Below are 170,465 nucleotides of genomic sequence, written 5' to 3' on the forward strand. Positions count from 1 at the left end.
CAGGCGCTCGGCCTCCAGCCGCAGCAGCTCGAGCACGGTCGCGGCGATCTGGCCCAGGTCGTGGGCGTCGCGGCGCGGCTCGCGCGCGCGCACGAACTCGCGCACCCGCGCGATCACCGCGCTGGCGTGCTCGGCCTGGGTGCGCGCGGCCTGCAGGGCGCGTTCGACCTGGACCGGGCCGCCGGCCTGCTCGACCAGGCGCAGGCTGCCGTTCAAGTAATTCATGATCGCCGCGAGCGGCTGGTTCAGCTCGTGCGCCAGGGTCGCGGCCATCTCGCCGACCGACATCATGCGCGAGGTGAACAGCAGCTTCTCCTGGCGGGTCTTGTGCGAGTCCAAGGCCTCGATGCGTTCGCTGATGTCGATGGCGGTCAGCACCTGCGCCGGCGCGTCCTGGTGTTCGGCGCGGCCCCAATGCAGGGCGTACCAGCGGCCGCTGTGCGGCGCGCGCACCTCGCGCGGCGCCTCGTCCTCGCCGCCGCCGTGCAGGCGCGCGAGCAGGGCCTCGCGCTGGCCGTGCTCGGCCAATTCGCCGAACTCCTCGCGGTAGCGCGCGTTGCCGGCCAGCAGGCCGCCGTCGGCGCCGAACAGGGCGCAGGCGAACGGCACCGCTTCGAGCAGGCCGGCCTGGGCCGGTGCGGCCGGCGCGGCGCGCGGACCGGTGGACTGGGAAGAAGTCGTGACCATGCTCACATCATTGTCCCGGGCCGGCGCTGCGCGGCGTGAAGCGCGACGAAGGTGGCGGCGGCGCTGCGGGCTGCTACGGTATGGCGCCGCGGCGACGTCGGCCGCGCATTCCCTGTTCCGGTTCCGTCCCGACTCGTCATGCCCATCCCTTTCCTGTCGCGCCCGCTGCTACGCCTTTGCATCGCCCTGGCCGTCTGGCCGTTGCCGGCCGCGGCGGCGCCTGCCGCCAAACCCGCGAGCCCTGCCGAACCGCCGTCGTTCTTCTTCGAACTGCTATCGATCATGCTGCCAGTGGCGGTGGTCCTGGTCGGCCTGGTCGCGGTCCTGTACTACCTGCGCAAGCGCCATGGCCTGACCGCGCGCGATGCGCCGTTAACGATCCTGCAGGTGCTGCCGGTCGGCCCGCGCGAACGCATCGTGGTGCTGCGCACGCGCAGCGGCCGCGCCCTGGCGATCGGCGTCGGCGGGCAATCGCCGAACCTGATCGCCGAACTCGACCCCGCCGACATCGCTCCGGCGGCGGCCGATGCCGGACCAGCCCCGGATCGCAACGCGGAACAGGCCTCGTCCGCGGCCGAACCCGAATCGTGACCAACCGGACCCTACGTTAGTCGAACGCGGTGACGCAATTGCGCACGCGCTCACAAAAATAGCCATGAATGCGCGCGAATGTAGCCGTCCGTGAACAAGTTGGCGTGATTGTGCGCAAGTCGTACAAATTGCATCTCGTTCATACAAATGATGACAAACAGCACTTAGTATCGGCCGTCCGAACCGGGATCGTGTTGAGGACAGGCGCCATGCATGGGTGCTCAGGGATACGTGACAAAGCAGTGACTGCTTTCACCGTTCGAGACAGGGCCGACTTCCTTCCGATCGTCAGCCGCGGCCAGACCCCGCGGGCTGGCGCGTCCCCGTCTGCGCGCCCGCACGGCCCCGCCACGATCGTCGCCGTCTCCATCGCCAGGGTCCGGGGCTGACCGAATGCGCGCATTGCTGAGCTCGTTGATCGCCGCACCGCCCGGCACCCAGCCGCGTCGCCGCGCGGGCTACAGCGACGTGGTCCTGGCCGCGGCCGCGGTGACCATCATCGGGGTGATGATCCTGCCGCTGCCGCTGGCGATCATCGACACCCTGGTCGCGGTCAACATCGCGATCGGCTTCGGCCTGTTGCTGATCGCGCTGTACATTCCGACCCCGGTCGCGTTCTCCAGTTTCCCCAGCGTGCTGCTGCTGACCACGCTGTTCCGCCTGTCGCTGTCGATCGCGATCACCCGCTCGATCCTGCTCGAAGCCAACGGCGGCCACATCGTCGAGACCTTCGGCAGCCTGGTCGCCGGCGGCAACCTGGTGGTCGGCTTCGTGGTGTTCCTGATCATCACCGTGGTCCAGTTCATCGTCATCGCCAAGGGCGCCGAGCGCGTGGCCGAGGTCGCCGCGCGCTTCACCCTCGACGCCATGCCCGGCAAGCAGCTGTCGATCGACTCGGACCTGCGCGCCGGCCTGATCGACAAGGACGAGGCCAAGCGCAAGCGCCGCCTGCTGGAAGTGGAAAGCCAACTGCACGGCAGCCTCGACGGCGCGATGAAGTTCGTCAAGGGCGACGCCATCGCCGGCATCGTCATCATCATCATCAACCTGCTCGGCGGCCTGGCGATCGGCGTGCTGCAGAAGGGCATGCCGCTCAGCGACGCGACCCACACCTACAGCATCCTGACCATCGGCGACGGCCTGGTCTCGCAGATCCCGGCCATCCTGGCCACGATCGCCGCCGGCCTGGTGGTGACCCGCACCGCCGGCGACGAGGACGACCGCCACCTCGGCGAGTCGATCACCCGCCAGGTCTCCGGCCAGCCGCGCGTGCTGCTGATCACCGGCTGCCTGTCGTTCGGCATGGTGTTCGTGCCGGGCTTCCCCAAGCCGGTATTCCTGTTGCTGTCGCTGGTGCTGCTCGGCGTCGCCGCCTGGCGCTACCGGCACCACCATGCGGTGCTGCGGCGCGCGTTCAAGGTGCCCGAGGGCGAGCTGGCGGTCGACGAGAAGCCGGTCAACCAGGACGAAGTCGCGCCGCCGGCGCCGTTGCAGCTGGAGCTGTCGCCGTCGCTGGCGGCCGCGTTCGGCGAGACCGCCGCGCGCACCCGTCTGGTCGAGGTCGCGCGCCGGCTGCGCGAGGAGTACGGCGTGCCGCTGCCGGTGCCGAGCCTGCGCATCGCCGCCGAGCTGGACAACGGCGACGGCCTCGGCGGCTACCGCCTGACCGCGTTCGGCGCGCGCATCGCCTTCGGCCGGCTGTCGCCGAACGCGCAATTCCGCCCGGCCCGCGCCGGCGATGCCAACGCGCCCAAGCTGGCCGGGTTCTTCCCGCCGCTGGCCGGCGAATGGACCGGCCAGACCGGCGGCGACATCCGCGACGGCCTGAGCACGGTGGTCGAGCACTGCCGTGCGGCGCTGGAACGGCGCATGGGCAGCTTCATCGGCATCCAGGAAACCTCCAACCTGTTCGGGCGCATGCAGCGCGACTACCCCGACCTGGTCAAGGAAATGCTGCGCGTGGTCGCGCCGCAGCGGGTCGCCGACGTGCTGCGCCGGCTGGTCGAGGAGGGCGTGCCGATCCGCAACCTGCGCGACGCGTTCGAGGCGATCACCGACGTCGGCGGGCGCGAGAAGGACGTGGTCCTGCTGACCGAATACGTGCGGGTCGCGCTGAAACGCGAAATCGCCGACCGCTACGCCGACGGCGAACGCACCATGCAGGTGCTGCTGATCCATCCCGAACTGGAGGATCGCCTGCGCCAGTCGGTGCGCGTCACCGGCGGGGCGACCCAGCTGGCGATCTCGCCCGAGTTGGCCGGCCGGCTCGGCGCCGAGGTGCGTTCGCATCTGGGCCGCCAGGCCGACGGAGTCAAGCCGGTGCTGCTGTGTTCACTGGACGTTCGCCGCCATCTGCGCAAGCTGCTGGAGATCGATTTCTTCGAACTGCCGGTGTTGTCCTACCAGGAACTCGCGCCCGATCTGCGGATCGTGCAGGCGGGCCAGGTCAACGCCTGACGGAGCCCCGACGATGCCCAGCCGTCCCCTCCATCGCCGCGCAGCCCTTCCTGTCCATCTTCGGCCGGCAGTCCCGCGCGCATCGCGCGTCCCGGCCCGTTGCGCCGCCTGCCATGGCGGCGCCGAGTAGGAGTCCGCCATGTCTTCCCCCGACCCGAACACCGAACCCACCATCGACGCCGGCCGCGAGCCGCGCCCCGCCGCCGCGCCCGCGGTGAGCGTGCTGCGCATCGTCTCCGGCCTGCACGCCGGCGCCAGCCGGCCGTTGTCGGCGCAGGAAACCCTGTTGATCGGCAGCGGCAGCGACTGCGACATCGTCCTGTCCGACCCCGGCGTCGCTCCGCACCACGCTTTCATCATGCGCATGGGCGGCACGATCTCGCTGCGCGCGGTCGACGCGCCGCTGCAGATCGACGGCCAGTCGCTGACCCCGGGCGACCCGGCCGAACTCAGCGCGATGCAGCGCGTCGACCTGGGCAGCGCCTCGCTCGCGGTCGGCGCCGCCGAGGATCCGGCCTGGGCCGCGATCCTGCCGCAGCACCTCAGCGACACCGCCCGCCCGCCGCGCTCGTCGATGCGCCATCTGCCGCTGATCGCCGGCCTGGCCGCGCTGTCGCTGGTGTCGGTGGCGATCGCCGCGGCGGTGATGCCGGGCTTCGAGAAGGAGCCCACCGCGACCGAACTGGCCACGCCGCTGATCAAGGAGTTCTCGATCCTCGGCGGCCGGGTGGTCGAGCACGAGGACGGCAGCGTGGTGGTGACCGGCACGGTCAAGGACGCCGCCACCCGCGAGATGATCCGCAAGCGCCTGGCCACCGACAACGTCGCCGCGCGCCTGGACCTGCGCACCGGCGACGACATCGCCGCCGACGTGCGCGAGGTGCTGCGCAGCCAGGGCCTGAGCACCGAAACCAAATACCTGGGCAACGGCGACGTCGAAGTCGCCGGCCGCTTCGAAGACGAAGAGGCGTTCCGGCGCGCGGTCGCCTCGCGCGCGATGCGCGACGTCAACGGCGTGCGCCGGGTGATCCCGCGCAATCTGTCCGACCAGCCCGCGGCCGGGCCGAGCCTGCCCGAGCCGGCCAAGAAGCCGGCCAGCAGCGAGCCGACCCGGATCGTGCAGATCGTGCGCGGCGAGTCGCCGCACGTGGTCGACGTCGACGGCAACAAGTACGAGGCCGGCGATACGCTGCCCGACGGCCGCAACCTGATGGTGATCGGGGCCAAGGTCTGGGCGATGAACAAGCTGACCAACCTGGCCGAAGAGATCAAGGCCAAGCCGCTGACCGCGGCCGAGCTGGCCGCCGCCGCCGCGCCCGCGAGCGAGCCTGCGGCCGCGCCGGCGCCGAGCGGCACCGCTGCGGCCGCGCCAGCCGCTACGCCTACGCCCGCGACGGCGCCGCAGGCCACCGCCGCCGGCCCGGTTCAGGCGCCGCCGGCCAAGCCCGCCGCGGCTCCGGCCGCGGTCGCCGAAGCGCCGGCCAAGCCGGCCGCGACCCGGCGCTAGGGGGACCCAGGGTTTTCACTAGGTGGTTTCGCGACTCACGAACCGGTTTCATTAGGCTCGGCAACATCCATCCGTAGTTCCACGCCATTCAGCGGCCTCGCCGCACTCCGCAGGAGAGACGTCAATGAGCAACAACACGGTTAACCCCGCCAACGGCGCCGGCCTGGTGAACACGTTCATCGCCAACGCCAACAACTCCAACAACGTCAGCGTGTCGCGCGGCGGCGGCGGCGGTGCCGTCGGCGGCGGTGGCGGCGGCAGCTGGTACGAAGCCATGTCCAAGGCCTGGGGCGCCACCCTGGACTCGCAGGCCGCGCGCATCACCGACCTGTCCGGCCAGATCGGCGGCGGCAACGACCAGCCTTCGAGCATGGTCGCGCTGACCGCGGAGAGCCTGCGCATGCAGTTCATCTCCAACAACGCCGCCACCTCGCAGAACAGCGTCGGCGATTCGCTGAAGACGCTGGCCTCGCGCAGCGGCTGATATCGGCGCCTCGCGGCCCGACGTCGCCGCAGCCTGCCGGAACGGCACCCGGGTCCTCGGACCCGGGCGTCGGCGGTGGTGCGGGGCGGGCGACGGCCGCAGCGTCGAGCGTCGTTTCGTTTCTTTGTTCGTTCGGACCCCACGTTTCAGGAGAACAGGGCCATGATCGAAGCCATTCAAGTCGCGGCTCCCGCCGCTCAGCCGGCCGCGGCCTCGCCGGCCCAGTCGCCGCAGGCCTCGGCCTACGACGTACGCGAGTTCGCCGCAGCGTTCGACCGCGGCGCCTCGCCGGCGGCGCAGGGCGGCAGCGCCCAGACCGCCGCGACCGGCGCCACCGAGCCCTCGCAGGGCACGCGCGCCGTGCTCGCCGCGCTCGACAACCTCAACGGCGGCGCCGACAAGATCGACGCCATGTCCAAGACCATGTCGGCCAACGCCGCGGACCTGACGCCGGGCGAGATGATCCAGATGACCATGCGCTGCCACCAGTTCATGTTCACCTCGCAGCTCACCTCGAACGTCGCCAATCGCACGTCGGACGGCATCCAGCAGCTGTTCCGTCAGCAGTCGTAATTCGTCATCCAACGGGGGATGCATGGGTAGGGCCTCAGGCTTCAACGCGGTACGAGTCGTGGCGGCCCTGCTGGCCTGCCTGCTGATGATCGGCTGCACGCGCACCACGCTGTACAGCCAGTTGGACGAGCAGCAGGCGAACGAACTGATGGCGGCGTTGCTGGACGCCGGCATCCCCGCCGAAAAGGACCCCTCGCCGAGCAAGACCGGCTGGGAGGTCATGGTCAATCGCGGCGACATTCCGTACGCGATGCAGGTGCTGAACTCGCGCGGCCTGCCGCGCGCCCAGTACCGCTCGCTCGGCGAGGTGTTCAAGAAGGAGGGCTTCGCCTCCTCCGCGCTGGAAGAAAAGGCGCGCTACCTCTACGGCCTGTCGCAGGAACTCTCGCGCACGCTTTCGCGCATCGACGGGGTGGTCGAGGCGCGCGTGCACATCGCCCTGCCGGACCGCGATCCGCTCGGCGGCAACGTCCAGGACTCTTCGGCTTCGGTGCTGGTGTTCGAGCGCCCGGGCCAGAGCCTGCGCGACCGCGAGACCGACATCAAAGTGTTCGTCAAGGACAGCGTCGAGGGCCTGGACGACGTCAACAAGGTGACGGTGAAGTTCTTCACCGTGACCGCACCGCCCAAGGTGCATCAGAGCGGCGGGCCGTTCGCGGCCGTGCTCGGCTCGATCGACCTCAGCGCGGTCATCATCGGCGGCGCGGTGCTGGTGCTGCTGGCCATCGCCGCGTTCTTCCTGACCCGCATGCGTTCGCGCTTCGGCGCCGCCGCCGAGCCGGTCAGCAACGCCCGCAGCGGGGTATGGAACGGATGAGCGCGACGGCGCTGAAGACGATCCTGGCCGAAGTCGATCCGAGCTGGATCGGCGTCGGCGAGGACGCGCTCGCGCCGGAACTGCTCGACCACGCGCGCGGCAGCGCGCTCGGCCGCCGCCTGGTCGCGCGCTGGCTCGCCGCCGACGCGCCGGCGCTGTTGGCGCCGCAGCCTGGCGACGGTTTCGGCGCCGCCGCGCGGCGTTGGCCGCGCCAGCGCATGAACCGGCTGGTGCGCGACCTCGGTGCGCTCGCCTACGCGCCGGCGATACGCTCCGAAGTCCGGCGCGAGCCGGTGCGCCGGCTCAAGCAGGCGCTGGACAACAGCTACCTGCTGGCGCTCGACAGCCTGGTCTGGGACGGCAAGGTCCAGGCCCAGCTCGGCGCCCAGCTGAGCGCCGAACTCGACGCGGCGCTGCGCGCCAGCGACGACGATCACCTGCTGTTCGACCTGCTCGACCGGCGCGGCCGCACCGAGTTGCGGCTGTGGGCCGAACGCCGCGACCCCGGCCTGGCCGACTGGTCGCGGCTGCTGCTGCCGCGCACCACCCATGAGGCCGCTTCCAATCTGCGCGGGCACCTGCCGCCGGAAGCGGTCGAACGTCTCTACGCCCACCACGGCGCGCGTCCGCTGGCCGCCTGAGCCGCCGCGCGCCCCGTTCCGGAACCGCCATGCACGCCGACCCGCTCGCCTCCGTCGCCACGCCGTCCGCCGCTTCCGCCGCGGCGAGCGCCGCCGACGGCAGCGCCCGCCGGCTCCAGCCCGGCCGCGGCGGCGCGACCGTGGCGGTGTTCGAGCGGCGCCAGTTCGAACGCGCCGTCGCCGGCACCGTGGTGCCGGCCAGGCAGTGGAACGCGATCGCCGAACTCGACCAGATGCTGGCGCGGGTCAACGCGCTGTACGCCGAGGCCGGCGAAGAGATCAAGCAAGCCCGCGAGGCCGGCTATGCGGCCGGCTTCGCCGAAGGCCTGGCGCGCGCCCAGCAACAGATGGCGCAGCAGCTGGCCGACCTCAACGAACGCCGCGCGCGCGTGCTCGCCGACGCCGGCAGCCGGGTCACCGAGCTGGCCTGCGCGATCGTCTCGCGGATCTCGCCCGATTTCGACGCGCGCAGCGTGGTGCCGCCGCTGGTGATGCACGCGGTCGAGGCCGCCCAGGCCGAACAGTTCCTGCTGATCCGGGTCCACCCCAGCGTGCGCGAGGAAGTCGCCAAGGGCTTGGGCCTGGTGCGCCAGGCGCACCCGGTGGTCGGGGTGATCGAGCTGGTCGACGACGAAAGCCTGGACAAGCTCAGCTGCGTGGTGGTCTCGGAAGTCGGCGAAGTGCGCGCCGGCGTGGCCCAGCAGATCGAGGCGATCCGCCTGGCCCTGTCGGGCGCCGAGTACGGCGCCGAACACGCGGAGCCGGCGCCGTGAACGCCGCCCGCCGCCACGCGCGGAGCGGGCGATGAGCAGCCTGCCGCGCCTGGTGCTGCAGCCGGCGCCCACGCCGGTGTCGCAGCAGGACCCGCTGATCGCCGCGCTGGCGCGGGTGCCCAAGGTGGTGCGCGTGGGCAAGGTCGCCGAGGCCTACGGCACCATGATCCGCGCCACCGGGCTGAAGGCGATGATCGGCGAGCTGTGCGAGCTGCGCAGTCCGCGCGACCGCCAGTTCCGCCTCGCCGCCGAAGTGGTCGGCGTGTCGCGCCAGTACACCCTGCTGACTCCGCTCGGCCCGCTCGACGGCGTCGCCCACGACACCGAAGTCGTCGCCACCGGCCGCCAGGCCTCGGTGCGCTGCGGCGACGGCCTGCTCGGGCGCATCCTCGACGCCAACGGCGAGCCGCTCGACGGCCGCGGCGGCCTCGGCCCGACCGTGCAAGTGCCGATCTACGCCGCCTCGCCCAATCCGCTGGCGCGGCAGCTGATCGAGCGCCCGTTCGCCACCGGCGTGCGCGCGCTCGACACCCTGATCACCGCCGGCGTCGGCCAGCGCCTGGGCATCTTCGCCGTCGCCGGCGGCGGCAAGAGCACCCTGCTGGGCATGCTCGCGCGCGGCGGCGACGCCGACGTCAACGTGATCGCCCTGGTCGGCGAGCGCGGCCGCGAGGTCAACGAATTCATTCACGACAACCTCGGCGAAGCCGGGTTGCAGAAGTCGATCATCGTCGTCGCCACCTCCGATCGGCCGGCGCTGGAGCGCAGCCGCGCGGCCTGGGTCGCGACCGCCATCGCCGAATACTTCCGCGACCGCGGCAAGCGGGTGATGCTGCTGGTCGACTCGGTGACCCGCTTCGCCCGCGCCCTGCGCGACGTCGGCCTGGCGATCGGCGAACCGCCGGCGCGGCGCGGCTTCCCGCCGTCGGTGTTCAGCCAGATGCCGCGCCTGTTCGAGCGCGCCGGCAACAACGACAAGGGCAGCATCACCGCGTTCTACACCGTGCTGATGGAAGGCGAGGACGGCGACGACCCGGTCGCCGAGGAAGTGCGCTCGATCCTCGACGGCCACATCGTGCTGTCGCGCAAGCTCGCCGCGGCCTACCACTACCCGGCCATCGACGTGCTGGTCAGCCTCAGCCGCACCATGCCGCGGGTGGCCGACGAGGCCCACCAGCGCGCCGCCGGCCAGTTGCGCAAGTACCTGGCCAAACACCAGGACATCGAACTGCTGCTGCAGCTGGGCGAGTACAAGCGCGGCAGCGACCCGGAGGCCGACATCGCGATCGAGAAGATCGGCCCGATCCGCAAGCTGCTGCAGCAGCCCTCCGGCGACCTGGCCGACTACAAGCAGTCCATCGACGCCTTGCGCAGGTTGTTCGCATGAAGCGCTATCCCCTGCACACGCTGCTGCAACTGCGCGCGCACCGGGTCGAGACGGCGCGGATGCTGGTGCTCGAGCGCCAGCGCCAGGTGCAGGAGAAGCAGGACGCCTGCACCCGCATCCAGGGCGAGATCGACGCGATCCGCGACGAGCGCGCGGCGCAGCGCCTGCGGCTGCTGGATCCGCCGCCGCCGGGCGTGCCCTGGCCGATGGCGATGTCGCAGCGCGAAGCGCATATCGACCACCTCGGCGAGCTCGGCGTCGCCGCCCAGCAGCGCCTGCAGGAAGCGCAGGGCAAGCTGCGCGAGGCCGAAGCGGCGCTGGACGAGTCGCGCAAGGCGTTCTTCCGCGCCAAGGCGCGGCTGGACGCGCTGGAAAAACGCAAGGACTTGTGGCGCAAGGAGCAGAACCTGCAGCACCAGCGCCGCGAGGAAGCCCTCACCGCCGATCTGATGATGGCCCAGCGCCAGCATACGAACGGCCCCTTCTGAACCGAGGTCGCCATGAGCATGATCCGCAACAGCTCCTCGTCGTCCGAATCCGATTCGGCCAAGCGCAATGAGGCCGCCGAGCAGGCCAAACAGCCGCGCGAACAGCCGCGCCAGCCGGCCGCGCCGGAGAGCGTCGACCAGTTCCGCCACCTGATGCAGCAGCGCCAGGGCGCGTTCGCCCAGTCCGGCGCGCAGAGCCAGGACGCGGCCCAGGACAGCGGCTTCGGCCTGCTGGAAGGCGAGGGCGAGGCCGCCGAGCAGACCAGCCAGCGCCTGATCGGCGACTCGGTGCGCGAGCGCGCCGCGACCAACACCGCCCGCCATCACGCGGTCGGCGAACGCGGCCATGAGGAATCGCGCCAGGCCGGCGGCGAACGCGCCGATGCCTCGCTGCCGCCGGCCGAGGCGTCGGCGATGTGGCAGGCGCAGTTGGCGATGCGCGACGCCGCCACCCAGACCCAGCCGACCCAGCCGACCTCGAACGCGGCCGCGTTCGCCGACCTGGTCGAGCGCCACGTGCGCCAGCTCGCGGTCAGCGACGGCGGCGCCAGCGGCGAAGACAACCAGGTCCTGTTGCGTCTGGCCGACGACACCCTGCCGGGCACCGACTTGCTGCTGACCAAGACCGCCGAGGGCTGGCAGTTGCGCGCCGACGTGCGTTCGCGCTCCAGCTTTGATGCGATCCGCGAGGCCGGACCGGAACTGGCGCGCCGCTTCGCGGCGCGCAACCTCGGCCAGCTCAGCATCGATCCGCATTTCCACGGCTGACCGCGAGCCGCTCGCGCCGCGCGCCCTCGTCGGCGCGCGGCAGGAGACCGCCATGGCCCCGTCCACGACTATTGCCGTTCATGCAGCCGTTCACGCCGCCGCGCTGCGCGCCGCCCTGGCCGCGTCGCTGTGCGCGGCCGGCATGAGCGCCGCCGCGGCGCAGGACAACGCGCCGCTGATCGACGGCGTCGGCGCCTATACCCATTCGCAGATCATGCGCCACCGCGGCGAGGCCGAACCCGAGCGCGGCGACCGGCGCGCGCCGCTGCGCACCACGCCCAAGCCGGCCCCGGCGCGCAGCGCCGCCGCGCAACTGGACAGCCTCGCCTTCGCCCCGCAGCCGGCGGTGTCGGCGGCGCTCAACGCCGCTTTCGCCGACAGCCTGACCGGGCGCCGGCCGAGCCTGGACAGCGAGGTGCTGCGCGACATCGACGGCGCCTTCGAGCGCCATCCGCAGTTCCGCGCCCTGCTGGCGCGGCAGATCGGCGGCGACGACCGCGAGCAAGTGCTGCAGGCCCTGCAGTCCGGCCGGTTGCAGGCCCAGTTCGGCCAGCGCCTGCGCGCGCACGGCTACTCCACCCGCAACTTCGGCGACGTGCTCAACGCCTTCATGGTCTACGGCTGGACCCTGGCCAACGACGGCGCGCGCAGCGATCACCAGGCGGCGTTCGCCGGCTTGCGCGCGCGCCTGGCCGACAGCCTGGCGCGCGGACAGAAGCTGACCTCGATGCGGCCGCAGCAATTGCAGGAAGCGGCCGAGCTGTACGGCCTGATCGCGACCTTGGCCAACGCCGCCTGGCAGAACGCGCGCGGCCCGGCCGAGCGCGCCAGCCTGCGCGACGGCATGACCGCGATCGGACGCACGGTCGGCATCGATTTCCGCGCGGTGGCATTGCGCGACGGAGGCTTCGCGCCCAAGCGCTGAGCGGCGCGCCGACCTGGGGGCGGCCCGAGGATTCGCCGCCGCGCGCGACTGGCGATACTGCGCGGTCGCGACGGAAATCCGCACCGCGTCGAAGATCGGCGCGGGTGCGCTTCCGATGCGGCGCGGGCGCGTTGTCTACTGTTCCGTTCGAATACGTTTCGTTTTCACCATCAGTTGCGACAGGAGAGTCCGATGTCCCAGCCCTTCACCCCGACCCAGGAGCAGCGCGATCAGATGGTCGCCGACTTCGAGGCCCTGCTGCGCGAGCAGTCCGGCATCGACGCGGCCGATCGCGACGCGCTGATGCACCACTTCACCCGCGCCCTCGACGAAGCCAAGCCGGACGATGTCGCCGACCCGCAGGCGCTGATGGCCAACCTCAGCCAGACCCTGGACGTGCTGCAGGAGAACCGGGTCATCCAGGCCGGCGACCGCGACGGGCTCAGCAAGGCCTTCGCCGAGCCGCTGAACAACCCGACCGTGAAGCGCGCGCTCGAGTTCGCCCAGCGCCGCCAGCGCGACGGCGAGGAGCAGGCGCTGGAGTGGCTGCAGTCGCAGGCCGACGGCGAAAACGCGGGCAGCAAAGGCAGCAGTGCGACCCCGGCGCCGCCGGCGGGCCTGCCGTCCTCGCTGGGCGCCAAGCGCCCGGTCAAGACCTACCGCTGAACCCGGCTCGGCGCGGAGCGTGAGAGCCCTCACATTCCGCGCCCCTCGGCCCGGTTTCCCCTAGGGAACGCCCCAGCTGTACAGGCTTCGGCCCGGGCCGATAATTCACCCACCAAGTCATTCAATCCCGCTTCCGCACCGAAACGCGACAAGCGGCTGATATCGCCAAATCACCAGGGAGAGTGTCATGTCGGACATCAATGCCTCGTACGCTCAGTTTTCGCAGCAGCAGATGGTCGATAGCGCCGGCGTCGACGAGACCGGCGGTTCCAAGCGCGGCGGCCGTGCAGGCGCGGCGGGCGGCTGGCTGGTGGCGTTCGCCACCGCGATGGGCAAGCTGATCGAAAAGGCCGGCGAAGCGCTCATGAACAAGGCCGAGGCCATCGGCGACAAGCCGACCGCGGCCGACTCGACCGAGCTGACCGTGCAGAGCCAGATGTACTCGATGTTCATCAACGCCGTCAGCACCGCGCTGAAGACCATGGGCGAAGCCCAGGGCGCGATGGCCAAGCGCAACTAAGCGCTCAAGCCGCACCGACTCCGAGTCGCGCGAACGCCGGGCCTTCGGGCCCGGCGTTTTCGTTTGTGCGGGGGGCGGGATTGGTGATTCGGTATTGGGGATTCGTCCGGGCATTTGCACGGCAGCTGACAAGTCGCGCGAACAAAGGGGTAGGAGCGGCGCGAGCCGCGACCCAGAACGTGCAGGCACCGCCCGGCCGTCGTCGTCCATCGACGCCGGGCGCCATCGCCTGTAGGAGCGGCGTCCCACAGGCATTTCCTTCGGTCATAAGCCGCGACGGGGACGCGCAGACGCGCAACCGCTTCGCTGCCGACCGAGACGACGCCACCAGGGATAGGAGCGGCGCAAGCCGCGACCCAGGACGCGCAGGCATCGCCCGGCCGTCGTCGCCCATCGACGCCGAGCACCATCGCCTGTAGGAGCGGCGTCCCACAGGGATTTCCTTCGGTCATAAGCCGCGACGGGAGCGCGCAGACGCTCCATGAAACGGTGTCACCGATCGAAGCGCCGCGCCGCCCATCGAAGGGCCTCGTCCGCCCCATCGGCCGCAGACAGCGCCGCGGCCGGTCCAACCTGGGGACGATTCAGACGCGACTCACCCGCGCCGGTTCAACCGCCGCCCCAGCAGCCAGGCGCCCGCGGCGACCACCACGCCGATCATCAGCGCGCCGCCGCCGCCGGCGGTGGCGGCCCGGTCGCTGACCAGCTCGCCGGTCGGCAGCAGCATGATCAGCGCCGTCGCCAGGCAGGCATAGGCGACCACGGTCAGCAGCCAGAACAGCCATTGCAGCGCGCGCAGCACTTCGCGGTTGGGCTGGTTCTCGTGGGTCGGGCGATGCACGCCGCCGCGCCCCAGCGTCCACAGCCAATAGGTCAGCGAGGCCGCGTCGACGCGCGCGCCGCGGCCCAGCGGCCGCCGCAGCGGCCCTTCGCCGAGGTAGGCGCCGCCGTTGAGCGCGCTGTCGCCGCGCAGCAACTGCACGCGGTCGTTGAGCGCGGTCGGCAGGCCGCGCGGGTCGTTGGCCGAGGTGTTGACGGTCAGCGGAATCACGTTCGGCGCGGTCGCGTTCTCGGCGTGCGCCGCCGCGGCATTGGCCGCGACCGCCGCCGGCGGCTGGCCGAGCTTCTGCATCATCGCCAACTGGTTGAGCAGGCTCTGCTGCGCGGCCAGCGATTCGCCGTGCGCCATCGCCGCCATCGGCGCGGCGGGCACCGCATTGGCATGCGCCGGCGGCATCGCCAGCGCCGGCGCGGCGGCCTGGGCCTGGCTCGCGGCCTGGGCGCTGGCGACCGGGGTCGGCAATGCGGCGGTCTGGTTAGGCGCGGCCTGCAGCACGTTGACGTTGGCCGGCACCGCGTCGGCGCGGTTCATCGCCGCCGGCGAGGCGGCGAAGCTGCTCAGGGCGCGCTCGGACAGGGTCGGCGCCGGGTACTGGGTGGCCTGGTTGAAGGCCTGCGCCGAATTCGCGCCGTGCGCCGACTGGCCGGGCAGCAGCCGGCTCGGATACGCGGCGATCTGGTCGTCGATCGGCGAGCCCGAGCTGACCACGTTCGGGGTGTTGTGGTTGGAGGTATTGGCGGTGTCGGGCGTGGTCGGGTTGGTGCCCGACGGCGAGGGCCCGTTGCCGGCGTTGTTGTGGTCGCCGCCGTGGTGATTGCCCGAGTCGACGTTGCCGCCCGGATTCGGGCCGCCGTCGTGCGGCTTGGCCAGGCCGGGCGGCAGGCCGCCGTCCAGGCCCGGCGGGCCGTTGCCGCCGGGACCGTGGCCATTGCCGTGGTCGCCGCCCAGGCCCAGGGGATCGGGCAGCCCGTTGGGCCCGCCCAGGCCGGGCAGGGACGGCCGGTTGCCGCCCCCGAACAAGTTTGGCAGCCCTCCCAGCATGGACCTTCTCCCAGCAGAAACCCCGCACCGGCACGGTGCGCCTGTGCAGACGCTAATCCTCCGCCGCGGCGGGGGCATCCTCGGGGCGACCCTAGGTCCCCGTAGTCATTGCGCCGCACGCCCATCGCGCCGCAGCGCCGAAAGCGCCCCCGCCTCCCCACGCCGACTCGGTTCCCTACAAAGAACGTTCCCCCCTTTGAAAAAGGGGGGCAGGGGGGGATTTGCTTTTGCCGTTCGCTGTTTCGGCAACGATGGGCAAGCCAAATCCAAATCCAAATCCAAATCCAAATCCAAAGCCAAAGCCAAAGCCAAAGCCAAAGCAAATCCCCCCTGCCCCCCCTTTTTCAAAGGGGGGAACGGCGATGGCCGCTTCGATGCGAGGCGCCGCTTCATGCTGTTGGCGGATCACCGATCACCGATCTCCAACTCCCAACTCCCAACTCCCAACTCCCGATTCCCGATTCCCAACCAAACGTGGCAACCCAAACCGTTTGCGCTTGCAAAACCTCTTGTTGCCGTCCTGCGCCGAGCGCAGACTGTGTGTGCGGTCTCTACGTCGCGATGCAATGTCGCGATGCGATCGCAGCCACACCGTCTGCCTTACTCCCAACTTCAGGACCATTAGATGAGCCGACTGCCCGGCCTCGATCTGCTGCGCGCGATCGCGATCGTTTGGGTGATGTTCTTCCACGCCGCCGGAGCCGGACTCGGCTCGCCGTATATGCCGATGTCGCAGTTCGGCTGGATGGGCGTGGATCTGTTTTTCGTACTCAGCGGCTATCTGATCGGCTGGCAGGTGCTGCGGCCGTTGAGCCGCGGCGAGCCGCTGGCGTTCGGCGATTTCTATCTGCGCCGCGCGCTGCGCGTGCTGCCCGCGTTCTGGGTGGTGTTGGCGCTGTACCTGTGGCTGCCGGCGTTCCGCGAGCGGCCGGGCATGCAGCCGGCGTGGCAGTTCCTCAGCTTCAGCGTCAACCTGCTGATCGACTACGAACACAACAAAGCGTTCTCGCACGCCTGGTCGCTGTGCGTGGAAGAGCATTTCTATCTGCTGTTTCCGGCCCTGGCGCTGCTGCTGACCCGACGGCCGGCGATGTGGAAGACCGTGCTGCTGGCGGCGTTGCTGGTCGGCGGCGGCATGGCGCTGCGCGCCGCGGTCTGGCAGGCGAGCGTGGACGATGGCGCCAACGCCTGGGTCGAGCGGATCTATTACCCGACCTGGATGCGCCTGGACGGCCTGCTCGCCGGCGTGTTGTTGGCCGCGTTGCGCGCTTATCGTCCGGCGGCATGGCAGGCCCTGCAGCGTCGTGCCGGCAGTCTGGTCCTGCTCGGCCTGGCCCTGGTCGGCGTGGCGATCTGGCTCTCGCGCGAACGCCTCGGGCTGCAGGCCTCGGTGTTCGGTTTTCCGGTGCTGTCCCTCGGCCTGGCCCTGCTGGTCGCGGCGGGCAGCGCCGAGCACCGCTGGAGCGGACGCCTGCGCGTGCCAGGCGCGGCCTGGCTGGCGGCGGCGTCGTTCAGCCTCTACCTGACCCACAAGGCGGTATTCGGCATGGTCGCGCGCGCTTACGGCGATGCGCTGGAGCCGCACGGCCTGCTTGCGTTCGCGGTCTACGCCGGCAGCGCCTTGCTAGCCGGGGCCGCGCTGCATTACCTGGTCGAGCGACCGGGGCTGCGCCTGCGCGAACGCCTGCGGGCGAACGCGCAGGCCACGCCGACGGCCGCCGATCCGGCCTGAGGCCAGGGTCGGATCCGCCGCTGTCGCCCCTCCCGCCTACCGCTCATCAGCTCCAAGCTTTGCTATTGTGAGCGTCATCACTTTATCGGCAGGCCGGTCCTGACCTAAGGTGGGGAAAACACCGCGCTCCCACGTTCGAACTCAGGAGCGCCGCGGAAGTGGACGTCGGACCATGGAGGGGACGGCGGTCGGTTGGCGGTAAAGCGTCCATGCGCCCCCAGCATGGACTGGTGTTGCCAAGGCCGTCCTTGGGCGGTCGACAGCGTGGCGGGTTCCGGCCCGCCGTTGCGGAGGGGAAGTGAGATGCATCGAACCCGAGCCGAACTCGACGGCGATCTGTGCCAGCTGCGCGCGGCGTTGCCGTTGTGGCGCCGGCATTGGCGCGACGACGAAGTGTTCTGGAGCCGCGTCGACAGTCTGGTCGAACGCCTGCTGACGGTGACCCCGCGCCCGGAGCGCGGCCACGTCGTCTCGCACATCAACCACATCCTGGCCTCGCAGGGCCTGGAGCACGCGCCTTACGAATGAGGCGCGCGCCGCTCGGCGGCGCGGATCAGCTCGAGTCGGGAGGCATGCGCCGGCGCCGTACAGACGCGGCGCGTTTCGGCGCCGCCCGCGGCTGCACCGGTGCGATCAGCAGGCGCGCACTGCGTCGAGCGGGACAGGCGGCATCGGATCGGCCGTCCTTGGGTTAGCGAAGCAGCGACGGCCGGCCTCGGCTCCGGGCCGTATTGCGAGCATGGCCGCGGTCTGTGGACGCCGCGCGCGCCGGCGAGGCCCGGCCGGCGGCATGAAGTCCTGAAGGGCGGGGCGCAGCGGCCCGGCGGGGGCCTGCACGCCAAGCTCATGACGACGGTGGCTTGACACCCTTTTGGTGCAGGCTTATCAACGACTCGGCTATTTAACCTCTCGGTTCAGCGACATGTCCGTCGATTCGCTCAGCAGTACCTTTGCGGCCCTGGCCGACCCGACCCGGCGCGCGATCCTGGCGCGCCTGGCGCAAGGCGAGGCCGGCGTGACCGAGCTGGCCGAACCCTTCGCCATGAGCCTGCCGGCGATCTCCAAGCACATCAAGGTGCTCGAGCGGGCCGGGCTGATCGCGCGCGGCCGCGAGGCGCAGTGGCGGCCGTGCCGGCTGGAACCGGCGCGGTTGCAGGAGATCTCCGGTTGGCTCGATCGCTATCGGGAGTTCTGGGATCAGCGGCTGGACCGGCTCGACGACTACCTGCAGCAGTGGCAGGCGGCGAACGGGGCGCACGATGGCCGCGACGCCGGTTGAGCGCGGCTCGGGCCGCGTCCATGGCTGACGCCGGCAGCGGCGGCCGCAAACGCGCGCCGGCGGCGACCGCGCCGCCACCATGCTGCGGTCTGCCCAGTCCGTTGGCCAACGCGATCCGCCGCACCGTCGCCCGGCCGGCGGTATCCGCGCCCGCCAAGCCCAAATCGCCGCGCGCCTGAAGCGCGGCTCATCCTTCTGGCCGAAGCCCGAAACCGTCGCAGGGGCAATCGCCATCTCGCCCCTTCGCCGCGTGTTTGTCCTGCGCCCCCTGTAGGAGCGGCGTGAGCCGCGACCAATGGACGCGCAGAGAATCCAACGGCGATGTCATCGATCGAAGCCCGAAACCATCGCGAAGGGTAGGAGCGGCGTGAGCCGCGACCGCGCTGCTGCGGTCTCGCGGCGTGTGCCGTTCGAAGGTTTCTAAGGCCTCAAAGCTTCAAAGCAAAGCTTCCGTCCGCAAGCGGCCGGGTCACTTTCTTTGTCCAAGGCGACAAAGAAAGTGACCAAAGAAAACGCCATGGCTGTTTCGAATCAAAAGCCACTATGGGACGAGGCCTGCGCGGGGCTGCTCCGCACAGGCCATCCATGGCCTGGCTGCGCACGGCCCGCATCCCTGCGGGCCGCCCTCCGGGGCTGCTTTTGTCCTCGCGAGTTCGGTTCTGCGCCAGGCTCTTCACGGCAACGGCAACGGCAACGGCAACGGCAACGGACTTGGTTGGCGGACGTCCGGTGCGGCGCCCAGCAACCCGGCAACTTCGGCAAACGCGTTCGCCGCGTTACCGGACACCGGTCCGGTTCGCCGCGAGCGCCAGCGATTAAGGTCGAACCGAACCATCGATGCGACAGGCGCACGGCCACGGCCGGACGACGCCTGCGCTGGCGCGGACCTCCACGCGCCGGTCTCCCCAAGCCCGGCGCGCTTGTTCGCGGTCCGTCCACCCGCGGTGCGACGGACCGCGATTTTTTTGCCGCGCCGGCGTGTCGGGCGGCCTGTCGATTCTGCCGCTGCCGATTCGTCGTCCCTGTGAGCGCCCGGTTCCGGGTCCTCCCTGCCAGGAGACGACGATGAAATTCATGCTGATAGTGAAGGCCGACCCGGACAGCGAGTCGGGCCGGCCGCCCGACCCGGCGCTGTTGCAGGCGATGGGCGCCTACAACCAGGCTCTGGTCCGCGCCGGCGTATTGCTCGCCGCCGAGGGTCTGCGCCCCAGCGCGCAAGGTGCGCGGGTGCATTTCGACGGCGCCGCCCGCCGGGTGATCGCCGGCCCGTTCCCGGAGACCGAGCAACTGGTGGCCGGGTTCTGGCTGATCCAGGCGCGTTCGCTGGAAGAGGCGGTGGAATGGGTCAAGCGCGTGCCCAACCCCGACGGCCTGCGTTCGCAGATCGAGATCCGGCGCGTGTTCGACACGGTCGATTTCGATCCGGCCGCCGAGGCCGAGCCGCAACGCACCGAGCCGCGTCCGGCCGACAGCGCCGTCGCCCGCCCCCACTGAAGCGCCGTCGGCGCATGCGTCCGCTGCTGTCGATCCGGCTGCGTCCGTGCGCGCCCGCCGCCTTCGCCCACCCACCCACTCCGCTACGGAAACCCGCCACCATGCAACTGAGCACCTACCTCTCGTTCGACGGCGACTGCCGCCAAGCCTTCGAGTTCTACGCCCGCACCCTCGGCGGCGACGTCGTCGCGCTGATGACCTTCGCCGACAACCCCGGCTGCGACGAGATCGGCGCGGAGGAACGCGACAAGATCATGCACGGCTGCTATCGGCTCGGCGGCTTCGAGCTGATGGGCACCGACGCCACCGCCCTGTATCCGTATCGCGGCGTGAACGGCGCCCATGTGGTCCTGGGCCTGAGCGAGGTCGCCGAGGCCGAGCGCATCTTCGCCGCGCTGGCCGACGGCGGCACGGTGCAGATGCCGCTGCAGCAGACCTTCTGGGCGCAGCGTTACGGCATCGTCGCCGACCGTTTCGGCGTGCCGTGGATGATCAACTGCGCCGAAGCGGCCTGCGTGCCCTGAGATCGTGCTTGGTCCAGCGCAGGCAACGGCCGAACGGCGCTTGCGCCGGCGCACGCGAGGTGGTCTGATCGGTCGCCGTGACGGCCACCTCTTCCAATCTGGGCGCGACCCATCGCGCCATCGACGCGGTCTGGCGCATCGAGTCGGCGAAAGTCATCGCCGGCCTGACCCGGATGGTGCGCGACGTTGGCCTGGCCGAGGAACTGGCCCAGGACGCTCTGGTCTCGGCGCTGGAGCGCTGGCCGGAAACCGGCGTGCCGGACAACCCCGGCGCCTGGCTGATGCAGACCGCCAAGCACCGCGCGATCGACCGGCTGCGGCGCAAGAAGCTGCTCGACCGCAAGCACGAGGAGATCGGGCGCGAGATCGAAGCCGGCCAGGACGAGATCGAAGAGGCCTTCTTCGATCGCCTCGACGACGACATCGGCGACGATCTGCTGCGGCTGGTGTTCATCTCCTGCCATCCGGTGCTGTCGACCGAGGCCCGCGTCGCCCTGACCCTGCGCCTGCTCGGCGGTTTGACCACCGACGAGATCGCCCGCGCCTTCCTCGCCGCCGAACCGACCATCGCCCAGCGCATCGTCCGCGCCAAGCGCACCCTGGCCGACGCCCAGGTGCCGTTCGAGGTGCCGCGCGGCGAGGAACTGGAGCAGCGCCTGGCCTCGGTGCTGGAAGTGATCTACCTGGTCTTCAACGAAGGCTATTCGGCCACCGCCGGCGACGACTGGATGCGCCCGGGCCTGTGCGAGGACGCCCTGCGCCTGGGCCGCATCCTGGCCGGGCTGATGCCCAAGGCGGCCGAGGTGCACGGCCTGGTCGCGCTGATGGAAATCCAGGCCTCGCGGGCCAAGGCGCGCACCGGTCCGGACGGTCAGCCGATCCTGCTGTTGGACCAGGACCGCACGCGTTGGGACCGGATCCAGATCCAGCGCGGCCTGGATGCGCTGGAACGCGCCGCGCGTCTGTCCGACGGCAACGGCCCGTACACCCTGCAGGCGGCGATCGCCGCCTGCCACGCGCGCGCGGCGACCGCGCAGGACACGCCCTGGCCGCGCATCGCCGCGCTGTACCAGCGCCTGGCCTTGCTGACCCCGTCGCCGGTGATCGAGCTCAACCGCGCGGTGGCGCTGTCGATGGCGTTCGGTCCGGCGGTCGGCCTGCAACTGGCCGACAGCCTGCTGGACGAGCCGTCGATGAAGCAGTACCACCTGCTGCCGAGCGTGCGCGGCGATCTGTTGCTCAAGCTGGGCCGGCGCGAGGAGGCGCGCGCCGAGTTCGAGCGCGCCGCGGCGTTGACCCGCAACGTGCGCGAACGCGAGCTGCTGCTCGCCCGCGCGGCCGAGATCGATTCGGCTTAGCCATCGCCATCCTCTGTAGGAGCGGCGTCCCACAGGGATTTCCTTCGGTCACAAGCCGCGACCGCCATCGCTCAACATAGCCGCGTCTTTGTCCTATGCCCCTGTAGGAGCGGCGTAAGCCGCGACCGCGCTGCCGCGGCTCGCGGCGTCTGTGTTCGAAGGTTTATAAAGCTTCAAAGCAAAGCTTCCGTCCGCAAGCGGCCGGGTCACTTTCTTTGTCCAAGGCGACAAAGAAAGTAACCAAAGAAAACGCCATAACTGTTTCGAATCAAAAGCCACTATGGGACGGTGTCTGCGCGGGGCTGCTCCGCACAGGCCATCCCTGGCCTGGCTGCGCACGGGCCGCATCCCTGCGGCCCGCCCTCCGGGGCTTCAGGGCGTTCTCGCAAGTTCGCTGCGGCGCCAAGCTCGTCACAACAACGACAACGACAACGACAACGACAACGACAACGGCAACGGCCGGCGTGTCGCTGGCGCCGCTCCTGCACGGGATAGCGGCGACCGCCGTCGCGGCGTAGGCGGCCCGTCTCAGGCTTCCGTCCGCATCGCGCCCAGGATCACCGCGGTCAAGGTCGCGGCCGCATCGGCCTCGGCGATGCGGCCGTGGGTCATCTCGCGCGATAGGGCATCGGCGGCGCCGACGATGGCGACGCCGCGGCGCTGCAACTCGTCGGCGTCGAACTTGGCGTACGGCGCCAACAAGCCGCGGTAGAACGCGACATAGGCTTCGAGCAGTTCCTGCTGCACCCGCTCCATCTGCTCGTCGCCCTTGAGCGCGGCGAAGATCGCGTGGTACTCCGGACCGGCGGTGCGGAAGCAGCTCATGTAGGTCTCGCCGATCAGCCGCGCGACTTCGCCCAGGCGCTTGGGCGCGCGTTCGAAGGCCTGGGCCTGGATCGCGCACTGGCGGTCGTCGATCTTCCGGTACAGCGCGATCAGCAGGCCCGAGCGGGTGCCGAAGTGCTCGTACGCGATCGGCTTGCTGACTCCGGCGCGCTCGGCCAGGTAGCCCAGGGTGAGGGCGTCGGTGCCTTGCTCGCGGACGATGTTCATCGCCGTGTCCAGCAACTGCTCGCGGCGATCGGCCTTGGACAGGCGCCGGGCCGGGGCGGGGGTGTCGCTCATGGAACGCAGTCTCTCGTCTGGCTGGGGCTTGACAGTGCAGGGGCTCAGCGTATCTTACTAATCGTAAGTTACCAATCGTAGCTTGCGTTTCGGCCATCACGGCCGGATGCGCTGCCCCGCACCCACAGGACCCCATCATGACCGCTTCCTCGCTCGCTCCCGTCCTCATCGTCGGCGGTTCCGGCATCGTCGGCCGCCACGTCGCCCGCGCCCTGCGCCGTCTGCACCCCGAACTGCCGCTGGCGATCGGCGGCCGCGATCCGGCCAAGGCCGCGGCCGCCGCGGCCGAACTCGGCGCCGCGGTGCCGGTGCGGATCGACCTGGACCGCGCCGATCTCGGCCTCGACCCGGCGGCGCGCTACTCCGCGGTGGTGACCATGCTCAAGGACGAAGGCCTGAACACGCTCAAGTACGCGCTGCATCACCGCCTGCCCTACCTGAGCACGTCCAACGGCTCGTTCGAGATGGCGCCGGAAGTGGCGCTGCACCTGCGTCATCCGGGCCGCTCGCCGATCCTGCTCGCCAGCCACTGGCTGGCCGGCGCGGCGACCCTGCCCGCGCTGCATTACGCGCGCGAGTTCGAGCAGGTCGAGCGGATCGAGATCACCGCCGTGCTCGACGAGCTCGACATGGGCGGCCCGGCCGCGGCGGCCGACTACGAGCGCCTGACCAGCGCGGCGGCGGCGCAGATCCTCGAACGCGGCCGCTGGCGCTGGGTGCGCGGCGCCGAGGCCGAGCGTCGCGTGGTCAGCGTCGACGGCACCCCGCTGCCGGCCAGCGCCTACTCGCCGATGGACGTGGTCAGCCTGGCGGCGGCGACCGACGCCGACTCGGTGCGCCTGGACCTGGCCCTGGCCGAAACCGCCAGCCGGCGCCGCAGCGAAGCCTATTCGACCGAAATCGCGCTCGACCTGTACGGCCGCGACCGCCACGGCGCGCCGGCGCATCGCCGCTACGAGCTGGTCCACCCGCAAGGCCAGGCGCCGCTGACCGGATTGGGCATCGCCTTGGGCGTGGAACGCCTGCTCGGCCTGTCCGGCGGCGCCGCGCCGGCGCCGGGCCTGTACACCCCGGACCTGCTGCTGGATCCGGCGCAGTGGCTGCAACGCTATCGCGAGTTCGGCGGCCAGGAGCGCGAGGTCGCGACGCAGGCGATTGCGGCCTGACCGCCGCATCGCAAAGCCCATGCCTTGGCGTGGGCTTTCTGCGCGTCCCGCGCTCGCGAAGCGGGCGAGCGCAGTGTGCTTACCGACCGCGCGGCCAAGTCAGTCTTGATCGGCGTCACAGATGTGCCGCGCGCTTGCGACAATTGCAACATCGGCCGTGGAAGATGGCGGGTCGCTCCAGCGCACTTCGGGGACCGCGCACGATGACCGATCCGCAACGCCGCCGTTTCCTGACCGGTCTGGCCATCGGCGGCGCGGCGACCCTCGCCGGCCCGATCGCGATCTGGCGCTGGACCGGCGGGCACGGTCATCGCTTCGCCAGCGGTCCGGGGCCGGACCTGCAGTTGCTGCCGCCCGACGCGCGCTTCGTCCAGCCGCTGCGCCTGCCCGGCGGCGAAGGCCTGCTGGCCGAGGTCGACCTGCGCACGCCGCTGCGGCTGATCGCGCAGGCCACGGCGCAGGCGTTGTTTCCCGGTGCGCCGACCAGCTTGTGGACCTACGCCGGCAGTGCTGCGGGCCGGGCGATGTTCAATCCGATCCTGCATGCGCGCCGCGGCGACACGGTCGAGGTCGAACTCGACAACCGCCTCGCTGAAGCGACCACCATCCACTGGCACGGCCTCGCCGTCGACGAGGCCAACGACGGCAGCGGCCTGCATCCTGTCGCGCCCGGCGCGCGCCGCCGCTATCGCTACCGCATCGACAACCGCGCCGGCCTGTACTGGTACCACGCCCATCCGCACGGCCGCACCGGCGTGCAACTGCAGCGCGGCCTGGCCGGCCTGCTGTTGATCGAGGACGACGAAGAACGCGCGCTGCGCCAGCGCCTGGGCATGCGCTGGGGCGAGCGCGATCTGCCGCTGATGATCGCCGACAAGCAGGTCGGCGCCGACAACGCCATCGTCTACAAGGACGGCGCCGACGACTGGATCGGCAACCGCGTGCTGGTGAACTGGACGCCCGAGCCCTACCTCGAGGTGATCCCGGCCTGGTACCGGTTCCGCCTGATCAACGTCGCCAACGCGCGCATGCTGCGGCCGTGCTTCCTGCACGGCGACAGAGTGCTGCCGATGCAGCTGATCGGCACCGACGGCGGCCTGCTCGAACGCGCCTGGCCGCTCGACGACCTGTTCCTGGCGCCGGCCCAGCGCGCCGACGTGCTGGTCGACTTCGGCGCGCTCGCGCCCGGCGAGCGGGTGCGGCTGCGCAGCCTGGAATACGTGGCGATGGAGAACGAAGACGAGTCCGGCGCGTTCGCGCCCGATCCGATGGGCGACCACCCCGGCGCCGCAGCGATGGGCGATCCCTTGGACTTGATGGAGCTGCGGGTGATCGAGTGCGCGACCGAGCGCCGGCCGCCGGCGCGACTGCCGGCGCTGGAGGCGATCGCGCGCATCCCGCCGCTGCCGGACACGCGCGACTGGCCGGTGCGCGCGCTGCGTCTGCGCATGGACGAGGAAGGGCGCTGGTTCATCAACGACTGGAACTTCCACCTCGCCGGCCACGAGCCGGCGTTCTCGGTGCGGCGCGGCAGCCGCGAGGTGTGGGAGATCCGCAACAGCATGACCAGCATGCCGCACCCGATGCACCTGCACGGGTTCCAGTTCCGCGTGCTCTCGCGCAGCATCAGCCCGCCCGACATCCGCGGCCGCCAGGTCGCCGCCGGCGGACTCGGCCCGCAGGACCTGGGCTGGAACGACACCGTGGTGGTCTGGCCCGGCGAGATCGTGCGCTTGGCCATCGATTTCGCCCAGAGCTTCGCCGGCACCCAGCGCTACATGCTCCATTGCCACAATCTCGAGCACGAGGACATGGGCATGATGCTGAGCTTCGCCGTGACCGACTGACGCCGCCGAGCGCGCGCATGGTCCGATCGCCGCTTCTCCTTTACCGCTACCCGCTTCCGGGCCGCCAGTTCCCGGTTCCCTTCTTGTCCGCCCCGCGTTACGGAGTCCGCATGCCGCGTCAGTCCGCCTTTGGTTCCGCCCCATCCATGCCCGTTCGCCGCGTCGGACTCGCGCTTGCGATGGCGCTGGCCGGCTGCACGCCCGCATCGAAAGCGCCGCCGGCAGCGGCGACCGCGGCGATGCCGGCCGCCGCGCTGACCGCGACCGAACTGAGCGACGACAAGGCGCGCATCAGCTACGTGGTCGGCCGCGATTTCGCCCGCAGCATCGAGCCGATCCGCGGCGAACTGGATCCGCAGGTCGTGCTGCGCGCGATCCGCGACGCCCAGGTCGGCGCCAAGCCGCTGTTCGACGAAGCGCAAAGCCGCTCGATCCGCGAGGGTTTCAGCGCCGCGTTGCGCGACAAACAGGACCGGGCGCAACGCGCGCTGGCGGCGCGCAACCTGGAAAGCGGCGAGGTCTTCTTGAGGCGCAATGCCGGCGTCGCCGGCGTGCGCGGCACCGCCTCGGGCCTGCAGTACCAGGTATTGAAGGAGGGCAAGGGCGCGCGTCCCAAGCCCAGCGACACGGTGCGGGTGAACTACATCGGCCGTCTGCCCGACGGCAGCAAGTTCGAGAGCACCTACGACACCGATCATCCGGCCGAGTTCGTCCTCGACCGGGTCATGCCCGGTTGGACCGAAGGCGTGCAGCTGATGACGCCCGGCAGCCAATACCGATTCTGGGTGCCGTCCAAGCTTGCTTACGGCGAACGCGGCGTGCCCGGGCAGATCGAACCCAACACCGTGCTCGACTTCGAGATCGAGCTGCTCGAAATCGCCGGCGCCGGCGCCGGCGGCACTGGCGCCGCCGAATAGCCGCGTCGCCCCTGTAGGAGCGGCGTCCCACAGGGATTTCCTTAGGTCACAAGCCGCGACCGCCATCTCGCCCGTTCGCCGCGTCTTTGTCCTGTGCCCCTGTAGGAGCGGCGTAAGCCGCGACCAAGGGACGCGCAGAGGAATCAACGCCTCCGCCATCGATCGAAGCCCGAAACCGCCGCGGGGTAGGAGCGGCGCAAGCCGCGACCGCGCTGCTACGGTCTCGCGCCGTTTGTCGTTCGAAGGCTTCAAAAGCTCCAAAGCTTCAAAGCTCAAAAGCTCAAAAGCAAAGCTTCCGTCCGCAAGCGGCCGGGTCACTTTCTTTGTCCAAGGCGACAAAGAAAGTAACCAAAGAAAACGCCATAACTGTTTCGAATCAAAAGCCGCTATGGGACGGTGTTTGCGCAGGGCTGCTCCGCACAGGCCATCCATGGCCTGGCTGCGCACGGGCCGCATCCATGCGGCCCGCCCTTCGGGGCTGCGATTTGTTCTCGCGAGGTCGACTCTGCGCCAAGCTCTTCACGGCAACGGCAACGGCAACGGCAACGGCAACGGCAATGACAGGTGTTGCGTGCGACTTCGGCATGCGCGGGCGGTCGTCTATCCCGTTTCAATGTGCCATCACCGCATACGTTGCCGACCGTCCGTCGGACGACGCGAAACCTGTGACGGCAGCCTCACGGGCATCCGCAATCGACGCGATTTCCGTCGCAATCGTGTAGCGGTTTTCCGGCCAAACTCCGCAACCATCGCGACCCGAACGGATCGCGGACGCCCGCCATCACCGTCTTCCGGAGACAGCCAGTGAACCTCATCCTCCAGCGCGCGCCGATCGGCGTCGCGATCGCCGCCGCCTTGATCGGCGCCCTCGCCGGCGCGCCGGCGCAGGCCGCCCAGCGCACCCTGCAGCTGTCCGAGGACAGCACCCACAGCAAGCCGGTGCAGGCGGCCAAGGGCACGCCGCTGGCGGCCGCGGCGACGCCCGGCCAGGTCTGCGAAACCGGCGCCAAGTGGCTGCGCCTGGGCTTCAAGGAACTCAAGCTGTCCGGTTACGACTCGCTGGTGCTGACCAGCAGCGGCGGCGACAAGCTGGTGTTCGAAGGCCGGCACTGGAACGAGCGCAGCTTCACCACCCGCGCCCTGCGCGGCGAATGCGTCGACATCAAGCCCTACTTCAGCCAGCCCGACAGCCGCGTTCAGCTCGACCGCTACGACTACAGCGCGGTGCCGCTGAACTTGGCCAGCGTGGTCGTGGCCGGCGCCGGCGACATCTGCGACACTAGCGGCAGCGCCTGCCAGGGCACCTCGGACCTGATCGTGTCGATCAACCCGACCGCGGTCTTCACCGCCGGCGACAACGCCTACAACAGCGGCACCCTGAGCGAGTTCAATAACCGCTACGCGCCGACCTGGGGCCGCTTCAAAGCCCTGACCAGCCCGTCGCCGGGCAATCACGAGTACTACACCAGCGGCGCCAGCGGCTATTTCGATTACTTCAACGGCGTCGGCAACCAGACCGGACCGGCCGGCGACCGCAGCAAGGGCTATTACAGCTGGGACGTCGGCGACTGGCACTTCATCGCCCTCAACACCATGACCGGCGGCACCGTGTCCTCGACCCAGATCAACTGGCTCAAGGCCGACCTGGCCGCCAACACCAAGCCCTGCACCGCGGCCTACTTCCATCATCCCTTGCTCAGCCGCGGAAGCTACAGCGGCTACAGCCAGGTCAAGCCGTTCTGGGACGCGCTGTATGCGGCCAAGGCCGACCTGGTGCTGGTCGGCCACGACCACAACTACCAGCGCTACGCCAAGATGAATCCCAGCCAGCAAGCGGCCGCCGACGGCATCCGCCAGGTGCTGGTCGGCACCGGCGGGCGCGCGTTCTACGACATCAGCGGCAGCCATTCCTTGCTGGAGGCGAGCAACGACAGCACCCACGGCGTACTCAAGCTGACCCTGACCGCGACCGGTTACACCGGCAACTTCGTGCCGCGCGCCGGCAGCAGCTACACCGATCAGTTCAGCGGCACCTGCAACAAGAACAGCACCCCGCCGTCGTCGTTGACGCTCAACGCGGTGCGCGACGTCACGGTCAAGTCCGGCGGCAGCCGGGTCAACACCTCGGTGCTGTACGCCGACGGCAGCGACGGCGGCCAGCAGTTGCGCGGCCTGATGGGCTGGAACGTCTCTTCCGCCGCCGGGCTGAACCTGCAGTCGGCGCAGCTCAAGCTGCAGGTCGTCGACCGCTCCACCGGCACTTACGACCTCTACCAGGTCGCCACGGCCTGGACCGAGAGCAACGCCACCTACAGCGGCGCCAGCCTCGGCAGCAAGCTCGGCTCCTTCGTGCCCAGCGCGACCGGCACGCAGTACCTCAACCTCAACGCCACCGGCCTGCAGTTGGTGAAGAACTGGGCCAATGGCAGCGTCGCCAACAACGGCGTGATCCTGGTGCCGGCGTCCGGCGTCAGCGACGGCGTCGACTGGTCTTCGCGCGAAGGCGCCAACGCGCCGCAACTGCTGCTGACCTACACGCCCTGATCCGGCACGGCCGACCGCAGCGGACGACTACGCGTCGTCCGCTGCGGCAGGGCGATGGGATTGCGCGAAGCGTTTTTCGCTCGGTCAACCGTAGGCCGGCAAAGCCGGCCGCGCACTGGTGCCGGCTCCGGCGCCGATCATCAGCTTGACCGACTCCTTGATCCGCTCGGCGCCGCCGAGTTTGACCGCGGTGATCAGCCGTTCGCCGATGGTCTTGCTTTCCTCGGCGGTGTTGGCGTGGGTGCCGAGCACCGCCAGGCCTTTCTCGGTCAGCCGATAACGCAAGGCGACGTGGACGAAGGCGACGCCGTTCAAGGACTCTTTGACGCAGGCGCCGCTGCGCAGATAGCCCTCGTCCAACAGCCATTCGAACGTCGCCCCGCAGGCCAGCACCGCGGCGGCCATCGCCTCGCGATTGTTCGGGTCCAGACCGGGAAGATGACGGGCCGATTCTTCGGCATTGAAACGCGCTACGACGGGATGCTGCTCCAGCGCCGCGGCGCAGATCCGCGCCGTGGCGATACTGAAAACCTCGATGTTTTTCATTGATGACGCCCCCTGACGTCCTCGCTATTTATGTGGGGGGTATGTCAACGCCGCGTGATGAAAAAATTCCTAAGAAGTTGAATTAAAAGGGTAATTCCTAGATGCCTATCGCGCACAATACGTGACGTCCATAGCATCGACGATGGCCGGTTGACCGCCTGCGGCAGATGCAGGCCGCGCCGCGACACCCCGGTCGAGGGGATGGAATCAGGTAGATGAACGCCGTTGGCGCGCTGTCTGACGAACGGCGCTCAGGCGTCGGCCTGGGCGCGCAGTTCGATCACGCTGTCGTCGGCATCGGGCAGGCGTGGCGGCAGGGCGATCAGCACATCCTCGCCGTCGCGGCGCACCTCCAGCGCGGCGCCGCCGTCGAGCAGGCGCGCGCGCCGCGTGCCGGGCAGGCGCAGGCGCAGTTCGCCGTTGGCGGGACGCTCGAACACGTGCAGGAACAGACGGCCGTCGCCGCTCGCGGTGATGCGTCCCCATTCCACCGGCTGCAGCGGATTGGCCCGGCTGGCGTAGATCGAATCGCCGTTGCGGCGCAGCCAGTCGCCGATCGCCTGCATCCGCTGCACGCTTTCGGCCGGCACGCTGCCGTCGGCGAGCGGGCCGATGTTGAGCAGCAGGTTGCCGCCCTTGCTGGCGGTGTCGACCAGGGTGCGGATCAGCTCGCGGCTGGATTTCCAATCGTGGTCGAGCGCGCTATAGCCCCAGGTGCCGTTCATGGTCAGGCAGGCTTCCCAGTCCACCCCGGCCACGCCTTGCGCCGGCACCGCCTGTTCGGGCGTGGTGAAGTCGCCGTGCGCGCGGTCGAACCAGCGCAGGCTGCCCTGCGGATCGTCGTAGCCCAGCGAGCGGTACAGGCGATTGTTCATGACGATGCCGGGCTGGGCGGCGCGCACCATCGCCATCAGCTCGCTCGCGCGCCAGGTTTCGCCTTCGGCGCCGGGATTGGAGTAGTCCCACCACAGCACGTCGATCGGACCGTAGTGTTCGATCAGTTCGCGCACCTGCGCCTGCAGAAAATCCTGGTAGGTCTTCAGGTTAGCGCGCCGGTCGTAATCCGGATCGTCGGCCGGCGCGGTCTTCTCCAGCGGATGCGGCAGCGGCTGCTCCAGGCGGGCGAAGTCGCGATAGGGATAGGCCGGGTGGTGCCAGTCGATCACCGAGTGATACAGGCCGACCTTGAGGCCCTCGGCGCGTGCGGCCTGCACCACTTCGCGCACCAGGTCGCGGCCGACCGTGTCCTGGGCGTCGAACTCGCTGACCGCGCTGTCGTGCAGCGCATAGCCTTCGTGATGCTTGCTGGTGAACACCAGGTAGCGCGCGCCGGCGCGCTTGGCCAACCGCGCCCATTCGCGGGCGAAGCCGGGCTTGGGCTTGAACAGCGGCAGCATCTGCCGCGCATACTCGTCGCTGGGCACGTGCGCATTGCGCTGGATCCATTCGGCCGATCCCTTGACCGGCGCGCCGTTCCAACGGCCGGCGGCGCCGGAGTACAGGCCCCAATGCACGAACATGCCGAAGCGCGCCTCGCGCCACCAGCGCATGCGCGCATCGAACGCGGCCTGGGATTCGGTGGGCGGCGCCGCGTCCGGGCGCGGCACGGTCGAAGCCGGTGCGGCGGCGGATGCGGGCGACGCGCATGCCAGCGCGATCAGGACGGGAATCAGCGCGGCGCGCAAGGACGGCATCGACGACATCGGGAGTCTCCACTACGGACCGCGGCAGTCCAGCAGAGTGAATACGGCGCGGTCAACCGGCAGATCGATTCGAAAGGCGGGCGACGCTTCGACTTGCGTTTGCCGGAACCAAAAAGCAAATCCCCCGCGCCGACGGTCGTATCGGACTTCGTGCCGCGCAAGGCGCCAGCCCCCTTTTTCAAAGGGGGCTACGAACGACGCGACGGCATATGGCTTGCGGAAGACGGTGTTGCCGCGTCGAAGCGAGCCGTTCCCCCCTTTGAAAAAGGGGGGCTAGGGGGGATTTGCTCTTAGCTCGAAAAGCCGCAACAAATCCAAACGCGTCCAAACAAATCCAAGCGCGACAAAACTTGCGCGAGCCGTGCCCGGCACTAGACTCGAACGCTCGACAGCTTGCTCCTCTTCGCCATGGACCGTCGCCGCTTCCTGCTCGCCACTTCCGCCTCCGCGCTCGCCGCGACCGCACCGCCCCTGGCGACGGCGAGCGAAGCGGCCACGGCCGTCGCGCGCCCTCGTCCCACCCCGCAGCAACTGGCCTGGCAGCGCGAAGAGCTGTCGATGTTCGTGCACTTCACCGTCAATACCTTCACCGACCGCGAATGGGGCGAGGGCGACGAAGACCCGCGAGTGTTCGCGCCCAGCGACCTGGACGCCGGGCAATGGGCGCGCGCGGCCAAGGCCGGCGGCTTCCGCAGCCTGATCCTCACCGCCAAGCACCACGACGGCTTCTGCCTGTGGCCGACCGCGACCACCGAACACTGCGTGCGCAACAGCCCCTGGCGCGGCGGCCGCGGCGACGTGGTGCGCGAGTTCGTCGACGCCTGCCGCGGCGAAGGCCTGGCGGTCGGCTTCTACCTCTCGCCCTGGGACCGCAACGAGCCGCGCTACGGCCGCGGTCGCGCCTACGACGATTTCTACATCGCCCAGCTCACCGAACTGCTGACCGGCTATGGGCCGGTGCACGAGGTCTGGTTCGACGGCGCCAACGGCGAAGGCCCGAACGGCAAGCGCCAGGCCTACGACTGGCCGCGCATCCACCGCACGGTGCGCGAACTGCAGCCGCAGGCGATCGTGTTCTCCGACGCCGGGCCCGACGTGCGTTGGATCGGCAACGAGCGCGGCATCGCCGGCCACACCTGCTGGTCGACGGTCGACCCCGGGCGCGTACCGCACGCTGGTTTCGACCGGCCCTGGGTCGGCGACGCGCTGCAGCAGGGCGATCCTTACGGCACCGCCTGGCGACCGGGCGAGTCGGACGTATCGATCCGGCCGGGTTGGTTCTGGCATGCGGCCGAGGATGCCAAGGTGCGTACGCCGGAACAGTTGCTGGCGCTGTACTTCGCTTCGGTCGGACGCAACAGCAAGCTGTTGCTCAACGTGCCGCCGACCCGCAGCGGCCGTTTTCACGACGCCGACGTGGCCGCGTTGGCCGGCTTCGCCCGGCTGCGCGAGGCGGTATTCGGCGCCGGCAACTGGCTGGCCGGCGCGCGCGTCCGCGCCAGCGGCCAGGCCCGCGGGCACGCTCCCGAGCGCGTGCTGGAAGCCGACCCGGACACCTACTGGAGCGCGCCGCGCGGCGCGCGCACGGGCTGGATCGAATTCGAATCCGCGCAGGACATGGAGTTCGACACCTTGTGCCTGCAGGAAGCCATCGCCCATGGCCAGCACATCGCCAACTACCGCATCGAGCGCTGGCACGAAGGCCGTTGGCAGCCCTTCGCCTGGGGCACGACCATCGGCCACAAGCGCCTGGAGCGCTTCGATCCGCTGCGCGCGCGCCGCGTCCGCCTGACCATCGAGCACGCCTACGACACCCCGCGCCTGAGCGCGTTCGGGCTGTACCGCAGCGCGACTTGAATCGCCGGATGGCCTTGTAGGAGCGGCGTGAGCCGCGACCAAGGGACGCGCAGAGGAATCAACGCCTCCGCCATCGATCGAAGCCCGAAGCCGCCGCGGGTAGGAGCGGCGCGAGCTGCGACCGCCATCTCGCCCGTGCGCCGCGTCTTTGTCCTGTGCCCCTGTAGGAGCGGCGTAAGCCGCGACCGCGTTCTTGTGGTCTCGCGCTGTCTGTCGTTCGAAGGCTTCCAAAGCCTCAAAAGCCTCAAAAGCCTCAAAAGCCTCAAAAGCAAAGCTTCCGTCCGCAAGCGGCCGGGTCACTTTCTTTGTCCAAGGCGACAAAGTCCCACGGGATTTCCTTCGGTCAAAAGTAACCAAAGAAAACGCCATAACTGTTTCGAATCAAAAGCCACTATGGGACGGAGCGTGCGCGGGGCTGCTCCGCACAGGCCATCCCTGGCCTGGCTGCGCACGGGCCGCATCCATGCGGCCCGCCCTTCGGGGCTTCAGGGTCTTCTCGCGAGTTCGCTGCGGCGCCAAGCTCTTCACGGCAACGGCAACGGCAACGGCAACGGCAACGGCGGTTTGCGCCATGGTGGCGACCGGGGCCGCTTCCCGATTTCAAGCCGACCCTCGCGCTTGGCTGCAAACCTGAACGGCAATTCATCCCCATGCGTGCTATCGTGCCCGCCAGAAGGGGAGTAGCTTCCGCTGTCGTATCGTCATTACGGGTCCACGACCCCGGTGCGACAGGCGTCCCGGCCCATGGCGGCCAGGATGCGAGCAAGACCTTCGCCGCCAGCGGCGAAGGTGCGTCCCCGATTTTCCGGACGACGTTTCGCGGCTGCGGCCGTGCCGTCACTACTTTCCGGGAGAACCACATGCAAACCATCGGCAGCCCGATGCTCTGGGGCGTCTTTCTCGCCTTCGTCGTCGCCGCGCTGCTCGTCGATCTGGTGCTGATGCGCCATGGCGGGCCGCACAAAGTCACGTTCAAGGAAGCCGCCTGGTGGAGCGCGGGCTGGATCGGCCTGGCCTTGGTGTTCAATGCCGGGTTGTGGTGGTACGTCAGCCGGGAGTCCGGCGCTGAAGTAGGCAAGCAGATCGGGCTTGAGTTTCTCACCGGCTACTTGGTCGAGAAATCGCTCGCGGTCGACAACATCTTCGTGTTCCTGATGCTGTTCTCCTACTTCGCCGTGCCCGAGGAGCAGCGCCAGCGCGTGCTGGTGATCGGCATCCTCGCCGCGATCGCGTTGCGCACCGTGCTGATCTTCGCCGGCGCCCTGCTGCTGGCCAAGTTCCATTGGGTGCTGTACGTGTTCGGCGCGTTCCTGGTGATCACCGGCATCAAGATGCTGATGGCCGCGGGCAAGGCGCCCGACCTGGAACGCAACCCGGTGCTGCGCTGGATGCGCGGCCACCTGCGCCTGACCGACGACTACCACGGCGACAAGCTGTCGATCCTGCGCGACGGCAAGCGCTGGTTCACCCCGCTGTTCGCGGTGATCATGCTGATCGGCGTCACCGACGTGATTTTCGCGGTCGACTCGATTCCGGCGATCTTCGCCATCACCTCCGATCCCTTCATCGTCCTGACCTCGAACGTGTTCGCGGTGCTCGGCCTGCGCGCGATGTTCTTCCTGCTGCAGGGCATGGCCGACCGCTTCCACCTGCTGCCCTACGGCCTGGCGATCGTGCTGGTCTTCATCGGCGCGAAGATGCTGCTGATCGACGTGTACAAGATCCCGATCCTGGTTTCGCTGCTGGGCGTGGCGCTGATCATCGGCAGCTCGGTGGTGGCCAGCCTGGTGCGGCCGCCGAAGCAGTTGCCGGGCCCGCGCTGAGGCGCGGGCCATGGCAGGTCGCGGCGCCGGCCGGTACATTGGCGCCGCGGCCTCTGGGTTACGGTCGCGCAACCCGGACGCCATGGCCAAGACCGCGACCAAGCCAACTCCCGCGCGCAGCGTCCTCCAGCCGGCAGGCGGCGAGCGAACCGCGCGCAAGGCCGCGCAGGCCGCGTTCGCCGCGCAGCCCTTGCCGCAACGGCTGGCGCTGGCGCTCGACGTGTTGCGCGCGGCCGGCAGCGCCCACAACCGCGCCGGCATGGCGCGGTTCGGGATTCCCAGCGAGCGCGCCTTCGGCGTACCGATGGGGCAGATCCAGGCCCTGGCCAAACGCCTGGGCCGCGATCGAGCGCTCGCCGCGGCGCTGTGGGACAGCGGCTGGCACGAGGCGCGACTGCTGGCGGCCTATCTCGACGATCCCGCCGCGCTGACCTCGGCGCAGATGGACCGCCTCGCGCGCGAATTCGACAACTGGGCGCTGTGCGACACCGTCTGCTCCAAGCTGTTCCAGCCCAGTCCGTTGGCCTGGGGCAAGATCGCGCAATGGGCGCCGCGCCGGGACGAGTTCGTGCGCCGCGCCGCATTCGCCCTGCTCGCGGCCAAGGCCGTGCACGACCAGACCGCAGGCGACGAGGCCTTCCTGCACGGACTCGCCCTGGTCGAGGCGCAGGCCGGCGACGCCCGCAACCTGGTCAAGAAGGCGGTCAACTGGGCGTTGCGCCAGACCGGCAAGCGCAACCCCAGGCTGCGCGACGCGGCGATCGCGGTCGCGACGCGGCTGGCGCAATCGGCCGACCCCGCGCCGCGCTGGATCGGCAAGGACGCATTGCGCGAACTGCGCAGCGAAGCGGTCGCGCGCCGGGTCGCGGCCAAGGGCTGAGGTGTGGCGCGGCGCGCGGTGCGTCCCTGGCGCAACGGCGTCGGGTTCGGTCAGGTTCGGTGTTCCGCGTCGATTGCGCCGGCTGGCGCGTCCGCTTATCGGCGCCGCAGGTGGCGCACCCTGGTGTCGGATCCTAGCTGCGGCAGGTCAGGATCGGGCCGTCGGATCAAGGCGCTCGCAGTAACGCTTGAGCCCTTGCAAGCGATGCCGCACGACCCGGTCGAAGTAGCGCGCGGCCAATGGCTCGACGATCCAGCCCAGCCAGCGCGGCCGCGTACGCAGGCTATAGCGGAAACGAACTTCAGTGCGGCGCACGTCGATTTCCCGAAAGATCCACGAACCTGCGAATTTTTCCAGAAACCAGGGGCCGTCCAGCATCGCTACGGCGGCGAGAGTCGGCGGCCTGAGTTGGACGAAGCGAACGCGCATGCGCAGGCCGAACTTGTTGTTCACCAGGGCCTCGCTGCCGATATGCAGTTCAGACGGGTTGTCGTCGACGAACTCGATCCGCTCGGGAAAGGGGTCCCATTCGTATCGGATGGCATAGTCCTGCGACACTGCGTAGACGCGGTCCAGTGGAGCGAGGATCTCAGCGCGGCGTTCGATCAGGGCCATGAGGAAACGAGCGAAAACGGAGCGGCTTGGGCGGTGGGCGAGGTCGGCAGGCGCGCAGGTGCGGCGTCCATCCGATTCGTACCTTCATGCCTGCCTTGTCCTTCTTTGACAATCTGACACAAAGTCGCAGCGGCCGGAGCTGGTGCCGCGTACTGCCCGCGGCTACGCTCGGCGTTCCCTTCCGCCGCGCCCGCCATGCACGCCAGCCTCGTCGTCGCCCATCCCAGCCCGGCCAGCTTCAGCCATGCCCTCGCCGAGGCGGCCCGCAGCGTGCTGGAAGCCCGCGGCTATGCCGTCGACTGGCACGACCTGTATGCGCAAGGATTCGATCCTGTGCAGCGCACCGGCGAGAGCGGCAACACCGCTTCCGACGACGCTCTGGTCGAGCGGCACTGCGTCGAACTCGCCCGCGCCGATCTGGTCCTGATCTTCCATCCGAACTGGTGGGGCCAGCCGCCGGCGATCCTGAAGGGCTGGATCGATCGCGTGTTCCGGCTCGACACGGCGTACGGCTATCCGCCCGGCACGTCCTGGGACGGCGTGCCGGTCGGACTGCTGCGCGCGCGCCATGCCTTGATCTTCAATACCTCCAACACGCCGGCCGAGCGCGAGGCCGCGGTGTTCGGCGATCCGCTGCAGGCGATCTGGGCGCGCTGCGTGTTCGGCCTGTGCGGCGTCGACAGCGTGATCCGGCGCATGTACGGCCCGGTCGCGGCCAGCGACGCGGCGCAACGCGAGGCGTGGCGGGCCGAAGTCGAGGCCCTGGTCGCGCAAGCGGCGGCCGGGCCGGCCTGAGTCGGAGAATCGGCGCCGCCGCGGCGGCGCGGCATCGGCAGCGAAGCCGCGCCCGCGCTCAATCGGCCGCGGGCTCGGCGAGCTTGTCGTCCTTGAACAGCGCCACCTGCGGCTCGCCCTTGGCGTCGATCCAGCCGCGGTACATGCCCTCGGTGTTGAACGGCAGGGCGAAGCGGCCGTCGGCGCCGAGCACGATCGCGCCGCCGTTGCCGCCGGCGGCGGGAATGTCGCGGTTGATCACCGCCTCGGCCGCCTCGCGTAGGTCTTGCTTGGCGTAGGCGATGCGGGCGCAGATGTCGTGCGCCGCTACGGCGCGGATGTAGTACTCGCCCCAGCCGGTGCCCGATACTGCGCAGCGCGCGTCGGCGTAGGTGCCGGAACCGATGATCGGCGAGTCGCCGACCCGGCCGTAGCGCTTGTTGGTCATGCCGCCGGTCGAGGTGCCGGCGGCGAGCCGGCCCTGGGCGTCGAGCGCGACCGCGCCGACGGTACCGAAGTGCTTGGCGGTTTCCACATCGGCATGGGCCTGGCCGGCGTCTTCTTCCTTGAGCGCTTTCTGCAGCTGCTGCCAGCGCTTTTCGGTGCGGAAGTACGACGGGTCGACCAGGGTCAGGCCCTGTTCGCGGGCGAAGGCCTCGGCGCCGTCGCCGACCATCATCACGTGCTTGGACTTGTCCATCACCGCGCGCGCCAACGCGATCGGGTTCTTGACCCGATGCACGCCGGCGATCGCGCCGGCGCGGCGGCCGCTGCCGTCCATGATCGCCGCGTCGAGTTCGTTCTTGCCGTCGTGGGTGAACACCGCGCCGCGGCCGGCGTTGAACATCGGCGCGTCCTCGAGCACGGTGATCGCCGCGACCACCGCGTCCAGCGCCGGCTTGCCGGCGGCGAGCTCGGCCTGGCCGGCGCGCAGCGCCTGGGCCAGGGCGGCGCGCGCGGCGTCTTCGTCGGCGCGGTCCATGCCGGCGCGGATCACTCCGGCGCCGCCGTGGATCACCAGCACCGGTCGCACCGGCGCGGGCTCGGCGGCATGGGCCAGGCCCAGCCAGGCGGCCGGAGCCAGCATCAGGGCGAGACAACGGCGGCGGACAGCGGGCTTCATCGGCGGCTCCGGACGGCGCGGGCAGGGACGGCCATCATAGGCCGCCGCGCGCGCTCAGTCCGCGCCGGTGCGCGCGACCGCGAACACGCGCCGGAACTCGAACCAGGTGCTGCCGTCGGCGCGCACGGGATAGGCCGCGCGCAGGCGCGGCGCCAGTTCGCCGCGGAAGCGCTGCCAATCGGCTTCCTCCAGCGCATTGCGGATCGGTCGCAGCGCAGTGCCGCTGATCCATTCCAGCACCGCGTCGGCGCCGCGCAGACGCTGCACGTAGGTGGTTTCCCAGGCGTCGACCTCGCAACCGGCGTCGGCCAGCAGCTCGGCGTAATCGCGCGGCGCATCGACCGTGCCGTCGCCGCGCAGGGCCAGGCCGTCCAACCGCGCGGCCCAGGCCGGGCCGGCGGCGACCTCGCGCACCAGCCGGTGCGAGGGCGCGTCGAAGTTGCCCGGCATCTGCACCGCCAGCCAGGCGCCGCGCGGCAGTTCTTTCGCCCAGCGGCGCAGCAGTTCGCGGTGTTCCGGCACCCATTGCAGCACCGCATTGGACACGACCACGTCGGTATCGGCCTGCGGCCGCCAGTCGCGCACGTCGAGCCGCTGCGCGGCGACCCCGGCCGCGCGCGCCGCCGCCACCATCTCCGGCGAACTGTCGCTGGCTTCCAGCGCCGCCTGCGGCCAGCGCGCCGCCAAGGCCAGGGTCAGATTGCCCGGCCCGCAGCCCAGGTCGACCACCCGCCGCGGCCGCTCGGCGCGGATCCGCCCAGTCAGGTCGAAGAACGGCCGCCCGCGCAGGTCGGCGAAATCGAGGTACTTGTCCGGATCCCACATGCGACGGCTCCATCGGCGACTGCTTGGCACTATAGCCAGCCGCCGCCGCGGCGCTGTGCCGATGCGGCCGCCTGGTACGGCGGCCGTTGTCGCGCGCGCTTCGCGTTCCTGCTTACGGACCAGGCAGGAGTACGCCCGATGGAACGGGTCGCAGCGCAATCGCAAGCAAGCACCGATGCGGTAGACCGAGCATGGAGCCCGGTCGCGGACACGCTGCGGACGGATCCGGCGCCGCCCGCGATCGCGCACTGGCTGCAACGCTGGAACGCCGGCGACCGCGATGCGCTGGAGGCCCTGTTGCCGCATATCTACGCCGACCTGCGCGCCATGGCCCGCCGCGAACTGAGCGGCCATCGCGGCCACGACACCTTGCAGGCGACCGCGTTGGTCCACGACCTGCTGCTGCGCCTGCTCGACGCCGAACAGACGCCGCAGTTCAGCGACCGTCGGCATCTGTTCAATGCCGCGGCGCGGATCATGCGCCAGCTGTTGGTCGATCGCGCGCGGCGTGCGGCCTGCGACAAGCACGGCGGCGGCTGGCGGCGCGACGAGTTCGTCTGCGCGTTGGATCTGCCGATGCCGCAGGACACCGGCCTGCCGGACCTGGACGAAGCCTTGCAAGCGCTGGAGCGGCTGGAACCGCGGCTGGCGCAAGTGGTGGAACTGCGGTGTTTCGCCGGGCTGACCGTGGCCGAGGTTGCGCGCCTGCTCGAGCTGGAAGAGCGCACGGTGTACCGCGATTGGGCGGCGGCCCGGGCCTGGCTGCGCGATCGCCTGGCCGACTGAGCGGCCCGGGCTTGGCCGGTCGCGACGCGGCAGCGCGTTGCCTGCGGCACGTCCCCGATTCGCGCACTGCGTCCGCTCTCATGTCCGCCGCTTCCGACGATTTCGAACGCCAGGCCCTGCGGGGGCTGCGCGTCTTGCTCGACACCGACCCGGCCCGGCGCGCCGCGGGGATCGAGGCCATCGCCGATCCGGTCTTGCGCGCCCGGGTCGCGGCGTTGTTGGCGCAGGCCGAGACGCGCGCGGCCGCTGCGCGCGGCGGTCCGGTCGAGGCGGAGCTGGATCCGCTCGGGCCTGGGCACCGGCTCGGCCCGTATCGGTTGCTGGAGCGGATCGGCCGCGGCGGCATGGGCGAGGTGTTCCGGGCCAAGCGTTGCGACGGGGCGTTCGAGCGCGAAGTCGCGTTGAAGTGCATCTGGGGCGGCCTGGCGCCCTTGGCCGAACGCTTCCAGCGCGAGCGCGAGCTGTTGGCGCAACTGCAGCATCCGGGCATCGCGCAGTTGTACGACGGCGGGATCGCCGCCGACGGACGACCGTGGTTCGCGATGGAGTTGGTGCGCGGCGAGCCGATCACCGATTGGTGCGATGCGCGCGAGACCGCGCTGGAGCAACGGATCGAATTGCTGATCCAGGTCTGCGCCGCAGTCGATGCCGCGCACCGCGCATTGATCGTGCACCGCGACCTGAAGCCGGCCAACGTGCTGGTCGACGAGGCCGGTCGGGTCAAGTTGCTCGACTTCGGCATCGCCAAGCAGCTGCTGCCGGGCGAGGCGGAGCAGGCGCCGACCTTGGCGATGACCCCGGCCTGGGCCGCGCCCGAGCAGCGCGACGGGCGCCCGATCACCACCGCCACCGACGTCTACCAACTGGGCCGCTTGCTGCGCGCGTTGCTGATCGGCGTGCCGGCGGCGACTGCGGCCGATGCGCCGCGGCTGGCCGCGGCGTTCCGCGCGCTGCGCCAGCGCGACCCGCAGGCGGCGGCGACCCTGGCCGCAGCGCGGGCGACCACGCCGGCGCGCTTGCAGGCGCGCCTGCGCGGCGACCTGGACTGCATCGTCGCCCGCGCCTGCCTGGAGGAGCCGGCGCAACGCTATCGCAGCGCCGCCGCGTTGGCCGACGACCTGCGGCGTTGGCTCGCGCATCGGCCGGTGACGGCGCGCGGCGAGGATCGCGTTTACCGCCTGCGTCGGCTGTTGCGACGGCACTGGCCGGCGTTCGCGGCCAGCGCGGCCGGCGTGGCCCTGGCCGTGGCCGGCGGCGTCTATCACCTGCAGCGGCTGGATCGCGAACTGGCCCAGACCCGCGCTGCCCGCGACGCCGCGGCGACGGCGCAGCGGCGCGCCGAGGATCAGCGCGAGCGCGCCGAGGCTACCGCCGAGTACTTCGTCGACCTGTTCAAGCAGGCGCGGCCGCGCCAGACCGACGGCGGCGAGGTCTCGGCGCGCGAGTTGTTGTCGGGCAGCCTGGACCAGTTGCTCGGCGATCGCGAGCGCGACCCGCGCGTGCGCGCTTCGTTGCTGGCCGCCAATGGGCGCGCCTGGTCGTATCTCGGACGCATGGAAGAGGCCGACCGCGCCGCGGCCGCGGCGATCGGCCTGATGCAGTCCGATCCGGGCGCGGACGCGGAGACGCTGGTCAAGACCCGCATGCGCCGGATCGGCTACCTGCACCATCTGCACCGCTCCGACCAGGCCCGCCAGGAACTGGACGCGGCCCTGGCGCTGGCCGGCGCGCGGCCCTTGCGCGATCCGGACCTGCGCACCCAGTTGCAACTGTGGCGCGCCAACCTGGCCAGCGAGCGCGACGACGCGCCGATCGCGCGCGATGCCTACGGGCAGGTGCTGAAATTGACCGAAGCGGCGCTGCAGCGCCCGGCCGCGTGCCGCCTGCATTACGGCGCGCTCGGCAACCTGGCCATGCTCGATATCGACCAGCACCGTCCCGCCGACGCCGAACGGCGCCTGCGCCGGGCGCTGGAGATGATCGGCCCCTGCGGCATCCGCGACCGCGCCGATGGCCTGATTCTGCGCCGGGTGCTGAGCGTGGCCCTGATCGATCAGGCGCGCCTGGCCGAGGCGCGCACGCTCGCCGATGAGGTGGCGAGGCAGTCGCGCGCGCACTTCGGCGCGGACGACAGCTTTCTGCGCCATGCGCTGTACGTGCAAGCCTTGGTCGAACTGGCCGACGGCCGGCCGCAGGCGGCGCTGGCGGGCTTGCCCGAGGTGATCCGCGGCGACGCCGCGCACTTGCCGGCGCAGGCGCCGGCGCGTCGCGATGCGCAGGGCTTGCGGGCGCTGGCCTGGATCGCGCGGGCGGATGCCGGCGAGCACGATGTCGGCGAGCGCGATGTCGGCGCCGCCGCGATACCCGGCGCCATGTCCGGCCCGGCTGCCGCCGCGGACCTGGCCGCTGCGGTGCGCGCCTTGTCGGCCGTCGCCACCGACGCGCCGGGCGCGAAGTCCGATCCGGCCACGCGCTTCCATGCCCTGGCGCTGGCGTATGCGCAGTGCCGTCGCGAACCGAATGCGAGCCATCGTGCCGCCTTCGCCGCCGCCCGTACCGCGGTCGGCGAGTTGCGCCCCTGGCGGGCGCGTCTGAGTCGCGATTGGTCCCGTCGTTGCGGTACCGCGGGGGTAGGAGCGGCGCCAGCCGCGACCGCGTTACGGCCGATCGCGCGGTAACACCGATGGCTGATGACCTCGTCGGCTCCATGCAATGGCGCCGCGGCGGATGCATCGCGGTCGCGGCTGGTGACCGAAGGAAATCCCCGTGGGACGCCACTCCTACCCTTTGAGGCGCAGAGAGCGGCTTTGCGACCGTCATGTCAGGTTCTGCCGCCTGCGCTCGTACCCCTCGATACCGCGGCCGGATGCCGCGGTCATCCATACGAGGAGTCACGATCATGAATCTCAAGCCTACCCCCGCCCCCGCCCCCGCCCCCGCCATCGCTGCGCCGCGGCGCTGGCGCCGCCAGCTGCCGCTGGCCGCCGCCGCGCTGGCCCTTGCCTGCGCCGCAGTGTGCGCCCCGGCCGCCGCGCAGGAGCGTTCCACCTTGTCGTCGTTCGCGCCGGCGGTCTATGCCGACGGCCTGCTGCGCCAATACCTGGTCAAGAACGGCCGCATCTACCTGCGCACCGAGCCGAACTGGAACGACTGGCAGAACATCTCCGCCGCCTTCAACGGCAGCCGCCTGGTCGGTTCGGGCGAGATCACCGCGTTCGACGCCGAGCGCTACAGCGACGGCCTGCTGCGCCAGTTCCTGACCCGCGGCGGCCATGTCTACCGGCGCATCCAGGCCGGCGTCGACAACTGGCATGCCTGGGAGAACATCGACAGCGCCTTCCCGGGCACCGGCGACGCGCGCATCACCTCGTTCTCGGTCGCGGTCTACCCCGACGGACTGCAGCGCCAGTTCCTGGTCCGCGGCGGCAGCCTGTATCGCCGCACCCAGACCGCGGCCGGCGGTTGGCCGGCCTGGGAGGACATCAGCGCGGTGGTGCACGCCGCCTGCGGCTCGGAAAGCCCGATCACTTCGTTCCACTCGGCCCCGTACCAGGACGGCAAACTGCGCCAGTTCGTGGTCTGCGGCAACCAGGTGCTGCGCCGCACCGAGCCGAACTGGAATACCTGGGAAAACGTCAGCGGCTTGTTCGCCGGCGTCGGCCGCTCGGCCGATCCGCGCGTCGACGAGCCGATCCACAAGCGGGTGATGGTGATCGAGTACAACCCGACCATCGAGTACCGCCTGAGCGGCGAGCGCATCGACCTGCCGCTGAACCGTGCGATGGGCTGGCGCGATCCGCGCGTGCTGGAGCAGCAGTACATCGAGTTCCTGGAGCAGGCCAGCGAGCAGGTGGTGCAGTACACCGTCGCCGAGCACCTGCGCCTGGACGCGTTCCCGCCACGCACCCGCAACCCGGTCTATGACGACGAAAGCTATCAGCGCTGCATGGCCGACCGGCCGCACAGTTGTCCGCGCGAGGAGGACTTCGACTACGTCGCCGCGCTGCGCGAGCACGGCGTGTGCGAACGCGCCAACCGCTACGAGATCGACGAACTGTGGCTGTGGGGCGGGCCGTACTTCGGCTTCTGGGAGGCCAACATGACCGGCCCGGGCGCATTCGACACCAACGGCGCGCCGATCCCGCACACCCTGACCGGCTGCAACGTCAAGCTCAACATCATGGGCTTCAACTACGAGCGCGAGCCCGAGCGCATGCTCGAGGACATGGGCCATCGGGTCGAGGGCACGATGGAGCACCGCTTCGGCCAGTGGCGCAACACCTACGGTCCGCCGCCGCAGCAGGCGATCCCCGGGCCGAACCCGCTGGAGCGTTTCACCATGCGCGGCTTCGACGTCGGCACCGCCGCCTGCGGCAACATCCACGGCAGTCTCAACACGCCGGTGTTCGATCCCAACAACTGGTGGGGCTACGACTTCACCAATCCGCATCGCGAGCCGAACACCTGCGACGACTGGGAGCGCTATCCGGACCTGACCGGCGCGGTCACGGTCGACAACTGCAGCAAGTGGGGCGGCCCGCGCTGCAGCTTCCCCGACGGCTACGCCGCCGCCGACCGCGGCTGGCACCTGTACTGGCTCGGCAAGATCCCCAACTTCGTCGGCAGTTACGGCGGCGCGCACAACGATTGGTGGTGGTACGTGCTGGACTGGGACGCGGCGGCGGCGACGCCGCCGGGGCGCTGAGGGAAAGCGACGAAGACGAACCGGCGGCGACTGAGCGCCGGTTCGTCATGTCTGCGAGCGGCCTCAGCCGCGCTCCACCAGCGCCGCCAGCTTCTTCGGCGCCAGCACGCAATAGCTTTCGGCGAGCAGGTCGGCGACCTCGTCCCAATCGGTGCCGGCGTCCAGGGCCAGGCCGACGATGTTGGCGAACCACACCGGCCGGAAGAACGGCGCGCGCCTGAAGCGCGGCGCGTCGGCGCGCGCCTGCGGCAGGCGGAAGGTCAGCACGGTCAGCGGCCCGGGATGGCCGGCCGCCTGCGCATAGGCCGGCGGCCAGCCGTCGGCGATGGCGACGACATGGGCGAAATTCTTCTTGCCGACCATCCAGCGCGTACCGGTCCAGGCGGGTTCTTCCCAGGCTTCCGGCAGGCCCAGGCAGATCGCCGACAGGCGGGCGACGGTGGCGGCGGCGACTTGCGAACGCTCGGCCATGGCGGAGGGACCAGGGACGGAGGGGGTTAAGCGAGCTTAACCCCCTCCGTCCCTGTAGGTGCCTGCAGGTGGCGCTACAACTCCTCGGCGGTCGCCTCGCGCGCGCAGCAGTAGCTGTAGAAGCCGGTGCTCATGGCCTTGGTGTACACCAGGTGGCCGTACTTGAGGTGGCTGTCGCCCGCGCAGGTGTAGGTGAACCTGGCCAGCAACTGCTCGTCGCTGCCGCGCAGCGTTTGGGTCGACGCGAGTTCCTGCAGCCGGCAGCCCGGATAGAGGCGGCCGATGTCCATGTCGACGGCCTTGGAGTCGACCCGGGCGCAGCCGGCGAGCAGGCAGGCGCAGGCGAGCGGTACGAGCATTCGGTCCATGAGTCTCTTCGCTGAAGTCGGGCAGGGCCGTCGCTTCCGTAACGGCCGCTGGCGAGGGTAGCAGACGGCGTTGCGCACGCAGGCGGCCATGGCGACCGACCGGGTCGCCGCCGGGCCGCGTGGACCGGCGCCCCGGCCGATGCAGACCGATCCAGGCCGATACGATTGCGACCGCCGCCTCGCCGGGCGCGCGACGCTGCGCGCACAACGCCGCAGGCGGCGCCGGCGCCGATTGTGGTTGCCGCAGGTGCGTGTTCCAGTCGCCGCACGCTCTCCATCCCGGAGGGCTTTCAAGGAGGAAACACGATGAATCGTACGATTCCGACCGCGCTGGCCGCGGCGATGCTGGTAGCGGTTTGCGGCGCGGCCCAGGCCGGCCTGAAGTCCAATGTCCCGGTCACGGTCGAGAACAACGCCCAGGGCAACGCATTCCGCGCCTACGGCATGCTCGGCACCGCGCGCAACAGCGCCGACGGCAACCAGGTGATCGGTTGCGGCATCAGCGTCGTCGGTACCGGCAGCGCGGGCGCGGTGTGCGAGGCGCAGAACTCGGGCGGGCGCTACGTGCGCTGCATCACCTACAACGCCGCCATGATCTCGGCGGTGCAGAGCGTCGAGGCGGATTCCTATATCGAATTCACCTTCGATGCCCAGGAAAACTGCACCAGCCTCTATGTCGCCAACAGCTCGTCCAACGCGGTCAAGCAGCCCTGATCCGTGCCGGCGCCGCCGTCCGGCGGCGCCGGCCTTGGCTGCGCTGCCGGCCGCGGCGGTCGCCGAATCCGGCCCGCACGGATGCCGGGCGGAGCCCGTGTCGCCCGCATCAGCACGGGTCGTAAGTCCTCACCTCGATGTTGTGGCCGTCGAGGTCGTGGAAGTACAGCGCCTCGCCCCAACCGCGCGCGCCGTACTGCGCCGCGGCCCGGCCGTCGCGCACGAACGGGCCGCCGCCGTGGCCGATGCGCAGCGTGCGCAATCGCGTGCGCACCGCTTCGAAGCCGGCGCGATCGGTATGCAGGGCGAGGTGGGCGGGGTCCCTGGGCGCCTGCGGCAGCAGATCGATCACGCAGTCCGGCGCCAGGCGCAGGGCGAGGAACGGCGATTCGCCGCGCTCCGCGGCCAGCCCCAGCGTGCGCCGGTAGAACTGCGCCGACGCCTCGGGATCGGCGACGCGCAGGATCAGATGGTCGAGCCGCAACCGGCCGGCCCCATGGTTTTTGTCGATAGAAGCGGACATCGGTCGCATCGGCGGCTTGGTCGGGAGCCGCGGTCGTGACAGTCTAGGAAGCGGCCGTCGCGATCGCAGTCGACGATTCGGCATGCCGGGCCTACGCAAACGCATGAGCGGGTTGGACGATGTCGATCGATTGGGACGACCTCAAGACCGTATTGGCGATCGCGCGCCACGGCACGCTGAGCGCGGCCGCGCGTGCGCTCGGCACCAGCCAGCCCACGGTCGGACGGCGGCTGGAAGCGCTGGAACAGCGCCTGGGGGCGAAACTGTTCGATCGCGAAGCGATCGGGCTGCGCGCCACCGCGCTCGGCCACTCGCTGCTGGAGGGCCTGGAGCAGATGGACTCCGGCGCATCGGCGGTGCAGCGCCAGGTCGCCGCGCGCGATACCGGCCTGTCGGGCGAGATCCGGGTGACCAGCCTGGACTGGCTCGGCGACGAGGTAGTCGCGCCGATGCTGGCGCGCTTCGGCGCGATGCATCCCGGGCTGGAGATCGAGCTGAGCAACGACACCCGGGTCTATAACCTGGCCCGGCGCGAAGCCGATCTGGCGTTGCGCTTCGGCGCCTTCACCCAGGAAAACCTGATCGAGCGCCGGGTCGCCGATGTCGCCTATGCCTTGTACGCCAGCGACGACTATCTGCAGCGGCACGGCCGGCCCGAACCCGGTGACGGTTTCGCCGGCCATGCGCTGGCCTATCTGGACCGCGCCGCCGGCGAGGTGCCGCACGAGCAGTGGTTGCCGCCGCTCGCGCATTCGGCGCGCACGGTGCTGCGCTGCAACGGCCTGCGCGCGCATCTGGCCGCGGTGCGCACCGGCGCGGCGATGGCGGTGCTGCCCTGCCTGCTCGGCGAGCGCGAACCGTCGCTGCAGCGCGTGGCCCTGGCGCAGGCGATGCCGTTGCGCCCGGTGCGGCTGGGCTTTCACTCCGACTTGCGCGACACCCCGCGGATCCGCGCCCTGGTCGACTTCATGGTGGCGCAGTTCGCCGAACTGGCCGGCGAACTGAACCCCCTGCGTCCCTGTCGATAGCTAGGGATAACGCGATGACCCCGATCGATTTCGGCCCCGACGATCTGGCGCTGCTGCGCGCGCTCAACCGCTTGCGCGGCCGAGGCGTCTCCGCCGAGCGCGAGGCGCTGGAGCAGCGGCTCGAACGCCGCTTCGGCGCCGACACGCGCCTGGCGGTGTACGGCACGCTGGCGCCCGGCGAACCGAACGAACATCAGCTCAGCGCCCTGGCCGGGCACTGGTTCGGCGGCGGCGCGGTGCGCGGGCGCTTCGCCGCGCAGGGCTGGGGCGCCGCGCTCGGCTATCCGGCCCTGGATTGGTCCGAGGACGGGCCGCCGGTGCCGGTGCAGGTGTTCGTCTCGTCCGACTTGCCGCAGCACTGGCCGCGCCTGGACGCGTTCGAGGGCGAGGAGTACCGGCGCATCCTGGTGCCGGTGCACGGCGCCGGCGGGGTGCTGGCGGTGGCCAATCTGTATGCCGCCGTGCAGGACGGCGGCCCGGGGCCTTGAGCCCTGGCGCCGATCGCCGGTACGGCGGGCGACGCGGGCGGATGCTACCGGACGGTTTCGATCGGCGGGTTCGATCGGTGGTTCGATTGGCGGGTTCAGTCGACCAGAAACCCGCTGGTCAGGTTGAGTATCGCGCCGGTCATCGCCGCCGCGCGCGGCGAGGCGGCGTAGACCGCGCTGCCGGCGATCTCGTCCAGGCCCGGCAAACGCTTGAGCACGGTGCCCTCGGCCGCTCCTTGCAGCATCGCTTCGATGCTCAGGCCGGCGGCGTCGGCCTGCGGCTGGAACACCTCGCGCGCATGCGAGCCGCGCGCCAGCGTTTCGGGGATGGCATGCGAACGCAGGCATACGGTGCGGACGCCGCGCGGGCCGAGTTCGCCGGCCAGGTGTCGCCACAGCGCCTCCACGCCGGCGCAGGCGACGCAATGGCCGAGGTAGCCCGGACCGGTCATGCGCGCCACCGGCGTGACGATCGTCATCAGCGCTCCGCCCGGGCGCAGGTGCCGCGCCGCGGCCTGGGCGATCAGGTAATGGCTGCGCAGATAGCGCTGCACCGGCAGTTCGAACTGCTCCAGGCTCAGTTCCGCCAACGCCACGCCTTGCACGTGCACGAAGCCGGCCGCGTTGAACACCGCGTCGATGCCGCCGGCGCGCGCGGCGACGGCGTCGGCGTGGCGATGGACGGCCTCAGGGTCGAGCACATCGACGCAGTCGGCTTCGGCCTGGCCGCCGTCGGCGGCGATCGCGGCGACCGCCGCGTCGAGCCGCTCGCGCCCGCGCGCAGCCAGGAACACCCGCGCGCCGGCGCTTGCGAACGCCCGCGCCACCGCGCCGCCGATCGCGCCGCTGCCGCCATAGACCAACGCCACCTTGCCTGCGAGTTCGCCTTGCATGCTTGCCTCCGCCGTGTCGGACAGGGTCGGTCGAGCGCCAGGGCCGAGCCGCGGCCCGCGCCGGTTCCCAGACCCTGCTTATAAGCCATCGGGCCGGGCCCGAAAGGAGCCGGCGGTAGCCGATTGAGGGCGACCGCTTTGCACTACTATGGTGCAATGCCCTCCGACCCCCAGCCCGCCCCCGACCTGAGCCTGGACGGCCTGACCACGCCGATGGCCTGGACCGATCCGGCCGGGGCGATCGCCGGCTGCAATCTGGCGTTCTCGCGCTGGTTCGGGATCGGCGCGCGGCGCTTGATCGGCTGGCCGCTGTCGGGCCTGGACGCCGACGACGACGGCCGCCTGGCGCGGGCCCTGGCGCGCGCCGGCGGCGACGAAGCGCCGCTGCGGATGCGCCGCCTGCGCCTGCGTTACGCCGGCGGGGAGGACCGTTTCGCCGATCTGTGGCTGAGCCGGCGCGACAGTGGCGGTTGGTTGCTGGAGGCGCACCCGGTCGACGAGTTCCCCGGCGACGACCCGGCCCTGCTGCTGCCTTCTGCGCTGTCGGCCTCGCTGAAGGGCCTGGCGCACGAACTGCGCAACCCGCTGGCCGGGTTGAAGGGCGCGGCCCAGTTGCTGGGGCGGCGCATCGACGACAGCGAGGGGCGCGAACTGGTCGAACTGATCGATAGCGAAGTCGAGCGCCTGGCCGCCCTGGTCGACCGGCTGCTGATCGCGACCCCGCCGCGGCCGCACGCGCCGCTCAACATCCACGCGGTGCTCGAACGGGTGCTGCGCCTGGCCGAGGCCGACGCCGGCTGGGCGGTGCGGCTGGTGCGCGACTACGACCCCAGCCTGCCGGAGTTCTTCGGCGACGCCGACCGCTTGATGCAGGCGGTGTGGAACCTGGTGCGCAACGCGATCGAGGCCGGCGCCAGCCACGTCCATCTGCGCACCCGGATCGAGCACGGCGTGCGCATCGCCGACGCCGTGCATCCGATCGCCCTGCGCCTGGAGATCGTCGACGACGGCCGCGGCGTGCCGGAAGAACTGGCCGAACAATTGTTCCTGCCGCTGGTGTCCGGGCGCGCCGAAGGCAGCGGCCTGGGCCTGGCGCTGGCGCAGCTGGTCTCGCGCGAGCACCGCGGCTCGCTGGCCTATCGCTCGCGCCCGGGCCACACCGTTTTCACCCTGTTGCTGCCGATGCAGATCGACACCGAGGAGACGCGCCCGTGAGCGCCGCACGCATCTGGGTCGTCGACGACGACCGTTCGGTCCGATTCGTTCTCGCCACCGCCCTGCGCGCCGCCGGCTACCGCGTCGACGAGTTCGAGAACGCCGCCGACGCGCTGGACGCGCTGGAGCAACGCGGCGCGCCGCAACTGCTGTTCACCGACGTGCGCATGCCCGGCGACGGCGGCCTGGTGTTGCTGGAGAAGCTCAAGGCGCGCGCGCCCGCGTTGCCGGTGGTGGTGATGAGCGCCTACACCGACGTCGCCAGCACCGCCGGCGCGTTCCGCGGCGGCGCGCAGGAGTTCCTGTCCAAGCCCTTCGATCTCGACGAGGCGGTAGCGCTGGCCGCGCGCACCCTGGCCGCGAACGGCGCGCCGGAGCCGGCGCCGGCGGCGGCCGAGGAGGCGCCGGCCGACACGCTGATCGGCGACACCCCGGCGATGCTCAACCTGTTCCGCGCGATCGGCCGCCTGGCGCAGGCGCCGCTGTCGGTGCTGATCACCGGCGAAACCGGCACCGGCAAGGAACTGGTCGCGCGCGCGCTGCATCGCGAATCGCCGCGCTCGGCGCGGCCGTTCGTGGCCCTGAACACCGCGGCGATTCCGTCGGAGCTGCTGGAAAGCGAGTTGTTCGGCCACGAAGCCGGCGCCTTTACCGGCGCCCAGCGCCGCCACATCGGCCGCTTCGAGCAGGCCGACGGCGGCAGCCTGTTCCTGGACGAGATCGGCGACATGCCGTTGCCGTTGCAGACCCGCTTGCTGCGCGTGCTGGCCGAAGGCGAGTTCTTCCGCGTCGGCGGGCGCGAACTGATCCGGGTCGACGTGCGGGTGATCGCCGCCACCCACCAGGACCTGGAGACGCTGGTCGCGCAGGGCCGCTTCCGCGCCGACCTGCTGCACCGGCTCGACGTGGTGCGGCTGCGCCTGCCGCCGCTGCGCGAGCGCCGCGCCGACGTGCCGCAGCTGGCCGAGCGCTTCCTGGCCGCGGCCGCGGCCCGCTTCGCCGCGCCGATCAAGCGTCTGTCCAAGCCGGCGCTGGAACGCCTGCTGGCCCACGACTGGCCGGGCAACGTACGCGAACTGGAGAACGTGTGCTGGCGCCTGGCCGCATTGGCGCCGGGCGAAACCATCACCCGCGCCGACCTAGACGAGGTGCTGGACGTGGCCGAAGCGCCCGCGCCGGGCGCGGCCGAATGGGAGCACCAACTGTCGGCCTGGGCGCGCGCGCAACTGGCCGAAGGCCGCGCCAACCTGCATGCCGACGCGCGCGAGCGTTTCGACCGCGCCTTGCTCGAGGCGGCGCTGGCGCATACCGGCGGGCGCCGCACCGAGGCGGCGGCGCGCTTGGGCCTGGGCCGCAATACCCTGACCCGCAAGCTCGGTCCGGGGCGGCGCGGCGCCTGAGCCTGCGCGTACCGGTCCGAGCGCGGATCGCGTGCGCCGGTTTACCGCGCTTGGCGGATTGCGAACCGGGTCCGGCCCGGCGCGGCGCGCGCCGACATAATCCGGCCAACCGTTCCGCCGCGGTCGTTGCCGTCGCCGTCACCGCCGGTGCCGCTTCGGCGCCATGTTTCACCGGCACTGAACCCGGCCGGGGCTAGCGTCGGAATTCCTCTCGCACGCGCGCCGTCCGCGACGGCGCCGACAGGAGTCATTGCATGTTGTCCATCCTGCGTACCGCTACGATCGCCGCCGCCGTCCTCGCGCTCGCCGCCTGCGGCGGCCAGACCGCCAAGCCCACGCCGCCGCCGCCGGGCCCCAAGCCGGTGTCGACCGCGCAGTCGGCGGTCGCGGTGATGGCTTCGGCCTCCGGCAGCCTGGTCAGCGGCAAGCTGAGCCTGCGCCCGATGGGCGACGGCGTGCACCTGACCGGCGAGATCGGCGGGCTCGGCGCCAACAGCACCCACGCCATCCATATCCACGAGAAGGGCGATTGCAGCGCGGCCGATGCCAGCAGCGCGGGCGGCCACTTCAATCCCTCCGGCCAGCCGCACGGCCGGGTCGGCCACGGCGCGCACCACGCCGGCGACATGAACAACCTGGTCGCCGACGGCGAAGGCGTGGCCAAGGTCGACGTGCACGCCAGCGGCGTGACCCTCGGCGGCGGCGCGGCCAACGACGTCGTCGGCCGTGCGGTGATCGTGCACGCAGCCGCCGACGACTACGCCAGCCAGCCGGCCGGCAACGCCGGCGCGCGCCTGGCCTGCGGCATCATCAAGGTCGCGCGCTGAGCGGACTGCGCGCGGTATCCGTGCCGCGCGCCCGTCGGGCTGTCGAGCCGCCCGCTGCCGCGAGTCGCGCCGTCGTTCGCCATGCCGTCTTGAACATGCCGTCCTGAGCCGGCCGTCCTGAGCCGGCCGTCTTGAGCGCACTGTCTTGAGCAGGTCAGTCTTGAGCCCGTCGTCTTGAGCCCGCTATGTTGAGCACACCGTTCTGAGCCTGCCGCCATGAGCCGATTGCGCATTCGCGACGCCGTCGCCGCCGACCGCGACCTGATCGCCGACTGGATGGTCGCGATGGCCTGGGAAACCGAGCACAAGCGGCTCGACCCGCCGACCGTGCAGGCCGGCGTCGGCGCCGGCTTGGCCGATTCGGCCAAGGCGCGCTACTTCGTCGCCATGCGCGAGGCCGAAGTCGCCGGCCGCGAGACCATCGCGGTACCGGCCGGCACCCTGATGCTGACCCGCGAGTGGAGCGACTGGCGCAACGGCGACTGGTGGTGGATCCAGAGCGTGTACGTGGCCGCCGAGCACCGTCGTCAGGGCGTCTATCAGGCCCTGCACAGCCACGTCGCGGCCCTGGCCCAGGCGACGCCCGGCGTGGTCGGCCTGCGCCTGTACGTCGAACGCGGCAACGCCGCGGCGCAGCGCACCTACCGGGCGATGGGCATGGACGACGCGGGCTACGACATTTACGAGCAGGGCACCTGAGCCGGTAGCGTTGCTTCCTGTAGGAGCGGCGTCAGCCGCGACCACCGAAGCGACGCAATACCACGCATCCTGCCGAAGACCGCCGCTTCATCGCGCAGCGCATCGGCGAAGGCGCCTTGTTCCGAGCTTCGGCTACGGCGCTTGCGTACGTCGCTGCGGCTGTCGCGGCTGACGCCGCTCCTACAGGAGGGCGCGCTTCAGGAGGGTGTGTTTACAGCGCCTCGCGCTCGGCCGGGCCGTCGCAGTGGACGAAGGTGACCGGGACGGCGTGGGCGCCGAGCACCGCGGAGATCTGGCGCAGGCGCGCTTCGAAGTGCTGGTACCGGCGGTTGAGGGTCTGCCGGCATTCCTCGGTGTTGCACGGCGCCTCGGGCGCGTAGCGGGCGTGCCAGGCGGCCGGGGAGAACAGGGCGATGCGCGCCTCGCCTTCGCTGTAATGCACCAGCGGCTCCGGCGGCGCGTCCAGCCACTCCTCGCCTTCCGGCGCCAGCAGGGCGGTTTCCAGCAACGGCCACAGCGGGCCCAGGCCGGCGTGTTCGTACTGCATCGCCATCATCGCGGCGAGGTCGTGCACGGTCAGGTAGCGGGCGTGCTCGACCTGCAGGCCGAACGCGGCCTGCGCGGCCAGGGCGGTGTCGGCGCCGGCCATGCCGCGCTCGAGCAGATGGCTTTCCAGCAGGTCGCCGACCCGGGCCACGCGGTCGGCGTCGCCGCCGAGCAGGAACGGCACCAGCCGCAGCGGGCCGCCGGCGTAATCGGGCGAGGGCGCCAGCGCGCCCGGCAACTGGGCGTCGTGGGCGCCGAAGGCGATCACCCGGCCGGCCTGCGCGTCGGCGTGGCGCTCGCGCGGCGCGTTCGCGGCCAATTGGTCGAGTTCGCGGTGCAGCGGCCAGCCCGGACGCAGCAGTTCGACCGGATCGTAATGGGCGCCGACCGTGATCAGGTCCAGCCCGGCGGCCTCGGCGGCGAAGCCGGCCAGGTCGCGCGCGACCTTCTCCGCCAGGGCGCCGGCGTCCTGGCGCGGCAGGGCCGCGCGGTCGACCGTGGCGTCGCCGCGGAGCTCCAGGGCGAGGGCGCCGAGGACGTGCAGGGGCGCGGATCGACCGCTGGCGGAGGGGCTGGCAGGGCTCATGGTCACCGAGGATACGCTGGCGTTTGGTAGAGCGCGTGTGCGGCGCTACACTGAGCCCCATTATGCCCGCTCCGCCACGGCGGGCTGTCCCGAATCCCCCGCGAGGTGTGCCGATGCGTCCAAACCGTCCCGTCGCCGTGCTCGGTGGCGTGCGTATTCCGTTTTGCCGCCAGAACACGGCCTATGCGGACGTGGGCAACCTGGGCATGTCGGTCCGCACCCTCGGCGCGCTGGTCGAGAAATTCGGCCTGCACGGGCAGCAGCTGGGCGAAGTCGCGATGGGCGCGGTGATCAAGCACAGCAACGACTGGAACCTCGGCCGCGAGGCCGCGCTGTCCTCCGGCCTGTCGCCGCTGACCCCGGGCATCACCCTGCAGCGCGCCTGCGGCACCTCGCTGGATTCGATCATCACCATCGCCAACAAGATCGCGGTGGGCCAGATCGAGGCCGGCATCGGCGGCGGTTCGGACACCACCTCCGACGTGCCGATCGTGTACGGCAAGCAGCTGCGCCGGCGCCTGCTCGAAGCGGCGCGGGCCAAGACCACCAAGGACAAGCTGGCGGCGTTCAAGGGCTTCCACCTGCGCGAGCTCAAGCCCGAGTTCCCCGGCGTGGCCGAGCCGCGCACCGGCAAGAGCATGGGCGACCACTGCGAGGACATGGCCAAGCAGTGGAACATCTCACGCGATTCGCAGGACGAGTGGGCGCTGTCTTCGCACCAGAAGCTGGCCGCGGCCTACGAGCGCGGCTTCTTCGACGACCTGGTGGTGAGCTTCCGCGGCGTCTCGCGCGACAACATCCTGCGTCCGGACAGTTCGCTGGAGAAGCTGGCGACGCTGAAGCCGGCGTTCGACAAGACCTCCGGCCGCGGCACCCTGACCGCGGCCAACTCGACCCCGCTGACCGACGGCGCCGCGGCCTGCCTGCTGGCCTCGGAAGAGTGGGCCCAGGCCCACGGCCACGAGGTGCTGTGCTATCTGCGCGACGCGCAGGTCTCGGCGGTCGATTTCGTCCACGGCGAAGGCCTGCTGATGGCGCCGACCGTGGCCGTGCCGGAGATGCTCAAGCGCCAGGGGCTGAGCCTGCAGGACTTCGACTTCTACGAAATCCACGAGGCCTTCGCCGCGCAGGTGCTGTGCACGCTGCGCGCCTGGGAGAGCGAGGACTACTGCAAGAACCGGCTCGGCCTGGACGCGCCGCTGGGCCGGATCGACCCGGCCAAGATCAACCCGAACGGTTCCTCGCTGGCGGCGGGCCATCCCTTCGCCGCGACCGGCGCGCGCATCGTCGCCACCGCGGCCAAGGAACTGAAGCAGCGCGGCGGCGGCCGCTGCCTGATCTCGATCTGCACCGCCGGCGGCATGGGCGTGGTGGCGATCCTGGAGCGTTGAGCCCCGGACCACCGGTTTCGCGCCGGATCGATCGCGCAACGCCCCGCATCGCGGGGCGTTTTCGTATCCATCGCGATGGCGCACGCTCCCTGCAGGAGCGGCGTCAGCCGCGACCGCCGAAGCGGTGCAATACCACGCACGGGCCGAAGCCGTTGACCCGCATGCGAACGGCGAGGCGCCGCAGATCTGCGCTTCGGCGGCTGGCGCTTACGTACGTCGCTGCGGTTGTCGCGGCTGACGCCGCTCCTACAGGCGATGGCATCCGAGGTGCCGACGCTACGCCGGCCCGCCGCGGCTGCGCCCGGGCACGTAGCTCGGCGGCCAGTTCGCCGGCAGCGTGCCCTTGGCCTGCATCTGCACAACCAGGGCCTGTTCCAGCAGCGACTGCTGCGCGCGGTACGCCGGATCGCCGGCCAGGTTGCGGTCCTGCTGCGGGTCGCTGCGGTGGTCGTACAGCTCCCAGTCGCCGCCCTGGTCCGGCTGGTTTTCCGGCGGCAGGTAGACCGCATAGGTCCATTGCTCGCTGCGGATCGCGCGGATCGTGCTCGGGCCGTCGCCGCCGATGTCGTCGTAGGTGAAATGCACCTCGTCCTGCACCGAAGCCTCGGGGTCGGCCAGCACCGGGCTCAGGTCGCGCCCGACCAGGTCGGGGAACTGCTCGGCGACGCCGAGCAGGGCGGCCAGGGTCGGCAGCAGGTCGACCGAGCTGGCCAGGGCCTGGCTGCGCTGCGGCCGCGGCCAGGCGACCGGGTTGGAGAACAGCAGCGGCACGTGCAAGGCCTCGTCGTAGGCGTTGACGAACTTCTCCACCAGCCCGTGCGAGAGGCCGAGCTCGCCGTGGTCGGCGAAGCGCACGATCAGGGTGTTGTCGAGCTGCTCGCGGCTCATCGCGTCGAGCAACTGCAGGATCTGCGAATCCACGTATTCCAGCAGGTAGGCGTAGAAGTCGACGAAGTCCTGCGGTCGCGCGCCGGCCGCCGCCATCGCGCTCCAGGCGTAGCTGGCCTGCGCGCGCGGTTTGCCGGACAGGTTTTCGTTGGCGTTGTTCGGCAGCGGCGCGCCGCTGGCGCCGTAGACGCAGGCGTCGTAGTAAGTCGCGGCCAGGTCGAGAAAGCCCAGGTGCGAGTCGTGCGGATTGACCAGCGACACCACCAGGCAATACGGCGAGGGCGGCGGCGCGGCGAGGAACTTCAGCGCGTCGGCCAGATAGCGCTGATCGTTCTGGTTCGGCGCGCCCGGCGAGGGCGGGGCGCTGGCCAAGGTGCCGCCGCCCAGGTAGGTCGGGCCCAGGCTGAGCCCGGCGTCGTTCGGATCCCAATCGGAAAACCCCCAGCGGCTCAGGTCGCTCGGGCTCTGGCCGGGCTCGTTGCCGCCGAGCAGGTGCCACTTGCCGATCCAGTAGCAGCCGTAGCCGGCGGCCTGGGCGACCGTGGCCAGGTTCGGCAGCACGTCGGGCAGGGGCAGCGAATCGGCGCCGGTGGTGGTGGTGCAGCCGGTGACCGCGGGGTACTGGCTGGTGAGGAAGGTGGCCCGGCTCGGCGTGCACATGCAGGCGCCGGTGTAGGCGCGTTCGAAGCTCAGGCCGTTGCCGCCCAGGCGCCGCATCGCCTTGAGCCGGGCGCCCAGCTCGGCGCGGTACGGCGCCGGCCACTGCGCCAGGCTGCGCTCCTGGTCGGTGATGATGAGCAACAGGTTCGGCTGCGCGCCGTAGCGGAACAGATCGCTCAGGGCCATGGGGGCATCGCCTCGGGGGATGTGGGATCAAACGCAGCGGCCTGCGCCGACGGGTCGCCGGCGGGCTGGCGCGGGCCTGGTTTGCGGCAATATGTGCGTGCCGTCACGGCCGGGGGAGGCACCGTGGGGCTTGCCGCGACGCCGGTCGTCGCCCGACCCCGGTCGGCCCGCTCGCGCGTTCTCCGATACGTTCCCTCGCACGACAAGGAGTCGTCATGTCCCGTCCGTTCGCCCTGTTGTTGCTGGTCCTGGCCGCCGCGCCGGCGCAGGCCCTGACCTTCGCCGACCAGGCCCTGGTCTGCCCGATCGACGGCAAGAGTTTCACCAGCCGGGTGATGAGTTCCGGCACCTCGTTCGGGCGCTACTTCGACACCCGTCCGTTCGGCCCGATCGCCGCGCCGGCGCCGCTGCCGGCCTGCCCGGGCAACGGCTTCATCGTGATCGAGCAACGCGACTACGGCGCCGAGGAGCTGGCCAAGCTGCGCGCCTTCGTCGCCTCGGCCGAGTACCGCGGCTGGATCGCCGAAGAAACCCCGTATTACCGCCTCGCCCGGCAGATGGCCTTCGCCGGCGCCAGCGCCGATGCGACCGCCAACGTCTGGCTGCAGGCGACCTGGGAAGCCGGCCCGGAGCGCTATCCGCGCTACGCCGAGCAGGCCTTGCAGGCCTGGCAGCAGCGCGCGCAGCGCCAGGCCGGCAGCGAAGACGGCGTGCATGCGCGGCTGGTGGTCGGCGAACTGCAGCGGCGCCTGGGCCGTTTCGACGACGCGCGCGCGACGTTCCTGGCCGTGCGCGCCGACCCGGCGCTGGCCAAGCTCGAAGACGTCGAAACCCGCGACTACCTGGGCAAGATCGTCGACGCGCAACTGCAACTGGTCCAGGCGCGCGATCCGAGCAATGCGCGCCTGGACGACGACGGCAAGATCGTCCACTTCTGAGCGAGGCCGCGGGCGCCAAACCGCGCGCCCCGAAGCGCGAGGCCGCGGTCGGCTCCGCTGCGCAGGCCAACGCTGCCTGCGCAGCGTGCCGCTTCGGCCTGCGCGCAGCGCCCGGCGCCCTCGGCCCGTCCTGCATGGGCGGGGCCGGCGCCGTCTTCGGCGGATCGGAAAGCACACCCTCGACGCCAGGCCGGATACCGGTTCCGTGACCCGCATCGCGCAGGTTCACGAAAGTCGGTTTCGCAGCCGTTGTAGCGCTTCCATGCGCGATGGTACGGTCGTCCGGCAACACACCATACGCAAACGTATCCATTCGTGCTGGACGGTCCTTGGGAGGGGACGATCTCATGCGCGCAATCCGGTCGTGGCTGTTGTGTCTGTTCCTGTGCGTCGCGGTTTCGCCGGCCTGGGCCGGCGGTTTCACCGGTTCCTACCAGCGCATCGCCGGTTGGGACGGCGCCGAACTCGGCGCCTTCGTGATGGTGCCCAAGGACCAGGGCCCGGGGCCGTTCCCGCTGCTGGTGATGCCGGCCAGCTGGGCGGTGCCGAACCTCGAATACGTCGGCCGCGGCGGCCTGCTCGCCAGCCGCGGCTACGTGGTGGTCAGCTACACCTCGCGCGGGTTCTGGGATTCGCAGGGACTGATCGACATCGCCGGGCTGGGCACGGTCGAGGACGTCAGCGCGGTGATCGACTGGGCGCTGGCGCATACCCCGTCGAACCCGCAGCGGATCGGCGCCAGCGGCATTTCCTACGGCGCCGGCATCAGCCTGCTCGCCGCCGAGCGCGACCCGCGGATCAAGGCGGTGGCCGCGCTCAGCGGCTGGGCCGACCTGGAAGCCTCGCTGTACGCCAACCGCACCGTCAGCAAGCAGGGCACCAGCCTGCTGGTGCTGGCCGGCGCGCTGACCGGCCGGCCCGGCCCGGAGCTGGCCGGCGCCACCGCCAAGATCGCGCTCGGCGATCACGACGGCGCGGTCGCCGACCTGCTGCCGGTGGTGCCGCAACGCAGCCCGGCCACCGACGTCGCCGCGCTCAACCGCAACGGCACCGCGGTGCTGCTCGCCAACGCGTACAACGACAGCCTGTTTCCGCCGGGCCAGTACATCGATTTCTACGGCCGCCTGACCGGGCCCAAGCAGCTGTTGTTCAGTCACGGCGATCACGCCACGGTCGAGGCGCCCGGCGCGCTGGGCCTGCCCAACGACATCTACGACGCGGTCGGGCGTTGGTTCGACCGCCACCTCAAGGGCCTGGACAACGGCGTCGAGCGCGAACCGCGGGTGCGGCTGAAATCGCAGGACGGCGATTGGCGCGGCTACGCCGACTGGAACGCGGTGCAAAGCGGCGCGACCGTGTTCGCGCTGACCCGGCCCAGCGGCCTGATCGCGCCGACCGGCGACCTCAGCGCCGCGCCCAGCACCGGCTGGCGCCACTCGATCCTCACCGGCCTGCCCACCGTCGCCGACTCCGGCATCGCCATGGTCAGCGGTTTCCTGCAATCGCTGCAGGTCGCGCCGCAGGCCTCGATCCCGTTGGTCGCGCGCGCCGGCGCGGCGGTCTGGGAGAGCCCGATGCATTGGCTGCCGCGCCAGCTCAGCGGCATGCCGCAGCTGCGCATCACCGTGACCCCGAGCCAGTCGGAGGTCAGCCTGTTCGCCTACCTCTACAGCGTCGACCTGCTCGGCAACGGCTCGCTGCTGAGCCATAAGCCGTACTCGTTGCGCGGCGCGACGCCGGGCGTGGCCCAGACCCTGGACCTGCGCCTGGAAGCGACCAGCTGGGACATCCCGGCCGGGCGCCGGCTGGTGCTGGTGATCGACACCGAGGACCCGCGCTACGCCTCGGCCAGCCGTCTCGGCGGCACGGTCAGCTTCAGCTCGCCGGCGGCGAATCCGTCGACCTTGAGCCTGCCGCTGCGCTGAGCGCAGTCGGCACCACTAGCGGCGGCGCCTGCCAGCGCCGCCGTTTTTGTGACACACATTGCGAAAATCCGCCCAATCGCTACGATGTCCGCCGATACGGCCGGTGTCTAGCGGGCGCTACGGCGGTCCGCAGGCGCCGACCGTATTCGCGCAGTCGACGCCGCTGTGCCGGGCAGGGGGCCTGGGGCCGGTGCGCAGCGCAGGGAGCGCATGCGATGCCCACGTTCAACCCTTACGAGGCGCCGCAAAGCGCATTCGCCGCCCAGGCCGAGGACGACCGTAATGGTCCATGGCGCGATGGCGCCGACTTGGTCGTACGCCACGACGCCCGGTTGCCGCAACGCTGCATCAAATGCAACGCGCCATCGGGCGCGCTCAAGCGCCGACGCTATTACTGGCACAACGGCGGCTACTACCTGCTGATTCTGATCAATCTGCTGGTTTACGCGCTTGTGGCCGTGCTGGTGCGCAAGAAAACCCACCTCAGTGCAGGTCTGTGCGAGCAGCACGGCCGCCGGCGCACGCTGGGCCTGAGTCTTGCGACCGGGCTGTTCCTGATCGCGACCGGCATTTTCGTGGCCGCCCTGGTCAGGGGCGGCGGGCCGGAATTGTTCGCGCTGGCCGTGGTCGCGTTGCTGGCCTCGATCGTGGCCGGCATGAGCCTCGCGCGGCTGGTTCATCCCAAACGCATCAGCGAGCGCTACGCGCGTTTCGGCGGTTGCGGTCGCGCGTTTCTCGATACCTTGCCGCGCTTTCGCGGCCTCGATGGCTGACCGCCGCAGGCGAGCCATGCCGACATTCGATCCGGAAACCGAAATCGATTCTCTACTAGGCGAAGATCCGCAGCGTCGCCTGGGACCATGGCATGCGGAGGGGCTGTTGGTGGTCGGTAATCATTCGCGATTGCCGGCGCGCTGTGTGAAGTGCAACGCTCCGGCGGCGATACCGATGCAGCGGCGTAGTTTCGTTTGGCACCCATGGGTGCTGTATCTGCTGGCGCCGATCAACCTGCTGATCTATGCGATCGCGGTCGCGTTGGTGCGCAAGAAGGTCGAGGTGACCTTGGGCTTGTGCGCTCGCCACGAGCGCTGGCGTGCCGGACTCAACGCGACACGCTGGCTCGGCATCGGCGCCGGAGCGGTCATGTTTTTCGTTGCCCCGTCGGCGATCTGGATGCTGTACGCACTGGTCGTCTTGCTGCTGGCGCTAGCGTTCGGGCACTGGTTCGCCCGGCCGTTGGTGCCGGTGGCCGTGGGCGAACACTACGCGCGGTTTCGCGGTTGCACCCCCGCATTTCTTGACGGCTTGCCACGATACGAGCCGTGAGTCGGCGCGGCCGCAGGGCCGCGCCGGAGTTCAAGCGAAGCGCCGAGGCGACGCCGCGCTCAGCCGCGCAAGCGCGGCATGCCGAACTCGTCGCGTTCCTCGACCACCGCTTCGTCGAACAGCTTCTGGCGCAGGTCGCGGCCCGGCAGCTCGGTCGCGGTTTCGCCGCGCGCGGCGCGCAGGGCGTTGACGTAGCTGAGCCGGGCGCGGTTCTCGTCGCCGGCCTGGGCGAAGCCGTGGCCGAGTTCTTCCCAGGCCTCGGCGTTCGCGCCCTGGGCCAGGGCGCGGTGCAGATAAGCCTCGGCCTGCGGCCATTGGCCCTGGGCGCGGGCGAGGCGAGCCAGGGTCACCAGCAACGCCGGGCTGCCCGGGTGCGCGGCCAGCCAGCGGTCGGCGTGGGCGCGGCGTTCTTCCAGGCGGCCGATCGGCAGGCGTCCGTACAACGCCGCCAGCGATTCGTCCCAGCGCGCGTCCAGCGCCTGCTCCACGCTCTTGGCCGCGGCCTCCTCCCAACGCAGCGCGGCGGCGCGTTCGGCGTAAGCGGCGACCGCGGCCGGCTCGGTCTTGAGCGGCTTGGGCAGGGCTTCCCAGTGGTCGGCCAGGACGTTGGCGTCGGCGGCTTCGCGCAGCGCCGCTTCGGCCCAGGCCGCTTCCAGCCGGTTCAGTTGCTCCGGCGAGTGCACCGCGTGCTGGCGCAGCGCGCCGAGCAGGCCGTAGGCCTCGCCGGCGCGGCCGAGCGCGGCCAGCGCCTGCGCGCGCAGGGCCAGGCCGCGCGGCGGCAGCGGCTGCGCGGCCGGCGCGTCGAGCGCGGCGAGGGCGTCGGCGGGGCGTTGTTCGGCGAGCGCGAACTCGGCCACGGTCAAGGCGCGCGCGATCGGGTGATCGACGGCGAGCGCATCCAGGTGCTGCATCTTGGCCGCGGCATCGCCGCGCGCGGCGGCGGCGCGCGCGGCGCCGACTTCGGCCAGCGCGCGCACTTCGGGATTGCGCGCGGCCAGCGCCAGCGATTTCTCGGCACGGGTCCAGTGGCCCTGATGCAGCGCGTCCAGGCCGTCGAGCAGGCGCGCCCGGGCCTGCTTCTTGCGGTGCCGGCGCATCGCCACGAACGGCAGGCTCAAGGCCTTCCACACCAGCCACAGCGCGAGCAGGCCGCCGATCAGCATCAGCAGCGCCTTGGGCAGGTTGGTCAGGTAGCGGTAGTCGCCGTAGGTGACGACGATCTCGCCCGGGTCCTGCACCAGCAGTTGCGCGACCAGCGCACCGACCAGCGCGAGCACGATCCAGAACAGCAGATTGCGGAACAGGTTCATTGCGGCACCTCCTTATCGCGCCGGCGGTCGGGGCGGCCGTTCAGCGGGCCGTGCGCAACTGGCGCAACTGTTGCAGTGTGGTGCCCAGGGTCGGAACCGAGAGTGAAAGCGGCAGCGCGGCCGATTCGCGCAACTGCGCGAGCTGGCGCTGCTGCGCCGGCGACGGCGCCGACAGGCGCAGCACCCAGGCTTCGGCGCGCTTGAGCGCGGCGCGATAGCCCTCGACGTCGCGGCGTTCGGCGGCGGCGCGGGCCAGGGTGATTTCCAGTTGCAGCCCGGCCAGCGCGGCGGCGCGGTCGTCGGGGTGGGTGGCGATGCTGCGATCGCGCGGCTGCACGTCGATCAGCACGCCGAAGGCGCGCTTCCACCACGGCGCGGTGGACGCCACGGCCTGCGCCGGCGTCGCCGCCGGCAAGCTCAGGCTCTGCGCCAGCGCGTCGAGCTTGGCCATCGCCTGCACCCGCGGCTCGATGCCCAGTTCCTTGAGCGCGGCCGATTCCTGCAGCAGGGTCTGGCGCAGGCTCAGATAGGCCGGATCGTCGATGCCGTCGAGCACGCCGCCGGCCAGGGCATAGGCGCGGCGCGCGCCTTCCAGGTCGCCGGCGATCAGCAGGCGCTGCTGGCCCAGGGTCAGCAGCAGTTCGGTCTCGTCCAGGCGCATCGCCTGGGCGCCGTGGCGGTCGGGATCGGCGAGCTTGGACACGCTGTCCTCGATCAGCGCGGCGCGCTGGCCGATGCCGTGCAGCTCGTCGCGCAACACCCGGTTGGTGTTGTCGGCCTGGACCAGGCGGCGGTTGTGCGCGTCCTGGTTGGTGCGCAAGGCGTCCAGGCGCTGGCTCAGCGCGTCCAGGCGCTGGCCGGCGTCGGCTTCGGCGGCGCGCACTTCGGCCTGGCGGTGCTGCCATTCGCGCCAGCCGAACCAGCCGCCGGCGGCGGCGAGCAGCAGCACGACGAGCAGCCAGAACCAGGCGGCGGAGCCGCGGCGCGGCGGGGGAGTCGCGGAAGGGGTGGACACGGTGTCGAGGGGGGAGTTCATGGCTCGGCCATGCTACCGGAAGCGGGCATCAAGACAGCCTTGACGAGGCCTGCCGCGCAAACCGGTCACGGTGCCGGGCGCAGGCCCGGCGCGAGCAATTGTTCCGGCTGCGGGCCGGCGGCGACGGCGACCTCGGCGAAACCCAGTTCGCGCGCCAACTGCGCCAGGCGCGCGCTGGCCGCACTGACCCGGGCCCGGCGCAGGGCCGCGCCGGCGGCCTCGGGCAACTGCGCGAGCACGCGTTGCAGGGCTTCGCCGCTGGACAGCGCCAGCAGCGTCGGCGCGTCCAGCGCGCACAGCCGCTGCGCCTGCGCGCGCGACGGCGCCAGCGCGAGGCGTTCGTAGACATCGGCGCGGATCACCCGTGCGCCGCGCGCGCGCAGCGCCGGTTCGATCAGGCCGCGGCCGCCGGGCGCGGTCAGCAGGGCGAAGTCTTCGCCGTCCAGGTCCTGCAGGTCCGGCAGTTGCAACAGGCCTTCACTGTCCATCCGCTGCGGCCAACGCACCGGGTCGATGCCGGCCGCGGCCAGCGCCGCGGCGGTGCCGGCACCGACCGCGTACCAGCGCTGCGTCGCCGGCGCGCGCCAGTCCGGGCGCAGTTGGTGCAGCGCGCGCGCTGCGGCCGGGCTGGTCGCCAGCGCCCGCGTCGCGCCGAGCGCGCGGTCGAGCAGCGCGCGCGTGTCGGCGTCGTCGCGGGTGCGCAAGCGCCACGGCGACAAGGCGATCAATCCGCCGCCGTATTGCGCGGCGAGGCGACGCAAAGGCGCGTGCTCGCCGCTCGGACGCAGCGAGATCACGTACCATCGCGGCGGTCGACGCGGTGCGCGGCTCATGCGGCCAGCTTGGCACAGCGCAACCGCCCAGGGCAGTGCGACGCTGCCGCGCACGTCCCCCAATCCCCCACCTCCGCTTCGGTACCGATGACTCACGACGCCGCTTTGCAACGTCTCCACGCGCACTATCAATCGATGCCGCCGGTCGCGGCGATGCGGGTTTCCATCGCCGGCTACGACGGCCGCCGCCTGCGCCTGCATGCGCCGCTGGCCGATCACGTCAACGACAAGGGCTGCGCCTTCGGCGGCAGCCTGGCGTCGATGATGACCCTGGCCTCGTGGGGCGTGGTCTCGCTCGGCATCGAACAGGCCGGCCTGCGCGCCGAGGTGTTCGTCGCCGACAGCCAGATCCGTTACCTCGCGCCGTTGTTCGCCGACCTGGACGTGCACGCCGAACTGGCCGCCGACGCCGACTGGAACAGTTTCCTGGCCACCCTGCGCGAGCGCGGCCGCGCCCGCACCTCGCTGGTCGCGCGCGCGCTGCTGCCGGAGGGCGGGATCGCGACCGAGTTCACGGCGCGCTACGTCGCCATCGCTAAGCCCTGACGCGCCCGGTAGGATGCGCGTCGAACCTCATTCTTGCCGGAGCGCACAGATGCGACCGTTGCTGAAGACCTCGTGGGCGGCCTTGGCCCTGCTCGTCTTGCTGAGCCTGGCCGGCTGCCAGACCACCGGCACCCAGAACAACAAGCTGACCGAAGCCCAGTACGCCTATTCGGCGGCGATCCGCTGGGGCGACTTCGAGGGCGCGGCCAACATGATCGAGCCCAAGCTGCGCAAGAAGCTGGCGCCGACCCCGCTGCAGCTGGAGCGCTACAAGCAGATCCAGATCTCCGCCTACCACGACGCCGGCAGCGAAGTGGACAAGGAAAAGGGCTCGGCCGCGCGGGTGGTCAACATCGGCGTGATCAACCGGCATACCCTGGGCGAGCGCAGCGTGCGCTACGTCGAGGCCTGGACCTGGGATCCGGAAGCCAAGACCTGGTGGCTGATCAGCGGCTTGCCGGATCTGTGGGAAGGGCAGTAACCGCGAGGAAATAGCGCAGCGGAGCGAGCCAGGCCGTTGGCGCTTGTTCTTGCGCGCCAGCGGGGCCGTCCGGTCGCCGCGTCCGGCTTGCCGCCATCTCCTGCCTGCTCCCGCTATTTCCGGGCCTTTTGCGCCCGGGCCCGCCCTGGGCGACAATCGCCGCCCCGTTCGGGCCCGCAGGGGCCCGTTGAGCGCCGATCCGGAAAGAGTCTGCCGTGAGCTTCGATGAACTGCTGGCGTTCGCCGGCCGCCACATGTACCTGTCGTTGGGCTTCGTCGGCCTGACCCTGGCCATCCTGTACACCGAGATCGCGCGCCTGTTCCGCGGCTACAAGGCCCTGCGCCCGGCCGAGCTGACCGCGCTGATCAACCGCGACAACGCCCTGGTGGTCGACCTGTCGGCCAGCAACGACTTCGAAAAGGGCCACATCGCCGGCAGCCGTTCGGTCCAGCCGAGCCAGTTCGATCCGGAAAGCAAGCTGCTCAACGGCGCCAAGGCGCTGCCGGTGGTCGCCGTGTGCCGCACCGGCCAGGCCTCGGCCGATGCCGCCAAGCGGCTCAAGAAGGCCGGTTTCGAGCAGGTCTACTGGCTCGACGGCGGCATCCAGGCCTGGATGCAGGCCGAGCTGCCCCTGGTCAAGGGCCGCGCCTGAGCTGTCGCAGCCGCGCCATCGGCGCCGGCTAGGCTGGCGCCGGCCCGGTCGTTGTGATCGCGGTCGTGCTGGCCCTTGATTGGCCCGGATCCGCCTCAATCCACAATCCCGGGCCGCCGAGCGGCGGTTTGGCCCGCTCCGGCCGAGCGGGCATAATCGGCTTCTTTTCCGAAACCTTCTTTTCCAACACCTTCTTTTCCAACACTTATTCCGCTGGGGGAATCACCCGATGTCCGAAGAAAACGTCAACGGCGCCGTCGCGCCGGCCGAAGAAGCCGCAACCGGCCCCGCGTTCACCGTCGAGAAGATCTACGTCAAGGACGTCTCCTTCGAAGTCCCCGGCGCTCCGGCCGTGTTCGCCGAAGCCGCCCAGCCGCAGCTGCAGCTGAACCTGTCGCAGAACGTGCAGCGCGTCGGCGAGAACGCGTTCGAGGTGGTGCTCGGCATCACCCTGACCTGCGCCGCCAACGACAAGCCGATGTACCTGGCCGAAGTGAAGCAGGCCGGCGTGTTCGGCCTGATCGGCTTCGACGGCCCGACCCTGGACGCGATGCTCGGCACCCACTGCCCGAACGTGCTGTACCCGTACGCGCGCCAGCTGATCAGCGACCTGATCCAGGCCGGCGGCTTCCCGCCGTTCTTCCTCCAGCCGATCAACTTCGACGCCCTGTACGCCGAAGGCCTGCGCCAGCGCTCGTCCCAGGCCGAAGGCGGCCTGGCCGACGCGGAAACCGCCGGCAACGCCTGATCCCGACCTACGGACCCGTTCGCGCATGACGCACGACCCGTCCGACACGGCGCGCAAGCCGAGCATCGCGGTGCTCGGCGCCGGCTCCTGGGGCACCGCCCTGGCCGCCCTGATCGCCCGGCACGGTCATCCGACCGTGCTGTGGGGCCGCGACGCCGATGTCGCCGCGGCCATCGACGGCCGCCACGAGAACCCGCGCTACCTGCCCGGCATCGCCTTGCCGGCGAGCCTGCGTGCGACCACCGACCTGGCCCAGTCGCTGCAAGACGCCGACCTGGTGCTGGTGGTGACGCCCTCGCACGCCTTCGCCGAAACCCTGCGCTCGCTCGCTCCGCACCGTCCGGCCCGCGCCGGCGTGGCCTGGGCGACCAAGGGCTTCGAGCCCGGCAGCGGCCGTTTCCTGCATGAAGTCGCCGAAGAAGTGCTCGGCGCCGGCGTGCCGCTGGCGGTGGTCACCGGCCCCTCGTTCGCCAAGGAAGTCGCGCAAGGCCTGCCGACCGCGCTGACCGTGCATTCCGACGACGCCGATTTCGCCCAGGCAGTGGCCGACGCCTTGCACGGCCCGGCGTTCCGCGCCTACACCGGCGACGACATGCTCGGCGCCGAGCTCGGCGGGGCGATGAAGAACGTGCTCGCGGTGGCCACCGGCGTCGCCGACGGCATGCAGCTCGGCCTCAACGCGCGCGCCGGCCTGATCACCCGCGGCCTCAACGAAATGCTGCGGCTCAACCAGGCCATTGGCGGCCAGCCCGAGACCCTGATGGGCCTGGCCGGCCTCGGCGACCTGGTGCTGACCTGCACCGGCGACCTGTCGCGCAACCGCCGCCTCGGCCTGGCCCTGGGCCGCGGCCAGTCGATCGAAGACGCGGTGCGCGAGATCGGCCAGGTGGTCGAGTCGGTGCAGACCGCCGACGAGGTCATGCGCCAGGCCGAACGCCACGGCATCGAATTGCCGATCTCCAGCGCGGTGCGCGAAGTGCTGCACGGCCGCATCACCCCCGCCGACGGCCTGCGCAAGCTGCTCTCGCGCGAGCAGAAGCCCGAATACCCGACCGACCTGTTCGGTTGATCCCCGGCCCGCTGCCGCACCGGTCCGCCCGCGACGCATCGCCGCGGCCCGGTGCCGCCGCTGCGCGCCCCCGTCCCAAGGAAGGAAGACCATGCGATTTCTTCGTGCAGTCCCGCTGTTGCTCTCGACCCTGCTGGCGGCGCCGGCGTTCGCCGCGGACGCGCCTTGCGGCACCTACGACAGCGGCGAGGAATACGACGGCACCCTCAGCTTCGACGGCGAACGCGCGCTCGCCCACGATCGCGAAGGCTTCGTTTCGGCCCAGGGCCCGTACCGCTACCGCATCGACGGCGACCGGGTCCGCGTGCGCAACGCCGACAGCACCCTCAGCACCGAATACAAGCTGCTGCCGGACGGCGACCTGGAGCGCCAGCCCAGCCTGTTCGAGCCGCAGCCCAAGCGCCTGAAGCGGGTCAAGACCGCGACCTGCGCCGCGCACCGCAACGACGGCGTCGCCTACGCCGCCGGCCAGGACAACGACAGCGCCGCCGATTGCGCCGCCGGCGACGTCCAGTCCTGCGTCGACGTGCTCAGCTACGACCCGGAAGGCAAGCAGCCCGATCGATTGGGCAAGCTCGAGCGTCATTGCCGCGAGGACCGCAGCCACTACGCCTGCGAGGTTTGGGCCAAGGCGCTGACTCCGCGCGAGGCGGACGCGCCGCTGGTGATGTTCCGTACCGATGCGCTGAGTCCGGCCTCGATCGCCGCCCTGCGCGTCGCCTGCGACGAGGTCGGCAGCGGCGGCGCCTGCGAATCGCTGGCCGAGCAGGAATGGATCGCCGGACGCTACGCGTCGACGCGCGCGATCTCGCAGTCCACCTGCGACCGCCGGCTGAGCAAGAACGCCTGCGACCGCGTCGCCCGCTGGACCGGCACCGCGCTGCGCGACGCGCCGGCGCGGCAAGCGCCGCGCCAGCCCTGCGGTTGGTACGTGTCGGACGACGAATCGCTGTTCGGCGGTTTCCGTTTCGACGACGGCAACGCGGCGGTCTCCGAAGACGGCGCGGCCACCATGCCCTACCGCCTGCGCGAGGACGAGGTGCTGGTGCGCCACGACAAGGGCGACGATTTCGTGCTGCGCTGGATCGACGCCGACACCCTGGTCGGCCAGGACGATTGGACCCGCTACCACGTCTACCAACGGGTGCGCGCCGGCCAGTGCGCGCCGATCGCGCTGCCGCAAGCCGGCGCCAAGCTGCGCGAGGCGGCCTACAAGGTCGACCAGTGCGCGCTGACCGAACCCGGCGGCGCCGAAGCTTGCTGCGCGCGCGGCTCGATGTCGGCCTGCATGGGCATCGGCCATGTCGCCGCGCTCGGCGGCGACTGGAAGGGCGCGGCGGCGTCCTACGACAAGGTCTGCGCGATGCACGTGCGCGAAGGCTGCGGCAATGTCGTGTCCGCCTATCTCAATACCGGCGACGAAGCGCTGTTGGCCGGAATCCGCAAGGTCTGCGCCGAGCACTCCGATTCGGTGGCCTGCGAGGAACTGCGCCTGGCCACGCCCGAGCGCGCCGCGGAAAAGCAGCTCGAACGCGAACTGGGCGAGCAGTTGCAGCAGGCGCTGCAGGGCGTCGGCGAAGAGCCGAAGGCCGAGCAGGACTGAGCGCCGCCGGTTTCCCGTAGCGGCGGCCCTGCGCCGGGATTTCCTCCGATCCTGAGCCGCGACCGCTTCAGCCGCGCGTCGCCATGCGCAAAAAAAGAGCCCGGCCTTGCGGCCGGGCTCATCGCGACGTTTCGGGGGAGAGAGAGAAAGAATCGCGATTGTTGCCGGGTGCTTCCCGGTAGCGCTTTCTTTAGAAGCTGTAGCGCGGGCCGATGAAGAACTCTTTCTGGCCGCCGTCGATGAACTTGGCGTCGGCGGTGATGCCCCAGTTCTGGTTGAACTTCACCTGGGTGCCGATGCGGCCGTAGAACTCGCCGTCGTAGTGCTTGTCGTAATCCTGGTAACCGGCGAAGGCATAGCCTTCCCAGTTCGGGGTCAGGGTGCCGCGCACGCCGGCTTCGACGCTGCCGCCCTTGAGCTTGTAATCGCCGAACCAGCTGCCGTAGTCGGTCTTGTTCTGCTGATAAGCGACGCGGGTCACCAGGTCGACGCGCTTGGTCAGTTCGTGGTTGTAGCCGACGCCGACGTTCCACTGGTCGACATCGACGCTGGGAATGCGGAAGGTGCCGAAGTTTTCGGAATCGGTTTCCTGCTTGGAGTAACCGCCGAACACGTGGAAGTTCGGCAGGAAGGCGTAGGAGCCGTTGATCGCCCAGCCGTCGGAGTCGGCGAAGCTGTTCTTGGCGTCGGTCTTGGCGTAGCCGGCTTCGACGTAGTTGTAGGACACGCCCTCGGCCGCATTGGCGGCGGCGAACGGCAGGGCGGCGGCGAGGGTGAGGGCAAGCAATGCACGCTTCATAAGGTCTGAGCCTCTTATTGGTCTTATTCCGTATCGCGCGCTTCGGAGTGAAGCGTCCTTGCGATTCGGTGTGCGCAGTATCGTCGCCGCACTTCAATCGGACCTGAATTTTCCGGGGTTTTTATTAGGAACTTAACGTTCTGCGCATGGTCCTTGGCGCGCCGACGTAGGTCATAAGTCCCGATGGCCTAGGTCATAAGTCCTAGGTTGGAGTGCGCCCGTCACCGTCTCTTCGCGCCAGTCTGGCTGGCGGCTGAACCCGTCCGCCGCGGGCAAGCGTTGACGGCAAATTCGGCAAGATCGCCGTTCGATCGAAGCGGGCGAAACGATTCAGCCCGCAGCAGGATTCGGATAGCGCGCGCGGCGCGAAAACGGATCATGGCCTGACGAAAGTCATGCAGGGAGCGCGCGGATGCGCCGAATTTCATCGCTGCCCTTGTTCGCCGCGCAGGACGAGACCGATCTTCGCTGCACCGCGGACGGCGATGCGTCGATCGCCGCGCGCGTCGCCGCGCAGGACTGGGCCCGGATCGGCGCCGAACTCGACCGGCGCGGCAACGCAGTGCTGCCCGGACTGCTGACGGCGCGCGAATGCACGGCCCTGGCCGAGGCCTACGACGACGAGGTGCGCTATCGCAGTCGGGTGGTGATGGCCCGGCACGGTTTCGGCCGCGGCGAGTATCGCTATTACCGCTATCCCTTGCCGGCGCCGGTGCAGGCGCTGCGCACCGCCTTGTACCCGCCGCTGGCCGCGACCGCCGCGCGCTGGAGCCAGACGCTGGGCGAAGCGGCGGACTATCCGCCGAGCTTGGACGAGTATCTGCAGCGCTGCCATCGCGCCGGTCAGCAGCGGCCGACGCCCTTGCTGCTGCGCTACGGCGAGGACGACTACAACTGCCTGCACCAGGACGTGTACGGCGAGCACCTGTTTCCCTTGCAGGTGGCGATCCTGCTGTCCGAACCGGGCCGGGATTTCGACGGCGGCGAGTTCGTCCTGACCGAACAGCGGCCGCGCATGCAGTCGCGGGTCGAGGTGGTGCCGCTGCGCCAGGGCGACGCGGTCGCGTTCGCGGTGCGGCATCGTCCGCAGCCCGGCGCGCGCGGGCATTATCGGGTCGCGCTCAAGCACGGCGTCAGCCGGGTGCGCGCGGGCCGTCGCCATACCCTGGGCCTGATCTTCCACGACGCGTCGTGAGCCGCGCCGCGTCCGGCCGCCGCACGGCGTTGCAAAAACGAACGCCGCCGCGATGACCGCGCCGGCGCTCGCGCCGCGTTGGCTGGAATGTCGCGGCAGGGCGCCGCGGCGCGCGAGCGCAGCGTCCGGGGCAACCGCGGGCGGCGGGACGTGCGCGCGCAAGGATGCCGCCGCCAGGGAGCGTGTTTCATGGCCTTGCAGGATCAGACGTACGTGCGGCGCGAACTGGAGTTTCCGGGCGCCTTGAGCCAGGGCGCGAACGGCGCGCCGACCAAACGGGTTCAGGAATGGCTGGGCTATCACGGCAACGGCACTCCGGTGGACGGCAAGTTCGGTCCGGCCACCGGCCGCGCGCTGGCCGAATTCGCCCGGCGCAAGCAACTGGGCTTCTCCGGCACGCTCGACGAAGCCTTGTGGCAGGCGCTGAGCGAACCGCTGGCGCGGATCGTCGCCCTGCCTGCGCAGGCGCCGGCCAAGCCTTACGCGCAGGCGGTGCGCTGGTTCGCCGAGCAGCACCTGGCCGCGCATCCGATCGAACTGGGCGGCGCCAACCGCGGGCCCTGGGTGCGGCTGTACATGAAGGGCAGCCAGGGCGACGCCATGCTGTGGTGCGCCGGCTTCGTCAGCTTCGTCCTGCGCCAGGCCGCCGAAGCGGTCGGCGCGGCGCCGCCGATCGCCGGCAGCTTCGGCTGCGACGAACTGGCCGCGCAGGCCAAATCGGCCGGCCGCTTCGTCGCCGGGCGCACGGTCGCCGGCGGGCGCGACATCGCCGCGCCGGGCGGCTGCGGGATCTTCCTGGTGCGCAAGACCGCCAGCGACTGGATCCATACCGGCTTCGCCTTCGACGGCGACCGCGACAGCTTCCTCAGCATCGAAGGCAACACCGACCGCAAGGGCTCCTCGAACGGCTTCGAGGTCGCGCGCCGCTCGCGCCGTACCTCGGCCAACGACTTCATCCGCCTGCACTGAGGCTCCCGCCGTCGCGCCGGCCCTGCGCCGGCGCGGCCGGCCCGCTACCGACGTCGCAATTCCGGACCGAATCGGCCGGGAGCGTATTGACGCGCTCCCGCCTCGCCCCGTACTGTCGCCGCTTGAATGAAATGTTATATCGTTTCATTCAACAGATCACAGTTCAGCAAGGCGGGGAGTCACGGTGGGCAGACGCAATCGGGGGCGCCGCACGGCGCAGATCGGCCAGGGGCTGTTGGCAGCCGGCCTGGCGCTGGCGGGGACGGCGACGGCGCAGGAGGCGGCCGGCGGCGCCGCGCCGACCCTGCTCGACAAGGTCACCGTGCAGGGCGCGGCCGGGCTGACCCCGGCCCGCGACACGCCCAGCTCCACCGCCTCGCGGCTGGGGCTGAGCCCGCGCGAAACCCCGGCCGCGATCGAGGTGCTGGACCAGGAACTGCTGCAGGCGCGCGGCCTGCGCGGCAGCGTCGAAGCGCTCAACGCCGCGCCCGGGGTGCTGGCCGGGGCGCTGCCGTCGGCGCCGGGCACGACCTCGATGCGCGGTTTCAGCGGCGGCGCGATCGCCCTGCTGTTCGACGGCGCGCGCCAGACCGCGGCGCCACTGGTGACCCGCGATTTCGACAGCTGGAGCTTCGAACGGATCGAAGTGCTCAAGGGCCCGGCTTCGGTGCTGTACGGCGAGGGCGCATTGGCCGGCGCGATCAACCTGGTGCCCAAGCGCGCGCAGTTGGGCGAGCGCGAGCTGCAGGGGCAACTGGCCTGGGGCAGCTTCGGCAGCCGTCGCGTCGGCGTCGACGCCAACCTGCCGCTGGGCGAGCGCGCCGCGCTGCGCGCTGTCGCCAGCCACCGCCGTAGCGACGGCTACGTCGACGACAACGCCAGCGAGTCGACCTCGGCCAGCCTGTCCTGGCGCTGGCGTCCGCACCAGGACTTCGAATTCGAAGCGGCGCTCGACCATTACCAGGACGAGTACGACGACGCCTACTGGGGCACGCCGCTGCTGCCGCGCGCGCTGGCGCGCGAGCCCAGCGGCCTGGTCCGCAGCGCCGACGGCCGGGTGCTCGACCGCGCCCTGCGCCGGCGCAACTACAACGTCGACAACGCGCTGCAGGACGCGCGCAGCGACTGGCTGCGTACCCGCGCCGACTGGCGGCTCGGCGAAGGCTTGCATCTGGTCAACGAGTTCAGCCTGTACCAGGCGCGGCGGCGCTGGTGGAATTCGGAAACCTACCGCTACGACGCGCTGCGCCAGCGCCTGGACCGCAGCACCACCCGCATCGAGCACGACCACGACTACTGGGTCGAACGCCTGGCCCTGCGCGGCGACGGCTTGTGGGGCGAACGGCGCAACCGCGCCACGCTCGGATTGGAGTTCAGCGACGGCGATTTCGACGTGATGCGCCGCTTCGGCACGACCACGCCGGTCGATCCGCATGCGCCCGCGCGCGGCAGCGCCGGCTTCGCCGACCTGGCCGCCAACTTCCCCGGCGCCGGCAACCGGGTCGACTTCGACTCGACCACGCGTGTGGCTTCGCTGTTCGCCGAAGACGCGCTCAATCTCAGCCCGCGCTGGCTGCTGCTCGGCGGCCTGCGCTACGACCGGATCGAGCTGAGCCGGCGCATCCTCGATCTCAACACCGGCGTGCGCACCCGCTTCCAGCGCAGCTATTCGCCATTGTCCTGGCGCCTGGGCACGGTGTTCGACCTGGCCGCGCAGACCCAGCTCTACGCCCAGTACAGCGCCGCGGTGGCGCCGGTCGGCAGCCTGCCGCTGCTGTCGGCGGCCAACGCGCGCTTCGACCTGACCCACGGCCGCGCGCTGGATGCCGGGATCAAGAGCCGGTTGTGGCAGGACCGCTTCGAATGGGGGCTGGCCGGCTATTGGATCGAACAGGACGACATCGTCACCCGCGACCCGCTCAACGCCAATCTGTCGGTGCAGGGCGGGCGTCAGTCCTCGCGCGGGGTGGAACTGAGCGCCGCGCTGATGCCGCTGCGCGGCCTGCGCCTGGACGCCAGCCTGGCCGCGTTGCGCGCGCGCTTCGACGTGCTGCGCGAAGCCGGCGGCGCCGACCGCGCCGGCAACGTCCCGCCGAACGTGCCCGAACGCATCGCCGACCTGCGCGCCAGCTACCGCTTCGCCGAGCGCCCGCTGACCCTGGCCGCGGGCGCGCGCTACGTCGGCCGCTACTACACCGACAACGCCAACCGGATCCGGATCGGCGCGCGCACCGTCTGGGACGCCTCGATCGCCTACCGGCTGCCGTTCGGCGAGATCGCCCTGTACGGGCGCAACCTCGGCGACGCGCTGTACGCCGACTGGTCCGGCGGCGCCGCCGACCAACCGCTGTTGGCCGCGCCGCGCAGCGTCGAACTGAGCCTGCGGGTGAACCTATGACGCTGTTGCAGAACCATCGCATCGACGCGTCGGTGCAGGCCCTGCGCCTGCACGGCGTGCGCAAGGACTTCGGCGACCGCCATGCGCTGCAGGCGCTGTCGATCGCGTTGCCGCCCGGCGAGGTCTACGCCTTGCTCGGCCCGAACGGCGCCGGCAAGACCACGACCTTGAACCTGATCCTGGGTTTCCTGAGCCCCGACGCCGGCCACGTCGAAGTCGCCGGCCTGCGCGTGGACCGCGACCCGCTGGCGGCGCGGGCGCGGATCGCCTACCTGCCGGAAACGGTGATGCTGCATCCGCGCCTGAGCGCGATCGAGAACCTGAGCTATTTCGCCCTGCTCGGCGGGCGCCGGCTCGATCCGGCGCAGGCGCGTGCATTGCTGAGCGAGGCCGGTCTGCAGGCCGAAGCGCACGAGCGCCACGCGGCCGGCTTCTCCAAGGGCATGCGGCAGAAGGTCGGCCTGGCGATCGCGCTGGCCAAGAACGCGCAACTGCTGTTGCTCGACGAACCCACTTCGGGCCTGGACGCCAGCGCCGCCAACGACCTCTCGCAAGGCGTGCGCGCCGCGGCCGGGCGCGGCCTGGCGGTGCTGATGGCGACCCACGACCTGTACCGGGTCAAGGACGTCGCCGACCGGCTCGGCATCCTGCGCGGCGGCCGCCTGCTGACCGAACGCGCCACCGCCGGCCTGTCGCCGGCGCAGATCGAAGCGCTGTACCTGCAGGCGCTGGCCGCCGCCGAGCCGGAGCCGGTCGCATGATCGTCGCGCTGACCGCTTACGAAGGCCTGCTGCTGCGCCGCGACCGGCGCGCCTGGCTGGCCTTGTGGTGCCTGGCCGCGCTGGTGCTGGTCGCGTTCGCGGTCAACCTCGGCCAAGTGATCGACGGCAACGCGGCCAAGCGCGAAGTCGCCGCGGCCGAGCGCGCGCGCTGGCTCGGCCAGGGCGAGAAGGATCCGCATTCGGCCGCGCACTACAGCATCTTCGCGTTCAAGCCGACGCCGTTGCTGGCCGCGCTGGACCCCGGCGTGGAGCCCTTCGTCGGCCAGACCGTGTGGCTGGAAGCGCACGTGCAGAACGACCTGCTGTATCGGCCGCAGGGCGAAGCCTCGGCCTTGCAGCGCGCCGGCCTGACCAGCCCGGCCGGCCTGTTGATCGGGCTGGCGCCGCTGGTCGCGTTCCTGCTCGCCTTCACCGCGGTGGCGATGGACCGCGAGCGCGGCACCTTGCGGCTGGCGCTCGGCGCGGCGCTGCGGCCGCGCACGATCGTGATCGCCAAGACCCTGGCGATCTGGTCGATCCTCGCCGCGGCGCTGGTGGCGCCGGTCAGCGTGGCGGCGTTGCTGGCGAACTGGCTCGCCGCCGGTTGGGACGGCGACGCACTGTTGCGCCTGGCCTTGTGGGTCGCGGCGATGACTGCCTACCTGGGCGTGCTCAGCGCGATCGGGGTGGCGGTGTCGCTGCTCGCCGGCAGCGTGCGCGGCGCGCTGGCGCTGTTGTTCGGCTTGTGGATCCTGCTCGCCCTGGCGTTGCCGCGCTGGGCCGGCAGCGCGGTCGAGCAGGCGCGGCCGCTGCCGGCGACGCAGTCGGTGAAGCAACAGCTGCAGGACGAAGCGCCGGCGTACTGGACCGCCGAACAGGCCAGGCAGCGCCGCGCCGAGTTGCTGGCCCGCTACGGGGCCAAGCGCGACCAGGACTTGCCGGTCGACCTGCGCGGCGCCGAGCTGGACCTGAGCGAACGCCATTCGCATGCGGCCTTCGATCGCGTGCTCGGCAATTTCTACGATCGGGTCGAGGCGCAGGACCAGGCTTTCGCCGCGGTCGGCCTGCTGTCGCCGAGCGCGGCGATGCAGACCTTGTCGCCGCTGCTGGCCGGCAGCGATTTCCATCACCACCGCCGCTTCGTCGACGGCGCCGAACACTATCGCCGCGAGCTGGTCAATCGGATGAACCGGGAGGTGATGCGGCGTCCCGCCGACGGCGCGGCCAAGTCCACCGGCGATGCGCGCCTGTGGCAGCAGATCCCCGAATTCGTCCATCGTCCGCCGCGGCTGGTCCAGGCCGCGGCCGGCGCCGGCTGGGCCTTGTGGGCCTTGGCGGTATGGACGGCGCTGGCGCTGTGGGCGCTGGCGCGCGCGGCGCGCAGGTTGCGGCCATGAGCGCGACCCTGGTTTCGACCCCGGCGGCCGCGGTCGGTTTCGCCGATCTGCTGCGCTGGGAACTGCGCCAGCTCGGCCGCAACCGCTTGCTGTGGACCCTGCTGGCCCTGCTCGGCGCGGCGATGCTGTGGGGCGCGCATAACGGCGCCGCGCTGCACCGCGCCCAGGACGCGGCGATCGAGCGCAGCCGCGCCAGCGACGCGGCCTGGGTGGCGCAGATCCGCGAACGCGCGCAGCGCTACGCCGAGCCTGCGGCCGAGCGCGTGCCGTACTGGCAGGACCCGACCGACATCGCCGGCTTCAGCCGCTATTTCCTTCGCGTCCACGCCGACAAGCCGCATCTGCCGCTGTCGCCGCTGGCGGTCGGCGCCAGCGACCTGCTGCCGAGCCGTCTGCCGGTCAAGCTGGAAACGTCGTTCGGGGTCGAGCCGGCCTACGACTTCGAAAATCCGCGCGGGCTGGCCCTGGGGCGGTTCGATCTCGGTTTTGTGCTGGTGCAGTTGCTGCCGATCGTGGCGATCCTGCTGGTCGGCCTACTCGCCACCTTCGAGCGCGATCACGGCATGCTGCGCCTGATCGCGGCGCAGCGGGTCGGCGCGCGCGCCTGGCTCGGCGCGCGCATCGCCGCGATCTATCTGTGGCTGGCGCCGGCGACCCTGGCGCTGTCCGCGCTCGCCTTGGCCGTGGCCGGCGTCGATCTGCGCGCGGCAACGCCCGAACTGGGCGCGGCGGCGGTGTCGCTGCTGGCGTACGTGGCGTTCTGGGTCGCGCTGGGCGGGGTGGTCGTCGCCGCCTGGCCCAGCGCAGCCGGGGCGATCGCCACCCTGGCCGCGCTGTGGGCCTTGCTCGCGGTCGGCGTGCCGATGCTCGGCAGCGCGGTCGCCGAGCGCGCGCGGCCGGCGCCGTCGACGGTGGCCTATGTCGACGCGCAGCGGCGCCACAACGACGCCATTACCGCGCAGCGCGACGGGATCGTCATTGCGCAACTGCGCCGGCAGGGCCGCGCCGACGCCGCCGAGCGCGCCGGCAGCATCGACTATGCGACCCGACTGAGCTTCCTGGCGCCGGAACTGGAGCGCCGGCTGGCGCCGTTGCAACGGCAACGCGAGCAGGCCCGCGACTGGCGCGAACGGGTGTCGGCCGTGGCCGGCTATCTGTCGCCGACCCTGGGCCTGCAGGAGGCGCTGGCGACCCTGGCCGGCACCGATGCGCAGCGCCATCGCGCCTTCGAAGGCCAGGTGCGCGCCTACCAGCAACGGCTGCGCGACTGGTTCTATCCGCGCATCCAGCACGGGATCGGCGCGGCGCCGGCCGAAGGCACTTACGGCCGGTTGAACTTCAACGAGTACGACGCGATTCCCGCCTGGCGCGGCAGCGAGCCCACTGCCGCGCAGCGCGCCGCGGCGGTGTGGCCGTTCGCGTTGTGGCTGTGGGCCCTGGCCGGCGTCGGCATCGCCCTGGCCTGGCGGCGTTTGCGCGATTGGCCGACGGAGCTGTGAGCATGACGCTGCGACTGTGGAGCTGGACCCTGGGCTGCGGCTTGCTCGCCTGCAGCGTCGAAGCCGGCGCGCAACGCGCCGGCGACAACGCGGTGACCGCGGCCGAGGACGCGTTCGGCGCCACCCTCGGCAACGAGAGCATCGGCCTGTACAGCAGCAAGCAGGTGCGCGGCTTCTCGCCGGTCGACGCCGGCAACGTGCGCATGGACGGGGTGTACTTCGACCGCCAGGGCACGGTGCCGCCGGCGCTGGTCGAAGGCTCGACCATCCGGGTCGGCCTGTCGGCGCTGAGCTATCCGTTTCCGGCCCCGACCGGAATCGTCGACTACCGGCTCAAGAAAGCCGGCGACGAACGGGTGATCAGCGCGCTCGGCGCACTCAACGCCTACGGCGCGCCGGCGCTGGAGCTGGACGCGCGCTTGCCGATCGTGCCCGGGCGCCTGGGGCTGGCCGCCGGGATCGCGGTCGCCCGCGAGGAGTACTACGACGGCGCCGACGCGCGCTATCTGCGCGCCGGCCTGGTGCCGCGCTGGCGGCCGAGCGACGACGTCGAGATCCTGCCGTTCTGGAGCATCTCGCGCGGCCGCGACGAAGAGGTCGCGCCGACCATCCTGACCTCCGGCAATCATCTGCCGCCGCGGATCGAGCGCCGCCGCCACTTCGGCCAGAGCTGGTCCGACAACGAATACGACAGCCGCAACTACGGCGTGCTCGGCAAGGCCCGCTTCGGCCGCGACTGGGCCTTGTCCGGCGGCGTATTCCGCTCGATCAACCACCAGCCCAGCGGCTTCGCCGAACTGTTCGTCGGCACCACGCCAGACGGCCGAACTCGCGAGAAGGTGATCGCCGATCCGCGCCAGCGCTACGCCAGCAGCAGCGGCGAACTGCGCCTGAGCCGCAGCTTCGCCGACGGTCCGCGTCTGCACGTGCTGCATGCGGCGGTACGCGCGCGCCGGTTGCACAACGAATACGGCGGCTCGGCCCCGGCGCTGGACCTGGGCGAGCGCAGGCTCGGCGAAGCGCAGCCGGTGCCGCGGCCGTCAGCGTTCGCGTTCGGCCCGCGCAGCCACGACCGGGTCCGGCAGTGGACCGCGGGCCTGGCCTACGAGGGCCGCTGGCGCGAGGTCGGCGAACTCAACCTGGGCCTGCAGCGCAGCCACTACGAGAAAACCATCGACCAGCCCGGACTGCCGCGCACCGCCAGCCGCGACGATCCCTGGCTGCCGAGCGCGAGCGCGGCGGTGTACCTGAGTCCGCGCCTGGCCGTATACGCCGGCCACACCCGCGGCCTGGAGGAAAGCGGCATCGCCCCGGACGACGCGGCCAACCGCAACCAGGCGCTGGAGGCGATCCGCACCCGCCAGAGCGATGCCGGGCTGCGCTGGAAATTCGGCGACGGCCTGAGCCTGGTCGCCGGCGCTTTCGACGTGCGCAAGCCTTACTTCACCACCGACGAGCGCAACGTGTTCGGCGCGGTCGGCGAAGTCCGCCATCGCGGGGTCGAGCTGAGCCTGAGCGGGCGGCCTTCGGATCGCTGGAGCGTGGTCGCCGGCGCGGTGCTGATGCGGCCGCGGGTGAGCGGCGAAGCGATGCGCTTGGGGCGGGTCGGCGAGCGTCCGATCGGCCAGGCCGAACGCATGCTGCGCACCGACCTGGAGTACCGCCCGGCGTGGCGGCCGGGGCTGTCGTTCGATCTGGCGATGAGCCACTACGGCGAGCGCGTGGTCTCGCGCGACGGCGTCAATCGTGTGCCGGCGTACACCTTGGTCGATCTCGGCGCGCGCTACCGGTTCCGCCTCGGCGACGCGCCGGCCAGCCTGCGCCTGCTGGTCGCCAACGTGGCCGACACCTACACCTGGAACATCTACGGCCACAACAGTTTCGGCTTGACCGACGGTCGCCGCTTCAGCGCGCAACTGACGGTCGATTTCGGCGGTTGAACCTTCTGACGGGAGACGCGGCGATGCTGCGGCAGGAGCGAACGGCGACACGGAGTGCGGGCGGCCGCGATGCGGCCGAGGCGGCGGCGAGGGGGCCGGGCGGTTCGTCGCCCCGCCGGACCATCCACAGCGGAGTCTGCCACGGCACGCTCGGCGAACTGCTGCAGGGGCCGTGCGAGCACGAGGGGGATCTGCAGATCGGCATCATTTCGCTGCCGGTGCGGCGCTACAGCTGGATTCATTTCGACCCCGGCGGCGAGGGCGACATCGACGCCGACCTGGCCGGCAAGGACAAATGCCGGCGCGCGATCGAGCTGTACCTGCACCAGCACGGGCGGCGCCTGCCGCCGGGGCGCTGGAGCCACGATTCGGAACTGCCGCTGGGCAAGGGCATGGCCAGTTCGACCGCCGACATCGTCGCCACCATCCGCTGCCTGGACCGGATCTTCGGCCTGGACACGCCGGCGCCGGCGATCTCGGCCCTGCTGCGCGGCATCGAGCGCTCCGACAGCGTGTTCCTGGAAACCCATGCGCTGTATCTCAGCGGCCGCCAGCAGGTGCTGCACACCTTCGACGCGCCGCTGCGCCTGCATGCCTGCTACATCGACGAGGGCGGCACGGTGGAGACCGAGAAACTGGCCGAGCCGCTGCTGAGCCACTATCGGCGGCAGTTGCCAGCCTATCGCGACAACCTGCGCCGGGCGCTGGATGCGTTCGCCGCCCACGATGTCGCCGCGATCTGCGCCTGCGCCACGCGCAGCGCCGAGCTGGCCCAGGGCGTCACCCCCAAGCGCCATCTGCACGATCTGCTGCAGCACCGGCTCGAGTTCGGCGCCGACGGCGTACTGGTCGCGCACACCGGCAGCCTGATCGGCTATCTGTACGCGCAACGCCCCGACGCGCTGCGGATGGGCGCGCTGTCCTCGTTCTTCCGCGGTCTGGGCCATGCCTGCCGCTTCATCGAGACGGGTGTGCGATGAGCGTGCACGCCCACATCGCCGATGCGATCAAGGCGCCGGACCTGATCCGGCTGGAGCGCAATCTCTACGTCGCCCGCTTCGAGACCATGAAGGTCTATTCGACCCTGGCCGCGGTGCAGGGGCTGCTCGACAGCGGCCGGATCGGTGCGGATGCGACCCTGATCGACAGCTCCAGCGGCATCTACGCCTACGCCCTGGCGCTGGCCTGCCACAAGTTCGGCCTGAAGTGCCACATCGTCGGCTCCAAGACCGTCGACCGCACCCTGATGCTGCAGCTGCGCATCCTCGGCGCGACGGTCGAACAGGTCGAGCCGCAGCCGACCCTGAAGCTGGACCAGAGCCTGCGCGTGGCGCGGATCCGCGAGCTGCTCGCCGCCGATCCCAGCCTGCACTGGATGCAGCAGTATCACGACGATATCCATTATGACGGCTACGCGCCGGTCGCGGCGCAGATCGTCGCCGGCCTCGGGCCGGCGACGCTGAGCGTGGTCGGCGGGGTCGGCTCGGGCTGTTCCACCGGCGGCCTGGCGCGCGCGCTGCGCGCCGCCGAGCCGCAGACGCAGCTGATCGGCGTGCAGCCGTTCGGCAGCATGACCTTCGGCTGCCAGCACATCGAGGACCCCGGCATCATCATCGCCGGCATCGGCAGCTCGATCCCGTTCCGCAACGTCCGCCATGCCTTGTACGACCAGGTGCACTGGGTCTCGTTCGATTACGGCCTGTCGGGCGCGGTCGCCCTGCTGCGCGAACACGCCGTATTCGCCGGCCTGTCCAGCGGCTGCTGCTACCTGGTCGCGCGCCACCTGGCGCGGCGCGAGCCGCAGCGCAACGTGCTGTTCCTCGCCGCCGACACCGGCCACCGCTACGTCGAGGGCGTGTTCGCCGAGCACGAACGCGCGCTCGAACCCGACGCGCTGGCGCCGACCGCGATCGAGTCGCTGGAGCAACTGCGCCTGCCCTGGTCGGCGATGGCCTGGAACCGCGCCGAGTACGAGCCCGTTGCGTCGAGCCCGGCGCCGGCCGAGCCGGCGCTGGCCGTCTGACGCGCACCCCCAACCCTTACCTCCAGGAGACCTGCGATGGCGCACCTGTTGATGATCGAAAGCTGGGTCGGCGGCACCGGGCGGATCTTTCCGCCGGCGATCGCCCGGCTCGGCCACCGCTACACCTTCGTCACCCGCAACCGCGACCACTATCGCGACACCCGCTCGCGCGAGATCCATCCGGTGATCGAGCACGCCGAGCACGTGCTCAGCGCCGAGACCAACGATGTGCAGGCGCTGATCGAATTCCTGCGCGCCCAACACGCGATCCTGAAGTTCGACGGCGTGGTCACCATCTGCGACTACTACATCGACACCGTGGCCCAGGTGGCGCAGGCGCTGGGCCTGCCGCAGGCGTTCTCGGCCAACGTGGTCGAGGAGCGGCGCAAGGACCGGGTGCGCGAGGCGATCGAGCGCGCCGGGCTGCCGAATCCGAAGTTCGCCGTCACCGCGTCCTGGGACGAGTGTCGGCGCGAGGCGCAGCGGATCGGCTACCCGCTGATCGTCAAGCCCACCGACCTGGCCTCCAGCGCCTTCGTCCGCCTGGTCCGCGACGAAGAGGAGCTGTGCGCGGCGTTCGACGCGCTGGAACAGTTCCCGCGCAACTTCCGCGACCAGGCGCGGGTGCCGCTGCTGCTGCTGGAGGAGTACCTGCACGGCGAGGAAGTCAGCGTCGAGGCCTGCACCTACCGCGGTACCACCACGGTGATCGGAATCACCGACAAGAGCCTGACCGGCTTTCCCTATTTCGTCGAAGACGGGCATATGTTCCCGGCCCGGCTCGATCCGACCCAGGCGCGCGCCGTCGAGGACCTGGTGCGCGGCGCGCTGGCCGCGGTCGGCCACGACCACGGCCTCAGCCATACCGAGGTCAAGCTGACCGCGCAGGGGCCGCGCATCGTCGAGATCAATCCGCGCCCGGGCGGCAACTACATCGCCGAACTGATCCAGCGGGTGACCGGCATCGACCTGCTCGATGCGCAGATCGAGCTGGCCCTGGGCCGCGAGCCCGATCTGCATCGGCGCGACACCGGCGTGGCCAGCGCAGCGATCAAGTTCCTGGTGCCGCCGCGCGCCGGCAAGGTCGCGGCCCTGGACGGCAGCGCCGGGCTCGACGCCGACCCGAACATCGAGCGTTGGAGCCTGGTCGCGGTGGCCGGCACCGAAGTCGCCGCGCCGGTCGACAACGCCTGCTACCTCGGCCACGTGATCGCCAGCGACCGCGACGGCCTGCAGGCGCGCGCCTACGCCGAGCGCGCGCTGTCGCGCCTGGCCCTGACCTATGCCGATTCGGCTTCCAGTTCCGCCGCCTGAGGATCCGCCATGTCCATCGCTTCGACTATCGCACCGGCCGACGTCGCCGAACTCACCCAGGCCGTGCTGCGCGGCGACTACGGCCCCGATCCGGCCGGCCTGCACGCGGTCGGCGCGTTCTGGGTGCGGCAGAGCACCCAGTTCCCCGGCACCGACACCAAGTACCGCAACCACTATCTGGTGCTGCGGGTCGAATCGGCGTTCGGCGGCTGCTGCGTCGAACGCGACCAACTCGATCCGGCGGTGGCCGAGGAACTGTCCGGCCGCGCGGTCGCCGAACTGCTGCGCGATCCGCGCACGCCGGTGCGGATCGCCGCGCTCGACGCCTACCTGGCCCTGGTCCGGCCGCATCGCGAACAGGCCGGGGCCGAGCCGCGCCTGCTGCCGCACGGCACCCCGCTGCAGCGCGCGCAGGCGCGCGACGCGGCGATCGCCAGCCTGCTGCGGATCGCGCCGGGCATGCGGGTCGGCCTGATCGGCGTGGTCAATCCCCTGGTCGAGGCGATCCGCGCCCACGGCGGCGTGTGCCTGCCTTGCGACTTCAATCTGGAACGCACCGCCGACGGCACCGAAGTCGCGCGCGACATGCACCCGGTGCTGGCCGCGGCCGATCTGGTCATCGCCACCGGCATGACCCTGAGCAACGGCTCCTTCGACCAGATCCTGACCACCTTGCGCGCGCGCGGCGTGCCGCTGGTGGTCTACGCCCAGACCGGCAGCGCGATCGTGCCCTGCTTCCTCGGCCGCGGCGTGGCCGCGGTGTCGGCCGAGCCGTTCCCGTTCTCGCAGTTCAGCGCCGACCCGACCCCGATCCATCTGTACCGCGCGGCCGACATCGAGCGCGGCGATGCGCGCGCGGCCTGAGGCGCGGCGATGAGCGCGCTCGACGCCGCCGCGGCGCCGCTGCCGGCCAGCGAGGCCGAGCGCCGGCGCGGCCTCAACGGGCTGCTGGTCTACACCTTCTTCATGGTGACCGGCTTCGCCATGCTGATGCCGCTGGTCGCGGTGCATTTCGTCGACCGGCTCGGCCTGGCCGCGGCCGCGGTCGGCGCGGCGCTGGCGCTGCGCCAGGTCGCGCAGCAGGGCTTGGCCCTGATCGGCGGCGTGCTCGCCGACCGCTACGGCGCGCGGCGGATGATCTGCCTGGGCGTGCTGCTGCGCGCGCTGGGCTTCGCCAGCCTGGCCTATGCCACGCAATTGCGCTGGCTGATGCTGGCGATGCTGCTGGCCGCGCTCGGCGGCGCCTTGTTCGAGGCGCCGTACCAGGCCTCGATCGCCGCGCTCACCGACGAGCGCAGCCGGCCGCGCTATTACGCGCTCAGCAACTGGATCGGCGGCGCCGCGACCACGCTCGGCCCGCTGCTCGGCGTGGCCCTGCTGCGCTACGACTTCGCCCTGGTCTGTCTCAGCGCCGCGGCCTGCTTCGCCGCCAATTTCGTCATCGCCGCGCGCCTGCTGCCGCGGGTGCCGGCGCCGGCGCGGCCGCCGCCGCTGCGCGACGGCCTGCAACGGGTGTGGCGCAACCGGCCGTTCCTGATTCTGGTCGGGCTGCTGATGCTGTACTGGTTCGTCGCGGTGCAGATCAACCTGAGCCTGCCGTTGCTGGCGCAGCGCCTGACCGGCAGCGCCGACAGCGTCGGGGTGATGTTCGCGCTCAGCGCCGGGCTGACCCTGGCTCTGCAGTACGTCCTGGTGCGCTGGCTGCAGCGCTGGCTCAGCAGCGCGCAGATGCTGGTGCTGGGCACGACGCTGATGGCGCTGGCGATCGGCGCCTTCGCCCTGGTCGGCAGCTTCGCCGCGTTCCTGGCCTGCGTGGCCGCGTTCGCGATCGGCGCGGTGCTGACCCGGCCCAGCCAGCAGACCTTGATCGCCGACCTGGCCGACCCGCAGGCGCTGGGCAGCTTTCTCGGCGTCAGCTCGTTGAGCCTGGCGGTCGGCGGCGGGCTCGGCAGCCTGGCCGGCGGCGGCCTGCTCGACCTGGCCGCGGCGCTGCGCCTGCCGTGGCTGCCGTGGGCGACGTTCTGCGCGGTCGGTCTGCTCGGCGCGCTCGGCCTGGCCTGGGCTACGCGCGGTGCGGCGCGCGCCCCGGCGACCTCTCCCTGAGTGGACTTGCTCCCCCGGCGCGATCCGACGCCCGGGGGAGTCTTTTTCGTCCGTCCGCCCGGCGCGCTCAGGCGCCGCCGTCGAAACCGTGCTGGCGCCAGGCTTCGAACACCACCACCGCGACCGAGTTGGACAGGTTCAGGCTGCGGTTGTCCGGCCGCATCGGCAGGCGCAGGCGATGTTCGGCCGGGATGCGCTCGAGCACGTCTTCGGGCAGGCCGCGGGTTTCCGGGCCGAACAAAAACGCATCGCCGGGCGCATAGGCGACGCGGTCGTAGCGCACCTGGCTGCGCGTGCTCAACGCGAACAGCCGCGGCGGCGCGATCGCCTGCAGCGCCGCGTGCAGGCTTTCGTGCACCTGCAGGCGGGCGTATTCGTGATAGTCCAGCCCGGCGCGGCGCAGCTGCTTGTCTTCCAGGCTGAAGCCCAGCGGCGCGACCAGGTGCAGGCGCGCGCCGGTGTTCGCGCAGAGGCGAATCACATTGCCGGTGTTGGGCGGAATCTCGGGCTGGTACAGGATGACCTCGAACATGCCGCCATTATGCGGCGCGCAACGCAGCGGCGCGGCATCCCCCCCTGTGACCGCCGGCCCATGCCGCTGCGGCCGCTTCGGCCTAGGATGCGGCTTTCGTCCGCGCACGGACGCCCGCCCGGAGCCCGCCCATGTCCTCGTCCCCGACCCGATCCCTGCCGCGCGCCGCCGCGCTCGCCCTGGCCCTGGGCGCCGCGCTCGCCGGCGCGGTGTGCGCCCCGGCCCTGGCCGCGCCGCGCGCCGAAGTCTCGATTCCCTACCAGGAATTCACCCTGCCCAACGGTCTGCGGGTGATCGTGCACACCGACCGCAAGGCGCCGATCGTCGCGGTCAACGTCTGGTACCACGTCGGCAGCAAGAACGAGCAGCCCGGCCGCACCGGCTTCGCCCACCTGTTCGAACACCTGATGTTCCAGGGCTCGGAGAACCACAAGGGCGAGTTCTTCGCTCCGTTCGAACTGGTCGGGGTGACCGACCAGAACGGCACCACCAACGTCGACCGCACCAACTATTTCCAGAACGTGCCGACCACCGCGCTGGACATGGCGCTGTGGATGGAGTCCGACCGCATGGGCCACCTGCTCGGCGCGATCGACCAGAAGACCCTGGACGAGCAGCGCGGCGTGGTCCAGAACGAAAAGCGCCAGGGCGAAAACCAGCCCTACGGCCGCCGCATCAGCGCCAAGCTCTACGAGGCGCTGTACCCGGCCGATCATCCCTACAGCTGGCAGACCATCGGCTCGATGGCCGACCTCGACGCCGCCTCGCTGGACGACGTAAAGACCTGGTTCCGCAGCTGGTACGGCCCCAACAACGCGGTGCTGGTGCTGGCCGGCGACATCGACCTGGCCACCGCCAAGGAAAAGGCGCTGCGTTATTTCGGCGACATCCCCGCCAGCGCCACGGTGCCGAAGATGGCCGCGCGCGTGCCCAAGCGCAGCCGCGACACCGAGGAGGTGGTGCCCGACCGGGTGCCGCAGGCGCGCGTCTACCGCGCCTGGCCGGTGGCCCAGTTCGGCGCCCGCGACGGCGCCGACCTGGAACTGTTCGCGCAGATCCTCGGCGGCAGCGCGGCTTCGCGCCTGGACGCGCGCCTGGTCCATCGCGACCGCATCGCCGACAGCGCCAGCGTGTCGATCAACGACGCCGAGATCAGCGGCACCCTGGTGGTGGTCGCCAACGTTAAGCAGGGCGTGGACCCGGGCAAGGTGCGCGCGGCGATCGACGAAGAGATCCGCCGCCTGATCGAGCAGGGCCCGACCGCGCAGGAACTGGAACAGGCGCAGACCTCGCTGCGCGCCGACTTCGTCCGCGGCATCGAGCGCATCGGCGGCTTCGGCGGCAAGTCCGACGTACTGGCGCGTTGCGCGGTGTTCGCCGGCAAGCCCGACTGCTTCGGCGAGGACCTGGCGCGGATCGCCGCGGCGACCCCGGCCAGCGTTCAGGCCGCCGGCCGCACCTGGCTCGGGGTCGGCTCGCACACCCTGCTGGTGCAACCCGGCGACAAGCCGGCCTCGTCGCTGCCGGAAACCGCGCGCGCCGCGCCGGCGACCCGGCCCGCCGCGATTCCGGCCGCCGACCCGCGCTACAAGACCGTCGCTTCCGACGTCGAGCGCAGCGCCGGCGTGCCCAAGACCGAGCGCTTCCCCGAGCTGCGCTTTCCCGCGCCGCAGCGCGCCCAGTTGAGCAACGGCACCGAGGTGGTGTTGATCGAACGCCGCCAGACTCCGGTGGTGCAGTTGTGGATGGAGTTCCCGGGCGGCTTCAGCGCCGACCTCGGCCACCCGGTCGGCACCGCCAGCTTCGCCATGGCCATGCTCGACGAGGGCGCCGGCGAGTACGGCGCGCTGGCGCTGTCGGCACGCAAGGAAGCGCTGGGCGTGGAACTGTCCTCCAGCGCCAGCCTGGACAGCGCCAACGTCGCCATGTCGGCGCTGACCGACAAGCTGGACGACTCGCTGGACCTGTTCGCCGACGTGATCCGCCGCCCGCGCTTCGAGGACGGCGAGATCGAGCGCGTGCGCGCGCAGTGGCTGGCCGGGATCAAGCAGGAGAAGGCGCGGCCGCAAACCGCGGCGCTGCGGGTGCTGCCGCCGCTGCTGTACGGCGCCGGCCACGCCTACGCGATTCCGTTCACCGGCACCGGCACCGAGGCCTCGATCGCCGGGCTCAAGCGCGAAGAACTGATCGCCTTCCACCGCGATTGGCTGCGCCCGGACCGCGCGCGCCTGTTCGTGGTCGGCGACACCAGCCTGGAGCAGATCGTGCCCCAGCTCGAGCGCCGCTTCGGCGACTGGAAGCCGGGCGCCGACGCGCCGGCGCTGCCGGCGCTGAGCGCGGTCGCGCGGCCCGCGGCGCCGCGGGTGTTCCTGGTCGACCAGCCGGGCGCGATCCAGTCCAACATCTACGTCGGCGAGCTGATTCCGCCGACCGGCGATGCCGGCACGATCGATTTCGACTTCGCCAACGGCGTGCTCGGCGGCGAGTTCAGTTCGCGCCTGAACATGAACCTGCGCGAGGACAAGCACTGGGCCTACGGCTCCTACAGCGGCTCGGGCAACGCCAAGGGCCAGCGGCCCTGGATCGCCCAGGCTGCGGTGCAGTCGGACAAGACGGTCGAGTCGCTGGCCGAGCTCAAGCGCGAGATCGCCAGCTTCGCCGACGGCAGCGCGCCGGTGACCCAGGCCGAGGTGGCCAAGATCCGCGCCGCCAACACCCTCAGCCTGCCGGGCGCCTACGAGACCAACGACGCGCTGATGGCGCAGATCAGCGCCGACCAGCGCTACGGCCGTCCGGCCGACTACATCCTCAAGTACAAGGCGCGCAACGAGGCGATGACCCCGGCGCTGGCCCAGGCCGCGGCCCGGGCGCTGGACCCGGCGGCGCTGACCTGGGTGGTGGTCGGCGATCTGTCCAAGATCGAGCAGCCGATCCGCGGCTTGAAGCTGGGCGAGGTGAAGGTGATCGACCACGACGGCAAGCCGGTGCGGTGAGGGTGTAGGGCGACAGCAACGGCAACAGCAGCAACAGCAACAGCAACAGCAACAGCAAATCCCCCCTAGCCCCCCCCCTTTTCCAAAGGGGGGAATGCGGGTGGGGGCTATCAGGGGGCCGCGTCTTCGACGCGGCCCTTTTCGTTGGCGCGGACAGGTGCGGCAGCACGCGAGGGAGGGAGGGGATCAAGTGCGCTTGATCCCCTCCCTCCCTGTCCCATCGCGAAGCATTCCTATCGCGCTCAGCCGAATCCGGCGACAATGCGTGCGATCGAATCCTGAGCGAGGTCCGCATGCGCGCGTTGGCAATCCTGTCCCTGGCCCTGACCGTTTCGGCCTGCACCTGGGTGCAGATGGCGCCGGGCGCGCAGGCGGTGCGCGTGCTCTCGGCGGGTGCCGCGCCGGCCTGCGAAAAGCGCGGCGAAGTGGTGGTGGCGGTCAAGCACAACGTCGCCTTCTACGAGCGCAACGAGCTGCGCGTGCGCGAGGAACTGGAGACCCTGGCCCGCAACGAGGCGCCGGGCCTGCAGGCCGACACCATCCAGCCCTTGGCTGCGCCGACGCAGGGCCAGCAGCGCTTCGCCGCCTACCGTTGCGGCGGCGCCGCGACGGCCCCGGCCGCGCAATCGGCGCCCGCCAGCAGCGCCCAGACCTACCCGGTCGGCGGCTGAAACGGCAAATCCGAACGCCGGCGTACGGCTTTCGGATGGCACATTTTCGATCCAAGTCGTTGATCTAAAGGGCTTTGCCGACTTCCGAGGCGATGCGCATACGGTTCAGGGTCCGTTCGGAATGGGTGCATGGGGGGCGTGAAGGCGCTAACCTGTCGCACTTTTCCGCCTAGGGTTCGCGCCCATGCTGTTCCAACACGTCGCCATCGCCGGGCTCGCCCACGTCGATGCTCCGCGCAAGCTGACCTCCGACGAGATCAACGCCCGCCTCAAGCCGACCCTCGATCGCCTCGGCATCAAGGTCAACGTGCTGCAGGACGTGGCCGGCGTGCACGAGCGCCGCCTGTGGGACGGCGAAGTGCGCGCCTCCGACGCCGCCACCCTGGCCGCGGTCAAGGCGCTCGCCGATGCCGCCGTCGATGCCGACCGCATCGGCCTGCTGGTCAACACCTCGGTCAGCCGCGATTACCTGGAGCCGTCCACGGCCAGCATCGTCGCCGGCAACCTGCGACTGGGCGAGAACTGCCAGAACTTCGACGTCGCCAACGCCTGCCTGGCCTTCATCAACGGCATGGACATCGCCGGCCGCATGATCGAGCGCGGCGAGATCGACTACGCCCTGGTGGTCGACGGCGAAACCGCCAACCTCGCCTACGAGAAGACCCTCGAGCGTCTGAGCCGCGCCGACGTCACCGAAACGCAGCTGCGCGACGAGATGGCGACCCTGACCCTGGGCTCGGGCGCCGCGGCGATGGTGCTGGCGCGCAGCGAACTGGCGCCGGGCGCGCCGCGCTACCGCGGCGGCGTCACCCGCTCGGCCACCGAGTGGAACCAGCTGTGCCTGGGCGACCTGCACCACGACCGCATGGTCGCCGACGGCCGCATGCTGATGATCGAAGGCCTCAAGCTCGGCCAGAAGACCTTCGCCGCGGCCAAGGCCGCGCTGGGTTGGGCGGTCGAGGAGCTGGACGAGTTCGTCATCCACCAGGTCAGCCGCGCGCATACCCAGGCCTTCCTCAAGGCCTTCGGCATCGACCCGAACAAGGTCATGACCATCTTCGGCGAGCACGGCAACATCGGCCCGGCCTCGGTGCCGATCGTGCTGAGCAAGCTGCGCGAGATGGGCCGCCTGAAGAAGGGCAACCGCGTCGCCCTGCTCGGCATCGGTTCGGGCCTGAACTGCTCGATGGCCGAAGTGGTGTGGTGATGCGCGGCTGAGCCTTGCGGCTCGCCGACGACGAAAGCCCGGTGCGCGAGCATCGGGCTTTTTTTTGGTTCGGGAATGGGGAATGGGGAATTGGGAATAGGGCAGGCGTGCTGCTTCAGGGGTAGGAGCGGCGGGCGCCTCACGGGGATTTCCTTCGGTCACAAGTCGCGATCGCGATACCGCAGCCTCGCGCCGCACCCTGCGGCTCCCCAGCTCCTGTAGGAGCGGCGTGAGCCGCGACATCCGAAACGATTGACGCAAGCGTGCCAGCCGAAGCCCCGTATGCCCTGCGTCGACATCGCATGGCGCAATTCGGCTCCGGATGATCGCGTGGTATTTCACCGCTGTAGCTGTCGCGGCTCACGCCGCTCCTACACTAGCGCCGCTGCGCGCCATCGGATCGTCGCGGTCGCTTGCTATAGTCGACTCGATCACGCACCGAACCCGAACCCGGTCGCGTCCAGGATTTCAGCCACCGCAACGGAGTTGCCCGCATGACCCAGCCCAAGAGCCATCTCTCGATCGCGCTCGCCTCGATCCCCGCCTTCCTCGACAACGGCCGGCTCGACGCCGCCGAACTGCAGAACCTGCTCGACCTCGCCCTGCGCGACCAGGCCGTCGACGACGACGAGAAGCGCGTGCTCGGCAACATCTTCAAGCAGGCCGAGCTCGGCGAACTCGACGCCGAGGTCAGGCTGCGCATCGACCTGGCCCGTCGCCAGCACGGCATCCCGGCCTGAGCGATCGTCGTCCGGCGCCTTCGCCGCCGGGCGGGGCGGCAGACGCTTCCGGCTTAATCCCCTCCGTCCCTTTTTCGCCGCCCCGCGCCAAGCCGTCCACCCCGGGGTGAAGCCAAGTCATTGATTCGGAAGTCGTCGCAGGCGCCGGGCCTGCACCGTCTGCCGTTCGTCGCTACATCACATGTCATGTCTTGCGCGACTCACATGTGATGCCGTACTGTGATCGCCATGGAACAACGCCGCTCCTCCGCCTACTACCAGCGCCGGCATCGCGAACGCCTGCGCGAGAAGGGCTTGGTCAAGAAAGAGCTGTGGGTGCTGCCGGAGTTCGCCGACGAACTGCTGGCGGTGGAAAAGCGGATGCGGCAACCGCGCGGCGCGATGCCGGCGCGGGCACGGGGGGATAACACGATGAACGATGGCAAGGTCTGGACCGCGCGCGGCCTGTACGAAGCCCTGATCCAGACCGAAGAATTCGTCTACGGCGACTCGCAGATCGAACTGATCGACGGCGCCGAAGCCAGCCTGCACCTGGTCATGGCCGAATACGGCGACCTGCCTTTGTTCGTGGCCGTGGTCGGCGAACAGGTGGTGGTCGAGGCCTTGCTGTGGCCGGTGGCGCACGTGCGCGATCCGGCCGCGTTCAACGAAGAAGTGCTGCGCACCCACAAGGTGTTCTTCCCGCTGTCGACCATCGGCATCGAGACCCTGGCCGACGGCGAAGCGGTGTACATGATGTTCGGTTCGTTGAGCGCGACCTCGTCGCTGTCCAACGTGCTGTACGAAATCGAGACCCTGGCCGACAACGTGATCAAGGCCACCGAGGCCTACGAACCGCAGCTGCTGCTGGAGGCGGCCTGACATGCCCAAGTCCGACGGCAGCGAAGGCATCTGGAATAAGTTGCTGACCTCGTTGCGCGGCGGCGCGCACGAGCTCGGCGAAGCGCTGGCCGACAGCCAGGCGCTGCGCATCCTCGACCAGGAAATCCGCGACTGCGACCTGGAACTGCGCCAGTCGCGCGAGTCGCTGGCGCAGCTGATGGCGCGGCACAAGCTGGCCGAGCGCGAGCTGGGCGAGTCGGCCGACAAGGTCGGCGAGTACGAAGGCTATGCGCTCAAGGCGCTGCAGGCCGGCGACCAGCCGCTGGCGCTGGAAGTGGCCGACAAGGTGGTGCAGCTGGAAGCGCACCGGCGCGAGCAGGACGGCCACGTCGCCCAGCTCGCCGCCGCGGCGGCCGAACTGCGCAAGGCCATCGCCATGGCCGAAAGCAATATCCGCCGGCTCAAGCAGCAGCTGGACACGGTCAAGGCCACCGAAAGCATGCAGCGCGCGCAAGCCGCGGTCGCGCAACGCTACGCCGGCCCGCAGAGCCGGCTGCAGACCGCGGTCGATTCGCTGGCGCGGATCAAGCGCAAGCAGGCCGAACGCGGCGCGCGCATGGAGGCCGCGGCCGAACTGGCGCGCCAGGACGGCGGCGACGCGCTGGAACGCAAGCTGCGCGAGGCCGGGATCCTGCGCGACGAGGCCGGCGCGGAGGCGGTGCTGCAACGCTTGCGACAGAAGCTTCCGGGCTGACCGGCGACGTGCCGCGCCGCGCGCGGCGGGCGGGGAAGCCTGGGGAAGGGGAGGGACGATGGGCGAGTTTCTGACCACGATATTTTCGTTGCCGACGGCGTTCTACACCGTGCTGCTCGGCGTGGTGATCGGCTACTGGCTGCTGTCGGCGCTGGGCCTGGTCGGCGGCGAGATGATCGACGGCTGGATCGGCGGCGACGGCCACGGTCATGGCGGCCCCGGCCTGGGCGACCACACCCTCGCCGACGGCGCCCATCACCACCAGCAAGGCCTGTTCGATCCGCTGATGCGCCTGGGCCTGGGCGGCATCCCGGTCACCGTGGTGCTGAGCGTGCTGATCGGCGTGTCCTGGGCCCTGACCTACCTGGCCGACGTCTATCTGCTGCGGCATCTGCCCGGCGTGGTGGCGCAGATCGTCGGCGGCGTAGCCGCGATCTTGGTCGCCTTCGCCCTGGCGATTCCGGTCTCGGCGCTGGCGCTGCGTCCGCTGCGCCGGCTGCTGCGCAAGATGCAGCCCGGTCCGGCGCGGCCGATCCTGGGCCAGGTCGCGGTGGTGCGCAGCCCGGTCAACGCGGTCACCGGCACCGCCAGCATGGAAGACGGCGGCGCCGGGCTGATCCTGCAGATCCGCGACGACGACCCGGCGCGCTTCCAGCGCGGCGACCGGGTGGTGCTGATCGAATACCTCGAAGGCCAGAACGCGTACCGCGTGGTCAGCGAGGACGAATTCCGCGGCGCCTGAGGCCGCGAAGCGGTCCGTCCGACCGCGTCCGTCCGATGTCGGAGCCGTAGCGGCCGTCGCGGCCGCGCCTTGGGGGCGGTCGAATCCAGTTGTTCGAATCCAGTTTTTTTGAATCAAGTTGTTCGAATCCAGTTTTTTGAATCCAGTCGTTCGAATCCGGTTTTTGAAGCTAGTGATTCGAAGCTGGTTGTTCCAATCCGGGTTGGTCGAGTCATAGGGAGATGCAAATGGGTACTGCAATCATGGTGCTGACGCTGATCGGCGTGTCGCTGCTGATCCTGTTCGTCATGCTGCTGATGTTCAAAGCCTTCTACATCAAGGTGCCGCAGGGCACGGCCTTGATCGTCAACGACATGTCGTCCACGCCGAAGGTGCACTTCACCGGCGCGCTGGTCTATCCGGTGATCTACAAAAAGGAGTTCATGCAGATCTCCCTGATCACCCTGGAAGTCGACCGCCGGGCCAAGGACGGCCTGATCTGCCGCGACAACATGCGCGCCGACATCACCGTCGCGTTCTATCTGCGGGTCAACGAGACCCAGCAGGACGTGCTCAAGGTGGCCAAGGCGATCGGCGTCGACCGGGCTTCCGACCGCGCCGCGGTCAACGAGCTGTTCAACGCCAAGTTCTCCGAAGCGCTGAAGACGGTCGGCAAGCAGATCGAATTCGTCAAGCTGTTCGAGAACCGGCAGGAGTTCCGCGACCGGATCATCGAGGTGATCGGCAACGACCTCAACGGCTACGTGCTCGAAGACGTCGCGATCGACTACCTCGAGCAGACCCCGAAGGCCTCGCTGGACCCGAACAACATCCTCGACGCCGAAGGCATCCGCAAGATCACCGAGCTGACCGCGGCGCAGAACGTGATCACCAACGAGCTCGAGCGCAACGAGCAGCTGGCGATCACCAAGAAGAACGTCGAGACCCGCGAGGCCATGCTGGCCCTGGAACGCCAGCAAGCCGACGCCGAGGCGCGGCAGAAGCGCGAGATCGAGACCATCCAGGCGCGCGAGCAGGCCGAGACCGCCAAGGTGCGCGAGGAAGAGCGTCTGAAGGCCGAGCAGGCGCGCATCGCCGCGCAGGAGCAGATCGACATCCGCGAGCAGAACCGCCTGCGCGAGGTCGAGGTGGCGCAGCAGAACCGCCAGCGCGCGGTGGTGATCGAGGTCGAGAAGGTGACCCGGGCCAAGGACCTGGAGATCGTCGCCCGCGAGCGCGAGGTCGAGCTGAACCGGATCGACAAGGAAAAGGCGCTGGAAGAGCAGCGCAAGGACATCGCCAACGTGATTCGCGAGCGGATCGCGGTCGAGAAGACCGTGGCCCAGGAAGAGGAGCGGATCAAGGAAGTGCGCCAGGTCTCCGAGGCCGACCGGGCCAAGCAGGTCACCGTGCTCGCCGCCCAGGCCGCGGCCGAGGAAGAGCTGGTGCGCCAGGTCAAGCAGGCCGAGGCCGACGAGGTCGCGTCCAAGCACAAGGCCACGCAGATGACCGTGCTGGCCCAGGCCGAACTGGAAGCGGCCGGCAAGAGCGCCGAAGCCAAGAAGAAGCTGGCCGAGGGCATCGAGGCCGAGCGCGCGGCGCCGGGCCTGGCCGATGCGCGGGTGCGCGAAGTCGCCGCCGCGGCGGCCGAGAAGGAAGGCCTGGCGCAGGCGCGAGTGATCGCCGAAACCATGGCCGCCGAGGCCAAGGGCGAGCAGGACAAGGGCCTGGCCCAGGCGCGGGTGATCGAGGTGCAGGCCGAGGCCAAGCAGAAACAGGGCCTATCCGACGCCAAGGTGCTGGAAGAGAACCTGTTCGCGCAGGCGCGCGGCGAGGAGCAGCTGGGCGTGGCCAAGGCCAAGGCGACCAAGGACCTGGGCCTGTCCGAGGCCGAGGTGCTGCTGCAGAAGTTCAAGGCCGAGGCCGAGGGCCTGGGGCAGAAGTTCGGCGCGCTGGATGCGCTCAGCGACCAGGCGCGCGCCCACGAAGAGTTCCGCATGCAGCTGGAAAAGAGCTTCGAGCAGGCCATCGCCGGGATCGAGGCCAACAAGGAAATCGCCAAGGAGCAGTCCGAGGTGCTGGCCGCCGCGCTCAGCAAGGCCAACATCGACATCGTCGGCGGCGAGGGTGCGTTCTTTGATTCCTTCGCCAAGGCCTTGTCGGTCGGCAAGGCGATCGAAGGCGTGGCCGGCAAGAGCCCGATCGTGCAGGACGTGCTGCAGCGTCTGTTGACCAAGGCCGACGCCAAGACCGACGGCAAGGGCGACGGCAAGCTCGCCGGCGAAGCAGCGCTGGACTCCTGAGCGCCAGCCGGACCAGGGAACGCGCCGCCGCCCGGCGGCGCATCGGTGTGACGCCGGCCGCGCGCGGCCGGCCGGATCGTTAGGACGGACAGATGGCGGACACTCAAGCGGCTGCGACAGCGGCCAAGGGCGAGGGCAACTCGGCGGTCGACCAGGCGGTCGCCCAGGGCGGCGCGTACGAGGTGCTGAGCAAGCGCCTGGCCGAACAGGGCCAGCGCCTGCGCGGCGTCGCCCAGGACTTGAACCGGCGCCGCCTGGAGGAGTTCGGCAGCAGCCAGATGGAGGCGATCGGCCGCTTCCGCATCCGCACCGAGCACAACTGCGTCGCCCGCGACATCGTCCAGGTCGGCGACTGCCTGCTGTTCGGCTACAACGTGTTCATGGGGTTGAAGAAGGAGACCACGGTCGCCGACGTGTTCTGCCTGTACAAGCTGGTGCAGGGCGCGGAGGGGTACGACGTCACCCCGGTCGAGCTCAAGGGCAGCTTCCTCGGCAACGACAGTTTCGCCAACGACTTCCGCGAGCTCTACGCCTACTACAAGCACACCCGGCTGATCCAGCTGATCGTGCGCGACGGCAAGCTGCTGGCCGCGTTCCAGATCGGCGAGCGGATCACCGACCTGCGCGTGTTCCGCTGGTCGGTCTCGCCCGACGGCGAGGTGCGCTACATCGACAACCGCGGCGAGCGCGACATCGCCCTGCCGGCGCCGTACGACTTCGAGTGGATCCGCGCGACCCGCGAGCAGGTGGTCAACGGCCGCCACCCGCACCTGAACATCCTCGACAGCGTGTTCGTCGAGACCGTCAACGGCGACCTGACCATCAAGGTCGAGAACAACACCGAAGACGGCCAGGGCATCTACCGCGAGCCGGTCGCCGACAAGACCCAGTCGCTGGACGACGCTCAGGTCGACTACGCCCGGGTCGGCAGCCTGATCCTGCTCAAGATCCTGCCCTACCGCGAGGAGCAGTGGCGCTACCTGGTGTTCAACACCCTCAGCCGAAAGGTGGTGCGGCTGGACGAGATCGGCCTGGCCTGCATCCAACTGCCGGAAGACCACGGCATCATCTTCCCCGGCGGCTACTACCTGCAGAACGGCGAACACAAGCGGTTCGAGCAGCCGATGCAGGGCATGCGCTACAAGCGCAACATCCGCTCGCCCAACGGCGAAGACGTGCTGTACCTGTTCTACGAGCCCGAGCAGGGCCGCACCGCGATGTTCACCTACAACCTGATCGAGCGGCGCCTGCAGACGCCGATCTTCGGCCACGGCTATGCGCGCCTGGAAGACGGGCGGATGGTGATCTTCGCCACCGAAAGCGACGAGCCGACCCGGGTCCACCCGATGCAGGTCTGGCAGACGCCGTACGCCAGCGACGAGTACGCGGCGCGGCAGCCGGCCGGCAACAGCTTCATGGGCAAGATCGGCAACGCCGAGCTGGTGCGCGGGGTGTCCGAGCTGGTCAGCCTGAGCCGCGAGATCGAGGCCGGCGAGGTTTCGGCGCAGCGCTACGGCCTGCTGGCGCAGAACACCCGGCGCCTGTTCGACGCCTATCACTGGCTAGCCGAGCCGGACTGCGGCGAACTGGCGCCGCTGCTGCGCGAGATCGCCGCCACCGCCGAATCGGTGTTGGACGAGTACGAGAAAGTCGAGAGCATCCGCGCCCAGTCCGAGCGCGCGATGAGCGAGGCGCAGGCCCGGCAGAAGGCCTTGCTGGACAGCCTGCAGCCGGAGAACTGGGAGCAGGTGCAGGCCTTCGTCGATGCGCTCAACGGCCTGACCGCGCAGCGCGGCCACTTGCTGACCATCCGCGAGTACCGCTATATCGACGTAGCGGCGATCGACGCGATGGAGCAGGCCCTGGTCGCCGCGCACGAGCGCATCGGCGCGGCCACCGGCGCCTTCCTGGCCGGCGACAAGGCCCTGGCGCCGATGAGCGAGCGGCTCAAGACGCTCGACGCGCAGGCGCAGGCCGCGACCACGGCGGCGCAGTTGGCCGAGCCGGCGGCGCAGATGCAGGCGATGTCGGCCGACCTGGACATGCTGTCGGGCCTGATGGCCACGCTCAAGGTCGAGGACGCCACCCAGCGCACCCGCGTGGTCGAGGCGATCTCGGAGATCTACGCCCGCCTCAACCAGGCCAAGGCACGCGCCGACCAGCGCCGCAAGCAGCTCGGCTCGGCCGAATCGGTGGCCCAGTTCGGCGCGCAGTTCAGCCTGTTCGGGCAGAGCGTGGCCAGCGCCCTGGCCCTGGCCCAGGATCCGGAGAAGGCCGACGAGCAACTGTCGCGCCTGCTGGTGCAGTTGGAGGAGCTGGAAAGCCAGTTCGGCGAGCACGAGAACTTCCTCGGCGACATCCTGGCCAAGCGCGAGGAGTTGCTGGAGACCTTCGAGGCGCACAAGCAGACCCTGCTCGACGACCGCCAGCGCAAGGCGCAGGCGGTGATGGACGCGGCCGCGCGCATCCTCGAAGGCCTGAGCCGGCGCACCGCGCGCTTCGCCGACGCCGACGAGCTCAATGCCTTCTTCGCCGGCGACGCGCTGATCCTCAAGCTGCGCGAGCTGGCCGAGCGCCTGCGCGCGCTCAAGGACAGCGTCAAGGCCGACGACGTCGAAGCCAGGCTCAAGGGCGCGCGCGACCAGGCGGTGCGCGCGCTGCGCGACCGCAGCGAGTTGTTCGAAGCCGGCGGCGACGTGATCAAGCTCGGCCCGCGCCACCGCTTCAGCGTCAACACCCAGGAACTGGACCTGACCCTGATGCCGCGCGGCGAGGCGCTGCACCTGCACCTGACCGGCACCGACTTCTTCGAGCCGATCGCCGATGCCGAGCTGGACGCGGCGCGCGCCTACTGGGGTGTATCGCTGGATTCCGAATCGCCGCAGCTGTATCGCGGCGAGTACCTGGCCGGTCTGGCGATCGAGGCCGCCCAGGCCCAGCGCGAAGGGCTCAGCCTGGACCTGCTGCGCCAGCAGCTGGCCCAGCCCGAGGCGCTGGCCAAGACCCTGCGCGACTTCGCCGCGCCGCGTTACCGCGAGGGCTACGAGAAGGGCATCCACGACCACGACGCGGCGTTGATCCTGCAGGCGCTGCTGCCGCTGCGCGACAGCGCCGGCCGGCTGGCCTATGCGCCGGCGGCGCGCGCCTGGGCGATGCTGTTCTGGTCGCAGGCCGGTCGGGCGGAGGCGCCGCAACAGTGGCCGCAGCGCGCCCGCACCGCCGCCGACGTCGAGCGTCTGTTCGGCGCCGGCGAAGCGCTGCAGGCGCTGCGCGAGGAGATCGCCTTGGCGCTGCAGGCCTATGCCGAGACCCAGACCCTGGCCCTGGACCCGGCGCTGCACGCCAGCGCGGCCGAGTACCTGAGCCTGGAGCTGGCCGCCGAGCGGCCGCAGTTCGCGCTCAGCAAATACGCCCAGCAACTGGCCAACGCGCTGCGCGAGAAACTGGCCGCGGCGCGGATGTGGGACGGCTTCGCCGCCGCCCTGCAGGGACTGGAGCAGCGCCTGGGCGCGCGCTGGGCGCTGGCGATGCATTGGCTGGAGGCCTTGGCGCGCACGCCGGAACTGGCGCCGCTGGCGCCGTACGCGGCCGAGGCGGCGGCGCTGCTGTTGCTCGACGAGCGTTTCCCCAAGCAGTTCACCGAACTCGACCTGGGCGCGACCGTGCAGGGGCTGCTCGGCGAGCACCCGCGCATCCGCGAGGGCCGCATGGCGCTGGCGATCGACGATTGGTCGGCGCGCCTGCGCGAGCACCGCCAGCGTTTCCTGCCCGGCTTCCAGCGCTATCACGCCCTGCGCCAGCAGGTGGTCGCGCGCGAACGCGCGACGCTGCGCCTGGAGGAGTTCAAGCCGCGGCCGCTGAGCTCGTTCGTGCGCAACAAGCTGATCAACGACGTCTACCTGGGGGTGATCGGCGACAACCTGGCTAAGCAGATGGGCACGGTCGGCGAGAGCAAGCGCAGCGACCTGATGGGCCTGCTGATGATGATCTCGCCGCCGGGCTACGGAAAAACCACGTTGATGGAGTACGTGGCGCACCGGTTGGGGTTGATCTTCATGAAGGTCAACGGCCCCGCGCTCGGCCACGAGGTGTGCTCGCTCGACCCGGCCCAGGCGCCGGACGCGACCTCGCGCCAGGAGCTGGAGAAGCTCAACCTGGCGCTGGAGATGGGCAACAACGTGATGCTGTACGTCGACGACATCCAGCACACCCATCCCGAGTTCCTGCAGAAATTCATCTCGCTGTGCGACGGCACCCGCCGCATCGAAGGCGTGTGGAAGGGCCGCACCCGCACCTACGACATGCGCGGCAAGAAGTTCTGCGTGGTCATGGCCGGCAACCCGTACACCGAGTCCGGCGAGATGTTCAAGATTCCGGACATGCTGGCCAACCGCGCCGACATCTACAACCTCGGCGACGTGCTCGGCGGGATGGAGCAGGCCTTCCTGCTCAGCTACATCGAGAACAGCCTGACCAGCAACCCGGTGCTGGCGCCGCTGGCCACGCGCGAGATGGCCGACCTGTACCGCTTCGTCGCCAAGGCCGAGGGCGGCGCGTTCTCGGCCAACGAACTGAGCCACGCCTACAGCGGCGCGGAGATCAACGAGATCGTCGCCACCCTGGAACGGCTGATTGCGGTGCGCGACGTGGTCTACAAGGTCAACCAGCAGTACATCGCCAGCGCTGCGCAGGCCGACAAGTACCGCACCGAGCCGCCGTTCAAGCTGCAGGGCAGCTACCGCAACATGAACAAGCTGGCCGAGAAGATCTCGCCGGTGATGAATCCCGCCGAGCTGCAGCAGTTGATCGGCGATCATTATCTCGGCGAGGCGCAGCTGCTGACCTCGGGCGCGGAAGAGAACCTGCTCAAGCTCGGCGAGTTGCGCGGCGTGCTCGGCGAAGCCGAGGCCGCGCGCTGGACCCAGATCAAGCGCGACTTCCTGCGCAACAAGGCGATGGGCGCGGCCGACGACGACGTCGGCGGACGGGTGGTGGCGCAACTGGCCGATCTGGTCGAGAGCGTGCGCGGGCTGGATGCGGCGGCGCAGACCGCGGCCGCGCCGGCTGCAGCGCCCGAGCCGGCGCCCTGGCCGCAACTGCTGGCCGCGCTGGAGCGGCTGACCGCGGCGCAGGGCGAAGCGCGCGCCGCTGCGGCGCCGGCACCAGCCCAGGCGCCGCCGGCCGCCCAGCCCCTGGCCGAGCTGCTGCACGGTCTCGGCCCCTCGCTGCAACAGGCGCTGGACCCGCTGGTCGAGCGGCTGCAGGACAGCGGCGAGCGCCAGAGCCGGATCAACGAGGCCCTGGTCGAACTGTTCAAGCAGCTCGGCGAGCGCGAGATCCAGGACGCGCCGACCCGCGCGGCGATGACCGAACAACAGCGCGAGCTGCAGCGCGCGCTCAACGAATTCGCCGACCGGCTCAACGGCCGCGTGCCGCGCTGAGGACAGACCATGGATTTCGCCCGACTCGACCAGACCCTGCGCGACAGCATCGCCGACGCCCAGCTCGACAACGAAGAGAAGTTCGAACTGCGCGAACTCGGCGCCGGCCTGGCCGCCGACCGGGTGCGCTACCTGCGCAACCGCGCCTTCGACATGTCGCGCGAGCTCATGCTGGCCGAGCCGGCGCGCACGCTGGAGGCGTTGCGCTGGCTGGAGCAGGTGGTCAAGACTCTGGACGTGGTCGCGGCCGCGCCGGCGACCGTGTCCAGCGCCTACTTCGCCCCCGGCGACGCCTGCCTGCGCAAGCTGCGCGAGCTGTGCCGCGGCGCCAAGCGCAGCCTCGACATCTGCGTCTACACCATCTCCGACGACCGCCTGGCCGAGGAGATCGTCGCCTGCCACCGGCGCGGCATCGCGGTGCGGGTGCTCAGCGACAACGACAAGAAGTTCGACGAGGGCAGCGACGTGCTGCGCCTGCGCGAACTCGGCGTGCCGGTGCGGATCGACGACAGCCCGTTCCACATGCACCACAAGTTCGCCGTGTTCGACGGCCGGGTGCTGGCCAACGGCAGCTTCAACTGGACCCGCAGCGCCACCACCAGCAACGAAGAGAACCTGGTGGTGACCGACGACGCCAACCTGCTGCGCTGTTTCGCCGGGCAGTTCGATACCCTGTGGCGCAAGTTCGCCCCCGAGGCCGCGCTGGACCCGGCCTGAGCCTTCGGCAGGCCCGGCCGGGACGGTTTCCGGCGCGGAAAACCGCCGGCGGGGCGGGGAAAATTCCCCATCCGCCCGCGGCAGCCGATAATGGCGGCCCTGTCCGCCCAGGCCCGCGCCCGCCGCGCGCCGTCCACGAGCCGCTCAATGACGTCCAGCCGCAGTTTCCCCGACTACCCGTTCCAGCCGCAGCGCTTCGAAGTCCGTCCCGGGATCGCGATGAGCTATCTCGACGAGGGCCCGCGCGACGGCGAGGTCGTGGTGATGCTGCACGGCAATCCCTCGTGGAGCTATTACTGGCGCAAGCTGGTGCTGGGCCTGCGCGACCGCTATCGCTGCATCGTCCCCGACCACGTCGGCATGGGCCTGTCGGACAAGCCCGACGACCAGCGCTACGAGTACACCCTGCAGTCGCGGGTCGACGACGTCGAGCGCCTGCTCCAGCACCTGGGCGTGACCGGGCCGATGAGCCTGGCGGTGCACGACTGGGGCGGCGGCATCGGCTTCGGCTGGGGGCTCAAGCACGGCGAGCAGATCAAGCGGCTGATCGTCACCAACACCGGCGCCTTCCCGCTGCCGGCGGCCAAGCCGCTGCCCAAGCGCCTGCGCCTGGGCCGCGATTCGGCCCTGGGCACCGGCCTGATCCGCGGCCTCAACGCCTTCGCCGGCGGCGCCGCGCGCCTGGGCGTGGCCACGCCGATGCCGGCCGAGGTCCGCCGCGCCTACCTGGCTCCGTACGATTCCTGGGCCAACCGCATCGCCACCTCGCGCTTCGTCCAGGACATCCCGCTCGGCGAGGGCGACAAGGCCTGGCCGCTGGTGCAGGCGATGGCGGCCAAGCTGCCGCAGTACGCCGACCGTCCGGCTTTCATCGGTTGGGGTCTGCGCGACTTCGTGTTCGATCACCATTTCCTCAAGGGCTTCACCGACGCGCTGCCGCAGGCGCAGGTGCATGCCTTCGACGATGCCGGCCACTACGTGCTGGAAGACAAGGCGGCGCTGCTGGTGCCGGAAATGCGCGCCTTCCTCGATCGCCACCCGTTGAGCTGAGCCGATGGCCGCCGACGTCTCCGCCGCGCAAGGCGAACGCTGCAACATCGCTTCGGCCTTGCCGGCGCTGGCCGCGCAGTCGCCGGAACGCATCGCGATGCGTTGCCCCGGCACGCGCCGCGGCGACGGCCTGGCGGCCTACGACGTCGCCCTGAGCTATGGCGAGCTGGACCGGCGCAGCGACGCGATCGCCGCCGGCCTGGCCGCGCGCGGCATCGTCCGCGGCACCCGCACTGCGGTGATGGTGCGGCCGTCGCCGGAGTTCTTCCTGTTGATGTTCGCGCTGTTCAAGCTCGGCGCGGTGCCGGTGCTGATCGACCCGGGCATCGACAAGCGCGCGCTGCGCCAGTGCCTGGACGAGGCCGCGCCGGAGGCCTTCATCGGCATTCCGCTGGCGCACATCGCCCGGGTGGTGCTGGGCTGGGCCAAGTCGGCGCGGATCCGCATCACCACCGGCCGCTACGCCTGGCTGGCCGACGATACCCTGGCGCGGATCGAACGCGCCGGCGCCGGCGTGGCTTCGCAGTTGGCCGATACCCGCGCCGACGAAGTCGCCGCGGTGGTGTTCACCAGCGGCTCGACCGGCGTGCCCAAGGGCGTGGTGTTCCGGCACCGGCATTTCGTCGCCCAGATCGAAATGATGGGCGAGGCTTTCGGCCTGATGCCCGGCGGGGTCGATCTGCCGACCTTCCCGCCGTTCGCCCTGTTCGATCCGGCGTTGGGCCTGACCTCGATCATTCCCGACATGGACCCGACCCGGCCGGCCCAGGCCGACCCGGTCAAGCTGCTCGATGCGATCCAGCGCTTCGGCGTCGACCAGTTGTTCGGCTCGCCGGCGTTGATGGCGGTGCTGGCGCGCCACGGCCAGCCCCTGCCGGGGGTGAAGCGGGTGACCTCGGCCGGCGCGCCGGTGCCGCCGGACACGGTCGCCGCCTTGCGCGAGTTGTTGCCGCGCGATGCCCAGTTCTGGACCCCGTACGGCGCCACCGAATGCCTGCCGGTGGCGGTGATCGAAGGCCGCGAGCTGCAATCCACCCGCGCCGCCACCGAGCGCGGCGCCGGCACCTGCGTCGGCCGGCCGGTGCCGCGCAACGAGGTGCGGATCATCCGCATCGACGACGCGCCGATCGCGCAGTGGTCGGACGACTGGGTGCTGCCGGCCGGCACGGTCGGCGAAATCACCGTCGCCGGGCCGACCGCGACCGACAGCTATTTCCGCCGCGACGCCGCGACCGCGCTGGCCAAGATCCGCGAAGTCCGCGACGGCGCCGAGCGCATCGTCCATCGCATGGGCGATGTCGGCTATCTCGACCAAGAAGGGCGGTTGTGGTTCTGCGGGCGCAAGACCCATCGGGTCGAGACCGCGCAGGGCCCGCTGTACACCGAGCAGGTCGAGCCGGTGTTCAACACCCATCCCAAGGTGCGTCGCACCGCCTTGGTCGGCACCGGCGCGTTCGGCGCGCAGCAGCCATTGCTGTGGGTGGAACTGCACGATCCGCGCACGCCGGCGGCCCAGCGCGAACGCATCGTCGAGGAGCTGCGCGCGATCGGCGCGCAGTTCGCGCACACCGCCGGGATCGAGCGGATCCGTTTCCACCCCGGGTTTCCGGTCGATATCCGTCACAACGCCAAGATCGGCCGCGAGAAGCTCGCAGTGCAGGCGGCGCAGGGCTGAGGGTGGGGCTGCGTCGAAACGACGCAGGGGCGGTGGAGCGAGGCAAGGGCAAAGCAAGAGCAAAGCAAGAGCAAATCCCCCCTGGCCCCCCTCAACAAAGGGGGGAACCCGGTAGGCGGGGGCGATAGGGCTCGGGCGACACGACAGCGGCTTTTCAGCGACGCGGCAGCGATTTGCAGCCACGCAGCAGCGGTTTTGCTGTTGCCCCCTTTGACAAAGGGGGCGAACGGCCGCGCAGCGGACGTGGGGGATTTGCTGTTGCCGTTGCCGTTGCCGCAGCCGCAGCCGCAACCGCAACCGCAACCGCAGCCGCAGCCACAGCCGCGCAGCGTCCACGCCGCCGCCGGGTGCCAAGCCCGCGCACGCGGCCTATCATGCGCAAGTCCTTCCGCAGCCGTGCTGCGCTTTCACGGAACGTTTCGACGATGAAGATCCTGGTCACCGGCGGCGGCGGTTTTCTCGGCCAGGCCCTGTGCCGCGGCCTGGTCGCGCGCGGCCACGAGGTGGTCAGCTTCAACCGCGGCCGCTACCCGGCGCTGGACGCGCTCGGCGTGACCCAGCTGCAGGGCGACCTGGCCGATCGCGAGGCGGTGATCGCGGCCGCGCGCGGTTGCCAGGCGGTGTTCCACAACGCCGCCAAGGCCGGCGCCTGGGGCAGCTACCTGAGCTATCACCAGGCCAACGTGGTCGGCACCCAGAACGTGATCGACGCCTGCCGCGCGCACGGCATCGACCGGTTGGTCTACACCTCCACGCCCAGCGTGACCCACCGCGCGACCCATCCGGTCGAAGGCGGCACCGCCGAGACCGTGCCCTACGGCGAGGGCTTCAAGGCGGCGTATGCGACCACCAAGACCATCGCCGAGAAAGCGGTGCTGGCCGCCAACGGCCCCGACCTGGCCACCGTGGCGTTGCGTCCGCGCCTGATCTGGGGCGTCGGCGACAACCAGCTGCTGCCGCGCCTGGTCGAGCGCGCGCGCCAGGGCCGGCTGCGCTTCGTCGGCGGCGGCCACAACCGCATGGACACCACCTACATCGACAACGCCGCGCAGGCGCATTTCGACGCCTTCGACCACCTCGCCCCCGGCGCGGCCTGCGCCGGCAAGGCCTATTTCATCAGCAACGGCGATCCGCGCACGGTGCGCGAGACGGTCAACGGCCTGCTCGGCGCGGTCGGCGCGCCGCAGGTCGACAAGACCCTGCCGTTCCGCGCCGCCTATGCGATCGGCGCGGTCTGCGAAGCGCTATGGACGGTGCTGCCGCTGAAAGGCGAGCCGCCGATGACCCGGTTCCTGGCCGAGCAGCTGTCGACCGTGCACTGGTACGACATGGGCCCGGCACGGCGCGATTTCGGCTACGTGCCCCAGGTCGGCTTCGAAGAGGGCCTGGCGCGGGTGCGTGCGCACCATTTGGCGGCTTCGGGCCGGCCCTGACGGCCGCTTCGGGCGACCCGGCTAGAATGAGCGCATGACCGACTCCGCCTCGCCCCTGGATGCGCTCAAGCCCCTGGCCGGGCGCGCCCTCGAAGCCGCGCTGAACCGCGCGCTGGCGCTCGACCCCGATACCCGCGACGGCCTGCGCGCGCTCGACGGCCGCAGCATCGCCCTGCACCTGGCCTCGCCGCCGCTGGCGATGCGGATCCTGGTCGCCGGCGACCGGCTCGAAGTCGGCCCGGTACGCAGCAGCGACGAGCCCGATCTGGCGGTGCGCAGCACCCTCGGCGCGATCCTGTCGCAGCTGCCCAACCTGCTCGGCGCGGCGCGCAACGAGCGCGCGGCGCCGGTCGGCCAGTTGCGCATCGAGGGCGACGCCGACCTGGCGCGGCGCCTGCAGCGGCTGGCCGAGCGCTTCGATCCGGACTGGCGCCAGCCCTTCGCCGCCGCGTTCGGCGAGGTGCTCGGGGTGCAGATCGCCGACACCATCGCCGCGGCCTTGCGCCACGCTCGCGGCGCCGCCGGCGCGCTGGCCGGCAACCTCGCCGAGTACGTGACCGAGGAATCGCGCGACGTGGTGCCGCGCGACGAACTCAACGCCTTCCACGACGACGTCGACGCGGTGCGCGACGACGTCGAGCGCTTGGCCGCGCGCGTGGCGCGCCTGCGCGAACGCGCCGGGCGGGGCGCATGAGGTCGGCCGCCCGCGCCTGGCGGATCGGCCGCGTGCTGCTGCGCTATCGTCTCGATGCGCTGCTCGACGACACCCCGTTCGAGCGCTGGCTGAAGCTGGCGCGGCCGTTCGTGCCGCGCGCCTCGGCCGAGGTCGCGGCGATGTCGCGCGGCGCGCGCCTGCGCCTGGCGCTGCAGGAGCTGGGGCCGATCTTCGTCAAGTTCGGCCAGATCCTCTCCACCCGCCGCGACCTGGTGCCGCCGGACATCGCGATCGAGCTGGCCCTGCTGCAGGACCGGGTCGCGCCGTTCGACGGCGAGACCGCGCGCAAGATCGTCGAGGCCGCGCTGGAGCGGCGCATCGACGAGGCCTTCGATTCCTTCGAGATCGAGCCGCTGGCTTCGGCCTCGATCGCCCAGGTCCATGCCGCACGCCTGCACGGCGGGCGCGAGGTGGTGGTCAAGGTGCTGCGCCCCGACATCGAGGGCAAGATCGCCGGCGACATCGCCCTGCTCAAGGCGCTGGCCGCGCTGGTCGAGCGCGCCCATCCCAAGGCCGACAAGATCCGCCCGCGCGCGGTGGTGGCCGAGATCGAAAGCACCCTCGCCGCCGAGCTGGACCTGCAGCGCGAGGGCGCCAACGCCAGCGTGCTGCGCCGGTTCTGGGCCGACAGCGACGACATGTACGTGCCCGAGGTGATCTGGTCGCACACCAGCGAGCGCGCGCTGACCCTGGAGCGGGTGTACGGCATTCCTTCCGACGACATCGCCGCGCTCGACGCCGCCGGCATCGACCGCCGCGCCCTCGCCGCCAAGGGCGTGCGGGTGTTCTACACCCAGGTGTTCCGCGACAATTTCTTCCACGCCGACGCGCACGCCGGCAACATCTGGGTCGACAGCGATCCTTCGCGGCGCAGCAATCCGCGCTTCATCGCCCTGGACTTCGGCATCATGGGCCAGTTGTCGGACGAGGATCAGTACTACCTCGCCGAGAACTTCATGGCGATCTTCAACCGCGACTACCGGCGCATCGCCGAGCTGCACGTGCAGGCCGGCTGGATCCCGGCGCACATGCGCATCGACGAGCTCGAGGCGGCCACGCGCGCGGTGTGCGAGCCGTACTTCACCCGGCCGCTGAGCGAGATCTCGCTGGCCGAGGTGCTGGTCAAGCTGTTCCGCACCGCGCAGCGCTACGAGCTGACCTTGCAGCCGCAGCTGATCCTGCTGCAGAAGACCTTGCTCAACATCGAAGGCGTCGGCCGCCTGCTCGATCCCAAGCTCGACATCTGGGCGGTGGCGCGGCCGGTGCTGCAGCGCATCCTGCTGGACCGCTACAGCCCGCAACGGCTGGCCGGCGAGTTCCGCAAGCGCCTGCCCGAGCTGGTGACGCGCGCGCCGGAGATGCCGCGGCTGCTGCATGCCTGGCTGAGCCAGCAGGTGTTGGGCCAGCACGAGCTGAAGATGCGTTCGCAGGACATCACCGACCTCAACCGCAGCATCCAGGACGCGGTGCGGCGCACGGTTGCGGCGATCCTCGGCACCGGCCTGCTGATCGTGGCGGCGGTGCTGTACGGGATGGAATCGGGCGGACCGCGCTTCTGGTCGATCCCGGCGTCGTCGTGGATCGCCGGGCTCGGCGGTCTGTGGGCCTTGCTGGCGGCGTGGCCGCGGCGGCCGCGCAGCGGCTAGGGCGCGGGGCGGCAACGGCAACGGCGACAGCAACAGCAACAGCAACAGCAAATCCCCCCTGGCCCCCCTTTTTCAAAGGGGGGAACAGCAAGAGCGAGGCGAACGGTACTTGTGGGGTAGGAGCGGCGCGAGCCGCGAACGCGAGCCCGCACCTGGCGGCGCGAACGGCCGGAGGCAGCGGCTGGCCCGCTGCCCCTCCTCTGCGAAGGGGCAGCGAAGCAGGGGCTAGCTGCCGCCGCTTACTTGCCGCCGCCGGCGCTGCCGGACCCGGCGGCCGGCGCGGCGACCGGTTTCGCGGCCGGCTTGCCGTCCGCCTTGGCTGCGGCGGCGAAATCGCCCGCCAGATAAACGCTGAGCTGCTCGGGCTTGAGGTGCTTGCGGATCGCCGCGTTGACCCGGTCGACGCTCAGCGCCTTCAGCGCGGCGTCGAAGTCGGCCGAGAACTGCATGGTGCGGCCGTAGAACAGGTTGCTGGCCAGGCCGGCGGCGATCGCGGCGTCGGAGGCGCGGGCCTGTTCGCGTTGGGTCAGCAGGCCGGACACCGCGTCGCGCAGTTCCTCGGCCTGGACGCCGTCGCGGACCAGGCGGCCGACTTCCTCGCGCATCGCCCGTTCGACCCGCTCCAGGTTCTCCGGCGCGGCGATCGCTTCCACCGACCAGTTGCCGGCGTCGTCGCGGCCGTCGCGGCTGGCGTCGGCGTCGATGTCGCTGCCGACGCCGTAGCTGAGGCCGTCGCGTTGGCGGATGCGGTCGGCCAGGCGCGATTTGATCGCGCCGCCGCCGAGGATGTAGTTGGCCGCGACCAGCGCCGGGTAGTCGGCGTCGGTGTCCTTGAGCGACAGGTTGGCGCGCGCCAGCAGCACGCCGTTGGGCTTGTCCGGGGTCTCGAAGCGGCGCTGTTCGGCGGCCACCGCGGTGTAGCCGGTGGCGATCGGCGCGAACGCCACCGGCGCGCGCCAGTCGCCGAACAGGCTCCGCAGCTGTTGCTTGAGCGCGGCCGGGTCGAAATCGCCGACCACGCTGATCTGGCCCTCGCTGCTGCCGTAGAAGTCGCGATGGAAGGCGCGCACGTCGGCCAGCTTCAGCGTCTTCAGCGCCGCCAGCGATTCGTCCAGGCTCAGCGCGCGCAGCGGGTGGCCGACCGGCCAGGGATCGAAGTGCTTGGCCATGGCCAGGCCGGCGATGCTGCCGGGCTCCTGGCGCGAGGCCTCCAGGCCGGTGATCGCCTGCAGCCGGTACTGCTCGAACTCGGCGTCCGGGTAGGTCGGCGTACGCAGCACCTGCGCCGCCAGGGCCAGCGCGTCGGCGAGCTGTTCGCGGCGCGTGCTCAGGTCGATGCGCGCCGACTGCAGGCTGCCGCCGACCCGCGCGGCGGTCTTGAGCGCGTCGAAGCGCTGGTCGATCTGTTCGCGGCTCAGGCCTTGCGCGCCGCGCATCATCAAGGCGCCGGCGACGCTGCCGGCGACCTCGCGCCCCTTCAGCGCCTCGACACTGCCGAAATTGAACGACGCGGTGACGCTGACCGTGCCGCCGCGGGTCTTCTTCGGCAGCAGGGCGAGCTTCAGCGAGCGCCCGTCGCCGGTGTCGACGACCACGGTTTCGGTGCGCGCCTGGATGTTGGCCGGCGTCGGTTCGAAATGTTCGCCGGCCGCGACCGCGGCCTGGCCGGTGTAGTCCTTCAACAAGGCCGCGGCGTCCGGCGCGGCCGGAATCTGCACGCGTTGCGCGCTCTGTGTGGGGACGAAGCGGCCGAAGGTGCGGTTGTCGGCGATCAGGTACTGGCGCGCGACCCGGTTGACGTCCTGCGCGGTGACTTTCTGCAAGGCGTCGCGCTCGTGGAAATACAGGCGCCAGTCGCCGTTGGCGACGGCGTCGGTCAGGCCGATCGCGACCGTGGACACGTTGGTGGAAGCCATCTCGTAGGCGTTGCGCATGCGCTGCTGCGCGGCTTCGACTTCGGCCGCGCTGACCGGCTGGCGCGCGATCTGTTCGATCTGCTCGAGCAGCGCCTGGCGGGCCTTGGCTTCGTCGCCGTCCTTGGGCAGCGCCGCGGTCGCGCTGAACAAGCCCGGGTCGCGCATGGTGTCGGCGCCGCCGCCGGCGCTGGCGGCCAGGCCGGTCTCGACCAGGGCCTTGTGCAGGCGGCCGCCCGGCACGTGGCCGAGCACGTCGCCGAGCACCGACAGCGCGGCGGTGTCGGCGTGGGTCGCGGCGGGGATGTGGTAAGCGGCCATCAGCAAGCGGATGTCGCCGACCCGGCGCACGGTGACCTCGCGTTCGCCGTCCTGGGCCGGCTCGACGGTATAGAACGGCCGCATCGGTTCGGCCGGACGCGGAATCGGCCCGAAGCGGCGGGCGATCGTCGCCAGCGCGGCGGCCGGATCGAAACGCCCGGCCAGCACCAGGGTGGCGTTGTCGGGACGGTACCAGGCGCGGTAGTAGGCCTGCAGGCGCTCGATCGGCACGCCTTCGACGTCGCTGCGCGCGCCGATGGTGCTGTTGCCGTAGTGGTGCCACAGGTAGGCGGTGGAACGCACCCGTTCGTACAGGGCCGCCGCCGGGCTGTTCTCGCGGCTTTCCATTTCGTTGCGGACCACGGTCATCTCGCTGTCGAGGTCCTTGCGGGCGATGTCGGAATGGACCATGCGGTCGGCTTCCAGGCCCAGCAGCCAGTCCAGGTTGGCGTCGTTGGCGGGGAAGCTGGCGAAGTAGTTGGTGCGGTCGAGCCAGGTCTCGGCGTTGAAGCCGATGCCGCGCTTCTTCATCTCGCCGGGGATGTCGCGATGGCTCGGCGTGCCCTTGAACAGCAGGTGTTCGAGCAGATGCGCCATGCCGGTTTCGCCGTAGTTCTCCTGCAGCGAACCGACCCGATAGATCAGGTTGGTGGTCACCGTCGGCTGGGTCGCGTCGGGGAACAGCAGCACGCGCAGGCCGTTGCCGAGCCGGTACTCGCAGATGCCCTCGACGCAGGGCCCGGGCTGGACGCCGGCGGGCAGCGGCGCCGGCGCGGCCGCGGCGGGACCGAAGGCGCAGGCCAGGGCCAGGGCGGCGGCGAGCAGGGCGGGGCGGGGCGAGGGCAAGAACGACGTCATGGATGCTTCCTGTGAACGGCGCCGGGCTGGGAGCGCCCGGCGCAATAGACGAAAATGGCCGCCGGACACTTCAGCTGCGATGCCCGGCCGCATGAACGATGCAATCAACTGTAAACCTCAGGCTCCCGTCGACGCCGGTGGCACATTGCCGGTGCTGTACATCGACGAGGTCCTGGCGGTTATCGACAAGCCGGCGGGGCTGATGGTTCACGACAGCGCGCTGGCGCGCGGCGAGACCGACTTCGTCGCCGACCGGCTGCGCGAGCAGTTCGGCCGGCCGATCTTCCTGGTCCACCGCCTCGACCGCGCCACCAGCGGCTGCCTGTTGCTGGCGTTCGAGCGCGAGGCGGCCTCGGCGCTGGGCAAGGTGCTGATGTCGCGCGAGGTCGAAAAGGACTATCTGGCGGTGTGCCGCGGCTGGCCGGGCGAGGAGGCGTTCGAGGTCGACCACGACCTCGACGGCGGCCCCGGCAAGCCGCTCAAGAAGCCGGCCCAGACCCGCTTCCAGGTGCTGGCGCGGACCGAGCTCGCGCTGCCTTCGGCGGGGTTTGCGACCTCGCGCTACGCCCTGTTGCGGGCGCAGCCGCTGACCGGGCGCTTCCGCCAGATCCGCCGCCACCTCAAGCACCTCTCGCATCACCTGATCGGCGACACCAGCCACGGCGACGGCCGCCACAACCGCCAGTTCCGCATGCTCGGCATCCATCGCATGCTGCTGCACGCGCAGCGGCTGGCGTTCGCCCATCCGCTGGACGGGCGCCGAATCGTGGCGTCGGCGCCGGTCGACGCCGAGTTCGCCAAGGCGCTGGCGCTGTTCGGCCTGGACGCGCCGCCGGAGTGAGCGCGGCGACGCGCGCTCAGTCGCCCTTGGCCGGCTTCGGCGGGGCCGGAGGCGCCGGCGGGGCGGGCGGCGCGTCGGGCACCGTCACCAGGATCGGTTCGTTGCCGTGGTCGTGGCCGGCGTGGTCGCCCGACGCGTCGATCATCGACTGCATGTCGCGCTGCAGGTCGCGTTGCAGGTCCTCGAACAGGCGCTTAAGCAAAGGCTGCATTTCCTGCATCGTCCGGCCCATCGCCAGCGGCATCTTTTCCAGGATGCTCTTGCCGGCCGGGGTGCGGTAGAAATCGATCATCGCCTGCACTTCGGAGGCTTCGAACACCTCGCCGTAGACCTTGCGGTAGATCGGCGCGACCTGCTTCCACTCCAGCAGTTTTTCGACCGAGGCCATCTGCTTTTCGGTGATCTTGGCCAGGCTGGCGCGCTGCTCGGCGGTGAGCCGGTCGCCGGCGGCGGCCTGGGCCATCATTTCGGCCGAGCCGCGCATCTGCTGCAGGATCTCGCGCTTCATGCGCTCGTAGTTCATCGACTCCATGAGCTGGTCGATCTGGGCGTCGCTCGGCCGCGCGGCCTGGGCCGGGGCGAGACAGAACGCGGCGCACAGGGCCGCGGCGAGCAGGGAACGGGACAGGCGCATCGGGCTTCCTCCATGAAAGAAGCCGGCATGGTCGGCGCCGCGCCGGACCGCGTCAATGCGCGGAGCATCGCTGCGGGCGGAGCGAGCCGGGCAGGGCGGGGCCGGACCGCGGCTTCGGGGCGGCGCGGCCGGGGCCGACCGAACGGGGTGGAACGGTCAGGTCAGGGCGACCGAGTCAGGCCGATCGAGTCAGGCCGACCGAGTCAGACCCGATCAGTCAGACGAGTCGGGCCAGGCCCGATCAAGGCCGGCTGCCGTCCTTGTAGATCACCTTCGGCCGCAGCGCGGAATTGTGCGCGGCGTTGAGCAGGTCGAGCAGGAAGGCCTGGCCGATCACCCGGCCCGGCTTCTGCGCCGGCCCGCTGCCGTAGCCGTAGGCGCCGCCGCGATTGCCGACGTCGTAGCCCTGCTGGCTCAGTTGCTGCATCACCCGCCGGCCTTCGGGGGTTTGCGCCAGCCGGGTCAGGGCCTGCAATTCGGACGGGCTGAGTTCGCCGTCGCGGCCGTCGTAGGGCAGGCTGGCGTAACCCTCGTCGCCGGGTTCCAGGTAGGCCGGCGCGGCGCCGTACCCGGCGGGCAGGGCGCCGGCATGGGCGGCGCTCTGCAGTTGCCGCGCAAGCGCGTTCTGCTGGCCCATGTACTGTTCGAGCACGCGCTGGTCGGTGGCGTTGGCGCGGCGCCCGACCATGGCCTCGGCCACCGCCTGGGCCGACTGGCGCATCTGTTGCTGGGCCTGCGGCGAGGCCATCGCGTCGACGTTGGCGGGGTCGTACTGGGCCCAGGCCGGGGCGGCGAGCGCGACGGCCAGGGCCGGCGCGAGCAGCGAAAACAGCAGGGGGCGCTTCATGCGGATGTCCTCCATCGACCGGTCCGGGCATGGTCCGCCTCCGTTCCGGCCCCGTCAACGACAGCGGTCGCAGTCGCCGCGGTACCGGCCGGCAACGTCAAGGCGCCGTCATCGGCGCGGTCGCGCGCCGGTCTACAATCGCCGGCGGAGGAACGCATGACGGCTCAGTCCATCACCATCCCCGAACAGGAGCTGGTCGAACGCTTCGTGCGCTCGACCGGCCCGGGCGGGCAAAACGTCAACAAGGTCGCCACCGCGGTGGAGCTGCGCTTCGATGTCGCGCAGTCGCCCACGCTGCCGGAGGCGGTGCGCGCGCGCCTGTTGGCCAAGCGCGACCGGCGCATGACCGGCGAAGGCGTGCTGGTGATCAGCGCCCAGCGTTTCCGCACCCAGGAACGCAACCGCGAGGACGCGCGCGAGCGCCTGGCGGCGTTCGTCGACAGCGGCCTGCGCGCGCCCAAGCCGCGCATCGCCACCAAGCCCAGCCGCGCCGCCAAGGAGCGCCGGCTCGGGGCCAAACGCGAGCGCGGCGCCACCAAGCGCGAGCGTTCGCAACGCAGTTGGGATTGAAGGAGAGCCGCGCGCGCATGTCCGCCGACCGAACCGCCACGGACGACATCGTCCCGCCGCTGCCGCCGAACGTGCCGCGGGTTCCGCCCAACCGGCTGACCCGCTGGATCGGCCGCAGCATCCTGCGCCTGGGCGGCTGGCGCATGATCGGCCAGTTCCCCGACGTGCCGCGCGCGGTGCTGATCGGCGCTCCGCATTCGTCCAACTGGGACGGCGTGTGGGGCTTCGCGGCCAAGGCCGCGCTGGGCCTGGACGTGAAGATCATCGCCAAGGAATCCCTGTTCCGGGTCCCGGGGCTGGGCTGGCTGTTGCGCCGGCTGGGGGTGATTCCGATCAACCGCAGCGCCGCGCACGGGGTCATCGACCAGGCCACGGCGATGATCCGCGGCGCCGAGAAGTTCTGGCTCGGCATCGCCCCGGAGGGCACGCGCAAGGCGGTCGAGCGCTGGAAGGCCGGGTTCTGGAAGATCGCCAAGGCCGCCGACGTGCCGGTGATTCCGGCCTATTTCCACTATCCGGACAAGGTCATCGGGATCGGCCAGGAGTTCCACCTGGGCGAGGACATGGAGGCGGACATGCGCCGCATCCGCGACTGGTACAAGCCCTGGCAGGGCAAGCACCACGGCACCACCTGAGCGCGCGGCGCGGCGATCCGCGCTTCAGCGGCGCCGGCGCGCGGGCGGCCTGGCGTCGGCCGGATCGGCCGGCGGCAGTTGCTGGCGCAGGTCGTGCAGGGTCGAGGCGATGTGCGCGGTCAGCAGTTCCGCCACCCGCGTCGCGTCGCGCGTCAGCCAGGCCTCGAGGATGGCGCGGTGTTCGCTCGCCGCGCGCGCTTCGCGGCCTTCCGGTTCCAGGTGCTTGCGCACATAACGCTCGGCCAACACCTGCAGGCGCTCGACCAACTGCGCGGTGATCGCGCGCCCGCCCGGCCGCACCAGGCTCAGGTGGAACTGGCGGTTGTAGACCACCGCGCTGCGCACGTCCGCATCGGAAGCCGATTCCAACGCGGCCAGCGCGGCGCGCGCGGCCTCGTGTTCGTGCTCGCCGGCGTCGCGACAGGCGTCCGCGGCCGCATCGGGTTCGATCTTCAGCCGCAGCGCGAAAACTTCCTCGGCCTCGATCGCGGTCAGCGCCGGGACGAAGAAACCGCGGTTGGGGTGCGAGCGCAACAGGCCCTGTTCCTCCAGCCGGCCCAGCGCCTCGCGCAGCGGGATCTTGCTGATGCCGAGTTCCTCGGCCAGCAATTCCTGGCGAATCGGCGCCAGCGGCGGAATCTGGGTGGAAAGAATCCGTTCGCGCACCACTTCGAAGGCTTGGTCGGACAGCGAACGCGGGACGATGCTCATCGCCGCAGTCTAACCAAGCGCCCGACGCGCCGGCACGCCCGCGCCGGCGCGCGCCGCCGGCCTGGCGCGGGCGCATTCCGGGCCGGCCGGTACGGTGCGCGCTCGGCCCGACGGCGGCGGATTGCCGTTCGTCGGCGCGGCCACGGCGGCTCGACCGCGGTCACGGAAATCCTCGCCATCTGCTCATACCGTATACGGTATACCGATTAGCACGCGTTCGTGACGGCTTCATGGCCGTGGCGGCCACGCCTTCGGTCGACCGGGTCAGGGGGCCCGGCCTTGCCGCAATCCGCTGCGCCGGCGCCATCGCGCCGGAGCCGGCGCGCGGCCGGCCGGAACCCGTTCGTCCACCGCGCCCCGCCTGCCTCCAGCGCCCTGCCCATTCCCGGCGGCCCCGCCCGCCGGGCCGGGCGCCGTCGCGCCCGCGTTGCCGTCGGACCGTTCCCCCGCAGCGGGCGCGCGTCGCCCGTCGATCCCTACGACGCAGGAGAGATGCCCACCACCGATCGCCGTTCTCGCCATGCCCCCGGCGGTGTCCTCGGCTGCGCGTTCGCGCAGCGGCGCCGCCGCCCATCCTGAGAGGAGATATGCGATGTCTTACGCACCCAAGCCGCGACCGACCCATGCCCTGTTGATCGGGCTGGCGGTCGCCGCCGTCAGCCTGTTGAGTTTCGCCCTGCCGTGGCAGGCCGCACCGGCGCCCTCGTCGCCGCAACTGGCAGGCGCGCCGGTCTCGACGCTGGCCTCGGCGCGCGCGCCGGCGCTGCGCTCGCCCGGCCGCAAGAGCCCGAGCACCGAACGCCAGATCTACGGCGAGCACCGCCAGCCGCTGGCGCTGGACCCGGCCCGGCGCGCGCCGCAGCAACCGCAGCTGCTGCAGCCCGACGACGGCGCCTACGACCTGGCCGATCACGGCCGCGATCTGTTGCAGCGGCCGTCGCTGCAGGCCAGCGCGAAACGGCTGGCCAAGGCCGCCTGCGACCCGAACGGCTTCGCCGCGCTCAGCGGCAACGCCCTGGTCGCCGCGGTCAAGGCCGCCGACAGCGATTGCATCAACGCCCTGTTCGGCCTCAGCGGCAGCGTCGCCTACGGCACTTTCCGCGAAGCGCAGATGATCACGATCGCCAACGCGCTGACCGCGTCGGCGCAGCGCTACGACGGCACCAACGCCGACAGCACCCTGCAACTGGTGCTGTTCCTGCGCGCCGGCTACTACGTGCAGTACTACGACAGTTCGGTCGGCAGCTACGGCGCGGCCCTGCAGGCCGCGATCCGTCCGGCCCTGGACGCCTTCGCCGGCAACGCCCAGTTCGGCCGGGTCGACGACGTGCACGGCGAAACTCTGGCCGAGTACGTGACCCTGATCGACAGCGCGATCGAGAACGCGCGCTATCTGTACGTGGTCAAGCGCCTGCTCGCCGCCTACGACAGCAGCTACAACGCGCACTACTGGATGAAGGTGGCGGTCAACAACGCCTACAACGTGACCTTCCGCGGCCACCAGGACCCGGCGTTCCGCGCCGCGGTGCAGGCCGACTCGTCCATCGTCGAATCGCTGTACGGCTTCGCCGACCGCCACTTCGCCCGGCTGAGCCAGCCCGAGGCCTATCTGGTCGCCAACGCCGGCCGCGAGCTGGGCCGCTTCCTGCAGTACGACGGCAGCCTCAAGACCCTGGTGCGGGCCCGGGTCAAGGCGCTGCTCGACCGCAGCGCGGTGACCGGCCCGACCGCACGGCTGTGGGTCGGGGTCGGCGAAATGGCCGATTACTACGACCGCGGCAACTGCAGCTACTTCGGCCTGTGCGACTTCAAGGCCCGGGTCGAGGCCGCCGCGCTGCCGCTGCGCCACACCTGCAGCAGCACCCTGCGCATCCGCGCCCAGGCGATGAGCGCGACCGAGTTCGGCGAAACCTGCAGCATCGTCGCCGGCCAGGAGAACTACTTCCACCAGGCCCTGGGCACCAACCGCACGCCGGTCGCCAACGACCAGAACGCGGCCCTGGAAATGGTGGTGTTCGACAGCAGCGACGACTACGGCATCTACGCCGGGGCGATCTTCGGCATCGACACCAACAACGGCGGCATGTACCTGGAGGGCAACCCCGCCCAGGCCGGCAACCAGGCCCGCTTCATCGCCCACGAAGCCGACTGGGTGCTGCCGCGCTTCGAGATCTGGAACCTGACCCACGAATACGTCCACTACCTCGACGGCCGCTTCGACATGCACGGCGATTTCAACGCCGCGATGTCGCAGAAGACCGTGTGGTGGGTCGAAGGCCTGGCCGAGTACATGTCGTTCTCGTACCGCAACCTGGCCAACACCGCGGCGCAGCAGGAGGCCGCACGCGCGACCTATGCCTTGAGCCGGGTCTACGGCAACGACTACAACAGCGGCCAGAACCTGGTCTATCGCTGGGGCTATCTGGCGGTGCGTTTCATGTTCGAAAAGCGCCGCGAGCAGGTGAACGCGATCCTCGGCTACTTCCGTCCCGGCAACTACACCGGCTACGCCGGTTACATGGGCAGCATCGGCAGCGGCAACGACGCCGCCTTCCGCGCCTGGCTGCCTTGCGTCGCCGAGCCTGACGGGGCCGGCTGCGGCGGCACCCCGAACCAGGCGCCGACCGCCTCGTTCACCGCGCTCGCCAGCGGGCTGGGCGTGCGCTTCAGCGACGGCTCCGCCGATCCGGACGGGCGCGTGGTCGCCTGGCAATGGAGCTTCGGCGACGGCAGCGGCTCGACCGAGCAGCATCCGAGCAAGACCTACGCCGCCGCCGGCAGCTACACCGTTACCCTGACCGTCACCGACGATCGCGGCGCCACCGCCAAGGCGGTGCGCACGGTCGCGGTCGCCGAGCCGGGCCTGCCCGAATGCGCCGGCGCCGACACCCGCCAGCTCGACCGCAACTGCGCGCGCAGCAACGTCGCCGCGACGGCCGGCAACTACGCGTACTTCTATCTGTACGTTCCGGCGGGCACGCCGCAACTGCGCATCGAGGTGGCCGGCGGCAGCGGCAACGCCGATCTGTACGTCAACACCAACGGCAGCTGGGCGACGCGCAGCGCGCACAACTATCGCTCGACCCAGGCCGGCAACGCCGAAACCCTGACGGTGCCCAATCCGCCGGCCGGCTATGTGTATGTGAGCCTGTACGCCGCGAGCGGCTTCAGCGGCGCGCGCATCGGCGTGCGCTATTGATCGTCGCGACGGCGATCGTCGCTTGAACCATGAGGCGGCGGGAGCGCGAGCTCCCGCCGCTTTTCGTTTCAGCGATCGGATTGCCCGGTGGCGTAGTAATCCGCGCGCTCGAACAGCGCCGGCTGGATCAGTTCGGTGAAGGCGCGCGCCTGCGGCGACAGGTACTTGCCCTTGCGCACCACCACGCCGTAGCTGCGCGAAGGGAAGTACTCGGCCAGCGAACGCACGCACAGCCGCGCGCGGTCGGCCTCGGTCAGGCAGATCGCGGTGACGATGCTGATCCCCAGTCCCATCGCCACGTACTGCTTGATCACTTCCCAGCCGCCGACTTCCAGCGCGACCGTGTACGGCACCCGGTTCTGCTGGAACACCAGGTCGACCATGCGGTAGGTGGTCAGGCGCTGCGGCGGCAGGATCAGGCCGTAGGGGCTGAGGTCCTGCAGGCTGACCCGGTCGAGTTGGGCCAGCGGATGCTTGCGCGGCGCGATCAGCATCGGTTCGAAGCGATACACCGGCGCGTAGCTGAGGTCGCCGGGCACATCGAGCATCGAGCCCACCGCCAGGTCGACCCCATCCGAGCGCAGCAGGTCCAGGCCGCCGGCGCCGGTGACGTTGTGCAGGGTCAGGCGCACCTCCGGATGGGAGGCGCGGAAGGCTTCGACGATCTTGGGCAGCAGGTAGAGGATGGTCGAACTGCCGGCGGCGACGTTGAGCTCGCCGGCGTCGAGGCCGCGGATCCGCTCGCGGAAGGTGCCGTCCAGGGCGTCCAGGCCTTCGACCAGGGGCCGGGCCAGTTCGTACAGCTCCTCGCCCTCGCGGGTCAGCGCCACCCGGCGCCCGCTGCGCTCGAGCAGGCGCACGCCCATCTCGCGTTCCAGCGCCTGCAACTGCAGGGTCACGGCCGGCTGGCTCAGATAAAGCGCCTCAGCCGCACGTGAGACCGACCCCAGACGCGCCGTTTGGCAGAACGCGCGCAGCGGCTTGAGCCGATCGCTTTTGTAAGCGAATCGCGGACTTAGGGTTCGGGGCGGTGTCATGTGACAGTCAAGTATAATTTCTTCAAATGATATGCATTGAAAAAACTTGATTGTCAAATACAACACGCCGGCGCATGGTCGGGGGCGTCGGGTCGGCTCGTCGGGAGCGGCCCTCTCCCCCAGGAGTCGCACCATGTCGGCAGTGATCGCGCAGTGGCAGGACCCCCATCCCCAGCAACGGTCGCCGGGCGACGGCATCGAACTGACCGCCGTCGTGGCCGGTCAGGAGTCGCTGCTGACCCCGGCCGCCCTGGAGTTCCTCGCCGGCCTGCACCGTAGCTTCGAGCCGGCGCGCCAGGCCCGCCTGGCCGCGCGCCGCGAGCGCCAGGCCTATTACGACGCCGGCGGCCTGCCGGACTTCCGCGCCGACACCGCGCAGATCCGCAACGGCCAGTGGCGGGTCGCGCCGCTGCCGGCCGCGCTGCTCGACCGCCGGGTCGAGATCACCGGCCCGGTCGACCCGAAGATGGTCATCAACGCGCTGAACTCCGGGGCCAAGGTCTACATGGCCGACTTCGAGGACAGCACCTCGCCGACCTGGGCCAACCTGCTGACCGGCCAGCGCGCGCTGCGCAAGGCGGTCGCCGGCACCCTGGACTGGATGGCGCCCGACGGCGCCAAGCACTACACCCTCAAGCCGTTCGAAGAGCAGGCGGTGCTGATGGTGCGCCCGCGCGGCTGGCACCTGGACGAGAAGCATGTGCGCATCGACGGCGCGGCCATGTCCGGCAGCCTGTTCGACCTGGGCCTGTTCGCCTTCCACAACGCCAAGGCGCTGGCGGCGCTGGACCGCGGCCCCTACTTCTACCTGCCCAAGCTGCAGTCGATGGAAGAGGCGCAGCTGTGGAACGAGGTGCTCGACCGGGTCGAGGCCGAGCTCGGCCTGGCGCCGGGCCAGATCAAGGTCACCGTACTGATCGAGACCTTGCCGGCGGTGTTCGAGATGGACGAGATCCTGCACGCGCTGCGCACCCGCATCGCCGGCCTCAACTGCGGCCGCTGGGATTACGTGTTCTCCTACCTCAAGACCTTCCGCGCGCACCGCGACAAGGTCCTGCCCGAGCGCGGCCAGGTCACCATGACCCAGCCGTTCCTGCGCGCCTATTCCGAACTGCTGATCCAGACCTGCCACAAGCGCGGCGCGCACGCGATGGGCGGGATGGCGGCGCAGATTCCGATCAGCGGCGACGAGGCCGGCAACGAGGCCGCGCTGGCCAAGGTCCGCGCCGACAAGCTGCGCGAGGTCACCGCCGGCCACGACGGCACCTGGGTCGCGCATCCGGCGCTGATCCCGCTGGCGATGCGGATCTTCGACGAGCGCATGCCGACCCCGCACCAGCAGCACGTGCTGCGCGAGGACGTGCTGATCATCCGCGACGACCTGATCAAGCCCTGTCTGGGCACGGTCACCCGCGCCGGTTTCGAAGGCAACGTCGAGGTCTGCGTGCGCTACCTGGCGGCCTGGCTGGAAGGCAACGGCTGCGTGCCGATCCATTGGCTGATGGAAGACGCCGCCACCGCCGAGATCGCCCGCACCCAGCTGTGGCAGTGGCTGCACGCCGGCGGGCTGTTCCTCGACGACGGCACCCCGATCGATTTCGCCCTGCTCGAACGCGCCCTGATCGGCCTGCCGAGCAAGCTCGCCGAGCGCATGAAGCTGCCGGGCGGCTCCAAGCTCGACGAAGCCATCGCGATGCTCGACCGCCTGACCCACGCCGACACCCTGGAAGAGTTCCTGACCCTGCCGGCCTACGAACGCATCGACTGATCCCCGCTTCAGGGGTAGGAGCGGCGCGAGCTGCGACCGCGATACCGCAAGCGCATCGCGAGTCCGAGGTCGCGGCTTGTGCCCGAAGGCGATCCCTGTAGGACGCCGCTCCCGCCCAGTTTCCCATCACGCCCCCACGTCACCAGACCCAACGTAAGGAATCGAAGTCATGAGCCACACGCTGCCGACCGCCGACCAACTCCGCCACGATTGGGCGACCAATCCGCGCTGGGCCGGCATCACCCGCCCGTACTCGGCCGAGGACGTGGTGCGCCTGCGCGGCACCGTGCCGGTCGAACACTCCATCGCCAAGCTCGGCGCCGCCAAGCTGTGGAACTACCTGCAGACCGAGGACTTCATCAACGCCCTCGGCGCGCTGACCGGCAACCAGGCCATGCAGCAGGTCAAGGCCGGACTCAAGGCGATCTATCTGTCGGGCTGGCAGGTCGCCGCCGACGCCAACATCGCCGGCGAGATGTACCCCGACCAGTCGCTGTACCCGGCCAACTCGGTGCCGCAGGTGGTGCGCCGGATCAACAACACCCTGCTGCGCGCCGACCAGATCCAGTGCTCGGAAGGCAGCGGCGAAGTCGACTTCCTGCAGCCGATCGTGGCCGACGCCGAAGCCGGCTTCGGCGGCGTGCTCAACGCCTTCGAGCTGATGAAGGGCATGATCGAGGCCGGCGCTTCGGGCGTGCACTTCGAAGACCAGCTGGCCTCGGTCAAGAAGTGCGGCCACATGGGCGGCAAGGTGCTGGTGCCGACCCGCGAAGCGGTCGAGAAGCTGGTCGCCGCGCGCTTGGCCTCCGACGTGATGGGCGTGCCGACCCTGATCGTCGCCCGCACCGACGCCGAAGCCGCCGACCTGCTGACCGCCGACATCGACTCCAACGACCAGCCCTTCACCACCGGCGAGCGTACCGTCGAAGGCTTCTACAAGACCCGCAACGGCCTGGATCAGGCGATCAGCCGCGGCCTGGCCTACGCGCCCTACGCCGACCTGGTGTGGTGCGAGACCGGCAAGCCGGACCTGGAATTCGCGCGCCAGTTCGCCGAGGCCATCCACGCCAAGTTCCCGGGCAAGCTGCTGGCCTACAACTGCTCGCCGAGCTTCAACTGGAAGAAGAACCTGGACGACGCCACCATCGCCAAGTTCCAGAAGGAAATCGCCTCCTACGGCTACAAGTTCCAGTTCATCACCCTGGCCGGCTTCCATTCGCTGAACTACTCGATGTTCAACCTGGCGCACGGCTATGCGCGCCGGCAGATGAGCGCCTTCGTCGAATTGCAGGAGGCCGAGTTCGCCGCCGCCGACAAGGGCTTCACCGCGGTCAAGCATCAGCGCGAGGTCGGCACCGGCTACTTCGACGCGGTGACCCAGACCATCCAGGGCGGGCAGTCCTCGACGGTGGCGCTGAAGGGCTCGACCGAGGAAGAGCAGTTCCACGACGGCGCCAAAGTCGCGGCCTGAGGCCGCAGGCCGGACCGATCGCGGCGGCGTTGCGGCGCCGCCGCCCCCGAGGGCCCCACGCGGGGCCCTCGTCTTTTGCGCCGCGCGGCATCATCGTTCCCGCTCCCTCTCGCCGCGTCTTCTCCTGGATCCTGTAGGAGCGGCGTCCCACAGGGATTTCCTTCGGTCATGAGCCGCGACCACGGAACGCGCAGAAGATCCAAGGCCGACGCCATAGATCGAAACCCAAAACCATCGCCCCGATCTCGCCACGTCTTTGTCCTGCGCCCTTGTAGGAGCGGCGTGAGCCGCGACCAAGGGACGCGCAGAAAATCCAAGGCCGACGCTAGCGATCGAAACTTGAAACCGTCGCCGCGATCTCGCCGCGCCTTCGTCCTGCGCCCCCTGTAGGAGCGGCGCAAGCCGCGACCGCGTTCTTACGGTCTCGCGCCGTTTGTGGTTCGAAGGTTTCTAAGGCTTCGAAGCTCTAAAGCTCCAAAGCTCCAAAGCTCCAAAGCAAAGCTTCCGTCCGCAAGCGGCCGGGTCACTTTCTTTGTCCAAGGCGACAAAGAAAGTAACCAAAGAAAACGCCATGGCTGTTTCGAATCAAAAGCCACTATGGGACGTGGTTTGCGCAGGGCTGCTCCGCACAGGCCATCCCTGGCCTGGCTGCGCACGGGCCGCATCCGTGCGGCCCGCCCTTCGGGGCTTCAGGGCGTTCTCGCGAGGTCGAAGCTCCGCCAAGCTCTTTACGGCAACGGCAACGGCAACGGCAACGGCAACGGTGAGCGCCATCTTGGCGTCATCCTTGGGCACAGGCCGAGATCGGTCGGCCCGGTCGCGGGTAGCCGGCAGCGGGGCGGGGGCCCGGTTCGCCGCGGCCGTCGCGGTCCCGCTACGACTAATTAACTAGGGCGCCCGCGAGCCGGCCCGGTGCGGACCCGCGCGTCGTCGGGCGTCCTGAACGGGCGACCGTCCTTGCCGTCGGGCTTGGCCGGAGGCCGGTCCAATGAATAGGCCGGCACATGTCCGCCGACGGTGCGCGGCGGCTCGCCGGGTTGCGTCGCTGCAACATGCGTCCGCCGTGGGCGCCGTGCCATCATGGCGCCGCGGCGATCGGGCCTGCGCCCTCGGCAGAGCGCTGGCCGATCCGGCCGGTGCACGGCGTTAGCCGTTCAGACCAGGTGCTATCCTGCCGCTGTGGCCCCACAGGACGCGGGGTGTGGGGAGATCGGGATGAATCGCGACGTGACGGTGCCGACGATGGCCCGTGAGACCGACAATACGATGACGACCGCGGCGCCGACGGACGCGGCGACGGCCGTCCTCACGCCCGGCGAATTCGAATTGTTCGCCGAGATCGGCCGCCCGCGCCGGGTCGAGGCCGGCCAGGTCGTGTTCCGCCGCGGCGAGCTCGGCACCACCATGTTCGTGATCGCCCGCGGCGCGGTCCTGCTGGACTTCGGCGACGACCTGGTGACCAAGCGCCTGGGCGTGCGCGAGTTCTTCGGCGAGCTCGGCCTGCTGATCGGCGACCACGCCCGCAGCGCCGACGCCATCGCCGCCACCGACGGCCTGCTGGTCGAACTGCGCCACGAGGAGTTCCAGCGCCTGGTCGATCGCGACCCGGCCCTGGTCTCGCATTTCCTGCGCCGCGCGATCATGCGCGTGGTGCTCAACGAGCAAAGCCTGATCCGGCGCCTGCGCCGGCGCAACCAGGACCTGGAGGCCGCGCTCGACAGCCTGTACGCGACCACCCACCAGCTCAACCAGACCGAAGAACTGGTCCGCACCGACGACCTGACCGGGCTGTACAACCGCCGCGGCCTGACCCTGCATCTGCAGGAAAGCCGCGCCCTGGGCATGCCGGAGACCATGGGCCTGATCCTGGTCGACTGCGACCGCTTCAAGCAGGTCAACGACGACCACGGCCACCTGGCCGGCGATCGGGTCCTGCAGAGCGTGGCCAATATCCTGCGCTCGGTGGCCGGGCCGGAGGACATCGCCTGCCGCCTCGGCGGCGACGAGTTCTGCCTGCTGGTGGCCGCCTCGACCCGCCAGGACGTCATGCGCTTCGCCGAGTTCATCGTCGCGACCGTGCACGGCCTGCTGGATATCCCGCAGTCGCCGCCGACGATCTGCCCGGTCAGCGTCGGCGCCTGCCTGGTCAGCGCCAAGTACGATTGGAACGATTGGTATGCGCACGCCGATGGCGCGCTGTATCAGGCCAAGCGCCTGGGCGGCAATCGGGTGCATTGGCAGGATGCCGAACTGACGCCGGCCTGAGCCATCGTCGACAAGGATGCCGTTGATGAACGACGCCCACCGCCCGAACCCCGACGGGCCGCAGCTGCGGACCCTGTTGCTGACCGACCTGTGCGATTCGACCACCCTGGTCGAACGGCTCGGCGACGGCCCGGCGGCGGGTCTGTTCCGCGAGCACGATCGCCTGGTGCTGCAGCTGCAGCAGCGTTGGCGCGGGCGCTTGATCGACCGCTCCGACGGCCTGTTGCTGCTGTTCGAGCGCCCGATCGACGGCCTCGGCTTCGCCCTGGACTACGCCCGCGGCCTGCGCGAGCTCGGCGCCAGCCGCAAGGTCGAGCTCAAGGCCCGCGCCGGCCTGCACGTCGGCGAGGTGCTGACCTGGCGCAACAGCGACGAGGCGGTGCGGGTCGGGGCCAAGCCGGTCGAAGTCGAGGGACTGGCCAAGCCGATGGCGGGGCGGTTGATGGCGACCGCGCGGCCGGGGCAGATCCTGCTCTCGGCGGTGGCCGAGCCGCTGGCCCATCGCGCCGCGCGCGAGCTGGGCGAGCGCGGCCAGCAACTGCTGTGGAAATCGCACGGCCGCTGGCGCTTCAAGGGCGTGCCCGAGCCGCAGGAAATCTACGAGGTCGGCGAGCCCGGGATCGCCCCGCTGCGCGCGCCGCCGAACGGGCCCAAGGCCTGGCGCGACATCCCGCTGTGGCGGCGCCCGGCGGCGCTGGCGGCGGAGCTCGCGGTGCTGGCGGTGATCGGCACCGGCATCTGGTTCGCGACCCGGCCGCAGCCGGCGATCGCCTTCAACCAGCGCGACTGGGTGGTGGTCGGCGACCTGCGCAACCTGACCGGCCAGAGCGTGCTCGACGATTCGCTGGAGCAGGCGTTCCGGATCAGCCTGGAGCAGTCGCGCTACGTCAACGTGCTGTCCGACCTCAAGGCGCGCGACACCCTCGACCGCATGCACCGCAAGCCGGACACCGTGCTCGACCGCTCGATCGCCTCGGAGATCGCGCTGCGCGACGGCGCGCGCGCGGTGATCCTGCCGACCGTGGCCGAAGTCGGCGGACGGGTGCGGGTCAGCGCCGAGGTCATCGATCCGCACACCCAGACCACGGTCTACGCCGAATCCGCCGACGGGGTCGGCGCGGCCTCGGCCCTGGCCTCGATCGACGAGGTCACCACCGCCCTGCGCGGCAAGCTCGGCGAGGCGCTGAAGAACATCGAGAAGGATTCCGAGCCGCTGCCCAAGGTCGCCACCGGCAACCTCGACGCGCTGCGCGCCTACGCCCTGGGCGCCAAGGCGTACGCGCATCGCCAGTTCGACGACGCTCTGCAGTACTTCCAGCGCGCGGTCCAGATCGACCCCAATTTCGCCCTCGCCCACATGGGCGTGATGCGGGTATACGTCAGCAACGCCGACACCGACGCGGCGCGGCCGTACCTGGAGAAGGCCCAGCAGCTGCGCGACCACCTGACCCCGCGCGAGGCGATGTACCTGGACGCCTGGGCCGCGGAATTCGGCCCGAAGCCCTCGCGCAACGCGCCGCAGAAGTGGCGGATGCTGGCCGAGTTCTATCCCGACTACTTCGCCGGCCGCTACCAGTACGCCTGGTCCGAGTTCCTGGCCAACGATTTCAAGGACGCGCTTGCGGCGACCACCGCGGCCACCGCGCCGCAGGAGCCGCTGCGCAACGTCGCCTTCGAACTGGCCGGCCGCGTGCACCTGTCGCAGGAACGCTACGCCAAGGCGATCGAATCGTTCAAGCAGGCCGAGGCCAGCGGCCATTACCCGCCCAACCGCCGCCATGCCGCCGCGTTGGCGGCGATGCGCCGCTTCGACGAGGCCAACCGGATCCTCGACGGGCTCACCGCCGACGGCGATATCGGCTCGGCCAACCTGACCGTGCAGTTCGAGCGCATCTCCGTCGCCCTCGATCAGAACGACCTGGCCCGCGCGCGCGAGCTGTCGCGCAAGGCGGCCGAGGCGGCGCGCGACGCCGGCCCGCTGGTGCGGCATCCGATCCGCTTCACCGACTTGCTGGTGCGCAGCGTGTCCGGCCAGAACCGGCCCAGCGCCAGCGAGATCGAACAGTTCGCCCAGGGCGTGCTCAACGATGCGGCCAAGCCCGGCAGCGCCGACCAGGACGATTTCTCGGTGATCGCGCTGGCGGCGGTGCGGCTGGCGCAGCGCCAGGGCGAGCGCGCCGTGGCCGAACGCCTGTTGCCGCGGGTGGCCGGGCTGGTCGACGCCAGCGGCAACGTCCAGTCGCAGAAGCTGCTGCGGGTCGCCTACGCCGAACAGGCGCGCCTGGGCGGCGATCCGCAGCGCGCGGTGCGCGAGTTGCGCGCCCTGCTCGACGACAGGGAGCCGTTCCAGGCCCGGGTCGCCTTGCGCGATGCCTTGCTCGCGGCCGGCCGCAGCGACGAGGCCGCGCGCGAGAACCAGTGGATCGCCGAGCACCGCGGCCGCGCCTACGCCGAACCGTTCGGCGGCCAGGTCTTCGTGGCGATGAACGTCGCCGACGCCGCGCGCGCGCAACGCGAATCGGCGCGCACCGTGGCGGTGATCAAGGTGACCGCGCCGATGGCTGCGGCCGGTTGAAACCGGAACGACGGCTTTCGCCGCCGGCGCGGGCCGGGGCCCGGCTTCGCGGCGTGCGCTACGGCGTAGCGGAACAGGGCGGTTCCGTCGCGGCGGCGGGCTCCCCGGCCCGGCGCCGCGCGGAATCGCCGGACGCGGCTTAGCTCAGTACGCTGCCGCCGCCCGAGCCGACGGCGCCGCCGGCGGTGGCCTGGACCTGGCCGAACTCGAGCACGAACACCACGGTGTGGGTACCGGCCGAGGTGAAGTAGTCGCGCAGCACGTCGCGCGAGGCCTGCAGTTCTTCCTTGCTCGCCAGCATGCTGACGTTGAGGCAGCTGCCGCCGGCCAGCGCGGCTTCGCTTTGCAGCGGCGCCAGGCCGAGGCTTTGCAGCGCACCCTCGGGATTGCTGGCGAAGCTTTGCCGAAACTGGTCGTCCGAGCTCAGCAGATCGAGCAACTTGTCGGCGACTTCGGGCGCCAACGGCGGATGCCCGGGCTGGCCGTTGTTTTCGATAGACATCTGTTTCCCCTTGTGAAGACCCGGCTTGGGCCTGTCTGCGGCGGAATTTATCTCTGATGTGGAGCGGCGAACAACCTTTACGCTCCACTGAGCAGTCACGCGAAAGCGCTGGAGGGTCGGCCAATCGCGTTCCGATGAACGCGTTCAGCTAGCTGCCTGCGGCATCGCCCGGCATCATGGCGCCTGCCGGCGCGATACGCGCGCCGCGGACGCCGCCTCGCGGCGCTCCTTCTACGACTCGGGGCGTTCATGCGCATTCGCCGTTGCAGCGTGCTGTTCCTGGAGCCGCGCGAAGACGTGGCTTTCGATCTGTCGTCGCTGCTGTCCGGCGGCGCCGGACTGGCGCGGCGACGGCGCTGGCTGGCGCTGGCCGCGCATCTGGACGGCGAGACCGAGATCGACGCGGCGCAGCGCGAACTGCTCGGCCGGATCGGCCCGGGCGAATGGGTCGACGCGGCGGCCTTCGACGCCGACGCCGCGACCCTGGCGCGACTGCTGGAGGCCGGCCTGGTGCTGAGCGACGGCGACGAGCCGGCGCGCGCGGCCTGGCGCGAACGCGACGAACGCCTGCGTGCGGCGTACTGGTGGCCGGCCGCGGCGATGATGCACCGGCTGGCGCGCTGGCAGGGCCTGGACAGCGTCGGCGCGATGGAGGCCAACGAACTGCACACCGCGCCGGATCTGCGGCGCAAGCTCGGCGCGCCGCCGCCGCACGCGCCGTCGCGCGCCGATGCCGGGCCCAGGCTGGCCTTGCCGCGCGCCGGCGATACCGATTTCGACCGCCTGCTCGCCCAGCGCGCGACCTGCCGCAACTTCGACCCCGCGCGGACGCTGAGCCGCGAGCTGTTCGCGCATATGCTGCAGCGCGTGTTCGCCGCGCAATCGATGGTCGCGGTCGCCGACGACACGGTGTTCCTCAAGAAGCACTCGCCCTCCGGCGGCGGCCTGCATCCGACCGAGGCCTATCTGATCGTGCAGCGCGTCGACGGCATCGCGCCGGGGCTGTACCACTACCACCCGGTCGATCACGCGCTGGAACCCTTGCCGGCGCCGGACGGCGAGCTGCACCAGTTCGCCCTGCGCGCCCTGGCCGGACAGCATTGGTTCGCCGATGCCGCGGCGATGGCGGTGCTGACCCCGCGCTACGCGCGCAGCTTCTGGAAGTACCGGTACCACGCCAAGGCCTACCGCGCCCTGCTGCTGGACAGCGGTCACCTGTCGCAGACCCTGTACCTCAGCGCGACCGAACTCGGCCTGGGCGCCTTCGTCACTGCGGCGATCAACGAGGTCGACATCGAGCAGGCCTTCGGCCTGGATCCGCTGGTCGAAGGGCCGCTGGCGATCTGCGGCTTCGGCTGGCGCGGCGAGCGCATGCGCAACACCGAGTTCGATCCCAGCGGCGCGATCTGGCCGCGGCCGGCGCGGTAGCGGTCGCGCGCAGGCGTCGCGCGCGGGTCGGCCAAGCGCGGCCAGGACGACGCCATGGCCGCGGTGGCATGCTGGGCCTCCCGTTACGACAGGTGCGACGCGCATGTGGCCCGACCGCCGTATCCAGGACTTGTTCGGCATCGAACTGCCGATCGTGCAGGCGCCGATGGCCGGGTCGAACCTGGCCGAGCTGGCGATCGGCGCCGCCCGGGCAGGGGCGCTCGGTTCGCTGCCGTGCGCGACGCTGAGCGTCGAGCAGGCGCTGGCGCAATGCCGGCAGGTGCGCGAGGCGACCGCTGCGCCGCTGAACCTCAATTTCTTCTGCCATCGCCCGCCCGCAGCGGACCCGGCGCGCGAGGCGGCCTGGCGCGAACGCCTGGCCGGCTATTACCGCGAATACGGCCTGGCCCCGTCGCTGCCGACGACGCCGTCGAGCCGGGCGCCGTTCGACCCGGCGTATTGCGAGCTGGTCGAGCAGGTGCGGCCGCAGGTGGTCAGCTTCCACTTCGGCCTGCCGGCGCCGCCGCTGCTCGAACGCGTGCGCGCGACCGGCGCGCGCATCGTGTCCTCGGCGACCACGGTGGCCGAGGCGTGCTGGCTGGAAGCGCACGGCTGCGATGCGATCATCGCCCAGGGCGCCGAGGCCGGCGGCCATCGCGGCGTATTCCTGTACGACGGCCCGCTTAAAGACGGTGTGTCGACCCAGGTCGGCCTGTTCGCGTTGTTGCCGCAGGTGGTCGATGCGGTGCGGGTGCCGGTGATCGCCGCCGGCGGCATCGGCGATGCGCGCGGCATCGCCGCCGCATTCGCGCTCGGCGCGGCGGCGGTGCAACTGGGCACCGCCTATCTGTTCTGCCCGGAGGCGAAGCTCTCGCCCTTGCACCGGCAGGCCCTGCGCGAGGCGCGCGACGACGGCACCGCGCTGACCAATCTGTTCACCGGCCGGCCGGCGCGCGGCATCGTCAACCGCTTGATGCGCGAACTCGGCCCGGTGTCCGCGCTGGCGCCGGAATTCCCGCTCGCCGGCGGCGCGCTGGCGCCGTTGCGCGCGCCGGCCGAAGCCGCCGGCGAGGCCGGCTTCATGCCGCTGTGGTCGGGGCAGGCGGCGCGGCTGGGACGCGAGTTGCCGGCGTACGAGTTGACGCGCGCTCTGGCGCAGGAAGCATTGGCGTTGTTGCGGCGCTGAGGGGGCGGCGATAGCGCCGGAGCGGTAGAGCGGCAGGGCAAAAGCAAATCCCCCCTACCCCCCTTTTTCAAAGGGGGGAACAGCCGTGGCGGCTTCATAAGGGAACAGCCCTTGCGCTCTTGCCTTTCCCCCCTTTGAAAAAGGGGGGTAGGGGGGATTTGCTTTTCGGCTTCCCCGCGCCGCAACCCGCGAGCGGCGAACCCTCAGGCTTTCGGCAGTTCCGGCAGGCCCAGGTCGCGGATCACCGCCTCGAGGTGGCCGATGGTGCTGATGTTCGCGTTGACCTTCACCGCCATGCCGCCGCCGCCGTGGATGAAGGTTTCCGGACGGTAGACCGTGGTGTCGCTGCCGAACTTGCCGACGTCGCCGTCGATGTCGTCCAGGGCGAAATGCAGCTGGCTGCGCAACTTGTCGAGCTGGCCGTCGTCCATGCTGTTGACCCAGTCGACGAACTTCTTCTGGTCGGCCGGATTGTCCAGCTTGTAGCCCTTGTCGGTGGCGTAGCGGGTGAGCAGCGTCACCGGGCTCCAGCCTTCGCCGCTCTGGTCGACCAAGGCTTTGGAGGTGGCTGCGTCGAAGCCGGCATGGCTGAGGAACTTGGCCGAGGTTTCGTTCATGTGCGCATTGGAGTGATCGACCCGGTCCTTCATGGTCAGGCCGATCGTGCCGATCGCGACCAGGGCGATGCCGACCGGGCCCAGCCAGCTGCCGGCGCCGAGCGAAGCGGCCAGGCTGGTGCCCGACAGCGCGGCCATGGTGCCGCCGACGCCGCTGACCGCGTACAAGCCGGCGCGGACGTTGTCTCCTGCGGAGTAGCTGGTCGCCGCCGCCCAGTAATCGAGTCCGGCGCTGAGGTGGCCGAACACGCGGTCGGCGCGGGTCATGCGGCCCGGGTCGATGCTGCTGCCGTCGTTGGCGCGGTTGCCGGCGCCGAAGCGGCCCAGGGCCGAGTTCTCGGCGACCATGCCCAGGCCGACCGCGAGCTCGGTGCCCTTCTGGCCCAGCGAGGCGGCGTCGACGATGGCCTTGATGTCGTTGCGGTTGGCCAGGGTGAACTGGCCGTCGTTGGCCTTGCCCTGCGAGTTGAGGTAGCCGATGGTGGCGAAGCCGACGCCGACCATGCGCAGCACCTGGCCGACCGGCTGGTTCTTCTCGAAGGTCGGGCGATGGCCTTCGGCGGTGAAATGCCGGTCGACGTTGTCCATCGCATCGGCGTGGGTCTTGAGCTTGTCGACGATCTGCTGGGTGCCGTCGCCGGCCGCCGGCAGGCTCTTCTTCAACTCGTCGACCAGCTTGACGTAGCTCTGGTACTTGCTGCTGTCGACGTCCATGCCGAGCGCCTTGACCAGGGTCGGGTTCTTCAGCCGCTCGATCGCCTGCTCGGCCTGCTGGATGCTGGCCGGGTTGCGCGGGTCGTAGTTCTGCGCCGCCGCCAGCACGTCGTTGCGGATGTAGGCGTTGGCCAGTTCCTTGGTCAGCTTCAGGCCCTGTTCGCCGAGCTTGGCGTCGTAGGCGTTCTTCTGCATCAGCCGCTTGCCGGCCTCGCTGTCGATGTACTCCGGATGCTTCTTCAGCGCCAGGCTGATCGCGTAGGAGGACTTGGAGTCGCCGAGGATGCCTTCGATGGCCTTGTCGGCGGCGGCCTTCTGATCCGGCGGCAGGTTGCTCAGGCTTTCGATCTGATCGAGCAGGGTCTGGCCGCCCTTGGCGACCTTTTCTTCCATCGCCTGGATGTTCTTTTCCCAGTTCGGATCTTTCTTCAGCTGGTCGGCGGTGTAGTCCTGGATCGCCTTGTTGAGCTGGTCCGGCGTCATCGAGCCGCCGTGGTTGCTGATCAGCCAGGTCAGCTCGTCGGTGGCCTTGGCCAGTTTGTCGACGTCGCCGTTGAGGCTGCCGGCATAGGTCTTGACGCCTTCGATCGCGGTGGCGGTGATGCGCTCGCCGCCGCCGGCCTTGGCGATCGCGACCAGCAGGTCCGGGCGCGCGCCTTCGGTCACGGCGAGGTGGATCTGGCTGGCGTCGACCGGCAGGTCGGCCATGCGCTGGACCACCGCAAGACCGTCGGCCGTATTGCCGACGCGTCCGGCGATGTTCACCAGCGCGGTGGTGCCTTCGATGCCCAGGCGAATGCTGTAGCCGTCCTTCTCGGCGCGCTGGAAGAAATCGCTCAGCGCATCGGTGCCGCGTCCGGCCAGTTCGTTGGCGATGCGCGGATCGGCCTTCTCGACCAGGGCCTGCAACTGCAGCAGGCTTTCCTTCGGCGGCGCGCTCGGGCCGCTGCGCGAGTTCTCCCACGGTTCGCCCTGCAGCGGCTTGGTGAACGACGGTGCGATCTTTTCGTCCATCAGCTTGTCGAAGCCCGGGCTGGACAACAGTCGCGTCTGCGCCTCCGGCGACAGCTTGGGCAGGTCGCGGCTCAGCGACTCGACCGCGCCCTTGGCGTCGCCCATGGCGTTGGCGGTCGACAGCGCGGTGTCGACTTCGTGCTGGACGCCGAAGTCCTTGACCGCTGCCTCGGCCGCGGCCTTGCCGGCCGGGTCGTTCTCGTAGCGCTTGATCACCGCCGCACCGTACTGCTCGATCGCCTTGCTGTCGAAGATGTCGCCGGTCGGCCGCGAACGGGCGGCGAACTCGGCCTTGATCTCGGCGCCGATCGCGTCGCGCAGTTCGGTGCGCGCGGTGTTGGCCTGGCCGGCGTAACCGCTGCGCAGCGGCTGGTAGTCCGGGTCGTTGTGGTTGCGCTGGTAGCCGCTCTCGAACGCGGTCAGGTTGTCTTCGGCGGTCAGGTACTTGCTCATCGCCTGATCGCTCTTGCCCTGCTCGGGCGTGGCGTTCGGCGCCGCCTTGGGTTCGGCGTGCTGCTTGATCGTCGGCACGATCAGGTTCTGCCCCGGCTTCACGCCGTCCGCGCCGAGCTGGTTGCGGTCGGCGATGTCCTGCGCGGTGACCGGCGCTTCCGGCGTGCTGTACTTCTGTGCGATCGACTCCAGGCTCTCGCCGTTCTCGACGGTGTGGAACTGCTCCTGCGGCTGCGGCGGCGGCACCGTTTGCGCCGGCTGCTGGAAGTACTGCGGGTAGTAGGACACGCCATCGAGAGTCGGGAAGCCCATGGGGCGATCGCCTGGGTGAGGGGAGGTCGGCGGATTAGAACAACTCGCGACGACCTCGCCTAGCTAGGGCGATCACGGATGTGTTTTGTCATCGAAACGACATGTTTTCGAGATGTTTTCGCGATCCGCGATATGTACGCAATGCGTGCGTTCGCGACTCTGATCACGGATGTCGCGAGCGGTGAATGGTTTATCCCCATCGTCGCTGCGAAGCGTCGCGCTTGCGCTCGAACCCGCAAGCGTGGCGCGCTCCGTGCGCGACGGGCCATGCGACCGCAGCGCGAGCAGCGCCGACGCTGCGACCGGCCCGTCGCTGCGCACGGGCGAGTCTGCATCGGCATGCGTCGGCATCGGGCGACGCGACCGCGTAGCCAACGACGCGCGCCGATGCCCGCCGATGCCGCCGCGCCGGTCACATCCGCCGCGGTCATCGCGTCTGCTGTTCGACCTGCGTCCTCGATCAGGAGTCGGGCCGCGATGCTGCGAGGGTAGCGGGCTTGCGCGCCCGCCGCGGCGCGGCGGAGCCGGCTACCGGCGCTCCCGGACGGGCTGCTAAGCTGGGCCCGACCCCGACAAGGACGAGGTGCTCCGCCCGGATGGCGAGAATTCGCCCTGGGCCTTGATCAGCATGAGGCAGGTGGCAGATGAGCAACCCTGGGGTCGCGGCCCGGCACGAAGTGCGCAGCCATGGACGTCGCGTCCTGGCCGGCGAGCGGCCGCCTGTGCCGGGCCGCCACCGATTGCTGCGGCTCCGGCCGACGCCGGCATGCCGATGGATGAGGCCTAGGACGGCCCGATGAGCGGATTCGTCGATGCGCCCGGCCGCTGTCCGGCGTTGCGTGCTCGCGCCGCACCGCTGCGGCGGAGCGCCTGCATCGCGCTGGCGCTGTGGGCGCTGTGCGCGACCGCCCAGGCCGCCGCCGACTGCGGCGCGCCGCGCGCCATGCGCACCCTGCCGCAGCCGACCCTGTGCCTGCAGCGGGCCGGGATCGCGCCCACCGCCGCCGACGGCGGCGCCGCGGCCCTGTTCGCGCATGCCAAGTCGCAGTTGGACGCCGGCCGTTTCGAGCAGGCCGAACGCGCGCTGGATTGCGCCGAGGCGGTGATCGGCGCTCCCGGCGACGCGGGCCTGCGTTACGAACTGGTGCGGCGGCGCGGCATTCTCGATTTCCGTCGCGAGGCGATCGTGCAGGCGCTGGCGCGCTTCGAGTGCGCCGCGACCCTGTCGGCGCAGCTCGGCGACCGCGCCGCGACCGCGCGCGACCTCAGCAACGTCGGCGCCGCCCTGCGCCGGCTCGGCGATTTCCGCGGCGCCCTGCGCAGCCTGACCGCGAGCCTGGAGATCCAGCGCGCGCGCGGCGAAATCTCCGGCGCGGTGCTCAACAACCTCGCCGACGTGTACCGCGAGCTCGGCGAAACCGCGCCGGCGATGCGCTACTACCGCGACGCGCTGGCCGCCTACCGGGCCAAGGCCGAGCCGGTCGAGGCCGCGCACGTGCTGGAAACCATGGCCGAGGTCGCGCTGGACAGCGGCGACGCGCGCCAGGCCGCCGCCTGGCTGCAGGAGGCGCTGACCGAGTACCGGGCCGACGGCAACCGGGTGTACGAGTTGCGCGTGCACGACGGGCTGACCCGGGTCGCCCTGTCGCAGGGCGACATCGCCCAGGCGCAGCGCTGGAGCGCCGCCGCATTGGCCCTGGCCGATGCCTGGAAGCTGCCGTTGCCGCCCGCGCTGCAACTGCAGATCGCGCGCACCGCGCAGTTGTCCGGGCGCACCGCGGTCGCTGCGGCGCGGTTGCGCGAGGCGCTGGCGGCCGTGCCCGAGGGCGATCCGATGCGGGTGGCCCTGCTCGAGGCGCTGGCCGCGGCGCAGGAAAGCGCCGGCGACGCCAGCGCCGCCAACGCCACCTTGCGCGAGGCTCATGCCAAGGCGATCGCCCTGGCGCGCGCCCAGCACGACCGGCAACTGGATTGGCTGCGGGTGCGTTTCGAATCGGCCGAACAGCAACGCACCATCGCCGCGCTGGAGAGCGAGAACCGGCTGCGCAGCGCCCAGTTCCGCCAGCGCACGCTGATGCTGTGGTTCGCCGGCGCCGCCGGGCTGGCGGCGGTGCTGGGCGTGTGGCTGCTGCTGCAGCGGCGACGCCAGCGCGAACGGCTGCGCGAGGAAGCGCGGCGCATCCGCCACGAGGAAGAGTTGGCGCGCTACCGGCGCGAGGCCGACGCCTTGGCCGAAGACCGCAGCCTGCTGCAGGCCTTGCTCGACAGTCGCGACGACGCGCTGTGCCTGCTCGATGCCGAGGGCTTGCTGTTGGCGGTCAATCGCGCCGGCCGGCTGCGCCTCGGCGCCGGCGACGAGGCCAACCTGATCGGGCAGCCGCTGTCGGCCTTCGTCGACGAAGCCGGCGGCGCGGCCCTGGCCTCGGCGCTGGAACGCATGGAAGACAGTGCGGCGCAGCGCCTGGCCCTGGCTACGCGCCAGGGACTGCCGCTGACCGCGGCCTTGGAACCCTGGGCCGGCGGCGACGGCCTGGTGGTGCTGGCGCTGCAGCCCGCCGGCACGGGCGCGGCGCCGCCGCAGGCCGTCGCGCTCGCCGCCGTCAACGACGCGGTCCACGACGCGGTCCACGACCCGTCGTCGGGCGCGGTGAGCATGTCGGATACGGCGGATACGGCGCAGGCCGCGATCGCGGCGCCCGCCGACGGCAGCGCCGATGCGGCGGTGCGCGACGGCTTCCGTCGCAGCCTGGTCGAGCTGATGCTGGCCACGCTCGAGGCCTGGGAGCGCGCCACCGGCACCGGCCGGCTGGAACTGGCCGAGAAGAGCCGGATCTGGCGGGTCAACATCGACGACGGCCGCCTGCGCGCGCGGGCGCTGGAACGCTATCTGGCGGTGTCCAAGCTGCCGCGCAACCCGCGCTGGCGCGACGTGCTGCGCTCGGCCTACTACGTGCTGAGCCGTTGCGACGGGCTGCCGGCCGACAGCCGCGCCGCCTTGCAGCAACGCGTCGACGCGGTGTTGGCCTACACCCGCCGCGACGCGATGGTGTGAGCGGCGTCCCTGCCGCATCGGTTCACCTGGCCGGCGGCGGCGGACACACCGCGCAAACGCCGGTGGCGCCGTCGTCCAGGCGGTACTCGGTGTGGTGGCCCTTGCCGGCGTAGCTGTCGGGCGCGAACACGAAGGGCACGGCGTCCTTCAGCGGCGCGACGATCTTGCAGTAGGCGGCGAGGGTGGCGCTGGCGGTGAGCCAGTCGTCCTTTTCGACGATGCCGCACTTGGCGGCCACTTCGCGCAGCTCGCCGCCGTCGAACTCGAACTTGCCGACGATCTCGGCCTCGCGCTTGCTGTCCAGGCACCAATCCGGCGGCACGGTCTCGTGCGCCTGGGCGCTGGGAACCACGACGAAGGCGGCGGCGACGGCGAGCAAACAGGGTGATAAGGCACGGACGCGAAACATGAGCACTTCCTGGTGGCTGGGAGGCCGCTCCAGGGTAGGCGGCGGCGGCGCGCGCAGGCCAGCGAAGCCGCGGGTACAAAACGGGAATAAATTCGGCTAAGGCCTTGTTTCGACGGATAAGTCGATGTTCTTCGGTGGCTCGGCGCGCGCCGCGTACCGGCCTTAGCCTTGCCCATCGATCGCTCGCGCCAGCACCTCGAACACCCGACGGTCGCCGGATTGGGCGACGTTGAAGCGCAGGAAATCGCCGGCGCTGTGCGATTGGCTGAAGGCGTTGCCCGGCGCCAGGATCACCCCGTCCTTCAGGCACGAGCGGGCGATCGCGGCGGCGTCGCTGCCCTCGGGCAGCCGGCACCAGGCGAACATGCCGGCCTGCGGCCTCAGCCAGGGCCGGATGCCCAGCGCCTCGAGCCGGCTCAGGGTCGTGTCCATGGCTTCGGCCAGGCGCAACCGCACCGACTCCATGTGCCGACGGTAGCCGGCGTCGGTCAGCGCGGTCAGCACCGCTTCGGCGGCGAGGCGCCCGCCGCCGAAGCTGGTGGCGATCTTCAGGTCGGCCAGGCCTTCGACCCAGCCGGCCGGCGCGGCGACGTAGCCGCAGCGCAGCGCCGCCGAGACGGTCTTGGAAAAGCTGCCGATGTGGACCACGCGCGCCAGGCCGTCGAACGCGGCCAGCCGCGGCGCCGGCGCGGTTTCGAAGTCGGCGAAGATGTCGTCTTCGACGATCGCCAGTCCCGCCGCCTCGGCGATTTTCAACAGCCGGTGCGCGACCACCGGCGACAGCGCCGCGCCGGTCGGGTTATGGATCCCGGAATTGGTGATGTACAGCCGCGGCGCGTGCGCCTGCACCGCCGCCTCGAAACGCTCCAGGTCCGGCCCGGCGGGGGTGTAGGGCACCCCGACCACGTGAGCGCGATGCGCCTTGAGCAGGGCATGGAAGTTGAAGTAGCACGGGTCGTCGACCAGCACGGTGTCGCCGGGTTCGAGCAGGTAGCGGCAGATCAGGTCGATCGCCTGGGTGCCCGACTCGGTCAGCAGGATCTGCTCGGGCGCGGCCTCGACCCCGGTCGCCGCCAGGCGCCGCGACAGGAACCGGCGCAGCGCCGGATGGCCCAGCGGAGTAGCGTACTCGGCCAGTTCCAGGGTGTCGGCGCGCGCCAGCGCGCGCAGTGCGCGGCGTATCCCGGCCTCGTACATCCACGAAGCCGGCAGCCAGCCGCAACCGGGCTTGAGCGCGCCGGCGCCGGTTTCCAGCGCCTGCCGCGACACCCACAGCGGGTCGACCTCGCGATCCAGGCGCGGGCCGATTTCGGTCAGCGCCAGCGGCGCGGCCGGGCCGGCGACGTAGAACCCCGAGCCGGGGCGGGACGCGATCGCGCCCTCGGCCGCCAGGCGCTCGTAGGCCTCGACCACGGTCGACACCGACAACCGCAATGCCCGCGCCTGGGCCCGCACCGACGGCAGCCGCGTGCCCGGCAGATACGTCCGCGAAGCGATCTTCGAGCGCACCTCCGCCATCACCGCGGCGATGCGCGTGCCGTTGCGTTCCATCCGGTCTCCTTGGACTGTACTGGCTCGATTGGCAGAACAGTTACTTCAGATTGTATTGGGATTGTGCCTGTCCCGAACCGCCGCCGGGTGATCTGCTGGACGCCAACGACACAGGAGTCTTCGGTGAAAACGAGCACCCGCGGCTGGATCAACGGCTTCATCGGCGTGGCCATCTTTGCCGGTTCGCTGCCGGCGACCCGGGTGGCCGTGGCCGAGTTCGATCCGACCTTCCTGACCTGCGCCCGGGCCAGCATCGCCGCCGCGCTGGGGCTGGTGCTGTTGATCGTGCTGCGGCAGCCGCGGCCCAAGCTCGCCGACCTGCCGTCGCTGGCGGTGACCGCCCTGGGCTGCGTGGTCGGTTTCCCCTTGCTGACCGCCCTGGCCCTGCAGCACGTCACCGCAGCGCACTCGATCGTATTCGTCGGCCTGCTGCCGCTGTGTACGGCCTTGTTCGCCGTGCTGCGCGGCGGCGAACGGCCGCGGCCGGCGTTCTGGTTGTTCTCGCTGCTCGGCAGCGCCTTCGTGGTCGGCTACGCCGCCTGGGGCGGGATCGAAACCTCGCTGCGCGGCGACCTGCTGATGCTGGCGGCGATCGTGCTGTGCGGCCTGGGCTACGCCGAAGGCGCACGCTTGTCGCGCACGCTCGGCGGCTGGCAGGTGATCAGCTGGGCGCTGGTGTTGTCGTTGCCGCTGATGCTGGCGATCACCGTGTGGACCACGCCAGCCTCGCTGCGCGACGTCGGCGTGCCGGCTTGGCTGGGCCTGGCCTACGTCTCGCTTTTCAGCATGCTGATCGGCTTCGTGTTCTGGTACCGCGGCCTGACCCAGGGCGGCATCGCCGCGGTCGGGCAACTGCAGTTGCTGCAGCCGTTCATGGGCCTGGGCCTGGCCGCCTTGCTGCTGCACGAGACGGTGAGCTGGACCATGCTGGCGGTGACCCTGGGCGCGGTGATCTGCGTCGGCGGAGCGAAGAAGTTCGCGCAGTGACGCGGCCCTGTCCGGCCGGTGCGAAGGCCGGACAAAGCCCGATCCAGCATCGAACCTCCGAACGGCGCAAGGCTGGAAAGCGCGCCGGCGCGGCATCGGCGCGCTGAACAAGAAAGCGGCGGCGGGTGCGTCAGACGCCGGCGGCCATCTGCGCAAGCACGAACCCGGCCCGCTCCTGCACCGACGTCTTGGGCAGGATGCAGGTTCGGTACCCGGCTTCGACGTACGCCGCCACGGTCGCCGGGTAAGACCGGCTCGCGCGTTCGAAGCTGGCATGGCGCTCGCTGTCGTGGACGTAGATCTGCGGCCAAGGCTCGGCGACGAATACAGTGCCGGCGTAGCGATGCCGCGCCGCCGCCGTCCGCTGTTCGGGCGCGATCGGCAGATCCATCAGGTCGAGCCAGGCCAGGCATTCCGGAATGCCGCGGTCGAAAAACACCGGCGGCTTCAGCGACTGCGCCGCCTGGTGCGCCTGGATGTTTCGCGCCAACAGTTCGCGCATGAAGGCCGCCCGGTCGGTCGACGGCAGCAGATGGCCGTTGCAGGCCTTCTGCTCTTGCACGAGGGCGCGCGCCACTTCGGGAACGGTGGCGTATCCCAGCTCGGCCAATGCCGCGAGCAGAGTCGACTTGCCGGCCCCGGAAGCGCCGGTGATCACGTAGAACGGCGGCGAGTCCACGATGCGGCGTTTCCTGAGCCTGATGCCTGAGCGATGCGCGATGCGATTGGGCAGGATGTAAACCGTCGAGTATCCGTGCGGCGTCCGGGCCTACAGCGGCAAGCCGCGAACCGCGGCGGCAGGCGGTACCCGGCCGCCGCGGCCAGGATTCTGGGCGATGACGCCGAGTCTGGCGAGCGGTATCGACTGGGTTTTCGAACACTAGCGTTCAAACACGCGCGACCGTAGGCGAAGGCTGGCGCCGCGGCGGTCGAATCGGCTGCCTAGGCCGCCTGCGAAGCCGTGCCGCCGCGTTCGCCGCGCCGGTAGCCGATCGCCTCAGTCAGGTGCGCGGTGGCGATGGCTTCGCTGCCGGCCAGGTCGGCGATGGTGCGGGCCACGCGCAGGATCCGGTGCAGCGAGCGCGCCGACAGTTGCAGGCCTTCGACCGCGCGTTCGAGCAGGGCCTGGTCGCGCGGGGTGAGGCGGCAATGGGTTTCGGTCTGGGCCTGGTCGAGGCGGGCATTGGGCTGGCCGGCGCGCGCGTGCTGGCGTTCGCGCGCGGCGATCACGCGCTCGCGCACGCAGGCGCTGGACTCGCCTTCGGGCTGGTCCGGGCGCAGTTGCGAAGGCGGCAGGCGCGGCACCTCCAGGTGCAGGTCGATGCGGTCGAGCAACGGCCCGGAGATGCGCGCGCGGTAGCGGCGGATCGCTTCTTCGGCGCAGCGGCAGCGGCCGCTGCTGTCGCCGGCCCAGCCGCAGGGGCAGGGGTTCATCGCCGCGACCAGTTGGAATCGGGCCGGAAACTCGGCGCTGCGCGCCGCGCGCGAGACCGTCACCGTGCCCGACTCCAACGGCTCGCGCAGCACTTCCAGCGCGCGCCGTTCCCATTCCGGCAACTCGTCGAGGAACAGCACGCCGTGGTGGGCCAGCGACACTTCGCCGGGACGCGGGTCGGCGCCGCCGCCGATCAGCGCGACCGCGCTGGCGGTGTGGTGCGGGGCGCGGAACGGACGTTCGCGCCAGCGCGCCGGATCCAGTCCGCGGCCGTTGGCGTGGCCGGCGACCGAGGCCACCGCGGCGGTTTCCAGCGCTTCGTCTTCGCTGGCCTCGGGCAACAGACCGGGCAGGCGCGAAGCGAGCAGGGTCTTGCCGCAGCCGGGCGGACCGATCAACAGCAAGTGATGCGCGCCGGCGGCGGCGATCTCCAAGGCGCGACGCGCCTGCGCCTGGCCGCGCACATCGCGCAGGTCCGGACCGGGCGCGCGCAGCAGGGGCAGGGCTTGCGCCAACGGCAGGCTGTGCCGGCCCGCGAGGTGGCCGCAGACTTCGAGCAAGGTGCGGCCGGTGCGCGCCTCGACCCGGCTGGCCAGCGCGGCTTCGGCGCCGTTGCCGGCCGGCACGATCAGCCGGCGTCCCGCTGCGGCGGCGGCCAACGCGGCCGGCAGCACGCCGTCGATCGCGCGCAGTTCGCCGGTCAGGCCGAGTTCGCCGAGGAACTCGCATTCGGCCAGCGCATCCAGCGGAATCTGCCCGCTGGCGGCGAGGATGCCGAGCGCGATGGCCAGATCGTAGCGTCCGCCGTCCTTGGGCAGGTCGGCCGGCGCCATGTTGACGGTGATGCGCCGTTGCGGGAATTCGAAGCGCGCGCACTGGATCGCCGCGCGCACCCGGTCCTTGGCTTCGCGCACCGCGGCTTCGGGCAGGCCGACGATCGACATCGACGGCAATCCGCCGCCCAGGTGCACCTCGACCCGCACCGCGGGCGCGCGCACGCCGCTGCGGGCGCGGCTGTGAACCAGGGCCAGGTTCATCGATGGCTCCTGGCGGTTTGCGGCGGATATCGAATGGGCATGGCGCGATTCCGAGAACGTAGGGCGGCAGTCTGATCCTCATGGCGGTTCGCCGCTGTCGGCGAGGACGCTGCAGTGCGGTCGGAAAATGCCGTATCGCGGTGTGCGGCTTGGCGCGAGCGGCGTTCGCCGCTTCGATGATTAGCGTTGGTGTTGTCGGTTCTGCGCGTTCCGTGGCCGCGGCTGACGCCGCTCCTGCCAACAGCGACGGATGCTGATCTGCGTGGTTACAGGGTGCGGCAGAACGACGCATCGCCGTGGACCCGACCGCCGCGGGCGGGGCGATGGCAACCGTGGCCGCCGCGGCTGACCACGGTGCCGATCCGGCCTTGGCTCTGGCTGGGCGGGGCGGAGACGCTGCCGTCGGGGTGGTAGCTGGCGCCTTGGTAATACGGGCCCAGGTAACGGCCTTCGCGATCGTAAGGCGTGCAGCGGCCGGGCCAGATGCGTTCGCACAGGGCGCGGTCGGGATAGAGGTCGGCCTGGGCGTCGATGCGGGTCCAGTCGTGGCCGCTGGTGGCCCAGGCCAGACCGAAGCTGATCGCGACGATGGCGAGAGTGAGCAGCCAGCCGACCGGATCGGTGCGGCCTGGGGCGGCGGTAGCGGTCATGCCTTCCTGGCGGGACGGATGCGAAGCAGTCGGCGGCCGCGAGGCTCGCGCTGCGATGGACGTTGGGATGCTTGGAGCGGGGCGCCGGCGTCGCCGGCGCCCCGCATGCGGGCAGGACTGCGGATCGGTCGCGGCGAGCGCGAGGCGGCCCGCGGTCAGTGCTGCGGCGTGGATGCGTTGTCGAGCTGGGCTTCGAGTTCGGCGACGGTGCGCTGCAGTTCTTCGAGTTTCTCGCGGGTGCGCAGCAGCACCGCGCGCTGGACTTCGAATTCCTCGCGGGTGACCAGGTCGAGCTTGGACAGGCCGGTCTGCAGCACCGACTTGAAGTTCTGTTGCAGTTCCTCGCGGCTTTCGCGCAAGCCTGGCGGAACCAGGGAGCTGAGGCGGCGGGCGAGGTCGTCGATGGCGTTCAGATCGATCATGAGGGGAGAGCTCCTCCGGCAGGACGCCAGTGTCGGCGTCGGACCGGGGCGACGCCGTCGGCCGGGGCCGCGGCGGGCTGTGGGAAAAGTCCGAAGTGAATGTGGCGGCCACTACATCACGGCGCCGACGCGGCCGGCAAGCGTCCGCTCGGGCGGTTCGTCGTCGTCTTCATCCACCGTTGTCATCCTCCGACGCATGCCGCGCAGGCAATGTGAACGCCGTCCGACCGCAGGCGCGACGGCGGCCCGGCGTTGCGCGGCTAGGTCGCGACGCGCCGGCGCGCTATCCTGCGCGCCAGTCGACGCGCCGATCCGGGCGCGGCGGACGCAATCGGCGCGGTGGAGGCAGGCGTATGAAGATGGTCATGGCGGTGATCAAGCCGTTCAAGCTCGACGACGTGCGCGAGGCGCTGGCCGAAGCCGGCGTGGCCGGGATCACCGCGACCGAGGTCAAGGGCTTCGGCCGCCAGAAGGGCCATACCGAGCTCTACCGCGGCGCCGAGTACGTGGTCGACTTCCTGCCCAAGATCAAGCTCGAGGTCGCGATCACCGACGATCAGGTCGAGACCGTGGTCGAGGCGATCATGAAAGCCGCCGGCACCGGCAAGATCGGCGACGGCAAGATCTTCGTCTGGGACCTGGAGCGCGCGGTGCGCATCCGCACCGGCGAGCTGGACGGCGACGCGCTGTAACTGCGCTGCTGCGGCATCGTTCCTGCATGCCGTTGCGCTGGGAGCGGGCGGCGCCGATCGGTCGGTCCGTGCGCAAGCGTTCCGGCGAATCGTCAGTTCCTTGATCGCTTTGTTTCGAAGCCGGGCGCGCGTGGACGCGTTCGCCGCGGCGCCTGCCTGAGCGCAATGGTTTCGCAGGCTGCGAGGAGCTCCGCGGCCGGGGTTGCGCGGTCGCGGCTGGTGACCGGAGGAAATCCCCGTGGGGCGCCGCTCCTGCTCCTTGGGCGCGGCGATGCGCGTCGTAGCCCCGCGTTTGGATGCGATGCGGCGGTCGGCGGCGCGCTCAGTCTTCGCGCTCGTGTTCGAGGAAGGCCTGCAGCGCCGGCGCGCGCGGGCGGTTGAGCAGTTCCAGCCGGTACAGGGGGCGGCTCAGCGTCTGCTCCGCGGCGTCGATGCCGTCGCCCTCGGCGCCGAAGCCTATCGTGCGTACCCGGCGCATCGTCGCCAGGTCGGCGACCACGGTTTCCGGGAGCAAGGCGATGCCGGCGCCGGCGGCGACCGCGCGCGCGATCGCTTCGTTGCTGCCGATCTCGATCACCCGCGCCGGGGCGATGGCGTGCGCGGCGAACAGCGACTCGGCGACCTGGCGCGTGCCCGAGCCGGGTTCGCGCAACAGCCAGGTCTGGCGGGCCAGTTCCTGCAGCGACGGCCGGCGGCGGGCGCCGAGCGCGCTGCCGGAGGCGGCGATCAGGCGCAGCGGCTCGCTGCGCCACAGGGTCGACTCGATGCGCGGATCCTCGACCCGGCCTTCGACGAAGCCCAGGTCGACCGCGCAGTCGATCACCGCGCGGCTGACTTCCTCGGTGTTGCCGACCATCAGCTCGAACGCCAGCCCGGGGTGGCGGCGCACGAACGGCCCGATCCGTTGCGGCAGCCAATAGCCGGCGATCGTGGTGCTGGCGCCGATGCGCAGCCGGCCCTGGCGCAGTTCGACCCGGTCGCGCACGTCTTCGATCGCGATCCGCTCCAGGGCGAAGATCGCCCGCGCATGCTCGAACACCGCCCGACCGTGCTCGGTCAGGCGCACTCCGCGCACCGCTTTGGCGTCGCCGCCGCTGCGTTCGATCAGCGGCAGGTCGAGCTGGTGCTCCAGCTCGCGCACCGCCTTGGACACCGCCGACTGGCTGACGAACAAGACTTCGGCGGCGCGCGAGAAGCCTTGCTGCTCGACCACGGTCAGGAATACGCGCAGCAGGTGCAGGTTCATTGCATGAGTCTAGCTCATGGATACTTGAATTATATGTATTGGACTCCCTGAATGGGCAGGCCTACCGTGGCGGCACTTTCCGCCGGAGCCTGCCGCCGTGTCCGCCTTGAACCCGACCTCGTCCGCCCCCGCCGCGCCCCTTGGGGTCCACCGGCAGCGCGGGTTCTGGCCGGGCCTGGCGTTGACCGCGGCGATCGCCGCCGCGGCGATGGGCCTGGCCAGCCTGCCGGCCCTGCAGGGGCTGGGCCTGAGCGCGCTGACCCTGGCCATCGTGCTCGGCATCGCCGCCGGCAACACCTTCTTCCCGGCGCTGGCCCCGGCCACCGGCAGCGGCGTGGACTTCTGCAAGGCGCGGCTGTTGCGGCTGGGCATCGTCCTGTACGGCTTCCGGGTCACCTTCCAGGAAATCGCCGGGGTCGGCTGGGCCGGGTTGGCGATCGACGCGGTGGTGGTGGCGAGCGTGTTCGGTCTGGCGACCTGGCTGGGCACGCGCTGGCTCAAGCTCGACCGCGAGACTTCGATGTTGATCGGCGCCGGCAGCGCGATCTGCGGCGCGGCGGCGGTGATGGCGACCGAGCCGGTGGTGCGCGCGCAGGCGCACAAGGTGTCGGTCGCAGTGGCGACGGTGGTGGTGTTCGGCACCGTCGGCATGTTCGTGTACCCGTGGCTGTATCCGTACCTGGGCCTGAGCGAGCACGCCTACGGCGTCTACGCCGGTTCGACCATCCACGAAGTCGCCCAGGTGGTGGTGGCGGGGCGCGCGGTCGGCGAGACCGCGGCCTCGGCGGCGGTGATCGAGAAGATGCTGCGGGTGATGCTGCTGGCGCCGTTCCTGTTGCTGCTGTCCTCGCGCATCGGCATGGCGGACGGCGGCTCGCGCGCCTCGAAAATCGTGATCCCGTGGTTCGCGCTCGGCTTCGTCGCGGTCAGCGGCTTGAACTCGCTGCATCTGCTGCCGACCACGGTCAAGGCGGCGATCGTGCAGCTCGACACCGTGCTGCTGGCGATGGCGATGGCGGCGCTGGGCCTGCGCACCCATGTCGGTGCGATCAAGCAAGCCGGCGCCAAGCCGATGCTGCTGGCGGCGATCCTGTTCGGCGTGCTGACCTTGGGCGGGTATGCGCTCAATGTCGGCGCGGCGAAGCTGTTCGGCGGCTGATCGCCCGCTGTGGGACGCGCGCTCCTCTGAAGCGCGCGCGCTTGCGATCGGTTCCCTTGCGGTTGGCTCCGTTTGCCCAAGGGGGCTGGCGCCTGCGTCGTTCGGTATCGGCGTGAAGCGACTGCGCGGGGCTTTGTCTGCTGGGCGTGGGGCAGAAGCAAATCCCCCCTGGCCCCCCTTTTTCAAAGGGGGGAATTTCCCAGGCGGGTATCGGGGGCTGGATGGTGTCGGGCTTCGGGCGCGAGCGTGGGCGCGGTGGAGCGGAGCGGCCCGGCGAAAGTGGGCGGCCCGGCAACGGATCGGACAAGACCAAGCCGGATAAAACAAAGCCCCGCGTGTGCGGGGCTTTGTTTTGCGGCTCGCCGCAGCGGTGGCGCTGCGGCGCAGGGCGAGGGCTTATTCGCCCAGCGCTTCGGCGACGAAGGCCGGGGTCGACAGCGCGCCCTGGTGGATGCCGGCGTTGTAGTACTTGGTGGCGAAGCCCTTGGCCTGCGCGTCGGCCTGGCGGAACTCGAAGCCTCCGCTCTTGCGCGCCAGGGTGCAGCTCCACCAGCCGGTCGGGTAGCACGGCTGCGGGAACGGCAGGGTCTTGAAGGTCTGGAAGCCGGCCTTGCCCATCTCGGTGCGCATTTCCTGGATCAGCTTGAGCAGCATCAGCGGCGATTCGGACTGCTGGACCAGGATGCCGTCCTCGCGCAGGGCGCGGAAGCAGCTGTCGTAGAACGCCTTGTTGAACAGGCCTTCGGCCGGGCCGACCGGGTCGGTGGAGTCGACCACGATGAGGTCGACGCTGTTGGCCGGGCGGTTGGCCATGTAGGCAATGCCGTCGTCGAACAGCAACTGCGCGCGCGGGTCGTCGTTGCGGTCGCACAGTTCCGGGAACCACTTCTCGGCCATGCGCGTGACCTGCTCGTCGATGTCGCACTGCACCGCCTCTTCGACGCCGTCGTGCTTGAGCACTTCGCGCAGGGTGCCGCAGTCGCCGCCGCCGATGATGACCACGTTCTTCGGCGCGCGATGGGTGAACAGCGCCGGGTGCGACATCATCTCGTGATAGAGGAAGTTGTCGCGGGTGGTCAGCATGACCGCACCGTCGATCAGCATCAGGTTGCCCCAGTCGGTCGTCTCGTAGATCTCGATCTTCTGGAACGGCGACTGCACCTCGTCGAGCTTGCGGGTGATCCGATAGCCGATCGACGAGCCGGTCGGGTCGAAGTTTTCGTAGTGCCAGGAGGTGTTGCTGCTCATGCCGATGGATTCCGGGTGGCGGGACGCGCTTCCAGGGTAAGCCGCGCCGATGACGGTGGCGCGGCGGGAAGGCGAGGGGGCGATATTGTAAGGGAGTGCGGCCGCCACGCCCTAAGCCGCTCGTTCAGGGAGCCGGGCCGCGCGCGGGAACGCCGGCCGGGCGGCGCGCCGCGGGCCGGGCGAGCGGGCCGCGCGAGTCGGGAAAGCACGCCTGGCGCCGTTGTCCCGGCGATTGTCCGTGCGATCGGCCCGCTCCGGGCGGGACCGGGGGGCGCGACGACGCTAGAATGCCCGTTCCTCCCCGTACGCTGGTAGCACGCCGATGTCCGACTGGTCGCTCGATCAGGCCCGCAAGACCTATTCGATTCCGCATTGGTCCGAGGGTTATTTCGACATCGACGGCGCCGGCCGCATCGTGGTCAAGCCGCGCGGCGAGCGCGGCCCGACCGTGGTCCTGCCCGAGGTGGTCGACGCGGCGCGCGCCGCCGGCGCCAAGCTGCCGGTGCTGGTGCGCTTTCCCGACATCCTAGGCGACCGCCTGGGCAAGCTGCAGGCCGCGTTCGCCCAGGCCATGCGCGATTGGGACTACGCCGGCGGCTACACCGCGGTCTACCCGATCAAGGTCAACCAGCACCAGGGCGTGGCCGGCACCCTGGCCTCGCACGCCGGCGAAGGCTTCGGCCTGGAAGCGGGCAGCAAGCCCGAGCTGATGGCGGTGCTGGCGCTGAGCCGGCCGGGCGGGCTGATCGTCTGCAACGGCTACAAGGACCGCGAGTACATTCGCCTGGCCCTGATCGGGCGCAAGCTGGGCATGGAGACCTATATCGTGGTCGAAAAGCCGTCCGAGCTGGCGCTGGTGTTCGAGGAAGCCAAGGCCCTGGGGGTGAAGCCCGGCCTGGGCGTGCGCATGCGCCTGGCCTCGCTCGGCGCCGGCAAGTGGCAGAACAGCGGCGGCGACAAGGCCAAGTTCGGCCTCAGCCCGCGCCAGGTGCTGGACCTGTGGAAGCAGTTGCGCGACAACGGCCTGCAGGACTGCCTGGGCCTGCTGCATTTCCACATGGGCTCGCAGATCTCCAACGTGCGCGACATCGCCAACGGCATGCGCGAGGCGACCCGCTATTTCGTCGAACTGTCCAAGCTCGGCGCCAAGGTGCGCTACATGGACGTCGGCGGCGGTCTGGGCATCGATTACGAAGGCACCCGCTCGCGCAGCTATTGCTCGATCAACTACGGCGTCAACCAGTACGCCTCCAATATCGTCCAGCCGCTGGCCGAAGCCTGCCAGGAATACGGCCTGGCGCCGCCGCGCCTGGTCACCGAGTGCGGCCGGGCGATGACCGCGCACCACGCGGTGCTGGTCGCCAACGTCTCGGAGATCGAGGAAGCGCCCGAAGGCCGGGTGCCGCCGGCGCACGACGACGAGCCGGCGGTGATCCGCCACCTGCGCGAGATCCACGACGAACTCGACCAGCGCCCGGCGGTGGAGCTGTTCCACGAAGCCCAGCACCACCACGGCGAAGGCCTGTCGCTGTACGCGTTGGGCCAGATCGACCTGACCCATCGCGCGCGCATCGACGATCTGTTCTACGCCATCGCCCATGCGGTGCGGGCGCGCCTGGACGGCGGCGAGAAGAGCCACCGCGACCTGCTCGACGAACTCAACGAGCGCCTGGTCGACAAGTACTTCGTCAATTTCAGCGTGTTCGAGTCGATGCCGGACGTATGGGCGATCGACCAGGTGTTCCCGATCGCGCCGATCGAACGCCTAGGCGAGGCGCCGGACCGGCGCGGCGTGATCGCCGACCTGACCTGCGACTCCGACGGCAAGATCGACACCTACGTCGAGAGCGAAGGCCTGGACAGCTCGCTGCCGCTGCACGCGCTCAAGCCGGGCGAAAGCTACCGGCTCGGCTTCTTCCTGGTCGGCGCCTACCAGGAGATCCTCGGCGACATCCACAACCTGTTCGGCGACACCGACGCGGTGGAAGTGCGCGTCGACGGCGACGGCTACCGGCTGGCGCAGCAGCGCCGCGGCGACACCACCGACGTCATGCTCGATTACGTCGGCTACAAGCTCGCCGACCTGCGCGCCGCCTACCGGGCCAAGGTCGCGGCGGCGAACCTGCCGGCCGAGGAAGCGCAGCGCCTGGACCAGGCGCTGGAAGCGGGCCTGACCGGCTACACCTATCTCGACGACGCGCCGTTGGCCTGAGGACGAACGATGAACCGCTACCTGGTCATGGCCATGCGCCTGCCGCAGTTCGACACCGGGCAGATCGGCCCGCATCGCGACTTCCTCGACGATCTGCGCCGGCAGGGCCGGCTGGAACTGGCCGGCGGCTTTTCCGACAAGAGCGGCGGCGCCTATGTGCTGCGCGCCAGCGACATCGACGAGGCGCGGGTGCTGGCCTTCACCGACCCGCTGCATCTGACCGGCTCCTCGAGGGTCGACGTGTTCGAGTGGCAGGCGGCCTGAGCGCGGGCGGACCGGTTTCACCGAATCGACGCAGAGACGTTCACGTATCCGTACGACTGCGGTCCGCGGACCCGGGCGCGACGGCGCCGTCCATGAAAAGATCGGCGGGCCGCGGCGGACGCGGGCCGGTCCGATAGCGCAGCCGATGCTCCATTCAGTTTTTTGCAACGTAAACGCCCGCAGGGGCAGAAGGTCGAAATGAAAGCAGGGGTGATCGGTCTGGGAGCGATGGGTGCGCCGATGGCGCGGCACGTCCACGGCAAGGGCGTGCTGACCGCGGTCGGCAATCGGACGCAGGCCAAGGCCGACGCCTTGGCGGCCGAACTGGAGGTGCGCGCGGCGCGCTCGGCGGCCAACTTCGCCGATTGCGACGTGGTGGTGCTGTGCGTGTCGCTCGATGCCGACGTGCTGGAGAACGTCAGCGCGCTGGCCGAGGTGCTCAAGCCCGGCGCGATCGTGGTCGACCACTCGACCGTGTCGGTGGAGACCGCGCGCCGCGCGGCGTCGCTGCTGGCGGTGCACGACATCGGCTTCCTCGACGCGCCGGTGTCCGGCGGCGCCGAGGGCGCGCGCAACGGCAAGCTGTCGATCATGGTCGGCGGCGATCCGGCCAAGCTCGAGCGGGTCAGCGAGGTGATCGGCGCCTATGCCGCGCGCATCACCCATATGGGCGAGACCGGCGCCGGCCAGGCGACCAAGGCGGTCAACCAGGTGCTGGTGGCCGGAATCAACGAAGCGGTGTGCGAAGGCCTGGCGCTGGGCGAGAAGCTGGGCCTGGACGCGCAGCGGCTGCTGCCGACCCTGATGGCCGGCGCGGCCGGCAACTGGTTCCTGGAAAAGCGCGGCGAGACCATGCTGCGCAGCGAGTTCGCGCCGGGCTTCAAGTGCCTGCACATGCTCAAGGACCTGCGCATCGTCCACGGCATGGCCCGCGACAGCGGCGTGCGCACCAACACCATCGAGCAGGCGCTGGCCGATTACGCCGAGCTGATCGAGCGCGGCTACGGCGAGGCCGATACCTCGGCGCTGATCGCCCTCAAGCGCGGCTGAGCCGCGCTGGCGCGTGAGTGCGGCGCGGACGGGCGCCGCGTCGCGCGGGGTTCAACGCGCCGGTGCGCCGAACCGGCGCAGGCCGAGGCGCTCGCCGAGCACCGCGCCGGCGAAGGCCGCGATCACGGTCGCCACGATCGCGATCGCGTTGTAGCGCAACGCGCCGAACACGGTGCGCATCGGCGGCGGGCTGTCGGGCAGGGCCATCGACACCACCGCGAACAGAGTCAGCGACCACATCGCGACCATCAGCAACAGGGCGATCCAGCGGAAATTCGCGTGGCGGGCGATCGCTCCGCCGACCCCCATCGCCACCAGGGCGGCGAGGATGTCCAGCAACGGGATCGCGCCGGCGCCGGTTTCGATCATCTGGCGGGCATCCAGGCCGGACAGCTTGGTGACCATCGCGAACAGCAACAACAGGCCTGCCGCACCGAGGCAGCCGTTCAATACGCGCTTGTTCATTACTTCCCCAACGACGACTAGCCGGCGCAGTCTAATGGGCCACATGTGACGTTCAAGGTGACCGGCGTCGCGCTGTGACCGGGCGCACTGCCGGAAGGCGTCGCTGCGCCGACGTGCGGCGTCACCTTCGCAGTGCGATTTGCGTGGCGCGGCCCGCCGGCGCCGGCGTCTTGCCGCGGGCTCGCGCTCGATCGGCGCCGCCAGCGAGCGCGGACTTCGAACCTGCGGCCTGCGGTCGTGGGCTCGGCCGCAACGCCGAAGGCCGGAAACGAAAAGGCCGGGCGCTGGGCCCGGCCTGTGCGGCGTCCGCGTGGCCGCGGCGTTTGCTTACTGGACCTTGATGGCCATCCCCGGCAGGCCGCCGTCGGCGAGCTTGCGTTTGGCTTCGGCCAGGTCGCCGGCGGTGCCGTAGGGGCCCATGCGCACGCGGTACACGGTCTTGCCGCCGATCTGCGCCGACTCGACCCGCGCGCCGAGACCGAGCATGGCGATCTTGGCCTTCATCTCTTCGGCCTGGCCGGACGCCTGGAAGGCGCCGGCCTGGAGCAGATAGCGGGTCTTGTCGTCGATCGCGGCGAGCGCGGCGTCCGGCTTGGCCGACGCGCCCTGGCTGGCCGACACCGCCGGCGGCTTCGGCGCCGTTGCGGTGGGCGTGGCCGTGGCGACCTGGGCGGCGGCGGGCCGCGCCGGCGGCGGGGCGATGGTGTCGACCGGCTTGGGCAGGCTCGCCGTCGCCGGCGCGTTCTGGGCCGGTTGGGCGGTGGTCGGCGTCGCGGACGCGACCGACGCCGGCAGCGGACGCGACGGCGTGGTCGCCGTCGCCGGCGCGGCCTGTCCGTTCGCCGCGATCTGGGTCGTCGCGGCCTGGTTGGCGCGGCGCTGGTTGGCGCGGCGTTGTTCCTCGGCGGCCTCGGTCGCGGCCAGCTCGGCGTCGCTCATCTCGACTTCCTTGCCCGGCAGCAGGGTGTAGAAGTCGTAGTCGGTGGCGTCCTTGGCGTCGGCGTTCTTCGCCTCGCCCTTGGCGGGCTGGGCGCGCTCGCCGGCCGGCCGAGACGGCGCGTCGCCTTCCGGCGCGACCGATTCCTCGTCGGCGGACACCGCCGCCGGCTGCGCGTCGGGGTTGGGCTGGGGACGGAAGAAACCGTCGCCTTCGGACTTGAGGAACTTCGGCGCGACCAGGATCAACACCACGCCCAGCAGCAGCCCGAGCACTCCCCAGGCCCAACCGGGCAGGCTCTCGTTGCTCTGGTGGTTGCGCTTGGCCTGGGACTTTCCGCGTCGTGCTGCCACTTACATCACCTCCGGGGCCTGGACCCCCAATAGCTCGAGACCGTTCGCCAGGATCTGCTTGGTCGCCATCGCCAGGACCAGGCGCGCATGGCGTTGGCGGGCATCGTCGACCAGGAACTGGTGATCGTTGTAATACGTCTGGAAGGTCTGCGCCAATTCCAGCAGATAAGCGGCGATCTGGTGCGGTTCCAGGTCGCGTCCGGCGGCGGCGACCACGTCGCGATAGCGCAGCAGGGTGACCACCAACTCGTGCGCGGCGGCGTCGTTCAGGTCCAGCGGCTGGGCCAGGCCGTCGGCCTGGTCGTAGCTGAGGCCGCGCTCGCCCAGCTGGCGCATCAGGCCGCACATGCGCGCATGCGAGACCTGCACGTAGTAGACCGGGTTGTCGAGCGATTGCGAGCGCGCCAGGTCGATGTCGAAGGTCAGCTGCGAATCGGGCTTGCGCGCGACCAGGAACCAGCGCACCGCATCGCGGCCGGCTTCGTCGATCAGGTCGCGCAGGGTCAGGTAGCTGCCGGCGCGCTTGGACAGTTTCACTTCCTCGCCGCCGCGCATCACCGTGACCATCTGGTGCAGCACGTACTCCGGCCAGCCCTGCGGGATGCCCTGGTCCAGCGCCTGCAGGCCCGCACGCACGCGGGCCAGGCTGCCGTGGTGGTCCGAACCCAGCTCGGTGATCGCGCGCTGGTAACCGCGCTGCCACTTGCTCAGGTGGTAGGCGACGTCCGGGACGAAGTAGGTGTAGGTGCCGTCGGACTTGCGCATCACCCGGTCTTTGTCGTCGCCGAAGTCGGTGCTGCGCAGCCACAGCGCGCCGCCTTCCTCGTAGGTGTGGCCGTGCGCGACCAACTCGCGCACGGTTTCCTCGACCTTGTCCTGCTCGTACAGCGAGCTTTCCAGGAAGTAGACGTCGAAGCCGACTCCGAACGCGGCCAGGTCCTCGTTCTGCTCGCGGCGCAGGTAGGCCACGGCGAACTGGCGGATCGCGTCGAGGTCGTCGATGTCGCCCTTGCCGGTGACGGCGTGGTTCTCGAACTCGACCGTGGCGCGATCGAGGTAGGCGCGGGCGACGTCGGCGATGTAGTCGCCGTTGTAGGCCGATTCCGGCCAGGCTTCGTCGCCGGGCTTGAAGCCGCGCGCGCGCAGTTGGGTCGAGACCGCCAGATTGTTGATCTGCACGCCGGCGTCGTTGTAGTAGTACTCGCGCGCCACGCTCCAGCCGTTGGCGTCGAGCACTCGGGCGATGCAGTCGCCGATCACGCCGGCGCGGCCGTGGCCGACGTGCAGCGGGCCGGTCGGGTTGGCGGAGACGAACTCGACCCCGGCGCGGCGGCCGCCGCCGCTGGCGTTGCGGCCGTAGCCGGCGCCGTCGGCGAACACCTCGCCGAGCTGGCGGCGCCAGGCGGATTCGTCGATGTGGAAGTTGATGAAGCCCGGCCCGGCGATCTCGACCCGGGCGATGTCGGCGCTGGCGGGCAGCGCGTCGACCAGCTTCTGCGCGATCTCGCGCGGGTTGGCCCGCGCCGGCTTGGCCAGCAGCATCGCGGCGTTGGTGGAGAAGTCGCCCTGGGCGCGGGTCTTGGGACGCTCGATGACGAAATCGGGCGCAGGCAGATCGGCCGGCAGGGTGCCGGCGGAGCGCAGGGCGTCGATGGCCTGCGCGACGAGCGCTTGAAGGGTGGCTTTCACGGGATTGGGCGCGTTCGCGGGCGTTACGGAACCGCGCATTTTACTAGCATCCGCCGGCGCCCGGGCGGCAGCGGCGGAAACAGAAACGCGCGCAGGGAAGTGAGGGGCGAGTGAAGGCCCAGGCCTGCCGTCGGCGGCCGTCCGGGCGCTTCCTCCCTGGCCGCACCCCGCACTCCCGCCGCCCCGCCGACTTGCCGCTCGGCGCCCTCCCCACTCCTGCGTGCCCGCTTCTCGCCCTACATCCAGCCGCGCTCGGCCATCGACACCGGCCGGCCGTCGCCGACCACGAAGTGATCCAGCAGGCGCACATCGACCAGGGACAGGGCGTGGCGCAGCCGCAGGGTGACCTGGCGGTCGGCCTGGCTGGGCTCGGCGTTGCCGCTGGGGTGGTTGTGGCCGACGATGACCGCCGCGGCATTGCGTTGCAGGGCGCGCCTGGCGACCTCGCGCGGATGCACTTCCGCGCCATCGACGGTGCCGTGGAACAGTTCCTCGAAGCCGATCACCCGATGCCGTGCGTCCAGGAACATCGCCGCGAACACCTCGTGCTGCAGGCCGCGCAGGCGTTGGGCGAAGTACAGCCCGGCCGAGCCCGGGTCGGACAGCGCGGCGCCGCGCTCGAGTTCGGCGCGCAGGCTGCGCGCGGCCAGTTCCAGCGCCGCCTTGAGCGCGCAGGCCCGGGCGGCGCCGATCCCGCGCATGCGCATCAGCTGGGCCGGCGGTTGTTCGAGCAGTTCGCGCAGCGGACCGTGCGCGCCGAGCAGGGCGCGGGCGGTGCCGACCGCGTCCTGGCCGCGCAGGCCGGAGCCGAGGAAGATCGCCAGCAGCTCCGCGTCGGACAAGGCGCCGGCGCCGCGGGCGAGGAGCTTTTCGCGCGGCCGTTCCGCGCTGGGCCATTCGTGGATTCTCATGCCTGCAGGGTCGGCGGCGCCGGCCGCGGCGGCCATCGGGCGGATTCGGCGCATCGGGTAAGCTAGGTGCCCGGGCCGGGGTAGGGATACGCCGACGCGGCCGCCGTCTCGGCCGCATCACGCCCTCTCGCCCAGTGTCCGCTGTCCGCACCACATCGAATGAGCCCCTGCCGAACATGGCGCCAGATTCCCAACCGACGCTGCGCGATCAGCGCATTTTGCTCTGCGTCTGCGGCGGCATCGCCGCCTACAAGGCCGCCGAGCTGGTGCGGCGCCTGCAGGACGCCGGCGCCCAGGTGCGCGTGGCGATGACCGAGAACGCGACCCGCTTCGTCGGCGCCGCGACCTTCCAAGCTCTGTCCGGCCACCCGGTGCGCAGCTCGCTGTGGGACGAGGCCGCCGAACTGGCGATGGGCCATATCGAACTGGCGCGCTGGGCGCAAACGATCCTGATCGCGCCGGCCACCGCCGACATGATCGCCAAGCTCGCCCATGGCTTCGCCGACGACCTGATCAGCACCCTGTGCCTGGCCTCCGAGGCGCCAGTGGCGATCGCCCCGGCGATGAACCATCGCATGTGGGGCCATCCGGCCACCCAGGCCAACGTCGCCACCCTGCGCAGCCGCGGGGTGAGTTTCTTCGGCCCGGGCGAGGGCCGCATGGCCGAGCCCGAGTCCGGGCCGGGCCGGCTGTTGGAGCCGCACGAACTGGTCGCCGCGCTGGCCGGAGCCCGCGCATGAGCGGCGCCGGACCCGACGGGCGCGATCTGGCCGGGCGCCGGCTGCTGATCAGCGCCGGCCCGACCTACGAGGACATCGATCCGGTCCGCTTCATCGGCAACCGCAGCAGCGGCAAGATGGGCTTCGCCATCGCCCAGGCCGCGGCGCAACGCGGCGCCGAGGTGACCCTGATCGCCGGCCCGGTATCGCTGCCGACCCCGGCCGGGGTGCGGCGGATCGACGTGCGCTCGGCGCGGCAGATGCGCGAGGCGGTGATCGGTGCGCTGCCGGCCGACGCCTACATCGGGGCGGCCGCGGTGGCCGACTACGCGCCGGCCGAGATCGCTCCGGGCAAGATCAAGAAAAAGGACGAGCAGCTGACCCTGGCGCTGGTGCGCACGCCGGACATCCTGGCCGAGGTCGCGGCGCATGCGCAGCGGCCGACCCTGGTGGTCGGCTTCGCCGCCGAGACCCACGACGTCGAGTTCTACGCCCGCGGCAAGCTGGAGAAGAAGCGCGTCGACCTGATCGCCGCCAACCGTGTCGGCGTCGCCGGCAGCGGCTTCGAAAGCGACGACAACGCCTTGACCGTGTACTGGACCGGCGGCGAACGCGCGCTGGGTCCGGCGCCCAAGACCGAGCTGGCCGACCGCCTGCTCGACCTGATCCTGGAACGCTGGCCGGCCTGAGCGCCGCGCCGGCGCGCCTGTCCCGCCGCGGCCGCGCGCGGCCCTCGTTCCGGCCGCGCCCGGCGCGCCGGCCGACTCCTCCTTCTCTCCAGCGGATCGCTCGCGATGCACCACACCCTCGAAATCAAGATCCTCGACCCCCGCCACGGCAACGAATGGCCGCTGCCGAGCTACGCCACCGCGGCCAGCGCCGGCCTGGACCTGCGCGCCGCGCTGGACCAGGCGCTGGTCCTGAACCCTGGCGACACCGCCCTGGTGCCCTCGGGCCTGGCGATCCACCTCGGCGACCCGGGCCTGTGCGCGGTGATCCTGCCGCGCTCCGGGCTGGGCCATAAGCACGGCATCGTGCTCGGCAACGGCACCGGCCTGATCGACGCCGACTACCAGGGGCCGCTGCTGATCAGCGTGTGGAATCGGGGCCGCGAGGCTTTTACGATGCAGCCGGGGGACCGGATCGCCCAATTGGTGGTGCTGCCGATCGTGCGCGCCAGCCTGCAGGTGGTGGACGAGTTCGAAACCAGCGACCGCGGCGCCGGCGGCTTCGGCCATACCGGGGTGCGCTGAGCCGGGTCCGGCGTCGGCGCGGCGCTGGCACGCAACCTGCTAGGAATGTGCGGGGCGCGCGATCCGCGAGCGCGGCGCGAGGCGTAGTCGACGGAATCCGTCGCCGTCTCCGGTGCACACTGAACGGGTCGTGCGCGTAGCACAGACAGGGGAAAGGATCTTGGAATGGTCGATCTGAAGATGGAAAAGCCGCAGATCAACGCCGCGCAGCTCAAGCCGGCGCTGGTGCCGTTGGCCGCGCTCAGCCTGGTGCTGGCGCTGTGGTTCGGCTGGAGCGGCGTGCAGCAGCACGTCGATACCCAGCGCCGCGCCGACGTGAGCCAGTTGCGCGACCAGGCGGTGACCGAGGCGCACAACGCGCTCGGCGTCGAACACAAGCGCCTGCGCGAACGCCTGGCCGCCGCGGAGATGCAGGCCGCCTTGCAGGCCGGCGATTTTGCCGCCGCCTCGGCCCAGCTGACCCGCGGCTGGGACGGTGCCAGCAACGGCCAGGTGCTGGCCCAGGATCTGGCCTCCGACTACGCCCAGTTGCCCAAGGGCAGCTACGGCCGGCTCGCGGCGATGGAAGCGGCGATGGTCGCCGACAAGCCGATGGCGTCGATCGTGCGCGACGGCGGCAAATCGGTGCTGGCGCTGGCGGCGCCGGCCCGGGTCGGCGAACAACTGATCGGCGTGGCGTATCTGCAGCTGCCCTTGCAGCGCATCAGCGCCGCGCTGGAGAGCGCGCCGATCGACGGCAGCAGCTATCTGGCCCTGCGCCAGGGCGGCTTCAGCGCGATCGAGCGCGGCGACACCGGGCTCGGCAACGGCGCCGAAGCGCTGGCGGCGAAGATTCCCGGCAGCGACCTGCGCGTGGCCGCGGCGGTCCCGGACGTGGCCGGCGGCCCGTTCGGCCTGGGCGCGATTCCCTGCTTCGTCGCCGCGGTGATCCTGGCCGTGCTCGGGTTCGTGCTCGCGCGCCTGCGTCAACGCTTCAATGCGCCGCCGCCGGTGGTGGACGAAGGCCCGGTTCAGACGCTGGCTGAGACCATGTCGGCCTCTCCCCAGCCGACGGATGCCTCCGACGTGACCCAATCCCCGCAAGCCGCCGCTACCGGCCCCTTGGCCGTCGACCCGGGCATCTTCCGCGCCTACGACATCCGCGGCGTGGTCGGACGCAGCCTCGATCAGGGCGTCGCCGAGCAGATCGGCCACGCCATCGGCACGGTGATGCAGGAACAGGGGCACAGCGAGATCGTGGTCGGCCGCGACGGCCGCCTGTCGGGCCCGTCGATGATCGAAGGCCTGATCGCCGGCCTGCGCAAGGCCGGGCGCAACGTCGTCGACGTCGGCATGGCACCGACGCCGGTCGTCTATTTCGGCGCCTACCACCTGCGCGCCGGTTCCTGCGTTTCGGTCACCGGCAGCCACAATCCGCCGGACTACAACGGCTTCAAGATCGTGGTCGGCGGCGAAACCCTGTCCGGCGACGCCATCACCGATCTGTACCGCCGCATCGTCGGCCGCCGCCTGTACACCGCGTCCGAGCCGGGCCAACTGACTCATCGCGATATTTCCGAGGACTACGTCCAGCGCATCGCCTCGGACATCCAGATCGACCGTCCGCTCAAAGTCGTGATCGATGCCGGCAACGGCGTCGCCGGCGACATCGGCCCGCGGGTGCTGGCGGCGATCGGCGCCGAAGTGACCCCGCTGTACTGCGAGATCGACGGCGAATTCCCCAATCACCACCCCGACCCGAGCGAGCCGCACAACCTGGTCGACCTGATCAAGATGGTCGGCCGGCTCAACGCCGACCTGGGCGTCGCCTTCGACGGCGACGGCGACCGCCTCGGCGTGATCACCCGCGACGGCCAGAACGTGTTCCCGGATCGCCTGCTGATGCTGTTCGCGGCCGACGTGCTGGAGCGCAACCCGGGCGCGATGATCATCTACGACGTCAAGTGCACGGGCCGCCTGCCGGGCCATATCCTGCGCCACGGCGGCAGCCCGCTGATGTGGAAGACCGGGCATTCGCTGATCAAGGCCAAGATGCGCGAGACCGACGCCGAACTGGCCGGCGAGATGAGCGGCCACTTCTTCTTCAAGGAGCGCTGGTACGGCTTCGACGACGGCATCTACTCGGCCGCGCGGCTGCTCGAAATCCTCGCCGCCCAGCCGCAGAGCCCGAGCGAGACCCTCAACGCCCTGCCCAACGGCGTCTCGACCCCGGAGATCAAGGTCGACGCGCCGAACGGCGACCCGCACAGCTTCGTCGAGCGCTTCCGCAACGAGGCCAGCTTCGAAGGCGCGCGGCTGTCGACCATCGACGGTCTGCGGGTCGACTTCAGCGACGGCTGGGGCCTGGTGCGCGCGTCCAACACCACGCCGGTCCTGGTGATGCGCTTCGACGCCGACAGCGCCGATGCGCTGAAGCGGATCCAGGATGCGTTCCGCGAGCAGTTGCTGGCGCTCAAGCCGGACCTGGTGCTGCCGTTCTAAGCGGCGCCACCGCCCGGCGGACAAACGAAAAACGCCGCGGCCCTGCCGCGGCGTTTTTCGTTTCGGGGCCGGCGTCGGCGAGCGATCGCGGCCGCCGGCGTGGGCGGCTCAGCCCTGGCCTGGACGCTTGCGCATCGACTGGTAGCGCTGCAGGGCGGTGGCCAGGTCCTCGTCGGCCAGGCTGCGCTCGACCAGTTGCTGCTTGAGCAGGTCCTGCTGGCGCAGCAGTTCGTCGTGCTGGTGGCGGATGTTGTCGGCCAGCGACTTGTCGACCGGCTTGCTGCCCAGTTCGGCCTCGCCGGCCTTGCGCAGCAGGCTCAGCAGGGTCTGGCGACGGCCCTCGATGCCGAGCTGGGAGGCCTTGACGGTCTCGTCGAGCAGGATGATCCGCTCCTGGAAAGAATTGCGCAGCTCTTCCTCGGTCGAATACGACTCGGCCATGGCGTGGTCGCGGCGCTTCTTCGCCTCTTCCGCCAGGGCCGCGCTGCGCGCCGCGCGCGCGGCCTGGTCGGCGGCGAGGCGCTCTTCCGGGGTCAGGGCGCGCCCGACCTGGCTCAGCGGCAGACCGCTGCGCGAGCTGATCTCGGTGCGCGCGCTGTCGACCGCGGTGGCCGGCAAGGCGTCGCCGCAGACCTTGCGGCCGCCTTCGTTCCAGCAGTACAGCTTCTTCTTCGGAGCCGCTTGCTGGGCGCCGACGGCGAACGGCAAGGCCAGCGCCAGCAGCACGGCAGTCGCGGTCAGGGATGGGATTCGGTTCATAGCGCCCTCGTACCGTCGGGACCCGCGGTCATTCGAGCAAAGCCAAGCAAGAGTCGGGCCATGCGGGCCGCAGGCGACCGCGGCTTGCGTCACGATTTCGGTGCGCGACGCCGCCGCGGACCGGACTCAGGCCGCGTCGCCGCGGCCGTAGGCGGCACGGTAGGCCAGCAGGCGTTCGCGTTGCGTGGAGAACTCCGCGCTTTCGCCGGTGAAGGCCAGCAGATCGTCGAGGCTGGCGATCGCGACCACCGGCAGAGCGTGTTCGATTGCGACAGTTTCTGCCGCCGAGCGTCGGGATTGGGCCGGGTCCACGGCTTCCTGGCGGTCCAGGGCGATCACTATCCCGGCGACTTCGCCGCCGGCCGCGCCGATCAGGCCCAGCGCTTCGCGGATCGCGGTGCCGGCGGTGATCACGTCGTCGACGATCAGCACCCGGCGGCCGGCCAGGGGCGCGCCGATCAGGGTGCCGCCCTCGCCGTGGGCCTTGGCTTCCTTGCGGTTGAACGCCAGCGGCAGGTCGCGGCCGCGGCGCGCGTACTCGCAGCCCAGCGCGGTCGCCAGCGGAATGCCCTTGTAGGCCGGGCCGAACAGCAGGTCGAACTGCAGGCCGGCGTCCTCCACCGCGTCGGCATAGCAGGCGGCCAGGCCGGACAGCGCCGCGCCCGAGTCGAACCGGCCGGCGTTGAAGAAGTACGGGCTGACCCGGCCGGATTTCAGGGTGAATTCGCCGAAGCGCAGGGCCTGGGCCTGGAGCGCGAGTTGCAGGAAGCGGGAGCGGTGGTCGGTCATGGGGCGTCGGAGGCGGAGTCGGGGGAGGAGGGGGCGGCTTCGGGCTGCAGGCGCAGCAGCATCAGGTGCTGCGGGCCGGCGTCGCCGCCGAGGTAGAGCTCGCCGGTGTCGGCGAAGCCGGCCTTGCGGTAGGCGGCGATGGCGGCGGCATTGCGGAGGTTGACGGTCAGGGCCAGCAGGCGCCGCTGCGGATGGCGCCGGCGCAGGTCGTCGCAACAGGCGGCGATGGCGGCGCGGCCGTAGCCGCGGCCTTGCGCGTCGCGGTCGATGAGGTAGGAGCGCAGGCCGACGCTGGGCTCGGCGAAGACCCGGCCGGCGATCGCGGCCGCGGCGAAATCCAGCCGGTAGAAGCCGACCACCCGTTCGCCGGCGAGGATCGCCATCGCTTCGCTGGCCGGGTCGGCCAGGGCCTGGTCGAGGTTGGCGCCGGTGTCGCCGACGAAGGGCGATTGCTCCGCCGCGACCCGCAGCGCGCGCACCGCCGGCGCCAGCGCGGCGTCGACCGCCGCCACGCGCACGGGCGCATCGGCGGTCGCCGGCGGCGGGGCGGTCGGGAAGGCCGTGGGCGAGGACATGGCCGGCATGATACCCGTGCCCGTTGTTATGATCCCCGCACCCCTGACGTGGAGCGCGCATGCGCATCATCAGCTTCAACGCCAACGGTCTGCGCTCGGCCGCGACCAAGGGCTTCTTCGATTGGTTCAAGACCCAGGACGCCGACGTGCTCTGCGTTCAGGAAACCAAGGCCCAGGAACACCAACTCGCCGGCCCGCAATTCCTCCCCGACGGCTACCGCGCCTTCTTCCGCGACGCGATCACCAAGAAGGGCTACAGCGGCGTGGCGATCTACTCCAGGCGCGAGCCGGACGAGGTCCGCACCGCACTGGGCTGGGCCCCGTTCGACGACGAGGGCCGCTACATCGAGGCGCGCTACGGCAACCTCAGCGTGGTCTCGTTCTACATTCCGTCCGGTTCCTCCGGCGAGCTGCGCCAGGGCTTCAAGTTCGAGGTCATGGAATGGCTGAAGCCCATTCTCGACCAGTGGCTGGCCAGCGGCCGCGACTACGTGCTGTGCGGCGACTGGAACATCGTGCGCAGCCGCCTGGACATCAAGAACTGGACCAGCAACCAGAAGAACTCCGGCTGCCTGCCGCCCGAGCGCGACTGGCTCAACGGCGTGTGCGCCGACGACAGCGGCTGGGTCGATGCCTACCGCACGCTCAAGGCCGAAGGCCAGGACTACACCTGGTGGAGCAACCGCGGCGCGGCGCGCGCCAACGACGTGGGTTGGCGGATCGACTACCAGTTCGCCACCCCCAGCCTGCGCGAGCGGCTGCGCGGTTGCTCGATCCTGAAGGAGCCGCGCTTCTCCGACCACGCCCCGTTCGTCGTCGACTATGACGTCTGAGGCCGGCGCCGCGGGCGCGCGCGCGCCGGCGCCGGCGCCGGCGCGCAAGGGTTGGCGCCTGGTGCTGGCCAACCTGCGCGAGCCCAAGGTGCTGGTGATGCTGTTGCTCGGGTTCAGCTCGGGCATCCCGATCTACCTGGTCGGCAACACCCTCGGCTTCTGGATGCGCGAGAACGGCATCGAGTTGTCGACGATCGGCTTCCTGTCCTGGGTCGGCCTGGCCTATTCGCTGAAATTCCTCTGGGCGCCGCTGGTCGACAAGCTCGACGCGCCGCTGCTCGGGCGCTGGCTGGGCCGGCGCCGCGGTTGGATGCTGCTGAGCCAGGCGGTCGCCGCCGCAGCATTGATCGGCATGGCCCTGGTCGAGCCGCGCCAGGGCCAGCTGCTGCTCGGCGGGGTGGCGCTGAACCAGTTGCTGGTGTTCGGCGCGCTGGCGCTGGTGGTCGCATTCGCCTCGGCGACCCAGGACATCGTCATCGATGCCTGGCGCATCGAGAGCGCCTCCAGCCCCGAGCAGCAGGGCCTGCTGACCTCGACCTCGACCCTGGGCTACCGCGGCGCGTTGCTGGTCACCGACTCGCTGATCCTGATCCTGGCCGCGCAGGCCGGCTGGTCGCTGTCCTACGGCGCGATGGCGGTGCTGATGGGCGTCGGCGTGCTGGCGACCCTGGCCGCGCGCGAGCCGGCCGCTTCGCTGCAGGCCGCGGCCACGCCGCACCCGGCGCTGTTCTCGGTCCAGGGCCTGTTCGACGCGGTGGTCGGCCCGTTCGTGGCCTTCTTCCGCCAGCACGGCCAGTGGGCCCTGCTGATGCTGCTGACCATCAGCCTGTACCGCCTGCCGGATTTCCTGTTCGGGCCGATGGCCAATCCGTTCTACGCCGACCTGGGCGTGGCCAAGGAAACCGTCGGCGCGGTGCGTGGCTCGTTCGGCCTGGTCGCGACCATCGCCGGCGTCGCCGTGGCCGGCCTGACCGCGGTGCGCTTCGGCTTCGTCCCAACCCTGCTGGCCGGCGCGGTGCTCGGCCCGGGCTCGAACCTGGCCTTCGCCTACCTGGCCGTGCACGGCAACGACCCCGGCGTGTTCACCGCGGCGATGGTGATCGACAACTTCTGCAACGGCTACGCCGGGGTGGCCCTGGTCGGCTACATGTCGAGCCTGACCAACGTCGGCTACACCGCCACCCAATACGCCCTGCTGAGCTCGTTCTATGCCTTGCTCGGCAAGCTGCTCAAGGGACTGTCCGGGGTGGCGGTGGAGCATCTGGCGCTGGACCGCAGCCTGCTCGAGGCCTATTCGCTGTTCTTCGTCGGCACCGCGCTGATCGGCCTGCCGGCCCTGGTGCTGTGCGCCGTGCTGGCGTTGCGCCGGCCGCCCGCCGCCGTCGCGCAAGGCGGCTGAACGGCTCGCCCGCCGCCTTGCCGAAGCGGCGGCGAGGCGGTGCCGGAACGGCGCCCCGACGGCGACAGTCGAGTACCTGAACACGAATCCGCCAACTTTGTGTTGCGGTCACCAGTGTGCGGTGGCACCTTTCCCGGCAGTGACCGACATCATTCTCCACAATCTCGATAGCGTGCTGGCCGACCGTGTCCGCCGGGTCGCGGAAGCGCGCGGCTGGAGCTTGCCGCGGACCGCGCTGTACCTGATCGAGAGCGGTCTGTTCGCGGTCGAGGCCGAGATGGTCGGCCGTTTCAACGACCACGACTCGGTCGCGCTGCAGGAAGCGATCGCGGCGCTGGAGGGCATTCCCAGCGACCCGGGCTTCTCCAAGATCGGCCGCGCCGATCCGGTCGCGCCCAAGACCCTCGGCCCGGACCTGAGCGGGCTGGAACTGCTGGACGAGTTCCGCCTCGACCGCGATCCGGCCTGAGCCCGCGCCGGTCCGCGGCGCCAGGCCGCGAACCCACAGTCCCACTCAGTCAGACGGCTGATCAGGCCGCCGGATGCACGCAGCCGAGCACGCGCAGGCCGCGCGCGCCGGTCACGCTGGGCAGGTTGCCGGGCAGCCCGGCCAGGGTCTGCCGCGCCAGCCAGGCGAAGCCCATCGCCTCGACGAAATCCGGGTCCAGGCCGTAGGCCGCAGTCGATTCCACCGTCGTTCCGGGCAGGTGCGCCGCGATCCGCGCCAGCAGGGCGCCGTTGCGCACCCCGCCGCCGCAGGCCAGCACCCGCCGGGTCGCCGGCTGGTGCGCGAGCAGCGCTTGCGCGACGGTGACCGCGCTGAGCTCGAGCAGGGTCGCCTGCACGTCCTGCGGCGCCTCGTCGCCGCGCAGCTGCGCCTGCAGCCAGGGCAGGTGGAACTGCTCGCGGCCGGTGCTCTTGGGCGGCGGCTCGGCGAACCAGGGCTCGCCGCACAAGCGCGCGAGCAGCCCGGCATCGACCGTGCCGGAGGCGGCGAAGCGCCCGTCGGCATCGTAGGGCGTGCCTAGGTGGCGCAGCGCCCAGGCGTCGAGCAGGCAGTTGGCCGGCCCGGTGTCGAAGCCGCGCACCTCGCCGCGCGCCGGCAGCAGGGTGAAATTGGCGATGCCGCCCAGGTTCAGCGCGGCCCGGTCTTCGCCCGGGTCGTGCAGCAGGGCGGCGTGAAAGGCCGGCATCAGCGGCGCGCCATGGCCGCCGGCGGCGACATCGCGGCGGCGGAAGTCGGCCACCGTGGTCATGCCGCTGCGCTCGGCGATCACCGCGCCGTCGCCGATCTGCCAGGTGAAGGGATGGCGGCCGTCGTAGCCGGCGCCGGCCGGGCGATGGCGCACGGTCTGGCCGTGCGACCCCAGCGCGGCGACCGCGTCCGCGGCCACGCCGGCTTCGCCGATCAGCGCCGTCGCCGCGTCGGCGAAGGCCTGCGCGACCTGCACGTCGAGCGTGCCCAGCTCTTCCAGCGAGCGAGCATCGCCGCCCTGGCCGAGTTCGACCAGGCGTTCGCGCAGGCCCGCCTCCCAGGCATAGGTACGGCCCAGCACCAGCTCGCAACGGGTCGGCGTGCCGGCCGCGAAACGCACCAGCGCCGCGTCGATCCCGTCGGCGCTGGTGCCGGAGATCAGTCCAAGATAAAGGCCTGAAGGCGGTAGGCCTGCGCCGGCGTCGGACCGGGTCGAAGAGTTCTCAGCCACGGCGAAACTCCCGAAGGCCTGAAGGCGGTGAAGCCGCGCCGGTGTCGGACCGGGTCGAAAGATCTTCTGTCACAGCGCGCCTCTCCGGATTGCCCTCATCCAGCCTAGCAACTCGCGCAAAGCAAAAGAGCCTCCGAAGAGGCTCTCGCTGCGCGCGCGCCGCGGCCGCTCAGGCGCGCGTGGTCTTCTTCTTCGCCGCCGCCACCGTCTTGGCCGGCGCGGCCGCCGGCGCCGGGCCGGCATCGGCGTAGATGATGTTCTCGACCTGGCGGATCCGCGCCAGGGCGACGCTGGTCTGGGTGCGGAACTGGGCCAGCGCCATGCCGCTCAGCGGCTCCGGCGGCGGCATGGTGACCGACAGCGGATTGCGGTGCACGCCGTTGATGCGGAATTCGTAATGCAGGTGCGGGCCGGTGGCCAGGCCCGAGCTGCCGACGTAGCCGATCACCGTGCCCTGGCCGATGCGCTGGCCCGGCTTGACCCGGCCGAAGTTCGACATGTGCCCGTACAGGGTGGTGTAGCCGCGGCCGTGGTCGAGGATCACCGCGCGGCCGTAGCCGCCCTTCCAGCCGATGAACTGCACCCGCGCGTCGCCGGCGGCCATGATCGGGGTACCGGTGCCGGCGGCGTAATCGACGCCGGTGTGCATGCGGATCCGGCCCAGCACCGGGTGGCGGCGCGAACCGAAGCCCGAGGTCAGCCGGGCATAGGGAATCGGCATGCGGATGAAGCTCTTCTTCAGCGGACGGCCGTCGCCGGTGAAGTACTCGGCCTTGCCGCCGCGCTCGAAGCGGAAGCCGGTGTGCAGCTTGCCGTCGCTGGTGAAGGTCGCGGCCAGCACCGGGCCGGTCTTGAGCAGTTCGCCCTCGCGCCAGGTCTGTTCGACCACCACGCTGAAACGGTCGTTGGCGCCGACGTCTTCGTTGAAGTCGATGTCGTACTTGAAGATTTCGTCGGTCAGGGTGTTGATGTTGGCCGGGGTCAGGCCGACCTTGCGCGCCGACCGGAACAGCGACTTGCCGACCTTGCCGCTGAGCACCACGGTGCGGGTCTCGGTCGGGCGGTTGATGACCTTCTGCGAGATCTCGTCGCCGGCGATGCTCAGCTCGATGCGGTGGCTATCGTCGCGGTCGTAGCGGAAGGTGCGCAGGCTGCCGTCGACCGGCATGTCGAACGCCAGTTCGGTGCCCGGCTTCATCCGCGTCAGCGCGTCCTTGGCGCCGGGCTGGGCGAGAATCTTCTGCATGGTCGAGGCCGGGATCTCCAGTTCCTCGAACACCGAGCCCAGGGTCTGGCCGCGGCCGACCCGGACCAGTTGCCAGCTGTCGCCGTCCTGGCCGCGCACCCGCGCCAACGGCAGCGGCGGCAGTGCCAGCGCCAGCGACTGGCGCGGCTCGTGGGCGCGCAGGGTCGGCGCCGGCTGGCTGAAGCCCGGCACGATCGCCGCGACCATCATGCCCAGGGTCGCGAACAGACCGGCCTGGACCCACTGCCGGCCGGACCAGCGGCCGTTGAAACCATCGGAAATATGACGCGCCAGCACGGGGCGTCGGAGCGCGGCCTCGCGCAGGGCTTTCAGGCGTTCGCGTCGTTCGGCGCCCACACTGGAAGCCTGCTCGGGTACTGTCATGGGTCGATGCCTCGTGCGAGGTGTGAAGGCCGCGTTGCGGCGTTACCATAGTCACGCGAGTTCTACGCGTCAAACCCTTGAGCTGAATGGGGTTTTCGCATCGAACGAGGCGGTTTTCGTTTAACTCCCAATTAACCTGAATCCGTGACCGATTGCGCAAAGCGCGGCCGCGGCCGACCGACGAGTCCCTCTTAGAGTTCCCCCGTGTCCACATCCGTACAAGAAGCCCTCGATCTGATCGCCCGCGGCGCCGACGAAATCCTCAAGCGCGACGAGCTCGAGGCGCGCCTCAGCGCGTCCATGAAGGCGGGCGGCCGCCCGTTGCGGATCAAGGCCGGCTTCGACCCGACTGCGCCCGATCTGCACATCGGCCACACCGTCCTGCTCAACAAGATGCGCCAGTTCCAGGACCTGGGCCATCAGGTGATCTTCCTGATCGGCGACTTCACCGGGATGATCGGCGACCCGACCGGCAAGAACGTCACCCGCAAGCCGCTGACCCGCGAGGACGTGCTCGCCAACGCCCAGACCTACGCCGACCAGGTGTTCAAGGTGCTGGACAAGGAGCGCACCGAGGTCCGCTTCAATTCCGAGTGGTTCGGGCAGATGGGCGCGGCCGACATGATCAAGCTGGCGGCCCAGCACACCGTCGCGCGCATGCTCGAGCGCGACGACTTCGCCAAGCGCTACGCCGCCCAGCAGCCGATCGCGATCCATGAATTC

The 170,465-nt window shown here is 70.7% G+C and carries 143 protein-coding genes and 2 pseudogenes (2 of these 145 cut by a window edge); 100 read left to right on the forward strand and 45 right to left on the reverse strand.

The features are described from left to right. A protein-coding gene (locus K4L06_RS07910; RefSeq protein ID WP_221670877.1) for an ATP-binding protein crosses the window boundary here: on the reverse strand, positions 1 to 687 show its 5' portion. The gene continues 396 nt to the left of window position 1, outside the view; only the first 687 of its 1,083 coding nucleotides appear in the window; the start codon lies at positions 685 to 687; its stop codon lies beyond the left edge, outside the window. A gap of 138 nt (positions 688 to 825) precedes the next feature. Between K4L06_RS07910 and K4L06_RS07915 the strand changes: the two genes are divergently transcribed. The 14 genes from K4L06_RS07915 to K4L06_RS07980 all read left to right on the forward strand — a co-directional run bounded on the left by K4L06_RS07915 (position 826) and on the right by K4L06_RS07980 (position 13,284). Continuing rightward, on the forward strand, positions 826 to 1,278 hold the full coding sequence (locus K4L06_RS07915; protein WP_221670878.1) for a flagellar biosynthetic protein FliO: 453 nt from the start codon (positions 826 to 828) through the stop codon (positions 1,276 to 1,278). 393 nt (positions 1,279 to 1,671) lie between these two features. Further along, positions 1,672 to 3,735, forward strand: a complete 2,064-nt coding sequence (locus K4L06_RS07920) for an FHIPEP family type III secretion protein (RefSeq protein WP_221670879.1) — start codon at positions 1,672 to 1,674, stop codon at positions 3,733 to 3,735. A gap of 139 nt (positions 3,736 to 3,874) precedes the next feature. After that, positions 3,875 to 5,242, forward strand: a complete 1,368-nt coding sequence (sctD, locus tag K4L06_RS07925) for a type III secretion system inner membrane ring subunit SctD (RefSeq protein WP_221670880.1) — start codon at positions 3,875 to 3,877, stop codon at positions 5,240 to 5,242. A gap of 124 nt (positions 5,243 to 5,366) precedes the next feature. After that, positions 5,367 to 5,726, forward strand: a complete 360-nt coding sequence (locus K4L06_RS07930) for a hypothetical protein (RefSeq protein WP_221670881.1) — start codon at positions 5,367 to 5,369, stop codon at positions 5,724 to 5,726. Between the two features lie 162 nt (positions 5,727 to 5,888). Further along, positions 5,889 to 6,299: a hypothetical protein gene (locus tag K4L06_RS07935; RefSeq protein ID WP_221670882.1), complete on the forward strand. Its 411-nt coding sequence runs from the start codon at positions 5,889 to 5,891 to the stop codon at positions 6,297 to 6,299. A 22-nt stretch (positions 6,300 to 6,321) separates the two neighbouring features. Beyond that, positions 6,322 to 7,116, forward strand: a complete 795-nt coding sequence (gene sctJ, locus K4L06_RS07940) for a type III secretion inner membrane ring lipoprotein SctJ (protein ID WP_221670883.1) — start codon at positions 6,322 to 6,324, stop codon at positions 7,114 to 7,116. After that, on the forward strand, positions 7,113 to 7,757 hold the full coding sequence (locus K4L06_RS07945; protein WP_221670884.1) for a hypothetical protein: 645 nt from the start codon (positions 7,113 to 7,115) through the stop codon (positions 7,755 to 7,757). Before sctJ ends, K4L06_RS07945 begins: the two co-directional genes overlap by 4 nt. Positions 7,758 to 7,786: 29 nt before the next feature. Beyond that, positions 7,787 to 8,530, forward strand: a complete 744-nt coding sequence (locus K4L06_RS07950) for a FliH/SctL family protein (protein WP_221670885.1) — start codon at positions 7,787 to 7,789, stop codon at positions 8,528 to 8,530. 31 nt (positions 8,531 to 8,561) lie between these two features. Next, entirely contained in the window at positions 8,562 to 9,917 is a 1,356-nt protein-coding gene (locus tag K4L06_RS07955; protein WP_221670886.1) for a FliI/YscN family ATPase, read from the forward strand. After that, entirely contained in the window at positions 9,914 to 10,405 is a 492-nt protein-coding gene (locus K4L06_RS07960; protein ID WP_221670887.1) for a hypothetical protein, read from the forward strand. The genes K4L06_RS07955 and K4L06_RS07960 overlap by 4 nt, the downstream gene beginning before the upstream one ends. Before the next feature lie 12 nt (positions 10,406 to 10,417). Continuing rightward, entirely contained in the window at positions 10,418 to 11,173 is a 756-nt protein-coding gene (locus K4L06_RS07965) for a hypothetical protein (protein WP_221670888.1), read from the forward strand. Between the two features lie 52 nt (positions 11,174 to 11,225). Continuing rightward, a complete protein-coding gene (locus K4L06_RS07970) occupies positions 11,226 to 12,098 on the forward strand; it encodes a hypothetical protein (RefSeq protein ID WP_221670889.1) in 873 nt (290 codons plus the stop codon). Between the two features lie 192 nt (positions 12,099 to 12,290). Continuing rightward, positions 12,291 to 12,764 carry a hypothetical protein gene (locus K4L06_RS07975; RefSeq protein ID WP_221670890.1) on the forward strand — a complete coding sequence of 158 codons (474 nt, stop codon included), beginning with the start codon at positions 12,291 to 12,293 and terminating at the stop codon, positions 12,762 to 12,764. Positions 12,765 to 12,951: 187 nt separating this feature from the next. After that, positions 12,952 to 13,284 carry a hypothetical protein gene (locus K4L06_RS07980; RefSeq protein ID WP_064748030.1) on the forward strand — a complete coding sequence of 111 codons (333 nt, stop codon included), beginning with the start codon at positions 12,952 to 12,954 and terminating at the stop codon, positions 13,282 to 13,284. A gap of 595 nt (positions 13,285 to 13,879) precedes the next feature. On the opposite strand, the gene K4L06_RS07985 is transcribed toward K4L06_RS07980, so the two are convergent. Next, a complete protein-coding gene (locus tag K4L06_RS07985) occupies positions 13,880 to 15,145 on the reverse strand; it encodes a hypothetical protein (protein WP_221670891.1) in 1,266 nt (421 codons plus the stop codon). A 196-nt stretch (positions 15,146 to 15,341) separates the two neighbouring features. Then, positions 15,342 to 15,575 (reverse strand): hypothetical protein, encoded by a 234-nt coding sequence (locus K4L06_RS07990; RefSeq protein WP_221670892.1) that lies wholly within the window; start codon positions 15,573 to 15,575, stop codon positions 15,342 to 15,344. A gap of 216 nt (positions 15,576 to 15,791) precedes the next feature. On the opposite strand from K4L06_RS07990, the gene K4L06_RS07995 reads away from it, so the two are divergent. From K4L06_RS07995 to K4L06_RS08020, 6 genes are all read left to right on the forward strand, one after another. Further along, positions 15,792 to 16,898: an acyltransferase gene (locus tag K4L06_RS07995; protein ID WP_221670893.1), complete on the forward strand. Its 1,107-nt coding sequence runs from the start codon at positions 15,792 to 15,794 to the stop codon at positions 16,896 to 16,898. A gap of 303 nt (positions 16,899 to 17,201) precedes the next feature. Further along, positions 17,202 to 17,426 carry a hypothetical protein gene (locus K4L06_RS08000; RefSeq protein WP_064748800.1) on the forward strand — a complete coding sequence of 75 codons (225 nt, stop codon included), beginning with the start codon at positions 17,202 to 17,204 and terminating at the stop codon, positions 17,424 to 17,426. 394 nt (positions 17,427 to 17,820) lie between these two features. Further along, positions 17,821 to 18,177, forward strand: coding sequence for a metalloregulator ArsR/SmtB family transcription factor (locus tag K4L06_RS08005; protein ID WP_221670894.1), 357 nt, complete (start codon positions 17,821 to 17,823; stop codon positions 18,175 to 18,177). Between the two features lie 1,065 nt (positions 18,178 to 19,242). Further along, positions 19,243 to 19,671 (forward strand): YciI family protein, encoded by a 429-nt coding sequence (locus tag K4L06_RS08010; RefSeq protein WP_221670895.1) that lies wholly within the window; start codon positions 19,243 to 19,245, stop codon positions 19,669 to 19,671. 101 nt (positions 19,672 to 19,772) lie between these two features. After that, positions 19,773 to 20,195, forward strand: a complete 423-nt coding sequence (locus tag K4L06_RS08015; protein WP_221670896.1) for a VOC family protein — start codon at positions 19,773 to 19,775, stop codon at positions 20,193 to 20,195. Positions 20,196 to 20,272: 77 nt separating this feature from the next. After that, positions 20,273 to 21,553, forward strand: coding sequence for an RNA polymerase sigma factor (locus K4L06_RS08020; RefSeq protein WP_221670897.1), 1,281 nt, complete (start codon positions 20,273 to 20,275; stop codon positions 21,551 to 21,553). 528 nt (positions 21,554 to 22,081) lie between these two features. On the opposite strand, the gene K4L06_RS08025 is transcribed toward K4L06_RS08020, so the two are convergent. Beyond that, positions 22,082 to 22,678, reverse strand: a complete 597-nt coding sequence (locus K4L06_RS08025) for a TetR/AcrR family transcriptional regulator (protein ID WP_221670898.1) — start codon at positions 22,676 to 22,678, stop codon at positions 22,082 to 22,084. 137 nt (positions 22,679 to 22,815) lie between these two features. Between K4L06_RS08025 and K4L06_RS08030 the strand changes: the two genes are divergently transcribed. The 4 genes from K4L06_RS08030 (at position 22,816) to K4L06_RS08045 (ending at position 29,152) form a co-directional block, all read left to right on the forward strand. After that, positions 22,816 to 23,844: a hypothetical protein gene (locus K4L06_RS08030; protein WP_221670899.1), complete on the forward strand. Its 1,029-nt coding sequence runs from the start codon at positions 22,816 to 22,818 to the stop codon at positions 23,842 to 23,844. 203 nt (positions 23,845 to 24,047) lie between these two features. After that, entirely contained in the window at positions 24,048 to 25,691 is a 1,644-nt protein-coding gene (locus tag K4L06_RS08035) for a multicopper oxidase domain-containing protein (protein WP_221670900.1), read from the forward strand. Between the two features lie 146 nt (positions 25,692 to 25,837). After that, positions 25,838 to 26,608, forward strand: coding sequence for an FKBP-type peptidyl-prolyl cis-trans isomerase (locus K4L06_RS08040; protein WP_221670901.1), 771 nt, complete (start codon positions 25,838 to 25,840; stop codon positions 26,606 to 26,608). Between the two features lie 804 nt (positions 26,609 to 27,412). Beyond that, positions 27,413 to 29,152 (forward strand): DNRLRE domain-containing protein, encoded by a 1,740-nt coding sequence (locus tag K4L06_RS08045; protein WP_221670902.1) that lies wholly within the window; start codon positions 27,413 to 27,415, stop codon positions 29,150 to 29,152. An 84-nt stretch (positions 29,153 to 29,236) separates the two neighbouring features. On the opposite strand, the gene K4L06_RS08050 is transcribed toward K4L06_RS08045, so the two are convergent. Then, positions 29,237 to 29,698: a hypothetical protein gene (locus tag K4L06_RS08050; protein ID WP_221670903.1), complete on the reverse strand. Its 462-nt coding sequence runs from the start codon at positions 29,696 to 29,698 to the stop codon at positions 29,237 to 29,239. Positions 29,699 to 29,949: 251 nt separating this feature from the next. After that, positions 29,950 to 31,401, reverse strand: a complete 1,452-nt coding sequence (locus tag K4L06_RS08055) for an alpha-L-fucosidase (RefSeq protein WP_221670904.1) — start codon at positions 31,399 to 31,401, stop codon at positions 29,950 to 29,952. A gap of 393 nt (positions 31,402 to 31,794) precedes the next feature. On the opposite strand from K4L06_RS08055, the gene K4L06_RS08060 reads away from it, so the two are divergent. From K4L06_RS08060 to K4L06_RS08070, 3 genes are all read left to right on the forward strand, one after another. Continuing rightward, positions 31,795 to 33,258 (forward strand): alpha-L-fucosidase, encoded by a 1,464-nt coding sequence (locus tag K4L06_RS08060; RefSeq protein WP_255595019.1) that lies wholly within the window; start codon positions 31,795 to 31,797, stop codon positions 33,256 to 33,258. An 860-nt stretch (positions 33,259 to 34,118) separates the two neighbouring features. Beyond that, positions 34,119 to 35,081, forward strand: coding sequence for a TerC family protein (locus K4L06_RS08065; RefSeq protein WP_221670905.1), 963 nt, complete (start codon positions 34,119 to 34,121; stop codon positions 35,079 to 35,081). Between the two features lie 82 nt (positions 35,082 to 35,163). Further along, the gene (locus K4L06_RS08070) at positions 35,164 to 35,961 is read left to right on the forward strand and encodes a DNA alkylation repair protein (RefSeq protein WP_221670906.1); all 798 of its coding nucleotides are present in this window, start codon (positions 35,164 to 35,166) and stop codon (positions 35,959 to 35,961) included. 147 nt (positions 35,962 to 36,108) lie between these two features. Here the strand turns inward: K4L06_RS08070 and K4L06_RS08075 are convergent, their stop codons facing one another. Beyond that, positions 36,109 to 36,576, reverse strand: a complete 468-nt coding sequence (locus tag K4L06_RS08075; protein ID WP_221670907.1) for an SRPBCC family protein — start codon at positions 36,574 to 36,576, stop codon at positions 36,109 to 36,111. A gap of 195 nt (positions 36,577 to 36,771) precedes the next feature. Between K4L06_RS08075 and K4L06_RS08080 the strand changes: the two genes are divergently transcribed. Beyond that, positions 36,772 to 37,371, forward strand: coding sequence for an NAD(P)H-dependent oxidoreductase (locus K4L06_RS08080; RefSeq protein ID WP_221670908.1), 600 nt, complete (start codon positions 36,772 to 36,774; stop codon positions 37,369 to 37,371). Positions 37,372 to 37,429: 58 nt separating this feature from the next. Here the strand turns inward: K4L06_RS08080 and K4L06_RS08085 are convergent, their stop codons facing one another. Both K4L06_RS08085 and K4L06_RS08090 read right to left on the reverse strand, forming a co-directional pair. Next, positions 37,430 to 38,437, reverse strand: coding sequence for an isoaspartyl peptidase/L-asparaginase (locus tag K4L06_RS08085; RefSeq protein ID WP_221673564.1), 1,008 nt, complete (start codon positions 38,435 to 38,437; stop codon positions 37,430 to 37,432). Positions 38,438 to 38,527: 90 nt separating this feature from the next. Then, entirely contained in the window at positions 38,528 to 39,298 is a 771-nt protein-coding gene (locus K4L06_RS08090; protein WP_221670909.1) for a trans-aconitate 2-methyltransferase, read from the reverse strand. Between the two features lie 138 nt (positions 39,299 to 39,436). On the opposite strand from K4L06_RS08090, the gene K4L06_RS08095 reads away from it, so the two are divergent. The 3 genes from K4L06_RS08095 (at position 39,437) to K4L06_RS08105 (ending at position 44,789) form a co-directional block, all read left to right on the forward strand. Beyond that, a complete protein-coding gene (locus K4L06_RS08095; protein ID WP_221670910.1) occupies positions 39,437 to 40,084 on the forward strand; it encodes an ECF-type sigma factor in 648 nt (215 codons plus the stop codon). A gap of 80 nt (positions 40,085 to 40,164) precedes the next feature. Beyond that, entirely contained in the window at positions 40,165 to 42,762 is a 2,598-nt protein-coding gene (locus K4L06_RS08100; RefSeq protein WP_221670911.1) for a serine/threonine-protein kinase, read from the forward strand. 221 nt (positions 42,763 to 42,983) lie between these two features. Then, positions 42,984 to 44,789, forward strand: a complete 1,806-nt coding sequence (locus tag K4L06_RS08105; protein ID WP_221670912.1) for a hypothetical protein — start codon at positions 42,984 to 42,986, stop codon at positions 44,787 to 44,789. A 63-nt stretch (positions 44,790 to 44,852) separates the two neighbouring features. Here the strand turns inward: K4L06_RS08105 and K4L06_RS08110 are convergent, their stop codons facing one another. Both K4L06_RS08110 and K4L06_RS08115 read right to left on the reverse strand, forming a co-directional pair. Then, positions 44,853 to 45,260: an MmcQ/YjbR family DNA-binding protein gene (locus tag K4L06_RS08110; protein WP_221670913.1), complete on the reverse strand. Its 408-nt coding sequence runs from the start codon at positions 45,258 to 45,260 to the stop codon at positions 44,853 to 44,855. A gap of 74 nt (positions 45,261 to 45,334) precedes the next feature. Then, positions 45,335 to 45,628, reverse strand: a complete 294-nt coding sequence (locus tag K4L06_RS08115) for a hypothetical protein (RefSeq protein ID WP_221670914.1) — start codon at positions 45,626 to 45,628, stop codon at positions 45,335 to 45,337. Positions 45,629 to 45,934: 306 nt separating this feature from the next. Here K4L06_RS08115 and K4L06_RS08120 point away from each other — a divergent pair, with 306 nt between their 5' ends. Next, positions 45,935 to 46,342, forward strand: coding sequence for a hypothetical protein (locus tag K4L06_RS08120; protein ID WP_221670915.1), 408 nt, complete (start codon positions 45,935 to 45,937; stop codon positions 46,340 to 46,342). A gap of 109 nt (positions 46,343 to 46,451) precedes the next feature. Here K4L06_RS08120 and K4L06_RS08125 read toward each other — a convergent pair whose 3' ends face one another. Beyond that, positions 46,452 to 46,865: a VOC family protein gene (locus tag K4L06_RS08125; RefSeq protein ID WP_221670916.1), complete on the reverse strand. Its 414-nt coding sequence runs from the start codon at positions 46,863 to 46,865 to the stop codon at positions 46,452 to 46,454. 119 nt (positions 46,866 to 46,984) lie between these two features. Here K4L06_RS08125 and K4L06_RS08130 point away from each other — a divergent pair, with 119 nt between their 5' ends. After that, positions 46,985 to 47,893, forward strand: a complete 909-nt coding sequence (locus K4L06_RS08130) for a LysR family transcriptional regulator (RefSeq protein WP_221670917.1) — start codon at positions 46,985 to 46,987, stop codon at positions 47,891 to 47,893. Positions 47,894 to 47,907: 14 nt separating this feature from the next. Continuing rightward, entirely contained in the window at positions 47,908 to 48,381 is a 474-nt protein-coding gene (locus K4L06_RS08135) for a gamma-glutamylcyclotransferase (RefSeq protein WP_221670918.1), read from the forward strand. 95 nt (positions 48,382 to 48,476) lie between these two features. On the opposite strand, the gene K4L06_RS08140 is transcribed toward K4L06_RS08135, so the two are convergent. Next, positions 48,477 to 49,274 (reverse strand): SDR family oxidoreductase, encoded by a 798-nt coding sequence (locus tag K4L06_RS08140; RefSeq protein ID WP_221670919.1) that lies wholly within the window; start codon positions 49,272 to 49,274, stop codon positions 48,477 to 48,479. Positions 49,275 to 49,430: 156 nt separating this feature from the next. Here K4L06_RS08140 and K4L06_RS08145 point away from each other — a divergent pair, with 156 nt between their 5' ends. The 4 genes from K4L06_RS08145 (at position 49,431) to K4L06_RS08160 (ending at position 53,415) form a co-directional block, all read left to right on the forward strand. Continuing rightward, positions 49,431 to 50,489 (forward strand): ATP-binding protein, encoded by a 1,059-nt coding sequence (locus tag K4L06_RS08145; protein ID WP_221670920.1) that lies wholly within the window; start codon positions 49,431 to 49,433, stop codon positions 50,487 to 50,489. Beyond that, positions 50,486 to 51,889 (forward strand): nitrogen regulation protein NR(I), encoded by a 1,404-nt coding sequence (gene ntrC / locus K4L06_RS08150; protein WP_221670921.1) that lies wholly within the window; start codon positions 50,486 to 50,488, stop codon positions 51,887 to 51,889. The genes K4L06_RS08145 and ntrC overlap by 4 nt, the downstream gene beginning before the upstream one ends. Before the next feature lie 254 nt (positions 51,890 to 52,143). Further along, positions 52,144 to 52,716: a superoxide dismutase family protein gene (locus tag K4L06_RS08155; protein ID WP_221670922.1), complete on the forward strand. Its 573-nt coding sequence runs from the start codon at positions 52,144 to 52,146 to the stop codon at positions 52,714 to 52,716. Positions 52,717 to 52,932: 216 nt separating this feature from the next. Further along, positions 52,933 to 53,415, forward strand: a complete 483-nt coding sequence (locus K4L06_RS08160; RefSeq protein ID WP_221670923.1) for a GNAT family N-acetyltransferase — start codon at positions 52,933 to 52,935, stop codon at positions 53,413 to 53,415. Positions 53,416 to 53,626: 211 nt separating this feature from the next. Here the strand turns inward: K4L06_RS08160 and K4L06_RS08165 are convergent, their stop codons facing one another. Then, complete coding sequence (locus tag K4L06_RS08165; protein WP_221670924.1) at positions 53,627 to 54,547, reverse strand: hypothetical protein; 921 nt, start codon at positions 54,545 to 54,547, stop codon at positions 53,627 to 53,629. A gap of 113 nt (positions 54,548 to 54,660) precedes the next feature. Between K4L06_RS08165 and K4L06_RS08170 the strand changes: the two genes are divergently transcribed. Then, entirely contained in the window at positions 54,661 to 55,938 is a 1,278-nt protein-coding gene (locus tag K4L06_RS08170) for an acetyl-CoA C-acetyltransferase (protein ID WP_221670925.1), read from the forward strand. Positions 55,939 to 56,214: 276 nt separating this feature from the next. On the opposite strand, the gene K4L06_RS08175 is transcribed toward K4L06_RS08170, so the two are convergent. Continuing rightward, positions 56,215 to 57,672, reverse strand: coding sequence for a sulfatase-like hydrolase/transferase (locus tag K4L06_RS08175; protein WP_221670926.1), 1,458 nt, complete (start codon positions 57,670 to 57,672; stop codon positions 56,215 to 56,217). 215 nt (positions 57,673 to 57,887) lie between these two features. Between K4L06_RS08175 and K4L06_RS08180 the strand changes: the two genes are divergently transcribed. The 4 genes from K4L06_RS08180 (at position 57,888) to K4L06_RS08195 (ending at position 61,861) form a co-directional block, all read left to right on the forward strand. Next, positions 57,888 to 58,610 carry a hypothetical protein gene (locus K4L06_RS08180; RefSeq protein ID WP_221670927.1) on the forward strand — a complete coding sequence of 241 codons (723 nt, stop codon included), beginning with the start codon at positions 57,888 to 57,890 and terminating at the stop codon, positions 58,608 to 58,610. A gap of 347 nt (positions 58,611 to 58,957) precedes the next feature. Beyond that, positions 58,958 to 60,535: a CocE/NonD family hydrolase gene (locus K4L06_RS08185; protein ID WP_221670928.1), complete on the forward strand. Its 1,578-nt coding sequence runs from the start codon at positions 58,958 to 58,960 to the stop codon at positions 60,533 to 60,535. Positions 60,536 to 60,750: 215 nt separating this feature from the next. After that, the gene (locus K4L06_RS08190; RefSeq protein ID WP_221670929.1) at positions 60,751 to 61,308 is read left to right on the forward strand and encodes a hypothetical protein; all 558 of its coding nucleotides are present in this window, start codon (positions 60,751 to 60,753) and stop codon (positions 61,306 to 61,308) included. A 16-nt stretch (positions 61,309 to 61,324) separates the two neighbouring features. Continuing rightward, the gene (locus tag K4L06_RS08195; protein ID WP_221670930.1) at positions 61,325 to 61,861 is read left to right on the forward strand and encodes a hypothetical protein; all 537 of its coding nucleotides are present in this window, start codon (positions 61,325 to 61,327) and stop codon (positions 61,859 to 61,861) included. Between the two features lie 59 nt (positions 61,862 to 61,920). On the opposite strand, the gene K4L06_RS08200 is transcribed toward K4L06_RS08195, so the two are convergent. From K4L06_RS08200 to K4L06_RS08210, 3 genes are all read right to left on the reverse strand, one after another. After that, positions 61,921 to 63,171, reverse strand: a complete 1,251-nt coding sequence (locus K4L06_RS08200; protein WP_221670931.1) for a heme biosynthesis HemY N-terminal domain-containing protein — start codon at positions 63,169 to 63,171, stop codon at positions 61,921 to 61,923. Between the two features lie 40 nt (positions 63,172 to 63,211). Further along, a complete protein-coding gene (locus K4L06_RS08205; RefSeq protein WP_221670932.1) occupies positions 63,212 to 64,207 on the reverse strand; it encodes a uroporphyrinogen-III C-methyltransferase in 996 nt (331 codons plus the stop codon). A 65-nt stretch (positions 64,208 to 64,272) separates the two neighbouring features. Next, entirely contained in the window at positions 64,273 to 65,004 is a 732-nt protein-coding gene (locus tag K4L06_RS08210; protein ID WP_343225742.1) for a uroporphyrinogen-III synthase, read from the reverse strand. A 141-nt stretch (positions 65,005 to 65,145) separates the two neighbouring features. On the opposite strand from K4L06_RS08210, the gene K4L06_RS08215 reads away from it, so the two are divergent. From K4L06_RS08215 to K4L06_RS08240, 6 genes are all read left to right on the forward strand, one after another. After that, entirely contained in the window at positions 65,146 to 65,586 is a 441-nt protein-coding gene (locus K4L06_RS08215; protein ID WP_255595020.1) for a YiiD C-terminal domain-containing protein, read from the forward strand. A gap of 49 nt (positions 65,587 to 65,635) precedes the next feature. Continuing rightward, positions 65,636 to 66,067 (forward strand): hypothetical protein, encoded by a 432-nt coding sequence (locus K4L06_RS08220; protein WP_221670935.1) that lies wholly within the window; start codon positions 65,636 to 65,638, stop codon positions 66,065 to 66,067. A 215-nt stretch (positions 66,068 to 66,282) separates the two neighbouring features. Continuing rightward, complete coding sequence (locus tag K4L06_RS08225; RefSeq protein ID WP_221670936.1) at positions 66,283 to 66,720, forward strand: rhodanese-like domain-containing protein; 438 nt, start codon at positions 66,283 to 66,285, stop codon at positions 66,718 to 66,720. Between the two features lie 229 nt (positions 66,721 to 66,949). Beyond that, positions 66,950 to 67,468: a protein-export chaperone SecB gene (gene secB / locus K4L06_RS08230; protein ID WP_221670937.1), complete on the forward strand. Its 519-nt coding sequence runs from the start codon at positions 66,950 to 66,952 to the stop codon at positions 67,466 to 67,468. Between the two features lie 25 nt (positions 67,469 to 67,493). After that, the gene (locus K4L06_RS08235) at positions 67,494 to 68,537 is read left to right on the forward strand and encodes an NAD(P)H-dependent glycerol-3-phosphate dehydrogenase (protein WP_221670938.1); all 1,044 of its coding nucleotides are present in this window, start codon (positions 67,494 to 67,496) and stop codon (positions 68,535 to 68,537) included. A 91-nt stretch (positions 68,538 to 68,628) separates the two neighbouring features. Further along, positions 68,629 to 70,140 (forward strand): hypothetical protein, encoded by a 1,512-nt coding sequence (locus K4L06_RS08240; RefSeq protein WP_221670939.1) that lies wholly within the window; start codon positions 68,629 to 68,631, stop codon positions 70,138 to 70,140. A 190-nt stretch (positions 70,141 to 70,330) separates the two neighbouring features. On the opposite strand, the gene K4L06_RS08245 is transcribed toward K4L06_RS08240, so the two are convergent. Then, on the reverse strand, positions 70,331 to 70,939 hold the full coding sequence (locus K4L06_RS08245) for a diffusible signal factor-reguated Ax21 faimly protein (protein ID WP_221670940.1): 609 nt from the start codon (positions 70,937 to 70,939) through the stop codon (positions 70,331 to 70,333). 412 nt (positions 70,940 to 71,351) lie between these two features. Between K4L06_RS08245 and K4L06_RS08250 the strand changes: the two genes are divergently transcribed. From K4L06_RS08250 to K4L06_RS08305, 12 genes are all read left to right on the forward strand, one after another. Continuing rightward, a complete protein-coding gene (locus K4L06_RS08250) occupies positions 71,352 to 72,134 on the forward strand; it encodes a 2OG-Fe(II) oxygenase (RefSeq protein ID WP_221670941.1) in 783 nt (260 codons plus the stop codon). A gap of 189 nt (positions 72,135 to 72,323) precedes the next feature. Next, entirely contained in the window at positions 72,324 to 73,103 is a 780-nt protein-coding gene (locus K4L06_RS08255; RefSeq protein ID WP_221670942.1) for a peptidoglycan-binding domain-containing protein, read from the forward strand. 184 nt (positions 73,104 to 73,287) lie between these two features. Continuing rightward, entirely contained in the window at positions 73,288 to 75,501 is a 2,214-nt protein-coding gene (locus tag K4L06_RS08260; protein ID WP_221670943.1) for a TonB-dependent receptor, read from the forward strand. After that, entirely contained in the window at positions 75,498 to 76,262 is a 765-nt protein-coding gene (locus K4L06_RS08265) for an ABC transporter ATP-binding protein (protein ID WP_221670944.1), read from the forward strand. Before K4L06_RS08260 ends, K4L06_RS08265 begins: the two co-directional genes overlap by 4 nt. After that, a complete protein-coding gene (locus K4L06_RS08270; protein ID WP_221670945.1) occupies positions 76,259 to 77,659 on the forward strand; it encodes an ABC transporter permease subunit in 1,401 nt (466 codons plus the stop codon). Before K4L06_RS08265 ends, K4L06_RS08270 begins: the two co-directional genes overlap by 4 nt. Next, positions 77,656 to 79,158 carry a DUF3526 domain-containing protein gene (locus tag K4L06_RS08275; RefSeq protein ID WP_221670946.1) on the forward strand — a complete coding sequence of 501 codons (1,503 nt, stop codon included), beginning with the start codon at positions 77,656 to 77,658 and terminating at the stop codon, positions 79,156 to 79,158. The genes K4L06_RS08270 and K4L06_RS08275 overlap by 4 nt, the downstream gene beginning before the upstream one ends. Positions 79,159 to 79,160: 2 nt before the next feature. Beyond that, the gene (locus K4L06_RS08280; RefSeq protein WP_221670947.1) at positions 79,161 to 81,098 is read left to right on the forward strand and encodes a TonB-dependent receptor; all 1,938 of its coding nucleotides are present in this window, start codon (positions 79,161 to 79,163) and stop codon (positions 81,096 to 81,098) included. Continuing rightward, positions 81,095 to 82,078, forward strand: coding sequence for a hypothetical protein (locus K4L06_RS08285; protein WP_221670948.1), 984 nt, complete (start codon positions 81,095 to 81,097; stop codon positions 82,076 to 82,078). Before K4L06_RS08280 ends, K4L06_RS08285 begins: the two co-directional genes overlap by 4 nt. Continuing rightward, the gene (locus tag K4L06_RS08290; protein ID WP_221670949.1) at positions 82,075 to 83,121 is read left to right on the forward strand and encodes a pyridoxal-phosphate dependent enzyme; all 1,047 of its coding nucleotides are present in this window, start codon (positions 82,075 to 82,077) and stop codon (positions 83,119 to 83,121) included. The genes K4L06_RS08285 and K4L06_RS08290 overlap by 4 nt, the downstream gene beginning before the upstream one ends. A gap of 36 nt (positions 83,122 to 83,157) precedes the next feature. Continuing rightward, a complete protein-coding gene (locus K4L06_RS08295; protein ID WP_221670950.1) occupies positions 83,158 to 84,435 on the forward strand; it encodes an ATP-grasp domain-containing protein in 1,278 nt (425 codons plus the stop codon). A 9-nt stretch (positions 84,436 to 84,444) separates the two neighbouring features. Beyond that, positions 84,445 to 85,299: a DUF364 domain-containing protein gene (locus K4L06_RS08300; protein WP_221670951.1), complete on the forward strand. Its 855-nt coding sequence runs from the start codon at positions 84,445 to 84,447 to the stop codon at positions 85,297 to 85,299. Between the two features lie 9 nt (positions 85,300 to 85,308). Further along, complete coding sequence (locus tag K4L06_RS08305) at positions 85,309 to 86,538, forward strand: MFS transporter (protein ID WP_221670952.1); 1,230 nt, start codon at positions 85,309 to 85,311, stop codon at positions 86,536 to 86,538. Positions 86,539 to 86,605: 67 nt separating this feature from the next. Here the strand turns inward: K4L06_RS08305 and K4L06_RS08310 are convergent, their stop codons facing one another. Next, entirely contained in the window at positions 86,606 to 87,070 is a 465-nt protein-coding gene (locus K4L06_RS08310; RefSeq protein WP_221670953.1) for a tRNA (cytidine(34)-2'-O)-methyltransferase, read from the reverse strand. Between the two features lie 131 nt (positions 87,071 to 87,201). Here K4L06_RS08310 and K4L06_RS08315 point away from each other — a divergent pair, with 131 nt between their 5' ends. From K4L06_RS08315 to ubiB, 15 genes and pseudogenes are all read left to right on the forward strand, one after another. Further along, positions 87,202 to 90,063, forward strand: a complete 2,862-nt coding sequence (locus K4L06_RS08315) for a pitrilysin family protein (RefSeq protein ID WP_221670954.1) — start codon at positions 87,202 to 87,204, stop codon at positions 90,061 to 90,063. Between the two features lie 293 nt (positions 90,064 to 90,356). Then, positions 90,357 to 90,659: pseudogene (locus K4L06_RS08320) on the forward strand (DUF4156 domain-containing protein); the annotation flags it as partial. A gap of 259 nt (positions 90,660 to 90,918) precedes the next feature. Continuing rightward, positions 90,919 to 91,941 carry a 3-oxoacyl-ACP synthase III gene (locus K4L06_RS08325; RefSeq protein WP_221670956.1) on the forward strand — a complete coding sequence of 341 codons (1,023 nt, stop codon included), beginning with the start codon at positions 90,919 to 90,921 and terminating at the stop codon, positions 91,939 to 91,941. A gap of 494 nt (positions 91,942 to 92,435) precedes the next feature. Next, positions 92,436 to 92,681: a hypothetical protein gene (locus K4L06_RS08330; protein WP_221670957.1), complete on the forward strand. Its 246-nt coding sequence runs from the start codon at positions 92,436 to 92,438 to the stop codon at positions 92,679 to 92,681. A 228-nt stretch (positions 92,682 to 92,909) separates the two neighbouring features. Beyond that, complete coding sequence (locus K4L06_RS08335) at positions 92,910 to 93,542, forward strand: DUF2170 family protein (RefSeq protein ID WP_221670958.1); 633 nt, start codon at positions 92,910 to 92,912, stop codon at positions 93,540 to 93,542. A 1-nt stretch (position 93,543) separates the two neighbouring features. Next, positions 93,544 to 94,257, forward strand: coding sequence for a PspA/IM30 family protein (locus K4L06_RS08340; protein ID WP_221670959.1), 714 nt, complete (start codon positions 93,544 to 93,546; stop codon positions 94,255 to 94,257). A 58-nt stretch (positions 94,258 to 94,315) separates the two neighbouring features. Next, positions 94,316 to 94,999, forward strand: coding sequence for a hypothetical protein (locus K4L06_RS08345; protein ID WP_221670960.1), 684 nt, complete (start codon positions 94,316 to 94,318; stop codon positions 94,997 to 94,999). A 227-nt stretch (positions 95,000 to 95,226) separates the two neighbouring features. Further along, the gene (locus K4L06_RS08350; RefSeq protein WP_221670961.1) at positions 95,227 to 97,281 is read left to right on the forward strand and encodes a flotillin family protein; all 2,055 of its coding nucleotides are present in this window, start codon (positions 95,227 to 95,229) and stop codon (positions 97,279 to 97,281) included. A gap of 92 nt (positions 97,282 to 97,373) precedes the next feature. Further along, positions 97,374 to 102,722 (forward strand): DNA repair ATPase, encoded by a 5,349-nt coding sequence (locus K4L06_RS08355; protein ID WP_221670962.1) that lies wholly within the window; start codon positions 97,374 to 97,376, stop codon positions 102,720 to 102,722. A gap of 9 nt (positions 102,723 to 102,731) precedes the next feature. Then, positions 102,732 to 103,439, forward strand: a complete 708-nt coding sequence (locus K4L06_RS08360) for a phospholipase D-like domain-containing protein (protein WP_221670963.1) — start codon at positions 102,732 to 102,734, stop codon at positions 103,437 to 103,439. Positions 103,440 to 103,586: 147 nt separating this feature from the next. Next, the gene (locus tag K4L06_RS08365) at positions 103,587 to 104,489 is read left to right on the forward strand and encodes an alpha/beta fold hydrolase (RefSeq protein ID WP_221670964.1); all 903 of its coding nucleotides are present in this window, start codon (positions 103,587 to 103,589) and stop codon (positions 104,487 to 104,489) included. Between the two features lie 4 nt (positions 104,490 to 104,493). Continuing rightward, positions 104,494 to 106,164, forward strand: a complete 1,671-nt coding sequence (oleC, locus tag K4L06_RS08370) for an olefin beta-lactone synthetase (RefSeq protein ID WP_221670965.1) — start codon at positions 104,494 to 104,496, stop codon at positions 106,162 to 106,164. A gap of 425 nt (positions 106,165 to 106,589) precedes the next feature. Beyond that, entirely contained in the window at positions 106,590 to 107,597 is a 1,008-nt protein-coding gene (oleD, locus tag K4L06_RS08375) for a 2-alkyl-3-oxoalkanoate reductase (protein ID WP_221670966.1), read from the forward strand. 34 nt (positions 107,598 to 107,631) lie between these two features. Further along, the gene (locus K4L06_RS08380; RefSeq protein ID WP_221670967.1) at positions 107,632 to 108,291 is read left to right on the forward strand and encodes an SCP2 sterol-binding domain-containing protein; all 660 of its coding nucleotides are present in this window, start codon (positions 107,632 to 107,634) and stop codon (positions 108,289 to 108,291) included. Next, positions 108,288 to 109,958, forward strand: a complete 1,671-nt coding sequence (ubiB, locus tag K4L06_RS08385; RefSeq protein ID WP_221670968.1) for a ubiquinone biosynthesis regulatory protein kinase UbiB — start codon at positions 108,288 to 108,290, stop codon at positions 109,956 to 109,958. Before K4L06_RS08380 ends, ubiB begins: the two co-directional genes overlap by 4 nt. A 239-nt stretch (positions 109,959 to 110,197) precedes the next feature. Here the strand turns inward: ubiB and K4L06_RS08390 are convergent, their stop codons facing one another. Further along, the gene (locus tag K4L06_RS08390; protein WP_221670969.1) at positions 110,198 to 113,050 is read right to left on the reverse strand and encodes a pitrilysin family protein; all 2,853 of its coding nucleotides are present in this window, start codon (positions 113,048 to 113,050) and stop codon (positions 110,198 to 110,200) included. 91 nt (positions 113,051 to 113,141) lie between these two features. On the opposite strand from K4L06_RS08390, the gene K4L06_RS08395 reads away from it, so the two are divergent. Then, positions 113,142 to 113,891: a pseudouridine synthase gene (locus K4L06_RS08395; protein WP_255595021.1), complete on the forward strand. Its 750-nt coding sequence runs from the start codon at positions 113,142 to 113,144 to the stop codon at positions 113,889 to 113,891. A 16-nt stretch (positions 113,892 to 113,907) separates the two neighbouring features. Here K4L06_RS08395 and K4L06_RS08400 read toward each other — a convergent pair whose 3' ends face one another. Both K4L06_RS08400 and K4L06_RS08405 read right to left on the reverse strand, forming a co-directional pair. Further along, positions 113,908 to 114,525, reverse strand: coding sequence for a DUF2059 domain-containing protein (locus tag K4L06_RS08400; RefSeq protein WP_221670971.1), 618 nt, complete (start codon positions 114,523 to 114,525; stop codon positions 113,908 to 113,910). 241 nt (positions 114,526 to 114,766) lie between these two features. Next, positions 114,767 to 115,372 carry a hypothetical protein gene (locus K4L06_RS08405; RefSeq protein ID WP_221670972.1) on the reverse strand — a complete coding sequence of 202 codons (606 nt, stop codon included), beginning with the start codon at positions 115,370 to 115,372 and terminating at the stop codon, positions 114,767 to 114,769. Between the two features lie 156 nt (positions 115,373 to 115,528). Here K4L06_RS08405 and arfB point away from each other — a divergent pair, with 156 nt between their 5' ends. Together arfB and K4L06_RS08415 are read left to right on the forward strand one after the other, a co-directional pair. Then, positions 115,529 to 115,942, forward strand: a complete 414-nt coding sequence (gene arfB / locus K4L06_RS08410; RefSeq protein ID WP_221670973.1) for an alternative ribosome rescue aminoacyl-tRNA hydrolase ArfB — start codon at positions 115,529 to 115,531, stop codon at positions 115,940 to 115,942. Positions 115,943 to 115,959: 17 nt separating this feature from the next. After that, a complete protein-coding gene (locus tag K4L06_RS08415) occupies positions 115,960 to 116,577 on the forward strand; it encodes a lysophospholipid acyltransferase family protein (RefSeq protein WP_221670974.1) in 618 nt (205 codons plus the stop codon). A 24-nt stretch (positions 116,578 to 116,601) separates the two neighbouring features. On the opposite strand, the gene K4L06_RS08420 is transcribed toward K4L06_RS08415, so the two are convergent. Then, complete coding sequence (locus tag K4L06_RS08420) at positions 116,602 to 117,288, reverse strand: GntR family transcriptional regulator (protein WP_221670975.1); 687 nt, start codon at positions 117,286 to 117,288, stop codon at positions 116,602 to 116,604. 592 nt (positions 117,289 to 117,880) lie between these two features. On the opposite strand from K4L06_RS08420, the gene K4L06_RS08425 reads away from it, so the two are divergent. Then, positions 117,881 to 120,487 (forward strand): collagenase, encoded by a 2,607-nt coding sequence (locus tag K4L06_RS08425; protein WP_221670976.1) that lies wholly within the window; start codon positions 117,881 to 117,883, stop codon positions 120,485 to 120,487. Between the two features lie 68 nt (positions 120,488 to 120,555). On the opposite strand, the gene K4L06_RS08430 is transcribed toward K4L06_RS08425, so the two are convergent. Continuing rightward, the gene (locus K4L06_RS08430) at positions 120,556 to 121,524 is read right to left on the reverse strand and encodes a LysR family transcriptional regulator (protein ID WP_221670977.1); all 969 of its coding nucleotides are present in this window, start codon (positions 121,522 to 121,524) and stop codon (positions 120,556 to 120,558) included. Positions 121,525 to 121,657: 133 nt separating this feature from the next. Here K4L06_RS08430 and aceB point away from each other — a divergent pair, with 133 nt between their 5' ends. The 4 genes from aceB (at position 121,658) to K4L06_RS08450 (ending at position 129,603) form a co-directional block, all read left to right on the forward strand. Beyond that, entirely contained in the window at positions 121,658 to 123,292 is a 1,635-nt protein-coding gene (gene aceB, locus K4L06_RS08435; protein WP_221670978.1) for a malate synthase A, read from the forward strand. A 169-nt stretch (positions 123,293 to 123,461) separates the two neighbouring features. After that, positions 123,462 to 124,763: an isocitrate lyase gene (aceA, locus tag K4L06_RS08440; protein WP_221670979.1), complete on the forward strand. Its 1,302-nt coding sequence runs from the start codon at positions 123,462 to 123,464 to the stop codon at positions 124,761 to 124,763. A gap of 1,242 nt (positions 124,764 to 126,005) precedes the next feature. Then, on the forward strand, positions 126,006 to 127,028 hold the full coding sequence (locus K4L06_RS08445; RefSeq protein WP_255595563.1) for a GGDEF domain-containing protein: 1,023 nt from the start codon (positions 126,006 to 126,008) through the stop codon (positions 127,026 to 127,028). 25 nt (positions 127,029 to 127,053) lie between these two features. Next, entirely contained in the window at positions 127,054 to 129,603 is a 2,550-nt protein-coding gene (locus tag K4L06_RS08450) for a putative peptide modification system cyclase (RefSeq protein ID WP_221670981.1), read from the forward strand. Between the two features lie 139 nt (positions 129,604 to 129,742). Here K4L06_RS08450 and K4L06_RS08455 read toward each other — a convergent pair whose 3' ends face one another. After that, on the reverse strand, positions 129,743 to 130,105 hold the full coding sequence (locus tag K4L06_RS08455) for an NHLP-related RiPP peptide (protein WP_221670982.1): 363 nt from the start codon (positions 130,103 to 130,105) through the stop codon (positions 129,743 to 129,745). Positions 130,106 to 130,354: 249 nt separating this feature from the next. Between K4L06_RS08455 and K4L06_RS08460 the strand changes: the two genes are divergently transcribed. Both K4L06_RS08460 and K4L06_RS08465 read left to right on the forward strand, forming a co-directional pair. Next, positions 130,355 to 131,533, forward strand: coding sequence for a putative peptide maturation dehydrogenase (locus K4L06_RS08460; protein ID WP_221670983.1), 1,179 nt, complete (start codon positions 130,355 to 130,357; stop codon positions 131,531 to 131,533). Between the two features lie 103 nt (positions 131,534 to 131,636). Then, positions 131,637 to 132,719: a nitronate monooxygenase gene (locus K4L06_RS08465; protein ID WP_221670984.1), complete on the forward strand. Its 1,083-nt coding sequence runs from the start codon at positions 131,637 to 131,639 to the stop codon at positions 132,717 to 132,719. A gap of 203 nt (positions 132,720 to 132,922) precedes the next feature. On the opposite strand, the gene K4L06_RS08470 is transcribed toward K4L06_RS08465, so the two are convergent. Then, positions 132,923 to 135,829, reverse strand: a complete 2,907-nt coding sequence (locus K4L06_RS08470) for a LysM peptidoglycan-binding domain-containing protein (RefSeq protein ID WP_221670985.1) — start codon at positions 135,827 to 135,829, stop codon at positions 132,923 to 132,925. A 72-nt stretch (positions 135,830 to 135,901) separates the two neighbouring features. Next, positions 135,902 to 136,180, reverse strand: coding sequence for a hypothetical protein (locus tag K4L06_RS08475; RefSeq protein ID WP_221670986.1), 279 nt, complete (start codon positions 136,178 to 136,180; stop codon positions 135,902 to 135,904). 445 nt (positions 136,181 to 136,625) lie between these two features. Between K4L06_RS08475 and K4L06_RS08480 the strand changes: the two genes are divergently transcribed. Beyond that, a complete protein-coding gene (locus K4L06_RS08480) occupies positions 136,626 to 138,881 on the forward strand; it encodes a tetratricopeptide repeat protein (protein WP_221670987.1) in 2,256 nt (751 codons plus the stop codon). A 22-nt stretch (positions 138,882 to 138,903) separates the two neighbouring features. Here K4L06_RS08480 and K4L06_RS08485 read toward each other — a convergent pair whose 3' ends face one another. Together K4L06_RS08485 and K4L06_RS08490 are read right to left on the reverse strand one after the other, a co-directional pair. After that, complete coding sequence (locus K4L06_RS08485) at positions 138,904 to 139,290, reverse strand: hypothetical protein (protein WP_221670988.1); 387 nt, start codon at positions 139,288 to 139,290, stop codon at positions 138,904 to 138,906. 162 nt (positions 139,291 to 139,452) lie between these two features. Then, entirely contained in the window at positions 139,453 to 140,841 is a 1,389-nt protein-coding gene (locus K4L06_RS08490) for a PLP-dependent aminotransferase family protein (protein WP_221670989.1), read from the reverse strand. Positions 140,842 to 140,964: 123 nt separating this feature from the next. Here K4L06_RS08490 and K4L06_RS08495 point away from each other — a divergent pair, with 123 nt between their 5' ends. Beyond that, positions 140,965 to 141,828 (forward strand): DMT family transporter, encoded by an 864-nt coding sequence (locus K4L06_RS08495; protein WP_221670990.1) that lies wholly within the window; start codon positions 140,965 to 140,967, stop codon positions 141,826 to 141,828. Between the two features lie 130 nt (positions 141,829 to 141,958). Here K4L06_RS08495 and K4L06_RS08500 read toward each other — a convergent pair whose 3' ends face one another. From K4L06_RS08500 to K4L06_RS08515, 4 genes are all read right to left on the reverse strand, one after another. Then, positions 141,959 to 142,507: an AAA family ATPase gene (locus tag K4L06_RS08500; RefSeq protein WP_221670991.1), complete on the reverse strand. Its 549-nt coding sequence runs from the start codon at positions 142,505 to 142,507 to the stop codon at positions 141,959 to 141,961. Positions 142,508 to 142,770: 263 nt separating this feature from the next. Further along, a complete protein-coding gene (locus tag K4L06_RS08505) occupies positions 142,771 to 144,300 on the reverse strand; it encodes a YifB family Mg chelatase-like AAA ATPase (protein WP_221670992.1) in 1,530 nt (509 codons plus the stop codon). A 266-nt stretch (positions 144,301 to 144,566) separates the two neighbouring features. Further along, entirely contained in the window at positions 144,567 to 144,950 is a 384-nt protein-coding gene (locus K4L06_RS08510) for a hypothetical protein (protein WP_221670993.1), read from the reverse strand. A gap of 155 nt (positions 144,951 to 145,105) precedes the next feature. Next, positions 145,106 to 145,372, reverse strand: a complete 267-nt coding sequence (locus K4L06_RS08515) for an accessory factor UbiK family protein (RefSeq protein ID WP_064746192.1) — start codon at positions 145,370 to 145,372, stop codon at positions 145,106 to 145,108. A gap of 353 nt (positions 145,373 to 145,725) precedes the next feature. Here K4L06_RS08515 and K4L06_RS08520 point away from each other — a divergent pair, with 353 nt between their 5' ends. Then, entirely contained in the window at positions 145,726 to 146,064 is a 339-nt protein-coding gene (locus tag K4L06_RS08520) for a P-II family nitrogen regulator (protein ID WP_221670994.1), read from the forward strand. 322 nt (positions 146,065 to 146,386) lie between these two features. On the opposite strand, the gene K4L06_RS08525 is transcribed toward K4L06_RS08520, so the two are convergent. Continuing rightward, the gene (locus K4L06_RS08525) at positions 146,387 to 147,310 is read right to left on the reverse strand and encodes a LysR substrate-binding domain-containing protein (RefSeq protein ID WP_221670995.1); all 924 of its coding nucleotides are present in this window, start codon (positions 147,308 to 147,310) and stop codon (positions 146,387 to 146,389) included. 175 nt (positions 147,311 to 147,485) lie between these two features. Here K4L06_RS08525 and K4L06_RS08530 point away from each other — a divergent pair, with 175 nt between their 5' ends. Continuing rightward, a complete protein-coding gene (locus K4L06_RS08530; protein ID WP_221673565.1) occupies positions 147,486 to 148,469 on the forward strand; it encodes a YeiH family protein in 984 nt (327 codons plus the stop codon). Between the two features lie 396 nt (positions 148,470 to 148,865). Here the strand turns inward: K4L06_RS08530 and speE are convergent, their stop codons facing one another. Further along, the gene (gene speE, locus K4L06_RS08535; RefSeq protein ID WP_221670996.1) at positions 148,866 to 149,717 is read right to left on the reverse strand and encodes a polyamine aminopropyltransferase; all 852 of its coding nucleotides are present in this window, start codon (positions 149,715 to 149,717) and stop codon (positions 148,866 to 148,868) included. 322 nt (positions 149,718 to 150,039) lie between these two features. Between speE and speA the strand changes: the two genes are divergently transcribed. The 3 genes from speA to K4L06_RS08550 all read left to right on the forward strand — a co-directional run bounded on the left by speA (position 150,040) and on the right by K4L06_RS08550 (position 153,243). Further along, positions 150,040 to 151,929, forward strand: a complete 1,890-nt coding sequence (gene speA / locus K4L06_RS08540; protein ID WP_221670997.1) for an arginine decarboxylase — start codon at positions 150,040 to 150,042, stop codon at positions 151,927 to 151,929. A 9-nt stretch (positions 151,930 to 151,938) separates the two neighbouring features. Continuing rightward, a complete protein-coding gene (locus K4L06_RS08545) occupies positions 151,939 to 152,193 on the forward strand; it encodes a YciI family protein (protein ID WP_221670998.1) in 255 nt (84 codons plus the stop codon). A 162-nt stretch (positions 152,194 to 152,355) separates the two neighbouring features. Beyond that, positions 152,356 to 153,243, forward strand: a complete 888-nt coding sequence (locus K4L06_RS08550; RefSeq protein ID WP_343225743.1) for an NAD(P)-dependent oxidoreductase — start codon at positions 152,356 to 152,358, stop codon at positions 153,241 to 153,243. 51 nt (positions 153,244 to 153,294) lie between these two features. Here the strand turns inward: K4L06_RS08550 and K4L06_RS08555 are convergent, their stop codons facing one another. The 4 genes from K4L06_RS08555 to radC all read right to left on the reverse strand — a co-directional run bounded on the left by K4L06_RS08555 (position 153,295) and on the right by radC (position 157,598). Continuing rightward, positions 153,295 to 153,708, reverse strand: a complete 414-nt coding sequence (locus K4L06_RS08555) for a hypothetical protein (RefSeq protein ID WP_221671000.1) — start codon at positions 153,706 to 153,708, stop codon at positions 153,295 to 153,297. Between the two features lie 327 nt (positions 153,709 to 154,035). Then, on the reverse strand, positions 154,036 to 154,998 hold the full coding sequence (locus K4L06_RS08560) for an SPOR domain-containing protein (RefSeq protein ID WP_221671001.1): 963 nt from the start codon (positions 154,996 to 154,998) through the stop codon (positions 154,036 to 154,038). Beyond that, positions 154,999 to 156,687 (reverse strand): arginine--tRNA ligase, encoded by a 1,689-nt coding sequence (gene argS / locus K4L06_RS08565; RefSeq protein WP_221671002.1) that lies wholly within the window; start codon positions 156,685 to 156,687, stop codon positions 154,999 to 155,001. A 236-nt stretch (positions 156,688 to 156,923) separates the two neighbouring features. After that, positions 156,924 to 157,598: a DNA repair protein RadC gene (radC, locus tag K4L06_RS08570; RefSeq protein ID WP_221671003.1), complete on the reverse strand. Its 675-nt coding sequence runs from the start codon at positions 157,596 to 157,598 to the stop codon at positions 156,924 to 156,926. A gap of 176 nt (positions 157,599 to 157,774) precedes the next feature. Between radC and coaBC the strand changes: the two are divergent. The 3 genes and pseudogenes from coaBC to K4L06_RS08585 all read left to right on the forward strand — a co-directional run bounded on the left by coaBC (position 157,775) and on the right by K4L06_RS08585 (position 162,051). Beyond that, positions 157,775 to 159,006, forward strand: a pseudogene (coaBC, locus tag K4L06_RS08575) (bifunctional phosphopantothenoylcysteine decarboxylase/phosphopantothenate--cysteine ligase CoaBC). 105 nt (positions 159,007 to 159,111) lie between these two features. Further along, positions 159,112 to 159,570 (forward strand): dUTP diphosphatase, encoded by a 459-nt coding sequence (gene dut / locus K4L06_RS08580; protein WP_221671004.1) that lies wholly within the window; start codon positions 159,112 to 159,114, stop codon positions 159,568 to 159,570. A gap of 165 nt (positions 159,571 to 159,735) precedes the next feature. Then, positions 159,736 to 162,051, forward strand: coding sequence for a phosphomannomutase/phosphoglucomutase (locus K4L06_RS08585; RefSeq protein ID WP_255595023.1), 2,316 nt, complete (start codon positions 159,736 to 159,738; stop codon positions 162,049 to 162,051). A gap of 108 nt (positions 162,052 to 162,159) precedes the next feature. Here K4L06_RS08585 and K4L06_RS08590 read toward each other — a convergent pair whose 3' ends face one another. The 3 genes from K4L06_RS08590 to K4L06_RS08600 form a co-directional block, all read right to left on the reverse strand. Continuing rightward, positions 162,160 to 162,810, reverse strand: coding sequence for a hypothetical protein (locus tag K4L06_RS08590; protein WP_221671005.1), 651 nt, complete (start codon positions 162,808 to 162,810; stop codon positions 162,160 to 162,162). 126 nt (positions 162,811 to 162,936) lie between these two features. Further along, entirely contained in the window at positions 162,937 to 163,599 is a 663-nt protein-coding gene (gene pyrE / locus K4L06_RS08595; protein WP_221671006.1) for an orotate phosphoribosyltransferase, read from the reverse strand. Beyond that, on the reverse strand, positions 163,596 to 164,174 hold the full coding sequence (locus K4L06_RS08600) for a GNAT family N-acetyltransferase (protein WP_221671007.1): 579 nt from the start codon (positions 164,172 to 164,174) through the stop codon (positions 163,596 to 163,598). Before K4L06_RS08600 ends, pyrE begins: the two co-directional genes overlap by 4 nt. A gap of 59 nt (positions 164,175 to 164,233) precedes the next feature. On the opposite strand from K4L06_RS08600, the gene K4L06_RS08605 reads away from it, so the two are divergent. From K4L06_RS08605 to K4L06_RS08615, 3 genes are all read left to right on the forward strand, one after another. Next, positions 164,234 to 165,007 (forward strand): exodeoxyribonuclease III, encoded by a 774-nt coding sequence (locus K4L06_RS08605; RefSeq protein ID WP_221671008.1) that lies wholly within the window; start codon positions 164,234 to 164,236, stop codon positions 165,005 to 165,007. Next, on the forward strand, positions 164,997 to 166,406 hold the full coding sequence (locus K4L06_RS08610; RefSeq protein WP_221671009.1) for an MFS transporter: 1,410 nt from the start codon (positions 164,997 to 164,999) through the stop codon (positions 166,404 to 166,406). Before K4L06_RS08605 ends, K4L06_RS08610 begins: the two co-directional genes overlap by 11 nt. A 139-nt stretch (positions 166,407 to 166,545) precedes the next feature. Next, complete coding sequence (locus tag K4L06_RS08615; protein WP_221671010.1) at positions 166,546 to 166,875, forward strand: hypothetical protein; 330 nt, start codon at positions 166,546 to 166,548, stop codon at positions 166,873 to 166,875. A 61-nt stretch (positions 166,876 to 166,936) separates the two neighbouring features. On the opposite strand, the gene K4L06_RS08620 is transcribed toward K4L06_RS08615, so the two are convergent. Both K4L06_RS08620 and K4L06_RS08625 read right to left on the reverse strand, forming a co-directional pair. After that, complete coding sequence (locus K4L06_RS08620; RefSeq protein ID WP_221671011.1) at positions 166,937 to 168,112, reverse strand: anhydro-N-acetylmuramic acid kinase; 1,176 nt, start codon at positions 168,110 to 168,112, stop codon at positions 166,937 to 166,939. Between the two features lie 169 nt (positions 168,113 to 168,281). Next, a complete protein-coding gene (locus K4L06_RS08625; protein WP_221671012.1) occupies positions 168,282 to 169,742 on the reverse strand; it encodes a M23 family metallopeptidase in 1,461 nt (486 codons plus the stop codon). 204 nt (positions 169,743 to 169,946) lie between these two features. Here K4L06_RS08625 and tyrS point away from each other — a divergent pair, with 204 nt between their 5' ends. Continuing rightward, on the forward strand, positions 169,947 to 170,465 hold the 5' end (the start) of the coding sequence (tyrS, locus tag K4L06_RS08630; RefSeq protein WP_221671013.1) for a tyrosine--tRNA ligase. It continues 711 nt past the right edge of the window; only the first 519 of its 1,230 coding nucleotides appear in the window; the start codon lies at positions 169,947 to 169,949; its stop codon lies off the right edge, out of view.

This window comes from Lysobacter sp. BMK333-48F3 (assembly GCF_019733395.1).
Taxonomy (GTDB): domain Bacteria; phylum Pseudomonadota; class Gammaproteobacteria; order Xanthomonadales; family Xanthomonadaceae; genus Lysobacter.

Bases quoted from the DNA above. Each gene is read 5' to 3' on its own strand.
- K4L06_RS07915 (WP_221670878.1), top strand. From the start codon at position 826: ATGCCCATCCCTTTCCTGTCGCGCCCGCTGCTACGCCTTTGCATCGCC.
- K4L06_RS07920 (WP_221670879.1), top strand. From the start codon at position 1,672: ATGCGCGCATTGCTGAGCTCGTTGATCGCCGCACCGCCCGGCACCCAG.
- sctD (WP_221670880.1), top strand. From the start codon at position 3,875: ATGTCTTCCCCCGACCCGAACACCGAACCCACCATCGACGCCGGCCGC.
- K4L06_RS07930 (WP_221670881.1), top strand. From the start codon at position 5,367: ATGAGCAACAACACGGTTAACCCCGCCAACGGCGCCGGCCTGGTGAAC.
- K4L06_RS07935 (WP_221670882.1), top strand. From the start codon at position 5,889: ATGATCGAAGCCATTCAAGTCGCGGCTCCCGCCGCTCAGCCGGCCGCG.
- sctJ (WP_221670883.1), top strand. From the start codon at position 6,322: ATGGGTAGGGCCTCAGGCTTCAACGCGGTACGAGTCGTGGCGGCCCTG.
- K4L06_RS07945 (WP_221670884.1), top strand. From the start codon at position 7,113: ATGAGCGCGACGGCGCTGAAGACGATCCTGGCCGAAGTCGATCCGAGC.
- K4L06_RS07950 (WP_221670885.1), top strand. From the start codon at position 7,787: ATGCACGCCGACCCGCTCGCCTCCGTCGCCACGCCGTCCGCCGCTTCC.
- K4L06_RS07955 (WP_221670886.1), top strand. From the start codon at position 8,562: ATGAGCAGCCTGCCGCGCCTGGTGCTGCAGCCGGCGCCCACGCCGGTG.
- K4L06_RS07960 (WP_221670887.1), top strand. From the start codon at position 9,914: ATGAAGCGCTATCCCCTGCACACGCTGCTGCAACTGCGCGCGCACCGG.
- K4L06_RS07965 (WP_221670888.1), top strand. From the start codon at position 10,418: ATGAGCATGATCCGCAACAGCTCCTCGTCGTCCGAATCCGATTCGGCC.
- K4L06_RS07970 (WP_221670889.1), top strand. From the start codon at position 11,226: ATGGCCCCGTCCACGACTATTGCCGTTCATGCAGCCGTTCACGCCGCC.
- K4L06_RS07975 (WP_221670890.1), top strand. From the start codon at position 12,291: ATGTCCCAGCCCTTCACCCCGACCCAGGAGCAGCGCGATCAGATGGTC.
- K4L06_RS07980 (WP_064748030.1), top strand. From the start codon at position 12,952: ATGTCGGACATCAATGCCTCGTACGCTCAGTTTTCGCAGCAGCAGATG.
- K4L06_RS07995 (WP_221670893.1), top strand. From the start codon at position 15,792: ATGAGCCGACTGCCCGGCCTCGATCTGCTGCGCGCGATCGCGATCGTT.
- K4L06_RS08000 (WP_064748800.1), top strand. From the start codon at position 17,202: ATGCATCGAACCCGAGCCGAACTCGACGGCGATCTGTGCCAGCTGCGC.
- K4L06_RS08005 (WP_221670894.1), top strand. From the start codon at position 17,821: ATGTCCGTCGATTCGCTCAGCAGTACCTTTGCGGCCCTGGCCGACCCG.
- K4L06_RS08010 (WP_221670895.1), top strand. From the start codon at position 19,243: ATGAAATTCATGCTGATAGTGAAGGCCGACCCGGACAGCGAGTCGGGC.
- K4L06_RS08015 (WP_221670896.1), top strand. From the start codon at position 19,773: ATGCAACTGAGCACCTACCTCTCGTTCGACGGCGACTGCCGCCAAGCC.
- K4L06_RS08025 (WP_221670898.1), bottom strand. From the start codon at position 22,678: ATGAGCGACACCCCCGCCCCGGCCCGGCGCCTGTCCAAGGCCGATCGC.
- K4L06_RS08030 (WP_221670899.1), top strand. From the start codon at position 22,816: ATGACCGCTTCCTCGCTCGCTCCCGTCCTCATCGTCGGCGGTTCCGGC.
- K4L06_RS08035 (WP_221670900.1), top strand. From the start codon at position 24,048: ATGACCGATCCGCAACGCCGCCGTTTCCTGACCGGTCTGGCCATCGGC.
- K4L06_RS08040 (WP_221670901.1), top strand. From the start codon at position 25,838: ATGCCCGTTCGCCGCGTCGGACTCGCGCTTGCGATGGCGCTGGCCGGC.
- K4L06_RS08050 (WP_221670903.1), bottom strand. From the start codon at position 29,698: ATGAAAAACATCGAGGTTTTCAGTATCGCCACGGCGCGGATCTGCGCC.
- K4L06_RS08055 (WP_221670904.1), bottom strand. From the start codon at position 31,401: ATGTCGTCGATGCCGTCCTTGCGCGCCGCGCTGATTCCCGTCCTGATC.
- K4L06_RS08065 (WP_221670905.1), top strand. From the start codon at position 34,119: ATGCAAACCATCGGCAGCCCGATGCTCTGGGGCGTCTTTCTCGCCTTC.
- K4L06_RS08070 (WP_221670906.1), top strand. From the start codon at position 35,164: ATGGCCAAGACCGCGACCAAGCCAACTCCCGCGCGCAGCGTCCTCCAG.
- K4L06_RS08075 (WP_221670907.1), bottom strand. From the start codon at position 36,576: ATGGCCCTGATCGAACGCCGCGCTGAGATCCTCGCTCCACTGGACCGC.
- K4L06_RS08080 (WP_221670908.1), top strand. From the start codon at position 36,772: ATGCACGCCAGCCTCGTCGTCGCCCATCCCAGCCCGGCCAGCTTCAGC.
- K4L06_RS08085 (WP_221673564.1), bottom strand. From the start codon at position 38,437: ATGCTGGCTCCGGCCGCCTGGCTGGGCCTGGCCCATGCCGCCGAGCCC.
- K4L06_RS08090 (WP_221670909.1), bottom strand. From the start codon at position 39,298: ATGTGGGATCCGGACAAGTACCTCGATTTCGCCGACCTGCGCGGGCGG.
- K4L06_RS08095 (WP_221670910.1), top strand. From the start codon at position 39,437: ATGGAACGGGTCGCAGCGCAATCGCAAGCAAGCACCGATGCGGTAGAC.
- K4L06_RS08100 (WP_221670911.1), top strand. From the start codon at position 40,165: ATGTCCGCCGCTTCCGACGATTTCGAACGCCAGGCCCTGCGGGGGCTG.
- K4L06_RS08105 (WP_221670912.1), top strand. From the start codon at position 42,984: ATGAATCTCAAGCCTACCCCCGCCCCCGCCCCCGCCCCCGCCATCGCT.
- K4L06_RS08110 (WP_221670913.1), bottom strand. From the start codon at position 45,260: ATGGCCGAGCGTTCGCAAGTCGCCGCCGCCACCGTCGCCCGCCTGTCG.
- K4L06_RS08115 (WP_221670914.1), bottom strand. From the start codon at position 45,628: ATGGACCGAATGCTCGTACCGCTCGCCTGCGCCTGCCTGCTCGCCGGC.
- K4L06_RS08120 (WP_221670915.1), top strand. From the start codon at position 45,935: ATGAATCGTACGATTCCGACCGCGCTGGCCGCGGCGATGCTGGTAGCG.
- K4L06_RS08125 (WP_221670916.1), bottom strand. From the start codon at position 46,865: ATGTCCGCTTCTATCGACAAAAACCATGGGGCCGGCCGGTTGCGGCTC.
- K4L06_RS08130 (WP_221670917.1), top strand. From the start codon at position 46,985: ATGTCGATCGATTGGGACGACCTCAAGACCGTATTGGCGATCGCGCGC.
- K4L06_RS08135 (WP_221670918.1), top strand. From the start codon at position 47,908: ATGACCCCGATCGATTTCGGCCCCGACGATCTGGCGCTGCTGCGCGCG.
- K4L06_RS08140 (WP_221670919.1), bottom strand. From the start codon at position 49,274: ATGCAAGGCGAACTCGCAGGCAAGGTGGCGTTGGTCTATGGCGGCAGC.
- K4L06_RS08145 (WP_221670920.1), top strand. From the start codon at position 49,431: ATGCCCTCCGACCCCCAGCCCGCCCCCGACCTGAGCCTGGACGGCCTG.
- K4L06_RS08155 (WP_221670922.1), top strand. From the start codon at position 52,144: ATGTTGTCCATCCTGCGTACCGCTACGATCGCCGCCGCCGTCCTCGCG.
- K4L06_RS08160 (WP_221670923.1), top strand. From the start codon at position 52,933: ATGAGCCGATTGCGCATTCGCGACGCCGTCGCCGCCGACCGCGACCTG.
- K4L06_RS08165 (WP_221670924.1), bottom strand. From the start codon at position 54,547: ATGAGCCCTGCCAGCCCCTCCGCCAGCGGTCGATCCGCGCCCCTGCAC.
- K4L06_RS08170 (WP_221670925.1), top strand. From the start codon at position 54,661: ATGCGTCCAAACCGTCCCGTCGCCGTGCTCGGTGGCGTGCGTATTCCG.
- K4L06_RS08175 (WP_221670926.1), bottom strand. From the start codon at position 57,672: ATGGCCCTGAGCGATCTGTTCCGCTACGGCGCGCAGCCGAACCTGTTG.
- K4L06_RS08180 (WP_221670927.1), top strand. From the start codon at position 57,888: ATGTCCCGTCCGTTCGCCCTGTTGTTGCTGGTCCTGGCCGCCGCGCCG.
- K4L06_RS08185 (WP_221670928.1), top strand. From the start codon at position 58,958: ATGCGCGCAATCCGGTCGTGGCTGTTGTGTCTGTTCCTGTGCGTCGCG.
- K4L06_RS08190 (WP_221670929.1), top strand. From the start codon at position 60,751: ATGCCCACGTTCAACCCTTACGAGGCGCCGCAAAGCGCATTCGCCGCC.
- K4L06_RS08195 (WP_221670930.1), top strand. From the start codon at position 61,325: ATGCCGACATTCGATCCGGAAACCGAAATCGATTCTCTACTAGGCGAA.
- K4L06_RS08200 (WP_221670931.1), bottom strand. From the start codon at position 63,171: ATGAACCTGTTCCGCAATCTGCTGTTCTGGATCGTGCTCGCGCTGGTC.
- K4L06_RS08205 (WP_221670932.1), bottom strand. From the start codon at position 64,207: ATGAACTCCCCCCTCGACACCGTGTCCACCCCTTCCGCGACTCCCCCG.
- K4L06_RS08220 (WP_221670935.1), top strand. From the start codon at position 65,636: ATGCGACCGTTGCTGAAGACCTCGTGGGCGGCCTTGGCCCTGCTCGTC.
- secB (WP_221670937.1), top strand. From the start codon at position 66,950: ATGTCCGAAGAAAACGTCAACGGCGCCGTCGCGCCGGCCGAAGAAGCC.
- K4L06_RS08235 (WP_221670938.1), top strand. From the start codon at position 67,494: ATGACGCACGACCCGTCCGACACGGCGCGCAAGCCGAGCATCGCGGTG.
- K4L06_RS08240 (WP_221670939.1), top strand. From the start codon at position 68,629: ATGCGATTTCTTCGTGCAGTCCCGCTGTTGCTCTCGACCCTGCTGGCG.
- K4L06_RS08245 (WP_221670940.1), bottom strand. From the start codon at position 70,939: ATGAAGCGTGCATTGCTTGCCCTCACCCTCGCCGCCGCCCTGCCGTTC.
- K4L06_RS08250 (WP_221670941.1), top strand. From the start codon at position 71,352: ATGCGCCGAATTTCATCGCTGCCCTTGTTCGCCGCGCAGGACGAGACC.
- K4L06_RS08255 (WP_221670942.1), top strand. From the start codon at position 72,324: ATGGCCTTGCAGGATCAGACGTACGTGCGGCGCGAACTGGAGTTTCCG.
- K4L06_RS08265 (WP_221670944.1), top strand. From the start codon at position 75,498: ATGACGCTGTTGCAGAACCATCGCATCGACGCGTCGGTGCAGGCCCTG.
- K4L06_RS08270 (WP_221670945.1), top strand. From the start codon at position 76,259: ATGATCGTCGCGCTGACCGCTTACGAAGGCCTGCTGCTGCGCCGCGAC.
- K4L06_RS08275 (WP_221670946.1), top strand. From the start codon at position 77,656: ATGAGCGCGACCCTGGTTTCGACCCCGGCGGCCGCGGTCGGTTTCGCC.
- K4L06_RS08280 (WP_221670947.1), top strand. From the start codon at position 79,161: ATGACGCTGCGACTGTGGAGCTGGACCCTGGGCTGCGGCTTGCTCGCC.
- K4L06_RS08290 (WP_221670949.1), top strand. From the start codon at position 82,075: ATGAGCGTGCACGCCCACATCGCCGATGCGATCAAGGCGCCGGACCTG.
- K4L06_RS08295 (WP_221670950.1), top strand. From the start codon at position 83,158: ATGGCGCACCTGTTGATGATCGAAAGCTGGGTCGGCGGCACCGGGCGG.
- K4L06_RS08300 (WP_221670951.1), top strand. From the start codon at position 84,445: ATGTCCATCGCTTCGACTATCGCACCGGCCGACGTCGCCGAACTCACC.
- K4L06_RS08305 (WP_221670952.1), top strand. From the start codon at position 85,309: ATGAGCGCGCTCGACGCCGCCGCGGCGCCGCTGCCGGCCAGCGAGGCC.
- K4L06_RS08310 (WP_221670953.1), bottom strand. From the start codon at position 87,070: ATGTTCGAGGTCATCCTGTACCAGCCCGAGATTCCGCCCAACACCGGC.
- K4L06_RS08315 (WP_221670954.1), top strand. From the start codon at position 87,202: ATGTCCTCGTCCCCGACCCGATCCCTGCCGCGCGCCGCCGCGCTCGCC.
- K4L06_RS08325 (WP_221670956.1), top strand. From the start codon at position 90,919: ATGCTGTTCCAACACGTCGCCATCGCCGGGCTCGCCCACGTCGATGCT.
- K4L06_RS08330 (WP_221670957.1), top strand. From the start codon at position 92,436: ATGACCCAGCCCAAGAGCCATCTCTCGATCGCGCTCGCCTCGATCCCC.
- K4L06_RS08335 (WP_221670958.1), top strand. From the start codon at position 92,910: ATGGAACAACGCCGCTCCTCCGCCTACTACCAGCGCCGGCATCGCGAA.
- K4L06_RS08340 (WP_221670959.1), top strand. From the start codon at position 93,544: ATGCCCAAGTCCGACGGCAGCGAAGGCATCTGGAATAAGTTGCTGACC.
- K4L06_RS08345 (WP_221670960.1), top strand. From the start codon at position 94,316: ATGGGCGAGTTTCTGACCACGATATTTTCGTTGCCGACGGCGTTCTAC.
- K4L06_RS08350 (WP_221670961.1), top strand. From the start codon at position 95,227: ATGGGTACTGCAATCATGGTGCTGACGCTGATCGGCGTGTCGCTGCTG.
- K4L06_RS08355 (WP_221670962.1), top strand. From the start codon at position 97,374: ATGGCGGACACTCAAGCGGCTGCGACAGCGGCCAAGGGCGAGGGCAAC.
- K4L06_RS08360 (WP_221670963.1), top strand. From the start codon at position 102,732: ATGGATTTCGCCCGACTCGACCAGACCCTGCGCGACAGCATCGCCGAC.
- K4L06_RS08365 (WP_221670964.1), top strand. From the start codon at position 103,587: ATGACGTCCAGCCGCAGTTTCCCCGACTACCCGTTCCAGCCGCAGCGC.
- oleC (WP_221670965.1), top strand. From the start codon at position 104,494: ATGGCCGCCGACGTCTCCGCCGCGCAAGGCGAACGCTGCAACATCGCT.
- oleD (WP_221670966.1), top strand. From the start codon at position 106,590: ATGAAGATCCTGGTCACCGGCGGCGGCGGTTTTCTCGGCCAGGCCCTG.
- K4L06_RS08380 (WP_221670967.1), top strand. From the start codon at position 107,632: ATGACCGACTCCGCCTCGCCCCTGGATGCGCTCAAGCCCCTGGCCGGG.
- ubiB (WP_221670968.1), top strand. From the start codon at position 108,288: ATGAGGTCGGCCGCCCGCGCCTGGCGGATCGGCCGCGTGCTGCTGCGC.
- K4L06_RS08390 (WP_221670969.1), bottom strand. From the start codon at position 113,050: ATGACGTCGTTCTTGCCCTCGCCCCGCCCCGCCCTGCTCGCCGCCGCC.
- K4L06_RS08395 (WP_255595021.1), top strand. From the start codon at position 113,142: ATGAACGATGCAATCAACTGTAAACCTCAGGCTCCCGTCGACGCCGGT.
- K4L06_RS08400 (WP_221670971.1), bottom strand. From the start codon at position 114,525: ATGCGCCTGTCCCGTTCCCTGCTCGCCGCGGCCCTGTGCGCCGCGTTC.
- K4L06_RS08405 (WP_221670972.1), bottom strand. From the start codon at position 115,372: ATGAAGCGCCCCCTGCTGTTTTCGCTGCTCGCGCCGGCCCTGGCCGTC.
- arfB (WP_221670973.1), top strand. From the start codon at position 115,529: ATGACGGCTCAGTCCATCACCATCCCCGAACAGGAGCTGGTCGAACGC.
- K4L06_RS08415 (WP_221670974.1), top strand. From the start codon at position 115,960: ATGTCCGCCGACCGAACCGCCACGGACGACATCGTCCCGCCGCTGCCG.
- K4L06_RS08420 (WP_221670975.1), bottom strand. From the start codon at position 117,288: ATGAGCATCGTCCCGCGTTCGCTGTCCGACCAAGCCTTCGAAGTGGTG.
- K4L06_RS08425 (WP_221670976.1), top strand. From the start codon at position 117,881: ATGTCTTACGCACCCAAGCCGCGACCGACCCATGCCCTGTTGATCGGG.
- K4L06_RS08430 (WP_221670977.1), bottom strand. From the start codon at position 121,524: ATGACACCGCCCCGAACCCTAAGTCCGCGATTCGCTTACAAAAGCGAT.
- aceB (WP_221670978.1), top strand. From the start codon at position 121,658: ATGTCGGCAGTGATCGCGCAGTGGCAGGACCCCCATCCCCAGCAACGG.
- aceA (WP_221670979.1), top strand. From the start codon at position 123,462: ATGAGCCACACGCTGCCGACCGCCGACCAACTCCGCCACGATTGGGCG.
- K4L06_RS08445 (WP_255595563.1), top strand. From the start codon at position 126,006: ATGGCCCGTGAGACCGACAATACGATGACGACCGCGGCGCCGACGGAC.
- K4L06_RS08450 (WP_221670981.1), top strand. From the start codon at position 127,054: ATGAACGACGCCCACCGCCCGAACCCCGACGGGCCGCAGCTGCGGACC.
- K4L06_RS08455 (WP_221670982.1), bottom strand. From the start codon at position 130,105: ATGTCTATCGAAAACAACGGCCAGCCCGGGCATCCGCCGTTGGCGCCC.
- K4L06_RS08460 (WP_221670983.1), top strand. From the start codon at position 130,355: ATGCGCATTCGCCGTTGCAGCGTGCTGTTCCTGGAGCCGCGCGAAGAC.
- K4L06_RS08465 (WP_221670984.1), top strand. From the start codon at position 131,637: ATGTGGCCCGACCGCCGTATCCAGGACTTGTTCGGCATCGAACTGCCG.
- K4L06_RS08470 (WP_221670985.1), bottom strand. From the start codon at position 135,829: ATGGGCTTCCCGACTCTCGATGGCGTGTCCTACTACCCGCAGTACTTC.
- K4L06_RS08475 (WP_221670986.1), bottom strand. From the start codon at position 136,180: ATGCCGACGCATGCCGATGCAGACTCGCCCGTGCGCAGCGACGGGCCG.
- K4L06_RS08480 (WP_221670987.1), top strand. From the start codon at position 136,626: ATGAGCGGATTCGTCGATGCGCCCGGCCGCTGTCCGGCGTTGCGTGCT.
- K4L06_RS08485 (WP_221670988.1), bottom strand. From the start codon at position 139,290: ATGTTTCGCGTCCGTGCCTTATCACCCTGTTTGCTCGCCGTCGCCGCC.
- K4L06_RS08490 (WP_221670989.1), bottom strand. From the start codon at position 140,841: ATGGAACGCAACGGCACGCGCATCGCCGCGGTGATGGCGGAGGTGCGC.
- K4L06_RS08505 (WP_221670992.1), bottom strand. From the start codon at position 144,300: ATGAACCTGGCCCTGGTTCACAGCCGCGCCCGCAGCGGCGTGCGCGCG.
- K4L06_RS08510 (WP_221670993.1), bottom strand. From the start codon at position 144,950: ATGACCGCTACCGCCGCCCCAGGCCGCACCGATCCGGTCGGCTGGCTG.
- K4L06_RS08515 (WP_064746192.1), bottom strand. From the start codon at position 145,372: ATGATCGATCTGAACGCCATCGACGACCTCGCCCGCCGCCTCAGCTCC.
- K4L06_RS08520 (WP_221670994.1), top strand. From the start codon at position 145,726: ATGAAGATGGTCATGGCGGTGATCAAGCCGTTCAAGCTCGACGACGTG.
- K4L06_RS08525 (WP_221670995.1), bottom strand. From the start codon at position 147,310: ATGAACCTGCACCTGCTGCGCGTATTCCTGACCGTGGTCGAGCAGCAA.
- speE (WP_221670996.1), bottom strand. From the start codon at position 149,717: ATGAGCAGCAACACCTCCTGGCACTACGAAAACTTCGACCCGACCGGC.
- speA (WP_221670997.1), top strand. From the start codon at position 150,040: ATGTCCGACTGGTCGCTCGATCAGGCCCGCAAGACCTATTCGATTCCG.
- K4L06_RS08545 (WP_221670998.1), top strand. From the start codon at position 151,939: ATGAACCGCTACCTGGTCATGGCCATGCGCCTGCCGCAGTTCGACACC.
- K4L06_RS08555 (WP_221671000.1), bottom strand. From the start codon at position 153,708: ATGAACAAGCGCGTATTGAACGGCTGCCTCGGTGCGGCAGGCCTGTTG.
- radC (WP_221671003.1), bottom strand. From the start codon at position 157,598: ATGAGAATCCACGAATGGCCCAGCGCGGAACGGCCGCGCGAAAAGCTC.
- dut (WP_221671004.1), top strand. From the start codon at position 159,112: ATGCACCACACCCTCGAAATCAAGATCCTCGACCCCCGCCACGGCAAC.
- K4L06_RS08585 (WP_255595023.1), top strand. From the start codon at position 159,736: ATGGTCGATCTGAAGATGGAAAAGCCGCAGATCAACGCCGCGCAGCTC.
- K4L06_RS08590 (WP_221671005.1), bottom strand. From the start codon at position 162,810: ATGAACCGAATCCCATCCCTGACCGCGACTGCCGTGCTGCTGGCGCTG.
- pyrE (WP_221671006.1), bottom strand. From the start codon at position 163,599: ATGACCGACCACCGCTCCCGCTTCCTGCAACTCGCGCTCCAGGCCCAG.
- K4L06_RS08600 (WP_221671007.1), bottom strand. From the start codon at position 164,174: ATGTCCTCGCCCACGGCCTTCCCGACCGCCCCGCCGCCGGCGACCGCC.
- K4L06_RS08605 (WP_221671008.1), top strand. From the start codon at position 164,234: ATGCGCATCATCAGCTTCAACGCCAACGGTCTGCGCTCGGCCGCGACC.
- K4L06_RS08610 (WP_221671009.1), top strand. From the start codon at position 164,997: ATGACGTCTGAGGCCGGCGCCGCGGGCGCGCGCGCGCCGGCGCCGGCG.
- K4L06_RS08625 (WP_221671012.1), bottom strand. From the start codon at position 169,742: ATGACAGTACCCGAGCAGGCTTCCAGTGTGGGCGCCGAACGACGCGAA.